The 230,686-nt window shown below is 52.3% G+C and carries 173 protein-coding genes and 1 pseudogene (2 of these 174 only partly in view); 101 read left to right on the forward strand and 73 right to left on the reverse strand.

Features of this window, described 5'->3' with window-relative positions; genetic code table 11:
• On the reverse strand, window positions 1-691 hold the 5' portion of the coding sequence (locus EHT25_RS17850; protein ID WP_124876493.1) for a hypothetical protein. The gene continues 599 nt to the left of window position 1, outside the view; 691 of the gene's 1,290 nt are visible here — the first part of the coding sequence; its start codon is at window positions 689-691; the stop codon falls past the left edge of the window.
• Window positions 692-1,144: 453 nt separating this feature from the next.
• Between EHT25_RS17850 and EHT25_RS17855 the strand changes: the two genes are divergently transcribed.
• Window positions 1,145-1,780 (forward strand): hypothetical protein, encoded by a 636-nt coding sequence (locus tag EHT25_RS17855; protein ID WP_124876494.1) that lies wholly within the window; start codon window positions 1,145-1,147, stop codon window positions 1,778-1,780.
• Here the strand turns inward: EHT25_RS17855 and EHT25_RS17860 are convergent.
• Both EHT25_RS17860 and EHT25_RS17865 read right to left on the reverse strand, forming a co-directional pair.
• Window positions 1,773-2,231: a hypothetical protein gene (locus EHT25_RS17860; RefSeq protein ID WP_124876495.1), complete on the reverse strand. Its 459-nt coding sequence runs from the start codon at window positions 2,229-2,231 to the stop codon at window positions 1,773-1,775. The two genes, EHT25_RS17855 and EHT25_RS17860, sit on opposite strands and share 8 nt — an antisense overlap.
• A 63-nt stretch (window positions 2,232-2,294) precedes the next feature.
• Window positions 2,295-2,756 (reverse strand): Lrp/AsnC family transcriptional regulator, encoded by a 462-nt coding sequence (locus tag EHT25_RS17865; RefSeq protein WP_124876496.1) that lies wholly within the window; start codon window positions 2,754-2,756, stop codon window positions 2,295-2,297.
• A 405-nt stretch (window positions 2,757-3,161) separates the two neighbouring features.
• Between EHT25_RS17865 and metE the strand changes: the two genes are divergently transcribed.
• Complete coding sequence (metE, locus tag EHT25_RS17870; protein WP_124876497.1) at window positions 3,162-5,492, forward strand: 5-methyltetrahydropteroyltriglutamate--homocysteine S-methyltransferase; 2,331 nt, start codon at window positions 3,162-3,164, stop codon at window positions 5,490-5,492.
• 11 nt (window positions 5,493-5,503) lie between these two features.
• Window positions 5,504-5,710: a cysteine-rich CWC family protein gene (locus tag EHT25_RS17875; RefSeq protein ID WP_124876498.1), complete on the forward strand. Its 207-nt coding sequence runs from the start codon at window positions 5,504-5,506 to the stop codon at window positions 5,708-5,710.
• Between the two features lie 117 nt (window positions 5,711-5,827).
• On the opposite strand, the gene EHT25_RS17880 is transcribed toward EHT25_RS17875, so the two are convergent.
• From EHT25_RS17880 to EHT25_RS17920, 9 genes are all read right to left on the reverse strand, one after another.
• Window positions 5,828-8,137: a S9 family peptidase gene (locus EHT25_RS17880; protein ID WP_124876499.1), complete on the reverse strand. Its 2,310-nt coding sequence runs from the start codon at window positions 8,135-8,137 to the stop codon at window positions 5,828-5,830.
• Between the two features lie 265 nt (window positions 8,138-8,402).
• Window positions 8,403-10,343, reverse strand: coding sequence for a pyrroloquinoline quinone-dependent dehydrogenase (locus tag EHT25_RS17885; RefSeq protein WP_124876500.1), 1,941 nt, complete (start codon window positions 10,341-10,343; stop codon window positions 8,403-8,405).
• A 170-nt stretch (window positions 10,344-10,513) separates the two neighbouring features.
• Complete coding sequence (locus tag EHT25_RS17890) at window positions 10,514-11,707, reverse strand: helix-turn-helix transcriptional regulator (RefSeq protein ID WP_124876501.1); 1,194 nt, start codon at window positions 11,705-11,707, stop codon at window positions 10,514-10,516.
• A 98-nt stretch (window positions 11,708-11,805) separates the two neighbouring features.
• The gene (sppA, locus tag EHT25_RS17895; RefSeq protein ID WP_124876502.1) at window positions 11,806-13,569 is read right to left on the reverse strand and encodes a signal peptide peptidase SppA; all 1,764 of its coding nucleotides are present in this window, start codon (window positions 13,567-13,569) and stop codon (window positions 11,806-11,808) included.
• A 284-nt stretch (window positions 13,570-13,853) separates the two neighbouring features.
• Window positions 13,854-14,474 carry an inorganic pyrophosphatase gene (locus EHT25_RS17900; protein WP_124876503.1) on the reverse strand — a complete coding sequence of 207 codons (621 nt, stop codon included), beginning with the start codon at window positions 14,472-14,474 and terminating at the stop codon, window positions 13,854-13,856.
• Between the two features lie 78 nt (window positions 14,475-14,552).
• A complete protein-coding gene (locus EHT25_RS17905; protein ID WP_124876504.1) occupies window positions 14,553-14,939 on the reverse strand; it encodes a four helix bundle protein in 387 nt (128 codons plus the stop codon).
• A 66-nt stretch (window positions 14,940-15,005) separates the two neighbouring features.
• Window positions 15,006-15,974, reverse strand: a complete 969-nt coding sequence (locus tag EHT25_RS17910) for a glycosyltransferase family 2 protein (RefSeq protein ID WP_124876505.1) — start codon at window positions 15,972-15,974, stop codon at window positions 15,006-15,008.
• Between the two features lie 103 nt (window positions 15,975-16,077).
• Window positions 16,078-16,776 (reverse strand): tRNA1(Val) (adenine(37)-N6)-methyltransferase, encoded by a 699-nt coding sequence (locus EHT25_RS17915; RefSeq protein WP_124876506.1) that lies wholly within the window; start codon window positions 16,774-16,776, stop codon window positions 16,078-16,080.
• A 73-nt stretch (window positions 16,777-16,849) separates the two neighbouring features.
• Window positions 16,850-17,482 (reverse strand): ribonuclease H1 domain-containing protein, encoded by a 633-nt coding sequence (locus EHT25_RS17920; protein ID WP_185731406.1) that lies wholly within the window; start codon window positions 17,480-17,482, stop codon window positions 16,850-16,852.
• A gap of 358 nt (window positions 17,483-17,840) precedes the next feature.
• Here EHT25_RS17920 and EHT25_RS17925 point away from each other — a divergent pair, with 358 nt between their 5' ends.
• A complete protein-coding gene (locus tag EHT25_RS17925) occupies window positions 17,841-18,020 on the forward strand; it encodes a hypothetical protein (RefSeq protein ID WP_124876508.1) in 180 nt (59 codons plus the stop codon).
• Between the two features lie 69 nt (window positions 18,021-18,089).
• Here the strand turns inward: EHT25_RS17925 and EHT25_RS17930 are convergent, their stop codons facing one another.
• The 3 genes from EHT25_RS17930 to EHT25_RS17940 form a co-directional block, all read right to left on the reverse strand.
• On the reverse strand, window positions 18,090-18,278 hold the full coding sequence (locus tag EHT25_RS17930) for a hypothetical protein (RefSeq protein WP_124876509.1): 189 nt from the start codon (window positions 18,276-18,278) through the stop codon (window positions 18,090-18,092).
• Window positions 18,279-18,516: 238 nt separating this feature from the next.
• Window positions 18,517-19,824: a UDP-N-acetylglucosamine 1-carboxyvinyltransferase gene (gene murA / locus EHT25_RS17935; RefSeq protein ID WP_124876510.1), complete on the reverse strand. Its 1,308-nt coding sequence runs from the start codon at window positions 19,822-19,824 to the stop codon at window positions 18,517-18,519.
• Between the two features lie 116 nt (window positions 19,825-19,940).
• Complete coding sequence (locus EHT25_RS17940; RefSeq protein WP_124876511.1) at window positions 19,941-20,741, reverse strand: DUF4290 domain-containing protein; 801 nt, start codon at window positions 20,739-20,741, stop codon at window positions 19,941-19,943.
• 118 nt (window positions 20,742-20,859) lie between these two features.
• On the opposite strand from EHT25_RS17940, the gene EHT25_RS17945 reads away from it, so the two are divergent.
• The gene (locus EHT25_RS17945) at window positions 20,860-22,242 is read left to right on the forward strand and encodes an MATE family efflux transporter (protein ID WP_124876512.1); all 1,383 of its coding nucleotides are present in this window, start codon (window positions 20,860-20,862) and stop codon (window positions 22,240-22,242) included.
• A 10-nt stretch (window positions 22,243-22,252) separates the two neighbouring features.
• Window positions 22,253-22,750 (forward strand): DUF1648 domain-containing protein, encoded by a 498-nt coding sequence (locus EHT25_RS17950; protein WP_124876513.1) that lies wholly within the window; start codon window positions 22,253-22,255, stop codon window positions 22,748-22,750.
• A gap of 7 nt (window positions 22,751-22,757) precedes the next feature.
• On the opposite strand, the gene EHT25_RS17955 is transcribed toward EHT25_RS17950, so the two are convergent.
• Window positions 22,758-22,940: a hypothetical protein gene (locus EHT25_RS17955; RefSeq protein ID WP_124876514.1), complete on the reverse strand. Its 183-nt coding sequence runs from the start codon at window positions 22,938-22,940 to the stop codon at window positions 22,758-22,760.
• 166 nt (window positions 22,941-23,106) lie between these two features.
• On the opposite strand from EHT25_RS17955, the gene EHT25_RS17960 reads away from it, so the two are divergent.
• The gene (locus EHT25_RS17960; protein ID WP_124876515.1) at window positions 23,107-26,106 is read left to right on the forward strand and encodes an FAD-binding and (Fe-S)-binding domain-containing protein; all 3,000 of its coding nucleotides are present in this window, start codon (window positions 23,107-23,109) and stop codon (window positions 26,104-26,106) included.
• Between the two features lie 59 nt (window positions 26,107-26,165).
• On the opposite strand, the gene EHT25_RS17965 is transcribed toward EHT25_RS17960, so the two are convergent.
• On the reverse strand, window positions 26,166-27,047 hold the full coding sequence (locus EHT25_RS17965) for a hypothetical protein (protein ID WP_124876516.1): 882 nt from the start codon (window positions 27,045-27,047) through the stop codon (window positions 26,166-26,168).
• Between the two features lie 78 nt (window positions 27,048-27,125).
• Between EHT25_RS17965 and EHT25_RS17970 the strand changes: the two genes are divergently transcribed.
• Together EHT25_RS17970 and EHT25_RS17975 are read left to right on the forward strand one after the other, a co-directional pair.
• Window positions 27,126-28,724, forward strand: coding sequence for an McrB family protein (locus EHT25_RS17970; protein WP_229311613.1), 1,599 nt, complete (start codon window positions 27,126-27,128; stop codon window positions 28,722-28,724).
• A gap of 96 nt (window positions 28,725-28,820) precedes the next feature.
• Window positions 28,821-29,852, forward strand: a complete 1,032-nt coding sequence (locus tag EHT25_RS17975) for a galactitol-1-phosphate 5-dehydrogenase (protein WP_124876517.1) — start codon at window positions 28,821-28,823, stop codon at window positions 29,850-29,852.
• Window positions 29,853-30,091: 239 nt separating this feature from the next.
• Here the strand turns inward: EHT25_RS17975 and EHT25_RS17980 are convergent, their stop codons facing one another.
• The 3 genes from EHT25_RS17980 to EHT25_RS17990 are packed head-to-tail and all read right to left on the reverse strand — an operon-like array spanning window position 30,092 to window position 31,381.
• Window positions 30,092-30,505, reverse strand: coding sequence for a hypothetical protein (locus tag EHT25_RS17980; protein ID WP_124876518.1), 414 nt, complete (start codon window positions 30,503-30,505; stop codon window positions 30,092-30,094).
• Window positions 30,506-30,540: 35 nt separating this feature from the next.
• Window positions 30,541-30,963, reverse strand: a complete 423-nt coding sequence (locus EHT25_RS17985) for a hypothetical protein (RefSeq protein WP_124876519.1) — start codon at window positions 30,961-30,963, stop codon at window positions 30,541-30,543.
• A gap of 4 nt (window positions 30,964-30,967) precedes the next feature.
• Window positions 30,968-31,381, reverse strand: a complete 414-nt coding sequence (locus EHT25_RS17990; protein WP_124876520.1) for a hypothetical protein — start codon at window positions 31,379-31,381, stop codon at window positions 30,968-30,970.
• A 141-nt stretch (window positions 31,382-31,522) separates the two neighbouring features.
• Between EHT25_RS17990 and EHT25_RS17995 the strand changes: the two genes are divergently transcribed.
• The 7 genes from EHT25_RS17995 (at window position 31,523) to EHT25_RS18025 (ending at window position 39,199) form a co-directional block, all read left to right on the forward strand.
• Complete coding sequence (locus tag EHT25_RS17995) at window positions 31,523-32,605, forward strand: Gfo/Idh/MocA family protein (protein WP_124876521.1); 1,083 nt, start codon at window positions 31,523-31,525, stop codon at window positions 32,603-32,605.
• A 55-nt stretch (window positions 32,606-32,660) separates the two neighbouring features.
• Entirely contained in the window at window positions 32,661-33,500 is an 840-nt protein-coding gene (locus tag EHT25_RS18000; protein ID WP_124876522.1) for an META domain-containing protein, read from the forward strand.
• Window positions 33,497-34,759, forward strand: coding sequence for an McrC family protein (locus EHT25_RS18005; protein WP_124876523.1), 1,263 nt, complete (start codon window positions 33,497-33,499; stop codon window positions 34,757-34,759). Before EHT25_RS18000 ends, EHT25_RS18005 begins: the two co-directional genes overlap by 4 nt.
• 115 nt (window positions 34,760-34,874) lie before the next feature.
• Window positions 34,875-36,194 (forward strand): gluconate:H+ symporter, encoded by a 1,320-nt coding sequence (locus tag EHT25_RS18010; RefSeq protein WP_124876524.1) that lies wholly within the window; start codon window positions 34,875-34,877, stop codon window positions 36,192-36,194.
• 228 nt (window positions 36,195-36,422) lie between these two features.
• Window positions 36,423-36,887 (forward strand): RidA family protein, encoded by a 465-nt coding sequence (locus EHT25_RS18015; RefSeq protein ID WP_124876525.1) that lies wholly within the window; start codon window positions 36,423-36,425, stop codon window positions 36,885-36,887.
• 139 nt (window positions 36,888-37,026) lie between these two features.
• Window positions 37,027-38,298 carry a hypothetical protein gene (locus EHT25_RS18020; RefSeq protein WP_124876526.1) on the forward strand — a complete coding sequence of 424 codons (1,272 nt, stop codon included), beginning with the start codon at window positions 37,027-37,029 and terminating at the stop codon, window positions 38,296-38,298.
• A 49-nt stretch (window positions 38,299-38,347) separates the two neighbouring features.
• Entirely contained in the window at window positions 38,348-39,199 is an 852-nt protein-coding gene (locus EHT25_RS18025) for an isocitrate lyase/PEP mutase family protein (protein ID WP_124876527.1), read from the forward strand.
• 86 nt (window positions 39,200-39,285) lie between these two features.
• Here the strand turns inward: EHT25_RS18025 and EHT25_RS18030 are convergent, their stop codons facing one another.
• Entirely contained in the window at window positions 39,286-39,678 is a 393-nt protein-coding gene (locus EHT25_RS18030; RefSeq protein WP_124876528.1) for a DUF805 domain-containing protein, read from the reverse strand.
• A gap of 238 nt (window positions 39,679-39,916) precedes the next feature.
• On the opposite strand from EHT25_RS18030, the gene EHT25_RS18035 reads away from it, so the two are divergent.
• From EHT25_RS18035 to EHT25_RS18050, 4 genes are all read left to right on the forward strand, one after another.
• Window positions 39,917-40,366 carry a DUF4488 domain-containing protein gene (locus tag EHT25_RS18035; protein WP_124876529.1) on the forward strand — a complete coding sequence of 150 codons (450 nt, stop codon included), beginning with the start codon at window positions 39,917-39,919 and terminating at the stop codon, window positions 40,364-40,366.
• Between the two features lie 132 nt (window positions 40,367-40,498).
• Window positions 40,499-41,608, forward strand: a complete 1,110-nt coding sequence (locus EHT25_RS18040) for a D-TA family PLP-dependent enzyme (protein ID WP_124876530.1) — start codon at window positions 40,499-40,501, stop codon at window positions 41,606-41,608.
• 41 nt (window positions 41,609-41,649) lie between these two features.
• On the forward strand, window positions 41,650-42,318 hold the full coding sequence (locus tag EHT25_RS18045) for an SGNH/GDSL hydrolase family protein (RefSeq protein ID WP_124876531.1): 669 nt from the start codon (window positions 41,650-41,652) through the stop codon (window positions 42,316-42,318).
• Window positions 42,319-42,320: 2 nt separating this feature from the next.
• On the forward strand, window positions 42,321-42,770 hold the full coding sequence (locus EHT25_RS18050) for a hypothetical protein (RefSeq protein ID WP_124876532.1): 450 nt from the start codon (window positions 42,321-42,323) through the stop codon (window positions 42,768-42,770).
• 206 nt (window positions 42,771-42,976) lie between these two features.
• Here the strand turns inward: EHT25_RS18050 and EHT25_RS18055 are convergent, their stop codons facing one another.
• Both EHT25_RS18055 and EHT25_RS18060 read right to left on the reverse strand, forming a co-directional pair.
• Complete coding sequence (locus tag EHT25_RS18055; RefSeq protein ID WP_124876533.1) at window positions 42,977-43,339, reverse strand: hypothetical protein; 363 nt, start codon at window positions 43,337-43,339, stop codon at window positions 42,977-42,979.
• 123 nt (window positions 43,340-43,462) lie between these two features.
• Complete coding sequence (locus EHT25_RS18060; RefSeq protein ID WP_124876534.1) at window positions 43,463-44,359, reverse strand: diacylglycerol/lipid kinase family protein; 897 nt, start codon at window positions 44,357-44,359, stop codon at window positions 43,463-43,465.
• Window positions 44,360-44,587: 228 nt separating this feature from the next.
• Between EHT25_RS18060 and EHT25_RS18065 the strand changes: the two genes are divergently transcribed.
• Entirely contained in the window at window positions 44,588-45,571 is a 984-nt protein-coding gene (locus EHT25_RS18065) for an App1 family protein phosphatidate phosphatase (RefSeq protein WP_229311615.1), read from the forward strand.
• A gap of 8 nt (window positions 45,572-45,579) precedes the next feature.
• Here the strand turns inward: EHT25_RS18065 and EHT25_RS18070 are convergent, their stop codons facing one another.
• From EHT25_RS18070 to EHT25_RS18080, 3 genes are read right to left on the reverse strand one after another with little or no spacing between them, the layout of a single operon-like run.
• Window positions 45,580-46,347, reverse strand: coding sequence for a methyltransferase domain-containing protein (locus EHT25_RS18070; RefSeq protein WP_124876536.1), 768 nt, complete (start codon window positions 46,345-46,347; stop codon window positions 45,580-45,582).
• Window positions 46,348-46,399: 52 nt separating this feature from the next.
• Window positions 46,400-49,018: a methylmalonyl-CoA mutase gene (scpA, locus tag EHT25_RS33185; RefSeq protein ID WP_124876537.1), complete on the reverse strand. Its 2,619-nt coding sequence runs from the start codon at window positions 49,016-49,018 to the stop codon at window positions 46,400-46,402.
• 20 nt (window positions 49,019-49,038) lie between these two features.
• The gene (locus tag EHT25_RS18080) at window positions 49,039-50,424 is read right to left on the reverse strand and encodes a methylmalonyl-CoA mutase family protein (RefSeq protein ID WP_124876538.1); all 1,386 of its coding nucleotides are present in this window, start codon (window positions 50,422-50,424) and stop codon (window positions 49,039-49,041) included.
• 421 nt (window positions 50,425-50,845) lie between these two features.
• Here EHT25_RS18080 and dnaA point away from each other — a divergent pair, with 421 nt between their 5' ends.
• From dnaA to EHT25_RS18095, 3 genes are all read left to right on the forward strand, one after another.
• Window positions 50,846-52,255: a chromosomal replication initiator protein DnaA gene (gene dnaA, locus EHT25_RS18085; protein ID WP_124877091.1), complete on the forward strand. Its 1,410-nt coding sequence runs from the start codon at window positions 50,846-50,848 to the stop codon at window positions 52,253-52,255.
• 108 nt (window positions 52,256-52,363) lie between these two features.
• On the forward strand, window positions 52,364-53,320 hold the full coding sequence (locus tag EHT25_RS18090) for a GNAT family N-acetyltransferase (RefSeq protein WP_124876539.1): 957 nt from the start codon (window positions 52,364-52,366) through the stop codon (window positions 53,318-53,320).
• Complete coding sequence (locus EHT25_RS18095; protein ID WP_124876540.1) at window positions 53,293-54,333, forward strand: hypothetical protein; 1,041 nt, start codon at window positions 53,293-53,295, stop codon at window positions 54,331-54,333. Before EHT25_RS18090 ends, EHT25_RS18095 begins: the two co-directional genes overlap by 28 nt.
• Window positions 54,334-54,366: 33 nt before the next feature.
• Here EHT25_RS18095 and EHT25_RS18100 read toward each other — a convergent pair whose 3' ends face one another.
• From EHT25_RS18100 to EHT25_RS18110, 3 genes are all read right to left on the reverse strand, one after another.
• Window positions 54,367-55,170, reverse strand: a complete 804-nt coding sequence (locus tag EHT25_RS18100) for a DUF3108 domain-containing protein (RefSeq protein ID WP_124876541.1) — start codon at window positions 55,168-55,170, stop codon at window positions 54,367-54,369.
• A 103-nt stretch (window positions 55,171-55,273) separates the two neighbouring features.
• A complete protein-coding gene (locus EHT25_RS18105) occupies window positions 55,274-56,317 on the reverse strand; it encodes an aminopeptidase (RefSeq protein WP_124876542.1) in 1,044 nt (347 codons plus the stop codon).
• Window positions 56,318-56,345: 28 nt separating this feature from the next.
• Window positions 56,346-57,335: a lipid A deacylase gene (locus EHT25_RS18110; protein ID WP_148095893.1), complete on the reverse strand. Its 990-nt coding sequence runs from the start codon at window positions 57,333-57,335 to the stop codon at window positions 56,346-56,348.
• A gap of 275 nt (window positions 57,336-57,610) precedes the next feature.
• On the opposite strand from EHT25_RS18110, the gene recA reads away from it, so the two are divergent.
• The gene (recA, locus tag EHT25_RS18115) at window positions 57,611-58,681 is read left to right on the forward strand and encodes a recombinase RecA (protein ID WP_124876544.1); all 1,071 of its coding nucleotides are present in this window, start codon (window positions 57,611-57,613) and stop codon (window positions 58,679-58,681) included.
• A 135-nt stretch (window positions 58,682-58,816) separates the two neighbouring features.
• Here recA and EHT25_RS18120 read toward each other — a convergent pair whose 3' ends face one another.
• Window positions 58,817-59,623 carry a PhzF family protein gene (locus EHT25_RS18120; RefSeq protein ID WP_124876545.1) on the reverse strand — a complete coding sequence of 269 codons (807 nt, stop codon included), beginning with the start codon at window positions 59,621-59,623 and terminating at the stop codon, window positions 58,817-58,819.
• A 119-nt stretch (window positions 59,624-59,742) separates the two neighbouring features.
• On the opposite strand from EHT25_RS18120, the gene EHT25_RS18125 reads away from it, so the two are divergent.
• Window positions 59,743-61,176 (forward strand): aminotransferase-like domain-containing protein, encoded by a 1,434-nt coding sequence (locus EHT25_RS18125; RefSeq protein ID WP_124876546.1) that lies wholly within the window; start codon window positions 59,743-59,745, stop codon window positions 61,174-61,176.
• Window positions 61,177-61,296: 120 nt separating this feature from the next.
• Here the strand turns inward: EHT25_RS18125 and EHT25_RS18130 are convergent, their stop codons facing one another.
• Together EHT25_RS18130 and EHT25_RS18135 are read right to left on the reverse strand one after the other, a co-directional pair.
• Window positions 61,297-62,583: a citrate synthase gene (locus EHT25_RS18130; protein ID WP_124876547.1), complete on the reverse strand. Its 1,287-nt coding sequence runs from the start codon at window positions 62,581-62,583 to the stop codon at window positions 61,297-61,299.
• Window positions 62,584-62,802: 219 nt separating this feature from the next.
• Entirely contained in the window at window positions 62,803-64,047 is a 1,245-nt protein-coding gene (locus EHT25_RS18135; RefSeq protein WP_185731433.1) for a metal-dependent hydrolase family protein, read from the reverse strand.
• A 145-nt stretch (window positions 64,048-64,192) separates the two neighbouring features.
• On the opposite strand from EHT25_RS18135, the gene EHT25_RS18140 reads away from it, so the two are divergent.
• Complete coding sequence (locus tag EHT25_RS18140; RefSeq protein ID WP_124876548.1) at window positions 64,193-65,260, forward strand: DUF3500 domain-containing protein; 1,068 nt, start codon at window positions 64,193-64,195, stop codon at window positions 65,258-65,260.
• Window positions 65,261-65,295: 35 nt separating this feature from the next.
• On the opposite strand, the gene EHT25_RS18145 is transcribed toward EHT25_RS18140, so the two are convergent.
• The 3 genes from EHT25_RS18145 to EHT25_RS18155 all read right to left on the reverse strand — a co-directional run bounded on the left by EHT25_RS18145 (window position 65,296) and on the right by EHT25_RS18155 (window position 68,085).
• Entirely contained in the window at window positions 65,296-65,721 is a 426-nt protein-coding gene (locus EHT25_RS18145) for a hypothetical protein (protein WP_229311617.1), read from the reverse strand.
• Window positions 65,722-65,820: 99 nt separating this feature from the next.
• On the reverse strand, window positions 65,821-66,969 hold the full coding sequence (locus tag EHT25_RS18150; RefSeq protein WP_185731407.1) for an acyltransferase family protein: 1,149 nt from the start codon (window positions 66,967-66,969) through the stop codon (window positions 65,821-65,823).
• Between the two features lie 222 nt (window positions 66,970-67,191).
• Window positions 67,192-68,085 (reverse strand): LysR substrate-binding domain-containing protein, encoded by an 894-nt coding sequence (locus EHT25_RS18155; protein ID WP_124876550.1) that lies wholly within the window; start codon window positions 68,083-68,085, stop codon window positions 67,192-67,194.
• Between the two features lie 159 nt (window positions 68,086-68,244).
• Here EHT25_RS18155 and EHT25_RS18160 point away from each other — a divergent pair, with 159 nt between their 5' ends.
• Window positions 68,245-69,885 carry a glycerol-3-phosphate dehydrogenase/oxidase gene (locus EHT25_RS18160; RefSeq protein WP_124876551.1) on the forward strand — a complete coding sequence of 547 codons (1,641 nt, stop codon included), beginning with the start codon at window positions 68,245-68,247 and terminating at the stop codon, window positions 69,883-69,885.
• Window positions 69,886-69,990: 105 nt separating this feature from the next.
• Here EHT25_RS18160 and EHT25_RS18165 read toward each other — a convergent pair whose 3' ends face one another.
• Complete coding sequence (locus tag EHT25_RS18165) at window positions 69,991-72,645, reverse strand: cation-translocating P-type ATPase (protein ID WP_124876552.1); 2,655 nt, start codon at window positions 72,643-72,645, stop codon at window positions 69,991-69,993.
• A 212-nt stretch (window positions 72,646-72,857) separates the two neighbouring features.
• On the opposite strand from EHT25_RS18165, the gene EHT25_RS18170 reads away from it, so the two are divergent.
• From EHT25_RS18170 to EHT25_RS18215, 11 genes and pseudogenes are all read left to right on the forward strand, one after another.
• Window positions 72,858-74,762 carry a glycoside hydrolase family 88 protein gene (locus EHT25_RS18170; RefSeq protein WP_229311620.1) on the forward strand — a complete coding sequence of 635 codons (1,905 nt, stop codon included), beginning with the start codon at window positions 72,858-72,860 and terminating at the stop codon, window positions 74,760-74,762.
• 209 nt (window positions 74,763-74,971) lie between these two features.
• Window positions 74,972-75,589 carry a TetR/AcrR family transcriptional regulator gene (locus EHT25_RS18175; protein ID WP_124876553.1) on the forward strand — a complete coding sequence of 206 codons (618 nt, stop codon included), beginning with the start codon at window positions 74,972-74,974 and terminating at the stop codon, window positions 75,587-75,589.
• A 68-nt stretch (window positions 75,590-75,657) separates the two neighbouring features.
• Window positions 75,658-76,923 (forward strand): TolC family protein, encoded by a 1,266-nt coding sequence (locus EHT25_RS18180; protein ID WP_124876554.1) that lies wholly within the window; start codon window positions 75,658-75,660, stop codon window positions 76,921-76,923.
• A 22-nt stretch (window positions 76,924-76,945) separates the two neighbouring features.
• Window positions 76,946-77,875: an HlyD family secretion protein gene (locus tag EHT25_RS18185; RefSeq protein ID WP_124876555.1), complete on the forward strand. Its 930-nt coding sequence runs from the start codon at window positions 76,946-76,948 to the stop codon at window positions 77,873-77,875.
• A 103-nt stretch (window positions 77,876-77,978) separates the two neighbouring features.
• Window positions 77,979-78,902, forward strand: coding sequence for an ABC transporter ATP-binding protein (locus EHT25_RS18190; protein WP_124876556.1), 924 nt, complete (start codon window positions 77,979-77,981; stop codon window positions 78,900-78,902).
• A 5-nt stretch (window positions 78,903-78,907) separates the two neighbouring features.
• Entirely contained in the window at window positions 78,908-79,642 is a 735-nt protein-coding gene (locus tag EHT25_RS18195) for an ABC transporter ATP-binding protein (RefSeq protein WP_124876557.1), read from the forward strand.
• A gap of 121 nt (window positions 79,643-79,763) precedes the next feature.
• The gene (locus EHT25_RS18200) at window positions 79,764-80,870 is read left to right on the forward strand and encodes an ABC transporter permease (protein WP_124876558.1); all 1,107 of its coding nucleotides are present in this window, start codon (window positions 79,764-79,766) and stop codon (window positions 80,868-80,870) included.
• Window positions 80,867-81,982 (forward strand): ABC transporter permease, encoded by a 1,116-nt coding sequence (locus tag EHT25_RS18205; protein WP_124876559.1) that lies wholly within the window; start codon window positions 80,867-80,869, stop codon window positions 81,980-81,982. Before EHT25_RS18200 ends, EHT25_RS18205 begins: the two co-directional genes overlap by 4 nt.
• Window positions 81,983-82,158: 176 nt before the next feature.
• The gene (locus EHT25_RS18210; protein ID WP_124876560.1) at window positions 82,159-83,490 is read left to right on the forward strand and encodes an MFS transporter; all 1,332 of its coding nucleotides are present in this window, start codon (window positions 82,159-82,161) and stop codon (window positions 83,488-83,490) included.
• A gap of 152 nt (window positions 83,491-83,642) precedes the next feature.
• Window positions 83,643-84,095, forward strand: a pseudogene (locus tag EHT25_RS33190) (polysaccharide deacetylase family protein); the annotation flags it as partial.
• A gap of 291 nt (window positions 84,096-84,386) precedes the next feature.
• The gene (locus EHT25_RS18215; RefSeq protein WP_229311705.1) at window positions 84,387-86,051 is read left to right on the forward strand and encodes a GH39 family glycosyl hydrolase; all 1,665 of its coding nucleotides are present in this window, start codon (window positions 84,387-84,389) and stop codon (window positions 86,049-86,051) included.
• A 2-nt stretch (window positions 86,052-86,053) separates the two neighbouring features.
• On the opposite strand, the gene EHT25_RS18220 is transcribed toward EHT25_RS18215, so the two are convergent.
• Together EHT25_RS18220 and EHT25_RS18225 are read right to left on the reverse strand one after the other, a co-directional pair.
• Window positions 86,054-88,078, reverse strand: a complete 2,025-nt coding sequence (locus EHT25_RS18220) for a M56 family metallopeptidase (protein ID WP_124876562.1) — start codon at window positions 88,076-88,078, stop codon at window positions 86,054-86,056.
• A gap of 6 nt (window positions 88,079-88,084) precedes the next feature.
• The gene (locus EHT25_RS18225; protein ID WP_124876563.1) at window positions 88,085-88,489 is read right to left on the reverse strand and encodes a BlaI/MecI/CopY family transcriptional regulator; all 405 of its coding nucleotides are present in this window, start codon (window positions 88,487-88,489) and stop codon (window positions 88,085-88,087) included.
• Window positions 88,490-88,711: 222 nt separating this feature from the next.
• On the opposite strand from EHT25_RS18225, the gene EHT25_RS18230 reads away from it, so the two are divergent.
• The 5 genes from EHT25_RS18230 to EHT25_RS18250 all read left to right on the forward strand — a co-directional run bounded on the left by EHT25_RS18230 (window position 88,712) and on the right by EHT25_RS18250 (window position 98,945).
• The gene (locus tag EHT25_RS18230) at window positions 88,712-90,196 is read left to right on the forward strand and encodes a serine hydrolase domain-containing protein (RefSeq protein ID WP_185731408.1); all 1,485 of its coding nucleotides are present in this window, start codon (window positions 88,712-88,714) and stop codon (window positions 90,194-90,196) included.
• Window positions 90,197-90,298: 102 nt separating this feature from the next.
• Window positions 90,299-93,124, forward strand: a complete 2,826-nt coding sequence (locus tag EHT25_RS18235; RefSeq protein WP_124876565.1) for a glycosyl hydrolase — start codon at window positions 90,299-90,301, stop codon at window positions 93,122-93,124.
• A gap of 167 nt (window positions 93,125-93,291) precedes the next feature.
• Window positions 93,292-93,606: an L-rhamnose mutarotase gene (rhaM, locus tag EHT25_RS18240; protein WP_124876566.1), complete on the forward strand. Its 315-nt coding sequence runs from the start codon at window positions 93,292-93,294 to the stop codon at window positions 93,604-93,606.
• Between the two features lie 232 nt (window positions 93,607-93,838).
• Window positions 93,839-97,225, forward strand: coding sequence for a SusC/RagA family TonB-linked outer membrane protein (locus EHT25_RS18245; RefSeq protein ID WP_229311623.1), 3,387 nt, complete (start codon window positions 93,839-93,841; stop codon window positions 97,223-97,225).
• A 37-nt stretch (window positions 97,226-97,262) separates the two neighbouring features.
• Window positions 97,263-98,945 (forward strand): SusD/RagB family nutrient-binding outer membrane lipoprotein, encoded by a 1,683-nt coding sequence (locus EHT25_RS18250; protein WP_124876567.1) that lies wholly within the window; start codon window positions 97,263-97,265, stop codon window positions 98,943-98,945.
• A gap of 123 nt (window positions 98,946-99,068) precedes the next feature.
• Here the strand turns inward: EHT25_RS18250 and EHT25_RS18255 are convergent, their stop codons facing one another.
• Both EHT25_RS18255 and EHT25_RS18260 read right to left on the reverse strand, forming a co-directional pair.
• On the reverse strand, window positions 99,069-99,851 hold the full coding sequence (locus EHT25_RS18255) for a LytR/AlgR family response regulator transcription factor (RefSeq protein WP_124876568.1): 783 nt from the start codon (window positions 99,849-99,851) through the stop codon (window positions 99,069-99,071).
• On the reverse strand, window positions 99,823-101,022 hold the full coding sequence (locus EHT25_RS18260; protein ID WP_124876569.1) for a sensor histidine kinase: 1,200 nt from the start codon (window positions 101,020-101,022) through the stop codon (window positions 99,823-99,825). Before EHT25_RS18260 ends, EHT25_RS18255 begins: the two co-directional genes overlap by 29 nt.
• A gap of 310 nt (window positions 101,023-101,332) precedes the next feature.
• Between EHT25_RS18260 and EHT25_RS18265 the strand changes: the two genes are divergently transcribed.
• From EHT25_RS18265 to EHT25_RS18365, 21 genes are all read left to right on the forward strand, one after another.
• On the forward strand, window positions 101,333-101,884 hold the full coding sequence (locus EHT25_RS18265; protein WP_124876570.1) for a cupin domain-containing protein: 552 nt from the start codon (window positions 101,333-101,335) through the stop codon (window positions 101,882-101,884).
• A gap of 75 nt (window positions 101,885-101,959) precedes the next feature.
• A complete protein-coding gene (locus tag EHT25_RS18270; RefSeq protein WP_124876571.1) occupies window positions 101,960-102,745 on the forward strand; it encodes a carboxypeptidase-like regulatory domain-containing protein in 786 nt (261 codons plus the stop codon).
• 217 nt (window positions 102,746-102,962) lie between these two features.
• A complete protein-coding gene (locus EHT25_RS18275) occupies window positions 102,963-103,517 on the forward strand; it encodes an RNA polymerase sigma factor (RefSeq protein WP_124876572.1) in 555 nt (184 codons plus the stop codon).
• 19 nt (window positions 103,518-103,536) lie between these two features.
• Entirely contained in the window at window positions 103,537-104,547 is a 1,011-nt protein-coding gene (locus EHT25_RS18280) for a FecR family protein (protein ID WP_124876573.1), read from the forward strand.
• Window positions 104,548-104,598: 51 nt separating this feature from the next.
• Window positions 104,599-107,886, forward strand: a complete 3,288-nt coding sequence (locus EHT25_RS18285; protein ID WP_124876574.1) for a TonB-dependent receptor — start codon at window positions 104,599-104,601, stop codon at window positions 107,884-107,886.
• A 28-nt stretch (window positions 107,887-107,914) separates the two neighbouring features.
• The gene (locus tag EHT25_RS18290) at window positions 107,915-109,528 is read left to right on the forward strand and encodes a RagB/SusD family nutrient uptake outer membrane protein (RefSeq protein ID WP_124876575.1); all 1,614 of its coding nucleotides are present in this window, start codon (window positions 107,915-107,917) and stop codon (window positions 109,526-109,528) included.
• A gap of 39 nt (window positions 109,529-109,567) precedes the next feature.
• A complete protein-coding gene (locus EHT25_RS18295) occupies window positions 109,568-110,638 on the forward strand; it encodes a glycoside hydrolase family protein (protein ID WP_124876576.1) in 1,071 nt (356 codons plus the stop codon).
• Window positions 110,639-110,669: 31 nt separating this feature from the next.
• Window positions 110,670-112,271 carry an MGH1-like glycoside hydrolase domain-containing protein gene (locus EHT25_RS18300; protein WP_124876577.1) on the forward strand — a complete coding sequence of 534 codons (1,602 nt, stop codon included), beginning with the start codon at window positions 110,670-110,672 and terminating at the stop codon, window positions 112,269-112,271.
• Between the two features lie 43 nt (window positions 112,272-112,314).
• Window positions 112,315-114,327: a beta-L-arabinofuranosidase domain-containing protein gene (locus tag EHT25_RS18305; protein ID WP_124876578.1), complete on the forward strand. Its 2,013-nt coding sequence runs from the start codon at window positions 112,315-112,317 to the stop codon at window positions 114,325-114,327.
• Between the two features lie 13 nt (window positions 114,328-114,340).
• Complete coding sequence (locus tag EHT25_RS18310) at window positions 114,341-116,359, forward strand: beta-L-arabinofuranosidase domain-containing protein (protein ID WP_124876579.1); 2,019 nt, start codon at window positions 114,341-114,343, stop codon at window positions 116,357-116,359.
• Between the two features lie 107 nt (window positions 116,360-116,466).
• A complete protein-coding gene (locus EHT25_RS18315; RefSeq protein WP_229311706.1) occupies window positions 116,467-118,119 on the forward strand; it encodes a hypothetical protein in 1,653 nt (550 codons plus the stop codon).
• Between the two features lie 28 nt (window positions 118,120-118,147).
• Complete coding sequence (locus tag EHT25_RS18320) at window positions 118,148-118,888, forward strand: helix-turn-helix transcriptional regulator (protein WP_310588760.1); 741 nt, start codon at window positions 118,148-118,150, stop codon at window positions 118,886-118,888.
• 61 nt (window positions 118,889-118,949) lie between these two features.
• On the forward strand, window positions 118,950-119,375 hold the full coding sequence (locus tag EHT25_RS18325; protein ID WP_124876581.1) for a VOC family protein: 426 nt from the start codon (window positions 118,950-118,952) through the stop codon (window positions 119,373-119,375).
• A gap of 21 nt (window positions 119,376-119,396) precedes the next feature.
• Window positions 119,397-119,777: a YdeI/OmpD-associated family protein gene (locus EHT25_RS18330; RefSeq protein ID WP_124876582.1), complete on the forward strand. Its 381-nt coding sequence runs from the start codon at window positions 119,397-119,399 to the stop codon at window positions 119,775-119,777.
• Between the two features lie 81 nt (window positions 119,778-119,858).
• Window positions 119,859-120,098 carry a DUF433 domain-containing protein gene (locus EHT25_RS18335; RefSeq protein WP_124876583.1) on the forward strand — a complete coding sequence of 80 codons (240 nt, stop codon included), beginning with the start codon at window positions 119,859-119,861 and terminating at the stop codon, window positions 120,096-120,098.
• Entirely contained in the window at window positions 120,082-120,405 is a 324-nt protein-coding gene (locus EHT25_RS18340; protein ID WP_124876584.1) for a DUF5615 family PIN-like protein, read from the forward strand. Before EHT25_RS18335 ends, EHT25_RS18340 begins: the two co-directional genes overlap by 17 nt.
• Window positions 120,406-120,444: 39 nt before the next feature.
• The gene (locus EHT25_RS18345) at window positions 120,445-121,455 is read left to right on the forward strand and encodes an OmpA family protein (RefSeq protein ID WP_124876585.1); all 1,011 of its coding nucleotides are present in this window, start codon (window positions 120,445-120,447) and stop codon (window positions 121,453-121,455) included.
• 129 nt (window positions 121,456-121,584) lie between these two features.
• The gene (locus tag EHT25_RS18350; protein WP_229311624.1) at window positions 121,585-122,190 is read left to right on the forward strand and encodes an RNA polymerase sigma factor; all 606 of its coding nucleotides are present in this window, start codon (window positions 121,585-121,587) and stop codon (window positions 122,188-122,190) included.
• A 4-nt stretch (window positions 122,191-122,194) separates the two neighbouring features.
• A complete protein-coding gene (locus EHT25_RS18355) occupies window positions 122,195-122,542 on the forward strand; it encodes a hypothetical protein (protein ID WP_124876586.1) in 348 nt (115 codons plus the stop codon).
• Entirely contained in the window at window positions 122,535-123,050 is a 516-nt protein-coding gene (locus tag EHT25_RS18360; protein WP_124876587.1) for a Spy/CpxP family protein refolding chaperone, read from the forward strand. Before EHT25_RS18355 ends, EHT25_RS18360 begins: the two co-directional genes overlap by 8 nt.
• A gap of 76 nt (window positions 123,051-123,126) precedes the next feature.
• Window positions 123,127-123,456 (forward strand): hypothetical protein, encoded by a 330-nt coding sequence (locus EHT25_RS18365; RefSeq protein ID WP_124876588.1) that lies wholly within the window; start codon window positions 123,127-123,129, stop codon window positions 123,454-123,456.
• A 65-nt stretch (window positions 123,457-123,521) separates the two neighbouring features.
• Here EHT25_RS18365 and EHT25_RS32720 read toward each other — a convergent pair whose 3' ends face one another.
• Window positions 123,522-123,674 (reverse strand): hypothetical protein, encoded by a 153-nt coding sequence (locus EHT25_RS32720; RefSeq protein ID WP_185731436.1) that lies wholly within the window; start codon window positions 123,672-123,674, stop codon window positions 123,522-123,524.
• Between the two features lie 23 nt (window positions 123,675-123,697).
• Here EHT25_RS32720 and EHT25_RS18370 point away from each other — a divergent pair, with 23 nt between their 5' ends.
• On the forward strand, window positions 123,698-126,673 hold the full coding sequence (locus EHT25_RS18370; protein ID WP_229311625.1) for an outer membrane beta-barrel protein: 2,976 nt from the start codon (window positions 123,698-123,700) through the stop codon (window positions 126,671-126,673).
• A gap of 58 nt (window positions 126,674-126,731) precedes the next feature.
• Here EHT25_RS18370 and EHT25_RS18375 read toward each other — a convergent pair whose 3' ends face one another.
• Complete coding sequence (locus tag EHT25_RS18375; RefSeq protein WP_124876590.1) at window positions 126,732-127,745, reverse strand: LacI family DNA-binding transcriptional regulator; 1,014 nt, start codon at window positions 127,743-127,745, stop codon at window positions 126,732-126,734.
• Between the two features lie 298 nt (window positions 127,746-128,043).
• On the opposite strand from EHT25_RS18375, the gene fbp reads away from it, so the two are divergent.
• Complete coding sequence (gene fbp / locus EHT25_RS18380) at window positions 128,044-129,042, forward strand: class 1 fructose-bisphosphatase (RefSeq protein WP_124877098.1); 999 nt, start codon at window positions 128,044-128,046, stop codon at window positions 129,040-129,042.
• Window positions 129,043-129,115: 73 nt separating this feature from the next.
• Here the strand turns inward: fbp and EHT25_RS18385 are convergent, their stop codons facing one another.
• Window positions 129,116-131,815 carry an ABC transporter permease gene (locus tag EHT25_RS18385; RefSeq protein ID WP_229311630.1) on the reverse strand — a complete coding sequence of 900 codons (2,700 nt, stop codon included), beginning with the start codon at window positions 131,813-131,815 and terminating at the stop codon, window positions 129,116-129,118.
• Window positions 131,816-132,468: 653 nt separating this feature from the next.
• Here EHT25_RS18385 and EHT25_RS18390 point away from each other — a divergent pair.
• The 11 genes from EHT25_RS18390 (at window position 132,469) to EHT25_RS18440 (ending at window position 149,572) form a co-directional block, all read left to right on the forward strand.
• Complete coding sequence (locus EHT25_RS18390; RefSeq protein ID WP_124876591.1) at window positions 132,469-134,109, forward strand: pectate lyase family protein; 1,641 nt, start codon at window positions 132,469-132,471, stop codon at window positions 134,107-134,109.
• Window positions 134,110-134,153: 44 nt separating this feature from the next.
• Window positions 134,154-137,306: a DUF6298 domain-containing protein gene (locus EHT25_RS18395; protein WP_185731409.1), complete on the forward strand. Its 3,153-nt coding sequence runs from the start codon at window positions 134,154-134,156 to the stop codon at window positions 137,304-137,306.
• Window positions 137,307-137,422: 116 nt separating this feature from the next.
• Window positions 137,423-139,255 carry a sialidase family protein gene (locus tag EHT25_RS18400; protein ID WP_124876592.1) on the forward strand — a complete coding sequence of 611 codons (1,833 nt, stop codon included), beginning with the start codon at window positions 137,423-137,425 and terminating at the stop codon, window positions 139,253-139,255.
• A 27-nt stretch (window positions 139,256-139,282) separates the two neighbouring features.
• Window positions 139,283-139,990: a DUF3826 domain-containing protein gene (locus tag EHT25_RS18405; RefSeq protein WP_124876593.1), complete on the forward strand. Its 708-nt coding sequence runs from the start codon at window positions 139,283-139,285 to the stop codon at window positions 139,988-139,990.
• 52 nt (window positions 139,991-140,042) lie between these two features.
• Window positions 140,043-141,173 carry a sialidase family protein gene (locus EHT25_RS18410; protein ID WP_124876594.1) on the forward strand — a complete coding sequence of 377 codons (1,131 nt, stop codon included), beginning with the start codon at window positions 140,043-140,045 and terminating at the stop codon, window positions 141,171-141,173.
• 13 nt (window positions 141,174-141,186) lie between these two features.
• On the forward strand, window positions 141,187-142,335 hold the full coding sequence (locus EHT25_RS18415; RefSeq protein ID WP_124876595.1) for an iron-containing alcohol dehydrogenase: 1,149 nt from the start codon (window positions 141,187-141,189) through the stop codon (window positions 142,333-142,335).
• 8 nt (window positions 142,336-142,343) lie between these two features.
• The gene (locus tag EHT25_RS18420; protein WP_221622301.1) at window positions 142,344-143,258 is read left to right on the forward strand and encodes a dihydrodipicolinate synthase family protein; all 915 of its coding nucleotides are present in this window, start codon (window positions 142,344-142,346) and stop codon (window positions 143,256-143,258) included.
• A 126-nt stretch (window positions 143,259-143,384) separates the two neighbouring features.
• Window positions 143,385-144,440 carry a 4-hydroxythreonine-4-phosphate dehydrogenase PdxA gene (pdxA, locus tag EHT25_RS18425; RefSeq protein WP_229311631.1) on the forward strand — a complete coding sequence of 352 codons (1,056 nt, stop codon included), beginning with the start codon at window positions 143,385-143,387 and terminating at the stop codon, window positions 144,438-144,440.
• Window position 144,441: 1 nt separating this feature from the next.
• Complete coding sequence (locus tag EHT25_RS18430; protein WP_185731410.1) at window positions 144,442-145,578, forward strand: four-carbon acid sugar kinase family protein; 1,137 nt, start codon at window positions 144,442-144,444, stop codon at window positions 145,576-145,578.
• A 16-nt stretch (window positions 145,579-145,594) separates the two neighbouring features.
• Window positions 145,595-147,232 (forward strand): sodium:solute symporter family protein, encoded by a 1,638-nt coding sequence (locus EHT25_RS18435; RefSeq protein ID WP_124876599.1) that lies wholly within the window; start codon window positions 145,595-145,597, stop codon window positions 147,230-147,232.
• 300 nt (window positions 147,233-147,532) lie between these two features.
• Window positions 147,533-149,572: an aceric acid hydrolase gene (locus tag EHT25_RS18440; RefSeq protein ID WP_124876600.1), complete on the forward strand. Its 2,040-nt coding sequence runs from the start codon at window positions 147,533-147,535 to the stop codon at window positions 149,570-149,572.
• Between the two features lies 1 nt (window position 149,573).
• On the opposite strand, the gene EHT25_RS18445 is transcribed toward EHT25_RS18440, so the two are convergent.
• On the reverse strand, window positions 149,574-151,874 hold the full coding sequence (locus EHT25_RS18445) for a DUF5703 domain-containing protein (RefSeq protein ID WP_229311632.1): 2,301 nt from the start codon (window positions 151,872-151,874) through the stop codon (window positions 149,574-149,576).
• A gap of 175 nt (window positions 151,875-152,049) precedes the next feature.
• On the opposite strand from EHT25_RS18445, the gene EHT25_RS18450 reads away from it, so the two are divergent.
• The gene (locus EHT25_RS18450) at window positions 152,050-153,570 is read left to right on the forward strand and encodes an MGH1-like glycoside hydrolase domain-containing protein (RefSeq protein WP_229311633.1); all 1,521 of its coding nucleotides are present in this window, start codon (window positions 152,050-152,052) and stop codon (window positions 153,568-153,570) included.
• An 85-nt stretch (window positions 153,571-153,655) separates the two neighbouring features.
• On the opposite strand, the gene EHT25_RS18455 is transcribed toward EHT25_RS18450, so the two are convergent.
• A complete protein-coding gene (locus EHT25_RS18455) occupies window positions 153,656-154,552 on the reverse strand; it encodes an AraC family transcriptional regulator (protein WP_124876602.1) in 897 nt (298 codons plus the stop codon).
• Window positions 154,553-155,034: 482 nt separating this feature from the next.
• Here EHT25_RS18455 and EHT25_RS18460 point away from each other — a divergent pair, with 482 nt between their 5' ends.
• The 4 genes from EHT25_RS18460 to EHT25_RS18475 all read left to right on the forward strand — a co-directional run bounded on the left by EHT25_RS18460 (window position 155,035) and on the right by EHT25_RS18475 (window position 162,525).
• The gene (locus tag EHT25_RS18460; protein WP_124876603.1) at window positions 155,035-155,712 is read left to right on the forward strand and encodes a DUF3826 domain-containing protein; all 678 of its coding nucleotides are present in this window, start codon (window positions 155,035-155,037) and stop codon (window positions 155,710-155,712) included.
• 47 nt (window positions 155,713-155,759) lie between these two features.
• Complete coding sequence (locus tag EHT25_RS18465) at window positions 155,760-158,972, forward strand: SusC/RagA family TonB-linked outer membrane protein (protein WP_124876604.1); 3,213 nt, start codon at window positions 155,760-155,762, stop codon at window positions 158,970-158,972.
• Between the two features lie 11 nt (window positions 158,973-158,983).
• Window positions 158,984-160,759, forward strand: coding sequence for a RagB/SusD family nutrient uptake outer membrane protein (locus EHT25_RS18470; RefSeq protein ID WP_124876605.1), 1,776 nt, complete (start codon window positions 158,984-158,986; stop codon window positions 160,757-160,759).
• A 185-nt stretch (window positions 160,760-160,944) separates the two neighbouring features.
• Window positions 160,945-162,525 carry a glycoside hydrolase family 28 protein gene (locus EHT25_RS18475; RefSeq protein WP_124876606.1) on the forward strand — a complete coding sequence of 527 codons (1,581 nt, stop codon included), beginning with the start codon at window positions 160,945-160,947 and terminating at the stop codon, window positions 162,523-162,525.
• Window positions 162,526-162,631: 106 nt separating this feature from the next.
• On the opposite strand, the gene EHT25_RS18480 is transcribed toward EHT25_RS18475, so the two are convergent.
• The 6 genes from EHT25_RS18480 to EHT25_RS18505 form a co-directional block, all read right to left on the reverse strand.
• Entirely contained in the window at window positions 162,632-165,469 is a 2,838-nt protein-coding gene (locus EHT25_RS18480; RefSeq protein ID WP_124876607.1) for a glycoside hydrolase family 95 protein, read from the reverse strand.
• Between the two features lie 145 nt (window positions 165,470-165,614).
• On the reverse strand, window positions 165,615-168,134 hold the full coding sequence (locus EHT25_RS18485) for an L-rhamnose mutarotase (RefSeq protein WP_124876608.1): 2,520 nt from the start codon (window positions 168,132-168,134) through the stop codon (window positions 165,615-165,617).
• Between the two features lie 4 nt (window positions 168,135-168,138).
• Complete coding sequence (locus EHT25_RS18490) at window positions 168,139-170,922, reverse strand: glycoside hydrolase family 2 TIM barrel-domain containing protein (RefSeq protein ID WP_124876609.1); 2,784 nt, start codon at window positions 170,920-170,922, stop codon at window positions 168,139-168,141.
• Window positions 170,923-170,939: 17 nt separating this feature from the next.
• Window positions 170,940-171,848 carry a glycoside hydrolase family 43 protein gene (locus tag EHT25_RS18495; RefSeq protein ID WP_124876610.1) on the reverse strand — a complete coding sequence of 303 codons (909 nt, stop codon included), beginning with the start codon at window positions 171,846-171,848 and terminating at the stop codon, window positions 170,940-170,942.
• A gap of 211 nt (window positions 171,849-172,059) precedes the next feature.
• Window positions 172,060-173,475 carry a RagB/SusD family nutrient uptake outer membrane protein gene (locus tag EHT25_RS18500; RefSeq protein WP_124876611.1) on the reverse strand — a complete coding sequence of 472 codons (1,416 nt, stop codon included), beginning with the start codon at window positions 173,473-173,475 and terminating at the stop codon, window positions 172,060-172,062.
• A gap of 22 nt (window positions 173,476-173,497) precedes the next feature.
• Entirely contained in the window at window positions 173,498-176,671 is a 3,174-nt protein-coding gene (locus tag EHT25_RS18505) for a SusC/RagA family TonB-linked outer membrane protein (protein WP_124876612.1), read from the reverse strand.
• A 170-nt stretch (window positions 176,672-176,841) separates the two neighbouring features.
• Between EHT25_RS18505 and EHT25_RS18510 the strand changes: the two genes are divergently transcribed.
• Together EHT25_RS18510 and EHT25_RS18515 are read left to right on the forward strand one after the other, a co-directional pair.
• On the forward strand, window positions 176,842-178,455 hold the full coding sequence (locus EHT25_RS18510) for a DUF5060 domain-containing protein (protein ID WP_229311634.1): 1,614 nt from the start codon (window positions 176,842-176,844) through the stop codon (window positions 178,453-178,455).
• 206 nt (window positions 178,456-178,661) lie between these two features.
• A complete protein-coding gene (locus EHT25_RS18515) occupies window positions 178,662-179,426 on the forward strand; it encodes a DeoR/GlpR family DNA-binding transcription regulator (RefSeq protein ID WP_124876613.1) in 765 nt (254 codons plus the stop codon).
• Between the two features lie 6 nt (window positions 179,427-179,432).
• On the opposite strand, the gene EHT25_RS18520 is transcribed toward EHT25_RS18515, so the two are convergent.
• From EHT25_RS18520 to EHT25_RS18530, 3 genes are all read right to left on the reverse strand, one after another.
• Window positions 179,433-182,183, reverse strand: coding sequence for an alpha-d-galacturonidase (locus tag EHT25_RS18520; protein ID WP_124876614.1), 2,751 nt, complete (start codon window positions 182,181-182,183; stop codon window positions 179,433-179,435).
• A 162-nt stretch (window positions 182,184-182,345) separates the two neighbouring features.
• Window positions 182,346-183,806 carry an MFS transporter gene (locus EHT25_RS18525; protein WP_229311635.1) on the reverse strand — a complete coding sequence of 487 codons (1,461 nt, stop codon included), beginning with the start codon at window positions 183,804-183,806 and terminating at the stop codon, window positions 182,346-182,348.
• Between the two features lie 70 nt (window positions 183,807-183,876).
• Entirely contained in the window at window positions 183,877-184,614 is a 738-nt protein-coding gene (locus EHT25_RS18530; RefSeq protein WP_124876615.1) for a class I SAM-dependent methyltransferase, read from the reverse strand.
• A gap of 81 nt (window positions 184,615-184,695) precedes the next feature.
• Between EHT25_RS18530 and EHT25_RS18535 the strand changes: the two genes are divergently transcribed.
• Window positions 184,696-185,112 carry a phage holin family protein gene (locus EHT25_RS18535; RefSeq protein WP_124876616.1) on the forward strand — a complete coding sequence of 139 codons (417 nt, stop codon included), beginning with the start codon at window positions 184,696-184,698 and terminating at the stop codon, window positions 185,110-185,112.
• Between the two features lie 75 nt (window positions 185,113-185,187).
• Here the strand turns inward: EHT25_RS18535 and EHT25_RS18540 are convergent, their stop codons facing one another.
• The 5 genes from EHT25_RS18540 to EHT25_RS18560 form a co-directional block, all read right to left on the reverse strand.
• Window positions 185,188-185,607, reverse strand: coding sequence for an organic hydroperoxide resistance protein (locus EHT25_RS18540; RefSeq protein ID WP_124876617.1), 420 nt, complete (start codon window positions 185,605-185,607; stop codon window positions 185,188-185,190).
• A 42-nt stretch (window positions 185,608-185,649) separates the two neighbouring features.
• Entirely contained in the window at window positions 185,650-186,498 is an 849-nt protein-coding gene (locus EHT25_RS18545) for a DUF4097 family beta strand repeat-containing protein (RefSeq protein ID WP_124876618.1), read from the reverse strand.
• Between the two features lie 103 nt (window positions 186,499-186,601).
• Window positions 186,602-187,474 (reverse strand): DUF4097 family beta strand repeat-containing protein, encoded by an 873-nt coding sequence (locus EHT25_RS18550; RefSeq protein ID WP_124876619.1) that lies wholly within the window; start codon window positions 187,472-187,474, stop codon window positions 186,602-186,604.
• Between the two features lie 109 nt (window positions 187,475-187,583).
• Window positions 187,584-188,399, reverse strand: coding sequence for a HEAT repeat domain-containing protein (locus EHT25_RS18555; RefSeq protein ID WP_124876620.1), 816 nt, complete (start codon window positions 188,397-188,399; stop codon window positions 187,584-187,586).
• A gap of 131 nt (window positions 188,400-188,530) precedes the next feature.
• Window positions 188,531-189,049, reverse strand: a complete 519-nt coding sequence (locus tag EHT25_RS18560) for an RNA polymerase sigma factor (RefSeq protein WP_124877103.1) — start codon at window positions 189,047-189,049, stop codon at window positions 188,531-188,533.
• 137 nt (window positions 189,050-189,186) lie between these two features.
• On the opposite strand from EHT25_RS18560, the gene moaA reads away from it, so the two are divergent.
• From moaA to EHT25_RS18580, 4 genes are all read left to right on the forward strand, one after another.
• Complete coding sequence (gene moaA, locus EHT25_RS18565; protein WP_124876621.1) at window positions 189,187-190,167, forward strand: GTP 3',8-cyclase MoaA; 981 nt, start codon at window positions 189,187-189,189, stop codon at window positions 190,165-190,167.
• 353 nt (window positions 190,168-190,520) lie between these two features.
• A complete protein-coding gene (locus tag EHT25_RS18570) occupies window positions 190,521-191,849 on the forward strand; it encodes a serine hydrolase domain-containing protein (RefSeq protein WP_185731411.1) in 1,329 nt (442 codons plus the stop codon).
• Window positions 191,850-192,023: 174 nt separating this feature from the next.
• Window positions 192,024-194,441 (forward strand): ABC transporter permease, encoded by a 2,418-nt coding sequence (locus tag EHT25_RS18575; protein ID WP_124876623.1) that lies wholly within the window; start codon window positions 192,024-192,026, stop codon window positions 194,439-194,441.
• Window positions 194,442-194,609: 168 nt separating this feature from the next.
• Entirely contained in the window at window positions 194,610-196,010 is a 1,401-nt protein-coding gene (locus EHT25_RS18580; RefSeq protein WP_124876624.1) for a serine hydrolase domain-containing protein, read from the forward strand.
• Window positions 196,011-196,259: 249 nt separating this feature from the next.
• On the opposite strand, the gene solA is transcribed toward EHT25_RS18580, so the two are convergent.
• The 8 genes from solA to dinB form a co-directional block, all read right to left on the reverse strand.
• Window positions 196,260-197,438 (reverse strand): N-methyl-L-tryptophan oxidase, encoded by a 1,179-nt coding sequence (solA, locus tag EHT25_RS18585; protein WP_185731412.1) that lies wholly within the window; start codon window positions 197,436-197,438, stop codon window positions 196,260-196,262.
• A gap of 105 nt (window positions 197,439-197,543) precedes the next feature.
• Window positions 197,544-198,113, reverse strand: a complete 570-nt coding sequence (locus EHT25_RS18590) for a type 1 glutamine amidotransferase domain-containing protein (protein ID WP_124876626.1) — start codon at window positions 198,111-198,113, stop codon at window positions 197,544-197,546.
• Between the two features lie 99 nt (window positions 198,114-198,212).
• Complete coding sequence (locus EHT25_RS18595; RefSeq protein WP_221622302.1) at window positions 198,213-200,885, reverse strand: ABC transporter permease; 2,673 nt, start codon at window positions 200,883-200,885, stop codon at window positions 198,213-198,215.
• A 179-nt stretch (window positions 200,886-201,064) separates the two neighbouring features.
• On the reverse strand, window positions 201,065-202,558 hold the full coding sequence (locus EHT25_RS18600) for a serine hydrolase (RefSeq protein ID WP_124876627.1): 1,494 nt from the start codon (window positions 202,556-202,558) through the stop codon (window positions 201,065-201,067).
• 105 nt (window positions 202,559-202,663) lie between these two features.
• Window positions 202,664-203,740, reverse strand: a complete 1,077-nt coding sequence (bla, locus tag EHT25_RS18605) for a class A beta-lactamase (protein ID WP_124876628.1) — start codon at window positions 203,738-203,740, stop codon at window positions 202,664-202,666.
• 177 nt (window positions 203,741-203,917) lie between these two features.
• The gene (locus EHT25_RS18610) at window positions 203,918-206,914 is read right to left on the reverse strand and encodes a DNA polymerase III subunit alpha (protein WP_124876629.1); all 2,997 of its coding nucleotides are present in this window, start codon (window positions 206,912-206,914) and stop codon (window positions 203,918-203,920) included.
• Window positions 206,915-206,929: 15 nt separating this feature from the next.
• Window positions 206,930-207,376, reverse strand: a complete 447-nt coding sequence (locus tag EHT25_RS18615; protein WP_124876630.1) for a YopX family protein — start codon at window positions 207,374-207,376, stop codon at window positions 206,930-206,932.
• A gap of 17 nt (window positions 207,377-207,393) precedes the next feature.
• The gene (gene dinB / locus EHT25_RS18620) at window positions 207,394-208,581 is read right to left on the reverse strand and encodes a DNA polymerase IV (protein ID WP_124876631.1); all 1,188 of its coding nucleotides are present in this window, start codon (window positions 208,579-208,581) and stop codon (window positions 207,394-207,396) included.
• A gap of 215 nt (window positions 208,582-208,796) precedes the next feature.
• On the opposite strand from dinB, the gene EHT25_RS18625 reads away from it, so the two are divergent.
• Both EHT25_RS18625 and EHT25_RS18630 read left to right on the forward strand, forming a co-directional pair.
• Complete coding sequence (locus EHT25_RS18625) at window positions 208,797-209,612, forward strand: XRE family transcriptional regulator (protein ID WP_124876632.1); 816 nt, start codon at window positions 208,797-208,799, stop codon at window positions 209,610-209,612.
• A 4-nt stretch (window positions 209,613-209,616) separates the two neighbouring features.
• A complete protein-coding gene (locus EHT25_RS18630) occupies window positions 209,617-209,835 on the forward strand; it encodes a hypothetical protein (RefSeq protein ID WP_124876633.1) in 219 nt (72 codons plus the stop codon).
• A 61-nt stretch (window positions 209,836-209,896) separates the two neighbouring features.
• Here EHT25_RS18630 and EHT25_RS18635 read toward each other — a convergent pair whose 3' ends face one another.
• Window positions 209,897-211,114: a cystathionine gamma-synthase family protein gene (locus EHT25_RS18635; RefSeq protein ID WP_124876634.1), complete on the reverse strand. Its 1,218-nt coding sequence runs from the start codon at window positions 211,112-211,114 to the stop codon at window positions 209,897-209,899.
• A gap of 120 nt (window positions 211,115-211,234) precedes the next feature.
• On the opposite strand from EHT25_RS18635, the gene EHT25_RS18640 reads away from it, so the two are divergent.
• From EHT25_RS18640 to fabF, 4 genes are all read left to right on the forward strand, one after another.
• Window positions 211,235-214,363: a SusC/RagA family TonB-linked outer membrane protein gene (locus EHT25_RS18640; RefSeq protein ID WP_124876635.1), complete on the forward strand. Its 3,129-nt coding sequence runs from the start codon at window positions 211,235-211,237 to the stop codon at window positions 214,361-214,363.
• A 23-nt stretch (window positions 214,364-214,386) separates the two neighbouring features.
• Window positions 214,387-215,802, forward strand: coding sequence for a SusD/RagB family nutrient-binding outer membrane lipoprotein (locus EHT25_RS18645; RefSeq protein WP_124876636.1), 1,416 nt, complete (start codon window positions 214,387-214,389; stop codon window positions 215,800-215,802).
• A 496-nt stretch (window positions 215,803-216,298) separates the two neighbouring features.
• On the forward strand, window positions 216,299-217,420 hold the full coding sequence (locus EHT25_RS18650) for a fatty acid desaturase family protein (protein WP_124876637.1): 1,122 nt from the start codon (window positions 216,299-216,301) through the stop codon (window positions 217,418-217,420).
• Window positions 217,421-217,579: 159 nt separating this feature from the next.
• Window positions 217,580-218,824, forward strand: a complete 1,245-nt coding sequence (fabF, locus tag EHT25_RS18655) for a beta-ketoacyl-ACP synthase II (RefSeq protein ID WP_124876638.1) — start codon at window positions 217,580-217,582, stop codon at window positions 218,822-218,824.
• A gap of 27 nt (window positions 218,825-218,851) precedes the next feature.
• On the opposite strand, the gene EHT25_RS18660 is transcribed toward fabF, so the two are convergent.
• The 3 genes from EHT25_RS18660 to EHT25_RS18670 all read right to left on the reverse strand — a co-directional run bounded on the left by EHT25_RS18660 (window position 218,852) and on the right by EHT25_RS18670 (window position 221,430).
• On the reverse strand, window positions 218,852-219,517 hold the full coding sequence (locus EHT25_RS18660; protein WP_124876639.1) for a GNAT family N-acetyltransferase: 666 nt from the start codon (window positions 219,515-219,517) through the stop codon (window positions 218,852-218,854).
• Window positions 219,518-219,571: 54 nt separating this feature from the next.
• Window positions 219,572-219,778, reverse strand: a complete 207-nt coding sequence (locus tag EHT25_RS18665) for a DUF4287 domain-containing protein (RefSeq protein ID WP_124876640.1) — start codon at window positions 219,776-219,778, stop codon at window positions 219,572-219,574.
• A 161-nt stretch (window positions 219,779-219,939) separates the two neighbouring features.
• A complete protein-coding gene (locus tag EHT25_RS18670) occupies window positions 219,940-221,430 on the reverse strand; it encodes a PKD domain-containing protein (protein ID WP_124876641.1) in 1,491 nt (496 codons plus the stop codon).
• A gap of 327 nt (window positions 221,431-221,757) precedes the next feature.
• On the opposite strand from EHT25_RS18670, the gene EHT25_RS18675 reads away from it, so the two are divergent.
• Both EHT25_RS18675 and EHT25_RS18680 read left to right on the forward strand, forming a co-directional pair.
• Window positions 221,758-222,774, forward strand: a complete 1,017-nt coding sequence (locus EHT25_RS18675; RefSeq protein WP_124876642.1) for a helix-turn-helix transcriptional regulator — start codon at window positions 221,758-221,760, stop codon at window positions 222,772-222,774.
• 48 nt (window positions 222,775-222,822) lie between these two features.
• Window positions 222,823-224,106, forward strand: coding sequence for an aminotransferase class V-fold PLP-dependent enzyme (locus EHT25_RS18680; RefSeq protein WP_229311707.1), 1,284 nt, complete (start codon window positions 222,823-222,825; stop codon window positions 224,104-224,106).
• Between the two features lie 10 nt (window positions 224,107-224,116).
• Here the strand turns inward: EHT25_RS18680 and EHT25_RS18685 are convergent, their stop codons facing one another.
• Together EHT25_RS18685 and EHT25_RS18690 are read right to left on the reverse strand one after the other, a co-directional pair.
• Window positions 224,117-225,202 carry a ComEC/Rec2 family competence protein gene (locus EHT25_RS18685; RefSeq protein WP_124876644.1) on the reverse strand — a complete coding sequence of 362 codons (1,086 nt, stop codon included), beginning with the start codon at window positions 225,200-225,202 and terminating at the stop codon, window positions 224,117-224,119.
• Window positions 225,203-225,332: 130 nt separating this feature from the next.
• Entirely contained in the window at window positions 225,333-227,591 is a 2,259-nt protein-coding gene (locus EHT25_RS18690; protein ID WP_124876645.1) for a S8 family serine peptidase, read from the reverse strand.
• Between the two features lie 425 nt (window positions 227,592-228,016).
• Here EHT25_RS18690 and EHT25_RS18695 point away from each other — a divergent pair, with 425 nt between their 5' ends.
• From EHT25_RS18695 to EHT25_RS18705, 3 genes are all read left to right on the forward strand, one after another.
• On the forward strand, window positions 228,017-229,066 hold the full coding sequence (locus tag EHT25_RS18695) for an alpha-hydroxy acid oxidase (RefSeq protein ID WP_124876646.1): 1,050 nt from the start codon (window positions 228,017-228,019) through the stop codon (window positions 229,064-229,066).
• Window positions 229,067-229,143: 77 nt separating this feature from the next.
• Entirely contained in the window at window positions 229,144-230,247 is a 1,104-nt protein-coding gene (locus tag EHT25_RS18700) for a lactonase family protein (protein ID WP_124876647.1), read from the forward strand.
• Window positions 230,248-230,264: 17 nt separating this feature from the next.
• Window positions 230,265-230,686: the beginning of an alpha/beta hydrolase family protein gene (locus EHT25_RS18705; RefSeq protein ID WP_124876648.1), read on the forward strand. The gene runs 514 nt beyond the window's last position; 422 of the gene's 936 nt are visible here — the first part of the coding sequence; it begins with the start codon at window positions 230,265-230,267; the stop codon falls past the right edge of the window.

Consider the following 230,686-nt stretch of genomic DNA (forward strand, 5'->3'; position numbering starts at 1 on the left):
TGCCGACGAGCGCTAGTCCGAGTACGTATTTGAATTTATTATCGACCAGAAAAAACAGCGGAATCAGCAGCACGATCACCATACTTTTAATGACAATCATCGAAAGGCCCCAGATGACCCCGATCCAGAGACTGCTTTGTTTGCGGCTGGCATACGCGAGCGTGATCAGGCCGACGCCCCAGAACCAGATGTCTTCTTCGCTCTCCAGAACGATGGCGATGAATGAAACCGGCAGCAGGAAATACAACACCGCCATCAGCAGGGCATCCGGTCGGGTCGAGCGGTAGTAGCGCCAGGTTGCCCAAACAATGGCAAACTCGAAGATGGCCATGAACGGAACCAGAATTTTGGCATTGTTCCACAGATAGAGCGGTAAACTGATCAGGTAGCCAAACAGTGGGGCGTGGTAGGAGAGAAAATCCCGGTAGACCATTTTGCCCTGGAAAGCCGAATACGCTTTTTTATAGAAAAACTCGGTATCGTTGCGAGGCCCAAAATTCAGAATCAGGTAAACCACGACGAAAGGGATGAGCCGCAGAAGGATAAAACTGCTCCAAAGTGTTAAACCGGGTCGTTGGTTGAGCGAGTGCCGAAAGGGAGCAGGAAACCGGATCAACAGCCAGCTTGCCAGCGCAAGCAGTACCGATACGGCTATTTTAACGATCGAAACCGTATCCTGAAGAAAATTCATGCCAATAATGGTGGTTATATTTTGGGGTAAAGTTCGCTAATGGCGCTCTAGCTGCCAAATAAAAAAAATGATAGTCGTCAATCCATCAACATTGTTGGCTAAATGAGCATATTTGGCGATATTTGTATTCGAACTACGATTCTGACTTGTGAACACCGCCTGCCCGACTTTGCCGCCGATGCCGATAATGCAACGTCAGCGTCCTGTCCGATTCCGGTTTTTGGCAAAGGCTTGTTCACTAATCTACTGATTACTAGCTGGTCCCTTCCGGTGAAAAGCAGCATTTGTTAGTTGGCCCGTAGTGGCCCGGTTTTTCGCTGTAGCCTTTTTGTGCGATTCAATTTTTGCGGTGATGATTCAAAGTCAGGCGCGTCATGAGCGGGCTAGAATAACACGGTCTTTTTTTTTGATTTTAAAAAATACAAATTTTCATAAGTGACAAAACCAACCTGTATGTTTTACCTGGCTCGTTTAACGAATAATAATAGGGGATACAAAGAACCATCCGGTCCAAATTACAAATCTGAAAATGCCACTTCCAGCCGAACGGCTTTTGAAGCGACTTACGGTTTTGGGTTTGAAGAATGGTTCCGCAACGAACGGCATTCGTACGAAGGGTATCAATATGCCTACATCGAAGGCCTGACGTCGGATCTGAATCCGGAGATTCCCATTTTATTGTATACCCTGCGGTTTGCCGAAAACGGGAAAGGTTCGGCAAAAAAACTGGTTGTGGGTGTTCTGAAAGAATGGCAGCCCATTGCGCAGTGGGATGGCGAATTGCCCGCTGAGGTGATCAGCGAATGGCACGAAGAGATGAAAGCAGAATTGGGTAACTTGCTGGAATCGGTGGCCCCGGAAAAACGGTCTGCGGCATTAAAACAGTTGCTGGCCCACAGCCAGTATCCGGAAAAACCAAAACCGCTGTTCAATGTCCGGTTTAAGATGGATCAGTTGGATTACCGGGTTGCTAAAGTGATCGATGCGAGCCCGTTCGGAAAAAACAATTCGTTCGCTTTCGAATTGAAAACGCTGGACAGCTACGACGCTAAAACCCAAAAAGTACTAACCGATTTAGGGCTTAATTAATTGACCGGCATTCCGTTTTTAGGAGCTTATAGTCAAATCCGCTTTCCGGCTGTTTAAGTACCCAACGCCCTTGCTTCTCCATGCGTTCGCCTTCGCGCCAGGTCACGGCGTCACCAGTCAGCAAGAAGTTGATTTCGTGCGTTTGCGTAACGCCTTCGCCCGAACGCTGCCAGTCGGCCCGGATTTGATTATTTGTTAATGTACCTTCGATCCGACCACGCGCCCGGTCTTTTTCATACGGCAAAATGGCCAGTTCGCCGGTAACTGTCGCCCCGTTGATGACGAGCCGGAGCGCCGTTGTGTCGCGCCCCACCACCTGCCGAAAGCAAACCGTATCCGTAGAAATTGCCGTCGAATCCGACGGCTTTTCCGCTGTTTCCGAACGGCGGGCGCGATCACCGCAGCCGCTTAGAACGAAAAGGAGTAACCCCAAAATGACAAAATACTGCATTTGGCCGTTGTTTAAACGATATAAACGGATAACCGGGTTGGAGCGGTATACGTTATCCGTTACCTACAAGTTAACGTTATAGGTGTTTTTGTTCTCGCACATCACAAATGTGCTGTGCGTGCTTCCAATGCTTGTTACCGAACCAAGTTTATTGAAGACAAAATCCTGGTAGTGTTTCATATCTTTTGCGTACACTTTCAAAAGAAAATCAAAATCCCCGGAAATATTATAGCATTCAACGACTTCGTCCAGCCGGAGAATATCGGTTACAAAGTCGTGCCCGATACTTTTATCGTGCTGTTTGAGCTTGATGTTACAAAAAACAATTAATCCGAAATTGAGCTTTTCAGCGTCGATCAGGGCGATGTATTTTTTAATGTAACCCCCCGCTTCCAGCCTTTTCACCCGCTCAAAAACCGGGGTGTGGGAAAGGTTTACCCGATCCGCTAATTCTTTAATGGTCACGTTCGAATTTTCTCCCAATAATTTGAGCAACTGCGTGTCGATCGAATCCAGCTTTTCCACAGAAATTATTTCCTTTTATCGGGTAAATGCAATAGGCTAAAAGAAGAATAGTCTTACTATTTTGTAAATATAGAATTTTATTCTAAAAAACTATTATAGCATAGATATTAAAACTAAGAAAGTAGCTTTGTGGGGAATTTTAGTTTTACTCTGAATTCAATTGCGATGAGCTGTCCCTTGCTTAATTACCCGGAAGCAATGCTACTGTAAATGCTGCTACAAACCGGGAGAATGGCCATAAACAGGTCATGACGCCCCACAATTTCGGGTGCCATCATAACTCGCTTTTTCTTCATGTTCGACCATTTTCAGGGCCGGGTGGGAGTATCATGAGCGTTGGTGTCGCTGCGGGAGGGGGTAGTAAGTTCGGCGAAGAATTCGGTATCATTATTAACCATTACCACTATGGTCATCACACACAACCTCGGCTATCCGCGAATCGGTAGCCACCGCGAATTGAAAAAGGCTAATGAAAGTTACTGGGCCGGAAAAATTACCCACGCTCAATGGCTCGAAACCGGTCAGCGCATTCGTCGCGGAAACTGGCTGACCCAGCAGCAAGCCGGAATTTCACTCATTCCGTGCAACGATTTCTCGTTTTATGACCAGACGCTGGATTGGTCACTGACGGTCAATGCCATTCCGGAGCGGTTTCGTCTCCTCGCCGAAAAACCGGATACGAACGAAACCGATCTGTATTTTGCGATGGCGCGCGGTTTCCAGAAAGACGGTCTGGACCTGATTGCGATGGAAATGACCAAGTGGTTCGACGCCAATTACCACTACATCGTTCCGGAATTCAGCCGGGATCAGGCATTCTCGCTGCGTTCCGAAAAAGTTTTTACGGAGTTCGACGAAGCCAAAACCGTATTGGGTACTGTTCCCAAACCGGTGCTGTTGGGGCCGGTTACGTATCTGTTGCTGGGAAAAGAGAAAGAAAGCGGTTTTCACCGGCTGGACTTGCTCGATCGCTTGTTGCCGGTTTATGAACAGGTTCTGAACCGCTTACAGACGCAGGGCGTCGAATGGATTCAGTTTGATGAACCGGGTCTGGTGCTGAATTCGGATGAACAGCAACGGGCTGCCTACGCGACGGCCTATCGTTTTTTGCGCGACCGGTTTCCGAAGCTTAAATTTCTACTGGCTTCGTACTTCGAATGTTTCGGCGAAAACCTCACGCTGGCGACGCAACTGCCGGTCGATGCGCTGCATATCGATCTGGTTCGCTGCCCGAGTCAACTGGATGACATTTTGAAAACCGCCTTTATCGACAGCAAAACCGCACTTTCGCTCGGTGTAGTCGATGGCCGGAACATCTGGATCAATAACCTGAACCGGTCGCTGGAACTGATTCAAAAGGCAACCGACGCGCTGGGCCGCGACCGCGTGCTGGTGGCTCCTTCGTGCTCCCTGCTGCACGCACCCGTTGACCTGGATTCGGAAACGGAAGTCAGCGGTTTAACGCCCGAAATCAAACAATGGCTCGCTTTTGCCAAACAGAAACTGGCCGAAGTGGTCAAACTGGCGACGATTGCCGCGCAGCCCGACAGCGAACAGGCAAAAAGCTGGCTGGCCGAAAACGAAGCGGTTTTGACCGCCCGCCGACAATCGACGCTGATCAACCGCCCGGATGTGCAGGCCCGCGTTAACCAGCTGACAGACAGCGATACGCACCGGCAGGCAGCTTTTGAAAACCGCCAGCCGCTTCAACATGAACGTTTGCAGTTGCCACTTTTCCCAACGACGACGATTGGCTCATTTCCGCAAACGGACGCGGTTCGGGTCAACCGGGCGAAGTTTAAAAAAGGTGAAAAAACGCTGGCGCAATACGAGGATTTTATTCGACAGGAAACCGAAAAAGCCATTCGCTGGCAGGAAGAAATCGGGTTGGATGTGTTGGTGCACGGTGAATTTGAGCGCAACGACATGGTCGAATATTTCGGCGAATTGCTCGACGGTTTTGCGTTCAGCCAGAACGGCTGGGTGCAGAGTTACGGTTCGCGCTGCGTCAAACCGCCCATCATTTACGGCGATGTTTACCGCCCCGAAGCCATGACGGTGCGCTGGACCGAATACGCGCAGTCGCTGACAAAAAAACCGGTAAAGGGGATGCTGACCGGCCCGGTGACGATTCTACAATGGTCATTTGTGCGCGATGATCAGCCGCGCCGGGATACGTGCACGCAAATTGCACTGGCCATCCGCGATGAAGTAGTGGACCTGGAACAAGCTGGCATTCAGGTGATTCAGATTGATGAGCCCGCCATTCGGGAAGGCCTGCCGCTGCGTCGCGAAAACTGGGAAACCTATCTGGAGTGGGCGGTAAAAGCGTTTCGGGTGTCAGCTTCGGGCGTACGCAACGAAACGCAGATTCACACCCACATGTGTTATTCGGAGTTCAACGACATCATCCAGCAAATTGCCGACATGGACGCCGACGTGATCACGATCGAGACCTCGCGCTCGCAGATGGAATTGCTCGATGCGTTTGTGCAATTCAATTATCCGAACGAAATTGGCCCCGGCGTTTACGATATTCACAGCCCGCGCGTGCCAACGAAAGCGGAAATGGTTGCGTTGTTGAACAAAGCCGCCGATGTGCTGCCGGTTCGGAATCTGTGGGTCAATCCCGACTGCGGTTTGAAGACCCGTCGCTGGCCCGAAACCGAACAGGCGCTCAAAAACATGGTACAAGCCGCGCAAACCGCTCGTAGTCTGGTGGTTGAAAATGCGTAACGAAATAACGGATGGAAACTCTGGCACGTAAACACGAAACCGTTGGTTGCCCGCGCTGCGGAGCGGTTTTCGAATGCAAAGTGGGAAACATTAATCTCTGTCAATGCATGGCGGTTCAGTTGACCGATGCACAGCGGGAGTATGTTCGCGGACAATTTACCAATTGTTTGTGTGCCAATTGTTTGCAGGAAGTTCGGGCAGAATACAACAAAAAGTAAAATAAGCTGATAAGTCAAGAGTTGTTTCGCGGAGCTTAGCGGAGGTAAAATGAGTTGCGCGAAGAAAAACTCTGCTAAACTCATCTTACCTCCGCTAAGCAACTGTTGACTTCCAACTTATTTCCCAGAACCCGCAACCTCTTTTTCCATTTCGTTCCAGTTTGGCGGATCGATGCCCAGCAGATTTTTAACGAAGAAATCCCGGCGTTTGCGCTCGCCGAAGTCACCACCGGCCGTATGGGCCTGGCCTGGCAGCGTCACCAGTTCGAAGTTTTTGTTGGCTTTGATCAGCGCGTTGGCCAGTTGGTAGGTCGAAGCCGGATCCACATTATCGTCTACTTCGCCCACGAGCAATAGCAGATTTCCTTGAAGTTTATGGGCATTCGTCACGTTGGAGCACTCGTCGTACTGCGGTCCAATCGGGTAACCCATCCACTGCTCATTCCACCACATTTTGTCCATGCGGTTGTCGTGGCAGCCGCAGGACGAAACGGCGGCTTTGTAAAATTCGGGATGGAACAGGAGCGCAGCGGTCGAACTTTGGCCGCCCGCCGAGGTGCCAAAAATTCCTACTTTGTTCAAATCCAGTTGGTTGTATTTTCGGGCCGCGGCTTGCAGCCACAGAATCCGGTCGGGAAAGCCGGCGTCTTTCAGATTTTTCCAGCACACATCCTGAAAGGCTTTGGAGCGGTTGGAGGTTCCCATGCCATCGATCTGCACCACGATAAAACCCAGTTCGGCCAGTTCATGCATCGACAGGTAATTGCTCATGAACGACTTCGGAACGAACGAGCCGTGCGGCCCGGCGTAAATATTCTCGATCACCGGGTATGTTTTGGCGGGGTCGAAATTGGTAGGACGGATGATGATGCCCCAGATGTCGGTTTTGCCGTCGCGTCCTTTGGCCGTAAACACTTCCGGCGCTTTCCAACCTCCTTTTTCCCAAACGCTGATGTCGGCTTTTTCGAGTTCCAGCACCACGCTGCCGTCGGCCGAGTTGCGCAAAACCGTTACCGGCGGCAGGTCCACGCGGGAATAGGAATCGACAAAATAGGTGAAATCCGGCGAAAAGGTAGCCGTATGATTGGCGTTTTCCGATGTCAGAGCCGTCAGGCCCGAACCGTCGAAATTGACTTTGTAATACTGCACAAAATAGGGGTCCTGATCCGGATTTCGGCCGCTGGCAGCGAACAGAATCGTGCGGTTTTTGTCGTCTACGTGCACCAGATTGCGCACCACCCACTCGCCTTTGGTGATCTGCTTTTTCACTTTTCCGGTCGCGCCATCGATCAGATACAGGTGATTCCAGCCGTCGCGTTCCGACGCCCAGACAATTTCCTGCCCGTCGTTGACGTCGTGCCGCGCGCGTTTGCCGCTGTAGTCGATAAACGTGTTGCTACGTTCTTCAATGAGCGGTTTTACGGCACCGGTGCTGGCATTCACGTCCAGCACCCGGTAGATCTGATGGCCGCGCTGGTTGTATTCGAAGGTGAACGCCCGGCTGTCTTTACGCCATTCCAGCCGCGACAAACTGAACTGCTGGTTAAACAGCGCATCGTCGACCGAAATCTGTTTTTTCGATTCCGGCAAAAACAATTGCGGCCGCTGGACGGGCAGCGCATCACCCGGTTTCAGGTATTCGCGACTTTCCAGTTTGGGCTGAAGCTGATCTTCGGGCGATGAGCGGACGAAGTAGATCAGGTGTTTTTTATTCGGGCGTATCTTATTCGTAACCAGTTTCTTACCGTCGGGCGACCACTGGATATACCCGGAATAATAGTCACCTTCCGAGCCATCAAAGCTAAGCTGGGTTTCCTGCTTCGTTTTTTCGGAACGGATGTAGACGTTGTAATTTTTGATGAAAGCGGTTTGCGAACTGTCGGGCGAGAAAACTGGTTTTTCGTCAAGTTCATCGCGGCTGTTTCCCCAATACCGGCGGTCGGTGGGTTCGGCCCGGAACGGCCCTTTTTTCCGAAACGCGAACGAACCTGTTGCGTATTGCCACACCGAACCTTCGGCGACAAATTCGAACTCTTCGTCGTCTTTGCCGAAGGTGATGGACGTAAATGGCAAATTGAACGGATCAATTTTCCGGCCGGTGGCTTCAGACAGTTTTGTTGCCAGTTGTTCCTGATTGAACGCGGGCTGGCGGGTCTTTTTCTTCGGATCGATCACGACGAATTCGAGTCCGCGGGTGGTTCGGACGACGTACCAGGCCTTTTGGCCAGTAGTCCAGTAAACGTTATTCGGGGCATTATAGACTTTATTCCGCAGGTTTTCCTTCAGGGCCGCCGACCGTTTGTAATCCTCGATTTTTCCCTGCGCCCAGGCGGCACCCGAAAAACCGCAAAGCAGGAAAAAAAGGACTGTCTGGAGGACAAGAAGCCGTTGTTTTCCGCGATGGATCGACGGAAGAAGTAGTTTCATGGAGAAAGGGTTTGTGATCAGGTGTCCGATCGACTCCCACGAAAATACTAAAAAAAGAACACCCGGCCATCCCAATTGGAATCGGAGCGACCGGGTGTATTTATAGAGAACCTCATGACGCGAACCGGTAACATCAGCGGTTCCCCTGGCGCTTCGTTATCATAGGTAGGTCGAGTCAAAGGCTTCTGTGACACATATACGAATCGAGTTGACAAATGGTTGCGTTGGTGCGAAAAAAAGATTTCAGAAAAAAACTAACGGTTTTCTAAGGCAACTGATACGCCACCACGTAATCGCCCAGCTTCGTTCCCACTTTCGCGTGTCCCCCGGCGGCAATAACGACGTATTGTTTGCCATTGAGTTGGTAGGTCATCGGTGTTGCCTGCCCTCCTGCGGGCAACGGCACCTCCCACTGCAAACTGCCGTCGCTGGTTTTAAAAGCCCGAAAATGGCCATCCAGCGAAGCCGCTACAAAGATCAGACCGCCCGCAGTGGCAATGGCTCCGCCAAAGTTGATCGAACCCCATTGTTTGGTTTCCGGGTATTTCCGGGGATCGTACATGAAACCCAGCGGCACTTCCCATTCCAGTGCACCTTTCTTGAGGTTGATGGCGGCCAGGGTTCCCCAGGGCGGAGCGGTTTGCATGGCAATGCCCTGCTCATCTTTCGCGAATAGATAACTGCGTTTCATGACGTAAGGCGTTCCCGACTGCATGCCGGTTTCGGCCCGCATCAATTCCTGATCGTTCTGGACCGATTCGGCCAGTTTAGCGCGGGGTATCAGTGTAATAACGGCCGCCAGCCGATTGACATTGGTGATCAGCAAACCGGATTCGGGATCGTAACACATGCCGCTCCAGTTGATGCCCCCCACGTTGCCCGGCGCAATGATTGAACCTTGCAGCGAGGGCGGAGTAAACGGCCCTTGATACTGTAAGGACGCCATCCGTTGCTGGGCAGCGGTTTTGGCTTCCGGAGTGGCGCCCCAGGCTTCCGGTTTTTGCAAGCCCAGGAGTGGGAGGGTAGCCGGAAAAGGCTGGGTAGGATGCGCTTCTTCGCCGGGAATTTTCGATGCCGGTACGGGCCGTTCCTGAACCGGGAGCAACGGGACGCCGGTTTCACGGTGGAGAATAAACACGTGCCCCATTTTGGTCCCTACCGCAACGGCCGGAACGGTTTTTCCGTTTTGGGCAAATGAAAACAACAAAGGTTGAGCGGCATTGTCGTAGTCCCAGATGTCGTGGTGAACCGTCTGAAAGCTCCAGACCACTTTTCCAGTAGAAGCCCGAATGGCAACGATGGAATTGGCATTGGTGTTTTTGCCCAACCGTTCCCCCCCGTAATAATCGGGACTGGGCGAGGTGGTCGGTACAAACACCAGATCGCGTTCGGCATCGGCCGAAATGATCGACCAGGCATTGGCTGCACCGGTTTGCGTGGCGCTGGGGCCTTTCCAGGTTTCGAAACCGGCATCCGTTGGTGTGCGGGGAATCGGGTCCCAACTCCAGCGCAATTTTCCGGTTACGGCATCGTAGGCCCGTACAATCCCCCGCTCGTAATTAAACCGCTGATTGTCACCCATCGACGAGCCAACGACGATCGTGTTTCCGATGACTGCGGGTGGCGAGGTCACGCTGATATTTCCGACGCCCTGCCGCAAATCGACGGTGCCGTCTTTCCCGAAAGAAGAAACGGGCCGGCCGGTTTTGGCATCCAGCGCAATCAATCGACCGTCGAGCGTGGGAATGAGAATCCGTTTGGCCGTGTTACCAGCCGTTTTGTCGCCAACTGCGGGCCAGACTGAAACGCCCCGCGAAGTGACCTCGGAAAGATCCTGCCGTAAATACACCTGGGGATCGTACGACCATTTTGGGGCGCCGGTCGCGGCATCAACCGCAAAAACCCGTGACGAAGGTGTGCTGAAAAACAGTGTTCCGTCGACCATAACCGGAGTGGCCTCAAAGGCGGCTTTTTCGTCGGCGTTTGTGCCTTTGTAGTGCTCCAGTTCGCCAGTTCGGAACGTCCAGGCAACAGTCAACTGCTTGACGTTAGCGGTGTTGATTTGTTTCAACGGCGAAAACCGCATCCCGCCCGGATCATTGCCGTAAGCGGGCCATTCGACAGAACCGCTGTTTGGAGTTTGGCCGTAAACGGAAAAGGCCGAAAAGAGGAAAACAACTGCGCTACACAGAAAGCGAAATTTCATTTCGGAATAAATTAAAGTGGAAAATCGGTTCAATCCAGACAAAACCGGTTTAATCGGAACAGCCAAAGTCAACGACAATGCAGTGAACTCCAGCCGGGCTGTGGATCAGTTTTGAAACCAAAAATCGGGTGTTTGGAAGGAAAAACGCCATTTTCCGATAATCAAGAACTTCAAGCCGACCGGGACGAAGTCGCCGTGGCCCGAAATTGAGCCGGGGTCTGGCTGGTCAGTCGCTTGAATGCCGTATGAAAAGCCGAGCTTGAATTGTACCCGACGCGTTCCGCAATTTCGTCGATTTTTAAGTTGACAGTGGTTGGATTCTGCAACAGTTGCTGTGCTTCGCGGATGCGGTACGTCGCCAGTAAATCAAAAAAGTTCTGCTCCAGCCGGTCGTTCAGCAGTTGGGAGAGGTGGTGGGGGGAGGTGTTGAGCCGCTGCGCCAGCTTGGGTAACGAAAGATCACTTTCGAGGTACGGTTTTTCGTCCTCCATCACCTGCGTCAGCTTTTGCAAAACCGCTTCCTCGACTTCTCCCGACAATGACGATTTTTCGTACTTTTTGCGGGGAGAAGGCAGATCGGTTTCGGGCTCCGCATCAGGCTCTTCTGCGAAAAAATCAGACCCCCGCATGACCAGAAAACTCGTTGTGTAAATGGTCAGCGTGATGTAACAGGCCAAGATATAATCGCCTAAGTCCTCGTAAAATTGCGTTTTGACGGCCGAGCCGAAAATCGGGAAGGTGAGGTTTAACAGCACCAGATTGCGGACCTGCTGCAGACCCGGTTTTGCTTTTCCCCAAAACGGATCGTTATGCTGCCGGAAGGCGTTCCGAAGGGCGATGAACGCCAAAACCGCATAAACCAGGCAGCTTACCATCGTCAGTTCACTGACAATCCCACGCAGGTGGGTAAAATCTTCTTCGATGTAATTTACGTTCGGAACAAAGTCCAATTCCGGGTGATAGGCGCTGATGTAGGAGTTGTATTTAAACGCAACCGACTGGTATATCCAGGTGAACGAGTTCATCAGCCAGATCAGCGCAGGCAGTAAATGCCATTGCCAGTACGCAGGAAGTCGTTTTTGTAATCGGGCAAAAACGAAAAAATAAAAAAGTGGCCCCAGCGTAAAGTTAACCGGTTCCGAAAAATCGACCAGCCAAAGCACCTGAAACATGTAGTTGGTGTAGCACAGGAATATTTCGGCAATAATGGCTGAAAGTCCCAGCATGAACCAGCCGATACATCGGTTGGTCAGGTTTTGTCCTCTCGATCCGGTCAGGAAAAAAATACCCAGAAACAGCCCCTGAGCAACTCCCAGCAGAATGATCAGCGCAAATAAATCCAGATAAACCGGGAGTATTTTCATAAGACGGGAACAATGCGTTGGCTAAGATACAAAAAGACCCGCAAGGTTTTGAAATCTTGCAGGTCTTCACGTTCTCAGGACTTCAATCCGTGGGTACGTTATTTGATGTCCAGTCCAAACGGCAGCCGCGCCTGCGTTCCCTGCATGTTTTTCAACATTTTGAGGTAGTTGACATACGGAGCCAAATCGCCCAGTTTGGCCTGTAATTGCTCGTCTTCGTTGCCCGTGAATGATTTGATCAGTTCTTCAACGGCGTTTTTCTTTTCGGGCGTGTAACGAACGCGGTAATCGCCTTCTTTCAGTTTGGCGGCTTTGGCGGCCAGTTCTACGGCTTTGTCCAAACCGCCCAGCTCATCGACCAGACCGTTGGCCTTGGCCTGAACGCCCGACCACACGCGGCCCGACGCCAGTGCTTTCAGGCTATCGATGGGCAATTTACGACCCTGAGCGGCTTTGCTTGTGAAGATTTCGTACCCCCGGTTGACGCTTTGTTGCAGCACATTTTTTTCGAAATCCGTCATTTCACGGGTAAACGACGGGAAATCGGAGTGCGTGTTGGTTACGACACGGTCGTAGGTGATACCTAATTTGTCTTTGAAGAAACCTTCGGTATTGAACAGCATCCCAAAAATGCCGATGGAGCCCGTAATGGTGTTGGGTTCGGCCACAATCTGACGGGCGCCCATGGCCAGGTAATAACCGCCCGAAGCGGCATAGTCCGACATGGAAGCAATGACCGGTTTTACCTTGTTGGCCAGCACCACTTCGCGCCACATTACGTCCGACGCCAGGGCGCTGCCGCCCGGCGAGTTGACCCGGATCACGATGGCCTTCACTTTTTCGTCCAGCCGGGCTTTCCGGATTTGTTCGGCTACGCGGTCGGAAGCGATGTTGTCGTCGTCTTTTCCGGAAACAATTTCGCCATCGGTTACAATGACGGCGATGCGGTTTTTGATATTTCCTTCCTCGATATACTTCTTGGCGTTTTCGTATTTACTGAGCGAGATAAAGTCGATTTTTTTCTTTTCATCGATTTTCAGCGATTTCCGCATGTCGGCTTCCACTTCGTCGTAATAAGCCACTTTGGTGACCAGTTTGGCCCGCAGCGCATCACCGGCGGTCTGGATCGACAGCTCGTCAGCCAGTTTTTTCAATTCCGGCACCTGCAAGCCGCGGCTTTGGGCCACACTGACCAGAAAATGATTGTTGATGGAATTCAGGAAGGAAGTCGTCTGCGCCTTGTTGGCTTCGCTCATATCTTCCCGGATGAAGGGTTCAACGGCGCTTTTGAACTCACCGACGCGGAAAATAACCGGCTTGATGCCCAGTTTGTCGAAGGTTCCCTTGAAAAACGTATATTCGGCATCCAGGCCATTCCACTCCAACGCTCCGGCAGGATTGAGGTAAATGTTATCGGCTACGGACGCAATGTAATACCCTTTTTCGGTCATCACTTCGCCGTAAGCGACCACAAATTTCTTCGATTTTTTGAAGTCGATCAGGGCGTTCCGGATTTCTTCGAGCGATGCCCAGCCGGTTTGCGGGTATTCCGTCTGCATGTAAACGCCTTTGATGTTCGGGTCCAGTTTGGCGTTGGCCAGAGCCGCTTTCAGGTCGATCAGGCCGATGACATCACCTGACGAATTGATGGGGCCAAAACCGCCGAATGGATTGTCGACGCCAATTTCCTTGATGGGACTGTTCAGGTTGAGTTTCAGAACCGAATTTTCCTTGACGGCCACCTCATCGCCCGATGCCGCCGAAAAAGCCGACCCGATTGCCAGCACCATCAGGAAGGCAACAACCGTAAAAAGCAATAAACCAACGATGGTTGCAAAAACGTATTTAAAAAACTGAAGCATGTTTTGGGTTAACGAATAACGAGTTAGTGAGAGAATCAGACTTTAGACAAGAGATGAAAGACAATAGAATTTCTGATCTCTTTTGTCCCATCTTTTTCGTCTGGCAATGAACTTCATTGTTTCAACAACAATATAACTAACAAAAATAAAAAGGAGACGGCTCCCCATCTCCTTAATTTATGTTGAATGTGACTATTTGCGGGAAGAAAGGAAAGAGAAGCGGAAGGGAGGAAAATGAATTGTCCATTTTTGCCTTCTTCCATTCTTCATTTTATCCATTTTGCTTATTTTGACTGATTCCGTACCAGCAGCCAGTAATCTTCGATGGACCGGCGAATAACTTCGTGGGCTTCATCCCGGCCGTACACATTGACGATCTCGCAGGTCATCGGTTCGCCGGGTAAGTTTTTGTACGTCAGGAAGTAGTGCTTGAGTCGTTGTACGACGCTGTCGGGCAGTTGGTGCATGTCTTCGTACCCCATGTACATGCCATCGCCTTTCAAAACCGCAATGATTTTATCGTCGGCTTCGCCTTTGTCGAGCAACCGGAAACCGCCGATGGGAATGGCTTGCAGAATGATGTTACCGTGCGTAATGGCGTGCTCGCTCAATACACAAATATCGATCGGGTCACCGTCGCCTTTTTCGATTTCGCGCCCCGATTTTTCGCGCGCCAGCGACGCCACCTGCTCGTCGCAATACGTCATCGGAATAAAACCGTACAAGGCCGGGACGATGTTGGAATATTTCTGCGGCCGGTCGATCTTCAGGTAACCGGTTTCCTTGTCAACTTCATACTTCACCGTATCGGTCGGTACAATTTCGATGAAAGCCGTTACTTGTTTAGGCGCGTTTTCGCCAATGGGAATCCCGTGCCAGGGATGTGCTTTAAACTGATTGTTCATACTTTTTTAAAATGAAAGTCTTATCTATGGTTGGTTGATATGGCGTTAAATGGTTAAAAATGGTTGGGTGGTTAGGGGCTATATTTTTAGATGGTCGCGGGTATATTTAATTTCCTGATGGATCAATTTCGGTAGCAGAGACAGGCGGAAATAAATGGAATTGTAGTGTTGGTCATCTATCAGGTTTCTGTTTTTGGCCTTATTAACCGAATCAATGGATTCCCGGAGCGAACCGGATAAGATGAAATAAAACCGTATTTTATCATTTCGTCCGTATCGCCCGTAACCCTCCGCAATATTGGCCGAAAGGCTGTCTAGGGCTCTGACGAACTGTTTTTCGATAGTGTCCTTTGCAAATGGACTCCATTCCATTACCACTTTCCAAACCAGATTGCTCCGATCAAAGGCAACTTTGTAAACTTCTAAATCCGTTACGTCAACGTATTTCGGCTGCTCCGAACCCATTTGTCTACTCAGCTATTTGACCGTTCAACCATTTAAACCATTTTTAACCATCCAGCCATTCAACCATCAAAACCCGGCCCGCTCAGCAATCAGATAATCACCGGTTTTATTCGTTGATTGTCGGACAAGCATTTCGCCCAAAAAGCCCGCCAAAAATAACTGAACGCCCAGAATAATGGCAACCAGGGCCAGGAAAAATAAGGGGTTATCAGTCACATTCCGGTATTTCAGGTGGTTGGCAATGTTATATATTTTTTCACCGATGAGGTAAACCGTGATGACGGTTCCGATAAAAAACGATAGCGTCCCGAAACTGCCGAACAGGTGCATCGGACGACGGCTGAATTTATGAACGAACGCAATGACCAGTAAATCCAGAAAACCGTTGATAAACCGGTTCAGGCCAAACTTGGTTGTGCCGTATTTGCGGGCCTGGTGCTGCACTACTTTTTCACCGATTTTGTGAAAACCGTTCCATTTGGCCACAATCGGTAAATTTCGGTGCATTTCGCCGTACAGATTCATGGATTTGACCACTTGTCGCCGGTACGCTTTGATGCCGGAATTGAAATCGTGCAGATAAACGCCCGAAACCCAGCGCGACACCGCATTGAAAAATTTGGTCGGAATCGTTTTGGTCAGCGGATCATACCGTTTTTGTTTCCAGCCCGAAACCAGGTCAAAGCCATCCACGGTAATCATCCGGTATAATTCCGGAATTTCATCGGGACTGTCCTGTAAATCAGCATCCAGTGTAATTACCACCTGTCCGTTGGCAGCCTGAAAACCGGTTTGCAATGCCGCCGTTTTGCCGTAATTCCGCGTAAACCGAATGCCCCGAACGTTCGGGTTTCGCTCCGAAAGCTGGCTGATGGCCTCCCAGGACCGATCGATGCTGCCATCGTCGATAAACAGAATTTCGTACGTAAACCGCTGTTCGGTCATCACCCGCACGATCCAGTCGTGCAGTTCGGGTAACGATTCGTCTTCGTTGTACAGGGGAATAACGACGGAAATTTGAAGCTTATCGGTCATACATGGCGTTCTAAACACGGCTGAAACAACACTGGGGGCGACGACCTTCCCCATCTGTTCAGGCGCGGTGTTCAGGATTAATTCTTCAAAGGTCGTAAGGATTTTAGAAATTCAGATAAAAAGGTTGCAATAACTCGCGGAATGATTCGGAATACGTTTTTCCGTTCGGTTCAAAAATAGCTAATTCATTGGTTTCGGAAGCTCCGGAATCGCCAAAAGCAAATCCGGCGATCACCCGAAAAACCGGTTTTTGGGCGTTATGCCGAAGATTCAGTTGGCGATAAGGCCTTAAACCGGTTTTTTCGGCGAATGTAATCAACCGTTCCATTTCGAAAGGTGGTAACAAAACCCAGAATTGCCCCTCCGGTTTTAAGAGCCGGTGGACACTGGCTACCAATGCTTCGAAAGGCAGTTCGCCGTTGTGCAGCGCCCGGTTCACCGCCGAATCGGGAGAACGCAGGTGATTGGTGTAGAAAGGCGGATTGCTCCAGATCCGATCAAACGGTTCGGCCGAAAACGCCTGAATGGGAGAATTTACTACCTGAACCCGTTTCGCAAATGGACTATCGTTCACATTATCAATCGCTTGCTGAAAAGCCGCATTGTCAATTTCCACGGCCTCAATTTGGGCGGTCGGATTTCGCTGGGCCGCCATCAGTGCAAGTAAACCCGTTCCCGTACCGATGTCCAGCAAACGACCGCCCAGCCCAACATCCGCGTACGACCCCAGAACGCACGAATCCGTGCAGACCTTCATGGTGGTCCGGTTCTGGTGAATGGTGAATTGTTTGAAGCGAAACAAATTTGCTGGAGTGATGGATGGTGGATAACTGACGATTGACGATTGACGATTGACAATGGTCAATCGTCAATCGTCATTTTCTCCCGAAGTCTGCCGGGTTTTCGCCCCAGTGTTCGGTTTCCCATTTCAGGATTTTATTCAGGAAATTATTGGTTTTCAGCCAGTTTTCGGCTCGGTCAATGAGTTCGAAGAGCGGGGCGTTGCGTGCGGTTTCTTCCAGTTTGGTATTGGCTTTCTTTTTCAGGACCCAACTGATGGCGGTTCGGGAGTCGGAGTAGATGGGCAGGTTGCTGTCGCGTTGTTTCAGCCATGCCAGCGCATGTACGATGGCCAGAAACTCGCCGATGTTGTTCGTGCCGTCGTGATGCGGCCCCTGGTGGAAGAGCAGTTGTTTGGTAGAAGCGTGAACACCCTGGTATTCCATGTCGCCCGTTGCGGTATTCCAGGCGGCATCGACGGCGATGCTGTCGGCAATTGGTTTTCCAACAAACAGCTTTTGTCCTTTGCTCTCTGTTCCCGTTCCTTTACCCTGCAAATGCACATGCGGTTTTTCACCCAGGGCTTTATCGGCCACCGTACGACTGTCAAACGATTTATAGAGTGCGCCGGGAAAATTCTGGATTTGCTCCTGACAGGCCTCCCAGGTGTCGTAAACTCCTTTTTGCCGCCCCTTCCAGACGACGTAATATTTGGGCGATTTCGCCATTATAAATTGGTTGATTACAACGCCAAAGATACAAATTGGCGGGAAGGTGTGTCAATCGTTTGTTGAAGATATAAACCGTAAAAGCTGGAAAATGGCGCATATTTTATCAAAATAAAGCGCAGATAACGTGGCCGTTGGGTAAGAAATTGAAAAAAAAAGGGGTTGTGACGCAACTAAAGTTGGGTTCGAGTCGTATGTACCCCAAATTTGTACCCACAACAACCCACATCGTCGACACCCCTCAATGGAAGTATTTTTTTATAGTGTAATTGGTTTAGCGGTTCTTTATGGCCTTATTCTGTTTGGAATCGTATGGAAGACACAGAAAAAATGTGAATGCACTCATTGCCGGACTGCCATGCACCTGGAACGGACCAACCGGCCGCTGTATGTCCGACGGTTTTACGATTATCTTCCCCTGAAGTTTTTCCGGTGCCGACGCTGCCAGCGTACATTCTATCTCCACAAAGACACCCCCGATTCGGAACCGGAGAGTATGAAGGAAACCGCGCCCAAACCGAAGGCTTCGTACACCTGATCGGCCGTAAAACACTGACGCCCGCTGAATCAGCAGGCGCCAGACGACAGATAAATGGCAGGATAAAAACTACAGAATCGGGTTTTCTTTCATCTGACCGCGAATTAACCGCAGTTTTCGATTCAGATCCCGCAACTCCATCTGGTATTTATGGTAAGTAGTGGGATCATTGTTTTTGAGTACGTCGTTGGTGCTGTACAGTAAAACAGCATTTCGGCGGGCACTGAGCCGCTGGTAGAGTTCGCTGGTAAGGTTCATCGGTTGTTGTTTGGTTAGGAATAGAAAAAAGCCCGGATTTGCCGCGCATCCTGACTATTGTAACTATAACGCTCGTTGCACGGCAAATTACTTACCGTTTATCAGTTCATCGTCGCGCTTATCATATACTACGAAACAAAGTGGGGGATGTACTATCCTGATAAGTAAGTTTTGGCCCTAAAAACAAAAAACCGCCCGCAGAGCGGACGGTTTCACAGACTTCTCTTTTTCCGTTGCTTTATAAGCGTTCGATTTTTGCGCCAATGGCATTCAGTCGGCCGTCGATGTTCTGATACCCCCGGTCGATCTGCTCAATGTTATCGATAATGCTGTCGCCTTTGGCCGAAAGAGCGGCAATCAACAGCGCCACCCCGGCACGTATATCGGGGGACGTCATGCGAATTCCTTTTAGTTGCTGCTGACGGTTGAGGCCGATCACCGTCGCCCGGTGCGGATCGCACAGAATCATCTGCGCACCCATTTCAATCAGTTTATCGACGAAAAACAGCCGGCTTTCGAACATCTTCTGGTGAACCAGCAGCGTGCCCTGCGCCTGAATGGCGGTTACGAGAATAATGCTGAGCAAATCGGGTGTAAAACCGGGCCAGGGAGCGTCGGAAACGGTCATCATGCCGCCATCCAGAAAACTCTCAATCTGGTAGTGTTCCTGAGCCGGAACGAAAATATCATCTCCGCGAAATTCCATCTTGATACCCAGCCGTTTGAAAACATCGGGAATGATACCCAACTGCGGAATCTGGCAGTTTTTGATCGTTATTTCCGACTGCGTCATGGCCGCCAACCCAATGAACGAACCAATTTCGATCATGTCAGGCAACATGGTGTGCTCGGTTCCGCCCAGTTTTTCAACACCCTCGATGGTGAGCAGGTTGGAGGAAATACCGCTGATTTTGGCTCCCATGCGGTTCAGCATCGAGCAAAGCTGCTGTAGATACGGTTCGCAGGCGGCATTATAAATCGTGGTAGTGCCTTCGGCTAAAACCGCTGCCATGACGACGTTGGCGGTTCCGGTTACCGATGCTTCATCCAGCAGCATGTAGGTGCCTTTCAGATGGCTGGCATCGACGTTGAACATGCCGCTCTCTTCGGAGTCATAATTGAATTTTGCCCCGAGTTTTTCAAATCCCAGAAAGTGCGTATCCAGCCGCCGACGGCCAATTTTATCACCTCCCGGCCGAGGAATCCGACCGGTTTTGTAACGCCCTAACATGGGCCCCAGCAACATCACCGAACCACGCAAAGCCGCTGCTTTTTCGCGGTACTGGGCCGTGTCCAGAATGGCAATATCGACCTGATCGGCCTGAAAACGATAGGATGATGCGGCTAGTTGTTGAACTTTTACGCCCAGATCCCCCAGCAGTTCAATAAGTTTATTGACGTCGCGGATGTCGGGAATATTATGAATCGTAACCGGCTGATCGGTCAGCAAAACCGCACACAAAATCTGGAGTGCTTCGTTTTTAGCACCTTGTGGATTGATTTCGCCTTTTAAATGTTGATCACCGGCAATTCGGAAAGATGCCATAATTTAAAATTATGAATGATGAACGATGAATGATGAATTCTGAACGAGCAGTCTGCACCCATGAAGGATGCAAAACTCATCATTCATAACTCATAATTCATAATTCTCAATATTGTTTAACGTCTTTTGCGGTTATTCGGATTGTTATTTCCCCGGAAACGGTCGTTGCGGTGGCCCGAATCGCGGTTGTCGCGGCCGCCGGAGTTGTTATCGCGGTTGCCACGCGGTCCCTGATTCGAGTAAAAATTGTTATTATTCTGGCGATTGCCGGAGGTTTCATTCCGGTTATAAGGCTGGGATGAGCCGTCATTGCGACCGTGTGAAGAACCCTCGTTCCGGCCGTATGAAGGGCCACTGGGGGTACGGCGGGGCGGTTGGTCGCCCGTCCGCTCGCGCGGGGTCGCTTCCACAAAACCGTTGGTGCGAATCGACATGATGTCGGCATGGAGTTTTCCGTTTGCCATCTCGTCGAGGTTCGTCAGGATCGTTTCGTCTTCAACGGCTTCTTTGTTCCAGGTCGAATAGAACGTTTTCATCAACCGGGCCATGTACGATACGAAGGCCAGGCGCTCTTCGGCATCTTCCAGCGAAATGGCTTTGGCAATCAGCAGGTTAATGTTCTGGCCGTAGTGTTTGTAGCGCAAACCGTGGGTATTATACGGAACCGGTTGCGGTTTTTTACCCAGTACATCGGCGGTTGGGGGCGGATAGGGGCTGTCTACGTCCAGTCTGAAATTTGACATGATGTAGAGGTCGTCCCAGAGTTTGTTGTAATAATCCTGATTATCCCGCATGTTGGGATGGATTTGCCGCATCAGTTCTACCAGGATATGCGCGTAGCGGGTGCGCTTCTCGCGGTCTTCAATAGTCTGTAGATGTTCGACTAATTTTTGGATGTTGCTGCCGTACTCTTTCAATCGATGGGGCGTCTAGATAGTGTTCTGACAAAAGTAAGAAAAAAAGCGTTGAACTGGCATCATTCCTTTCGGGATCAATTTACCGGAACAACCGGCAAAAAGTTGCTGTTGAGGGAACATGAAGCAGTGGTATCAAATTTTTAAACCGGAACTGACTAAAACCATCCGACTGGCGATCCCGATTGTGATTGCCCAGCTGGGAGTGGTCCTGATGGGGGTGACCGACAATCTGTTCGTCGGCCGGTTTTTGGGAGCGGTTCCACTGGCGGGTGCTGGCTTGTCGGTATCGCTGGCTTTCCTGGTTTCGAGCATCGGGGTGGGCGGTCTGGCGGTGGGGGCCGCGTTGATCTCGCAGGCCAACGGGCGGGGCAACGCAGCCGAAATCAATCAGTTGTTTCGGGCGGGTTTGCGGGCGGCATGGCTGTTTGGAGTCGTTTTTGGGCTGGTGGGAGCGGGCTACGCCTATTATTACAACCTCTTTGGCCAAACGCCGGAAGTGACGGTCATTGGCCGGAATTTTACGCTCATTCTCAGCTTATCGAACCTGCCGTTGTTTCTCTTTATTGCGGCCCGGCAGCTTTGCGACGGTCTGGCGTATCCGCGCGTTGCCATGTCCATCACCCTGTCGGCTCTGCTGTTGAATGCGGTTTTCAATTATGTACTTATCACCGGAGCGGGGCCGTTTCCGGCGCTCGGCGTGTATGGGTCGGCAGTGGCCACGCTGCTGTCGCGGATTTTTATGGCGGTTGCGGTCATTGCCTACATTCGGCGGGCCACGGTGTTTAAACGGTATTTTCAACCTTCGTTTCGCCAGTTGTCCATCGGCAGTTACACCCGAAAAATTCTGCGACTCGGCTTACCGGGCGGGTTGACCTTTTTCTTCGAAGTGGCCACATTTTCGCTGGCGGCCATGATGGCAGGCTGGCTGGGTGCCAACCAACTGGCGGCTCACCAGATTGCGATCAACATGGCCTCGACGACCTACATGATGGCAACAGGTATTTCGGCTGCCGGCGCCATTCGGGTCGGCAATGCGCTCGGTCGCCGGAACCAGATGGCGGTTCGGCGGGCGGGCGTTGCTGCATTGGTACTGGTAACCGGTTTTATGAGTTTATGTGCGCTGGTTTTCCTGACGGGCAACGATTGGCTGGTAAGTTTGTATCTTCGGGGCAACCCGGAAGTGGCAAGTCTGGCGGCAACGCTGGTCGTAATGGCCGGTTTTTTCCAGTTATCGGACGGGGTTCAGGTGGTCGGCATTGGGATGTTACGGGGATTGTCCGATGTCAATGTTCCAACCATTATATCGTTATTTGCCTACTGGATCATCGGTTTGCCAATGAGTTATATCTTTGGTTTTTGGCTGCATTTCGACGTGGCCGGTATCTGGATGGGTTTGCTGGCGGGTCTAACCATGGCCGCCCTTTTATTGCCCATGCGGTTTTTCAGGCTGGTACGTCAGATCAGGCCGATGGATACGGAAGAACGAATTTACACGCATTGACTGGTCTAAAATGAAATCACTGTTTTCGACGTCGGTTCCACCGGCAGAGCGGTTTTTGAACGCACTGACTCTATTGTTCTTGATCGGGCAGCTTGCCCTGATTATCGGGTATTATCCCCAATTGCCCGAAACGATTCCGGTTCATTTTGGCCTCGAAGGCAAACCGGATCGGTGGGGAGGCCGAGGTAATTTGTTGGTTGTACCGGCCATCTCCACTTTTTTGTACCTGCTATTTTGGGGAGTTCGCCAGATTCCGGCTGATTTTTACAACATGCCCGCGCCACTCACCCCCGAAAATCGGGAGCGACAGGTCCGGAACTCGCACGAAATGATGGCCATGACGACGGTTGTCATCATGATTTTTATGCTATGGACGCTCTGGGACTGGGCGCGCTCGGCGGCCAATGCCCAACTGGTGCGGAGCAAACTTGTTCCGATGATTTTTTTGGGCGTGTCGCTGGCGGGAACTTTCATTTACTACATCCGACGGGGCTACTCCCTGAAATAATGGGTGCCTACGTCGCGTCTTTCGTACCCCGGATCAGACTGATGCCGGAAAAGAAGAAAATACCGCCCATGATGAGATAAACCCAGGATGCCCGGGCGACACCACCGCTGGTGAGATCCATTCCCCCGTAAATCAGCCCCACCAGTCCGGCTAATGTCAATAAGATACCAAAAATGCTTTTGACGCTCATAATCTGTTGAAGTAATTGGTTTGTAGGCTATAAACTGTTTTGGACCCAAATTGTCTGTGATGAACGCCCGATCTTTTTTTGCGAGGGGGCAGCTGCCCGCTGATTTTGTTTTTTTTCGGTAAATTCGTACCTAATTTCGCCGGTTCCCAGACCGGATAAACCCTTTATGTTTAAAATTCCTGCCCCTACGTTCTCACCGCTCGTGCAGTCGTTCGATGGTGAAATCTACTTTGATCAATCCCCCGAACACGAAGCCATGCGGCTTCTTTACGCCACGGATGCCTCGGTTTACCAGGAAAAACCGCTCGCTGTTGCCATTCCGAAAACCGTTGAAGACATCAAACGATTGGTGCGGTTTGCCCGCCAACACCACACATCCCTGATTCCCCGGGCCGCCGGAACTTCGTTGGCCGGGCAGGTGGTCGGCGGTGGCATCGTGACCGATTGTTCCCGGTATTTTACGAACGTGCTGGAAATCAATCCGCAGGCGCATTGGGTGCGGGTTCAGCCGGGTGTCATTCGCGATGATTTGAATGCGGCTCTGAAACCACACGGGCTGATGTTCGGGCCGGAAACCTCGACAGCCAGCCGGGCGATGGTTGGTGGCATGATCGGGAACAATTCCTGCGGGTTACACTCGATTGTCTGGGGCAGCACGCGCCACCACTTACTGGAAGTCCGGGCGATTCTGAGCGATGGTGCCGAAGTGACGTTCAAAAGTTTGAGTGTTGAGGAGTTTAACCAGAAATGCCGGGGCGAAAATGTCGTCAGTCCGCTCGAGCAACGGCTCTATCAGCAAATTCAGGAAGCATTGGGTAATCCGGAAACGCAACAACAGGTTCGCGACGGTTTTCCCAAACCGACCATCACCCGTCGAAATACCGGTTACGCCCTCGATGCCTTGCTGCCGTTTTTTGAGCAAAACGCCGATGGGCGGTTTAATTTTTGCCAACTGATTGCGGGTTCGGAAGGCACGCTCTGCTTTATTACGGAAGCCAAACTGAATCTGCTGCCGTTGCCGCCGAAAAAAAGTGCGCTGGTTTGCGCCCACTTCATCACCATCCGGCAGTCGCTGGAAGCCAATCTGGTCGCGCTGGAACATGCCTGCTCGGCGTCTGAACTGGTCGATGATTACATTTTACAATTAACGAAAGGCAATATTGAGCAGGCCAAAAACCGCGATTTCGTCGAGGGTGACCCCAAAGCGGTTTTGATGATCGAGTTTTTCGACGACACCGTTGAAGCCGTTACCTTGAAAGCCAACCGGCTCATTGCGGCTTTGCGCGAAAAGGAATTAGGCTATGCCTACCCGGTTTTGTACGGCGAAGAAGCCGTGAAAGCCTGGAATTTGCGGAAGGCTGGCTTGAGCATTATGTACAACATTCCGGGCGACGACAAACCGGCCAACCTCATTGAAGACTGCGCCGTCGACGTCCGCGACCTGCCTGATTACATCGACGAACTGGATCATATGGCCGCCGAAAAACACGGCCTGACGCTCGAATATTCGGCCCACGCCGGAGCGGGTGAACTCCATGTGTTGCCATTAATCAACCTCAAATCGAACGAAGGGCGACTAAAATTCCGGGCGTTGCTGGCCGATACGGCCGCTCTGGTGAAAAAATACGGCGGTTCGCTGTCGGGCGAACACGGTGACGGACGGCTCCGGGGCGAATTCATTCCGTTCATGATTGGGGAGTCGAATTTTCAACTGGTGCAGGATGTCAAGCAAACCTGGGATCCGCAGCGCATCTTTAATCCGGGCAAGATTGTCGATACGCCCCCAATGAACGAATTTCTGCGGTATGAACCGGAGCAGAAACCCGTACAGATCGACACCATTTTCGATTTTTCGGCGGAAGAAGGAATCCTGAATCTAGCCGAAAAGTGCAGTGGATCAGGCGATTGTCGAAAAACCGCCGTTACCGGCGGAACAATGTGCCCGAGCTATATGGCCACCCGTCGGGAGCGCGACACCACGCGGGCGCGGGCCAATATTCTGCGCCAGTTTTTAACCCATTCCGACAAGCCGAACCAATTTGATCATGCCGAAATCAAGGAGGTGATGGACCTGTGTCTGTCGTGCAAAGGCTGCAAGTCCGAATGTCCGTCGAGCGTAGACATCAGCCGGATGAAGGCGGAGTTTTTGCAGCATTATTACGATGCCAACGGCGTTCCCCTTCGCTCCCGGCTGATCGGAAATTTTACCAAACTGATGTCGCTGGCGAGCCTGGCGCCCTGGGCTTACAACGGTATTTACGATACCCCCGCCCTTCGCCGGATTGCCAACCGGATGGCCGGTTTTCACCCGGAGCGAACCATGCCGGAACTGGCGGGAACGACATTGAGAAAATGGTTTGAAAGGAGGAGAGCAGGAGAGCAGGAGGGGAGGAAAGCGGTGGAGTCATCCTTACTCCCTTTTTCCTTTCCTCCGTTCTCCAAGGTTTACCTTTTTTGCGATGAATTCACCAATTACAACGACGTTGAAGTCGGAATAAAAACCGTTCAGCTGCTGGAACGACTGGGTTATGAGGTAGTCATTCCCGATCATCTGGAAAGTGGGCGGACGTATTTGTCGAAAGGATTGGTGCGCGATGCGCAGAAGATTGCGATCGAAAATGTAAACCGGCTCAAAGAATTGGTGACGGACGAAGCGCCACTGATTGGGATCGAGCCGTCCGCCATTCTGGGCTTCCGGGATGAGTACGTGGATCTGGTGCCGCAATCGCTCAAGGCGTCGGCGCAGCATTTGGCTAAAAATGCCTTACTGGTCGATGAATTCATTGCGCAGGAAATCGATCGGGGACGGATTTCAAAAACCGCTTTTACAACCGAAAAACGACTGATCAAGCTGCACGGCCACTGTCATCAGAAAGCCATTGCGTCAATGGTGCCGACGAAGAAAATGCTTTCGTTGCCCGAAAATTATGAAGTACAGTTAATCCCGTCGGGCTGTTGCGGGATGGCGGGTTCATTTGGCTACGAAAAAGAGCATTACGAGTTGTCGATGCAGGTGGGCGAACTGGTGTTGTTTCCGGCAGTCCGGCAGCAACCCGCTGACGTTCTGATTGCCGCTCCGGGAACCAGTTGCCGGCACCAGATCAAAGACGGAACGGGTCGGGTTGCCCAACATCCGGCTGTTATTTTGTATGAGGCATTGGTATGAAAAAGGAGTTGTTTTGCAGAGTTTTTTTCTCCGCTCAACTCCGCGAAACAACTCCTTTTTCACTCGATGCAGTTGTATTTTAACGTTTGCTGGTAATATTCATCCTTCGGAAAGGAATCACCGGGGATGGTGATGCGGGTGTGCTGGGTCGAACGGACCGGGTTGAAATTGCTGTCGAAATCGGTTGTAAATTGAGTCAGTTCGCGCCGGGAAGTCGTGCCATTCGTGGAAACTATTTCGTGGGTAACGGACTTAGAGTCATACCGTTGTAGGTACTGGGCCGCATTGGATTCAGAATGATTCGTCAAGGCTAGCAGCGTCAGAACGATGGCCTGATTGGTATCGTAATAGGGTGAATGATTTTGCGCATCTTGCTCAAAGGTAAATTCTTCCTCCGTACGTGAACCGTCTTTGTAGCCGTTCTGGACCGTTTGGGAAACGATGTCCTGGGTATTTCCCGCAATTTCCTGGTACGAAAACTGAAACGTTCGACTGGCGATGAACGAATTGGTAGGCAGCATAACCCGCGTTTCAACGACCCGGATGAGCCGGACCGACCGGTTTTCCGATGCGTAAAAAAGCGAAAATACCGTTTGCTCTTTATCGTTGATTAGAAAGGATGCTTTCTCGATCCGTTCGTATTTATCGTATTCGAGACTCAGGACGGTGGAATTGTCGGCAGTGTAGGCCGTTGCCACTTTCCCGCCAATATACCGAAAATAAAAGGCAGTGGATTGATCCGGCGTCTGATCCTGATAGTAGGTTAACTGGCCCCTTTCGTAGGCAAACGATTGTCGGCTAATTTCTTGTAAACCAGTGCTTTTTTGTTGAAACCGGGTCATTTCAGTGACCAGGCACACCTGATCGGAAGGAGTGGGGTCATTGAGTGTACAAGCTACCAGCAACACGGCCAACCCCCCGAAGCTAAACCATTTTTTCATATGCAAGACGCCCTAATCAACAACTGAATTGCCAAAATACGAACTATTTGCTAAAATGTAGTAGCTTCGGTAGGCAGGATGCCCAACAAGATCATGACCCTGACCCAACAACGACACCAATTAATTGAAAAATTACGGACCATCGATCAGCCGGAAGCAACCCGAAAGTTTTTTGGATTGCTCAAGGAACTGATCGAAACGGTGAATCTACCCAACGGTGATGCGCGGCTGGCGTTTGTCGTCGATCGGGACCGGAAGGGCATCTCGGCGCAGATCAACTTTTTTCTGGCATTGCGGTTATTCCGGCCGCGTCAGGGCGAGATCGAATACTGGCTAACGGTTAAGAAAGCTTGCCGTGACCGGATCGAATCCATCGCCGAGATCGATGTGATTCCGTTGTCGGAAAAATCAGATTACATCTCCGTTGTTATCGGACAATCGTCGGATCATTTGCTGAACCATCCGGTTTTGCGGAGTTGCTGGGAAGACTGCCTGATGGAACTGCTGGTAACCACCAAACGCGGTCCGCATATGGCCAGCCATAACCCGGTTATTTACCAGGCGGCTGATGATGAAGCCAGCCGCGGAGAAATCCTGACGGCTCTCTTGCGCCCAGATCAGACCGCCGATGAGTGGAGTGGGGTAGAGGAAGAACCGGAGGTTTATGAAAAAACCGTTCCTGCCCGGCCACCCATTCCGCAGAATTACATTCTGTACGGTCCTCCGGGCACAGGCAAGTCGTTCGAATCCAGCCAATTGAGCCAATACTATGCGGCCGAATGGATTACGTTTCATCCGTCGTTTGGTTACGAAGAATTCATCGAGGGCATCCGCCCCGAAACCCGGGGTGGGCAGATCAGCTACAAAGTGGGCAAGGGTATTTTCTATAAATCCTGCCTGGCCGCGCTTCAGCAAGCCGGTTATGCCACTATGGCCGACTGCCTGAACGATTCGCCGGAAAACCGCCAGCAGAAAATGGCGCAGGCCGACGCCCAGTTGCTGATCATCGACGAAATTAACCGGGCCAATATTTCCAGGGTTTTTGGGGAATTAATCACGTTGATCGAACCGGATAAACGACTGGGCGCGCCAAATGAGTTGTGGTTAACATTGCCGTATTCGCAGGAGCGGTTTGGAGTTCCGGCCAATCTCTTTATTGTGGCTACCATGAACACCGCCGATCGTTCCATTGCCTTGCTGGACATTGCGCTACGTCGCCGGTTTCATTTCCGGGAGATGTTGCCCGACCCGTCGCTGCTTGCTCCGGTCAACGGGGTCGATCTGGGGGAATTGCTCCGAATTATAAACGAACGAATTGAATACCTGTACGACCGCGATCACCTGATTGGCCATGCGTATCTGATGAACATCCAGTCGCACGAGGAGCTTTGCGATGCTTTCCGTGACCGGATTATTCCCCTGTTGCAGGAATATTTTTACAACGATTGGCGTAAAATCCAGTTCGTACTGGGCGACAACCCCGGCTGGGGAAAATCACCGGAGCAAAAGCTGATTCGGGTAAAAAAGCAATATCGACCTGCGCTCACCAAAGAATTATTCGGCGAAGAACCGGATGATCTGACGGAAGTGGTCACCTTCGAAATCAACCCGGATCTGCTCCGACGAAACTACGGCCAGGTGCCCAGCGAAGTATTTATCTCTATTTATCAAAAATAATGACGTATCCGTGGACGAAAGTTCATGTTTTTGTGTTACCCTTTTCTGTTCACCACAAAAACTGTGGAATTTAATTCTGCGGGCCCGTCAAAAATTATGAAAGCTCTCGTCCTAACTGAGTACAAACACTTTGAATTACAAGACCTTCCACGCCCCCAACCCGGCCCGACCGATGTGCTGGTGAAGGTTCAGGCCGTAGGTATTTGCGGCAGCGACGTCCACGGTATGGATGGCAGCAGTGGCCGACGGATTCCACCCATCGTCATGGGACACGAAGCTTCGGGCATTGTCGTCGAAACCGGTGCTAGTGTCAAAAATTGGCACATCGGTGATCGGGTTACGTTCGATTCAACCGTTTATTCCCTGGATGATTGGTACAGCCGGCGGGGGCAATACAACCTCAGCGATGGTCGTGAAGTGCTGGGCGTTTCGACCCCGGATTTCCGGCGTCAGGGCGCATTTGCCGAATTTGTCGTTGTGCCACAGCACATTCTTTACCAGATTCCCGACAATGTCAGCTACACCCAGGCCGCTTTGGTCGAACCGGTGGCCGTTGCCTTGCACGCCCTCAGTCTGACGCCCATTCAGGTGAACGATTCCGCGGTGGTGGTCGGTGCGGGCATGATCGGTTTGTTCGTCATTCAAGCCCTGAAACTGGCCGGATGCAGTTCGATTATCGCGGTTGATCTGGACGACGACCGCCTGGCGCTGGCGCTCAAACTGGGTGCTACGGTGGCGATCAACGCCGGTCGGCAGGACGTAACGGCCGAAGTCCAGGCCCTGACCCACGGACGCGGAGCCGATGTTTCCTTTGAAGTAGTTGGGATTGCTCCGGCGGTAAAAACCGCCATCGATTGCGTTCGGAAAGGAGCCACAGTAACGCTGGTAGGCAATCTGGCCAAAACCGTTGAAATGTCGTTGCAGGCCGTAGTGACCCGTCAGTTGCGGTTACAGGGTTCCTGTGCCATCAACGGTGAATACGAAGCCGCGCTGGAACTGATTTCTTCCGGTAAAATTAACGTCGAAGCCATTTTGAGCGCAGAAGTGCCACTCGACGAAGGTGCCAGCTGGTTTCAGCGGTTATACGAAAAAGAAAAAGGGCTGATCAAGGTGGTGTTGAAGCCGTAACAGTCTTCATCTTACGACATATACTTCGCTATTCACTATTCGTTATTCAGGGTTCGATATTTGGAGGTTTGGATAGGAACACGGATTAGGCGGATTGAACCGATCAAAACGGATTTTAATCTGCGCGAATCCGTTCAATCCGCCTAATCTGTGTTCCTGTCCAAAAGTTTAAACAGCTTTATTATTTAGCACAAAACACCGAATAACGAATAGTGAATCGCGAAGTTAAAAGCTGTATACTACGGAGTTGCCTCATAACGAATTGAAAAGGCTGAACCAGCACTGTTCCAGAAATCAAGTACGAGCTCGGTATCACTGAGCGACAGGATGTGGAGTTCCGAAACGGCGACACAACTTACATTGGCACATGGGCCAGTCGTACCGATTTTAACTACTTTCAAAATCTTCTTTTGCCGGTCTAATTGAACGGGAGAACAGCAAGTCATGGACCGGTTTTCGTATAAAACGGTTCCATCGGCCACAAATTCAACGACTTCCTGTGGGGTAAGTTCCCGCCAGTCCTTTCCGTTTTTGCCAATTTCCACGGATTTCCAACGTTTGTAGAACTGATCGGAGGGCGCAACATAGTGCCTCGATTCATCGCAGGCCAGCGCAATAAATGCCGTAAGGAGGAGGGAAAGGGCGGTTTTCATGACCGGTTTCAATGGTTAGGAAAAAAGGGTTTGTATCACTTCGCCGGTTTGTACTTCAAAAAACCATTGCTGACCGGACTGTTGTTCCCCAAAATTGATTCAATAACCAGCTCATGGGTGGTTAAGGATACAATTCTTAGTTCTGAGGGCGAGGCACAATCGACGTACTCGCAACCGGGACCTGAATAGGTTTGAGTCACCTTCAGCACGTCCGACTTCCGGTCTACCTGAACCGCAGCACAACAGGGCGGATTCGGCTTTTCGTAGCGAATGCTGCCGTCGATACGGAACTCAATAAAGGACTCATCCGTGACGGTTCTCCAGGCACTATTGTTGCCTTTATACTCGATCAGCTTCCAGTTTTGGTACAACGGGTCTAAAAGCAAGGTGTCCGGCTCCGATTTTTTGCAGGATAGTACAATGCACAAAGTAAGCAGTAGATAACCAAGGGTTTTCATAGCATTAATTCATTAAAATGTACTTCATACTGACATGTCCATTTAGATTGGTGTACTCATAAACACTGTCCAGAATCAGCTCGTTAGCCGTCAGCGAAACAATCTGGTAGGCCGACAATTTCACACAAAGTGCCTCTGGACAGGCATAAATTTGGGTAACTTTTAACGTATTCAGTTGACGATCGACTTGAACAGGGGAACAACAAGGTCTTCCATTTGTATGGTTTAAAATACGGCCATTGGGTCGAAACTCAATCACGGACTGGTAAGAAGCGGTTTCCCAATCTCCCGTGCGGCTTTTAGTCTCAATCAGCTTCCACTTTCGGTAAAGCGGGTCCGCAGTGACTGGATCCTGGTCAAGTTGTTTACAGGAAAGCACAGTGATCAAAATAAGGCAGAACAGAACCAGTTGTTTCATGACTTTCCTACATTTGTAGACTAGGAGCCGTTTTGCGGGGAAATCGTTGGAATGGCTTTTTAATAATCAATACTTGATTTTGTAAACCCTGAATTCACTGCATTTCTCTCCCGAATCGCAGCATTAATTTAAACGACTAACATGCCCAAAACCCTCAACATTGCCTTAATCGGACCCGGTAAAGTTGCCCACAATCACGCCCGGGCAGTTCTTGAAACCCCTGATACCAAACTCGTTGCCATTTACGGCCGCAATCACACCAAAGCCGACGAATTTGCCAACCAATACGGTATCAATGCGTACTCCGACATCTACGACATGGTCGATCGCGAGAATGTGGACATCTGCATCGTCTGCACTCCGCACCCGGCCCACCGCGTCGTAACCGTGGCGGCTTTGGAAGCCGGGGCCAATGTGCTGGTCGAAAAACCGCTGGCTTCCTCGCTCGAAGACTGCGACGCCATGATCGAAGCCGCCCGGAAAGCCAACCGGCAACTCGCCGTGGTGAGCCAGCGCCGGTTTTACGAACCGTGTATGCGGATGCGGCAGGCCATCGACGACGGAAAAATTGGAAAACCGGTGCTCGGCATGGCCCAGTTATTCGGCTGGCGCAGCGAAGAATACTACCGCAGCGACCCCTGGCGCGGTTCGTGGGAACACGAAGGCGGGGGCGTACTGGTCAACCAGGCACCGCACCAACTGGATTTGCTGCTATGGTACATGGGCGAAATGGAAGAGGTCTACGGCGTTTGGGCTAATTTGAATCATCCGGATATCGAGGTGGATGACACGGCGGTGGCCATCGTTCGGTTTAAAAATGGCGGGATCGGCAACGTCATCGTCAGTAACTCGCAAAAACCGGGGCTGTACGGTCGGGTTCACATCCACGGACAAAACGGTGCCTCGGTTGGCGTGCAGACCGACGGCGGTTCGATGTTCATTGCGGGCATGACGTCCATTCAGGATGCGCCCTACAACGACATCTGGTCGGTGCCGGAGGAAGCCGATCAGCAGCCGGTCTGGAAAGCCGAAGACGATGCGGTTTTCAACAGTGTCGACTCGTCCAGCCATTATTTTTCGCGCCAACTGGCGGATTTTTGCCAGGCGATCAACGAGGGCCGAAAACCGCTCGTCACGGGCGAAGAAGGCCGGAAAGTGGTTGCTCTGTTCGAGGCCATTTATGAATCAACGCGCACCAATCAGCCCGTTCGATTGAGTTCTTAGCCGGTTTTCAACAAAATCCGATGCGTATACGTTTTGCCTATAACTCATCGGATTTATGAAGAAACTTGCACACTTTTTTTGCGTCATTGGCATCTTTGTACTGGCGGATGGCTGCCGAAAAACACCCGTTACCAGCAGTCAACCGTCGGATGCGGGTGAAATCACCACGAATGATTTTGGCAGCAAACGCCGGCAGGGTATCGATTTTACGGCGCAGGGCGGAACGCCAACCTGGTCGCTGGACATCGATTTTACGAAAGCCATTCGGTTTCAGACCCAGAACGGCCCGGTTTTGATGGCCGCCGTACCTAAATCACAGCGCGATCCGCGCGGGAACGGTATTCTGTTCGACGCCCAACTGATGCCCGAACAAACCGGATCAGGAAACCGGTCGGTCAGTCGGACGGTTGCGGCCAACCGCCGTCTGAAAATCATCATCAGCCCGATCGTTTGCCGCGATAACAAAACCGGTCAGTCGTACGCCTACGCCGTTGCAATCGAAACCAACGGGCAGAAGTACAGCGGCTGTGGCACGTTCCTCAATGGCGTTTCCCGACTGAACAGCCAGTGGGTGCTGGAAACGTATCACGGACAGCGGTTGCACGCCGAGCAGTTTGTAAACCGGCAGATGCCGACACTGGCCATCAATCTGAAAGAGAAAAAGTTGCAGGGTTTTACCGGATGCAATACGATGCAGGGACAAGTGCAGGCCGACGGCGACAACGTCCGGTTCGAAACCATTTCGACCACGCGCCGGGCGTGTCCGTATAATTTTGAAAGCGGTTTTTTGACGGCACTTCAAAGTGTCACGCTCTACCGCATCAGTAACAACCGCCTAACGCTGCTGGCCGATGGCAAGTACGTGATGACCTTTCGGAAAACGGCTTCTCAATGACCCTTTCCATTACCGAGTTTGGCCTCATTCGACGCTCACGGGATTTTCCTGACGTGGCTAATTCACTGACGGAATTGCAGGTGTCGGATGCGGTTTTTGATGCATTGCGCAACTTCGTGACCGAGAGCGAGACCGATTCGGTCATGACGTTTTTTCTGCAAAAAGGCCGGGAGTGCATTCGGGTGAAGAATTACGTCGGTTTGCTCGAAACGAAAGACGGCACTCAACTTGAAATTCTGCCCAAAGCCATCGATGTCGAACACGCGCGGAAAACGCTGCTGCGCATGCTGCGGTATTTGCGCAACAGCCCTTTCCGATCGATCCAATCGGTTCATCTGGGAACGAGCCGTTTGCCGTTATGGGAAGTGTTTATATCGCTGTTTCTGGATGAAGTAATACCGTTGATTATGAGAGGGTTGCAAAAGTCTTACGTCTCCAGGACGGACAACCAGCGGTTTTGGAAAGGGAAGCTGGAACTCGCCGATCAGATCCGGCAAAACGCGTTTCATGCCGAGCGTGTGGTGACGACCTTCGATGAGCAAACCGCCAATCTACCGCCTAACCGCTTGCTGAAATCCGCCCTGGAATTTGTGCAGCTTCGCGCCCGAACGGTTTCCAATCAAATCCGCATCCGACAGTTGTTATTTGCGCTGGAAGACATTCCGACTTCTGAACGGATTGCGGATGATTTACGGTCTGTTGCCACTAATAACCGGCTTTTTGCGCATTACCAACCGGCTTTGCGGTGGGCCGAAGCCTTGTTGAGTGGTCGGGCATTTGGCCTGACGCCGGGACGGTACCTGACGCTCGCGCTGCTGTTTCCGATGGAACGGATTTTTGAAGACTACGTCGCGGCCGGTTTTAAACGGTATGTGTCCGACGGCGACGTGGTAATTCAGGAGTCGTCGCAACACCTGATCGACAACCACAGCGGTTTGCGAAAATTCCGATTGCGCCCGGATATTATTCTGCGGCAGAACGGCGTCACGACGGTGCTGGATACCAAATGGAAACGCATCGATGCCACCAATGCTGCCGGAAATTACGGCATCGATCAGGGCGATCTGTATCAGTTGTATGCGTACGGTAAAAAATACAACGCCACTGAACTGGTTCTGATTTACCCCGCCACCGACCAATTTCAAAAACCGCTCGACCTCTTCGGCTACGACGAAAACCTGCACCTCCGCGTCGTTCCGTTCAACGTCAATTTGCCGCTGGAAGATGCGGTTTTGGGGGTAATGAATAATGAACAATGAATAATGAACCGGGCCGGAGTGGGCTCGCTCAGGTAGTCTCACTCCTCCATTATTCATTGTTCATTATTCATTAATTACTATCTTACGCTCTCCTAAACAATCCCAATCCTCTTAAATGCCACTTTTACTCACTTTTCTGGGCATTCTGGCCCTGGTATTCCTGATCGCATTTGTCAAGATCGACACCTTTATCTCCTTTGTGCTGGTTGCACTGGGCATCGGGCTGGCGTCGGGGATGGATGTGGTTGCGGTCGGCAAGTCGATTCAAACCGGCATCGGCGGCACGCTGGGCGAACTGGTGCTGATTGTCGGATTCGGAGCCATGCTGGGCCGACTGGTGGCCGAAAGCGGAGCCGCCATGCAGATCACGAACGTCCTGATCAAGCTTTTTGGCATCAAAAACCTTCGCTGGGGGCTGGCGCTGGCCGGTTTTATCATCGGCATTCCGTTGTTTTACAACGCCGGTTTTATCATCGTTTTTCCGCTGATTGTTACGATTACAGCTTCGTCGGGATTGCCGATGATGACGGTGGCAGTTCCGATGCTGGCGGCTTTGTCGGTGGCCCACGGTTATTTGCCACCGCACCCGTCGCCCGCGGCCATTGCCGGACAATTGGGCGCCAACATTGGCCGGACCCTGATCTACGGTATCATCGTTGCCATTCCCGCCATCATTGTCGCGGGACCGATTTTCGGGCGAACCTTGTCGAAATACAAACCGCAAATCGATCGGGATCTTTTTAAAGTCAAAGTCATTCCGGAACATGAACTACCGGGTGCTGGCATCAGTTTCTTCGTCGCACTTTTACCAGTTTTGTTATTGACTCTGACCGGCCCCTTGAAGTCGGTTTTGACGCCGGGATCCGTTGCGCATCAGATCGTTACGTTGCTGGCCGAACCGTATATCGGCATGTTATTGTCGGTTCTGGTGGCGGTTTATACCCTGGGCATTCAGCGCGGCCAATCGACGAAAGTAGTCATGAAGGACCTGGAAGAAGCCATCAAAGCAGCCTCGCCGGTGTTGCTGGTCATTGCCGGAGCCGGGGCATTGAAGCAGATTTTTATCGATAGCGGCACAAGTAAATACATTGGTTTTTTGCTGCAGGGCGTCGAAATTTCCCCCTTGTTGCTAGGCTGGGGAATAGCTGCGGTCATCCGCGTTTGCGTTGGCTCGGCCACGGTGGCCGGTTTGACAACCGTTGGTATTATTTTGCCACTGCTTGAGAATCAGACCCATGTAAAACCCGAATTGATGGTGTTGGCCATTGGTTCCGGTAGCCTGATGATGTCGCACCTGAACGATGGCGGTTTCTGGTTATTCAAGGAATATTTTAATCTGAGCATCAAAGAAACCCTCCAAACCTGGACGGTGATGGAAACAATTGTGTCCATTGTCGGGTTGGCTGGCGTTTTAGCCTTAAATTTGGTGGTTTAATTCCGGTGAACGGTATACGGTTTTTGGTTTACGGTTGGCTGCCGCGTTCCAGTTGCACGCGTCAGCCACCGAAACATCGGCCCGGTGAAAACCGTATACTGAAAACCAAAAACTACTACGACAATGGAATACATGGCTCATCATTACCTGAACACCGGATTTGAACCGGACAAAAATTTAAATTTCGATTTGGAACCTGAGTCTGATCTTACTTCTGAAACTGCGCCTATGACGCCTGACGAAAAATTTGCCCAACTGGGCCTGACCCTGCCGCCCGCGCCGAAGCCGATGGGCGTTTACAAACCCTGTCTGATCGTTGACAAATTCGTTTACGTTTCCGGCCACGGACCGGTGAAGAACGACGGAAGCCGCATCATTGGCCGGATTGGGGCCGATATGAACATCGACGAGGGCAAACTGGCCGCCCAGCAGGTTGGTTTGACGATTCTGGCGACCCTGAAAGCTAAATTCGGCACCCTGAACAAAATCAAACGCGTCATCAAAACCCTGGGAATGGTGAACGCAACCGCCGATTTTGAACGCCATCCGTTCGTGATCAATGGCTGCAGCGAACTGTTTGTGTCGGTTTGGGGCGAAGACAACGGTGTGGGCGTTCGTTCCGCTGTGGGCATGGGCACGCTGCCGGAAAATATCCCGGTCGAAATTGAAGTCATGTTTGAACTGGCCGACTAAAATACCGCATCGACGGCCCGGACTATTCTTCGTCACCTAAAAAGCCGCTTCATGGGCGGCTTTTTCCGTTTCAGGCACTCCTTCATTTTCGGAAAGCAAATCCGGGTTCAATTTTGGCAGCGTAAACAACACACTGCCAATGAACAAGTTATTTGCCTTTATCCTGAGCCTGACGCTCATCGTGTCTGCGGTTTCCTGTAAACACGATACGGACCTCATGACACCCGAAGAATCGGGCGGTTCTCGGGTCGATCCTCCAACCACACCCCAGCCCGAAGGCGTCATCACGCCGGTGGGAACCCCCGAAGGCGAAGCCATAACTGCCCTGATTGGACCGGCGGGTGGTACCCTCGAATCCAAAGATCGGCGCGTTCGGGTGGTTATTCCCGCCGGAGCGCTCGCCAGTTCGCAGTCTATTTCGGTACAGCCCATTACGAACAACTGCCCGTCGGGCGCAGGGCAGGCGTTTCGGCTGACGCCCCACGGCATTACGTTTGCCAAACCCGCATCCATTACGTTCCAGTACGATGAGTCGGACGTGCTGGGGAGTGCTCCGGAAGCGCTCCGGATTGCCTTTCAGACGGACAAGGGAAGCTGGAAATCACCGGCCCGGCGCTCACTCGATACGACGGCCCGAACGCTGTCGGTGGAAACAACGCATTTTAGTGACTGGACCTTTTTTAAGAATATTGAGCTGGATCCGGGTCTGGGTGTCGTCAATCCCGGCGGTTCGATCAACCTGAAAGTTCGGCAACACATTGCTGACCCGGGCGCCTTAATGGAAGATTTGTTTGTTCCACTTGCCTCGGTCATCAGTGAGAAGTACATCAAACAATGGACGGTGTCTGGCCCGGGGGCACTGGCACACAACCAATCGACCGCAACGTACTACGCTCCCGAGCACATTCCAGCTAAAAATCCGGTTGCCATTACGGTTTCCCTCAATCAATCGATCACCATTGACGGCCAGGTTTTTAAAAACATTCGGCTGGTATCCAATATTATGGTGGCGCCGGAAGGCATTTCGGTGCAAATTGACGGCGCAGAATGGAAAACCTATACGGGTGGCATCAATGTTCGCGCGCAATCAACTATTCTGCTCGGTCGTAACGGCTCGGAACTGTGTGAGTTGGCCTTTCCCGGCACCAAAACCGGCCTATTTCGCTGGACGATGGGAGCTGATGTGGTTTTCAATCTCAATATGGGAACGATTATTTACCAGCACATCTACGAGAAGAACAAAAAACCGGTTCTCAGTGACGGTAATCTGCGGGTGATCGACATCAGTGAGGAATGGGTTTGGGGGACGTTTACCGTGTTACCGGCCGGTTGGATTATGCCGAAAGCCACGCGGGAACCAACAGGAACGGCGAATATTAATGGGATTTTCCGATTACGACGCGTGCCCTAAGTCGGATACCGATAGCCGGAATTTACAGCAATTGCCGTAAATTCCGGCTATGAGTCAATCAACAGAACATTCATTCCAGGCCCGGGCGGAAGCGTTTCGGGCTTTGCATCGGGAAGCCGGCCTTTTTGTTATTCCCAACCCCTGGGATGCGGGTTCGGCGCGGGTATTAGCCAGTTTTGGGTTCAAAGCCCTTGCTACCACCAGCGCGGGGCTGGCTTTTGCGCTTGGGAAACCGGACGGACACGCGTCGATTACCCGCGCTGAAACCCTGCAAAATGCCCAAAGCATCGTAGCCGCTACGCATTTGCCGGTTGCTGCCGATCTGGAAAACGGCTACGGAGACGAGCCGGAAACCTGCGCCGAAACGATTCTGCTGGCCGCCCGGGCCGGGCTTTCGGGCGGTTCCATCGAAGATGCGACGGGTAACCCGCACGACCCGATTTATCCCTTTGACCTTGCCGTTGAACGCGTGAAAGCCGCCGTTGCGGCCGCCCGCAGTTTACCTCATCCGTTTACAGTAACCGCCCGGGCCGAAAACCTGATTTACGGCCGACCGGATCTGGCCGATACGCTCCGGCGGCTGGAGGCTTTTGCCGATGCGGGTGCCGATGTATTATTTGCGCCCGGTTTAAAATCGCGGGAAGAGATCGAAGCCGTTGTGAAAACCGTTGCTCCCCGACCCGTGAATGTGCTGATGGGGTTCATCGGCGGCAGTTTTTCACTGGAAGAACTGGAACAGTTGGGGGTGAAGCGGGTAAGCGTGGGATCTTCGCTGGTGCGGGCCGCTTACGGCGGTTTATTTCGGGCGGCTGAAGAGATTTTTCAGCAAGGTACATTTTCCTACGCGAATGAGGCAAAACCGTATGCCGATCTGAATAAACTATTTAAAAGTACTGATTAGCCGGCTACGGTTTTTATGAAATCAAATAGCCCAGCCTGCTAAGGCTGGGCTATTCTAATTTATAACTGTCAATGTTAAGACAAAACTCAGGCGACTTGTTGCGCTTTTGCTTTCGGGTCAGCGCCGTATTCGTTTGCTCCGTGAACGCCTTCCGTACAGGCCAGAATCAGGTTGTAAATGGGAATCAGCGCATACCAGCCACTTTTGCCCACGTCGTGCATCCGGCGGATGGCAACGGCAATGGATGGAACCAGAATCGCCAGGTTGAACAGCATCACGACCCAGCCAATCAAAGCCAGATTGTCGAATAACAATACGTTGGTGAAATTTAATGCCTGGGAAACAATTACATTAACCAGTACGAAATACCAGTATTCGCTGCGACGGGAACGGCCGTTAAAATCACTGAATTTTTTCAACACTGAAACGTAATTGTCGATAATTGAAAAACCGGTGGAAGATGAGATGGAAGTGTTCATTGTTTTTGTGTTTAGTAGTGGTTTAGAGCCCTTGTGGCCGTTTGATGATTCAAAAGTATCCGGTTGACGAAGGCGCTGCAATCGCGGAACGGTAACTGGTAGGAAAAATCTGGTAACTGGTGGAGAGTACGCTTTAAATAGCTTTTTTCCAAAACCCGCACAAAAACGATTCGCATTAAACCGTAGCTTTACAACGATAAATAAGTATCCTGGAACCCTACCGAAAGATTCTAAAACGATGAAATTCAAAACTGTACCGGTACTGATTGCCGCTCTGGCGACCGCAAGCGGCTGTGAGCCCCAAAAACCGCTTCCGCTGGTGGGAACCTGGGAATTGATTTCGGCGACGTCTACCGAAAAAGACAGCACATTTTCGACATTCGATCCAAACCGGAAAATGATCAAGATCATCAATGCGACCCATTTTGCGTTCCTGAATCACGCGGTGCAACCGGGAAAAGATTCGACTGCGGCTGCCTTTTCGGCGGGCGGAGGCACGTACACGCTGGCGGACAGCACGTACACGGAGAATCTGGATTACTTTGTGGACAAGCAATGGGAGAATCACAAATTCCGGTTTACCGTGAGAATCAGTAACGATACGCTGACCCAAACCGGCATTGAGAAACTGGAAAAACTGGGGATTGATCGAATTATTGTCGAAAAATACAAACGGGTAATAAACTGAAAAACCGCTTTTGCCGCGTTTTCAATCCGGTTAGAAGGAGAGAAACCGTACCGGTTTTAAGGATTGTTCTCCAATTCAGTTAGAAATAAACTTTTTGACGGTTATATTGAACCGTCAATCATTCGCTTTTTCATGAACGAGTATCAGGTTCAAAATATCCAGTTGGTCGATTCTCCGGCCCTTTTGATTTACCCCGACCGCATTGCCCACAACATCCGAACCATGCTCGCTATGGTGGATGGCGACGCCGACAAACTGGTTCCGCACGTCAAAACCCATAAAATGGCGGAAGTGGCCCGGATGCAGGTCGAAGCGGGGATTACCAAATTCAAATGCGCCACAATTGCCGAAGCCGAAATGCTGGCCGACACCGGCGCGCGTCACGTGTTGATTTCCTACCAGCTAACGGGGCCGAAACTCCACCGGTTTTGCGAACTGGTCCAAGCTTACAACTGGGTCGAATGGGCGTCGCTGGTGGATAATCTGGCGTCGGCCGAAGAACTGGCGCAGGAGTTTGCCAAAACCACCCATAAACCGATCGTTTACATCGACATCAACCTGGGCATGAACCGCACGGGCCACGTGGTCGATGCGGAACTGGAGCAGTTATACCGCACACTGAAAGCCGACACCCGGTTGGATCTCCGCGGTTTTCACGCCTACGACGGGCATATCCGCGATCAGGATGTGGCTGAACGTCAGCTCAAAGCCGATGCAGCCGTCAAACCGCTGGAAGCACTTGCCGACAAACTGGAGCAGGAAGGCGAATCGCGGCCGCTGATCATTGTGGGCGGAACGCCGACATTTTCCAATCATGCTCACCGCCCGAACGTCTGGTGCAGCCCCGGAACCTGTCTGTTGTGGGATTGGGGATACGGTGATTTATTAACCGAGCAACACTTCGAATGGGCCGCCTTGCTGGTGACCCGCGTGGTGTCGAAACCGGCACCGGGCATTGTTACGACCGATCTGGGCCATAAAGCTGTGGCCGCCGAAAATCCATTGGCGAAGCGGGTTAAATTCCTGAATCTGACGGACTACGAACTGACCGGACAAAGCGAAGAACACCTGGTTTTGAAGGTTCAGAACTGGAACGACATCAACATCGGCGACGTGCTGTACGGCGTTCCGTATCACATTTGCCCAACCGTTGCGCTGCACGATGAAGCGCAGGTGATTCTCGGTGGGGAAGCTACCGGCCGCTGGGCCATCGACGCCCGCAAACGCCGGATTACGTATTAAGTGACTAACTAAACCAAATCCCTAAATTGAATTGATTGATTATGAGAACGTTTCCCATTCTCCTGCTTACGTTTATGTGGCTGGCCCTGACTCCATCGAAACCGACCCGCGTCGTTTTTTTTGGTGATTCCATTACACAGGCCGGCGTGAGCCCGGGCGGTTACATCACCCGCATCGGCGACATGCTGAAGAAACAAAATTTAGCGAATGAATATGAACTGATTGGCGCGGGCATCGGCGGTAACAAAATTTACGACCTGTTTCTGCGAATGGAAGACGACGTTTTGGCCAAGCAGCCGACCATCACGTTTGTGTACGTGGGCGTGAACGATGTCTGGCACAAGCGGACGTACGGAACCGGCACCGATCCGGATAAATTTGTGAAGTTTTACGATGCCGTAATTAAAAAACTTCAGGGTGCTGGGAGCAAGGTAATTCTGTGTACGCCCGCCGTGATTGGCGAAAAAACCGATTATTCCAACGATCAGGATGGCGATTTGCAGCAGTATTCCAAGCTGATTCGCGACCTGGCGGCCAAACACAAACTGCCCCTTTGCGATTTGCGGAAAGCTTTTCTGGAGTATAACCTGAAAAACAATCCCAACAATGCCGAAAAAGGCATTTTAACGACCGACCGCGTTCACCTGAACGATACCGGAAATCAGTTGGTGGCCGATGAAATGTACAAATTGATGGTGGCTGCGAAATAGCAATGCTCAGCAGAAACGTAAAATATGTTCTCTTCGGACTCGTCGCTTTGCTGGTCGGGTACATGGTCTACGATGCGGTTTCGGAACCCGGCATCAAGGACCTGAAGGGAACGTATAAAGAAGTGGCGATGTACCGGAACGAGAACAACACCGGCCCGATTGTGCGGATTTATGCCGTAACCGTAACGGATACGCTGTGGGACGAAATGGAGAAATACGGCGATTATATGCTGTATACCAAATACGGAACCACCAAGGTGTATTTCTTTCCCGAAGGCCAGCCCGCGCCGGCGCAGGTTTTTCCGAAACGCCCGAATTTTGATCACAAATACGAAAAATCCTGCCTGGCGATGTATGAGAAAGATGCCATGAGTCAGGTGACTTTCCGAAGGAAACCGTTTGCTCAGCCCACGGCGGACGATAAACACGAATTGATCGTAGGCGCGAAATAATACAGGGGCGCCACAATCCGGAGGGTTACAAATGACCCGGTTGACCGACAAACGGAGATCAACCGGGTTTGTTTTTTAGAACGGTGTGGATATGGTTTCAATTTTTTATTCAGAGCAAAGAGGTTAGACGTGAGACAAGAGACTTTAAAAATTGGCCAAATTGTGTTTTAGTCTCTATTCTCTTGTCTCAAATCTCATGTCTATTTTTACACTTCAAACGGAAGTTCGTATTCTTTGATGACCGGTTTGGACGAGCGGGTTTTTACCTCGACCCGGGCTTTGAGCGGAGAACCGATGATCAATGAATTTTTGATGTACTGATCTTCGTAATACGTCCAGGAATAATCGGTTAGTAAATATTCGCTAACGCCCGCTTTGTGAGCCTGATACGCCAGACGTTCCACAAACAACGGTTCGTAGTTGATGATGTTTCCCATGTACATCACCTGGATGCCGGGTCGCGATTCGTTGCCGAGTTCGGTGCAGCCGAGGACGGCGATTTTCAGGGACGAACCATCTTCGAGGTCCTTGACGGCCCATTCTTCGATCACGGTTTTTACATTAGCCATTGTTGCGTTGGTTTTGCGTTGAACGATGACTCAAATGTAAAGCGGTTTCGGAACCGCCACCATCCGGATTTGACAACGAGCGGTTTTGGGTGGATAACTGGCGTAAATGAGAGTCATTCCGGTTCAGATTTTGGCTTTTTCCGGCAAAATGACCCGCAAATGTCCCGGCCAGATTTCAGCCGTCAATTCCCGGATTCTTCCCCGGTATTCCCCGTCGATCTGAAAATACGCTTTCCGTTTGGTGACGATATGGACCGAGGTGGCCGGAAAAATTTCAATGTATTTCGGATCGAACGGACGGAAGTGAATAAACATTCGTAAGATGGAAAGCAGCGAAAGTTTGCGGATGACGACTACCTCAAATTTGCCATCGGCCACATCGCCATCGGGGTTGATAACCGCACCCGTTCCGTACATCCGGGCGTTGGCGAGCACAACCATAAAAGCCGCACGATGCACCACTTCGTCGCCGGTATTGATCTGTAGTTTCAGGAGCCGTCTTCGCATCAGAACCCGTAACACGCCCCGGGCGTAGCCGATTTTACCGCGCATTTTGCCTTCATCGAAATATTTCACCAACTGGGCGTTCATGCCGATGTCGCTCAGGTGCAGGCAATGTTCGGTGCCGTTGACGCAAATCAGGTCGATCGGTTTTTCAAGGCCGTTGACTAACACTTCCAGACTTCCCTCCAGGGTTGCCGGAATATTCAATTCTTTGGCCATGCCGTTTGCCGATCCCGCCGGAATAATCCCCAGCGGTATCTTGGCGTTTAAAGCGTGTTCAGCCACAAATTTGATAGTCCCATCTCCGCCCACAGCCACCAGACGGTCGGGCCGATAGGATTCAATGTGTTTGGGAAGTTCAGTGTCGTCATTTTTACCGTCCAGCAGGAACAGTTCGGCCGAATGAGGTTGTTTTTCGAAGAAAGCACGGATGCCCGATTCCCAGGTAGATTTGTCCTGTCCGCCGGAAATCGGGTTGATGGCGAACAAAAATTTTAACTTTTTAGCTTCCTGCATGTTCCTGAGTTAGTTCGATAAAATGGTTTACGGTTTTCGGGATACGATTTTCCGTTTTTGCTGGACCGGCGCTGCGATGGATGGCGGGCGCACGAAACCGGAGCGCGTCAGCCACCGTAAACCGTAAACTGAAAACCGAATACTTTTTCCAATAAACAAAGAATGAAGGCAAGTGGCGGATTAAAACATAAAATCTTACGATGGCTCCGGATTAGCGACGAGCCCGTTGTGAAAGTTTACCGGGGGTATGTTCATCAGCAGAAGATTGTCGTGTTTGGTCACGTATTGCGCCGGAGCCCGCTGCCCCGTCAGAAATACCGCCAGAATTTCTGGATCAATTCCTTTTCGCTGCTGCGACTTTTTATGATGCGACCGGTTTCGGGCGCCACGGTGAAAGCGAACGGCATTCGGGAAGATGTGCGGTTTATTACCGAAAAAGACGGTTTTTTTCGGCTGGAATGGACGTCCGACGAACCCATCGCACCAGGCTGGCATCCGGTGAAAGTCGATTTGATTACGGAAAACCTGGGTCCGGAAAATCCGGTGGCCACGGGCGAAGGCGAAGTCTATCGCTCGCATTCAACGCAATACGGTTTTGTGTCCGACATCGACGATACGTTCCTGATTTCGCACTCGGCCAATCTGCGCAAACGGATTCACGTGATGCTGAGCGAAAACGCCCACAGCCGCGACCCGTTCGAAGATGTGGTCAGGCATTACCAGTTGCTGGCACGCGCCGAAACGGATGCCAATGCTCCGAATCCGTTCTTTTACGTGTCGAGTAGCGAGTGGAATCTGTACGACTACATTCTGACGTTCTGCGAAAAGAACGACATGCCCGACGGCATCTATTTGCTGAGCCAGATCAAACGGTTTCGCGAAGTCTGGAAAACCGGTCAGAACAAACACGTCACCAAATTTGCGCGGATTGTCCGAATTCTGGAAGCGTTTCCCGAAATGAAATTTGTGTTGCTGGGCGATGATACGCAGGAAGATCCTAATATTTATACGTCTCTGGTTCAACACTTTCCGACCCAGATTCGCTGCGTTTACCTGCGTCGGGTGCACAAAGATAATGAAGTCCGTACGCAGGGCTTTGTCGATCAGATTATTGCCGCTGGCGTACCCTGTTGTTATTTCAAACACAGCGCCGAAGCCATTCGACATTCCGCCCGAATTGGATTGGTGGAAAAACCGGAGGTGAAAGAATAGCCCGCTTTTCAAAAAACAGCCTTCATCACAATCCGTTTAAACGGATAAAAAACCGGTGCTTTTGCAAACTGTTTTTGCAGGCGGTTTTTGAATTCGTTTATAAACCGGTGCTGGTTTTCGTCGTTTAATTTTTCGGTATACGGAATTAAAGTCGTTCCCGACGCCCACTCATAAAGTGCCGTTGAATCTGACACAACCAGTGGATAAATCTTTTCGAAAACCGTTATTTCCCGGCCGCCATTCTCAAATAACAAGCGCGCATATTGCTCAATTTCTAAAACCGGTGGAGTCCGTTGCCAGCCCTGTAATTGGGTTTTAAAAGGTTCTTCGTCAGCCAGATCGTTCAACATTTTATTCAGGGCGTTGTGATGTTGTGCCGGGAGCTGGATGGCTAATTGCCCAGTTGGTTTGAGAAGGGAAATGATTTTTGGCAACAGGGCTTCGTGGTCATCGACCCACTGAATGGCGGCATTGGAAAAAACCAGATCCCACTTTTTGTCGGAATTTCGAACCTGATCTTCAATGGATTTCTGCTCGAACCGGACCTGCTCATTGGCAAAGGGGAGTGAGTCATTCAGCATTTCCTGCGAAGAGTCAACGCCCAGCACATTGGAATAGGGGAGGGCATCGGCGAGTTTGCGGGTCAGTTCGCCGGTTCCGCAACCCAGGTCAATGACGTCCATACGCTCGCGGACTTCGATCAACGCCAGTACGTCATAAAAAGGGGCAAACCGCTCGGATTTGAACTTGTTGTAGGTGTCTGGGTTCCAGGCCATTGAACGTTTGTTTTGTAGCTAAGGGTTTGAATTTCAATAAAGTAACTATACGTTACTGCCCGCCCAACTCCGGCATGAGCTCTTTCAGTATTTTTTGCGCGGCTACCGAAATAACCGTGCCCGGTCCGAAAACACCTTTCACGCCCGCATCGTAGAGAAACTGGTAATCCTGCGCGGGTATTACTCCGCCCGCAATGACCAGAATGTCGGCCCGGTCGATTTTCTTCAATTCTTCGATCAATTGTGGAATCAGCGTTTTATGCCCCGCTGCCAGACTCGATACGCCAACAACGTGAACATCGTTTTCAGCGGCTTGACGGGCCACTTCTTCCGGTGTCTGGAAAAGAGGTCCCATATCGACATCAAAGCCCAGATCGGCGAAGCTGGTCGCGATGATTTTGGCACCCCGATCGTGGCCGTCCTGTCCCATTTTAGCGACCAGAATCCGGGGGCGACGACCTTCCCGTTCGGCAAACCGGTCGGTGAACTGGCGGGCGAGCCGGAAGTTTTCATCATCGGATACTTCGGCGGAATAAATCCCCGACACGGCGCGGATGGTGGCTTTGTGACGGCCAAATGCTTTCTCCATAGCGTACGAAATTTCTCCTAAGGTGGCGCGGTAACGGGCCGCTTCGATGGCAAGGGCGAGGAGGTTTGATTCCTTGAACCCCGCCCCCGACCCCTCCCCCGTAGGGAGGGGAAAAGTGGACTGATTAGGTAACTCGACTGCTTCTTTAATTTTGGATAAGACGATATTCATACTATTAATGACCTCGTCATTAGTGAAACGGATTACCCGTAACCCATTAGCATTCAGATACTCCGTTCTTAGCGCGTCATATGCCTGTTGTTTTGCATGTATTTCGCCGTCGACTTCAATAACTAACTGTTTGTCAAGCGACACAAAGTCAACAATAAAATCCTGGATAGCGTGTTGCCGGCAGAATTTTGTATTGAGCAATCGTTTACCTCGTAGTTGTTCCCATAACAGTTCTTCCGCTTTTGTAGGCTCTTTCCGGCTTGCACGAGCAAAGTTTTTAAGCACTTTCCACTTCTCTGCCTCGCTATTGAAAAATGGTCTCGTGCCAAATGTCTCTGGTCCTTCTCCCCTCCCTACGGGGGAGGGGCTGGGGGTGGGGTTCATAGCTGCGTCAGTTAGCGCCTGCAGTGCTGCTTCAACCTTCTCCGTATTCCGTTTCTGCTTTATTTCGTTAATCCGCCGGATTTGACCCTCGCGAACCGCTTGATTATCAACTTCCAGCAACTCGATTTCTTTCTCGGATTCGGGCCGGTATTTGTTCACCCCGACAATGACGTCCTTGCCGGAATCGATCCGGGCCTGTTTGCGGGCGGCTGCTTCCTCGATGCGCAGTTTGGGCAAACCGGTTTCGATGGCCTTGGTCATGCCGCCGAGCGCTTCCACTTCCTGAATCAGTGCCCCGGCTTTCTGGATCAATTGATCGGTCAGGTATTCAACGTAATACGAACCGCCCCACGGGTCAACAATGGCGGTAACATCGGTTTCGTATTGCAAATAAAGCTGCGTGTTGCGGGCAATTCGGGCCGAAAAATCGGTGGGCAGGGCAATCGCTTCGTCGAGCGAATTGGTGTGCAACGACTGCGTATGACCCAAAACGGCCGCCAGCGCTTCCACACACGTTCGGGCTACGTTGTTGAACGGATCCTGTTCGGTCAGGCTGTAGCCACTTGTCTGACAATGGGTTCGCAACGCCAGCGATTTCGGATTTTTCGGATCGAACGATCTGACTAGTGTCGCCCACAAAACCCGGGCCGCCCGCATTTTGGCAATTTCCATGAAATGGTTCATGCCGATTCCCCAGAAAAACGACAGGCGGGGCGCAAAGTCGTCGATGTTCATCCCGGCTTTCAGACCCGTCCGGATGTATTCCAGGCCGTCGGCCAGCGTATACGCCAGTTCGATGTGGGCGGGCGCTCCTGCTTCGTGCATGTGATAACCGCTGATGCTGATGGAGTTGAACTTCGGCATGTAGCGACTTGTGTAGGCAAAAATATCGCCGACCAGGCGCATCGACGGTTCGGGCGGATAGATGTACGTGTTTCGCACCATAAACTCCTTCAGAATGTCGTTCTGAATCGTTCCCGACAACTGTTCCGGCCGAACGCCCTGTTCCTCGGCGGCCACGATGTAAAACGCCAGAATCGGCAAAACCGCTCCGTTCATGGTCATCGACACCGACATCTGATCGAGCGGAATCTGATCGAACAGAATTTTCATGTCCTCAACGGTATCGATGGCAACCCCGGCTTTTCCGACATCCCCGAACACGCGAGGATGATCCGAATCGTAACCCCGGTGGGTTGCCAGATCGAACGCAACCGAAAGCCCTTTTTGCCCGGCGGCCAGATTCCGGCGGTAAAAAGCATTGGAATCTTCCGCCGTCGAAAAACCGGCATACTGGCGAATGGTCCACGGCTGTGTCACGTACATGCTGCTGTACGGTCCGCGCAAAAACGGCGGAATTCCGGCCACGGAGCCGAGGTGCTGCGCATTGACGAGGTCAGCGGGTTCGTACTGCGGTTTTATTTTAATGCCCTCGGAAGTGACGAAAGGACGTGCGGAGCTGGTAGCCGACGGCGGTTTTGAGTCGGCGGAGGGTTGAGGGGGTGTCGTCTTGAAAGTCGGGCGCATACCGGTTTGGCGGATATAAGTTATTCAAAACGTTCGGCTAACCGTCGTTCGGCTAAGCCCGGTTCGTTAGTAGGGGAACGTTCGGGGCTGGCAACGGCCGCTTCGTTGCTCCGAAACTTCGTTACGCCCACCAGAATTCGCCCATTTTCCACGGCATCAACTTTGGCCTGATACGCCTTGTCGATTTCTTCCTGAATAAAACCGCTTTCGACTGCTTTCAACAAACCGCCCAGGTTTTCCACTTTCAAAAACAAGTCCCAGGCCGATCCAACCAATTGTTTCGTCAACGTTTCGAGGTAATACGAACCCGCCGATGGGTCGAGCGTTTTGTCCAGGTGCGCTTCTTCCTTCAGCAAAATCGAAATGTTGCGGGCAATCCGGTTGGAAAACGCGTCGGGTTCTTCGAAAACCGCATCGTACGGATGAATGGTCAGCGAATCACACCCACCGATTACGGCAGCCATGGCTTCGGTTGTCGCCCGGAGCAGGTTGTTGTAGGGCGTGGCTGTGGAATCATAAAACGTTGACGTTTGAGCGTGGATAAATGAGGATTGAGGAATTGGTCCGCCGGCTTGGATGAACGATGCATCATAAAAGGCTAAAAGCCGCTGCCAGAGGATGCGGAGCGCGCGGAGCTTGGCGATTTCAGTGAAATAACTCGTTCCGACGGACACCGACAACGCGGTTTTCGGAGCGATTTGCTCAACGGTTAATCCGGAATCCGTCAACCGGTCATACAGGTCAACGACCGTATTCAGGGTAAAAGCAAGTTCCTGCGTGGCCGTTGCTCCGGAGTTGTGAAAAACCGTACTTCCGGCAGTAATGGTTCGGAACTGAGGAGAATTCAGGGTCAGCCGTGTGGCTTCAGTTACCTGCGCAATAGCTTCTTTCGGATCATTTCCGAACTGGAGACGACGGGCAATCGGCTCATCGAAAAATCCGCCTTTCAGTTGATACGGCAAAAACCGGTTCAGGGCGTTGGCCGCCTGCCCTGATTGTCCGTTGGTCCGGAGCCAAACCGGCGTCTCACTCAGTTTCAGGCCATTTAGCAGCCGGAGCCAATCCAGTTGAGCAACCTCAAAACCGCTCAGGTCGATCCGAAAACCGTCCGCACCTTTCGTGAGCCAATCCCGCAGGATCGTGTTGGTTTCCTGTTCAGTCGTGAATGGTACATCGGGAACCGTTAGCCAGCCCAGCGGTCGACCAGTTGTCAAGGTTGATCGGTTTTCGGTACGTGACTGATTAGCAAGGTCTTCGGCAGTGTAAAATGGTTCTGTCTCAAGGCCGTCCAGCGTTGTTCGATTCAGCGATTCAATGGATTTTCCTTTCAGGTCGGTTGTAACCTGCTGAATCCATTCCGCTTTGGTGACGGACGGAAACCATTTTTGTATAGTGAGATCGGGCATAACGAACATCTTAAAGGGGAATGGTTGGATGGTTAAAAATGGTTAGATGGCTTTCATTACAGCAGCGATCGTGAATCACTCAAACTACGTTATCTGGTTAACCGTCGAAACCATTTTGAATCATTCAACCCTCAAAACCATTCAACCATTTTTTCAAAGTTAGGTCTTTTCGGAGTAAAGCCACAGCAGAATCCGCGACTGTCCACCTCTGGGTTGTATTATTTTTATAATCTATTTTACTGTATTGATAGATAAAAAATCGGGCCGTATTTTTATCCGCTCAGAGTTGGGTAAGCCACCTTGTCTGCTCTGATTTTTTTTCTACTTTTGTCTCCCTTTTTTCACCCACCGGGCTAATTGTCGCTTGGCAATTTAGCTTTATGTTGGCAAAAATGTAACTGTGAACCTATCCGTACCCGGCATACAGCGCGAAGCAGTGACGGTCTGGAACCGCTGCTTGCAGGTGATCCAGGAGAACATTCCTGACCAGAGTTTTCGGACCTGGTTTGAGCCAATTGTTCCCCTGCGCCTGAACGGCAGCGAACTGACCATCCAGGTACCCAGCCAGTTCTTTTACGAATGGCTGGAGGAAAACTACGTACATTTGCTGCGGAAAGCGCTCGATTTTGCCATCGGTCACCACGGGCAATTACAGTATTCCATCATTGTGGATAAAGGCGACGAAGGGAGTAAGCCACTGACAGTCAACGTACCGACCACCAAATCGCCCCAGACGGCCAAGCCCGATAATGTGGACGCCGATATTCTGAAGAGTCCTTTCGAAATGAAGGACCTCGATTCGCTGCAACTGGATTCATACCTGAATCCAACGTATACTTTTGATAATTTTATCGAAGGCGACTGCAACCGCCTGGGTCGCTCGGCGGGTTTTGCGATTGCCCAAAATCCGGGAACGACGGCGTTCAATCCGCTGATGATTTACGGCGGGGTCGGTTTGGGTAAAACGCATCTCGTGCAGGCCGTTGGCAATTACATCAAGAATAATAATCAGGATAAATTCGTCCTTTACGTCTCTTCCGAAAAATTCACGACCCAGTTTATCAATTCCATCCGGACCGATTCGCTGCGGGATTTCATGGGTTTTTACATGCAGGTCGACGTGCTGATCATCGACGATGTGCAGTTCTGGGCAGGAAAAGAAAAAACGCAGGAGACTTTTTTCCATATTTTTAACCACCTGCACGGCGCGAAAAAGCAGATCATCATGACCTCCGACCGCGCCCCGCGCGATTTGCAGGGCATGCAGGACCGGCTTCAATCGCGGTTTAAGCAGGGACTGACGGCGGATTTGACCCAGCCGGATCTGGAAACGCGGACGGCGATCATCCAGAAAAAACTGCTGGCCGAAGGCATTTATATCGAAAACAACGTCATCGAATACCTGGCCCACAGCATCAATACGAACGTGCGGGAGCTGGAGGGCGTGATTGTATCGCTGATGGCGCAGGCATCGCTCAACCGCCGGGAAATCGACCTCGATCTGGCCCGCAACACGCTGCGGAATATCATCATCGACTCGGAAAAAGAAGTTACCATCGATACGGTTCAGGACGTTGTAGCGGCTCATTTCAGCGTTACAGTCGCCGATTTGAAGAGCAAAAGCCGCAAGAAGGAAGCGGTTTTTCCGCGTCAGATTGCCATGTTCCTGGCCAAAGACCAGACCGAGCTATCATTGAAATCAATCGGTTACCACTTCGGCGGCCGCGACCACAGCACGGTGATCCACGCCATCCAAACGATCAGCGACCTGACCAACACCAACCCGCAACTCCGCGAAACCATCGATAAGCTGAAAAGCTCATTGAAATAAGGTAATTTGGTTTACGGTTTTCAGTTAACGGTTAGAAATAACCGCGTCAGTTCCGGCGGGAAACCGCAACCGAATACCGTAACCCGAACACCGAAAACTGCAATCCCCTTGGTTCGCTACCTCTCCCGAAATCAAATCGATGATCAGGCATATGACCGGTGCATAGCGCTTTCTCCTCAACGGATGATTTATGCGTTTTCGTGGTATCTGGATGTGGTATCGCCGGGTTGGGAATTGCTGGTAGCAGATGATTATGCGTTTGTGATGCCATTACCCGTTCGGAAACGGTATGGCGTTAAGGCGGTTATTCAGCCGCTTTTTTGCCATCAATTGGGGCTGTTTGCTGCGGATAAAACACCCGATACGGCAGATTGGGACCGGTTTTTTCGGGCACTTTATCATCACATTCGCTACATCCCGTCGTACCAGATTCATCCGGCCAATACCTCTGAACGCTCCACCGATTCTACGCAGGTACTTCCGCTGACAAACCACGTTCTGAATTTACAACGCCCTTACAGTGAACTGTTTGCGGGTTATTCCAAAGATCGGAAAACGAATCTGAAACGCGGATTGCACTACGGTTGGGATTTTGCAGATACCGATGACGTAGAACCGCTCATTGATTTGTTTCGGAACCACAACACGGCGGGCATCGGTCGGGTTGCGCCGGGGGCTTACGAGCAGCTCCGGCAACTGGTGGCGGTTTTACAGCGTCGGCAGCAGGTTCGAATCCGGGTGGCGGTGCAAAATGGTCGGGTGGAAGCGGGTTGTTTGCTGGTGACGGATGTAAACCGGGTCATCCATCTCTTCTGTTCAGCCAGCCCGGAAGGCCGCAAAGGCAACGCGCGGACGCTTATTCTGGATCAATTTATCCGGGAATATGCCGGGAAACCGCTCTGGTTTGATTTTGAAAGTCCCGAAGTGGAAAATCTGGCGGCTTTTAACCGCAGTTTCGGGGCTGAATCCGAATCCTATTTCCGGTTGGTGAGTAACCAGTTGCCGGAATCGGTGCAGTTCTTGCACCGGATAAAGAAATGGCTGCACCAAACGCTTTTTCCGTGATGACTATTCGGTATCTGGATCGCGCCAACATAAACCCGGTTTTGTGGGATGACTGCGTGGGTGTATCGGCGCAGCGGCTGATTTACGCGTTTTCGTGGTACCTGGATGCATTGACAACGGGCGCCGGCGCACCGTACTGGGGGGGAGTGGTGGCCGAAGATCGGGGAAGATACGTGGCCGTGATGCCGGTCGTCTACCAAAAAAAATACGGTATTCGCTACGTTTACCAGCCGGATTATTGCCAGCAACTGGGCATTTTCAGCCGGGATACCTTCGATCTCCCATCTGCATCAGCTGTTTTTTTTCGCCAGTTAACGCACACTTTTAAGTGGATTGTTTCGTACCGGTTTAACGAAACAAACGAAACCGAGCTGCAATTTCCAGACAGTTTTTCGGTGATCAAGCGTCACAATCACGTGTTGCCGCTGGATAAACCGTATGTAGACCTCTTCCGAAACTACGCCATGGATCGGAAAATAAACCTCAACCGGGCGCGCAATACGGATTGGGTCGTGGAGGAAAAACCGGACATTCGGCCGCTGATTCACTTGCATCGGAAACACAATGAGGAGAAAGCCGTTGGGGGAATAAACCTCGATTTAACGATCTACGACCGGTTTGCCAATGCCGTCGATGCATTGCAAAACCGGGGATTGGCGCGCATCTGGCTGGCTCGAAAACCGGATTCGGAAACGGCCGAAGCAGGTGGTTTGTTCGTTCTGGATCGCGACCGAATCATTTACCTCTTCAATGGGGCATCTACATCCGGCCGGAAACAACAGGCTCGACTTTGGATGATCAATCGACTGATTGAGGAGTTTGCCGGACAGCCGATGGCGTTCGATTTTGAAAGCCCGGCGGTGGGTGCGGAGTCGGTGAAGGCGTATTATCAGAGTTTCGGAGCGGAGGAAAAACCGTATTCGGAAATTTCCTACGACCATTTGCCGGGGTTCATTACGTACGCCCGAACTTTAGTCCGTGGCCTTCAGAATAATAAGAAAGCCACGGACTAAACGGGGCCACCCGGCGGTCCGGGCATACGTTCGTTACTGTTTAAAAAACCGCAGGTCGTTGCGTAAACCGGAATGCTTTTTCAGGTCCATTTCCATCGAACCGACCCACAACTCCACTTCGATTTTCACCGGGATTTTGTTGGCATCGTCCGATACCCAGATCCGAATGGCATCTTCGCCCTTAAAGAGTTTGTTTTCGGGCAAAACTGGGTTGAGCTTGAGGACGTTGATATGGCCAAACTTGGTTTTGATGGTTTCCTTGCCGCGGTAGCGGACTTTCATATTGTAAATCTGGTCGTCGAAAAACGCCGGAACTTCGATAGTCTGGTTGGTATTGACCCGGCTGAAATCGATGGTCCGCAGGTAGTAGTAACCACTGATGACATCGTGTACGTTGTCGGGCACCTTAAAAATATCCTTTTCGGTTTTTTCTTCTGACTGAACGGTGTTATTGAAATGATTGAAGGTGACGTTTTCTTCCTTGCGGTGGTTGCCTTCTTCAATGTGCGCAAAAAATTTCTGCGGCAGAATGGCCGTGGTGTCAATGTAAGAACGCCAGGTGTTGCGAATGCGGGTAATGAGATCGAAAGCGCCCACCGTGCGACCGTAAATATTTACCCGGTAACAAGGCCGCTCATTGACTTTATACAGCGTTGGAGCGACATCGACAGTAGCCTCTGCTGCGTTAAAAATTCCGTAATGGACCTTATATTCCAGGTGTTCGCCCGCGCCAAAACTGGTGTTGGCAACCCGGCGATAGGCATTATCCGGTTTTAACGCCACCTGCGACAAAGCCGCGGTGGTGATGATGGACAAAATGAGGACTACTTTTTTCATGATCGCTTGACCCATGGCCCCGCAAATTTCAAGATTAGAGATAGGTTATTACCACTAGAAACGCATGAACCGCCATAAAAGGGTACTCAACCGTCACAGAAAATTACAGGGACGGATACGTTTTTTTCAAATACGTCAGATACTGACTAAAATTACGGTTAAACTTCTCTTCAAACTCGCGCCGAAAACTGTTTTGTTGCTGCCGGTACGTTTTGTAGGCTACGAAGTACGCGTTATTTGGTAAATTCTGTTTATTGAACCGACGCTTTTTAGTAACCGGTGGCCCCGTTACGGGCTTGGTTTCCAGCGTATCAACGGTTTCCACAATTTGGTCGATCAACTGCCACTTCTTTTCCTCTCTGACCCGTTCGGGTGTTTGAGGGTTGTAAGTGGCGTATAAACTATCCAGTTTCAGCGTCCCCCGCAACACGTGCTCGTCGTATTTTTCACCGTATTGTTTCGAATCCAGGTAATCGAGTGCCGCTGGTGAATCGGCACCGTATTTCTGGGTCAGGAATTTCAATGCACCATATTCACCGACAAAATCGGCGAGGTTTTCGTTGTATTCCAGGTTGTCTTTCACAAACAGCGTGCCGTGTGTCAGTTCATGAATAATCAATTCGGCCAGCTGCCCTTCGGAACGTTTCAGCATCGACGACAGAATCGGGTCGCGGAAAAATCCTAAGGTCGACCAGGCCGATACTTCATTTAAACGCGTATCGTAGCCCTGTTGTTTCAGGGCGTCGAGTTCCTGCATGGCGCGTTCGTGTTCAAAAAAGCCTTTGTAAGCAAACGTGCCAATGATCGGAAACGCCCATTCTTTTGCATTGAGCCGGTATTTTTCCGAAGCCACCACTACCCACAGAATCGGTTGACCATGCTGGTCATAAAACGTAGTATAATTTTTGGACGGATTAATACCCAGAGAATCAACGGCATAACGCTTGATTTCCTGAATAAGTTCAATTTTCTGCTTCAGCGAATCCGGAAACGACGCGTCGGCCAGTACTTCTTCAACCGGGCGGGTATTCCACAAAATCCTGAATTGCCCCCGGGCCTGCATCCACCCGTACCCGATCAACTCGTGGTACGCGATTCCGAGCACGATACATACGCCTAAAAGCGCCAGCAGGATTTTTTTTACCATAAACAAAAGTAGAGACTCTTCCGGTTTTTTACCGCCGAAAATTGATATAAACCCCTTCCGAATGCTCAAATTTTCCGTTGTTTAAATCATAATGCGGTTCAAACCGCGCCGTGACCGAAACTCCCTCGCTTACAGATATATCTTTTAACAATCGCACGATCACTAACTGGCGATTCTTCTCCTGATAGACACTGTTGAATCGTCGGGTATAACTTTGGTATAAATCCCCACCGTATTCGGCCCGGTAGTTCGTTCCGCGCCAGTAACTGATCAAAACCGTCAGGGGCTTGAACTGGACGGTCAGATTGGGATAAAAACCGCCCCCCGCGTAGTTCTTCTCCGCATTTTCGGAATAACCCACCACGTAAGTATCCAGCCGGGCCGACCGCAAAAAACCGCTCGTTCTGCGCTGCCACTTGGCACTCAGGCTCGCGGCAGCGTTCAGAGCAGTTCGTACCGGTAATGGGCTGACGATGTTCTGCCCTCCGGCGTGAAAAACCGTTAGCTGAACCGGAATCGAAAGTTGAAAACCAGGTTTGTGCAGCAACGACCGCTCCAGCGAAAATCCTCCCCAGAAGTGTTCCTGTCGGGTGTAACCGGGAAGCGTATTTTGCAGATAACTGATCCAGAAGTCGAAAAATGTCCGGGTGGTTTGGTGGTTGATTTGCAGACCGTTCTCAATGCGTTGCCGCAGCAACCGCTCGAAATTGTAAAGCGGCTCGATCAGCTTGTGACTAACGGAACCTTCCAGCGTCCCAAAGAGGTAATTCCAGTTTTTGTGCCGGAATTTCACCGTGAACGTCGGCGCAAGCTGGGTGATTCGTTCCTGGCCAAAGTCGCTCTTCAAATAGATACCTGCTTCCAGCACCACGTTCGGAGCAGGTTGATAGGCTAATCGGGGATTGAGCTGGTAACCGAAAAGCGTGTAACCGTCGGCGATCGGTCCAAAAAACTCGTTGTTTTTGGCAAATCCCAGGCTGTTGAAGCGAAAATTTAGTTTTCGGGTGCTGTCGACCACCAACCGCTGATCGAAGGACTGGTTGTCCGGTTGTGCGAAAGTTATATGCGTTCTAAAATAGAAATAACATATAAATAATATATATATCCAGCGAAAATGATTGTTATTTTCGCAACTCTGTTTAAATTGTGTGAGAATTTGACGGTTCGGTGTGCGTATAATACGCTTCATGTATTATTTATTTTTTACAACGGCCCTTGCAAATCTGACCGCAAAATCGTAATTTTATAAGGCTAATCATACTAAAAATCATTTTTTGAGGAAAAACACATCACATGGCACAAGCAACCGCTAGTACGGCTACGGACAACAAACTGAAAGCCCTGCAAACAACCATTGAAAAGTTGGACAAAGCCTATGGCAAGGGCACTGTCATGCGGCTGAGCGAAAGTAAAGTCGTTGATATTCCGGTTATTTCGACGGGTTCGCTGGGGTTGGACCTGGCGCTGGGTATCGGTGGTGTTCCGCGCGGACGGGTCGTTGAAATCTACGGGCCGGAATCGTCGGGGAAAACCACACTGACGATGCATTGCATTGCCGAGGCTCAGAAAACCGGTGGTCTGGCTGCATTTATCGACGCCGAGCATGCGTTCGACCGCTCCTATGCTGAAAAATTAGGAATCGACACTAAAAATTTATTGATATCTCAACCCGACAACGGGGAACAGGCGCTCGAAATTGCCGAGCACCTGATCAGCTCCGGTGCCATCGACATCATTGTTATTGACTCCGTGGCGGCTCTCGTTCCGAAAGCCGAACTGGAAGGCGATATGGGCGAAAGCAAAATGGGTCTGCAAGCGCGCTTGATGTCTCAGGCGCTGCGGAAACTGACCGGGGTGATTAATAAAACCGGTTGCTGCTGCATCTTTATCAACCAGTTACGCGAAAAAATCGGCGTGATGTTTGGTAATCCTGAAACGACAACGGGTGGTAACGCGCTGAAATTCTATTCATCGGTTCGTCTGGATATTCGCCGGGTTGGACAGATTAAAGACGGCGACGATATTATCGGAAACCGCACGAAAGTGAAAGTGGTGAAGAATAAACTGGCCGCTCCGTTCAAAGTGATCGAATTTGACATCATGTACGGTCAGGGAATCTCGAAAGTGGGCGAAGTGCTTGACTTGGCGGTTGAGCTGGAAATCGTGAAAAAATCCGGCTCCTGGTTCTCGTACGAAGGAAACCGTCTTTCACAAGGTCGTGATGCCGTTAAAAACCTGCTGTCCGACAATCCGGAATTGATGGCCGAACTGGAAGCGAAAATCCGGGCGATGGTCAACGAAAACGAAGACGCATTGGTTGATCCAGTCGGCGGGGCAGGAGACGGCGACGATGCGGTTGATTAAAAAAATCGTCGTGCGGTTTTGCCTAACCGTAGCAGAAAAATAAATTTTGTTTGACAGATGAAGAGGTGGTTGGCGGTTTGCTGACCACCTCTTTTTTTGTTTGGAATGTTTACTGTCGGACAAGATGCGTAACAGTTAGTTAACCGGTATTCGGAACGTACCTTCAATTAGCATGACGGTTTGCCCCGTCAGACGAACCCGGTCGCCCTCCAGCCGAACTTTCAGAATACCACCCCGTTCCGACGCCTGATAAGCCAGAAACTCAGTTTTCTCCAATTTGTCGGCCCAATACGTCGCCAGACAGCAATGGGCTGAACCCGTCACGGGGTCTTCGTCAATACCGGCCCGGGTCGTGAAAAACCGGGAGACGAAATCGAAAGGCGAACCCAGCGCGGATCGGCTGGTCACGATGGCGTGGTCGTAGGGCGATAACGCCCGGAAATCGGGTTTGAGATTTCGAACCTGCTCTTCCGTGGCAAGTTCGATCAGATACCGGTCTTCCATAAATAACGCCGGAACCGGCTCAATACCCAATGCCTGGCAGAGCCCGTCAGGTAACGTAACGGCAGTGCCGTACTGAGCCGGAAAATCCAGCTCAATCCAGTTTGCGGTTCCCGGATGGGCGATCAACTCCCCACTGAGCGTTTGAAACCGGATCGGTGAATCCCGCGATGCGCGACCGGTTTCCCACAAGACACTCGCACTCGCCAGTGTGGCATGACCACAGAGCGCCACCTCGACGGCGGGTGTAAACCAGCGGAGGTGATAGCCATTGGCGGATGGCCAGAGAAAAGCGGTTTCCGAAAGATTCACCTCGGCGGCAATGGCCTGTAACTGGTTGTCGGTCAACTGGTGGTCTTCAAACAAACAGATGCCAGCCGGGTTTCCGGCGAAAGGCTGATCGGTAAAAGCGTCGACCTGATAGAAAGGGATTTTTGTCATGATTCGGATCCTGGATGGTTCAATTAGTAAACAGGTTGTTATCGTTTTGTAAAAAACGGGAGCTGAACGCTCGAAAAACAGATTCAGTTTTTTAAATTTCGAGCATAACAGATTGCCTAATGACTAAAATTACTGCGACGGATTCTTCCGATTTTTTATACCAGCAGATGGCCGAACGGTTTGAGCACCTGATTATGACTGGTGTCCTGAAAACCGGTGACAAACTTCCGTCTGTCCGGGCCCTGAGCGAAGAGCAGGGAATTAGCCTGAGTACGGCCTTTCGGACGTATTGTGAGCTGGAAAAGAAGGGGATGATCGAAGCGCGCACCAAGTCAGGCTATTATGTGTGTTACCGCAAACGCCATTTGATTCCTGCACCCATTGAATCAAAACCGGTAACCGATCCGGCCCGAATCAGTGTGGATGACATGATTGCGCAGGTCTACCAGCATCGCAGTGATGAAGAAATGACGCAGCTGGCGCTGGCTACGCCCGCTCTCGAATTACTGCCGCAGAGTAAACTCAACAAAGCGCTGGCCGAAGCGCTGCGGAAGCATCCGGCCAGTTGCCTGAATTACGAGGAAGTGCAGGGAAACCGGTTGTTACGCACGCAGATTGCCCGCTATGCGGTTTCGGGTGGTATCACCGTTACAGAAAATGAAGTGGTAACCACCCACGGCTGTGTCGACGCGCTGATGATCTGCCTTCGGGCCGTGACCGTGCCAGGCGATACGGTGGCAATTGACAGCCCGACGTACTTCGGAATTTTCTCGGTTTTACAGGGTCTGGGCTTGAAGGCGTTGCAAATTCCGACGCACCCGGTTTCCGGCCTGGATCTGGATTACCTGGAAAACGCGCTGAAAACCGTCCGAATTGCAGCCTGTCTGTTTGTGCCGACGTTCAACAATCCAACCGGCAGTTGCTTGTCCGACGAGCATAAACGGCAGTTGGTAAATCTGCTCGCTCATCACGAGGTACCATTGATTGAGGACGATATTTATGGCGAACTCTATTTTGGCAAACAACGCCCCCGAACCTGCAAAAGTTTTGATCAGAACGGGCTGGTAATGCTCTGTACGTCGGTCTCGAAAACGCTGGCGCCCGGCTACCGCGTAGGCTGGTGTTTACCAGGGCGGTTTTTACCCAACGTCCTCAATCAGAAACGGATGACGGCGGTTTCGTCCACCACGGTGACACAGTTGGCGGTTGGTCTGTTTTTTGAAAACGGGCGATTTGATCTCCACATGCGGAATCTGCGGAAAGCGCTGCATACCCAATGCCTCCAATACAGCCGGGCGATTTCGGAGTACTTTCCGGCGGACAGCAAGATGACCAATCCGCAGGGCGGGTATGTGCTGTGGCTGGAAATGAATCAGTCGGTCAATGCCTATGAATTGTTTCAAACCGCCTTGCGGCACAAAATCAGCATCGCTCCCGGTCAGATTTTCAGTACGGACGGGCGGTTTTCCAATTACTTCCGATTGAGTTTCGGCCGACCGTTCGACGGGCAGATTGCCGATGGTTTGAGGAAACTGGGCAGTTTAATCCAATAAAAAAGCCCCAATCGGAACGATTGGGGCTTTTACGTACCCACGGACTTTAGTCCGTATTTTAAATTTTATACACAACCGAGTTGCCAGGAACGCACGGACTAAAGTCCGGCGGTACGTTCGTTAACGGTCGCCGATGGCTTTGAATTCCCGCAGCGTGGCACCGGTGTAAATCTGGCGCGGACGACCGATCGGTTCTTTTTGCTCGCGCATTTCTTTCCACTGGGCAATCCAGCCCGGCAGACGGCCAATCGCGAACATGACGGTAAACATATTGGTTGGAATGCCCAGCGCGCGGTAAATGATACCGGAATAGAAATCGACGTTCGGGTACAGTTTGCGCGAAACGAAATACTCATCATGCAGCGCGGCTTCTTCCAGTCCTTTGGCAATTTCCAGAACCGGGTCGTTCACGCCGAGTTTGCTCAGCACGTCGTCAGCGGCTTTTTTGATGATTTTAGCGCGCGGATCGAAGTTTTTGTAAACCCGGTGGCCGAAACCGAACAGGCGGAAACCGGTCGTCTTGGCATTTTTCGCCATATCGACGTACTTGGCGACATCACCGCCGTTGGCTTTGATTTCTTCCAGCATCTCGATCACCTCCTGGTTGGCGCCCCCGTGCAATGGGCCCCAGAGGGCGTTGATACCGGCCGAAATCGACGAATAAATATTGGCCCGCGACGACCCCACGAGCCGCACCGTTGAGGTTGAGCAGTTTTGTTCGTGGTCGGCGTGCAGAATCAGCAGTTTGTTCAACGCGCTCGTAACCACCGGATCGACCTGGTAATCCTCTACCGGCAGCGCAAACATCATTTGCAGGAAGTTGGAGCAATAGTCGAGCTGGTTTTTCGGGTAATTGACCGGATGACCCTGCGATTTTTTGTACGACCAGGTAGCAATTGTCGGCAGTTTGGCCAGCAACCGGATGATGTGCATCTGGGTTTGATCCGGTGCTTTTTCGTCGTACGAATCCGGGTAGAAAGCGCTCAGGGCACTCACCAGCGACGACAGCACGCCCATCGGGTGCGCGTTGTTGGGGAAGCCCTCAAAAATCTTCCGCATGTCTTCATTCACCATCGTATGCCGCCGGATGCTGTCTTCAAACTGAGCGTATTGCTGCTGAGTTGGCAGATCGCCGTAAATCAGCAGGTAAGCCACTTCCAGAAAACTGGCTTTGTCGGCCAGGTCTTCAATGGAATACCCCCGATACCGCAGAATGCCTTCCTCACCATCTAAAAAAGTAATCGCGCTCTGGGTCGCACCGGTATTTTTGTATCCTTTATCTAACGTAACATAACCCGTCTGATCGCGGAGATTGGAAATGTCAATGGCTTTTTCTTGTTCGCTACCAACAACAATTGGAAATTGGTAGGATTTACCATCGACAGATAGTTCGGCAGTGTTTGACATACGTATTTGGGGTAGAGTAAATCGGTTATGGTAACAGAATCATTCAGGTTGGCGTATCTTCCGTAAGATGCCCCCGCCCAACGCGTGGACGTCGCTGGACGAATAACTACCGGGCGAAATTAGCCAAAAACCCGTAACGACAAGTGAATACTTTGGTAAAAACGCAAGGATTACCCAAAATCTACTTATTTAACCTAAAATGGATGGGATTAGTTGCGGTTATGGTTTTGGATTTACCCCGCCTTTCAGCACCAGCCGAACCTTGCGGATGGCTCCGATCGTTTTCGTCGGATCACCCTCGACGGCCACCAGATCAGCCAGTAAACCGGGACGAATGCGCCCTCGGTCGGTGAGGTGAAACACAGCGGCATTGCCCGAAGTCGCCGAACGCAGCGCATCCAGCGGTTTCATTCCGTATTCCACCATCATTTCCAGTTCGCGTGCATTGTCGCCGTGGGCAAATACGCCAACATCGCCCCCGAAGCAGATTTTGACGCCCGCATCCAGCGCCTGTTTGAATGTTATTTTTTTGTTACGAATCCGTTCCGGGTCGGGTTCAGTGCCTTTTTTCCAGCCCCGGTACTGGATGGTCGCGTCGCCTGCCGCCAGCGTGGGGCAAAGCGCTGTACCGTGTTGTTTCATCAGGGCAAAGATTTCGGGCGTTCCGGCATCGCCGTGTTCGACGGTTTCGCAACCCGCCAGAATCGCCCGGCGCATGCCTTCGGCGGTTGTTGCGTGGGCCACTGTCGGCCGGCCGCTGCTGTGAGCTACTTCGACAACTAATTTCAATTCGTCAAGCGTAAACGTTGGCCGGGCTTCACTCATCAAACCCCAGCGGTAATCGGCGTACACTTTGATGACATCGGCGCCCTTCCCGATTTGTCGCCGGACGGCCTGAATCAGCCGGTCGTGGCCGTCGGCTTCTTCGGCACCCTGCGGCACGTCGATGTCGGGGCTGAATCCTTTGGGCGCATAACTGCCGGTCGCAATCAGGGCGCGGGTGGCCACAATCATGCGCGGGCCGGGAATAATTCCCTGATTGATGGCTTGTTTGAGCCCCACGTCGTCGTAATCTGCACCTTCGGTTCCGAGATCGCGGACGGTCGTAAAACCGGCCAGTAGCGTGTTCCGGGCGTGGACAGTGGCGCGGGCAATGCGGTAGGAGCGCGGTTCTTTCAGGACCTGATCGTCCCAGGTCGTCTCGTTGTACGGATGAAGCAGCAGGTGCGAATGGCCTTCAATCAAACCGGGCAAAAGCGTGGTTCCTTTCAGATCGATGACTTCCGCGCCCTCGCTCCGAAGGCTGGCGGCTGGCCCGACGGCTTCAATTTTGTCTCCTTTCACCAAAACCGCCCAGCCTTCGTGCAGCGTTTCGCCATCGAAAACGCGGTCCGGTTTATAGAGCTTGTCGCCGGCGGTCTGGAGATGGTAAGTATGGCCAGATTTTGGGTGAGTAGTCGGAATCGGGAAGGCCGATGCGCTGAGTATCAGGATAAAAAGTAAATATGGATTCAAACTGGAGGTAACGGTTTTGGTTTGAAAAACGAATTAGTAAGTCATTGGAAGATACACTAAATTTAGTGTCCAAACCCATCTCTGCTAACCTTCTATGAAAAAAAAACTTGCCCTCCTGCTGATTGCCGGTTTTCTGGTTTCGGCCGGATTTGCCCAGTCAACCCAAACGCTGGTGGAAACCACTACGCAGTTTCTTCAGACGCTCAACGCCGGGGAGTTGCAAAAAACACAGTATGCGTTTACCGATAGCCTTCGACGCAAGTGGACCAATCTGCCGGTCGGAATGGTTCCGCGCCCCGGTATCCAGTACGGAAGTTTGTCGGACAAAAGCCGAATGGCTTTCCATCGGGTGTTGTCGGCGATGTTGAGTTCGCAGGGCTATTTGAAAACGACCAGCATCATGCAATTGGACGATATTCTGAATACGCTTTATCAGCAAGCGTTCGACAAGGGCGAAATTGACCAGAAAACGCTGACAATGACGCAGAATCTGAAATGGGCGCACGGTAATTATTACATTTCGGTCTGGGGAAAACCGCAGGCCAGCGAACCCTGGGGCTTGAATTTCGGCGGTCATCACATGGCGTTGAGCCTGACAGCCGACGGCCCGCGCGTGTCGATGTCACCTTATTTTGTCGGGACGGATCCTTCGGAAGTGAAGTCGGCCAAATACGCCGGTTTTCGGGTGTTGAGCAAAGAAGAAGATTTCGGTTTTATGCTCATCAACGCCCTGACCGACAAACAGAAAGCCATAGCGGTTTTAAAGCAGGATGTCCCGAAAGACATCATTACCAGCCCCCAGGCCAACCAGCGGATCACGAGCTATTACGGGATTGCCGCCAAACAGTTCGACGAAAGCCAAAAGGAGCTATTAAAACTGCTGATTCAGGAATACACCCACAATTTTGAGCATCAGAAAGCGCATCAGCTATTCGACAAGATTTTAAAATCGGGCATCGACAAGATTTACTTCGCCTGGGTCGGCAGTCTCGAAAACAATAAACCGCATTACTACATCGTCAACGGCCCCGATTTTCTGATCGAATACGACAATGTCGGTTTTCAGAACGACGGCAACCACATCCACGCCATTCTGCGGGAAAAAGGAAGCGATTTTGGCGAAGATATCTTAAAGCAACATTATGCACAGAGCCACAAATAAGCGAATGTGACCCGATTGCCCGAAACCAGTAAGAGTTACCGGCGTTTCTTAGGTTTTTTCGTTGCTACTAAATCAAGTACGGTTTTGCCAAAAATAAGCGCCAGAATGATCGGCAGCAAAACCGCCCCGGTTTTAAATCCCGAACCCATGAACTGATTCGCACCGGTGGAGAATCGCATGTAGGTTTGAAAAACCGCATAACCGCAGATTGCCAATAAAGCGACGGCCAGCAAAATCGCCAGCGAGCCACTCAATGCCCGGCGGATGAGCAGACTGATCAGTAAAGCCACCAAAACCGTCACGGCTACGGTTGCCATGGCTTTGGGCAGGGTTTCGAGGTAATCGTGATCGTACCAGAAAATGGTAATTTGTCCAATCAGGTTCGGGTGGGCGAGGAGCCAGGCGTCCACAACGGTCAACACCAGCAAAAGGAGGTAATAAAAAAAGTCGTTACGCATCATGAAAAGGTTGAAAAGCCAATCTTCGGTAGTTTTTATGAATAAAAAAAGCCTCCTGAGAGGCTTCTGATGAATAATTCCGGTTGCCGTTTTAGGATAACGTTACCGTGTGACCATTTTGTGTGCGGTTTGTGGTTTACCGATCCGCATCAGCGAAATACCGGTGAACCGATTACGGAAACCGATCGGGCGGAATTGACGGATGCTGATCCAAGCGAGTATCGGTTTTTCGATCCGAAGATGTAATTGCCAGCTTCCCCAGCATAGGACGCCAATCAGAATAAAATTGGCCGTTACCACGTAATCCGAAAGGCTTAAACGCATCATAGCCTGGGTCAGAACCATGATGATGGGGACATGAATCAGGTACAGAATGTAAGATGCGTCACCCAGTTTCAGCAGCCAGTCCGGGTAGCGGCAGCGGTCGGATTGTTCCCAACTGACTAACCCCGCGAGAATTACCGAACCCGGTATACCAAACCCCAGAATCCGCTGCCAGATCAGAGCAGGGTCGATGAGTTCGCCAGTCAGAAAAAAACACCCGATCGCGGCTGCTACCACTGATCGGGAAATCTTGAACGTACACCGCCGGGTGAGAAAATAAACGCCGATGCCCAGGCAAAATTCAAGATTGAACGGACTGAAGAAAAAGTCATGAAACGGGAATTGGAATAGGGCGGTTTTTCCGAAACATTCCGCCAAACCAGTGAGGAGCGTGGCGCCAAGGATGAAAAGTGGAATAATCAGCAAAAACCGGGATGCAATGACCAGGCCGAACAAAACATAAAAGTAGATTTCGTAACTCAATGTCCAGGTGACCGGTAAGGTGCTTTCGTGGGTGGGTAAAAGAACTACAGCTTTCAGTACACCGACCGGGTTGACCGGAAAGGAAAGCCATTGGAGCGCAGGCGCCAAACGGCTTAGCCACAGGAGCAAAAGCGTGGCCAGCAAGACGGTTGGCCAATAGATGGCATAGATCCGCCCCAGGCGCTTTTTCAGGTAAGTCGGCAAAAGATGCGGGCAATTGATTTTGGTTAGATTGGTATGAGTGATGATAAAACCGCTGATGATAAAAAACACGTCGACACCACCAAAGCCGGATTTAAAACACCTCAGCACCGGGGAATGAATAGTGGTCGTCTCCATTTTCATCGCTAAATGGAAAAGGGTCACGAGCAGAGCCGCGACTGCTCGCAGCGCTCGGATGGATTCAATGGATTTAGGCCGACAGGTAGAAGTTTGTGTGATCATGGATAAAATATTTGCAGGTACATACATGTGGATAAAGTTCAAATGCAATGTTGATTCCGTTCATTGCCAGGGTGATAGCAATTAGCAGCGGTTTACCGGTCTCGAATGGGGCGAATCAGTAACTAGTTGGGCGAGGGTACTCTAAAATGGAAATTAAATGTTGTGCAAGCAATTATTGAGCCAATGTAAGTTGTCCTGACTTTAAGAAAAAACAGATGGGAACTACGATGTGTAATACCGCCGGGCAAACGTCATAAAACCGGCGGCCAAACCTTCCGGCAATCCTTGTAAATGAACAAAGCTGAACGTTCGGGGAAGGCGAAAATCCTTGATGGAAACCATTTTAAGCTGCCCGCTCCGTACTTCTTTTTCGATGGCCCGCGACGAAAGAATGGAAAGGCAATTGGCGTGTTCCAGAAACGATTTAATACTTTCGGAGCTGCCTAAGTGCATGATTACCATTAGATTGGATGGTTTAATTCCCCGTGCCTGAAGGGCGGTTTCCAGCACCTCAAGTGTTCCCGAACCGCGTTCGCGCAGCACCATCGGAATGGCACTCAGTTCGTCCAGCGTAATTTCTTTCAGGCGGCTGTAGCGGCTGTTGGAGTGAACCACGGCCACCAGTTCGTCTTCCAGAAAATCGTGGTATTTCAATCCGGCGTGGTGTTTTTTACCTTCCACAATGCCCAGATCGATTTCTTTGGAAGAAACCGCATTTTCGATCATTTCGGTGTTGCCGTTCATCAAACTGAGCTGGATCGTCGGATAGCGTTCGTAATAGGACGCCAGGAGGGGAGAAATCAGGTATTGAGCAATCGTGGTGCTGGCTCCCAGGCGCAAACTGCCTTTCTGATCGTTTTTGAAGGAGTTTAATTCAAACTGCGCTTCCTGGTATAGTGCAAAAATCTGCCCTGCGTACCGAAACAATACCTCGCCGGGGGGCGTCAAAACGATGGTATTACCTTTCCGGTCGAAGAGACGCAAGCCGAGCATATCTTCCAGCGCCTTAACGTGTTTGGTTACGGCGGGTTGTGTAATGAACAATTCCGCCGATGCTTTCGTAAAGCTGTGATGACGGGCAACGCTGTAGAATACCCTCAACCGAAAATCCTCCATTTGAACCAAAAATTAGCTATAGTTATAACCAAAGGTAATGGGAAGTTCGGGCCAAAAACAAGTTATTTCGAAGAGTTTCGCCGGGAATGCAGAGTTGAGCAAAGACTCTGCGTAACTTTGCTTTTCTTCGCGTACCTCCGCGAAATAACTTTGCCAACTATGCAGCGCACCGACCATCTCGAACAAGCCGAAAATCAGGAATTTGACATTTGCATCATCGGCGGAGGAGCGACTGGCGCGGGTTGTTTGCTCGACGCCCAAAGCCGTGGTCTGAAAGCCATTCTGATTGAAAAACACGATTTTGCTTCCGAAACCTCCAGTAAATCGACCAAACTGATTCACGGCGGGGTGCGGTATCTGGAACAGGCGGTTAAACAAGCCGATCTGAACCAGTACCACATGGTGAAAAAAGCCCTGCGCGAACGGCTGACACTCATCCACAATGCCCCGCATCTGGCGCATCCGCTGGCATTGCTGACGCCCTGCATGAGCTGGATGGAAGGTATTTATTACACCGCGGGACTGAAAATGTACGACACACTGTCCGGCGATCTGAGCATTGGAAAAAGCGAATGGCTGAATAAGGAAGAAGCCTTAAAGCGGAATCCATCGCTGACCCATAAAATTCACAGTGCGGTTTTGTATTACGACGGGCAATTGAATGATGCGCGGTACAACATGTCACTGGTGAAAACTGCCATGCAATACGGCGCCGTGGCGCTCAACCACGCCGAAGCCCGTGCGTTTGAGAAGGATTCGGTGGGGCGGCTGGCGGTTTTGCACATCCGCGACTCGTTGACGGGCCGGTTGCTCAGGATTCGGGCCAAGCGGTTTATCAATGCCACGGGACCGTTTTCCGACCGCATTCGCTTGCTGGCGAACCCGGCGATGGGCCGACGGATGCGGGTCAGCAAAGGCGTCCACATCATCGTGCCGGGCGAACTGATGCCGTCGGACACCGCCATTCTGGTGCCGAAAACCGACGACGGTCGGGTGGTTTTCATCATTCCGTACAACGGCAAACTGATGATTGGCACGACCGAAACCGAATCGGAACTGGGAGAAACCGAGCCGGTTGTTGAGCGGGCGGAGGTCGATTACCTGATCAGTTACGTCAACCGCTATTTCGAAAAACCGATCACCGCCGATCAGGTCATTGCCGGTTTTGCCGGTTTGCGTCCGCTGCTGCAGGCAGATCCGAACGCGGATACAAAACAACTCGTCCGCGACCACGAGGTGGAGGTGGACCCGACTTCCGGTTTGGTCAGCATTCTGGGCGGGAAATGGACGACGTACCGGTTGATGTCGAAAGACACGATCGATAAATTTTACGAGCTGGAAGAACGGCCCGAACAACCGTGCATCACCGATCACATTAAACTGGTGGGAGCCGAAGGATATGCCGATGATTTCTGGAAAGTGCTGGTCAATAAATTTGGCATCCCGGAAGACGTTGCCCGTCACCTGAACCGCCAGTATGGCACGGAAAGTCTGGAAATTGCGCAACTCATGCACGACCATCCCGACTGGAAAGCACGGCTTTCGGAGCAATTGCCCAACACCAAAGCCGAAGCGGTTTTTGTGGTGCGGGCCGAAATGGCGCAAACGCTCAAGGACGTTTTAGCCCGGCGGTTTGGCCTGGAACTGACCGACTGGCAATCCTCCGACCAGATTTCCGAAACCGTCGCCGATCTGATGGCCGCCGAACTCGGCTGGACCGACGACGAGCGCCGAAAAGCCGTATCCGACTACCACGCCGAAATTGACTGGTTCCGAAAATCCGCGGGATTGATAGTTTGATTTTTGATAGGAACGCGGCCGGGTCGCCGTCGCGATTGAACGGATGGAACAGATCAAAACGGATAGAATCTGTGTACATCCGTTTAATCTGTTCCATCTGTGTTCCTATTTCATTATCCCTTTCACGATCTGAACCAGCAAAACCGGGGCAACACCAGCCGCTGCAATGAGCTCCAGTTCGATGGTGGTCATGGGTTGAATGCTCAGCACCTGCACCAGAAACGGCACATAATACGTCAGCGCCATGATGAACAGGCACAGCAGTAACGCGTACCAGATAAACCGGTTTCGGGTAATTTCATTGACGAAAAACGAACGACCCGAACGCAGGTTGAAAACGTGCATCAACTGCGCAAACGACAACGCGTAGAAGACCAGATTATTCCCTTCTTTCTGGGTCAGACCCAATTCAGTAGTACCAATCCAATAGGCGCCAAGCACCGAAACCGTCATCGCCAGAGCGTAAAAAACCACCATCCGCCAGTCGCCGGCGTCCATGATCGGCGTTTTCGGATCGCGCGGAGGCTGGTGCATCAGGCTCGAATTTTCGCGACCTACGCCCAACGCCAGCGCCGGAAACACGTCGGTGACGATGTTGATGAACAGAATCTGCAACGGCAACAGCGGATTCCCGACGTTCAGAAAACCCGCAAACGTCACTACAAAAATTTCGCTTAGGTTACACGACAGCAGGAACAGCACGAATTTGCGGATGTTTTCGAAGATCACCCGGCCCTGCGCAATGGCCGCTACAATGGAGGTAAACGAATCGTCTTTCAACACCATGTCGGCGGTTTCGGCGGCAACCTGGGTTCCCCGCAAGCCCATCGCAATGCCAATATCCGACTTTTTCAGCGCGGGGGCGTCGTTAACGCCGTCGCCGGTCATGCCCACGATGTCGCCTTTTTGCTGATACAACTCGATCATATCCAGCTTCTGCGCCGGACTCACCCGCGCAAACACCCGGCATTTCAGCAACTCTTTTTTATCGGCGGCTTTGAGTTCGTCGAGCGGTTTGAGGTCTTTGCCGGTCAGCACCATTTCTTCGCCGGGTTCGATCAGTTTCACTTTGGACGCGATCGTCAACGCCGTCGCCGGGTGGTCGCCAGTCACCATAATCACCTTGATTCCGGCTTCTCGGCAGGCTTGCAGCGCGGGCGTGACGTCCGTGCGGGGTGGATCGAGAAAACCGATCAGGCCAACGTAGGTCAGATCGTCGTCCGCAAAATCGTCCCCCGGTTTTGAGTCCATTTCGCGGTAGGCAAATGCCAGCGTTCGCAGCCCTTCGACGGCCATTTTTTCAGAAACCTCGTAGTGGGTTTTCCGGTCTTGTTGGCTGAGCGATTGGCAACGATCCAGCACTTCCTCAGCCGCTCCTTTGACGGCCACCAAAAAACCGCCTTGGTTTTTGTGGAGCGTTCCCATAATCCGGGTGTCGGAACTAAACGCTTTTTCGGCTTTTCGGGGGAAATCTTTGTGAATCTGATCGGGATCGTGCCCGGCGGCAATCGCGAATTTCAACAGGGAAACCTCCACCGGATCGCCCACTTCTTTCGCTTTTCCGTTGACAATATCGTAATCCGCATTGTTGCAAAGCACGCCCACCTGAATCAGTTTCCGGTAGCTGTCTGATTCCGTGATAGCCTGATCACCGTCCACGATTTTTAGCTCTTTCGCTTCAGTATTTAATTGAATTTCAGCGCGTTGATCGGGCAACTGAATCGTGTTGACCTCGATGCGGTTTTGGGTCAGCGTTCCGGTTTTGTCCGTGAAAATCACGTTCGTGCCGCCCAGCGTTTCCACCGCCGACAACCGCTTGACAATCACTTTCTTCTCGGCCAGTCGCAGCATGCCGTAGGCCAGCGCAATCGTGGCCACCACCGACATCCCTTCCGGAATGGCCGCAATCGCCAGCGCCAGTGCGGTTTCGATCAATCGCAGCGGTTCTTCCTTTCGAATCAAACCAACGACCAGAAACAGCGCGGCCAATCCAACCGTGACCCAGATCAGCACCTTTGCCAGCGAATCCAGTTTTGCTTCCAGCGGAGTGGCCGAGCGTTTGGCGTCCTTCACCATCGTAGCAATTTTACCCAGCTCGGTTTGCTGCCCAATGCCCGTCACGATGGCGCGCCCGGTTCCGGCAGTTACGGGCGTACCTTTGAACAGCCGGTTGTGCTGATCGCCCAAAGGCGATTCGTCGGGCGGCAGTTCCGTATTTTTGTCAACCGGCAGCGATTCGCCGGTCAGGGCGGATTCATCGATTTGCAATTGACTGACCTCGAATAAATTACCGTCGGCGGCCACCAGATCACCGGCTTCGACCACCAGCACATCCCCAATCGTTACTTCCTCCGACGAAATCTCGCGAACCCGCCCGTCGCGCAGTACCCGGGCGGGCGTGGTGTCCATTTTTCGCAACGCATCCATTGATTGGCGGGCGTTCCATTCGAGGATAAAACCGGTCAGGGCGTTGATGAGCAACACGGCAATGATGGCAAACCCTTCGACGGTTTCGCCCAGAAAAAACGAAATCCCGGCGGCTGCCGCCAGAATGTAGACGATGACGCCCACAAACTGCCGCAGCAGAATGGTTAGCGCACTTTCGCGTTTGACTTCCTGAAGGGCGTTAGGGCCAAATTCGTCGTAGCGATTTTTGGCTTCGTCGGCGCTCAGACCGGTTTTCGGATCGACATGCAGAGCCTGGAATAAGTCGTCGACTGGGATTTGATGCGGTTTTTCGGGGGACGAAATCGTTGGCATAACGTGGAGAGGAAAGGAGGCTTAAGTAAGTACTGACTTTCTGGTGACATGGACAAGCCCAATTGCCGGAAAGAAGTAGAATTTTACGCAATCGCCTTATTTAAGTTATCTCGCGGAGTTAAGCGGAGGTAAAAGAGTTGAGCGGAGTACTAATTTTCTCTGCTTAACTCCTCATTTCTCCGCTCAACTCTGCGAAATAACCTTTTCAGTCCATGAAACCACTGCTATTTATTCTCATCTCTATTACTGCCTTCGCCCAGCAAAAACCGTATTCCCAGCGCATGGCCGATTCGTTCATGACGTGGCACAAAGACTCGATCCTGATCGGCGACCGCAAAACCACCCGCTGGGATTATGAACAGGGCCTGGTTTTGAAAGCCTTCGAAGGGGTTTGGTACCGTACCGGCGACCCCAAATACTTTACCTACACGCTGAACGACATCAACCAGTTTGTACGCGCCGATGGCAGCATCCGGACGTATGCGATGGACGAGTTCAACATCGACAACGTCACGACCGGGCGCGTTTTGCTGATGCTGGCGCAGCAATCACTGCCGGGAAAAGAGAAATTCCAGAAAGCCGCTTTTCTGTTGCGCGACCAGCTGGCGAAGCAACCCCGGACGAAAGAAGGCGGTTTCTGGCACAAAGGGCGGTATCCGAACCAGATGTGGCTCGACGGCTTGTTCATGGCCGAACCGTTTTATGCCGAATTCAGCCGGATTTTCAACCAACCGGAGAATTTCGATGACATTGCCAAGCAGTTTGCCCTGATCGAAAAACACCTGGTCGATCCGAAAACCGGTTTGCTTTACCACGGGTACGACGAGAGCCGCCAGCAGAAATGGGCCGATCCGAAAACCGGGCAGTCACCGAATTTCTGGGGCCGGTCGATTGGCTGGTACGCGATGGCGCTGGTCGACGTGCTCGATTATTTTCCGACCGATCACCCGCAACGGACCAATCTGGTGAAATACCTGCAACGGCTGGCGCCACCAATTGTCAACTACCAGGAACCGAAGTCCGGCTGCTGGTACCAGATGACGACGCAGGGCGCGCGCAAAGGCAATTACCTCGAAGCTTCGGCCTCCTGCATGTTCGTGTACGCGCTGGCGAAGGGCGTCCGGATGGGGTATCTGGATAAATCATTTCTGGCATCGGCGCAGAAAGGCTATCAGGGCATTCTGAAAAACTTCATCGAAACCGATGCCAATGGTACAATCAACCTCAACGGGACGGTCAGCGTGGGCGGTTTGGGAGGTACACCCTACCGCGATGGCAGCTACGCTTATTACCTGAGTGAACCCATTCGGAAGAATGATTTGAAGGGCGTCGGGCCGTTCATCATGGCGAGCCTGGAAATGGAAATCGCTCCCGAACTGGCGATGGGTGCCGGAAAAACCGTGGCCGTGGATTACCATTTCAACCACGAATTTCGGAAGGATTTACTCGGGCAAACCGAACAATTTCACTACACCTGGGAAGACCGCATGCATTCCGGTTTCTGGCATTGGGGCAAAACCTTCCGCGAACTGGGCGCTAAGACCGTCGCGGTTCGAACAGCACCAACTGCCGAATCGTTAAAAGGCGTCGATGTGTATATTATTGTTGATCCCGATTCGCCGAAGGAAACCGCCCGGCCGAATTACATACAAGCGGCTGATATCAAGGCCATTGACGAATGGGTGAAAGCCGGTGGCGTTCTGGTGATGATGGCAAATGATACCTCCAATTGTGAGACGAAACACTTCAATGAGCTGGCGCAGACGTTCGGCATTCGGTTTACCGACAAAAACCGCAACATGGTGCAGGGGAAAAACTATGAGCAGGGTAGGGTGACGATTCCGGCCAGTAACCCGGTTTTTAAGGAAACAAAGGCGGTTTACATCAAGGAACTGGCGGTTCTCGATCTGAAAGGCCCGGCCAAAGCCCTGGTTTCGGAAGGGGGCGACGCGATCATGGCGGTTGCGAAAGTGGGGAAAGGAACGGTTTTCGCCGTTGGCGATCCGTGGCTCTACAATGAATACACCGACGGGCGGATCATTCCGACGATTTTCGAAAACTACAAAGCCAGCAAGGAACTGGGAGCGTGGCTGCTGGGGCAAGCTCGCGCTAAGTAAAAGTTATATCACAGGGTTAATCAGAGAATATTAGAGGTTATCAGGGAAAACTCTGATTAACCCTGATCCCCTCTGATTAACTCTGTGATATAACTAAAATCTCCGCTTCACTCCCTATTTCCTCCGCTTAACTCCGCGAAACAGCCGGTTTAAATACTTTTATTAAAAACATTTTTAATAAATCGAATCACACTGCTACATTTGCAATCATGAAACCGAAACAGACCGAACAGAATACTGAGCAGAAGATCAAGGAAGCCGCCAAGAAAGTATTTCTGGAACGCGGTTTTGACGGTGCAAAACTCCGGCACATCGCCGAAGAGTCCCAGACGACGATGGCGATGGTGAATTATTATTTCCGGAGCAAAGAGCAGCTTTTTCAGAGTATTTTCCTGGAAACGATAGGGTCGTTTTTAGGCCGGATCATTTTTATTCTGAATGAAGAGGTTCCACTGGAGATAAAAGTCTGGAAAGTTGTCGATAACTATACTGATTTTCTGCACGCTAACCCCCATGTGCCGGTTTTTGTTTTGTCTGAGTTACAGAAAGATAGCAGCGAAGTCTTTGAAAAACTCAATGTGAAAGGCATGATTGAAACGGCTTATTTTACCAAACAGCTTCAGATCGAAGGGGAAAAAGGGACGATTCGGAAGGTAAAACCGTTGCAACTCATTGTCACAATGCTGGGCAGTTTGATCTTTCCGTTCATGGCCAAACCCATCGTTTCGTACATTGGTGACATGGACAATACCGCCTATCAGGCTTTCCTGGATGAGCGGAAAGTGATCGTCTTTGAAACGATTATGGCGTATCTGAAACCGGTCTGATTTTTTTTGATTCGATATTAAAAGAATTTTTAGAAAATAAATTTAGAATAAATTTTTAATGACCGCTTATGAAATCGTTTGCCACACTTTTACTGGGATTGTTCCTGACGACGATGGCACCGGCGCAATCCAAGATGACGCTGGAACAATGTTACTCCGCCGTCATCGCCAATGATCCGCTGACCAGGCAACGGGAAATTGTACAGCAAACCGGTGATCTGAACATCGCCAATCTGGACAAAAACCGTCGGCTACCGCAACTGGGCGTTAACGGGCAGGCGACCTGGCAATCGGAGGTGACGAAACTGCCCATCGAACTGCCGAATGTACCGATTCCCCAATTGAGCAAGGATCAGTATAAAATGACGGCGGATGTGAGCTACACGCTGTTTGACGGCAATCAAACCGCGCTTCAGAAACAGGTGCAGCGGGCCAGTACGGCGGTGGGTTTGCAACAGGTCGCGGTGGAGCAAAATCGGCTGAAAGACCAGGTTAACGCCTATTTTCTGAACATTCTGCTGACCGACGAAAACACCCGCCTGACCCGCATCCGGCTGGAAGAACTGCAAAACCGCATCCTGAAAGCCGAAGCCGGAGTCCGGTTTGGAACCGTGGCCACCGTGGGCGTGGATGTGCTGCGTGCCGAAGTCCTGAACGCCGAACAACAACTGGGGCAACTGGCGGCCACGCGCCGGGGACTGCGCGATCAGCTTGCTATTCTGACGGGCTTGACGATTACCGACAGCACGCGGCTGGAGATTGAGGAATTCAAAACCGACTTTCTGAATCTTACACTAAACCGCCCGGAGCAAAAACTTTTTGAATCGCAGCGGATGCTGCTGGATGAGCAAGTACGGCTGACCAACAACCGGTTGCAACCCCGGCTGAGTGCGTTCGCGCAGGGTGGCGCGGGCCGACCGGCGCTGAACTTTCTGGACAACAATTTTCGGGGATTTTTCCTCGGCGGCATCCGCCTGAGCTGGAACCTGTCGGCGGCTTACACCCTCCGCAACGACCGGGCGGTGCTGGCGCTGAACCGCGAACAGATCGGCGTTCAGCAGAAAGTGTTCGACCGGAATCTGGCGCTGCAACTCCGGCAGCAGCAAACCGAGATCGACCGGGTGAGTGCTTTACTGGACAAAGACCGGGAAATCAGCGCGTTACGCTCCAAAATCCGGCAAACCGCCAGCGTTCAACTCGACAACGGCACCCTGGCCGCCCGCGATTATACGTCCGAACTCAACGCCGAAAGTCAGGCACTTTTGAATCAGAAAACCCACGAATTACAATTGCTGTTGGCGAAAGTTCAGTACCGCACGCTGACCGGAAATTAACCACCATTTGATGTCTGTTTCTATGAAATCTATTCTGATTATCAGCGTATTACTGATCGGCATGATGGCTTGCAAAACCGAGCCGCAGTCGGACGCTTACGGCAATTTTGAAGCCGTTGAAACCATCGTCTCGGCCGAAGCAACCGGCGCTTTGCAACAACTGACCGTCGAGGAAGGCCAGATGCTGAAAGCCGGGCAAACTGTCGGGCAAATTGACCCGCTTCAACTCCAGCTTCGGAAGTCGCAACTGCTGGCGAGTCGGCGGGCGGTTGCCAGCCGTTCTCCGAATATTTCGGCGCAACTGTCGCCTTTTGAACAACAGATTGCGGTTCAGGAACAGAACCTCAAAACGCTGCAACGCGAGAAAACGCGCACCCAGAATCTGATAGCTGCCGGAGCCGCACCGACCAAGCAACTCGACGATATTGTGTCGCAGATCGACGTCATCGAACGCCAGATTGCGCTGATTCGGCAGCAGCGGGCGGCCCAGCAATCGGCCCTGACGACCCAGCGTACCGGCACACTGTCGGAAGAAGCCCCGCTGGAAGAACAGATCCGGCAGATTGACGACCAGATCAAAAAAGCGACCATCGTGAATCCGGCGGACGGAACCGTTACCGTCAAGTTTGCGGAACCCGGCGAAGTGGCCAGTTACGGAAAACCGCTCTACAAAATTGCCGATCTGAACAAAATCACGCTCCGGGCCTACATCAGTGGAGATCAACTGGTGCGCGTCAAAACCGGTCAGCAGGTGAAAGTGCTAGTCGATGCGCCGAACGGTCAGTTCAAGGAATACGCCGGAACGGTGATCTGGGTGTCGAGCAAAGCGGAGTTTACGCCCAAAGTAATCCAGACCAAAGACGAGCGCGTCAACCTGGTTTACGCCCTGAAAATCCAGGTGAAAAACGACGGCGGGTTGAAGATTGGCATGCCGGGAGAGATTCGACTGTAAGGTTACGTACCCACGGACTTTAGTCCGTGAGTCCCTGAAAATTTTAGAATAGACGCTTAATAGGTAGAATTCACGGACTAAAGTCCGTGGGTACGCGAAAAAAATGGATGCGATTATTATTGAAAATATTTCGAAAGCGTACAGCAAAATTCCGGCGGTTTCGGATGTCAGCCTTTCGGTCCGGCCGGGCGAGTTGTTCGGGCTGATCGGGCCGGATGGGGCGGGTAAAACGACGCTGTTCAAAATGCTGGTGACGCTTTTGCTGCCCGACAAAGGCCGGGCGACGGTGGCGGGACGCGATGTGGTGAAGGACTACAAGGCGCTTCGTCAGTTGGTGGGCTACATGCCGGGGCGGTTTTCGTTGTATCCCGACCTGAGTGTGGAAGAAAATCTGTCGTTTTTTGCGACGGTTTTTGGGACGACGATCAAAGAAAACTACCACCTGATTCAGGAGATTTACGTCCAGCTCGAACCGTTCAAAAACCGCCGGGCGGGGCAATTGTCGGGCGGGATGAAACAGAAGCTGGCGTTGTGTTGTGCGCTGATTCATAAGCCCGAAGTGCTGTTTCTGGACGAACCGACCACCGGCGTCGATGCGGTTTCGCGGAAGGAATTCTGGGATATGCTCCGCAAACTGAACGAACGCGGACTGACGACGCTGGTTTCAACGCCTTATATGGACGAAGCCAGCCGCTGCGACCGGATTGCGTTCATGCAGACTGGTAAAATCCTGGCGGTCGACCAGCCGGTGGCCATAACTAGCCGCTTTAAAAAGCGGCTCTACGCGGTGCGGGCGGCCGATACCTATCAACTGATTCATGATCTGCGGGAAGCGCCGTTTACCGAATCCTGTTACGCATTCGGCGAGTTTCTGCATTTGACCGTGAAGTCGAACGAGGGATCGGAACAACAGATTGGGCGGTTTTTGCAGGAAAAGAATCACCGGAATATCGAAATACACGCCATTCAACCCGGCATCGAAGACACGTTCATGGCTTTGATGACCCAGACGCAGCCGACGGCCTGACGATCATGGAAAAAGCAGTAAGTACCCATCAGTTAACGAAGCGATTTGGCGATTTTATTGCCACCAACGCCATTACGTTCGACGTGGCCCAGGGCGAAATTTTCGGGTTTCTCGGAGCCAACGGAGCCGGGAAAACGACGGCGATGCGGATGCTCTGCGGGTTGCTGAAACCGTCGTCGGGCGAAGCGACCGTGGCCGGTTTTGATGTCTATCGCCAGTCCGAAAAGATCAAGCAGAACATCGGCTACATGAGCCAGCGGTTTTCACTCTACGAAGATTTGACGGTGCGCGAAAACATCCGGTTTTATGGCGGCATCTACGGCTTGCACCGGGCCGACATTCCGGCCAAAACCCATCAGATTTTGCAGAAACTGGGCATTGAGTCCGTCGGCGATTCGCTCGTAGCTTCCTTACCACTCGGCTGGAAACAGAAACTCGCGTTTTCGGTGGCCTTGATTCACGAACCGAAAATTGTGTTTCTCGATGAACCGACTGGTGGCGTCGATCCGATCACGCGCCGGCAATTCTGGGATTTGATCTACGAAGCCGCCCACGGCGGAACCACGGTTTTTGTCACCACGCATTACATGGACGAAGCCGAATACTGTAACCGCGTGTCGATCATGGTCGACGGAAAAATGCAGGCACTCGACACCCCGGCGGGCCTGAAAACCACCTACGACGTGGATTCGATGGATGCGGTTTTCCAGATTCTGGCCCGGGGCACGTCGGCGAAATGAGTTTTCGGTATACGGTTTTCGGTTGGCTGACGCATTCTTTCTGGAGTGTTAGAAATCGTTGATGAATAGCCAGCGTCAGCCAACCGAAAACCGTATACCGAAACCCGTAAACAAAAAACGTATGAACCGCTTTATCGCTTTTGTAAGAAAAGAATTCTTCCACATCCTGCGCGACCGACGGACGCTGTTGATCCTGTTTGGACTGCCGCTGGCGCAGGTGCTGCTGTTTGGGTTTGCGTTGACGAACGAGATCAAAAATGCGAAAATCGCGATTCTCGACAACGATAAAAGTCCGCATTCGCAACAGATTACCAACAAGTTACTGGCTTCGGGGTATTTTCAGTTGCAGGAAAATCTGCGCTCGAATCAAGACATCGAGCGGGCCTTTCGGAAAGGGACGATCAAACTGGCGGTGGTTTTCCCGACCGGTTTTACGAACAATTACGAGCACGGCCGTAACTCGCAGATTCAGTTGCTGGCTGATGCTTCCGAGCAAAATACCGCCATCAGCCTGACCAATTACGCAACAGCCATCATCCGCGATTACACCGCCGAACGCAACCCGAATGCCCAACTGCCGTTGACGATCGACGTCCGCAGCCGCATGGTATTCAATCCCGAACTCAAGGGCGCGTTCGTGTTCGTGCCGGGCGTGATGGCGATGGTGTTGCTGCTGGTGTCAGCGCTGATGACCTCTGTAACGATTGCCCGCGAACGCGAAACCGGAACGCTGGAAGTGCTGATGGTCTCGCCCCTGAGTCAGGGCCAGATTCTGCTGGGGAAAGTGGTGCCGTACCTGCTGCTGTCGTTTCTGAACGGTTGCGTCATCATTGCGCTCGGGGTATTCGTATTGAATGTCCCGCTGAATGGGAGCCTGTTGCTGCTTTTGGCCGAAACACTGCTGTTCATTTTTCTGGCGTTGTCGATTGGTATTTTTATTTCATCGCTCGTTGAAACCCAATTGGTTGCCATGTTTGCGTCGCTGATGGCGATGCTGCTACCGACGATTTTCCTGTCCGGCTTCATCTTCCCGATCGAGAGTATGCCAAAACCGCTTCAGATTATTTCCAACATCATTCCGGCGAAATATTTCATCGGCATCGTGAAGGGAATCATGATCAAAGGTGCTGGTTTACAGTACCTCTGGCAGCCGACGCTGGTGCTGATCGGGATGTCGGTTTTATTTATGGGACTGAGTTTACGCAATTTAAAAACCCGACTGGCATGAACCGGATTCGATACATGGTTGAAAAAGAAATCCAGCAGCTTCGGAGAAATCCGGTGTTGCTGCGGATCATGATTGCGGCCCCGATCATGCAGTTGATTCTGCTGTCGTATGCGGCCAATTACGAAGTGAAAAACCTGAACATCGCTGTGGTTGATGGCGATCATACGACCTATTCGCAGCGGCTGGTCAGTAAGTTCCGGTACCTGGATAATTTCAAAATGACTGGTTATTTGCCCGGCGACAAGCAGGCCCGGCAAGCATTGCTCGCGGGCGATGCCGACCTGGTGCTGGTGATTCCACCCCATTTTGAACGCGATCTGGAAAAGGAGGGAAACACCTCCGTTCAGTTACTGCTCAACGCCATCGACGGTTCGAAAGCCGGGATTGCCAACGGCTACGCAACGGCCATTGTCCGCGATTTCAATTCCGATATTATTGCTGAAACCAAGGTCGTTACGCCGGGCGTGGTACCGCAGCTGGACATTGAAAACCAGTACTGGTACAACCCGAAGCTGGAATACAAAACGTTCATGGTGCCGGGTGTTCTGTTCGAGCTGCTGTTGCTGGTGGGCGGTCTGGTGTCGGCGCTGAACATTGTGCGGGAAAAAGAAATCGGAACGATGGAACAGTTGAACGTGACACCGATCCGCAAGCACGAATTCATCATTGGCAAGTCGATTCCGTTTGTGGTGATTGGGCTGGTGCTGTTTACGATTGGGTTGCTGCTGGGGCGGTTTTTGTTTCAGGTGCCGCTGGTGGGCAGCGTGGCGCTGATGTACGTTTTTGCGGTTCTGTTCCTGATTTTGTGCGTCGGCTTGGGCCTCTTGATTTCGACGCTGGCCGAGAACCAGCAGCAGGCGTTGTTCGTCTCGTTTTTCCTGCTCGTCTTATTCATTCTGCTGAGCGGTTTGTTTGCCTCGACCGAAAATATGCCGGTCTGGGCGCAATGGCTGAACGTCATTAACCCGCTGAAATACATCATCGAAGTGGGTCGGAACGTGATGCTGAAGGGTAGTACGTTTGCGGACGTGAGTCGGCAGTTTGGTGCGCTGGCGGGCATGGCAATCGGGCTCTTGCTGCTGGCGTCGTGGCGGTATCGGAAGACGGTTTAAGAGTTTGGTGAGTTGTTTCGCGGAGTTGAGCGGAGAAAAGGGAGTTAAGCGGAGGTTATTAAAAAACTCTGCTTAACTCCCTTTTCTCCGCTCAACTCCGCGAAACAACTCACCAAACAAAGGTAGATAACCACTACCACCTGCTTTCTATAGCTGGATTCTACTCTTTTTGAATTATGAATAAAGCTATTGGAAGGTACCGCTGGACGATTTGTGGTCTGGTTTTTTTTGCAACGACGATCAATTACCTCGACCGGGTTGTCATCAGTCTGCTGAAAGGCGATCTGGAAAAGGATTTTAACTGGACGGAAACCGACTATGCCAACCTGGTTTCAGTGTTTCAATTGGCTTATGCATTTGGTATGCTGGGGGTGGGGCGGCTGGTCGATAAATTTGGAACCAAAATCGGCTATACAATTTCACTGACAGCCTGGAGTATCGTCGGCGTCCTGACAGCTTTTGCCAAAACGACACTTGGTTTTGGTTTCGCCCGGGCGGGTTTGGGTTTGAGTGAATCCGGAAACTTTCCGGCGGCAGTTAAAACCATTGCCGAATGGTTTCCGAAAAAAGAACGGGCGCTGGCTACCGGTATTTTCAATTCCGGGACCAATGTGGGCGCCATTCTAGCCCCTCTTTCCGTCCCCTATATTGCCGAATTCTGGGGCTGGCAGTGGGCGTTCATTCTTACAGGTGCCGTCGGTTTTATCTGGTTAGCCTTGTGGATCACCATCTACGACACCCCTGCAAACCATAAAAAAGTTTCCAAAGAAGAGCTGGAATACATCAACAGCGATAAAGACGAACAGACAGAAGATCAAACTTCCACCGAAAAAGTCTCCTGGACCAAGCTCCTGACGTTTCGGCAAACCTGGGCATTTGTGATTGGTAAAATGCTCACGGATCCCATCTGGTGGTTTTACCTGTTTTGGTTACCGGCTTTTCTGAAGGCGGAATACGGGCTGACGGGCCGGGACGCATCGCTACCGGTGGCCGTCGTCTACACGATTGCCAGTTTCGGAAGTGTTTTTGGCGGCTGGTTGCCGTTGAATCTCATCAAAAAAGGCTTCCCGGTTTTCCGGGCGCGCAAAACCTCCATGCTGATCTACGCCATTTGTGCGGTTCCGGCGGTTTTTATTCAGTACCTGGGGAGCATGGGACTTTGGTTTGCGGTTTTAAGTATCGGTTTTGCAACCTCCGCCCACCAGGCCTGGAGCGCCAATATTTTCACAACGGTTTCGGATATGTTTCCCAAAAAAGCCGTGGCTTCCGTCATCGGGATTGGCGGTATGGCCGGTGGCCTGGGCGGGATGCTGATTTCGACACTGGCGGGGAAACTGTTCGACCATTACAAGGCGCTCGGGCACCTGGAAACGGGCTATTACATCATGTTCCTGATCTGCGGTTTCGGGTATCTGCTGGCCTGGGGCATTATGCACCTGCTGGTTCCGAGGTATAAGTTGATTGAACTTTCAAGCAAGAATACTTCTCAAGGTACTCCGGTCGCATAGGCGGTTTTTGGTTTTCAGTTTACGGTGGCTGACGCGTACCCACGGACTAAAGTCCGTGTTTTTGAAAGTCTTGACTTACTAAGAATCTCAAAACACGGACTTTAGTCCGTGGGTACGCGTCAATCTCATTTCTACCAATCTCAATTTTCCGGATGAAACAACGTATCGTTATCGGTTTTCTACTGATAACCAATTTGTTATCGGGTGCCATCGCCCAGATTGTGCGAAAGCCAATCCCCGACAAGCTGGTCGTGTTGACGTTTGACGATGCGCCCGTGACCCACGCGACGGTGGTAGCGCCCTTGTTGAAGAAATACGGTTTTGGCGGGACGTTTTACGTCTGCGAATTCCCGCCCGATTTTGCCGACAAGAAGAAATACATGAGTTGGGAGCAAATGCGGGAACTGGACCGGATGGGCTTCGAAGTGGCCAACCACACGCTGTCGCACAGCAACGTCGCGAAATTGTCGAAACCGCAGTTCACAGCCCAACTCGATTCGCTCGAAGCCCGCTGCAAAACCCACGGCATCCAAACGCCCCTGACGACCTTCGCATACCCCGGTTATGGCATCAGTCCCCTTGCGTACGATGTTTTGCGGGAAAAAAACTACCAGTTTGCGCGCGTGGGTGGGGCGCGACCCTACGATCCGAAGACCGATTATCCGTACCTGGTTCCGAGTTACAGCACCACCGAACCCAATAATTACGATAAGGAGCGGATTTTCAACGCGTTTCAGCAGGCCAGAAACGGCAAAATCGTGGTGCTGACCATCCACGGCGTTCCCGATTACGCCCACGACTGGGTGACGACGCCACCGGACATTTTTGAAGCCTACCTGAAGTACCTGCACGACAACAACTACCAAGTGATTGCGTTGCGCGATCTGGCGCAGTACATCGATTATCAGGAAGCCTTGAAAACCATTCCGCCCCCGCTGCCGCCGGTTTCCATCAAGGTCGATCTGAACAAGCCGAAAGGCCGCATGGACCCCATCTGGGCGTGGTTTGGCTACGATGAACCGAATTATACGTACATGAAAGACGGCAAAAAACTGCTGTCGGAACTGTCGGCGCTGAGTCCGGTGCCGGTGTACGTCCGGGCGCACAGCCTGCTGGTGACCGGCGACGGAAAAGCGGCCTTGAAATGGGGCTCAACCAACGCCTACACGGAAGATGCGAAGGGAAAACCGGTGTACGACTGGACCATCATCGACAAGATTTTCGATACCTACATCGAACGGAAAATGAAACCGCTGGCGCAGATCGGGTTTATGCCGGAAGCCTTGTCGTCGAAACCGCAACCCTATACCCACGACTGGCAGCCCGGACAACCCTATGACAAAATCTTCACCGGATGGCGCTACCCACCGAAAGACTACGGGAAATGGGCTGAATTGGTTTATCAATGGGTCAAACATTCGGTCAAACGCTACGGCAAAAAGGAGGTGGAAAGCTGGTATTGGGAGCTTTGGAACGAACCCAACGGTGGTTATTGGGGTGGCACCGTCGACGAATACAACAAGCTGTATGATTATTCGGTGGACGCCGTTCGCCGGGCCTTGCCAACCGCCCGGGTGGGTGGGCCGCACGTCACCGGACCGGCCGGAAAAAGCTCCGTGGCTTTTCTGAAAGCGTTTCTGGAGCATTGCCGGAGTGGCAAAAATTACGTCACCGGCAAAACCGGGTCTCCGCTCGATTTTGTGGCTTTCCACGCGAAGGGAGCGCCCCGGCTGGTCGATGGACACGTTCGGATGAACCTCGGCACGCAGCTCCGCGACATTTCGAGCGGTTTTCAGATCGTGGCTTCGTACCCCGAATTCAGCAAATTGCCGATCATCATCGGCGAGTCCGACCCGGAAGGGTGTGCCGCCTGCGGGATGAAAACCAATCCCGAAAACGCCTACCGCAACGGCACGCTGTATTCGAGTTACACGGCGGCTGCCTTTGCCCGCAAATACGAGCTGGCCGATCTCCATCAGGTGAACCTCAAGGGAGCGGTTTCGTGGTCGTTCGAGTTTGAGGATCAGCCCTGGTTTTACGGTTTCCGCGATCTGGCGACCAACGGCGTCGATAAACCGGTGCTGAACGTGTTCCGGATGTACGGCATGATGCGTGGCAACCGGGTTGAGGTGACGGGCAATATGGCGTACCAAACCACGGCGATTCGTGATTCGAGCGTTCGTCGGGCAGCTCCGGATGTGAACGCGTTGGCCGCCCGCGACACAACCTCCAACACCGCCACCGTGATGGTCTGGAATTACCACGACGACAACGTTGCGGCACCGGTTTCGCCGGTCGATTTGAGTATCAAGGGCTTAACGGCCAAGCAAGTGCTGGTGACGCAATACCGAATCGACGAGGAACACAGTAATTCCTACGCGGTTTGGCTGAAAATGGGCTCTCCCCAGAATCCGACGGCCGAACAAATTCGCGAACTCGAAAAGGCCGGTCAACTGGCGCAATTTGGCTATCCGGTCAAAACGGACGTTGCCAACGGCGAAGTCCGACTGAATGCGGTTTTGCCGCGTCAGGCGGTGGCCCTTTTCAAATTGACGTGGTGAGCTTATTTTGCCGGACGGTTCAGGTCTTCTTTATCCAGAATAATACCCACTCCTGTCATTTGTACTGGCCCGTAATACAGCCCGTAGCGTGGTTTGATGCCGTATTGAGCTTTTAATTTCTGATGAAGTTCGCCGGATTGCCGCACACCATTGACCACCAGTTCGTCTTCGCTCAGCCCAAACCAATCCACCGCAGCCGGTTCCGAAACGACCCGGGCCGTAACCAGATCGGCAATGACACCGCGAACCCGGTTTTGATCGTAGGAAATGTCGGGCATGGGCGGACGTTTTTTGGCAATCATTACCGGTTTATGAAACGTTGAATCGGGTTTGGCATTCCGCGCGTGTTTCTCTTTCCAGGCCGTCAGCGGTTCTGAGGGCTGACCTTTCAGGGTTTGGAGCTTCTCCGGCAAACCGTTCGGAATTTGTTTTTTCTGAGGTTTTTCGGCAGAAACCGGTTGCGGATCGGTAGCCATTTTGCGGTTTTTGGCCAACTGCTGTTCTTTCATCCGATCCAGTTGTTGCTGCCGTTCTTCAGCAGCTTTGGTGTTTTTATCGGCCATTGACTCCGCTTTTTCCCGTTGCTTCTGTTCAAGTACCTGATCGATTCGGCGAAGTAAATCCGCATGAGCCGCTAACTGATCAGTTGGAACGCCCTTGTCGTTGATTTCCAGTGCCGACAACTGATTGTCAGTGACTTTTAGATGGTAACGATTGCCCAGACCATCTCGTACAAACATTTCCCGGTTTGCCAGGTCGTAATTATTACTGCCGAAAAGAATACTGGTAAAATTCAAAACCGTATCCGCCGGGGCGGTAGGTTCGGTGCGGGTCGGAATTTTCGCCGTCGGCGGTGGAACAAGCCCTTTTTTTACCGCGACCGGACGTTCCACCGGCTGTTCCGCTTTTTTCGGCCGGATGGCTGAAACCGGACTGGGCTGTGCGGTTTTTGCTTTCTTCTTGATAACCTCCTGACGACTTTGTTGCTCGGTTTGGGGGAGAAACGCGAAGGCCGAAATGAGGAGAAAACCTGCCAGCAGCACAACAGTCTCCAGCGCACTTAATTTTTTGTTTTCCTGCGTGATCATGCGTTTGATTCGGTGAATGAGTTGATGACGACCCAGGCCCATTGCCATTGACGGTTGGGCCCGCGAACCCGCCTGTGTTTGAAAAGCCAGCAGGGCTTCGAGGTAGTGACTTTTGGCGGACGTATGCGCCAGCACAATATCGTCGCAGCAGATTTCCCGCTCTTCCCGAACCAGCGCCGATAGCCAGAGCAGCGCCGGATTAAAGAAAAAGAAGGTTTCGACCAGACTTTGCAGGAGGTTGACGAGGTAATCGCTCCGGCGGATGTGCGCCAGTTCGTGCCACAAAATCGTTTCAATCTGTTCGGGCGGAAGTTGAAACAGCAGGCCAACCGGCACCAGAATGACGGGTTTGAAATGCCCGATGGTTACCGGTACGCTGATCCGCCCGGATTGCAGCAGGGCGACGGGCCACCGGATGCCCAGCGTGTGGGCAAACGACAACACCTTGCTGTTCCACTCATCACCCGGCGCGGACACCTGTGTGTGCCGGATGCGGTGAACCTGAAAAAGCCCGCTGACCAGCCGAAGGCTTTTCACCCCAAAAAACAGTAGCCAGATCGCAAAAATCCAGTCGGAATGCTGGTTGATAAAAACCGTTATCGGATCAATCAAAGGAGCGGTTTTCATCACAAAATGTTCCGGTTCAACCGGAGCCGAAGGCAAACCGGCCGAAACCATCACCGCCGAAGAGTGGGCGATTGAAGCGGGTGCGATGCGGGTCCGTTCCCGGAAAAAGACAAAACCGGTCAGGAACACAAACAGCAGCAAGGTACCGGTCAGGAGTTGATACCGGAGCCGGGATGAAGCGGTTCGGGTACCGGAAATCAGCAGCCCGGCCAGCCCCGCAACGAGCAGCCCGATCCAGAGGGAATGAATGAGGGTCCAGCAGGTGGCCCGGACAAGCGGGCCGGAAGCGTGAGTGATGAATGGGATTTCCATCTTGTTTTACGGTTTTTCGTCCATTTTTTTGATCAGGTCCCGAAACGTCTCAATCTCGTTGGGCGACAGGTTTTTATTGCCCAACAACTGCATCATCAGGCTGCCCGCCGAGCCGTTGAAAAGCGTATCGACCACCCGGTTCAGCAGAAATCCTTTCGTTTTTGCTTCTTCGACGGCGGCCCGGTAGATGTGCTTCAGCTGGCTTTCGTCTTTTTTCAGGAAGCCTTTTTCGACCATGATCTGCATCAGCTTCAGGGTGGACATATAAATGACCTTCCGCCTGTGTTCATTGAGGTGGTCGTTCACAAACCGAGCCGTCGAAGGGCCAAACTCCCAGAGAATTTGCAGGATTTCCAGCTCCGATTTGGTCGGTTCGGGAGCGGTGTTTTTTTCATCCTTTTTCGCTTTCATGTTACGAAGCTAAGAAAAGTTTCTTAAATAACGTAAGAAATAATTCTTATCAACAAGAATTTTCTCTACTATTGCCGTATCGTTTCGAAATCAACGCTTTAAAAGTAAGAAATATTTCTTATTTGAGCCTTAAAAATTTTAGACTTACTGTAAACAATTGATCAACATGAACCCCAAATTCATTCACAAATCGCTTTTGATTCTGGTATTGCTTATAGCAAGTTGTGCCGGTTTTCGCAGGAAACCGCAACGCCGTCGTCTCGAATTGCCCGAATCGATTCACTGCTGTCGACGCTGGCCAGCCACGGCTTATTGAATGGGAGCGTGTTCGTTGCGGAGCAGGGCAAGGTACTTTATAGCAAGTCGTTTGGATATGCCGACAAGGCGCGTCGCGTTCCGCATACCGATACGACCCGGTTTAATCTGGCATCCTTGTCCAAACCGTTCACGGCCCTGGCGACGCTGCAACTCGTGCAGAAAGGTAAATTGAAGCTGGACGATCCGGTGGTGAAGTATTTTACGGATTTTCCGCATCCGACCATTACCGTCCGCCATCTGCTAAATCAGACATCCGGTTTGCCGGTTCTGGAGCGGTTGATGGATGCGTACGTGAATGCGCATCCGGACGAGGTTCTCAGCAACCAGCAGGTTTATGCGTCGCTGGTGATTTTGAAGAGTCCGCTGCTTTTTCAGCCGGGCGATACCTGGCGGTACAACAACCTGAATTACGTGTTGCTGGCGATGCTGGTGGAGAAAGTGAGCCGAATGTCATTCGCAACGTATGCGCAGCGCAACCTGTTTCGGCCCGCCGGGATGCCCAACACGTACATCCGGCTGGCGGGGATGCCTAACACGACGCGCTACATCCGGCCCAATCAGTACACGCTGCACTACCACAACGTCGATTTACTGGATCGTAAACAGGAGTATACCTATTATCAGCTGGGAAGTCTAATTGGCCCGAACAACGTAATCAGTACCATTCAGGATTTGTGGAAGTTCGATCAGGCGCTGATGGCGGGCAAGCTGGTCAGTCCGGCACTACTCGAAATGGCGAGTAAACCGCTAACGCTCAACAACGGGCAGGTATTTCGGATGGGCAGTAGCACGCGCTCGTACGGTTTGGGGTGGAGTGTTTACCACAGCAAAACCGAGCCTATTAACCATTTCATTTTTCACGACGGACACATCGTTGGGTTAACGACATTTCTGCACCACAATCTGACGAAAAATCAGACCATTATCTTCTGCGACAACACCGACAACAACCCGTTGCAGGTGATGGTGGCGGTTTCCAATATCCTCAATAATACGGCTCCACCGCCGATCCGGCTGACGGAATCGCTGGTGCGGCTTTACGGCGAAGCGCTGGTAGCCGGAGGTCCCGATTACGCCATCACCAGATTCAATGAGCTAAAAACCGACTCGACCCAATATCACGTCGATGAGCTGGAAATGAACCGGCTGGGCTACGATCTCCTGCGCGCTTCTTCTCCACAGTACAAAGCCTATGCACTGGAAGTGTTCAAAATCAATACGTTGCTTTTTCCGAAAAGTGGTAATACGTACGACAGCTACGCCCACGCGCTGGCGAAAAGCGGCCGGAAAGAAGAAGCGATCGCCATGTACCGGCACTCGATTCGGGTGTGGCCCGGGAACGAAGAAGGGAAGAAAGCCCTCCGGGAATTGTTGGAGCGAAAAGAGTAAAATTGGCGTCTTGTGATCTTACACGAAAAGAATTTAAGGAGCTACCGATCTCCCCGGATTTTCGCTGCTTAAACGCTACGAAAGCATTCTTTTCAAAAGTTCATGAGACGATATTTCTTAGTTGCCGCCGTATTCTTCAACTCCCTCGCCCTCGCCCAGCCGCGCTGGCCAGCCATTACACAACAGGCCAAACCCTGGACGCGCTGGTGGTGGATGGGGAGCGCGGTGAACCCAAAGGATCTGACGGGTCTGCTAACGCAGTACCAGAAAGCCGGTTTGGGCGGGGTCGAAATCACGCCCATTTACGGGGTCAAAGGCGAAGAGAAAAACTTCATTCCCTTCCTGTCACCCAAGTGGATGACGATGTTTGACCACACGCTGAAGGAAGCCAGTCGGCTCGGGATGGGCGTCGATCTGGCGCAGGCGTCGGGCTGGCCGTTCGGCGGGCCTTGGGTGACCCCGGAAGATGCCTGTAAATACGTCGCTTATAAAACCTACAGCCTGAAAAGTGGCGAAAAGCTAAACGAAGCGGTTACCTACATCCAGCAGCCGATTGTTCGGACAGTGGGGGAGAAGATCGACCTGAAACAACTGGTGGAGCCGATTACTAAAAATCCGAATCTGCAACTCCACGCGTTCGATCAGGTGCGGTTTGAAAAACCACTGCCGCTTCAGGCGCTGATGGCGTATTCCGACAAGGGCCAGACGCTGAATGTAACGGCCTACGTGGATGCCAAAGGAAATCTGAACTGGACGGCGCCGGACGGAAAATGGACCTTGTATGCGGTTTTTCAGGGCTGGCACGGCAAGATGGTCGAGCGGGCAGGACCGGGGGGCGAAGGCGACGTGATCGACCATTTTTCCAAAACCGCCACGCAGCATTACCTCCGGAAATTCGATCAGGCGTTTAAAGGACACGACTTGAAATCGCTCCGGGCGTTTTTCAACGATTCGTACGAAGTGGACGATGCGCAGGGCGAAAGCAACTGGACCCCGGCGCTGTTCGAAGAGTTTAAAAAACGACACGGCTACGATTTGCGCCATCAGCTGGCCGCGCTGTTTGGGAAAGATTCGGACGAAAAAAACAAACGCGTGTTGAGCGATTACCGGCAGACGATCTCGGAACTGCTGCTCGAAAACTACACCAAAACCTGGAGCGAGTGGGCCAAAGGAAAAGGTAAAATCATTCGCAACCAGGCCCACGGATCGCCCGCCAATATTCTGGATTTGTATGCCATTACCGACATTCCGGAAATCGAAGGCACGGAGATTTTGCGCATCAAGTTTGCGTCGTCGGCGGCCCATGTAACCGGCAAAAAACTGGCTTCGTCGGAGTCGGCGACCTGGGATAACGAACATTTCCTGTCGAAGCTGAGCGACATCAAAAAGGACATGGACCGGTTTCTGCTCGGCGGAGTGAACCACACGTTTTACCACGGGACGAACTATTCGCCGAAAGATGCTGCCTGGCCGGGCTGGTTGTTTTATGCGGCCGTACATTTCAATCCGAACAATTCGTTCTGGACGGATTTCGGGAAATTGAATCAGTATGTGGCTCGGTGTCAGTCGTTCCTGCAGTCCGGAAAACCGGATAACGACGTGCTCCTGTATCTGCCGATCTACGATGCCTACGTGCGGCCCGGTAAGGTATTGCTCCAGCATTTCGACGGCATCGAGCACGGTTTTAAAGGGTTGCCGGTGGAAAAACACGCCGAAACACTCTGGGAAAAAGGGTACGGTTTTGACTTTATATCGGACAAACAACTACTCAATGTTACCTCGGCCACCGGAAAGCTGCAAACCGGGGGAGTTGCTTACCAGACGGTTTTGGTGCCGAATGCGGAATACATGCCCGCCGGAACGCTGAACCAGATGATGCGACTGGCGCAGAACGGCGCAACGGTGGCTTTCGTCGGTAAATTGCCCGAAGGCGTACCCGGTATGGGCAACCTGGAAAACCGGCAGGCGGCTTTCAAAAACCTGATCGAGCAACTTAAGTTTACCAATGCCGGACAGGGCGTGAAGAAAGCAGTGGTCGGGAAAGGCGCTTTTCTGGTCGCCAAAGATGTGGAGGACCTGTTGACGGCTGCGGGCGTAAAACGCGAAAAACTGGTCGATTCAAATCTTCAGTTTGTGCGTCGGCGTCACGCAAAAGGGCAGTATTATTTCATCGCAAACTGGGGCGAAAAAACCGTCGACGGCTGGATTCCGTTGCAGACCACCGCCAAATCCGTGGCCTTGTACAATCCGATGACGGAGAAGCTAGGCATGGCAAATTTCCGGACAACCGCCGGGGGCAGTGAAGTCTATCTGCAACTGATGCCGGGCGAGTCTTGTATTCTGGAAACGTCGGAAACACCGGTCAGTGGTCCGGTTTATACGTACTGGAAACCGGCGGCAAAACCGCAGGAAATCAAAGGGACCTGGGCCGTTAATTTTGTGGACGGTGGCCCGCAATTGCCGACCAAAAAAGAAGTGGCCAAATTAGGTTCGTGGACGGAGCTGGAAGGCGAGGAGGTCAAGAATTTTTCGGGAACGGCGAGGTACACCCTTTCCTTTCCGAAACCGGAAGGCACCGGCACAAGTTGGCTGCTCGATCTGGGAAAAGTGGCTGAAAGTGCTCGTGTTCAATTAAATGGGAAGGATTTAGGGACACTGATTGGCCCGACATACCAGCTTGTTATTCCGAACGAACAATTGAAGGCCACCAATACATTAACGGTTTTTGTCTCGAACAGCATGGCCAACCGGATTGCGGAAATGGACCGGGAACATCTCATCTGGAAGAAATTTTACAACATCAACATGTCGGCGCGGCTGCGCGAAAACCGGGGTGCCGACGGAAATTTCACCGCCGAAAAATGGAAGCCGAGGGATTCCGGTTTGCTGGGCCCCGTGACGTTGACTCCGGTCGTTGCCGGAAAATAAAAACGGCTAAAACCGTTGAAAGACGGACATGATTTCGGGCGGTTTTCGGACGACTAAGATCCTGAGTTGGTGATTTTGCAATAGCCTACGGCGTTAGTCGTAAGGAAAAGACCCCCTATTCTTCAACAGTTCAGTCGTTCAAACGACTTTTTTACATCTTAATAACTATGCAGGAAATTGCTTTTACCATGAAATTAAAACCCGGTTTGGAGGCTGAATACCAGCGTCGGCACGACGAAATCTGGCCGGAGCTATCGCAGGCCCTGACCGAAGCCGGTATCCGGGATTATTCGATCTTCCTCGACCGGGCCAGCGGTACCCTGTTCGGGGTGCAAAAGCGGGTGGAGAATCACACCGCCGATCAATTGCCGACCCTGCCCGTGATGAAACGCTGGTGGGCCTACATGGCGGATCTGATGGATACCAATCCCGATCATTCACCGGTTGTGATAACGCTCGAGCGCGTCTTTCACATGGACTGACGGCTTTTATGGCGTGAATTTTCAACCGGAGAGGATCGGCCAGCAGGCCGGTCTTTTGTTTTATATTGCCGAACAGAAAATATCGAAACAATTCGGTGTAAAAAGAAAAAAATAAAAATGTTTTTAATGTTTTTTTTATCCCTCAAAAGTGTCCTATATTTCTTCCCCTGAGTGAACATTTGTACTTCTCTAATACATACTCCATCCATCCAACTATGTTAAGTAACATTCTATGAAGACACCTTTCCGATTTTATTACAAACTGGTGGGAATGACGGTTTTATGCGTCATTTTGTCCTTGCCCGTGTTCGCGCAAACAATCAAAGTCAGCGGAAAAGTACAAGCGGCTGCCGATAATTCGGCGCTGGTAGGCATCTCAATTCTGGTCAAAGGTACCAACAATGGAACGACTTCGAATGCAGCCGGGGAATACACCATCAACGCTCCTGCCAACGGCACCCTGATTTTCTCCTTTATCGGTTTTGCGAAACAGGAAGTTCCGGTCAATAACCGCAGCCTCATTGATGTGACCTTGCAGGAAGACAATCAGCAGCTGAATGAGGTCGTCGTGACGGCCCTGGGGGTAAAGCGGGAAAAAAAGCAGTTGGGCTACACGGTTTCGGAAATCTCCGGGACCAAAATGGCGGCTACCAACGAGCTTAGCCCCATCAGCGCGTTGCAGGGTCGGATTCCGGGCGTTCAGATTGACCAGGGCGCGGGCGGTCTGACGGGAAATACCAAAATCCTGATCCGGGGAAATTCGACGCTGTCGACCAATAACCAGCCTATTTTCGTGGTCGATGGCGTGATTCTGGACAACGACATCTACGACGAAAGCGGCCGCGATTTCGGTAATGCCCTCAAAAACCTGAATATGGAGGATTTTGAGAGTGTTTCCGTGCTGAAAGGCTCAGCGGCAGCCGCGCTCTACGGCACCCGGGCGATCAACGGCGTGATTCTGGTGACGACCAAAAAAGGAGTTCAGCGGAAGGGAATTGGTGTCAGCGTTTCGCAGACGTTTAACATGCAGAAAGCTTACCGGGGGCCGGATTTTCAGAATGAATACGGTGGTGGAACCGTCGGCGCATTTTTTACCGATACCCGGGACCCGAATTACAAACCCGACGAAAGCTGGACCACGAAGGTATTTCCGACTAATAGCCAGGGAAAACCATATATCGATCAGCAGATTAACCGGGAGCTGGAAAACTGGGGTCCGCGGTTTGCAGGCCAGCAAGTTCTTGATTATGATGGGAAACCGACCACCTATCAGGCGTATCCTAACAATTACCTTGATGCGTTTCAGACCGGTTTGGGTAATCTCACCAACGTGGCCATCGACGGTGGGGGAGAACGTTCGACCTTCCGGTTTTCGTACAACCGGGCCAAAAACCGGGGGATCAACTTCAAGAACGAACTGGAGAAAAATGCCTTCAACCTACGCGTGACGCAGAATCTGAACAAATTTCTGGTGGCTGATGTAACTGCCGATTATACGGTCACTGAAGGAAGCAACCCACCGAGTCTGGGTCTGAACCCTTTTACCTGGACTTATCCGCGTAACTATAACACCAAATACTGGATGCAACGGGAAAATTACCTTGGTTATACCGGTGGCGCCCCGAACGTATTCGATCCCAACGAACCCAATAAGGTGCCTCGTGCCGATTACTGGTTTGGCATATTCGAGAACGATTACCTGCAAACCGAGCAGATGGTGCGTGGTCGGCTGATGCTGACCGGGACGGTGACCGACTGGCTAAAACTCCAGGTCGAAGGAAATTTTAACAATCTGTACACGAAAAATGAAACCAAGGAATTAGGTACAGGTGCCAATTTTACGGGTGGCAAGTACGGTTTGGGTCACTCAGTCAAACAGGCCACATTTATGAAATGGATGGCTATTTTTAATAAATCAATCACCAAGGATCTGGATTTCAACGGTTACCTTGGCGGAGAAGCGCAGAACTACAACCTGTCGTACAACTATTCCGAAACGAAAGACGGGTTGACCTATCCGGGCAACTTCTTCCTGGCAAACTCCAAACAAGCGCAGGTTTCTACGGGCGGTATCAAAACCCGGCGGGCTTACCGGTCGCTGTACGCCAGCGCCGATTTTGCTTACAAGGATCAATTGTTTTTGCAGGCCACGATGCGGAACGACTGGACATCGGCCCTGACCTATAAGGACGGAACCGGTAACAACTCGTACAGCTATCCGTCGGTCAGCCTTTCGTGGGTATTCTCCCAGACCTTTCATTCGACGCTGCCGTCATGGATTACCTACGGAAAACTGCGCGGCAACCTGGCAGTTTTGGGGGGCGACATCGACCCCTTCATCCTGAATCCCGGTTTTGCGTTCAAGAATTATTCCAATGCGGGCGGTTTTGGCGATCAGCCGATGTCGACCTACAGTTCGAACTCGACCTTGCAGCAGAATGTCAAACCCTTGCGAAAAACCGCCAAGGAGATCGGGCTGGAGCTGAAAGTGCTGAACAACCGGCTCGGCATCGACGTGTCGGTTTACCGTGACAATTCCCGCAACCAGCCGATTCCGATTTCGGCCGCTATTGAAACTGGGGTGAGCAGCATCCTGATCAACGCCGGGAACATTCAGAATACCGGGATCGAAATTGCCCTCGACGCCACTCCGCTCAAAATCGGCGATTTTACCTGGAACACCATGGTCTCGTTTTCCCGCAACCGCAACAAAATTGTGGAATTGTACGGTGACCGTGAATATTACCCGCTGGCGGACGAGTCGGCCGGGGGAAACGACCTGATTCCGTACGCCAAAGTGGGCGGAACCTACGGGGTCGTTCGGACGAAAATTGCCGCCAGCCGGTTTCAGGGGGCCGACGCCAACGATCCGCGCAACGGAAAACCGATCCTGTCCTGGCGGGGTGATGCCCGGGCGGCTTTCCCGGCACGAAGCAATGAGTGGAAAGATGTGGGTGACATCAACGCCAAATTCCGCGGAGGCTGGGATAACACCTTTACCTATAAGCGGTTTTCGCTCAATGTGCTGCTGGACGCTAAAATTGGCGGAGATATGATCATTACCACCCTGCGCTACGGCACGCATACCGGGGTGTTTACCAACACCTTGCAGGGTCGTGATGCCGAGCACGGCGGGATTGTCTGGACCAGTAAATACGATAACAAGACCTACGACGACGGCATCATTCCGGATGGCGTTTTTGCCGCCGGACAAACCATCACGCAGGCCGACGGAACCGTGGCTAACGTGGGCGGAATGACGTTCAAGGATGCCTATGATAAGGGGTTGGTGGAACCGACGCACCTGCCGCAGTATAACTACCGCTACGGTTCGTTCTCGACCGCCGTGGGCGATTACTGGATTTCGGAAAATTCCTGGGTTTCGCTCCGGCAGGTTTCACTGAGTATTCAGGTGCCGTCGAACTGGGTGCAGAAAGTGAAGCTCAACAACCTGTCCGTCAATCTGGTAGGCCGTGATTTGCTGTACCTTTACAACACGCTGCCGCTCCACTTCAACCCGGCTTCCAATTACTCCAACAGCACCGCCGTACAGAAGGAAAACGGTTTTATTCCACCCATGACGCGGACGCTGGGCGTCACGCTGCGGGGGACTTTTTAACGAAAACCGGTTCTGAACGACTTAAACGATCTTTATTATGAAAAATAGATTGACCTGGAGTTTCGCGCTCATGCTGGTGACCGGCCTTTTCGTGACCACCTCCTGCAAGGAAGACTTCGCCAACATCAACACCGACCCGAGTGTGGTCACCGTTCCCGACCCCAAATACCTGTTCACGTATTCGTTGGACAACCTGGAGTCGTATAAAGGAAACGAATGGGTGTGGGAAAGCCTGGAACAAACCCTCCGGTTTTCGCAGCACCTGACCACCGACCCCTACGAGCTTTCGACCAACATCAATTCCCGGTATTCGGCCTATTACACGAATGTTCTCCCGAATCTGGTCGAAATCCGGAAGCAGATCGACGCCAAACCCGACAAGGATCGGTACCAGAAAATGCGGGCGGCAACGTACGTAGTGGCGGTTTATCAGGGCTTGCACGTCACCGACCTGAACGGCTCAATGCCGTATACCAAAGCCATTCAGGGGCGGTATGAAGAAAACTTTCGGCCGGAATACGATACGCAGAAAACGCTGTACGACACCTGGTTGACGGAGCTGACCGCATCCGTTGCCACGCTGACGGCCAGTCTGACGGAACAGGAAAGTTATGGAAACGCCGATATTTTTTACCACGGCGACTGGACGAAGTGGGCCAAACTGGCCAACACCCTGAAACTCCGGATTGCGCTGCGGTATGAAGGGCAGGACAAGACCAAAACACAGCAGATTTTCAAGGAGGTAATGGAAAATTCGGCGGGGCCGATCGTGGAGGATGCCGATCAGTTCGCTTACATCGACCCGGATTATGATCCGATTGGTAGCAACATCGACTACCGCAGCGCCCGCTTTGCCACCAATTCCATCATCACGTTTCTGAAAGGGACGAATGATCCACGGCTGAAGATTTATTTTACGCCCAACGATCTGACGGCCAGTGCGCTGGATACGATCAAAAAATATAATCTGACCCTGCCGTCGTTCATCAAAACCGGTGATCCGCTGATCCGCTACCAGGGTGGTCCCGCCGACTGGACGACCAATCAGGCGGTGGCGCAGTACTACAAAAACACGTTCAATGCCGGGACCAACAAGTACATCCTGATGTCGGCGATCAACCGGGTGTTTTTTGCGCCCCGTCGGAATGGAGCCACCGGTACGTTCCACGACTACCTGGTAACGAGCGCAGAAACCTGTTTTTACATCGCCGAGATGATCACGAAAGGCTACGGAACCGGCGTTAACACGAAAGGAACGGCGGAGTTCTGGTACAACAAGGGCATTACCTCCTCGCTAAAAACCATGAACGCCATTGCCGTTGCCGCTTTATCGACCCAGGGATTGACCAGCGCGGCTGATCAGGAAATTGCGGCTTACATCGCGCAACCGAAAGTAAAGCTCGACGGTACGAATAACCTGGAGCGGATTTATATTCAGCAGTATCTGAACTTCATGCGGCTTCCGACCGAGGCTTTTACGTTTGTCCGGCGGACCGGGTATCCGAAGAATAACTCGACGTATTACCCCCGCGATCCGTTCAACGAACTGATTCCGCGCCGGTTCTGGCTGGACGAACCGCCCCTGGGAACGAATAATGATAACTGGAAAAAAGCGCAGTCGGAGCAGGGTTTTACGCTCAACGACCACACGCCCCAGGCACTGAGTACCCAACGGCTCTGGTTCGACAAAAACAGCCCGGCATTCGGGCAGGGGAATTAAAAATTTCGTTTTGGGGATTCTACATTTCCCCAAAATGAACGTTTCAAGGAAATTATCAGCCCACGCGTCACGCGTAAAACCGTGGGCTGATACAATTCTTAGCATTATAATAACGGATCAAACTTACGTCACCCGCGTATAAAACGCCTTCAGATTATCCCGGTAACTCCGGCTCCATTTCAATTGTTGCCCCGTTGTCAATCGCACGATGTATTCACCGTTGAAATGCGTTTCAATTTCGGCTACGTAATCCAGATTGACGATGTGCGATCGGTGAATCCGAACGAAGTTGTCCGGGTTTAGCCGGGTTTCCAGATTCGTCAGGCTTTCGTAAATCAAGTGGTTTTTGCCCTCGGTATGCAGTGTAATGTAGTTGCCGTCGGCATCGAAATACTGAATGGCATTTGTGTCGACCAGACTCATTTTGCCGGTTTCTTTCACCAGAATCCGGCGCAGATACGCTCCGTCCGGCTGGTGAGCGGGTTCGTCGCGCAGCAATTGCCCCAATAATGCATCGACCTGCGGTTGGGTGCGCTGTTGGACCAGACGCTCCTGCGCCCGGTTCAATGCCTGATAAAAACGAACCTCGTTGAAGGGTTTCAACAGGTAGTCGATGGCATTTACTTCAAACGCACGGAGGGCGTACTGATCGTAGGCCGTCGTGAAAACGACCATCGGCTGGTGGTACGACCAGATTTCCTTCATGACCTCGAAACCGTCCAGCTCGGGCATTTGAATATCCAGAAAAATCAGATCGGGTTTGTGTTTCAAAATCTTCAGGACGGCTTCGGTGCCATTGGCGGCTTCGTCCACTGTCTCAAGGGTTGGCACGGGTTGCAGCAACGTCCGAATGGCTTGCCGGGCCAGAATTTCATCGTCAATGATGAGCGAGCGGTATTTGGTCATCGTATTGGGTTGTTAGCGAAAATAAGCAGGGAAGCGTCAGCGCAACGGTGGTGCCATTGCCGGGCGGTTGGGCGAAGGTCAGCCGAGCCTGATTACCGTAAGCCTGCTGGAGCCGGGAGCGCGTATTGCTGAGTCCCAGTCCGTTGCCGGCGGTTTTCCGCTTCCGGGGCTGATTGCCGACCCCATTGTCGAACACTTCCAGCAGCAGAAAATCATCGACCCGCCGGGCCGCAACGCGAATCCGGGCGCAGCCGGTCAGGTCGGCAATGCCGTGGGTAATGGCATTTTCGACCAGCGGTTGCAGAATCAGTTGGGGCACCAGACTTTCTTCGGCGCCGGGGTCGATGTCGTATTCGATCTGCAACCGATCCTGAAACCGGATTTGCTGAATGGTCAGGTATTGTTGCGTCAGTTTTAGTTCTTCCCGAAGGGTCAGAAAATTGTCGTCCTGATGGGCCAGTACGCCCCGCAACAAATCACTCAGCGCGGTGACCATGTCGATGGCTTTCCGGTTGTCGTGCTGCAGCATCAGACTCACAATGGCGTGGTGCGTGTTGAACAGAAAATGCGGATTGAGCTGCATTTTCAGAGCTTGTAGCTGAGCGTCGGTCAATTGTGCTTTTAGCTGCGAATTGGTTAATTCCGTAGCGAGATGCTGTTTTTCGAGTTGCTGATAGCGGTTATCGAATAAAAAAATGTTGTACAAAACCAGCACCAGCAGGTACAGGGAAGTCCCCCAGCTGTATTCGCCGACAAACCATTTTAGAATGTTGTTCCACGGTAATTCTTTGCCTAATTCCCAACGATAAAGCGGGCTGATAATCAGGTATTCGATGGACCGCACGGTGAACGTCAAAACCGTAAAGGCCAATAGATGAATGAGAAAGGTTTGGGCAAAACGCCACCGGGATTGCTGCCGGTTCAGGGGAAACAACTGCGCCATGTACAGCAGCAGGGGCGTACTGAGCGTCCACAAAATCCAGTGAAGCACCCACTGTGCCCAGCCCGCATACAGCATTTTATACGGATTGACCCAACTGTTGAGGCTGAATTCGATGAGGGTGATACCCGCCTGAAAACTCCAGAACAAAACGATGTATTTCCAGATCCGGCTGGATGAACAGGGCAAACCCGGCGCCTTTTCAATTAAGTGGGGGGGCAATTTTTTCATGTGCAAAACGTCCTTGGGAGCTTTCCTAAAATTAGGCGACTGCTTGCCGAATCCCCGAGGTGTTTTCTTTGAACCGACCCAAATTCAGGATGAAACGCGGTATTGCCCATTTGGCAGAAGCGGAGACCGGCGGTTTTTTAGAACGAAAAATAGCTTTTTGCGCCGTTGCATTTTTTAAATCGGATCACGGGTCGCTCAAATAATTCCGGTGTCGTTTCGCATAACGGTGGTTTCGGTTCGCAGAAGTCGGCGGTAGTTTTGTAACCGTAAACAACAATCAGGAGAACCTGAATTTAGGTAAGTATCCGTTATGGCATACGCAAACAAAACGCTATCGAATGCCAAAACCGGTCAGGTGATCCGGTTTATCCAGACCAAAAACGATACCGATGGTGAATTACTGGAGATGGAAGCTGCTTTTAGCCCTTATTCGGCGGAACCCGTGGCCCACTACCACCCGCAGCAGGTTGAAGATTTTCAGGTTCTTTCCGGTCGATTAGCGGTTCGCATGAACGGAAAAATACACTTGTTTCGGGCGGGCGACCGGTTTCATATTCCCAGCAATACCGTGCATTCCATGTGGAATCCAACGGATGGCAAAACCGTCGTCAACTGGCGGGTCAGCCCGGCGCTGGACACGGAATATTTCCTGGAAACAACAACCGGACTGGCCAACGACGGCAAAACAAACGCCAGCGGAGTGCCCTCGATTTTGCAGCTTTCGCTGCTGATCAACCGATTTTCCACCGTTTTCCGATTGACGAAACCCGGTCCGGCGGTTCAGAAATTAGTCGTCTTGCTGGTGGCTCCGCTGGCCTGCCTACTCGGCTACAAATCGACCTACGCCAAATACATCGATTAATACCTAAACAATCCGAAGTCAGGCTGGCAAGCCCGTCGGCCTGACGCATTTTTACCAGTAAACGACACAAAACGAATGAATACTTTAAGGCAGAAAACCGCTCAAAACCTTGTTCGGAGCGTATGGGTGGCCGGGATGTTGTTGAGCACCGGCTGTTCCAAATCGGAGGACGATCCTGCTGCGGGTGGAACCTCAACCGCTGGTTATCTGGCCGGTCGGGTAACTGATTCGCAGGGAAAACCGCTGCCGGGCGCGACGGTTCTGGCCGATAACACGCTCTTGTACAACAGTCATCTGGAAACCAGCAGCGATGCAAACGGGAATTACCGGATTAAGATGCCAAACGGTAGGTACCGGGCGATTGCGGAAATCCGGAAATCGTACAACGGCAAAGATTACAGGCTGTCTCTGAAACCGGACAACACGGCGGCTTTTGCCGGTTCCGACGGCGCGGTGCGCAATTTTCAGTGGGTGCTCACCGGCGAACACCCCGACCAGTCGGGCCTGCATTACGGGGGCGAGGTGACGCTCGATATGGATATTCTAAGTGAGTTGTACGACGTTGAAAATATTGAGTTCACGTTTGCGCCGGTGGGGCCGCTCATCGACGGTTCGGCGGGGAAAACGCTGAAACTCAAGTCCGGCGAACCGCATTCCGATTCGTACGGCCGCCTGGTGGATGTGCCGATTGGCCGTTACAAGATCACGGCGGTGCATCAACCGACGGGCCGGGTTGTGCAGGTCAAAAACAAGAATGGCACGTACGCAGCTGACGGTTCCGTAACCCTGGATTTCTACGGAGAAAACGCGCCCTGGGCCTGTTTCAACTGCATGATCCTGGAATATAAAGAACGACAATAGCTCGCCTTACACTTCATCAATTTTGCTGAATAAGTCCGCCGGACGCCGGTGACAGCTCATTCCGGGTTGTTGCAGGGGTCCGGTTTTTTTATTACAAACAATAGCGGAATATTCGTATTTAAATATGTATTATTGGATTTATATAAGAATTTTAAAAATTATTTAGGGATTTTTGGGTTTCAATTGACTATACAGAAAACCCGATTGACCATCTCTAATGAAGGCAGAAATCACCGATGACGAGTTAGTCTGTGCGCTCAGGGAAGGCGATGCCAGGGCTTTCGGGGAAATCTACAACCGGTATTGGTACAAGCTGTTTGGCGTGGCCTACCAGGAAACCGGGAGCCGGGAAGATGCCGAAGAACTCGTCCACGATTTATTCGAGAGCGTCTGGAACAAACGCCAGCAGGCCCAGATCCGCCACCTGAGTTCGTACCTGGTGGTTTCGATCAAACACCTTACCACCAATTACATCAAATCCAAAATTACGCGTCGGCGCTATCAGGAACACCTGATTCTGAATGAACTCCGGCAGACTGAATCGACCGACGAAACCGTCAATTTTTCGGATTTATCGAAAGCGATTGAGGAAGTGATGAAGAAACTGCCCGAAAAAACCTGCGAAGTGTTCACGCTGAGCCGGTTTGAAAATCAACCCGTTAAAGACATTGCCCGGCGACTGAACCTCTCGGAAAAAGCCGTGGAATACCACATTACCAAGTCCCTCAAAGTGTTGCAGGAGCAATTGAAGGCATACCATTCTGATAATTGATGCAGACCAATCAGGCCCGATGAATCAGTACGATTTCGATAAGTTGATAGAAAAATACCTGGCGGGGCAGTGCAGTCCGGAGGAAGAGGAATGGATTCGGGCGTGGTCGGATCAGCAACTGCATCAAACCGCACTGAGTTTTAGCGAGGAGGAGAAAAAAACGCTCCGCAAACGCATCTGGAATCGCATCGACAGCCACACGCTGGGCCGTCGGTCGTTCAGCGTGCGCTACGGCTGGTGGAGCCTGAGCGCGGCTGCATCGGTTTTGCTGGTGCTGACCGGTTGGTGGTTCTGGTCGCAACCGAATCCCCTTCATCGGTCGGTGTCCGACAAAGTTCAAACCCGCCCGGGCGCGGTCGATGTGAGCAATACCTCGGGCAAGGAGCAGAAAATCACGCTCAAAGACGGTAGCCTGGTGATTCTCAAACCCAACAGCAGCATCAGTTATCCCGAACAGTTTGGCGACAAAAACCGGCAGCTCAGTTTGCGGGGTGAAGCCTTCTTCGACGTCAAGCGCGATCCGGCGCGTCCGTTTATTGTCCAAACCGGTGATCTGGTAACGCAGGTGCTCGGAACCAGTTTTACGATCAAATCCTACGACGAAGCCAACGACATTGAAGTGGCGGTTTTGCGCGGCCGGGTGTCGGTTTATGAGACATCGGGCAAATTGCCCGGCAGCCGCAACGGCGTGATTCTGGTGCCCAACCACAAGATCACCTTCGACAAAGCCTCGCAAACGCTGACGCCGAGCCTGGTGGCCGCGCCCCGCCTTGTCCACCCGCCCGAAAACCGGACCAGTTTCATCTTTACGAACGTGGCCCTCGCGGATGTGTTTTCGACGCTCAACAAAGCCTACGGAATCGATTTTATCCTCGAAAACCAGACGATGAACCAGTGCATTTTCAACGGCGATCTGAACGATCTGCCCCTTTATACGCAGTTGGATCTGATTTGTAAGTCGGTGAACGCGACTTACGAACGACGGGGCACCACGCTCTTCATTCACGGCGAAGGCTGTGCCGATTTTTAACGATTATTCCTCCCCTTAACTACCATGACCAGACGTATCTACTTTCAAAAGATGCTATGTAAACTAACGCAGACGACGGCGGTGCAACTGCTGCTCTTCACGGTTTTGTATGGATTGTCGTTTGCCCGAACGACCCACGCGCAGGAATTGCTGAACAAGGAAATTTCGCTGAAGATGGAATCCGTTGAAGTTTGGAAAGTGCTGAAACGGATTGAAAGCCAGGCGAATGTGAAGTTTGTGTACAGCACGAAAAGTATCCTGGCCGAGCAGAAAACCTCGGTGAATGCCTCGAACAGCAAACTGTCGAAGGTACTGGACGAACTGCTGACGCCCCTCGATGTGTCGTACGAAGTGGTGGGTTCGCGGATTCTGCTGCGCAAAAAAGCGCCCGAAACGTCCAGTTTGATCCTGATCAACCAATCCGAAATCGTGGCCGCTACGGTCGAAAAGGTCGATCAGAACGTAAGCGGAACCGTCAAGGACGAAAAGGGCGACGGCCTGCCGGGCGTGACGGTTTTGATCAAGGGCAGCACGCGCGGCACGACGACCGACGCCAGCGGCCGCTACAGCCTGAGCGTTCCCGACGGATCGACTACGCTGATTTTTTCCTTTGTCGGATACGTGGCGCAGGAAGTTATGGTCGGCAATCAATCGACCATTTCACTGAGTCTGGTACCTGAAAACAAGGCGCTGGCCGAAGTGGTCGTGGTGGGTTACGGAACGCAGAAACGCGAGCAGATTACGAGCGCCATTGCCAGCGTGAAAGCCGAGGATTTTGTGAAAGGTCCGGTGCAGGATGCCGCGCAACTGATTCGCGGGAAAGTGGCCGGGCTGAGCGTCATTACGCCGGATGGCAATCCAACTTCGACGGCCCAGATTACGCTCCGGGGCAATGCCACCATCAACGCCAGTTCGTCGCCCCTGATTCTGATCGACGGGGTGCCGGGCGCGCTCAATACCGTTGCGCCCGAAGACATCGAGTCGATTGATGTGCTGAAAGACGGTTCGGCCGCGGCTATTTACGGCACGCGGGGCACCAACGGGGTCATTCTGATTACGACCCGGAAAGTGAAAGGCGAAACCCCCGCGACGGTGGAAATCAACTCGTATTTCACGACGCAGCGCCAGACCCGCCAACTGGATTTCATGAACGCCGATCAATACCGGCAACTGGTCGCCCAGAAAAAACCGGGGGCCATCGATTACGGTGCCAACACTGACTGGCTCGGGCAGGTAACGCAAAGTCCGCTGTCGCAGGTGCACAACATCAGTTTGCGGGGCGGTTCACGCTTAACCAATTACATCGTCAGCCTGGAATACCGGGACCTGAATGGGGTGATGAAGAAGTCGGACAATGTGACGTTTTTCCCGCGCATTGAAATCAATCACGCGATGTTCAACGGAATTCTGAAATTCAATGCCAACTTGAGCGGGTACCAGCAGAAGCACTTTGCCGTGGACGGTGGTACCTATTCAGGGCTGGTGTACCGCAATGCCCTGACCTTCAACCCGACGGAACCTTTGCAGGATGCATCGGGCAAATGGACCGAGCGGCCGGAAAAAACCGACTACATGAACCCCGTTGCGTTGCTCGAAGAGACCCGGGGCGAAAACCGCAACAACAACCTGCGGACGTATGGCAGTGTCTCGCTGGCCCCCATCAACGATCTGGAAATCAAAGCCTTGTTTGCGCGGGATATGTACAACAGCACCCGGGGCTACTACGAAACCCGCCGTCACTGGTCGACGGCCCGGAATGCCCGCAACGGGTTTGCCTCGCGCGGAACGACGCGGACGCAGGATGATCTGTTCGAGTTGACGGCTAATTACCAGAAAACCATCAAAGACCACAATTTTACGGTTTTAGGGGGCTACACCTGGCGGAAATATAACACGGAAGAATATTGGATGCAGAACTGGGATTTTCCGACCGACAATTTTTCCTACAACAACATGGGCGCGGGTTTGGCGCTGAAACGCGGACAGGCGCCGGAAAGCTCCACGCAGTCGGAAAACAAATTGATCGGCTACTTTTTTCGGTTGAATTACAGCCTGAATAACAAGTACCTGCTGATGGCCAGTATCCGGCACGAAGGCTCGTCGCGGTTTGGGGCCAACCACCGATACGGAAGTTTTCCGGCGGTTTCGCTCGGCTGGAATTTGCAGAAAGAAGGCTTCATGCAGAGCGTTCGGGCGGTTTCGGCGCTGAAGTTGCGGGCGGGTTTTGGCGTTACCGGAACGGAGCCGGGAAGCTCGTACATTTCGCTGAACAAGATCAATTTCAATACCTATACGCTCGTTAACGGGCAGTGGGTGCAGGCCATCAACCCCTCGAATAATCCGAACCCCGACCTGCGTTGGGAGCGCAAAGAAGAGATCAACCTCGGGCTGGACTACGGTTTCTGGAACGACCGGATTTCGGGTTCGATCGATTACTACAAACGCACCACCCGCGACCTGATCGCGAACTTCCCGGTGCCGACGCCCCCATATCTCTACAACACGATTACGGCCAACGCGGCTTCGATGGAAAACAAAGGCGTTGAAATTCAGCTGAATGTCGTGCCCGTCCGGACGCCGGATTTTGAGTGGGTTACCTCGGCCAACTTCTCGACCAATTCCAATAAAATCCTGTCGCTGTCGAACGATAAATTCGCGCTGGCCAGTGGGTATTTCGATACGGGCAACACCGGCGAACCCATTCAGCAAACCACGCACCGCGTGCAGGTGGGCCAGCCGCTCGGCAATTTCTGGGGTTTCAAAACCGTCGATATTGACGAAACCGGTCACTGGATTATCGAAGGAAAAGACGGCAAACCCAAGCCGATTGCGCAGCAACAGGCTGACGACAAGCAGATTATCGGCAACGGCTTGCCCAAACGCTACCTGAACTGGAACAACACGGTTTCCTACAAAAACTTCGACCTGAACGTGACGATGCGCGGGGCGTTTGGTTTCCAGATTCTGAACATGACCGAGATGTTCTGGAGCGCCCCGGTAATGCTGACGCGCGGCAATCTGCGGACGAATGCCTACGACCCAATTTACGGTAAACGCCCGCTGGCCGACGACCAGTCGCTGAATTACGTCAGTTATTACATCGAAAACGGCAATTACTGGAAGATCGACAACATCACGCTGGGGTATAACCTGAAGCTGAAAAGCAAGTACATCAAGCGGGGCCGGGTTTACCTCTCGACGGCCAATTTGCACACCTTTACCGGGTACAAGGGCATTGATCCGGAAGTGAGCATTGGTGGCCTGGCACCGGGCATCGACGACAAAAACCGCTATCCGGCCACGACCAGTTACACCGCCGGCGCCATGCTGACGTTCTGATTCCTATCCTGACCTAATATTCGTTGCCATGAAATCCCTAAAAAACTACCTAGCTACCCTGGTCCTGATCGGTTTGACGCTGTCCTCCTGCAACAACGACCTCACCGAGAACATTTTTAACGAGGTTACCGAAGAATCCTATACGTATACGGAAGCCTATAAGGCGATGGGCATTGCGTACGCCAACATGCGCAGTTTGATTTCACATACGCATTATTACATGGCGCAGGAATCGACGTCCGATGCCATTGTGATGCCTGCCAACGCGTCGGGTTGGGACGACGGCGGGATTTACAAACGGATGCACCTGCATACCTGGAACTCCGAAAATCCGCAGATGAACAGCATGTGGAACACGTTTTACACGGGCGTCATCAACGCCAACCGGGTGATCGACCAGCTGACGACCGGGCAAGTGCCACCCCCGACCGGCGTGACCAAAGAAGCATTGATTGCCGAAATGCGGGCGGTGCGGGCGTTTTTTTACTGGATGCTGATTGATAATTTTGGGGATGTGCCGCTGCTGACCGACCGTTCCGACGAACTGAAGGCGAAAACGCCCCGCAAGGAAATCTACCAGTTTGTTGTCAAGGAACTGACGGAAGCCATTCCGACGCTGAGCGAAGAACGCAGCACGCTGACCTACGGGCGGTTTAATAAATGGGCGGCTAAAACGCTGCTGGCCAACATCTACCTGAACGCCGAAGTCTACGCGGGTGAAGCCAAATGGCAGGAGTGCCTGACGCAGTGCAACGAGGTGATCGCGTCGGGAAAATACAGCCTGGAGACGTCCCTGAAAGCGCCGTTCAGGACCGAAAACCAGAATTCACCGGAAATCGTGTTCGCCATTCCGTTCGATGAAAACCTGGCGGGCGGTTTCAACGTCGAGATGTTTTCGTGGCACGGTTCGATGAAAGCCAAGGTCAACATGCTCGATACGCCCTGGGGCGCGGGTTCGGCCAAAGGCGTTCCGCAGTTCATCGATACCTACGACCCCGCCGACGAACGGCTGGCGGCTACCTGGATGATCGGCCCGCAGTTTGCTGCCGACGGCACAACGCCCCTGAAAGGTTCCTACGACCAGGCCGGAAAACCGGTCGTTCTGACCAAAGAACTGCCCGACGGGTTATACACCGGCGAAGCCGAAGGCTACCGGATGAACAAATTTGAAGTCAAAACCGGCGCATTGGCCAGCCTGAGCACCGACTTCCCGTTTTTCCGCTACGCGCAGGTGCTGCTGATGAAAGCCGAGTGCCTGGTCCGGACGGGCAAAAGTGACGAAGCAGCCGTGCTGGTGTCGCAGGTACGGGCGCGGGCGTTCACGGCCGCTCCGGCCAAAGCCACTGTAATCGGTGCCGATCTGGAGAAAAACAGCAGCTACAAATACGGATACGTCGAGAACTACAAAGTCGTCGATGCAGGAAATACCAATCCGGTGAAATACGGACGATTGCTCGACGAGCTGGGCTGGGAGTTTGCCTGGGAAGGGTTCCGGCGTCGGGACATGATCCGGTTCGGCGTTTATACGACCAAAAGCTGGCTGTCGCATAAACCCAGCGGGGAATACCGGGCGGTTTTTCCGCTGCCGCAGATTGCCATCAATTCGAATCCGAAACTGGTGCAGAACCCGGCGTATAAATAGTTGTAACTTGTGGGTCGAAAGCACTCCTACCTCATCAAAATGAAATTACTCATTACCAGCGGCTTCCTTTTTCTAATCACATGCACGGTTTGGGCCCAACCGGCAACAACGGTTCCGGCGGAAAAAATGCGGGCGGTTTTTGAGGAAATCAAAACGCCGTTCAAATACGGCATCGTGGTGCCGCAGCCCGACGCGGGCCGGATGGTTGACAGCCCGACGGTTTTTCGAAAAGGCGACACCTGGTACATGACCTACATCATTTTCGACGGCAAAGGCTACGAAACCTGGCTGGCGAAAAGCGCGGATTTGCTGCACTGGACGACGCAGGGAAAACTCATGTCGTTTACCGACAACACCTGGGATGCGACGCAGAAAGCGGGGTACGTCGCGCTGGTCGATACGGAATGGGGCGGTTCGTACGAAGTGGAAAAATTCCAGAACCGGTTCTGGCTGTCGTATCTCGGCGGTTCGGAAAAAGGCTACGAAGCGGGGCGGCTGGGCATCGGCATCGCGTCGACGAAGGACCTGAGCAAACCGTTCGAAGTAGAACGCTTGCCGCAACCCGTGCTGTCGGCGGTGGATGCGGATGTGCGCTGGTACGACAACAAAACGATTTACAAAAGCCTGGTGATCCGCGATAAAACGAAGAAAACCGGGTACCCGTTTGTGATGTATTACAACGCCAAGGGCGAAAAACCGGATGCGAAAGGCAACGGTTTTGAAAATATTGCGATGGCGGTTTCCAGCGACCTGACCCACTGGAAACGCTTCGGGCAGGAGCCCTTGATTACGCGGAAAACTGGCATTTGCGGGGATGCGCAGATCGCGAAAATGGGCGATTTATACGTCATGTTTTACTTCGGCGCGTTCTGGAAACCCGGCGCGTTTGAGCGGTTTGCCTGTTCGTACGACCTCGTGCACTGGACCGACTGGACGGGTGAGGATCTGATCGCATCTACCGAACCGTACGACAAAACCTACGCCCACAAGCCCTGGGTGATCAAGTGGAAGGGCGTCGTCTATCACTTCTACAACGCCGTCGGCGACAAAGGCCGGGTCATTGCCGTGGCGACTTCCAAAGATCTGGGAACGAGTCCAGTGGGTCGATAAATAGCTGACATTGAATAGATTTGATGCCAAGATGAAGCAATTTTTCTGTCGTTGTCTGCTTGTTTTACTGGGGTTGGGTTGGGCGGTTTTGGGCCGGGCGCAGGAGTTCGTCCTGAAAACGGATGCCTTCAAACCGTACATCACGGCGTTCAATGAGAACGACGAGGAGCTTTACAAACAACTGATTCCGAACGACAAAGCCTGGGATTTTCTGGCGCAGAACATTCCCTTGTTCGAATGTCCCGATAAACAACTGGAGCAAACGTATTATTTCCGCTGGTGGACGTTTCGGAAACACCTCAAACAGACTCCGGCGGGCTACATCATCACGGAGTTTCTGCCGGATGTAAACTGGGCCGGGAAGTACAACTCCATCAATTGCCCGGCCGGACATCATTTTTACGAAGGGCGCTGGCTTCGCGACGATAAATACCTGAAAGAGTATGCTCAATTCTGGTTCCGGAGCGGGGCCAGCCCGCGCTCGTACAGTTCGTGGGCGGCCGATGCGATCCATGCGTTTGCGCAGGTTCATCCCGACACGGTTTTTCTGACCAATCTGCTGCCGGATTTGATCACGGACTTTCGGGAATGGGAAAAAATGCGGCTGGATTCGACCGGCCTGTTCTGGCAAACCGACAACCGCGACGGTATGGAAATTTCCATTGCGGGGCTGATCGGACAAAAAAATCAGGGCTACCGGGCCACGATCAACAGCTACATGTTTGGCAACGCGCAGGCCCTGGCCACGATGGCACGCATGGCTGGCGACAAAACCGCTGAACGGGAATTCACCCAGCGGGCCACTACCATCCGGCGCCAGATTCTGACGCGTTTGTGGGACGACAAAGCGAAGTTTTTCAAGGTCATTCCGCGCGGAACCGGGTCGCTGATGCGGGCCGACGTGCGGGAGTTACACGGTTTTACGCCCTGGTATTTCTCGATTCCCGAAGAAAAACACGCGGTTGCCTGGGCGCAACTGACCGACGAAAAAGGCTTCCGGGCGCCCTACGGCCCGACCACCGCCGAACAGCGGCACCCCGGTTTTCAACTAGCGTATGAAGGCCACGAATGCCAGTGGAACGGCCCAAGCTGGCCGTTTGCAACCACCATCACGCTGACGTCGCTGGCCAATTTGCTGAATAATTACCAGCAAACTGTCATGACAAAACGTGATTTCTGGAATCTGCTGACGACGTACAGCCGGTCGCAGCAACGCATCTTGGAAGATGGCCGTCGGGTGCCCTGGATCGATGAAAACCTGAATCCATACACCGGCGACTGGATTTCGCGAACGCGCCTGTCGACGATGGAGAACGGGAGTTGGGCGACGAAAAAAGGCGGGCGGGAACGCGGCAAGGACTACAACCATTCGGCGTTCTGCGACCACCTCATTTCCGGGCTGGTCGGTATCCGGCCCGGTGACGGCAATCAGCTGACGATCAATCCGTTGTTGCCGGACAATACCTGGGATTACTTCTGCCTGGACCGGGTGCCATACCACGGCAAACTGCTGACGGTTTTGTATGATAAAACCGGAAAAAAGTACGGCAAAGGCCGCGGTTTTCGGGTGTATGTCGACGGAGTAGAAAAAGCGTCGAAAACCACTTTGGAACGTGTCACGGTAACGATTTGAAGAACTTCGCTACCGGTATTTGTACCTTATTAAACGCAACGAAATGAAATTTATCCTTCCCGTTTTCTTTTTAACTCTTGCCGTAAATGCCGTTGCTCAGGTGAAAAAACCGGTGAGTTATACCACAAGCCGGGCGCCTTTACGTCAGAATTCGTACCTGGAATTACCGCTCGGAGCCATCAAACCGCAGGGCTGGTTACGCGAAATGCTGGTGCGTCAGAAAACCGGATCGACCGGAAACCTGGATAAGTTATATCCGCTTGTCATGAACGAACGCAACGGCTGGCTGGGTGGCGACGGCGATCAGTGGGAGCGGGGGCCGTACTGGATCGATGGCCTTTTACCGCTCGCTTATATTCTCGATGATCAGGAATTGATTGCCAAAACCAAACCATGGGTTGAATGGGCTATTAAAAGCCAGCAATCGGACGGTTATTTCGGTCCATCCAAAGATTATGGTCCCGAACCGGGCGTTCAGCGCAATAATAGCCGGGACTGGTGGCCCAAGATGGTGATGCTGAAAATTCTGAAACAATATTATTCGGCAACGAACGATCAGCGGGTAATTCGTTTAATGACGAATTATTTCCGGTATCAATTGAAAGAATTGCCCCAAAAACCGCTCGATCACTGGACATTCTGGGCGCGGTATCGGGGCGGTGATAATCTGATGAATGTGTACTGGCTTTATAACATTACCGGTGACAAATTTTTACTGGAACTGGGCGACCTAATTCACAAACAAACCTTCGATTATACGAACGCATTTCTGAATACCGATCTGCTTTCGAAAGAAGGAAGTATTCACTGCGTTAATCTGGCGCAGGGCATCAAAGCGCCGATCGTTTATTACCAGCATCATCCGGAACAGAAGTACCTGGATGCGACGAAAAAAGGTTTTGCGGATCTGCGGAAATTCAACGGCATGGCGCACGGTCTATACGGCGGAGACGAAGCGTTACACGGCAATAATCCGACGCAGGGTTCGGAGCTTTGTTCGGCGGTGGAAATGATGTTCTCGCTGGAAAGTATGCTGGAAATCACCGGAAACGTCAATTTTGCCGATCAGATCGAGAAAATTGCGTTCAATGCCCTGCCCGCCCAGGTGTCGGATGATTTCATGGGCCGCCAGTATTTTCAGCAAGCCAATCAGGTCATGGCGACCCGGCATATGCGCAATTTCGACGTGAATCATAACGGAACAGATCTGTGTTTTGGCCTGCTATCCGGCTATCCGTGCTGCACCTCGAACATGCACCAGGGCTGGCCAAAATTTACCCAGAATTTGTGGTATGCAACCCCCGATAAAGGGGTTGCCGCGTTGATTTATGCTCCCAGTGAAGTTAAAATAACCGTTGCGAACGGAACCGAAGTTTCGTTGAAAGAAGAAACGAATTACCCGTTCGAAGAAACCGTAACGTTCACATTAACCACCGCTAAAACTGCATTATTTCCGTTCCATCTTCGGATACCGGAATGGTGTAAAAAAGCGTCGATAAAGATCAACGGAAAAGTCTGGCAGCAGGTGAATGGCAATCAGATTGTTCAGATTAAACGCGAGTGGAAAACCGGTGATGTGGTTGAATTGGAATTGCCGATGCACCTCTTTAAAAATACGTGGTATGAAAATTCAGTATCAATCGAACGCGGGCCGATTACGTACGCCTTGAAAATGGGGGAAGAAGTTAAAAAGGTTAAAAACGAGAAAGATCCCATCGAGTACGGTGATTCGTACGAAGAATTACGCCCGACAACCCCCTGGAATTATGGCTTGGTAGAAACTGCCGATAAAAAGCTGGACGAAGCGTATAAAATCGAAAAAACCGGTACGGTTTCTACGTTTCCATGGAACCTGGAAAATGCGCCGATCCGGATTAAAACGAAGGCAAGGCGTATTCCTTCGTGGCAGATTTACAACGAAATGACCGGCCCGATTCCGTATAGCCAGATGTATAAACTGGAAGCTGATCCGACCGAAGAGGAAATTATTCTGGTGCCGTATGGCTGCACCAATCTGCGGATTTCGCAGTTTCCGGTGGCTGGGAAAAGGAATTAATAATTTTACCTTGATGAAAAAAATATTTTCGATTGCCCTTTCGAGTGCGGTTTTATCCCTTTCGGCGTTTGCGCAAACGGCAAAACCGGTTTCGGAACAATACGGCGAATTGCCGCTTTCGGCCATCAAACCGACCGGCTGGCTTAAACACCAGTTGCAGATCATGCGCGACGGAACCACCGGCCATCTGGATGAAGTTCACCCGAAAGTTGGCGTCGATAACGGCTGGCTGGGCGGCAAGGGCGATGCCTGGGAAGAAACGCCATACTGGCTCGACGGCGCGGTTCCGCTGGCGTATTTGCTGGACGATAAACCGCTCCAGCAGAAGATTGCAAAATACGTCAACTGGGTGATCGACAACCAGCGACCGTCGGGTTATTTTGGCGCGATCACCAAAGACGAGCGCGAGAAAAACGTAAAAGTGGACGTAGCCAATTGCGCGTCGGGCGACGACTGGTGGCCCAAAATGGTGATGCTGAAAGTGATTCAGCAGTATTATTCGGCCACGAACGACAAACGGGTGATTCCGTTCATGACGAAGTATTTCAAATACCAGTTGCAGGCACTAAAAAGTTGCCCGATTGGCAAATGGACGGAATGGGCTACTTCGCGCGGAACCGACAACGTGATGATGGCGCAGTGGCTGTACGGCATTACGGGCGACAAATCGTTGCTCGAACTAGCGTCGCTGATCGAGTCGCAGAGTTTTCAGTGGAGCGACTGGCTGGGGAATCGCGACTGGGTCATTGGGGCGGCTGCGCAACAAAATAACGATTTCTGGATGCGCCGACACGCGGTCAATGTCGGGATGGCGCTGAAAGCTCCGGCGATCAACTACCAGCGAACGGGCGACGCCAATTACCTCAAGTCTCTTAAAACCGGTTTTACTGATTTGATGACGCTGCACGGTTTGCCGATGGGCATTTTTTCGGGCGACGAAGATCTGCACGGCAACGATCCGACGCAGGGCGTGGAACTTTGCGCCATTGTCGAGTCGATGTATTCGCTGGAAAAAATCATTGCGATTACCGGCGATACATATTACATGGACGCCCTGGAACGCATGACGTTCAACGCCTTACCGACGCAAACGACCGACGACTACAACGCCAAACAGTACTTTCAGATCGCAAATCAGGTGCACGTCAAGCGGGGCGTTTTCAATTTCTCGCTGCCGTTTGGGCGGGAAATGAACAACGTGTTCGGGATGCGCAGTGGCTATACGTGCTGCCTGGCCAACATGCACCAGGGCTGGACAAAATTTGCGGCACATTTGTGGTACACAACGCCGGACAAAGGACTGGCGGCTTTGGCCTACAGCCCGAATGAGGTGACGGCCAGAGTCGGCGCGAAAAACACCGAAGTGACGATTCGCGAAACCACGAATTACCCGTTTGAGGAAGGTGTTCAGATGGAGTTTTCGACAGCGTCGGCAGTGGCTTTCCCGCTGCATTTGCGCATTCCGTCGTGGTGTAAAAAAGCGACGGTTACGGTCAATGGCGAAGCCGTTCAGAATCCGGATGGCGGCCAGGTGATTGTGCTGAACCGCACCTGGAAAACCGGCGACAAAATCACCTTGCAACTGCCAATGGCCGTCACGACCTCCAACTGGGGCCGGAATTCGCGGGCGGTGGAACGCGGGCCGCTGGTGTACGCGCTGAAACTGGAGGAAAACTGGGAAAAAGAAAACCAGCAGGAAGAAGGTGACTATTTCAACGTATTTCCGAAAAGTGACTGGAATTATGGATTAGTCGACAAAATCGTGAAAGATCCGGCGGCCAATCTGGAGGTAAAAACCGTTAAACCGGTCACGGATTCGTTCGTCTGGAACCTGCAAAACGCGCCCATCGAAATCAAGGCGTCGGCCAAAAAGATTCCCGGCTGGAAAATCGTCAACGACGTAGCGCCCCAACCAGTCACGGATCGTGGAGGTCATTTTCTCGGAAAAGTAGATGAGAAAACCGAGACGATTACGCTGGTACCCTATGGCTGTACGAAGGTGCGGATCGTGGCGTTTCCGGTGGTGAAATAACCGGATCTTCGTGCTGCCGGTAGATCTGACCACTCCGCTACTTTTATAGGAAACCATTTCCAGTTTGCCAGCTGCAAACGTGGTGTCCCTTACCTATAAAATTTTTGATGATGTTGGATCGGATCAACAAAGGCTGTAAGAACCGTTGGGCCCGGTATGTTCTCCTGTTTCTGGTCACCTTTATTCATTCTTTAAGTAGCTTCGCTCAAAAACCGGTTCATCAACAATCCGAAAGTAGCTATGCCCAGGCGATGGCGAATGGCAAAGCAGCCAATGAAGCGTTTCGCCGAAGCCATCAATACCTGCTGGGTTGGCTCGCCAAAGCCGACTCGGTGTCGGGACTTATTCCGCGCAATCTGACCCAAAGTACCTGCATCTGGAATGCCTGGGATGCGGCTGCCGACAATTATCCGTTTCTGGTGATGACCGCATCCATGCTGGATCGGCCGATTTTTGAGGGTAAAATGCGGGAAATGCTCGCGACCGAAACCCGGCTTACCTCCCGGATCGGACGCTTGCCCGACACCTATTCGTTTTGCAAACGGGGATTCCAGAACGATCCGATCGACACCAGTCAGGTAATTTTTGGCAGCGCCGAATACATGAAAGACGGCCTGATTCCGCTGACCGAATGGCTCGGCCCCAGCCCCTGGTCGGAGCGGATGCTGGGAATTTTAGCGGACCTTGACAAACTGGTGGATGTACCCACGCAAATTAAAAGCAACGGCTTGGGGAAACACGCCGTGGTGGAAGTAGGCGGTGATTTGCTGCAGGTTCTGGCGCGCATGTACTGGCAGACCCGCAACCCCCAATGGCTGCAATGGGGCATTCAAATCGGCGATTACTACCTCTCGCCCGATCATCTTCCCACGCAGGCGCTCCCGCGCTTGCAACTGCGCGATCACGGCTGCGAAATTGTGTCCGGACTGGTCGAACTGTACGCCGTGGTTTCGGTGGTCGATCCGGCTAAAAAACGGCAATGGCAACCTTACATCCACGAAATGCTGGATACCATTCTGGCGAAAGGTCGCAATGAACAAGGTCTTTTTTACGACGAAATAAACCCGGTAACGGGGGAAATCACCCAAAAACGGCTGGCGGATAATTTTGGGTATACGCTCAATGCGTTTTACACGGTGTATGTGATTGACCGCGTGGCTGGTTACCGGGAAGCGACGTTAAAAGCCCTCGGTTCGCTTTCGGCGCATTACCGGAATCATGATTGGGAAAATGGCAGCGCGGATGGCTACGCCGATGCCATTGAGGGCGCGTTGAATCTCTATTTGCGGGAGCCGGTTCCGAGCGCAAAAGACTGGCTGGACAGCGAAATCAAGGTGCTGTGGAATTTTCAAAAACCGGATGGCATCATTGAAGGCTGGCACGGTGACGGCAATTTTGCGCGGACTTCCCTGATGTATGCCCTCTGGAAAACCGCCGGAATCCACGTTTCCAACTGGAATGCCGGAATCGTTTACGGCTCGGTTACCGACAAAAACACGGTTTACGTAACAATTACGTCACCAAAAGCGTGGCAAGGCAAACTGATCTTTGGCTCCAACTGGCATACGGAACACATGCACATGCCGGTCGATTACCCACGCATCAACCAGTTTCAGGAGTGGTTTCCCATCGAGAAGGACAAGAATTATACTGTGACCATTGGCAGTAAAACCCAGACGGTAAAAGGCTCGGCCCTGATTGCCGGTTTTCCGGTTCAGCTCAAACCCAATGAAGTTGTTCGGCTGAGTTGCTCCCGTTGATTGAGAATTTAGTTTCTGATCAGTTCGATTGATTTCCCGAAAGAACAAAGGCAACCAGGTCAATTCAATGATCGATAACGACACCAGCCGACTTTCCCGCCTGACGGCCATTCTGACGCAATTGCAGACGAAACGGTTGCTTACGTCGACGTTTCTGGCGGAGAAATTTGGCGTGAGCGTTCGGACCATTTACCGGGATATCCGGGCGCTGGAGCAGTCGGGCGTTCCGATCGTGACCGAAGAAGGAAAAGGCTACAGTTTGCTGGAAGGCTACCGGCTGCCACCCGTTTCGTTTACGGAAAGTGAAGCCAATGCGTTGATTACCGCCGAAAAGATTATCGTTAAAAACCGGGATGCATCGCTCGTTAAAGAATATACCACGGCGATTGAGAAAATAAAGGCGGTTTTGCGCCACACGACCCGGGCGAACACCGAACTCCTTTCCAACCGGATGCTGGTGACCCACAACTACACCGAAGATGCATCAAGTACGTATCTGGCAAGCCTGCAACTGGCTCTGACCAACTTCAATCTGACCAAAATCGCGTATCAAAAACCGGATTCGGGCGAAATCACGACGCGGGTCGTTGAGCCGTTTGCCTTGTTAAGCACGCAGGGAAACTGGTTGCTGGTGGCCTGGTGTCGGCTGCGAACGGGTTTCCGGCTTTTCCGACTGGACCGGATTACCCAACTGGCGGTTCTGTCCGAAAAATTTGAACCGCACAAAATGACCTTGCAGGAATATTTTGAACGGACCAGCCACCCCTGACATACCGCTGTCACCACGCCGGTTTACTTTTGTTTAACGAATCACTTTAAACAAAATCAACATGGCATCATCACACGTATTACGCGGACTTTCCACCATCAGTTTCTACGCATCCGACCTCGAAGCCGCCAAAGAATGGTACAGCGAATTGTTGGGTCTTGAACCGTACTTCAACGTGCCGGGCTATATCGAATTTCGCATTGGCGATTACCAGCACGAATTAGGTATCATCGACAGCGCCTACGCACCCGAAGGTGCCACGAAAGGACCCGCCGGGTCAATCTCCTACTGGCACGTCGACGATTTACAGGCAACGCTGGATCGTCTGATCGCTTTGGGAGCGGCTTTATACCAACCGATCACCGATCACAGTGGCGGAAAAGGAGCATTTATGACGGCATCGGTGATCGACCCGTTTGGGAATATTCTGGGCGTCATGACCAACAAACATTACCTCGAAATGCTGACTTCCCGCCAAATTAACTGATTACAAAAACCGGACGTTATCATGGAAACCAACCGAAATATCGAAGCCGTTTCGGCCGAAAACCGGCAGCAATGGCGGCAATGGCTGGAAAATAACAGCCAGTCGAAAACCGAAATTTGCCTTATCCTTTATTCGAAAAGCAGCGAAAAACCGAGTGTTTCTTATAGGGAAGCGGTGGAAGAAGCCTTGTGTTTTGGCTGGATCGATTCGCTGACGAACAAACGGGACGCCGAAAGCCGCTACCAGCGGTTTTCGCCCCGCAAGCCCAAAAGCAACTGGAGCCGCTCGAACATCGAACGCGTGGAACGCCTGATTCGGGACGGATTGATGACGGAATCCGGGCAGCGGATGATCGATCTGGCGAAGCAGATGGGGAAATGGGAGACAGCTGGGCTGGAATAATCCAACGAGTGAATAAGTGTGGAAAACCGTGGACAACTTAAAAACCGCATGCGGGTAGCCAATATTTACTATCTTTAAGTCATGGACATCAAGACATTAATAACCATTGATCCTGATATTCTGGGGGGACAACCTGTATTTACGGGAACACGCGTTCCAGTGGAGTCGCTGTTTGACCATTTGGAAGCAGGCGTTTCACTGGACGATTTTTTGGATGATTTTCCAACCGTGACGAAAGAACAGGCCATTGCTATTCTGGAACTGGCAAACCGATTGTTGACGTCTAAAAACGTAAATCAGTTTTATGCGGCTGTTGCTTGACGAAAATCTGCCCAAGCGGTTGAAGTTAGATTTTCCAGCGCATGAAGTGTTTACCGTTCGCGATAAAGGTTGGAATGGTATCAAAAATGGCGAGCTATTAAAATTGATGATTGCGGACGGCTTTGATGCTTTACTAACTTTTGATAAAAATCTGCAGCATCAGCAGAATTTTGAGAAATATACATTGACCGTTTTTGTTTTAAATGCTGAAATCAATACCTATGTGGTATTGACTGGGTTATCCGACAAGGTCAACCAATTTTTAAATACACCTATCCTACCAATTGGGCCTGTGGTCATCAATTAAGATTAAAACCGCTTCCTAAACCGTAACTTTCCTTAAAACATGCGCTCCCTTAGTTTGCTTTTTCTGGCATTCTTCTCGTTCACCAGTTTCGGCCAGACCATCGATAGATCGTACGACAAGTATGACTTTGTGGCCGGAGAAAAAACCTTGTTTGAAGATAATTTAACGTATAAAACGGGCGAAAAACCGCTGGGAAAGTGGGGCATGAGCGGGAAGGCTTCCATCATTGATTTCGAGGGGCAGAAATGTATTTCGATCGATGAATATTACACCAAATTAACGCCGATGTTATTCGGTGGGAAGAAAATACCGGATAGTTTAACCATCGAATACGACACCTGGCTGGATGCCGGTTATGATGGAAATCCGGGTATTGAAATTCTCCTGCTTCATGACGATAGCCAGGTGCTGATTACGCCCAATAAACACGCCCTGAGCGTTTATTATCCGAACGATGGGCATGACACCAAAGATAATCCGGCGGAGTATTTTGGAGAAGACAAGTTTTATAACCGATGGGTACACGTTTCGATTGCGCAGTTTAAAAAACACTTGGTAGTCTATCTTGATCAGTATAAGATGATCGATATTGCGGACTGCCGACTGCAACCGAATAGCGTTATGATAACGGGTAATAAGTCGGGCAAGATGAATATATTATTGAAGAATTTCCGAATAGGAACGGCGATCCCGAAAAAAATAGCGTTTGTCGGTGGGAAATTCATTACGCACGCCATCAAGTTTGACGTCAATAAGTACGAATTAAAACCGGAAAGCATCACGGTGATTCGGGAAATCGTTACGTATTTAAAAGCGAATCCGGCGGATAAACTGGAGATTGGTGGACATACAGATTCCGACGGAACGCCGGATTATAACCTGAAATTATCGCAGTCGCGGGCCGACGCCGTCCTGAATCAATTGGCCGCCATGGGCATTGATAAAAACCGCCTGGTGGCGAAAGGATACGGACAGACCAAACCGATTGACCCCAAACTAACGCCGGAAGCCAAGGCCGTCAACCGGCGGGTTGAGTTCACGAAACTGTGATCCATGAGTGCGCACAAGAAACCTTTTTAAAGAGGCACCATTTCCGACAGAATGGTGCTTTTTTTACGGCTAATGAAAAAAAACAAACGAGTCCCGCAGGATTTTCCAATCTTTCGTACCTAATCCCATGTGTTCACTTTTAACGATATCGACCGTTTGCAGGAGTCCGAACTAATCGCTGCGCTGAAAGCGGGCCGGGAGTCGGCTTTTCGGATGCTTGTCGAGACATATCAGGACAAGGTCTACCACATTGCGCTGGTGATTGTGCAGCAACCCCAGGAGGCTGAGGACATTGCGCAGGAAGTGTTCATCGAAGTGTACCAAACCGTCCGGCAATTTCGGGAAGAAGCCCGGCTGACCACCTGGCTGTACCGCATCACGACCTCGAAAGCGCTGGCGCATCACCGGAAACGGAAAGCGCAAAAGCGGTTTTCGATCCTGACCAGTTTGTTTGGCCTGAACAACGAAGTGTTGCACCATCCGCCCGATTTCCACCATCCGGGGGTTTCGCTGGAACAGAACGAGGAGATGAAGATGCTTTTCAAAGCAATTGATAAACTGGCCGATACGCAAAAAGTCGCCTTCATTTTACACTATATCGACGAACAAAGCCACCGCGAAATTGCGGAGGTGATGGAGGTCAGTGTTTCGGCGGTGGAATCGCTGCTGCACCGGGCCAAACAGAATCTCCGCAAACAATTGACACCCTATTATAAAGAAAGAAGTAATCCGTGACATCATGAACACGAACGAAGAAGATCAACTCTGGGAAGACCGGTTTCGGCAGTTGGGCAATCTGGAGCCCGCCCAACCGCGGCCTTTCTTTTATACGAGATTGGAAAACCGGCTGAAAGCCCGAGTGGAGCACCGAATGGGACAGCCGGAACTGGCGGCTTTGTTGCCGTGGTGGTTACAAAAACCGGCCTATGCCCTCGGCACGCTCGGCATTTTGATTGCGCTTAACGTATCGGTTGCGATCTGGAAAACCAGCCCGAGTACACCGGCGACGGAAGCCGAACCCGGCACCTACGAGGCATTTGTGCAGGATTATCAACTCGATCACCAAACCGTGTACGCCGATGAATGACCGCAATAAAGTTAGAATGCTGATCGGCATCATTGTCGCACTGGTGTTGCTGAATGCCGGTTTGCTGACCTGGATGTGGCTGGGTTCGCAGCGGCACGAGCGCGATGGACACGGCGACGGTCGGTCGTATTTGTCCAAAACCCTTGGTTTCTCGGACGAACAGCGGACCCAATACCGGGCAATGCGCCAGAACCATTTCAAGACGATCAAACCGCTGCTGGATTCGATGCGGCAGGAACGCAAACGGTTTTATGAACAGGTAAGCGATTCGACGCAAACCGATGCGGTTTTGATGGAGCAGGCCCGGCAAATTGAAGAGAAAAACGCCCGGCTGGACGTGCTGAATCTGCGGCATTTTCAAAAAGTGAGCGCGTTGTGTACGCCCGAACAACGGAAAAAATTGCAACAGGTGCTGGCCGAACGACCTGGTTTTGGCCCGTTTGGCCGCTCAGGGTGGCCGGGAAGACACCGGTCGGATTCCACGCGGAGGGACCGTTCAGAAAAATAATCCTCTTTTTTTGAAATCACCCGCAGGGTTTGCCGGAAATTGACATCTAAGCACTACAACTAAACAGGTTACCATCATGAAAAAAGTAATGTGTATTGCCCTGCTACTGGCCGGGATGACCGTTTTTGAAAGCAAAGCGCAGAATGGACAAGGCGGTGGGGGCGGAGGCCGGATGATGGAAGGCATGACGCAAGTCGAAGAAAGCGCCTTACCCGCTCCGGTGATGGCTTACGTGAAAGACAAATACCCCGGCATGACTGTCCGGCGGATCATGAAGGACAAAGAAGACAATTACAATCTGGTGGTGGTGGCGGATACCACCCGAAAAGTGGTGGTTTTTGACGCCAAAGGAACGTTTAAGGAAGAAAGAGCCATGCGGGGGCGTCGGCCGGGCGGAAATAAATAAAACAAAACCGCTTCACAGTCTGTATCCTGTATATTCCAACTGTCAGGATTGCGCTTCATCGAATTTTAGTCCAGTCGTTCGCCGGTTTTTGTCATCGCCGTGGTTTCCATTGGGATGACAAAACCGGTGAAACCGCCCGAATTTGTATTCACCCATTGAACGAATGAATGTAACTCTTCTACCCCCGTTTCGTTTTCGATTCGCCCGGTCAGGGCCATATCGGGCTCGTATCCATGCAGTTTTGGCCCTTCTGCTAACCTCGACGACTGCTCTTTTTGCGCAGACCAACCAATTAACCGGAAAATTTGCCGATGCCAAGAATAGCCTGCTGATCGGGGTACCGGTTATTTTGACGTCTCAGGCAGATACGACCCAGAAGCAATATGCCGTAACGGATACGAGTGGTGTATTTACATTCACGAACCTGAGTCCACAAGCGTATCGGCTGAAAGCCAGTTATTTAGGCTTTACAGATTACGACAAGATCATTACGGTTTCCGAAACCGTTCAGGATTTGGGAACCATCACGCTGGCGGAAGACTCCAAAATGCTCAAGGAAGTTGTGGTGAAAGGGCAGATACCGCCCGCGCAGCAGAAAGGCGACACGCTCCAGCTGAATGCCGAAGCTTTTAAAGTAACCCGCGACGCGACGACGGAAGATCTGATCAAGAAAATGCCGGGCATCACCGTTGAAAACGGCACCGTGAAAGCCCAGGGTGAAGATGTGCAGCAGGTACTGGTGGATGGAAAGATCTTTTTCGGCGACGATCCGAGTATTGCCCTAAAGAACCTGCCCGCCGAAGTCGTCGATAAGATCGAGATTTTTGACCGCATGAGCGACCAGGCTCAGTTTACCGGTTTTAATGACGGGCAGACCACCAAAACCATCAACATCGTCACGCGCGGAGACCGGCAGAACGGTACCTTTGGCCGGGTGTATGCCGGTTATGGCACCAACGACACCTATTCGGCGGGCGGAAACGTCAACCTGTTCAACGGCGCCCGGCGGTTTTCCATCGTCGGGTTGAGCAACAACATCAACCAGCAAAACTTCTCTTCGCAGGATCTGACCGGTGTCGCTAGTAGTGGTGGGGGGGGCGGAGGACCGGGTGGCGGAGGCCGTGGAGGTGGTGGCCGTGGGGGCGGAGGAGGTGGTCAGGGGGGCGGTGGCAGCAGTGCCGACAACTTTCTGGTCGGGCAGCAGAGCGGGATCAACAAAACCAACTCCATCGGTCTGAATTTTTCCGACGACTGGGGCAAGCACGTCACCGTTCGGGGCAGTTATTTCTTCAACAACAGCACCAACAACAACTCGCAGACGGTTTTTCGCCGGTATACGCTGACCGAAAATGCCAGTCAGAATTACCTCCAGAACAGCGATACCCGCAGCACGAACAGCAATCACCGTCTGGATTTCCGGCTTGAATACACGATCAACTCCAAAAATTCGCTGCTGGTGACGCCCCGTTTGCGGTGGCAAAATAACAATTCGTCGAGCAGTTCGCAGGGCATCACCTACCTGGCCGGCGACAGCACGTCCGAAAATCCGACCTTGGGCAACAACTTCAACCCGATTTTGCCACCCGACAGTTTGCTGCTCAACCGCAGTAACACGAACACGAGATCCCTGACCAAAGCATTCAACTTCAGCAACAATATTCTGTTCCGGCACCGGTTCGAAAAACGCGGGCGGTCGCTTTCCCTGAACTTCGGTACGCAGATCAGTACGCAGGATCGGGATGTGACGCAATTGTCTCTGAATGAATATTTTACCGGAAAAACCCCGGATCAGCGCATTCAGCAGGAAACGAACAACAACACACCGAGCTACCAATATTCGCTCAACGCAGCCTTCACGGAACCGCTTTCGAAACTAAGCCAGTTGCAGATCAATTACACGACGACCTACCGCTACAGCGACGCCCGGAAACGGACCAACCGCTACAATCCGGCGACGATGCGCTACGATCAACTGGATTCGTTGTTGTCGAACACGTTTCAGAACGATTACTTTACCAATCAGGCGGGTGTCGGTTACAATTACCGGTCGCCCAAAATGGGGTTGAATGTCAACCTGAATTACCAGCGCGCGGACCTGCTCAGCGACCAGACGTTTCCGCTGAACAACGACGTGCAGGCGCATTTCAACAACCTGTTGCCGTCGGCGATGCTCGACATCAAACTCGCCATCGACAGCCGCATCCGGGTTTTTTACCGCACCAATACGCAGGCACCGGGCGTGACGCAACTCCAGAATGTACTTGACAATTCGAATCCGCTGTTTCTGTCGGCCGGTAATCCGAACCTGAAACAGTCGTATAGTCACAACGTTTCGGCGCGTTACCAGCTCACCAAACCGGCAAAAGGCCGCAGTCTGTTCGTTTTTGTGAACATGAGTTCGACCAATAATTACATCGGAACGTCTACGCTGATCAGTAACGGAACGGCCACGCTGCCCGATGGCACGACGCTGGGACAGGGCGTGCAATTTGCCCGTCCGGTCAATCTGAGCGGTTTATGGAATCTCCGGACGTTTGTGACGTACAGCACCCCGCTCAAATTCATCAAGAGTAACATCAGCATCAATATTGGGAACACCTACGGATCATCGCCCAGTTTAATCAACAACCAGATCAACAACGCCAACAGCATGACCTGGTCGCAGGGCGTCAACCTAAGCAGTAACATCAGCCAGAAGCTGGACTTCTCGCTGTCGTACTCCGGAAACTTCAACGATGTGAAGTATTCGCTCCAGCCACAAAACAACAACAAGTATTATTTTCAGGTGCTGAGTGGCCGGGTCAACTGGATTTTTGGCCCCGGTCTAGTACTGCAATCGGACATTTCGAACCAGAAGTACACCGGTTTCAATGGCAGCATCAATCAGCATTACACCCTCTGGAATGCGGGTGTGGGCAAGAAATTCCTGAAAGATCAGCGGGGTGAACTGAAGGTAACGGTTTTCGATTTGCTGAAGCAAAACAACAGCCTGAGCGTTACGCAAGCGGATACGTACGTGGAAAACAGCCGTGCGCAGGTGTTGCAGCGGTATTTTATGCTGACGTTTACGTATAATCTCCGCCAGTTTAAAGCATCAGCTTCTCCGGCTCGCGGCACCGATCGGCCCGACGGCCAGAATTGGCGGAATGGCGGAGGAGGGGGACGGTTCCCCGGCGGTGGTGGCCGTCCGGGCGGGCCGGGTCCGGGGAATAATTGATTTATGTCCTGAAATAAAATTGTTAGCCCACGGTTAAAACTTCCAAACACTCGTTTAATTACAATCCGGCTTGTGTCGATGCCCGAATCACCAGCCGGGTTGCGATTTTTACGGGGTCGGATGATACGGTTTTCTGTTTTCCTTCGATCAAATCGATCAATCGCCCGGCGGCTACCTGACCAATTTCCAGCGCCGGTTGTTCGACGGTCGTCATCGGTGGGTCCAGCAAATCCGCCACGGTGATGTTGGTAAATCCAATCAGCGCAATTTGGCCGGGGATCGCAATGTTCCACTTTTTCAACGTGGCCAGACAGCCGATAGCCAGCCGATCACTGGCGGCAAAAAACGCATCCGGCGATTGAATAAGCAGATCATTGACAATGGGTTCTACTTCATTTGGGCCAAAACCGGCGTGCCGAACCAGGTTTTCATCGTACGGAATTCCGTATTTTTCCAGCGCAAACCGGTACCCCGCCAGCCGTTCCTGCGCAATGGAAATACTTGCCGGAATCGCCACGTGTGCGATTCGCCGGCGACCCATCTGAATCAGGTGTTCCGTCGCTGCAAAAGCCCCCGCAAAATTATCCGCCGTCACGCTCGGGACATCGAGGTCTTTCGAAGCCCGGTCAAACAGCACAATCGGTAGTTTTTTCTCCTGAAGCTGCCGCAAATACGACACATCGACGGTGTTGCTGGACAACGAAATCAGTAAACCGTCGGCTTTGCGGGCCACCACCTGCTGCACCGTTGCCAACTCCCGTTCGTACGACTCGTGGCTTTGGAAGATGCTGACGTGATAACCCCGGTTATAGGCCACAGCCTCGATGCCGTTGATAACCTGCGAGAAAAACAGATTGGCAATTTGCGGCACAATGACGCCGATCACCCGGCTGCGGTTTTCTTTTAAACTCACCGCAATCGGGTTAGGCCGGTAGTGCAATCGTTCGGCGTATTCGACGACCTGCCGCTTGGTTTCGGCGTTGATTTCGTAGCTGTCCCGCAGCGCCCGCGACACGGTCGAGGTCGAAAGGTTCAGGGCACGGGCGATGTCTTTAATGGTGATGGTGTCCAAGGTGGATATTGGTAAAATTCAAAAAATAACCCAGTCGTTTTTCCAGCTGAAACAACGTCCGGGAACGTTCCCGGTAACGATTGCGTGAATAAATAGTCAGTAAAGTTTTAAAATAAAAAACTTCCTGCCTAATCTTATCCTATTATCCAACTATTCCTCTCCGAATCCGGTTTTAGCCATTTCTGCGAAAAAGATAATTTTTTAACTGGATTGGTCCGTCCTGTTCCTACCGGTATTGCGATTCTGTAAACGAACAATGCACCCATATAAACTCTCAACGACGATGAATGTACAGCAGATGGAAATAACGGCATCGCATCCGTTGGCCTTACCGGTGGGCGTCACCCTGGACCGGTACATCATGCACCGGCAAACCGCCTTCCCGTATGCAACCGGCGAACTCTCGCAGTTGTTGCGCGACATTGCGCTGGCCGGAAAAATCATCCACCGGGAAGTAAACCGGGCGGGTTTGATCGACCTCACCGGCGGGATGGGCATCCAGAATGTGCAGGGCGAAAGTCAGCAGAAACTGGACATGATTGCCAACATCCGGTTCAGCCGGGCGCTGAAAAACGGGGGCGAAGCCTGTGCGATTATCTCGGAAGAAGAGGAAGAAATTATTTACACCGGTAACAACCATGCCAAATACGTTGTGGCCATGGACCCGCTCGACGGTTCGTCCAACATCGATGTAAATGTGTCGATTGGTACGATTTTCTCCATTTACCGACGCGTAACGCCGATCGGAACGCAGCCGACGATGGCCGATTTTTTGCAGGGGGGACGGCGGCAGGTGGCGGCCGGTTACATTCTCTACGGTTCTTCGACGATTCTGGTGTATACGACCGGCCACAATGCGAACGGTTTTACCTACGACGCATCGCTCGGCGAGTTTATCCTGTCGCATCCCGACATTCAAAGCCCGGCCGTTGGCCAGATTTATTCCTGCAACGACGGCAATCTGGACGACTACGAACCGGGTGTACAAGACTACTTATCCCAATGCCGCCGGAAAAAATACACGTCCCGCTACATCGGTTCGCTGGTCGGCGATTTTCACCGGAATTTGCTGAAAGGCGGTATTTATTTGTATCCGCCGACGAAAAAAAATCCGGATGGCAAGCTCCGGCTGCTCTACGAAGCCTATCCGCTGGCTTTTCTGGCCGAAATGACGGGTTGCCGGGCGTCTTCGGGGGACCAATCGGTGCTGGATATCAAACCGTTCAGCTTCCACCAGCGCACCCCACTCTACATCGGTTCGCCGACGATGGTCGGGAATCTGCTGAACATGCTATAGGGCATAGCCACTGGGTTTGGCACAGAAGGTGTTCCGCCAGGCGGTTTTACCTTCTGTTCCCAACCCAGCGCCTTTATTCGCTCCGTAAGCTTTTGACGGGATTTGTTAAGGCGGCTTTGATACTTTGGAAACTCACCGTCAGCAGGGCAATTCCAACCGCCAGAAGCCCGGCCAGGGCAAAAATCCACCAGTCAATCGTGACCTTATAGGCAAATTCCTCCAGCCATTGATTCATGCCCCACCAGGCAACCGGAGAAGCCAGCACCAGCGCGATCAGTACGAGTTTGAGAAAATCTCTGGAGAGCAAGGCCACCACACTGCCAACGGATGCGCCCAGTACTTTCCGAACGCCAATCTCTTTGGTCCGTTGTTCGGCAGTGTGCGTAGCCAGGCCGAATAACCCCAGACAGGCAATGAAGATCGTCAGGCTTGAGAAGAGCGTTAACACCTGCTCTATTTTTTGCTCACTGACGTAAACCTGCGCAAACCGGTCGTCCAGAAACGAATAGGAAAAAGGGGCACCGGGCGAATAGGATTCCCATTGCTGCTTCAATGAAGCCAGAAATTCCGGAAGTTTATCCGTGCGAGTTTTGACGAGAATGTTCCCTGAATTTCTACCCAAAAATAGGGCCAGTGGTCCGATCTTCTGCCGCAGGGATTCGAAATGAAAATCGCTGACCACACCCACGACCCGGTAAATCATCTGTACGCCATTATCATCCGTGTAGCCGATCAACTCTCTTCCGATTGGATTCTTCTGCCAGCCCAGCGCCTGGACCGCCGTTTCATTCAGAATAACCCCGGAGGCATCGGTAGGAAAACGTTTTGAAAAATTACGCCCCTGCACCATGTGCATTCCCAGTGTCGGAATGTACTCAGGATCAACGAAATAGAACCGGGTCATGACGCCTTGATCAGGATTTTCTTTGGCCCGTACGGTGGTATTATCCAGGTTTGTCCGGCCAACGGGTACCTGCCCGGAAATACTCCCCCTAACGACTTGCGGAGACCGAATGATCTGGTCGCGGAATACGGCTTCGTTGTTTCGGAGCATGTTGGTATCATGAATCACCAGTACCTGTTCGTGATTAAAACCCACTTTCTGAGCCTGCATGTAGCGCAGTTGCCGGTCGGCGGTAACGGTGGCAATGATCATCGAAATGGTAACAAAAAATTGAAACACCACCAAACCGCTTCGCAGGTTGAAGCTGCCGCGTCCGGCGGTCATCCGGCCTTTCAGGACTAAAACCGGCTTAAAGGAAGCCAGGTAAAAAGCCGGGTAACTACCGGCCAGCAAGCCCACCAATACGGTTCCCGCCACCAAACCAGCGGCAATGGATGGCTCGGTTAATAGATTGATTTTAAGAGTCTTGCCAGTCAATTGATTAAAGAAGGGCAGCGCCAGACTGACCACCAGCAATCCAACCAGCAGCGCCACCACCGCCAGCAGGACCGATTCGATCAGAAACTGCTGCTGCAATTGGCCTTTCACCGAACCCAGCACTTTACGTACCCCAACCTCACGGGACCGCCGGACGGCCGTGGCCGTCGACAGGTTCATAAAGTTCACACAGGCAATCAGCAGCATAAAGGCCGCAATAGCCGTCAGCACGTACACGTACGTAATAGTGCCCCCGGGGTTTGAATCAGTCCTGGAATACAAATGAATGTCGGTGAGCGGTTGCAGGAAAACCCCAAAATCGTCACCCCGCTCACGAAACTGTTTCGGGGTCAATTTCAGCCATTTCAGTAGTTCGCTCCCGATCTGTTTTTCAGCGAGTTGGGGGATTTTAGCCTCCAGCTTTTTATAATCGTAGTGTTCGGGCAGCAGCAGATAGGTTTGGTAGTTGATATTGTACAGCCATCCCGGCCAATCGATGATTTGGTCACGACCGACCAGCGTGGCCAGCATATCGAACTGAAAATGGGAGTTCGTCGGTACATTTCGGACCACCCCGGTAACCCGATAGGGCGTTTTGTCGCTGCCAAATGCCAGGGCTTTTCCAATCGGGTCCTGATTGCCGAAGTATTTCCGGGCGGTTTCTTCGGTCAATACCACCGTGTTGGGCTCCGCCAATGCCCGCCTGGGATTCCCTTTCAGGAACGGAATGGTGAATACGTCGAAAAAAGTGGAGTCGGCAAGCAGCAGATTATCCTGTCGGAACGAGGTTGTTCCGTAGCTGACAAACTCACTTCCCCCGCGGATGCGCGTTGCTTTTAGTACTTCCGGAAATTCCTGTTTCAAATCCCGGGCGGCATTCTGGCCCAGACTGTATCCGCCAACGTCCTTCCCGTTTAACTGCAAGTTGAGTCCAACCCGAAAAATCCGGTCCGCTTGCTCGTTGTAGCGGTCGTAGGAAAATTCATCCTGCACATAAAGCATGATCAGGATGCAGGTAGCCAGTCCGATGGCTAAACCGACGACATTAATGCTGGTGGAGACTTTTTGTCGTTTCAGGTTCCGAAACGCGATTTTTAGATAATTACGAATCATTGTCGGGTTTAAGCTGGAAGTTGTTCGTTGGTACTGTTCTTGTTTACTCAATTTTCGTCGGCGGACAAACGGCGGCAGTACCGACAGGACGTTCAGCAGGTAACGCAGCGTGGCCTGGGTTTGGCCTGAGCGGTTATACCAGTACGTATATAATTCATCCAGATCACCTTCTACCTCCTCCAGCGTATTGGCAGGATGCAGTCGGATGAGTAACCAGTGCGCCCAGCGGGGTGCGCGGCCCGACATTCCGGTCCGACGATTTGGTTTAGTCGATTTCATGGGTTACCAGATTGAATACCGACCATCCATAAAACCGCTCCTTTAAATTTTTCCAAATACGCATAAAACATAAGTACAGGCTATTAGTCTCTATTTTATCGTACAAATCTGTTGCCAACTAATTAAAAAGGCCCTCCCCACCCAGAAACGGCCTTTTTACGCAAAATAACCGGTTTGTTACTGTCCGCAAATGGACAGGTTTTGTCCCGCACCGGACAGTTGGGATACGTAAAATCAATAGCGGTGGCAAGCCTGGTTCACTGTCCTGGATTGCGGAAAGCAGATCTGGGGTAACCCATTTTCTGATTCGGAAATGGGGGGCAATCACGCTTTGGCTAACTCACTATTCCTTTTTTATACGCCCTGGCACCGCAAAAGCCCCACCTCCATTTACTTCGGAACCATTTGCCACAGTGTTGGAAAATTCCCGACCGGTTTTACAGTTTAACACGTTTGCTGAGGAGGAACATCCGCCACCCGCCGGACTTGGAGGAATGCTAATATTCTATAATTTGCCGAGAAAATGATATAGGTATTGCCGCATTTTTTAGCCTTATTTTGAGAATCAGTATAGCATGTAGCCAATGCGTTTTTCATAATCAGGCATTGCTTTGTTTTTGAGCGCATTAGCTACCTGACAGAAACCCTTTCACATGAAAAAGCGACTTATTCCGGTACTTGTTTTTGGCGTTTTACTTTTTGTGAAGCCAGCGGTTTTCGCCCAGTATCCGACCATTCCGCCGGAAGTTCAGAAGCAAAGCGATGACCTGATCAACGAATCTTACCGACAGTCGAACATCGCCTGGCAAAAAGCCCTGCCGATTATCGAAAAAGAGGCTAAAGAAGGAAAACCGTACATTCCGTGGGCCGCCCGCCCGGTCGATTTGCCGCAGGCCAGCATCCCGGCGTTCCCGGGTGCCGAAGGCGGTGGCGCTTACTCATTTGGCGGTCGGGGAGGTAAAGTAATTGTCGTTACCAGCCTCGACGATCAGGGACCCGGCACCTTGCGGGAAGCCTGCGAACAGGGCGGAGCGCGGACCATCGTCTTCAACGTGGCCGGCATCATCAAACTAAAGAGTCCGCTGATTATCAGGGCACCGTACATCACGATTGCCGGTCAGACGGCGCCGGGCGACGGCGTTTGCATCGCGGGCGAATCGGTCTGGATCAATACCCACGACGTCGTGATTCGGTACATGCGGTTTCGTCGGGGCGAAACCTTTGTCGGTCGGCGCGACGATTCGATTGGCGGAAATCCGATCGGTAACATCATGATCGACCACGTGTCGGCGAGCTGGGGACTCGACGAGAATATGTCGATGTACCGCCATATGTATAACGACAGCACTGGCAAAACCGAAGACAAATTGGGTACGGTAAACATTACAATTCAGAACTCGATTTTTTCCGAAGCGCTCGATACCTACAACCACGCATTTGGCAGTACGCTTGGGGGCGAAAACTGTACGTTCATGCGAAACCTCTGGGCCGACAACGCGGGCCGGAATCCGTCGATTGGCTGGAACGGCATTTTTAACTTTGCCAACAACGTGATTTTCAACTGGGTACACCGTTCGACCGACGGGGGCGATTACCGGGCGATGTATAACATGATCAATAATTACTACAAACCAGGGCCGCTCACACCGAAGAATTCGCCGATCGGTTACCGGATTCTGAAACCCGAATCGGGCCGGAGTAAACTGGGGTATCTGGTTTTCGGACGTGCGTATGTGAACGGCAATATTGTGGAGGGAAATGAGAAGGTGACGAAGGATAACTGGGACGGTGGGGTGCAGGTGGAGGATGGGCCGGATGCCGGGAAATACACCGCCAGCATCAAATGGAACGAGCCGTTGCCCATGCCCAAAATCACCATTTTGCCGACAAAACAAGCGTACGAGTATGTGTTGGAAAACGCCGGGGCCACGCTGCCGAAGCGTGACCCGGTTGATACCCGGATCGTTGAGCAGGTCAAAACCGGAAAAATTACCTACGATCCCAGCGTCAAGGCGCCGGAAACACAGTTCAAACACCGCCGGTTGCCGCTGGATTCCTACAAAAACGGCATTATTACCGATATCAACCAGGTGGGCGGTTATCCGACCTATACCGGAAAACCGTACCTGGATTCGGACAAAGATGGGATGCCGGACGAGTGGGAAACCAAAAACGGCCTGAATCCGAAAGATCCGTCGGATGCCAGTCAGGATAAAAACAAGGACGGCTATACGCACATCGAAGACTATCTGAATAGTGTCGTTCCCGTGCAGAAAGTACGTCCAAGAACGTAAAAAATATCCCCAATTTCGTCCAGTTGGGGTAACTTACTGAAACCGTGTTCAAGCCTAGCCTTTTTATCGCCCTGCTTACTTTTTCCGTCGCCTTGGTGCGGATGGGAGGGGTGCGTGCGCAGGGGAATAAACCGGAGAAACCCAAACCGATTGCACTAGGTTCGGATGGAAAATTGGTCTACACGGCGGACGAACGGGGAAACCGCATTCCTGATTTTTCGTATTGTGGATATAAGGCTGGTAGTCAGCCTATTCCGAGTGTAGGTATCAAGGTTGTTGTGCCGTTTCGAAAGGGTGATGCCACCCGGCGTATCCAGAGTGCGATTGAGTATGTAGCCAGATTGCCGGTTAATCAGGACGGTTTTCGGGGGGCGGTTTTGCTCGAAAAAGGAATTTACGAGGTTGCGGGGAGTTTGAAAATAACCGCGTCGGGTGTCGTTTTGCGTGGAAGTGGCATGGGGTCGGATGGAACGACGATTCTGGGAACGGGTTTCAGCCGTGAAAACCTGATCACGATTTCGGGAAAAAACGACCGCCGGACCGAACCCGCCGTACCAGTCGCCGATTCCTACGTGCCGGTCAACGCGCTGAAAATTCGGGTAGCCAAACCGGCGGGTTTCAACCTGGGGGACTTTATACAAATCCGTCGGCCTTCCACCAAAGAATGGATTCAGAAGCTGGGAACGGATCATTTCGGCGGGGGAATCACGTCGCTGGGCTGGAAACCGGGCCAGCGCGATCTCTACTGGTACCGCCAGATTACGGCTATCGACGGATCTGAATTGACGCTCGACGCCCCTTTGACCACGGCCCTGGATTCGGCTTATGGCGGAGGAACGGTTTCCCGTTATGCATGGCCCGGCCGGATTGCGCAGTCGGGCGTCGAAAACCTGCGGCTGGAATCAGTCTATAACAAAGCCAATCCGAAAGATGAAGACCACCGCTGGGTGGCAATTGGGCTTGAAAACGGGCAGGATGTCTGGGTGCGTCAGGTGGTTTTTCGCCATTTTGCCGGTTCATCGGTGCTCGTTCAGGAAACCGCTAAACGGGTTACGATTGAAGATTGCCTATCGCTGGAACCGGTTTCCGAAATCGGCGGAGAACGACGCAATACGTTCCTGATCCGGGGACAACAGGTTCTCTGTCAGCGGCTTTACGCCGAATACGGTTTTCATGATTTTGCGGCTGGTTTTTGCAGTGCCGGACCGAACGCGTTCGTGCAATGCGAATCGCACCTGCCGTTTGGCTTCAGTGGCGGCATCGATAGCTGGGCGTCGGGCGTGTTGTTCGATATCGTCAACAGCGATGGCAATGCCCTGCGGTTTTCCAATCTGGGGCAGGATGGCCAGGGCGCGGGCTGGAATGCCGCCAACAGCGTTTTCTGGCAATGCTCGGCTTCCCGCGTCGATTGTTACCAGCCGCCGACGGCGCAGAACTGGGCGTTTGGCACCTGGGCGCAGTTTGCCGGAGACGGTTTTTGGGATATGTCGAACGAGCATATTCAACCCCGCAGCCTGTATTACGCCCAACTGAAAGACCGGCTGGGCGACAGAATCGCGGACCGAACCATTCTGCTGCCGGTCGAATCCGAAGCGTCGAGCAGCCCGAAGGTGGAGGTAGCCGCAATGCTGACGAAACTCGCCGTTCATCCCGCTCCGACATTGTACGATTTTATCACGGCGGCTCCGCAACGGCAACCCATTCCAACGGCTTCCAATACAACGTCAATCGATGCGATTGGCGTTGCCAAAGAACCGGTTTTGGCAAAGACCGAACCGATGCTGATTCAGCATGGAAAACTGGTTTGGGACAATACGCTACTAACCGGTCGGCGGCAGGAAGTGCCCTGGTGGAACGGCAGCGCCCGGCCTTACGGACTGGCGAACGCCAAACCGCATATTACCCGCTTTGTTCCCGGACAGTCGGGTCGCGGATTGACCGACGATCTGGACGCAATGACTGATTCGCTGAAAACCGAGCATATCGTTGCCATCGACCACAACTACGGGTTGTGGTACGACCGTCGGCGCGACGACCACGAACGCATCCGGCGGATGGACGGTGAAGTCTGGCCCCCGTTTTATGAACAGCCTTTTGCCCGCAGCGGTAAAGAAACCGCCTGGGATGGACTGAGCAAGTACGACTTAACAACGTACAACCATTGGTACTGGAACCGATTGAAGCAGTTTGCCGACCTCGCCGACCAGAAATCGCTGGTGCTGATGCACGAAAACTACTTTCAGCACAACATTATCGAAGCCGGCGCGCACTACGCCGATTTTCCCTGGCGTCCCGCCAACAACCTGAACAACACCGGTTTTCCGGAACCAGTCCCGTATGCGGGCGATAAGCGGATTTTTATGGCCGACCCTTTTTACGACGTTTCGCATCCGGTTCGGCGAGCGTTGCACCGGGCCTATATCCGGAAATGCCTGGCTAATTTTGGGACGAATTCGAATGTGATTCAGCTCATTGGCGCGGAGTTTACGGGGCCGCTGCCTTTCGTTCAGTTCTGGATTGATACCATCAGCGAGTGGGAAAAGGAAACCGGGAAGAAAGTTGTAGTGGGCCTGAGCACGACCAAAGACGTGCAGGATGCGATTCTGGCGGATGCCAAACGGGCGTCGGTGGTCGATCTGGTGGACATTCGCTATTGGTATTACCAGACTAACGGCACGGTTTACGCGCCCGCTGGGGGGCAAAATCTGGCGCCCCGCCAGCACGCCCGCTTGCTGAATCCGAAGAAAAGCTCGTTCGGGCAGGTATACCGGGCGATATCGGAATACCGCCGGAAATTTCCGGAAAAAGCCGTTACCTACGCGGCTGACGGGGCCGATGCATGGGGTTGGGCGGTTTTGCTGGCGGGCGGTTCCATGCCCAGCATTCCACCCCTGAGCGACCCGCAGTTGCTGGCCGATGCCGCACGCATGAAACCGCTGGATTGGCCCCAAACGCCGGAAAATCACTGGGTGATGGGTGACGAAAAAACCGGCTACCTTCTCTATACGGAATCAATGAATGCTGTTTCGCTGGATTTGACTAAAGTGACGGGCTTATTTTCAGTTAGTTATGTCAATCCGAAAACCGGTCAGGTCGCCAAAGCGAAAGAAATGGTGAAAGGCGGCAGCGTGGTCAGCTTAAAAAAACCGACCGAAGGCGCGGCCGTAATCTGGGTTAAACGAAGCAAGGGATTATGAAGGCAAGGCACTTTATAAATGGGCTTAGAGGAGCCGCTGACAGGGTCTCTGACCGCGGTCAGCAGTGGCAGGTCGGAGTAAGAAAATCGGCCCCATTTTATTGCAGGCGAATTCTCATGTTTGTCGCCCTATTTTATATCGTGACCCACACCCAGGCCCAGGATACCGTTCGCTTTGTCGGACAAACGCTTTCCAATGTCGATTATCACCACGGGCAACTGAGTCCGGTCGTGGGCGTACACAATATCCAGGTTTTTCGAGCCAACCGCGAACACCCGGAACTGGCCGGAGGCACCAACTGGACGTATAACCACGCGCCGATGCTGGCCTACTGGAACAACACGTTTTACCTGCAATACCTCAGCAATCCGGTGGGTGAACACGAGCCGCCGGGGCAAACGCTACTGTTGACGTCCAAAGACGGCTACAATTGGTCGAAACCGGCGATCCTGTTTCCACCCTACAAATTACCGGACGGCTGGAAGAAAACCGGTCGGCCCGAGGTCGCGAAGGATTTGTACGCGGTCATGCACCAGCGGATGGGCTTTTTTGTCGCGAAAAACAAGCGGTTGTTGACCCTGGCTTTTTACGGAATCGTGATGGGCCCGAAAGACGATCCGAACGACGGCAACGGCGTTGGCCGCGTGGTGCGTGAAATCTATCCGGACGGGAAATGGGGTCCCATTTACTTTATCCGGCATAACGCTTCCTGGGATAAGTCAAAATCGACGTATCCGTTCTACACCAGCTCCAAAGACAAGGGGTTTGTAGCAGCTTGCGAAGAGTTGTTGGGCAACACGCTGATGATGCAGCAGTGGATCGAAGAAGCCGACCGCAACGACCCGCTGATTTCGCTCAAAAAAGACGTTAAAGCCTTCAGTTATTACCATTTGCCGGACAATCGGGTCGTGGGGTTATGGAAACACGCCCTGACCACCATCAGCCCCGACGGAGGAAAAACCTGGCTTTACAACCCGCTGCGGGCACCCGGTTTTGTAAACAGTAACGCCAAAATCTGGGGTCAGAAAACCGCCGACGGCAAGTACGCGACGGTGTATAACCCCTCGGAATTCCGCTGGCCACTGGCGATTTCCACCAGCAAAGACGGCTTAAATTATACCAATCTGCTGTTAATCAATGGTGAAATTACGTCCATGCGCTACGGTGGGGCGTATAAATCCTACGGGCCGCAGTACGTGCGCGGAATCGAAGAGGGCAACGGAACGCCCCCCGGCTCCGATCTGTGGGTGACGTACAGCATGAACAAGGAAGACATTTGGGTGTCTAAAATTCCGGTACCGGTTACCGAAACCGTGACGGCTCACCCGGACGAAACGTTCGCGCAATTGCCGGCGGGCGACGAACTGAAGGCCTGGAATCTCTACAGCCCGCTGTTGGCCACGGCGAAAATCGAGTCGGTTTCGGGAGCCAAAGCGCTGGTATTAAGGGATAAAGATCCGTTCGATTATGCCAAAGCCGAGCGCGTCATTCCCGAGTCGAAGAAGCTGGCCGTTGCGTTTTCGGTGGTGCCGCAGCCGGTGGGCAAAGGTGGTTTACAGATTGAATTTCAGGACGCCAAAGGCACGGCCGCCGTCCGACTGCTGTTCGATGCGGACGGCGTTTTCAAAGCTAAAGTGGGCTATCGCGATTCGGAAATTCAGAAATACGAGCCCGGAAAACCGTACGAAATCCGCGTTGAATTGGACCGTGACAAACGAATGTTTACGGTTTTCGTCAACGGGCAATCGAAAGGAAACCGGCTGTTTTTTGCGCCGGTGGCGTCGTTTCGGCGGGTAACGTTCCGCACCGGCGGAGTGCGTCGTTTCCCCGATGCTGATACGCCGACCGACCAGAGCTACGATTTACCCAAAGCCGGTGAACTAGACGCCGAGTCGGTATTTATTATTAAGTCCTTTAAAACGAGTGCGTTGCAAAACCGGGCGGAATAGCCGATTCGAAATCAACCCAGGCAGAACATGAAAAAGACCTTAAAATACGGTTTTCTGGCCGTCACATTGACGATGGCCATACCGGTTTTCAGCCAGACGCAACCGGCTCAATCCACTGCTTCGGCAACGGAATCGAAGGCAAAGGCCGATGCAGAACAGGAAAAGAAAGCCGCTGAGTGGGTTGCGTCGCTGGATCTGAATAACCCAGAAAAAGAAAATCGACTGACGGAGGTGGTCGCCACTCATTTAAAAGCCGTTCGCGACTGGCACAACGAGCATCCGGCCAGCACGGTTCCGGCGGGCATTAATCCGGTAACCGGTAAACCGCTGACGGAACTCGACCGGCAACTCATCGCCGATTCGGCCATGCCGCAAACCGTGCACCAGGCACTGATGAGCGGGTTGCAGCGGGATTTGGAGAAGAAACAGATCGACGCCATTCTGGATAAATACACGATTGGAAAAGTGGCATTTACGATGAATGGCTACCGCGCCATTGTGCCGAATATCACTGAAAAAGAGGAAGCTACGCTGCTCGGTTTTATGGAACAGGCCCGCGAACAGGCTGTCGATTACAAAAGCATGAAGGAAATCTCGGCCATTTTCGAGATCTACAAGACCAAATCCGAGCAATATCTCAACGCCAACGGGCGGAATTGGCGGGAAATGTACAACAATTACACAGCGGTGATCAAGGCCCAAAAAGCCGCTCAAAAGAAAGAAGGAAACCATTAATTTCTCTGTCCACCAGCCTTCCGCGTGATCGGCGCAGAAGATTTTTTTGAAGATGAAAAAGATACGATACATCATTCTGCTGATGAGTCTGACGCTGTTCAGCCCGGCATTTGCGCAGTTGTCGAAATGGCAATCGGGCTTGGTGATCGACGAATTTGTGGTCGAGAAACCGCCTTTCCCGGAAAGCCACGCGGCCACGATGGTCGAAACGCCGAGCGGTTTGGTGTCGGCCTGGTTCGGCGGAACCAAAGAGCGAAATCCGGATGTGTGCATTTGGGTGAGTCGGCAGGAGAATGGAAAGTGGTCGGCTCCGCAGAATGTCGCCAATGGCATTGTCAGCGAAACGCTCCGCTATGCCACCTGGAATCCGGTTTTGTACCAGATTCCGAAGGGCGACCTGCTGCTGTTCTACAAAATTGGCCCCAGCCCGTCTAAATGGCAGGGCTGGCTGAAGCGGTCGTCCGATGGCGGCCGCACCTGGTCGGCGGCTCAGTCGTTGCCCGAAGGCTACATTGGGCCGGTGAAGAACAAACCGGTTTTGCTCGCCAACGGCAACCTGTTCTGTCCGTCGAGCACCGAAGGCGACGGCTGGAAACTGCACTTTGAAGTCACGTCAGATTTTGGCAAAACCTGGCGGAAAGTCGGCCCGATCAGCGATGGTAAATCGTTGAATGCCATTCAGCCCAGCCTCTTGTTGTACGGAAACGGGAAACTCCAGATTCTGGCGCGCAGTAAAGACCGCGCTATCCTCGAATCGTGGTCGAACGATAACGGGGAAACCTGGTCGCCATTGGCCAAAACCGGTTTGCCCAACAACAATTCGGGAACCGATGCCGTCACGCTGAAAGACGGTCGGCAGGTGCTGGTGTATAACCACGTGTTGCCGCCGGGCGATCTGGTGAAAGGGCCGCGCACTCCGCTGAATCTGGCGGTTTCAAAAGATGGTAAAAACTGGTTGGCTGCGGTCATCCTGGAAGATTCGCCGATCAGTCAGTATTCGTACCCGTCGGTGATTCAGACGAGCGATAGCCTGATTCACGTGATTTATACCTGGCGTCGGCAGAAAATCAAACATGCGGTTATTGATCCCGCCAAACTAAAGCTAAAACCCATCGAAAACGGCGTCTGGCCCGCGCTGGAGGGGTACGAAGCGCCCGTTGCGAAGGAAAGTGCGAAAGAGTAGGAAAAGCGAGAGAATGACACAGGAGTTAACGATACATTTCCCCGGAAAGCTGGTCTTTGGCAGAGGTTCGCTGCGCAATTTGGCTGCGGAAGTGATGCAAGGATCACCCGAAAACGTGTTGCTGGTCACGATTGAGCCGCTTCTGAAATCTCTGAAAAATCTGATTGATGAGCTGGAAACCAGGCAAATCACCGTTCAGGTCGACACGAGCATTGTGCAGGAACCGTCTTTTGCGGATTTTGAAAATCTGATGAAAACCGTCAAGCCGTTCAATCCCGGTGTGGTGGTGGGAATTGGTGGCGGAAGCGTGCTGGATGTCGCCAAGCTGGTCGCTGCTCAACTGGAAAATAGCCAGACTTTGCCGGAAATGGTGGGCATCGGAAATCTGAGTGGGCGACGCAAAAAACTGATCTGCGTTCCGGCCACATCGGGAACGGGTAGCGAGGTTTCGCCCAACGCCATTCTGGTGGATGAGGCTGATAATCAGAAGAAAGGCATCATCAGCCCGTTTCTGGTGCCGGACGTCGTTTACGTCGATCCGCTGCTGACGCTCAGCGTGCCGTCGGCCATAACCGCAGCTACCGGAATTGATGCGCTCACGCATTGTCTGGAAGCCTATACGAACAAGTTTGCGCAGCCTTTCATCGACATCTACGCGTTTGAGGGCATGCGGTTGATTGCCGCCAACATCGTTCAGGCGGTGCGGAACGGCGCGGACGAAGAAGCCCGGACGCAGGTAGCCATGGGGAGTTTGCTGGGCGGTTTTTGCCTGGGGCCGGTGAATACCGCGGGCGTTCACGCGCTTTCGTATCCGCTGGGCAGCCAGTTTCACCTGGCCCACGGTCTTTCCAATGCGCTGTTGTTGCCGTATGTCATGGCGTTTAACGCTTCGGCGGCCGTAGGGCGGTATGCGCAGGTGGCGCTTGCGCTGGGTTGCGAACGCGGACGTGATGACGCCGAAACGGCCGCAAAAGGTATTCAGAAGATAAAAGAGTTGATTCGGGACTGCGGGATTCCGGCGCGGTTGCGCGAGGTCGGAATTCCGAAAGAAACCATTCCTCAGTTAGCGGATGATGCGCTGAAAATCACTCGATTACTAAAAAATAATCCGCGTGAAATGACCTTTGCGGATGCGATTGCCATTTATACAGCCGCTTATTAGCTATGAGTATGAACAAGAAATACCGGGGCGTTGTGGTTCCGCTGGTGACCCCCCTGACGGACACGTTTCGGCTGGATGAAGCGGCTGTGGAACGCATCGTGGCCAATCTGCAGGCCAACGAAGCGATGCCGTTTGTACTGGGAACAACGGGCGAAGCAACGTCCTTGCCGCTATCGGTCAAGAAGGCTTACGTAAAAAAAGCCGCACGACTGAAAACGGGCGATACGGTTTTGTACGCGGGTATTTCGTCCAACTGCCTGGAAGAATCGGTCGATTTTGCGAATTACTGTTTCGACCTGGGCGTCGATGCGGTGGCGGCTACGCTGCCCTGCTATTATACCTTATCGGAAAGCCAGATGAAGCGGTATTTCGAGCAGTTGGCTGACCGGTTAAACGGCCCTCTGATTATGTATAACATCCTGGCCACCACGCGAATGTCGATTCCGGTGGCGGTGATCGACGACCTGAGTTACCACCCGACCATTGTCGGCATCAAAGACTCCGAGCGCAACGCCGACCGCCTGACCGAATCCCTAAATCTGTGGGCCAACCGCCCCGATTTCAGCCATTTTATGGGCTGGGCGGCCCGGTCGGCCCATGCATTGCTGGCCGGGAGTGACGGGCTGGTGCCCAGTACGGGGAACCTGATTCCGGTTATTTACCGTGACATGCTGAAAGCCGTCGAGGAGGGCGATTCGGAAAAAGCATTTTACCACCAGAACCAGTCGGATGTGTTCGGCCATCTTTATCAGGGTGGTCGCACGCTGGGCGAGTCGTTGTGGGCGCTGAAAGTGCTGATGCAGGAATACGGTTTTTGCGGCACGACCGTCATGCCGCCTTTGCAGGCCCTTTCCGAATCCGAAGAAACCCAGTTAAAAACCGCCTTGGCGGAGGTATTGGTGAAGGAAGAAATACAGATGTGATAACGTACCCACGGACTAAAATCCGTGAGATTTTAGAATAGTTAAGAATCTAAATGTGCTCAAAAAACACGGACTAAACGGGGTCGCCCGGCGGTCCGTGGGCACGTTATCCGTAAACGTTTGATTATGAAGATGAATTATAAACCAATCGTCGGAATCACGATGGGAGATCCGGCGAGTATCGGTCCCGAGATTGCGGTGAAAGCCCTGCTGAATCCGGCGATTTACGAACTGTGCAACCCGATTCTGGTGGGCGATGCGGGGGTTTTTGCAGATATTTCTAAGCGGCTGAAACTGGATGCGGTTTTTAATGTCGTCACGTCGGTGCCGGATGCTCAATTTCAGTTGGGAACCATCGATGTATACGATCTGGCTAATGTGGATCTGGCAACGCTGAAATTCGGCGAAATCTCGGCGATGGCGGGGGAAGCTGCGTTTGCTTCGGTAAAAACCGTCATCGATCTGGCGCTGGCCGACGAAATTGACGCGACCGTGACCGGCCCGATCAACAAAAAATCGATCAACGAAGCCGGGCATCATTTTGCGGGACATACCGAAATTTACGCGCAGTTTACGAATACGAAGAAATACGGCATGTTGCTGGTCGAAGACCGGATGAAAGTCATTCACGTTTCGACACACGTTTCGCTTCGGCAAGCCTGCGATCTGGTCAAAAAAGACCGGATTTTGGAAGTGATCGAGTTATTACACAACGGTCTGATTTCGTTGGGCGAAACCAACCTGAAAATCGGTGTGGCGGGATTGAATCCCCACGCGGGCGACTCGGGTTTGTTCGGAACGGAAGATGACGAGGAAATTCGCCCGGCGGTGGAAGAAGCCCGGCGACGCGGTTTTGACGCGGACGGCCCGGTTCCGGCCGATACGCTGTTTTCCAAAGCCGCTACCGGTTATTACGGGGGCGTGGTCGCGATGTACCACGATCAGGGCCACATTCCGTTCAAGCTGACCGGTTTCAAATGGAACGCCGAGAAGAAGCAGATGGACAGCGTCAAAGGCGTGAACATCACGATGGGACTGCCGATCATCCGGACGTCGGTCGACCACGGAACGGCGTTTGAAATTGCCGGAAAAGGTGTCGCCAGCGCGGATGCCATGCTTCTGGCGATTGAATCGGCGGTGCAACTGGCAAAAAACCGGCGGAAAAACCTGCAACCAGCGTAAGATGATAGCGGTCATTGCCGACGATTTTACGGGCGCGGCGGAACTGGGCGGAATCGGATTGTCGTTCGGGCTTGAGGTTGAAATGGCCATGTCGGTTGATTCGCGATCAACGGCGGATTTGCTGGTCGTTGCCACCGATACGCGCTCGGTTTCGGAGGAGGTTGCTGTTCAGAAAGTAACCGAAATCAGCGAAGCTTTGGCCCAACTAAAACCACAACTGATCTACAAAAAGATCGATTCCGTGTTGCGGGGGCATGTTGTGGCGGAAACGCTGGCGCAGTTACAGGTTTTGGATATGCCAAAAGCCCTGCTGATTCCGGCCAATCCGGCGCTCGGACGAACGCTGGTCAACGGACAGTATTTCGTCAACGGCAAACCAATTCACCAGACGCATTTTGCCAACGATCCAGAGTTTCCGGTCACGGAATCGGACGTCCTAATGCGGTTTCAGGATAAATCCGATGCGGTTTTTGTTCGTACGCAATCGGAGCAATTACCAGACGACGGAATCGTTATTGGCGAAGTTGAAAAACCGGCGGATTTGGTTATGTGGGTAAATCGGGTGGACCAACGGACTTTAGTGGGGGGCGGGTCAGGGTTTTTTAGTGCGGTACTGGCGTCTCAGTTCATGCCAAAAACCGGTCTGGCAAAACCGGTACGCTGGGGCAAACGCTGGCTTTACGTATGCGGAAGTGCGTTTGGCGAACCTGTTGAGCTGGTGAAAAAAGCGGCAAGTACAGGCTATTCAGTGTATTACCTACCCGAACAGCTTGCTGATTTTGACGATCAAGACTGGGTTGACTGGGTGACCGACCTGGGAACGAGTCTGCAGCAATCGAAACCGGTGTTGCTGGCCATTGACCCGATTCGGGCCCAGCGTTCGGACGCATTGCAACTGCGAACGGCGATGGGTCAAGCCGTCAAGGCGGTTTTTGGAAAGATTTTGGTTCACGAACTGGTCATCGAAGGCGGCTCCACGGCCTCGGCGGTGTTGCAGGAAATCGGGATTACCAGACTGATTCCCACGGAGGAACTGGCAACCGGCGTTGTCCGGAGTATTGCCATCGGAAAAGTAGATTTGCATGTTACCGTAAAACCGGGAAGCTATCGCTGGCCAACGGGATTATGGCCATTTTGATTAATTCCTGAACCGAATGCAGAACCCTGGCCTGAGCGTAATCGATTACCTGATTATCGGTATCGTATTGGTAGTCAACCTCTATTTTGGATTACGATACGCCCGAAACCAGCGGACGACGGAAACGTATTTTGCCGCCAAAGGCCGGGTTCCGGCCTGGGCCATCGGTATGTCCTTGCTGGCAACCCTGATCAGCAGCGTGACGTTTCTGGGCTACCCGAGTGAAGGCTACTCGTCGAACTGGATTTTGCTGGTTCAGGGGCTGATGGTGCCGGTTGTGTTGCTGGGGACCATCTGGTTTATCGTGCCGCTCTACCGCAAGGTCATCGGCCTCAGTACCTACGAGTACTTCGAAAAACGCTTTGGTTCGCTGGCCCGGTATTACAGTTCCATTGCCTTCGTTCTCAGGCAGTTCTCCTCGATGGGAACGGTTTTTTTTCTATTGTCCGTTGCGCTGACCAACATGACCGGTGCCGACACGTTTTACATCATTCTGATCGTCGGACTGATCATCATTACCGTCAATTTGCTGGGCGGGATCGAAGCCGTCATCTGGCTGGATGTGTTTCAGGGATTTATGCTGTTTGCCAGCGGAATTCTGTGTCTGGCGGTTATTCTTTTCTCCGTGAACGGCGGTTTTTCGGAAGTGATCGAGGTGGCTGCCGCGAATAACCGGACCGGTTTTGGCCCGTACAATCTGGATTTTACGCAACTGACGTTCGTCGTGATGGTCATCAACGGCATGTTCTACGCCATCCAGAAATACGGCACCGACCAGACCGTCGTGCAACGCTACCTGACCGCCAAAACCGATAAAGCCGCCATCAAAGCTTCCATTCTGGGTATTTCGCTGACGGTGCCGGTCTGGGCGTTGTTCATGTTCATCGGCACTGCCCTCTTTGTCTATTACCGGCAACAACCGCTGCCTGCCGGTCTGCGGCCCGATGCGGTTTTTCCGTATTTCATCATGACCAAATTCCCGACGGGCGTCGTTGGGTTCATTCTGGCCGCCATGATTTCGGCGGCTATTTGCAGCCTGAGCGCCGACCTCAACTCGCTGGCGGCTGTCGGGCTGGAAGATTTCTATAAAAAGTGGCGCCCCGCCCGCACCGATCAGGAATACCTGGCGGTCAGTAAAACGATCGTCGTTTTTTCGGGTTTGATCGCCATTTTGATCGGAGCCATTTATTTACGGGCTGGGAATGAGGGTGTTCTGGGCATTGTATTCACGTTGTACGCCATTTTTTCGGGCGGTATTGTCGGCATTTTCCTATTGGGGATTTTTAGCGCGCGCGCCAATCGGCAGGGCGTTAACATCGCCATCGTAGTGTGCATTTTGTTTACGGCCTACGCATTTCTGACTTCCACGAAAATCGGTTACGGCGCCGACCAGAAACTGTTGCTCGATCTCGGCCCTTACAACTTTACGCATCACAAGCTGATGCTCGGCGTGTATAGCCACCTGGTCGTCATTGGTGTCGGTTACGTTGCCAGCCTGTTTTTTCCGAAACCAACGCTGGATAGAAATCTGCTGTATAGCGGCTGGCGGAATGGTACAGCGGGTCAGGTAACGGAAAGGGAGACTGGAGAAACGGATTCTTTTTCAAGCTTTGGAATGCAGGACCAGATGAAAGCAGGTAATTATAAAGTTTGATTTATTTCTCTGGTTTGCAATAGTTTATTGTATTACTCAATGTGGTGGACAATTTTAATTAGTTGCAATTGCCTGTTTTATAGTGTGTTAATGCAGTTAGCGATAGTTTGATTCTTGAAAAATCTAAAATAATAGCCCACGGTTTGAACCGTGGGAAAAAATGGAAATGTAACCGCGTCACCGGAACCGTTTTAACGGTTTCAAAGCCTCAAAACCGTTAAAACGGTTGTAAAAACCAATTTTTCGATCTGCTTTTCCCACGGTTAAAACCGTGGGCTGATGTTTAAAATCTAAATCTCAATGGCCCTGCATACATCTTTTTTGCGAAACACCTTCGGTCTTCTAACCGGAATAGTTATCACTATTACTACCAACGCCCAGTCCAAAGCGCTGGTCAACACCGCGCAGAGCAAGTTCGTCCGCTTGCAGGGTGTTAATATGAATGAGGTGAACTGGACGACCGGTTTCTGGGCCGATCGGTTTAAGGTCTGCCGCGATTCGATGGTGCCGCATTTGTGGAAAACCTATACCGATGCGAACCTGAGCCATTCGTTCGAGAACTTCAAAATTGCTGCCGGACTGGCTCCGGGGAATTTTAAAGGGCCTTCCTTTCACGACGGCGATTTCTACAAAACGCTGGAGTCCGTCGCCGGAATGTATGCCATCACGAAAGACCCGAAGCTGGATGGGTTGATGGATGACGCCATTGCAGTGATTGGCAAGGCGCAAACGCCCGAAGGCTACATTTATACGAAAGCGATTATCCAGCAAAAGAAGAACGGGGAGAAGAAAATGTTCGACGATAAGCTGAGTTTTGAAGCTTATAATTTCGGGCATTTGATGACGGCGGCCTGTGTGCATTACCGCGCCACGGGCAAAACCACCCTGCTCGACATCGCCAAAAAAGCGACCGGTTTTCTGATCGGTTTTTACAACAATGCCACGCCCGAACAGGCCCGGAACGCCATTTGTCCGTCGCATTACATGGGCATCATTGAAATGTACCGCACGACCCGTGAGCCCGCTTACCTCACTCTGGCCCAGAAACTCATCGACATTCGGGGCCTGACGGAAGGAACGGACGACAACTCCGACCGCGTGCCGTTCCGCAAAATGACCAAGGTGATCGGCCACGCCGTTCGGGCAAATTACCTCTTTGCCGGAGTTGCCGACGTCTTCGCCGAAACCGGTGACAGCACCTTGCTTTCAACGCTGGATTTGATGTGGGACGATGTGACTAATCACAAAATGTACGTGACCGGCGGCTGCGGGGCCTTGTACGATGGCGTATCGCCCGAAGGCACGTCGTATAAACCGGATACCGTGCAGAAAGTGCATCAATCGTATGGCAAAGCCTATCAGTTGCCCAATTATTCGGCGCACAACGAAACCTGCGCCAACATTGGGAACCTGCTCTGGAATTACCGGATGCTGCAAATTACCGGACAGGCGAAATACGCGGATGTGATGGAACTGGAGCTATACAACGGCATTCTGTCGGGCATTAGCCTGGATGGCAACCGGTTTTTCTACACCAATCCACTGAGCGCGTCCGACGATTATCCGTATCCCCTGCGCTGGATGGGTGGCCGTCAGCCGTACATCAGCAAGTCGAACTGCTGCCCTCCCAATACCGTGCGGACACTGGCTGAAGTGAGCAGTTACGCCTACAGTGTGTCGGACAAAGGGCTGTGGATGAATCTGTTCGGTGCAAATCAACTAACGACGACGCTGAAAGATGGCTCGGCGATTCGGTTGACGCAGGAAACGGCGTACCCCTGGGATGGCGCCGTCAGGTTAAGCTGGCAACAGGTTTCGGCGAAACCGTTTTCGGTGTTTGTCCGGATTCCGGGCTGGTGTCAGGGCGCTACGATTAAAGTGAACGGCGTTGCGGTTACGACGGTGATCCGGTCGGGGGAATACGCCGAGCTTAACCGGTTGTGGAAAGCGGGCGACAAAGTAGAAATCAATCTGCCGATGCCGGTCAAACTGATCGAAGCCAATCCGCTGGTCGAGGAAACCCGCAACCAGGTCGCGGTGAAACGCGGGCCGGTGGTTTACTGCCTGGAGTCGGTCGATAACCCGAACGCCAAGCTAACAAGCTTAGCGTTATCACCCAAAAATAACCTGAAACCCAAACTCGTCAGCATCGAAAACAGCGAGATAATGGCGCTGGAAGGCACCGCCCAACGCGTGGAAAACCGGTCATGGACGAATCAACTGTACCGCGAAGTGTCGGACAACGCGCCCGTTTCCATACCCGTTCGACTCATTCCGTATTATGCCTGGAGCAACCGGGGCCATTCGGAAATGGCGGTCTGGATTCCGTTAATTCGTTAATTCATTTTAGCATAATTACCACATCTTTCCGGCGCGATTCGGGCGTCACAACCAACGATTCAATCGTGCCGTTTTTCAAAACCGCTTCAACCGTCGTTTGGTACGGCGCGTGGAGCTTGACGTGAACATCCCAGCTTTGAGGCCAGGCCGGAAAGAGGTAGATTTTTCGGCCGTCGGCCTGCAACAACATTTCCTGCAAACCAATCAGACCCGAACCGCCCCAGTTGTGATCGGGCGTCCAGTCGAAACCAGGTCCCCAGAAGGCGGGAAAACGACGACCGGAGTTGCCCAGCTTCAGCAGCGTCAGTCGGGCGGCTTCGTCGGTTAAACCCAGTCGGGCGGCAAAAATATTATCCTGCTTCCAGCCAACGTGACTTCGGAATTTCAGTGCATCCCGGTCGAATCGGTACGTATTGATTGCCGTATCCAGACCCGGTTTTCCAATTCCAAAAATGCCCCACGGAAAAACCGGGTACAGTTGGGGTGTCTCGACGTTGTTGATCCGTTCCCAGAGTTTGGCGGGTGCAATTGTCGGATGGTCGTCGAAGGACCGAAAGCTAATACCCGGAATCCGGTTGAGCATTTGATGCCAGAACGCCCGTTTTTCGCGGGTCAAATAGGTGTCGGGCAGTTCCAGCAATCGCGTCAGAACCGTGCGCAGGGCCGCCACTGTGGATGAGGAGTTGTAGGTCATTTTGTAGGTTTCGGCGGCCGATCCCGGATACAGAATCAGTTTATTTTCGCCATCGAACGCCTTGCTGCCCCGTTTTTTCGCCAGATACTGGTAATGCTCATTGAAAAACGTCAGACAGCTTTCGATGAACGGAATGTCGCCCGAAATGTCCTTTCCGGCGTAGCGCTCGGTTTCGAGCATCATCAGGCAAAATTCCAGAACCGTATCCCATTCGTATTCGAGCCAGGCGTTGTATTCCATGCCTTTGTCATAGCCCGCCGGACGTTTCCAGCCGTATTCGGCGGAGTTGGGCAGCCCGAAATTCTCAATCTGTTCCGTAAAACTTGCGCCCTTGTGTTGCCAGTAAACGGCAGTACGTATCTCCGCAGTTTTCAGGCTGTTCCGGTAAAAACCGAACTGTGGTTGCATCAATTCCCAGTCGCCGGTTTTCAGCATCGGCCAGTAGACCAGTCGTTGATTCTGGGCCGTATGGATGCCTCCGCCCCAGTTGCGAAAGTCGGGCGAAAACCGCATCGTCGAGTCGATCAGGGACGGGTCGTAGGTAAACAAACCGCCGTTGAACTTGGTCGGAAACTTCCCCAACGCGTTGCAGCCCAGCATGTACCGGAACAATTGGTAATTCTTGGCCACCTGCCATTCCGGCGAATTCGGAGCGTTTTCGATGTAAACGAAACTTCGTGCCCAGTAATCATTCCACCAGTTTTGGGTCGGTTTCTGAGCGGTTTTCGCCGACGTGACCGCTTCTTTTTTTACGGTTTCCAGCCCTTCTTTCCAATCCTCGACGCTTGCCGCCTGATCCGTGTGGAGACACAGAACCAGTTCATGTTTTCGTGAAGCGGTTTGGCTGACCAGCTTCCAGCCCTGAAATTCCGTATCCAGGTACTTGCCCTGATAGGTTCCGGCCGGTTTTAGACCGGAACCCGACAAACTTCCGCCGAACGTCAGATTGGACAACGGATTAAACAGTTGATTTTTAACGCTATCCAACCCCTGCTGCTGAACGGTTACGTCAAAGGCCGAGCGTTCAGCGCCGTTTCGGTGGTAGAAAAGCACTTCATTTTCATTGAATTGAACCGCATCTTTCAGCGTTTTGACCTCACCCGGTGGCGCCCATTTGTATGAATTGGCGTTGTTTTCCCGGCCTTTAGTGACGCGATCAACGTGCCGCCAGCTTTCAAACGAAGCTTCGGTTTTTACGGGTTTATTGCTGGAAACAGCGACGTGAATCACCGGGCGAAACACATCGACCCAAACCGTGATGTGCGCCGAAAGACCGGACTGGTTGCCGGTGATTTCAATATGGCCTTTGTTCAGCACCAGTTCCTGTTTGAACGTGCCGCCCGCTTCGAACGGATTGGGCGAAAGTTTCAGCCGAACGCGGCCCAGTTTCAAAACCGTATTGTTGTGATCGAAGGGGCCGCTCCGGGCGACGTAAAACAGCAGTTCACCGTTTTCCACCCAGACGTTTAATCCGATGTCGCCCCCGCCACAGGGCATTGATTCCGATGAATTTTTGCTTGGGCTGGTCCAGGTTTCATTGTATTGATTGATAGAAACCGGTTGCGCCAAACCGGTGGTCAGTGTGTTAAAAACCAAGGCGTTGACCAAGAGAATTATGGTTTTTAACCGGTTTTTGAAAGGACGAATGAGGAGCGGGCTCAAGGCTAATATGGTATAATTATGGGAGAAAATAGTAGAGTTCTGGGGCAAATTTACAGACTATATTTGTGAAGCTACGGGGATTGAATGGCTGATGAAAATAGACAGAAAAAAATACATACTGGTGTGGTTGATCGGACTGTTGCAGTCGGCGGTTTGTGGGGCTCAACCGGCGGTTTTGTCGACCGCACAACTGAAAAGCTCCGTCACCTATTTCAATTCGATCGACGAGGAAGCCGTTAAAAATTACGTTCCCAATGACCAGTCATTCAACTGGCTTTCCGAAAATATTCCGTTGTTCGATTGCCCCGATTCCACACTTCAAACCGTGTATTATTACCGCTGGTGGGCGTTTCGGAAGCACCTGAAAGAGACGCCCGAAGGTTTCCTTTTTACGGAATTCATCACGAAAGTCAACCACGCCGGCAAATACAATGCCGTCAGCAGTGCGCTGAGCCATCACATTTACGAAGGGCGCTGGCTGCACGATCCACAGTACATCGACGACTACATTGCGTTCTGGTTGTACGTCGATCCGAAACACACCGCTCCCCGGTTTCACGCTTTCAGCAGTTGGGTGGATGATGCGGTTTACAACCGGTTTTTGGTCAATCTCGACAAACCCTTTATTCAAAAAAATCTGGCGGCTCTGGATGCGGATTACCGCAAGTGGCAGCAGGAGAAGCAGGTAGCGAGCGGCTTATTCTGGCAATTCGACGTGCGGGATGCCATGGAAGAATCGATCAGTGGTTCGCGAAAAGAGAAAAACCGGCGTCCAACCATCAACAGTTACATGTACGGAAATGCCAAAGCGCTGGCGGAAATGGCGGCCCTCGTCAAAAATGATACGTTGAAAAACCGCTATCAGAAGCTGGCAACGGAACTGAAAAAACGGACGCTGGATAGCCTGTGGAACGAGGACGACCATTTCTTTGAAGTGAAATCTGAAAAAGGCGGTTTTGCGAACGCCCGCGAAGCCATCGGTTTCATTCCCTGGTACTTCAACCTGCCCGACGACAAACCGGCATACGCCCGGCAGTGGGACCAGTTGACTGATACGACCGGTTTTTCGGCTCCCTGGGGCATCACAACGGCTGAACGGCGTCACCCGCTTTTCCGGACGCACGGTTCTGGCCACGGCTGCGAATGGGACGGTCCGGTCTGGCCGTTTGCAACGACCCAGACGCTGAAAGGCTTGTCGAATCTGCTCACCAATTACCGGCATCATGCGAGTATGACCAAAGCGGTTTTTTACGACGAATTGCTGAAATATGCGCACTCGCACACCATGAACGGAACGATTTACCTGGGCGAATACCAGGATGAGAAAACCGGCGAATGGCTGAAAGGCGACAATCCGCGCAGTAAATTCTACAACCACTCCGGTTTTGCTGATCTGATTATCAATGATTTAATTGGCCTGAAACCCCGCGCCGACGACGTGCTGGACATTCAACCGCTGGTTCCCGACCAGTGGGAGTGGTTTTGCCTGGACAATGTGAAATACCACGGAAAGATCCTGACGATTCTGTACGACAAAACCGGCAAACACTACGGGAAAGGCAAAGGCTTTCGGGTGTTTGCAAATGGCAAGGAAGTGATTCGGGCCGGGAAAGTGGAGCCGGTTTCAGTCAAGCGGTTTTGAGGAGTTGGATCGGAACACGGATTAAACAGATCAAAACGGAATAAATCCGTGAGAACCCGTCCCATCCGTTAAATCCGTGTTCCGATCAAGCTTTAACCAGCAACGATTTCGACTTATTCAGATACTGGCGTTTGTATTCCAGCGGGGTTACGCCGGTAACTTTTTTAAAGTGGCGGTAAAAGTTCGAAACGTTGTTAAAACCGCAATCGAAACAGATAACCTCGGTCAGGGTTTTACCTTCGATCAGCGCCCGACACGCGTGACTGATGCGAATTTCGATCAGAAAATCGTAGTACGTTTTGTTGGTCATCAGCTTAAAATACCGGCAGAACGAGGTGACACTCAGGTTGCTGATGGCTGAAATTTCTTCCAGCGAAATCTCTTTTTTGTAGTTGGTCAGGGTATAGTTACAAACCGTATTCAGGCGCTGGGTGTCCGTCTCGTCCGACTGGTAAAAAACCGCCCGGCCGTTCACAATTAGTTCGTATTCATCCGTTTCAGCCAGCGTTTGCAGGATCGAAAGCAGGATAATAATTTTGTCGAGATTGGTCGCATCGAGTGCCCGGTGCATTAGTTCTGCCAATTTTTTATTGGCCTTTCCGGTGATGACCATGCCACTTTTGGCTTTCTCGTAAAGCTTGGGAATTAAATACGCTTCCGGTAATTTTAATAAATCATCTCCCAGGCAATCGGGCAGAAACTGGATGACGATAACTTCAATGCCTAAATCAGGGTCGTTGTTAAAATATTCTTTTCCGCTGCGCCAGGTATGCGGCAAATTCTCGCCCACTAATACGATTTCGCCCGGTGAAAAGTTGGCAATTTTATCCCCGATAAACCGGACCCCTTCTCCCTTGATAATATAATGTAATTCAAGTTCGGGATGGTAATGCCAGATGTTTTTAAAATGCGGTAACGTAACGTGCCGGATGGTAAATGAGCTTTCCAGTTTATCCGTTACTTTTCGAAATAATGGCTTCATGGTATTGAGTGATATGAATCAATAGATCTGGTAACGCGGCAACTTTCATCGGGTCAATTCACTGACTGACCGCCCCAGCGGTTTTTAACGCCATTTTCGGGGCAACTAGTAACCGTTTCCGTTTTATCCTGACTTTCAGAAGCGAACCTCAAGTCATCGCCTGACTCCCGACCGGTTTTTCCGGCTTCCTGGATGCTAACGCGTTCGTTTCGGCAATCTATATACAAAAATAAAAGAAATAACTCCAATAATTCCTATTTAGCCCATGATAACTTCCTATAATAAATTGGCAAAAAAATGCAGCTATGCCCTAGAAATGTACCATATTTTTGTAGAGTATTATAGAAAAATAGAGTTTATTCCCGCTAAAGTCTTCTTTTAACGCGTCTATTTATAGACTGCGTAGCACCCTTTCGGGAAAAACGGGAATTCGCAAATACCGGGCTATTTCTAACCTTTTTATCGATTCACACCTGACCCCTATGACACCAAAAATTATTGCATTGAGTAGTTTGATCTGTCTGCTGGGCGTGGTTTCCGCCCGGGGGCAGCAAACGGCAAAAGCAAGCGAAGATTCCGCGTATAGGCATGTCGTTGCCGAGCGGGCTGCTAAAATTGTTGCTCCGCTGGAACTTACCAACCCGTCCGTTAAGGCGCGTGTTCAGGAGCGGATTGCCCGTCAGTATCGCGACCTGAATACGCTTCACGAATCCCGGAAAGACGCGATTAAAAACCGAAAAAAAAACGCGTCAACCGAAGATTTAGAAGATGAAAAAAAACGGATTGAGTCCGAAACAACTGAGCAATTAAAAAGGCTTCATGCTGCATTCCTTGCTGATTTATCCGCTGATTTAAATGACCAGCAGGTAGATCAGGTAAAAAATGGAATGACGTATGGTGTTCTGCCCATTACCTATAAGGGATATCAGGCGATGTTACCGGATTTAACTGATGAACAAAAAAAGCAGGTGTTGGCGTATTTAACCGAAGCGCGGGAACGGGCTATGGATGAGGGGTCTTCGAAGGAAAAACACGCGATGTTTGGGAAATACAAGGGCCGGATCAACAACTACCTGTCGGCGTCCGGAATTGATATGAAAAAGGCGAGCAAAGCGTGGGAAGAGCGGATTGCCCGCGACGCCCAAAAATCCAACGAATAGTCCCGATCAACCTATACCAAACTCTATCTTCCAATCCTTTCGACACCATGAAATCGGTTTTACGACCCAAAACAATGCGCATCGGCACGGGTCAGCTCTTCGCTGCGCTGCTGCTCGGATGGCTGCCCGGCGCGTTTTGCTACGCCGGATCCAGCGGAAATGCTGCGGTGGTTTCACCTAAATCCGCTGCTCCGCTGGAAAATATCACAGGAACCGTGAAGGACGCCAAAGGCGAACCCCTGCCGGGCGTTAACGTCCTGATCAAAGGAACGAAGACCGGTACGGTTTCGGACATCAAAGGAATGTTTCGGCTGAATCTGCCCAAAGGTGATGAAACGCTGATTTTCAGTTACATCGGTTTTAAAACGCAGGAGGTTCCGGTGAAAGGCCGGACGACGTTTGAGGTGCAACTGGAGGAAGATGCCGCTTCGCTGAGCGAAGTCGTGGTCGTTGGTTACGGGGTTCAGAAGAAGGTGAGCCTGACGGGCGCGGTGGCCACAATCGATATGAAAAACGTGCAGGATTTGCCGGTCAATAGCCTGTCCGCTGCGCTGGTCGGTCAGATGCCGGGCGTGGGCGTTTCGGGCGGAACCAGCCGGCCGGGTGAAAGTGCGCAGATTACGGTTCGAAACCCGATTATTTTATCAAAAGACGGCGGGACGCTGCGGCCGTTGTACGTGATCGACAATGTGGTTCGGTCGGAGGATGATTTCAACGCGCTGGACGTTTCGGAAGTCGAAGCCATTTCGGTGCTGAAAGATGCAGCTGCCGCTATTTACGGGGCGCGTTCCAACCAGGGCGTGGTGGTCGTGTCAACGAAGCGTGGGAAATCCGGCGCTCCCAAGTTCAGCTACAGCGGTTCGACCGGTATTTCGGACGCCAAGCTGCCGACGATGATGAACGGGTTTGAGCAGGCGACGTACCTGAATGATTTGAATTTTGCCGCCGGAAAAACCGCTACCGATCCGCTGATTTACACGCCTGACGAACTGGCTCACTTCAAAAGCAACAACACCGACTGGCTGCGGCAGGCCTGGCAACCCTCTACTGTTCAGCGACATGCGTTGAATGTCAGTGGTGGAAATGAGAAAGCGACTTATTTTGCGGGGGCTTCGTACAATGCGCAGAATGCGAATTTCGACAACATCAACTCGGGGAAGTGGACGTTCCGGGCGAGCGCGGATATGCAGGTGAATAAGAACCTGAAAGCCGCCCTTTCACTCAGCGGGGATCTGTCGGACAAGCGGATGTATTACCTGAAACAGGGTGGCGAAAATCCGGAAAACGACATGAAGAGCCTGCTCTATACACCCCAGTTTGCCGCGCCGTATGTGAACGGATTACCGGTATTGTTGTCGAACGGCGGGGCCAACGATTTCGGGGCTTTTCACTTTTTCGAAGTCCAGAAATCCAACAACTACACCCAGACCCGCAGCAGTGGCCTGAATGTAACGGCCAACCTGGATTATTCCGTTCCGTTTGTAAAAGGGCTGAAAACCAGGTTGTTGTACAGCCGGACGTTCGATAATACGTTTGGAAAACAGTATGGCACGAAATACAACGTGTATAGTTTTTCGATGCTGGGCGACCACAAACACATTTACGGGGGCGATGTCTTGAAGATCGTGACTCTGAACAACGGCGACCGCGTGCGGGCGAATCCCGGTTACATCGATACGTATCAGTTGAATGGCTATTTGAATTACGACCGGCAGTTTGGCAAGCACCAGATTTCGGCCATTGCCTTCTTCGAACAGTCGGAAACCCACGCCGATAATATTGCTGCAATGGCCGAGGGCGTGATTATTGGCGGCCTTGACAACATGCGCTACGCCACCGGCACGCAAACCACCACCGAAACCGAAACGGAAGTGGGTTTTCTGTCCTACGCGGGTCGGCTCAACTACAACTACGCCAACAAATATTTCTTCGAAACCGCCATCCGGTACGACGCTTCCACCAAGTTTGCACCCGAATACCGCTGGGGCCTTTTCCCTTCGTTCTCAGCGGGTTGGGTGATTTCCGAAGAACCCTTTTTCCGGTCGGGCGTTCGCTGGGTCGATTTCCTGAAACTGCGCGGATCGATCGGTTTTCTGGGTGGAGACGCTACCAAACCGTATAACTGGCTGACGAGCTACGGTATTCAGACGGGGAAAGGTGCGGTTTTTGGCGGGAATGCCGACCGCCCGCTGACCGTGGTGCCCGGCAACGCGATGGCCAACCGGGGCGCGCGTTGGGACGACAACACCAAGTATAACATTGGAATCGATGCGCAATTCCTGAAAAACCGCCTTTCGTTCACACTGGATGCGTTTTATGACCATCGCTACAACATGCTGACCTCGTTGACCTCGTCGGTTCCGCTGCTCGTTGGGGCCACGTTGCCGTCCGAAAACTACGCGACGGTCGACGGTTTTGGAACCGAAATTTCGCTGGGCTGGAGTGATAAAATCACCAGCGACTGGTCGTACAAAGTCAACGGTTTCTTCACCTGGAGCGACAACAAGCAGATCAAGGTGGACGTCGATAAGGGCAAAATCGGCACCTTCGAAGATCCGCTCGGAAAATCGTCGGATCTGGGTTTCAAAGGGTACAGGTACCTAGGCATGTTCCGGACGCAGCAGGACGTGGACAGCTACCTGGAAAAACACCCGGGCTATACGCTTTTCGGGGCGGCACCCAAACCAGGGATGCTGTATTACGAAGACGTCCGCGGCCCCAAAGATGCCTCAGGTCAATATACGGCACCAGATGGCAAAATCACCGACGCCGACATGCAGTTCCTGACCCGAAAAGCCAGTAACCACTACGGTTTTGGCTTCAATTTCAGCACGAGTTACAAAGGGTTCTCCATCGGGGCGGTCATCAGCGGTTCGTTTGGCGGGCAGGACGCTGTCGAATCAACAGCCCGGTCACAGGCGACGGCAACTTCCAATCGCCCGCAGTTCTGGGCGGATCACTGGACGCCCGAAAATCCAAATGCAATCTATCCAAGCCCTTATTACAAAGATACTTACAACATCGATTCGGATTTCTGGTTTCGCAGTTCCACCCAGGTTTCGATTCGTAACTTCAATGTTTCCTACGGTTTGCCCGCCGGTTTCAGCAGCAAACTGGGGCTGAATAATGTGCGGGTGTACCTGGTCGCGACCAACCCGCTCAATCTGTACAATCCGTACGATTACAAGACCTATTCGGGCAACTACGATGCGTATCCGGTTTTGCGTTCCTTCTCATTGGGTTTAAATCTGGGCCTGTAACCTTCTACACCATGAAACTTTCATATAAAATCCTGGCCATTTTCTGTGCGTCGCTGGCGTTGACCAGTTGCAAGGATGTGCTCGATAAAACCGATCTGACGTCAACCAGCGGAGTACTGATTTATAACGATTCGACGCTCACCCAAATGAACCTCGACTACGTGTACGATCAGAATTTGCCGACGGGTATTCCGACGCTGGGGCCGGGCAGTCCGAGCGTCACCAGCCTGACGGATGAATCGTTCGGAGAAAGCAAATTGCTGGAAGGGACACTTCTGGTTAACGAAGTTGGGGATTTCGGAACATCGCTGGACGTCAAAAATAACTACGGAAAAATCCGGGTGATCAACATGTTTCTGAGTGATACGAAAGCCGGAAACTTGCCGCCGTACACCAAAAACAAGCTTCGGGCGCAGGCTCAGTTTTTCCGGGCCTGGCGGTATTTCGATCTGGTGCGCTTGTATGGCGGGGTGCCGCTGGTGATGACGCCACTGGCAGCGGTTGGCGTTGAAGCGCGCGACCAGGCTTTTCTGCCGCGGAACTCGACCACCGAAACCTTTGCCGCCATCGTGAAAGACCTGGATTCGACCATTGCCTCCGTACCGGGCCGCTGGAGCTCGTCGGCTGATTGGGGGCGGATTACCAAAGGCGCGGCCGCAGCCCTGAAAGGCCGGGTTTTGCTGACGGCTGCCAGCCCGCAGTTCAACCCGAACGATGAGGTGTCGCGGTGGCAGACTTCGTATGACGCTAATAAACAGGCGTTTGATGTGCTGACAGCCAGTGGATACGGCCTGCATTCGTCCTTCGATCAGCTCTGGTTTCAGGAGGTCAATAACCCCGAAGCGGTTTTTGTGACGGGCTACAATACCGCAACGGGCGATCAGACCCGGAAGAATAATGGCTACGACAATGCGACGCGGCCGTCGTATACCGGAACGGGCGGAGGATCTAATCAGCCGTCGTGGGAAATGGTGAAGGCGTTTCCGATGCTGGACGGCAAAAAACCGGGCGAGTCGACCAAATATGCCTATACCGACCAGTTGTTTTTCAAAAACCGGGACCCGCGTTTTGATAAAACCATTGCCTATAACGGCGTGACCTGGCCCCTGAACGGGAGCAATTCCTACAAACTCTGGACCTATTTTGTGGGCGGAAAAACCGTGGAGCCGAAAGCAACAAACACTGGTTTTTACACCCGAAAAGCCGTTAATCCGACGCCGGCCATTGGTGATGTGCAGTTTTCGGGCACCGACTGGATCGAAATCCGGTTCGCAGAAGTGTTACTGAATCTGGCCGAAAGTGCCGTTGGAATTAACAAGCTGGATGAGGCTTACACGCAACTGAAAGCCATTCGCAAACGGGCGGGCCTTGAAGCCGGAACCGACGGTTTATACGGCCTGAAAGCCAACATGACGCGCGCCGAACTGTTCAGTGCCATTCTCTACGAACGCCAGATCGAATTTGCGTTTGAAGGCAAGCGGTTCTATGATCTGCGTCGCTGGAAACTGATCGAAAAAACGCTGAACGGCACCAGGCGGACGGCAGTGACGATTAATCTCAAAACAACCGGTGTTCCGGCGGATTTTGCCAACACCCGCGACAACGTCAGTCTGGAGCAGGCCTATACCAACTATTTTACGCTGGAATTCAAACCGTTGGATACGAAGTACAGCATCAACTGGAAACCCGAATATTACTTCTTCGCGATTCCGCAAACTGCCATCGACAACAATCCCAAGCTGATCCAGAACTCGACCTGGGGCGGGGCGTTTGATCCGTTGAAGTAAGACACAGAAAGAAATTTGTGTTGTAACAGCCTACGGTTTTAACCGTGGAACATAGTGAAATACGTTCTTCACGGCAACCGTTTTAACGGTTTTAAAATCTCAAAACCGTTAAAACGGTTCGTATTTTCCGAATCCTCTCACGATCCCCCGGTTTTAACCGGGGGCTATTATTTTTACTTCTGAAAATGATTTCATCACATTCTGGAACAAAATGCGGTTTTCTACTGACGTTCGTCCTGACGGTTTTCACGGCGATCAGCGCGTTGGCGCAGCAAGGCATTTACCACAACGTGTTGCAGTACGGCGCAAAAAACGACAGCAGCCAACTCTCAACGATGGCCATCAATAAGGCCATTGAAACCGCCGTGAAGGGTGGGGGAGGAACCATTTATTTTCCGCCGGGAAAGTATAAAACCGGTCCCATTCAGCTGAAAAGTAACATCACAATTTTGATCGACGCCGGAGCCGAACTGCATTTCAGCGACAATTTCGACGACTATCTGCCAATGGTGGCGTCTCGTTGGGAAGGGACGGATGTGACCAATTTTTCACCGCTTTTTTACGCGTACAAGGCTGACAACATTGCCATTCGGGGGCGCGGCATCATCGACGGCCACGGGAAAAAGTGGTGGCATTATTCGGAGGTGATCGTGAAGAATTCGCCGGGTTCGAAATGGCAGGACGAGTTTCACCGCCTGAACAAAGACATTCTGCGCCCCGATTTGCCGGGTTGGGTGGAGCGCGGTTTTCTGCGTCCGCCCTTCATTCAGCCGATGCATTGCAAAAACGTGCTGATCGAGGGCATTACCATTCGAAACTCGCCCTTCTGGACGGTGAACCCCGAATTCTGTGAAAATGTAACCGTCACCGGCGTTACGATCAACAACCCCAAATCGCCCAATACGGACGGTATCAATCCCGAATCGTGCCGGTACGTTCACATTTCCAACTGCCACATCAGTGTTGGCGACGACTGCATTACCATCAAATCGGGCAAGGATCGGGCGGGCCGAAAGATGAATGTTCCGGCGGAGAATTACACGATTACGAATTGCACCATGCTGGCCGGACACGGGGGCGTGGTGATCGGCAGTGAAATGTCGGGCGGAGTGCGGAAAATCAGCATTTCCAACTGCATTTTTGACGGCACGGACCGGGGCATCCGCATCAAAACCGCACGCGGTCGTGGGGGCTTGGTGGAAGAAATCCGGGTCGATAATGTGATCATGAAGAACATCAAGGAGCAGGCCATCGTCCTTGATATGCACTACGCCAAGACGCAACCCGAACCGGTTTCGGAGCGAACGCCCGCGTTTCGGAACATCCATTTTAGCAACATGACCGCCGAAGCGAAACAGGCCGGGTACCTGAGCGGTCTGGAAGAAATGCCAATCGACAACATCACGTTTACGGACCTCAACATCACCTCAGAAACCGGCTTTTCGATTAAAGAAGCCCGAAATCTGGAGTTTCACAATGTTTCCGTCGGCACGCAGAGCGGTCCGGCGATAGTCGCCGAAAAAGTCAAAACGATGGAAATCGACGGCGTAAAAACCGCTACTACGCACCCGAATACGCCGGTCGTGGAACTGACCAATGTAGAAGACGCCTTTATTTACGACTGCTTTCCAAAACCGGGCACCGACGTTTTTCTGAAACTCAACGGCGAGCAAACCCAGCACATCACCGTCAGCGGCAACAACTTCCGGCACGTCAAAACGCCGGTTTTGAAGGAAGGAAAATTGGAGAGTTTGAAAGTTGAGTGAAGTGTAAAAGAATGAAAAATGTAAAATGATGAATGCTAAATGTAAAAGTGACCGGGCTTCGCTGAAACACTTTTACATTCGACATTTATCATTCTACATTTTTCATTTACAATATCTTCAACTCCCCATCCAACCGATACGTTTTCCCCTTTTCGGTCGATAACTGAACTTCTTTAGTCCCGTAACGCAGCGTGCACGGCTGCCCGGCCTTGGAAGTAACTTCAACGTTACTCAGTTTTCCGTTCTGCCAGCGGATGTTCAGCACAAATCCGCCTGACGCACAGATTCCGTTGATCGACCCGGTGGGCAAATCGGTCGGCAGGGCCGGAAGCAGATCGAGCGTCTTTCCCTGACTTTGCAGCAGCATTTCCCCAATACCACTCGCGCCCCCAAAATTGCCATCGATCTGGAACGGCGGGTGGGCGTCGAACAGGTTGGGGTAGGAGCCGCCCCCGGTGACGCCTTCGGGCGAAATGGCCGGACGAAACAGTAGCTTAACCATGTTGTAAGCATGATTTCCGTCGCGGAAACGGGCCCAGAAGTTAATTTTCCAAGCCAGGCTCCAGCCGGTTCCTTCGTCGCCCCGCACCAGCAGCGACTGCCGGGCGGCTTTCATCAGGTCGGGCGTTTCGTCCCAGTTGATATCGGTGCCGGGGTGAACGCCCCAGAGGTGCGACACGTGCCGGTGGTGGTCGTTCGGGTCGTCGATGTCCGGCAGCCACTCCTGCAACTGGCCGCGTTTCCCAATCTGGTTGGGCGCGATTTGGCCGTACATCGTTCGCAGGGTGTCACGAAACGCAACATCGATGCCGAGAATTTCGCTGGCGGCTACGCAGTTTTTAAACAGATCGCGGATGATCTGGTGGTCCATGGTCGGTCCCGCAACCAGGCCGAGGTGCTCGGGCGAGTTGGATGGGGTGCTGATCAACCAGCCGGTTTTTGGGTCTTTTACCAGGAAATCCACAAAAAACCGGGCGGCTTCTTTCATGACCGGATACCCCCGGTTTTGCAGAAAAGCCCGATCCTGCGTGTAGCGGAAATGCTCCCAGAGGTGCCGCGACACCCAGGCGCCCCCGCTCACCCAAATGCCGTGGTTCGACGCGTTGATCGGGGCCGTTCCGCGCCAGAGGTCGGTATTGTGGTGCAGCACCCATCCCTGGGCATTGTAGTGTGCTCTGGCGGTTTTCCGACCGCTTTCGACCAGTTCGTCGATGGCGGCAAACATGGGTTCGTGGCAGGCCGACAGGTTCAGCAGTTCGGCAGGCCAGTAGTTCATCTGGAAATTGATGTTCGTCGTGTATTTGCTGCCCCAGGGTGGGGTGAGCAGGTCGTTCCAGATGCCTTGTAGGTTGGCGGGACGTGTGCCGGGTCGGGAACTCGAAATCAGCAGATACCGCCCGTATTGCACGTAAAGGGCCACCAGCGCGGGGTCGGGTGATTTCTCAAAACGGTTGAGTCGCTCGTCGGTCGGGAGTTGCTCGCTGGCGGTGTGGCCCAAATCCAGCGATAAAGTGTTGAAATAGGATTGGTATTCGGCGATGTGGGCGGTTTTCAGGGCATCAAATCGTTTCGTGCGGGCGGTTTGCAGCGGTTTCTGACTCATTGCGGCCGGGTCCCCGGAAACATCTTTGTAATTCTTGAAATTGGTGCCTGCCGTCAGATACAAGGTGGCTTCGTCGGCTCCCGAAACGATGAGTTTATTCCCCGAAACCGTAATCTGACCTTTCTGCGTCTGGATATGCAGCAGACTTTCACCTCTCAACGCGCCGTTCCGTACCTGAACCGACAACGCAATCGTCTGGTGATCAACTTTCCGAACGGAGCTTTCTTTGTGCGGACTAGCCAGCGATGCTTCAAAACTGATTTTCCCCGGCTGGCTGGCGGTCAGGTGAATGGCCACGACCTGATCGGGGGCGCTGGCGAGGTATTCACGGGTGAAATTTACGCCGTTGGCCGAGTAAGTAACGCGGGAAAGGGCCGTTTTAAGGTCCAGCTCGCGCCGGTAATGGACTGGTTTTGTGGTATTTCTGAACCGGAGCCACAGATCGCCAAAGGGTTGGTAATCGGCCTGATAGCGCGGCATGGCCGGGGGGGCGTCGTCCTGAATCCAGAAGCGGAACGGTTTTTTCAGGGAAACCCCATCGGCTGGTTGCTGGCCTTCGGGATAAACCACGAACGTTGGCTGGGCGGTTTTGACGCCGATAAAACCGCCTTTGTCAAACCAGTTGATGACCTGAATCGCCAGTTGATTGGTACCTACCCGCAGCTTGCCCGCCGGAATTTTATACCGCCGGTTTTTCGCAATGCCCTCGTCGGAACCAATCAGTTCGCCGTTCAAATAGGTAAAATCCTGATCACGAATCCGGCCCAGATCGAGTACGACATCCTTGCCCGCCCAGGCTTGCGGAAGTTCAAAGGACGTACGAAACCAGACCGCGCCGTCCAGCCCTTCCAGCCCAGCCCGTTCCCAGCCCTCGGCCGTCGGAACCGGCAGGGTTTTCCAGGAACGATCATCGAACGATGCCAACGCCGGATTGGCTTTTAAGTTGTCTAACTTGCGGATGCGGGCAAACCAGGCGGTTTTCTTTGCCTCATAATCTCCCTCGTTGCTTTGCCGCCCCATGAACTTCTCCTGCGCCAGTTTTTCGGCTTCGGCCTGTTTGCCCTCGGCGAGTAGCTGACGAATCTGCGGCAAATACGGAGCGGCTCCTTCACGCTGGTAGTCACGCGGTTCGCCGGTCCAGAGGGTTTCTTCGTTAAACTGAACGTGGTCCGTTTCCACACCGCCGAACACCATGCCGCCCAGTCGCCCGTTGCCGATGGGCAGCGCTTCCACCCACTGACTGGCCGGTTGTTTGTACCAGAGCGTCAGCGGTTGCGGAACTGGCGTTTGCGCTGTTGCTGTAAAACAGGAAAGCAGAACGAACAGGGCGTTTTTTTTCATCACGAACAGACACTAGTGAATGGCAATGTAAAGTTACACCTTTCTGATAATCAGCGAAATCCAGGCAATCCGGATGCGCCGGGTGGGGCCGAAGGTTTCGAAAAAAAACACGCAAGCCGTTTATTAGTAAGGAGTAACCATAAACTTATTTTTGCAAAACAACCGGCCGGAAATTGACCCACACTTCGCCCGGTTTGGTGCCGGGAATGCCTTCCTGGTAGCGCTTCATGCGGGCATTCCAGGCGTCGACGCGCGGGTTGTTTTCGGTGGTTTTGGGATTGAGTTTATCCAGCCTTTCGCCTTTCGGAATGCTGATCACGAGCATCAGTTGCCGACCGTTTTTGAAGAGCAGTAGTTGCTGAAACTGAGCGTTGCAGAAACCGTTGGACACCTCCGGCCATTTCTCAAACTGAGTAGCATGATCGGCCAGATACTCCTTCTGAAGCGTTTCATCAGCCACCAGATTAGCCGTCAGAATCGTGTGATCCCATTCACCGTTTGTCGGTCCGGAATCACAGCGACTGCGGTTGAACTCGTAAAATAAATCATAATAAGTCTTCACCGTTGCCGTCGGAAATGCCGAACGCAGCCGACTGGTCAGTACCGAAACATCCTGCACCTTGTCAAAAATGACGTACCGGTTTTGCCACTGATACAGAGCCTCCGGACGAAGGTTGGTTCGAGTCATAATCTCATTTATCCGCTGTAGGTCAATAGGTTGACTTGGGTTGGTGACCAATTCGACAATCACCGGATTTTCCTTATTGATCGACCAATTCGGATCGGGCTGAACCTTGTCTTTGAACAAAAAGCGATACGGTTTTTGAATTCCTGCGTTGGCCTTCACGCTGTCGGCCACCTGCGGCCCGTTGTGTTCCCAGACGTTGTTGGGGCCGTTGGCGTTTTGCAGGAATTTTTCCGACGGCGTCCAGTTGTCTTTGATCGTGAAATACGACGAACCTTCGTCGGTGTAGAGGTAAAACCAGTGCGTCGGCAGGTGCGCATAGGGTGCCTTGTAAACGCTGTCGATGTAATTCTCAGCGATCAACGAACCCGGTTGCGCCGACAGCGTATAAATCGCTGCCGCATCGTAGAGATGTTTGGCAAAATGGTGGATTTTATTCGCGACCACCCGGTTAGTGCGCATGGCGTTGATCGTGCGCGTCCAGCCCCAGCCCAGGCTAATGCCGCTGTACGACACCTCGCAGATTTCATTGTGTTCAATCGTACTACCCCGAAGGTAGCCCGCGCCAATGCCCACGCAACCCCAGTCTTCGTTCGTAACGTTGGTAATTAAATTGTTGGTAATGAGTAGATTCGTACAGATTTCCTGCTCGTCGGTGGGGTTGTAGGGCCGGTGAATTTCGGTGGCTTCGTCGGCAAAAACGCCCGCCAGAATGCCCGTGCCGCCGATGTCTCTGAACAGATTTCCCCGGATGACATTGTCGCTAACGCCCTTGTGGTAATCCAGCCCGGTAGCGGCCAGGTGCTCAAACCGGCAGTTCTCAAAACCGGTCTGGTTGGCAAAGGAAACCTCCACTGCCGCGGCCGGGCGACCCACCCAGGCCTGATTCTCCAGCGTTTTTTTGTCGGGTGTACCCGGCAGTTTCAGTTTGTAGGCATCCAGCATGTACAACCCGGTCTGGTGCGGCACGTGCCCCTGCTGCGACGGCCGGAGCCAGCCGGTATGCTGAAACGTAATGCCTTTGAAAAGGACGTTTGAAACCGGATGATCGGCGGTTCCGGCGACGCGCACCAGCGTTTCGAGCGAAGGGACAATCACCGTTGCCGTGGATAGATTTTCGTTGGGGCGCGGAATGTAGTAGATTTTTCCGGCCCTGGTATCCAGAAACCACTCGCCGGGCTGATTCAGGAATTGAATAGCATTGGTCAGGTAAAACGCCGAATTGCCGGTTTCTTTCGAAAGCCAGGGCGCGGGCCAGGGGTGCTCGGATTGAATACGGCTTTCGGGCTGGTGAAACCAAAGTTTAGCGCTATCGCCCTGAAATTCAATCTGTTTAATGCGCAGGTTGGCAATGGCCCACCACTGGTGAATCAGCATTTCCAAACCGACAGCTTTCGACAAATCACCGAATTTGGGAGCGGGAATCCAGCAGGTTTGCTCGGTTTTGTTCCACGACAGAATCCGGTTCATCAGCGGATAGGATGTGTCTTTGGCCCGCGTCGCTTTTTCGCCGTTCACCCACAACTGACGGAATTCCAGCATCCGACCGCCCACGTTGGGTACATCGGCCACCCAAGCTTTTCCGCTGGCTTCTTTGGGCAAACCCGGAACGGATGTTTTCAGTTTCTGCCAACCGGTTACCGGAACGCCACCGCTCAAAACCGGGTGAGCATTCGGCGCGGCTTCAATCACCGTCGGACTCGATGGTGTCCCCGAATCTTCCGGGAGGATGAAAACCGGTTCATTTAAAGCGTAAACGCCATTTTTTAGGTAAATGTGTGCGCCGTTTGCCACAACCGGGTCCGATAACCGGCGGAATTCCCGAATCTTCCGAAGCGCCATCTGTAAACTCATAACCGGTTTTTCGCTCGTTCCGGCATTCCGATCCGACCCGTTCGGTGACACCCAGATTTCGGCTTGCTGCCCGAAACTAAGTCGGGCGAGGAGGGAAAAAAGGAGGAAAAGTAGAGGGCGTTTCATGCGGTTATTTCCCGGAAAAATCAAAAAACAGGGTTAGCTCTTTGGCGCGGGCGGGTTCTTTTTCGTAATCGTAATAAATGTGCTTCATCCCCATCGGACCGGTCGTTTCGTTGCGCTGCGTTTTACTGCCAATGCTGCTGATGCCCTGCATAAACGAGAGGTCGCCCGACGGAAAAATTGGTTCGTAATTGTGCCACTGATCGGTTTTCCAGGCGGGCGTAAACAGACGGAAGAAAACGTCTTCGTCGTCGGTTGCCACCGTAAACGGCTGGCCTGTGGTTTCAAACCGACACCAGTACAGGTTGGCATGATAGCCCTTGAATTCGGGGTAAACAACCGGCGTTTCACCGGTTTCGGTCTTGTTATAGGCCTTGTTCCAGACGCCCAGTGCCCCGCCTTTCATCCGGTTTTTCCAGACCCGATACGGCCCTTTGCCCATCCATTTGACGGCTTTCATCGCGCTTTCGGGAAATGAAAAATTGACGCCGACGAGCGTGGTGAAATACCCATCGGGAAAATACCGCACCTTCATTTTGATCCAGCCCGACGGATAAATTGTCCATTGAAGGGTATTATAGCTGGTTTTTCGCTCAAACGTCGATTCAATGACGGCATTTTTTCCCTCGACGCGGTGCGTAAAGTTTTTGAAGTTGTTGACACCTTCCTGCAAAACCGGCCCGTTGGTAAACGGAATGGTTCCGTTTCGGTTGGCAACCTGTTTCAAAATTCCGGTTCGCTTGCTGAACAACACCTGAACCCCGTTGGCCGAGACTGTATACAAGGAATCGGATTCGGTGAAACTGACTGGCGCAGGGCCATCGGTTTTGACGAGTGATGCAGCTGATTTGTCAGGCAACGAAATGGGGAAGCTCCAGGTAAACAGTTCACGGCGATGCGGATCGGTGGCGGTGATGTACAGAAAATCGTAGTTGCGCCAGTCGGCGGGGAGCTGGGCTTTCAAGGCACCTTTTTGGAGCGGTTGTAGGGCCGGTACAGAAATTGAAAACCGCTTTTCCGGGGATTTAACCGCGTCGTTGGGGCCACTCATTTTCACCAGTTTGCCGATAAACATACATTGGCTCGTATTGGTAAAGTGATACCGGTTTTCAATTGGAAACGTACCGTCGAAGGTTGACGTCAGCTCCCGGTGTTCCAGTTTAATGGGCGACCAGACTTCCTTGATCGTGAAAAAGCTCCCTTCTTTTTCGCGGTACGGACCTACAATGCCGTCGGCGCCCCGGTTTCCGTCGGTATCGATGATGCCGTCCTTGTCGGTGCGAACCACGCCCTGATCGGCAAAGTCCCAGAGAAAACCGCCAGCCGCCAGCGGGTCGTGCCACATCGCTTCCCAGTAATCTTCCAACCCGGCCCCGTGGCCGCCGTCGTACATCCCGTGCAGAAATTCGGTCGGCAGCGTAATCGAATGGCCGTGGTTGTAGTTGCCGATGCCGTAATTATATTCCCGGTAATGCTGCGTGTCAAAACCGCCAAAATCCTCCCAGGCGTGAATCACGGGCCGCTTCTGAATATCTTCTTTCGTAAACAGCGGATCAAGTTCGTAGTTGTGACCACCTTCGTTGCCGTTGATCCAGAAAATAACCGAAGGATGATTGACGTCGTGCGTGATCAGTTCCTTCAGAAGTTTGGTGCCGGTTGGCGTGTCGTAATGACCGTGCCAGCCCGCCAGTTCGTCGAACACGAAAAGGCCGAGCGAATCGCAGACGTCCAGAAAATGCTCGTCGGGCGGGTAGTGCGACATCCGGACGGCGTTCATGTTCATGTCCTTCATCAGATTCACATCCAGCACGCTGAGTTTTTTGCTCAGCGCCCGGCCCGACGACGGCCAGAACGAATGCCGATTGACACCTTTCAGCTTGATTTTCGTGCCGTTGACGTAAATCCCGTCGCGCGGTTTCACCTCAACGGTTCGGAAGCCGAAAAACTTCGTCACCGTATGCACTGGTTTTCCGGCCTGCAGAAGCCGGAATTCAACTTTGTACCGATTCGGCGTTTCGGAGGTCCACAGCCGCGGATTCGGAATGATTTTCGCCAGCGAGACCCTGTTGTTTTCCGGCCCGGTTTTCGCACTGAACGGCGGACCCGCTTTTTGCCCGTTCAGCGTAAAAATCTGTGCAGAAACTTCGAGCGGTTTTTCATTTGTAACCAGCTGGACCTGAGCTTTAAATGTGCCATCGGCGCGGGCGTCGATGGCTACGTGTTCAAGGTGTTCGGCGGGCAGAATTTCCAGGTAAACCGGTCGGAAAATGCCGCCGAATAGCCAGAAATCACCCTTGCGCTCGGCTTCGTTGACGGATGCGTTGGCTGAATGCTTCGAAACGGTAACTTCCAGCAGATTACCGGCGCCATACTGAAGCAAATTCGAGACGTCATAGCGGAAGGCGTAGTACGATCCTTCGTGCCTTGGTCCCGCCGGTTTTCCGTTGATTTTAACCTCGGTGTCGGTCATCACACCCTCGAAAACCAGGTTGATCCGCTTGCCTTTCCACGACGCTGGCGCCTGAAAATCGTGTTTATACAAACCCTGCTCCTTGCCGCGCGCGCTGTCTTTGGCAAAACCGTAATTGTATTTGCCGAATCCCTGCAATTCCCAGTTCGACGGCACCGGAATGGTGGTCCATTTTCCCGAATTCCGACCGGCGGTGCAGAAAAACTGCCAGTTGACGGTCTGGTCGTTTCCGGTGCCCGACAGATACCGTTTTTCGGTAGACTGGGCGGTGACCAGCTGCGCCATCAGAAGAAGAAAAACCGTTGCAAATCGGTACGTCATGGAAGAGAATCGGGCGGTTACTTACTGTTTACTAATTTGGTTAAAATCCGCTTTTTTACCTTGAAAATCGTTCCGTGTTTGTGGCCTTCCGGCACCGAAATCCGGTCGGAAATAGCCGTGAATGTTTTGAAATCGCGGGTCTTCACGGCGTCGTAGGTTTTGTTCTGGTACGAATCGAAGTAAATCAGCCAGTCTTTGCCGACTTTTACGACCGAGGGGCCTTCTGTGAATTTTTGGGTAAATGGGGAAGATACGCCGGTAAATGGTCCGGTGGCGTTTGGGCCGAACGCGACTTTCAGATTGCGCTCCGGGCGGGTGTTATCTTTCAGAACGAGCACGTAATCAGCGGCTTTTCGTTTAACGATCACCGCATCGATGACGCTGAATTTGGGGTCGAGAAACAATTGGGTGGGCGCGAAGGTCCGGAAGTCTTTCGTGGTCGTGAAATACATTCGGTGATTGTTTTTCTCTTCTTCCACCCCGCGCTCAAAACGGTTCGGAATGGTGGACGCCCAGATGATGACAAACCGGTCGGCTTCCTGGTCGTAAAATAGTTCGGGCGCCCAGACGTTCACCGTCGTCGGTTCGTGTTCCATCACCGGAATAAACCGCTCTTCCGACCAGTGAATCAGGTCTTTAGAGCTTGCATAACCGAACCCTTTGTCCTCTTTCCAGCTACTTGTCCAGACCAGGTGGAACGTGCCGTCTTTGCCCTGCGCAATCGACGGGTCGCGCATCACTTTCTGGTTCCCAATTTCCGGTTTCAGAAATGTACGGTTCAGATCCGTCCAATGATATCCATCTTTGCTATACAAAAACCGCAACCCTTCGTTGGCCGGTTCGTGAAAGGACGTAAAGAGAAACACCTCTTTTGAACACGAACTCAACAGGAGAAAAAGACCAAAAAGGTAACTTAAACGCTTCATGGGTTCAGGGTCAATCCGCCCGGCCGATCAGGCCGGTTTTCGCAGCTACAAAGGATTATTTTTATTGGTTATAGGGTTTGTAGCATTTTAGCGGGGATGTGTAGTATTTTGTCAGCAACGTACCCACGGACTTTAGTCCGTGAGATCCTCTCAATTATTCTATCTTCAAGAATAGTTAGGGACTCACGGACTAAAGTCCGTGGGTACGTGATCAATACCCCGGATTCTGCGTAATGGCCGCATTTTGGGTGCGGACGATCTGCGGGATGGGCCAGAGCAGTTTTTGGGCGGTGATGGCTTTTCCCTTGGCGGTCAGAACCGGAACGGCGCGGTTGGTGCGTTTCAGGTCGAACCAGCGCTGGAATTCGATGGCCAGCTCCACCCGGCGTTCGTGTTCGATAGCCAGATCAAGCGTGGCGTATTTGGCGGTTGGGTAAGCCGCATCGCCAAATTTGGGCAGCTTCGCGCGGGTTCTGACCAGATTCAGGTACGTCGGATCGCCGGTTGCTTCGGAGAGCAGTAGCAGCGCATCGGCGTAGCGTAAGATTACGAAGTTATTGTTCGACAAGGGGTTACCACCGACCTGCGTCGCTTTCGTATCCGTCCACTTGATGGGGTATTTCTGCGCGATGAACGTTCCGGCGTTGTTGTACCCCAGCGCAATCGATGCATCCCGGCGGGTGTCACCGGTTTCGTATTCGTTGTACAGATCGTCGGTCACCTGGTTCATGCCACCACCGTAAAAACCGAGGAAGTTGTTGTTCGGGTAGAATGTCTGGTAATACCGGCTGAACGGCGCTGACGCATTGCCGCCCAGAAACTGAATCTCGAAAATGGACTCCTTCGTGTTTTTGACGCTTGGTCCCCACAAGTCGGTGTAATTGGGCAGCAGCGCATACTGGTTGCTGTTGTACACTTCCTTTAAAACCGTGGCCGCAGCCGCTTTGTCGCCGAGCGTCAGATAGACTTTTCCCAGCAGGGTTTGAGCCGCCCCTTTGGACGCCCGACCCGGTATCGTAATGGCTGTCGCCAGCGGCAGTTTGTCAGCCGCGAATTGCAGATCTTTCTTGATCTGATCGTAAACCGCACTCTGCGGAGAACGCAGCACGGCGTAGCTTTCCTCACCGGAAAGGGGCGTCGTCACGATCGGCAAATCACCCCACAACTGAACCATGTTGTAGTAATAAAGCCCGCGTAAGTACATCATTTGGGCTTTCACCCCGTCCTTGTAAGCGGCATCCAGATTCGCGCCTTCAATCTTGTTCAGGACAATATTCGCGTTGAAAACCGCCTTGTAGCAATCCTGCCAGAACTGGTACACCATTGTGTTGGCCGTAGCCAGGCTGTAATCCTTGAACTGCCATTTGTCGGCCTGAATCCCCGAAATATTGAACATAATGGCGTTGTCGCTCATTTGCTCGTTGGCATAGGAAACCGGTCCTTCGGGGTGATAAAACGTGTACAGCGAAGCGTAGGCCCCGTTGACCGCCAGTTCGAAATCGTCGCGGGTTTTGAAGTTGTCGGCCGTGGCATTTGACAGCGGAGTCAGGTCCAGAAACGAGTCTTTGCAGCCGGTAGTCAGTAGCCCGAAGCAAAGAATGGTTAGGAAATAGTTGATGGTTTTCATGAGAAATAAGTCTTTTTTCAGCTTAGAGATCAACTTTCAACCCGATGGTCACGACGCGCGGGATGGGGTAGGAGCCGTAATCGACGCCAATGAAAGCACCGTTCGGCGCGTTGCCCGAGGCATTCAAACCGTTGCTGCCGCTGGAATAATTGCTGGCGCCGTAGGTCGTGTTTTCCGGGTCGTAGTTGGTGTATTTGCTCCAGAGATAGACGTTATCGGCATTGACGTAGACCCGGGCAACGCGGAACGGGGTTCGGCGGGTCAGCGACGTTGGCAGCGTGTACGAAATCCGGATGTTTTTCAGGCGGGTAAACGATGCATCTTCCACCCAGAGGCTGTGAAACTGATCCTGCAAACCGGTCAGGCCAAGAGTCGCACGGAAGTGTTTGCCATCGCCGGGATCGGCTTCGGAACGCCAGCGGTTATCGACGCTCGCGAACATGTTCCGGCCGTTGTTCCAGAAGCCGAGGTAGCGGAAATTCTGGTTGACAATCTCCCCGCCATAGGTTCCCTGCAACAGAAACGAGAAATCGAAGCCTTTGTACGAAACCGTGTTGGTCAGACCCGCCGTGAAATCAGGCTGGTAATTGCCCAGCGAAGTTCGGTCGTCGGGCGTGATTTTGCCGTCGCCGTTCACATCCCGGATGATCGGATCGCCCGGCTTGGTGGTGCTGTAGTGCGGAGCCGCATCGACAGCCGCCTGGTTTTTAAACACCCCGTCGACCACGTAACCATAGAAATTGGAGATCGGCTGGCCGACTTCGGTTTTGACTGCGACCACAAAATCCGTGTAAATAATCGGTGCGTTGGTGGGGCCGAGTTGCAAAACCGTGTTGCGGTTTCGGCTGAAATTCAGGTCGGTCGTCCAGATTACTTTGCCCGTCGTGTTTTTCGAATTCAGATTCAGTTCAACCCCCCGGTTGCGCATCCGGCCGATGTTGGTGAGCTGCGACGAGAAACCGGAAATGTCGGGCACCGGCACGTTCAGCAGCATATCGCGGGTTACCGAGTTGTAATATTCCGCCGACAGCCCGATCCGGTCGTTCAACACGCGCAGGTCCAGCCCAATGTTCAGCTGCCCGGTGCGTTCCCATTTCAGGTTGGTGTTCGAAATGTTGGAAATCGTCAGCCCCGAAGCCAGAGCCGCACCGGAAACGTAGTTGGTGGCCGACAACAAACTGATGGCGCCGTAGTTCGGAATCTGGTTATTCCCCGCAATTCCGTAGCTGGCGCGTACTTTCAGGTTGTTGACGAACTTGACGTTCTGCATGAACGATTCATCCGAAATCAGCCAGCCCGCCGAAACCGATGGAAAATAACCCCAGCGCGATTCTTTCCCGAACCGCGAACTACCATCCCGGCGAATGGCCGCCGTCAGGAAATACTTGTTTTGGAAATTATACTGTGCCCGGCCGAGGTACGAGATCATCGACCATTCCGTGGCCGTGCTGGAGCCGCTCGTGACCACCCCGGCATTGAGCGTTTCGACCAGGTCGTTCGGGAAACTGCCCGAGGTAACGGTCGCAAATTCGTCGCGTTGTTTCTGCACCGAATAACCGGCCAGCACATTCAGGTTGTGGTCGCCGAAACGTTTGTCGTACGTCAGCGTGTTTTCCGACAGCCAGTTCAGCATGTACGACGACTGCACGTTTCCTTCCGCGGGGAGCAAACCGGAATAGCCATAGCCCTGGTTCTTAACGCGATATGAATTTAGCCGCGTGTTGAACAGGTTGCCGTTGATGCTCGTCCGGAACTTCAGATCGTTGGTGATGTAGTACTCCGCGAACGCTGTTGCGAGCGTATTGAACGACTTGTTCTGCTTGTGGTAAAACCGGGTCAGGGAGTACGGATGCCAGAGATTCAGGTCGTTGTAGGCGATGTATTTGCTCCAGACCGAGTTCGGGTCGCGGTAACCGAGGTTGCCGTTTTCGTTGTAAACCGGAAAAATCGGATCGCTCTGGATCGCCAGACTCACCACGTCGCTCTTGCCCTGCGTGCCTTCCGTCCGGTCAAAAACCGTGGTCGCACTCAGGTTCAACCCTACCGAAAACTTGTCCGAGACGTTGTGTTTGATGTTCGTGCGCAGGGACAGTCGCTTGTAATAATTTTCGTCTAAAACCGCCTGCTGACCAAGGTACGAGCCTGAAAACAGGAACTGCGTTTTCTCGGTGCCGCCCGAAACCGAAAGCTGGGCGTTGTGCGAGGGCGCTACCCGGAACATCACGTCCTGCCAGTCGGTGCCTTTGCCAAACTGCTGCGGATTGGTGGTAAATTCTTCGGGAATGCGGTAGGTCGAGGAGCGAACGCTGTTGGGGTCGGAGGCTTTGTTGACCGCCGGATTCAGATCGACCCAGGCGTTGTTGTGGGCGTCGATGTAATAGCCGATCCACTGCTGGGCGTCCATCATCGGCACCTTGCGGATCACCGTTTGCACGCCGTATTCGTAGCCCGCGCTGATGTTGGTTTTGCCCACTTTCCCCAGTTTGGTTGTCACCAGCACGACGCCGTTAGCACCGCGCGATCCGTAAATGGCCGCCGATGACGCATCTTTCAGCACATCGACCGACTCGATATCCTGCGGATTGATCAGGTTCAGGTTGAAGTTTTCGAGCGGCACGCCATCCACCACGAACAGCGGAGTGGTACCCGCCGTGATGGAACTGACGCCCCGGATGCGGATAATCGGCGAAACGCCCGGTGCGCCCTGCGACTGCGTGATGTTGACCCCGGCAATTTTGCCGGCCAGCGACTGAGTAACATTGCTGAACGACCGGTCTTTGAACTCATTGAAGCCCACCGACGCCACCGCGCCGGTGATGGCCCGCTTGCTTTGCGTACCGTAGCCCACCACGACCACTTCGTTGAGGGTTTTGTTGGAAGGCAGCATCGAAACGTCGATCACCGTCCGGTTGCTGACCGGAATTTCCTGGGTTTCGTAGCTGATGGAGCTGAAAACCAGCGTCGCGTTTTCGTCGGCCGAAAGGGAGTAAGCGCCGTCCTGATTCGAGATCGTACCGGTTTTGGCCGATTTGATCAGGATGGATACGCCCGGCAGCGGTTTTCCGTTTTCGTCGGTGACTTTGCCCGTAATAGCGACGGTTTTGCTCTGTCCGATGACCTGAACAAAAGAAAAGCAAAGAAAAACAAAGGCCAGGCAGCACTGCCAGGCTCGTTGGGCGGTTGGAGTAGGACTCATCGTGTAAAACAGTTATAAGTGTTCATAGAAATGGTCAATTAGTTCAGTATAAATTACCAGTTAAGGGAGGTTGAGTAATCATTATTTCGGAATGGTATTTTCTTATTTTTTCATAAAAGTATTTCGTTTTATTTGTTTTACTTTGTTTTCGAAAAATATTTTCTTGAAATATGTCTATACAGGCTCAAATCCGGCTTTTCTTTTTTTGCTTCATGTGTTTTCCGCAACTCCTTGCCGCCCAGCGACCCACGGCTTCAGAGCAGGCCGTTGAGCAATGGGGCCTTTATGAAATCACGCTGGCGGGGCCAACTGCCGGAAATCCATTTGCGGATGTCTGGCTGACGGCTGAGTTTTCTTCGGGGGCTAAAAAGATCAAGGTGAGCGGTTTTTATGATGGCGAGGGCGTCTACAAAATCCGGTTTATGCCGGATGCGACGGGCCAGTGGTCGTACCTGACGAGTAGCAACGCCAAACCGCTGAACGGGAAAAAAGGCAGTTTCACCTGTCGCGCGCCATCGGCCACCAATCACGGGCCGGTGAAGGTTCGGGAAATGTATCATTTTCAGTACGCCGACGGAAAACCGTATTACCCGTTTGGAACGACGGCCTACGCCTGGACCCACCAGCCGGAACCCTTGCAGGAGCAGACGCTGAACACGCTGAAGAATTCGTCCTTCAATAAAATCAGAATGTGTGTGTTCCCGAAAACGTACAGTTATGTGGAGGAAGAACCGGCCCTGTTTGCGTACGAAGCAAAAAACCGCACCAAGCTGGCGAATGGAAAGCTCAAATACGAGTGGGATTTTACGCGCTTCAATCCTGCCTTTTTCCGGCATCTGGAAAAGCGCATTACCGATCTGGCGAAACTGAACATCGAAGCCGACCTGATCATTTTTCACCCATACGACAAAGGCCGCTGGGGGTTCGACAGTATGGGTATGAAAAACGATCTGTTTTACATCAAGTATCTGGTTGCCAGGTTATCAGCGTACCAAAATGTCTGGTGGTCGATGGCGAATGAATTCGATTTTATCAAGAATAAACCCCGCGAAGCCTGGGACGTCTACAGCAAAGCCGTGGTGGAAGCCGACCCCTATCATCACCTGTGTTCGATTCACAACGGCACCGAGTATTTCGACAACTGGAAACCGTATTTCACCCACGTCAGCATCCAGAACGGGTCGACGGTCGAAGATTTCGGGCGGGCGGTTTTGCTGCGCGATGCTTACCGAAAACCGGTGGTCTACGACGAGGTTTGTTACGAAGGCAATCTGCCGCAGCGCTGGGGCAGGCTGAGTCCGGAGGAGATGACCGAAGCATTCTGGCAGGGCGTCATTGCCGGAACGTATGTGACGCACGGCGAAACGTACCGCACGCCGGGCGACACGATTTTCTGGGCCGAGGGCGGACGGTTTCACGGCCAGAGTCCGGCGCGAATCGGTTTTTTACGAAAGCTGGTTGAAGAAGAACCCGGCCCGCTGCAACTGGCGGACCCCTGGAAAGACCACCAAACGGCGCAGGCCGACAGCGCCCACTACCTGATTTATTTCGGAAAGCAGATGCCGCCGGAGTGGGTATTCAGTCTGCCGAAAAAAGGGGCACCACCCACCGGAGCGGTTTTTAAAGCCGAACTCATCGACACCTGGAACATGACGATTACACCGATTTCGGAGACATTCCGGCTCGGCGACGTGAAAGATTATCGGGTGTATGACGACGGTTTTAAGAAAATCCGTTTGCCCGCCAAACCGTATCTGGCCATTCGACTGACACAGGTTAACTAGGTAAGTTATTTCGTTTTGTATTTATTGTTTGTGGTTATTGTTGGTTAAGAACGAATGAGAAGTAAAGAAAACGAATTAGAAAATTCTGGTCCGAAGGCGATAAAATCGGGTTTAGTTAACAAACCGGGTCGGGTTCAATCATTTGATAGAGGAAAAGGTTCTTTTTGTTACTTTTGACACTTTCAGGAAGTTTAGAATAAAACCGTATGCTACCGAATCAACGTCGGGATAAAATACTTGAATTGCTGAAGGAAGACGGCTCCGCCAAGATCGTCAACCTCGCCCGGATCTTTAAAGTGACGGAGGTGACGATTCGTCAGGACATCGAGAAGCTGGAAAAAGACGGGCTGGTGATCAAGGACCACGGCGGGGCGTACCTGAAAAACGTGGAAGATCAGGTGCGGACGGTTTCGCTGGGGAACCAGGAAAACATCGATAAAAAGGAGCGGATTGCCACCAAGTGCCTGGAATTCATCGAAAGTGGCGACACCATTATTCTGGATTCGGGTTCAACCACGACCGAAATTGCCAAGAAACTGCGCGGCTACCGCAACCTCACCGTCATCACCAATGCCCTGAACATCGCCCTGATTCTGGGCGCCGAAACCGGTATCGAGGTGATCATGACCGGCGGGGAGTTTAAACCGCCCACCCTGTCGCTGACGGGGCAGAAAGCCGCCGATTTTTTCAAGGGCATCAATGTCCAGAAACTCTTTCTGGCGACGGCGGGCATTTCGCTTAAATCGGGCCTAACGTATCCGAGTATCAGTGACTTAGTGGTGAAAAAAGCCATGATCGATGCCGCCGATGTGACCTATCTGGTGGCCGATTCGACCAAAGTCGGCAAGAGCGCTTTTGCCAGTCTGGGCGCGTTGTCGCTGATCGACTACATCATTACCGACGCCACGATCCAGGAAAAATACAAGCAGATTTTTCATGATAACGAGATTGAGCTGATCATTGCGCCCTAACCGGGTTTACTCAAACAGCCAGTCGATGTTTTTCTTGTTACCCGTCAGGCCCGCGTCAAAAACCGGTATTTCCTGATTGCCGTCCACAAAACCGAGCAGCAGGCAGGCTCCTTTTCCCAGGTTGAGCGTATGCGTTCCGGCTTTGAACGAATAGGCATGCACGTTGACCGGTGGAAACCCCTTCAGCAGCAGGGCATTCGAGATTTTGATTTCCGACTGACCGTAGTCGTTGGCGCTGGCGTCGGTTTCGAGTTCAGGTGCCGGAAGGTAGTTCGGATTCTTTTCGGTAAAAAAGCCCACCAGCAGCTTAACGGGCACACTGGCCGTAAACGTCAGGCTGGTACGTTCCTGCTGCTGTTTCGCCTTCGCCAGTTGCAGGCCGTTCAGATTTTTTAGTTCGGGCGCCACCTCGCCGATCGCTACGGTTGTATCGGAAAAAACACGCTGCCCTTTTGCCACGGAATAGGTTTCCGCGGTCGGGCTCTGAATCTGAACGGGTGCGGGGCGGAACAAAACCGGTTGTTTGACAATACCTGGGGGCGACGATTTCAGCGAGTCGATGACGGATTTAAACCGCTCCAGTTCTTTCTGGTAAACCGGCAGCATTTCTTCCCAGGTTTTGTAAGTCCCATCGATGCCGCGCATTGGAATTTTGCGCTGTTTGGTCTGCATGCTATTGGCATACAGGTACGTATCTTTCGTCAGATTCACCAGATCGGTGTAATGAGTTACACTGCTTTCCAGCAGCGGAACGGCTTTTTCGAGGTCGCGCACGTCGGTTGAATACGTGTATTTCAAAACCGCTAAAGCCGCCCGGGCTTTTTGCGCGTAGAAATTCGCCATCGCATTCTGGGCGTAAACGTCATTTTTCAACCGGTCAAATTCATCCTTATTTCTGGTTACCGCACCAGCCGCTTTGTCGATGGCGGCCACCGCTTTTCGTCCGTGTTCGATGACCTCGTCGGCAACCTGAACCGGCGTTTCGCCAAGGTGTTTTTCGTGCTTCGACTCTTTCTCGGCATACTCGATAATCATTTCACCCTCAGGAGCTTCCGATTCGTACATCAGCGTAAACAAGCCATACCGAAACGGGTTAATGAGTTGAGTCATCAGCATACCCAGCGTGAGCGTCTGGCGGTTGCCGTCGGTGATGCCGTAGCGTCGCAGGAGCTTGGGCGAAATCTCACCGGTTTGTTCGTAAGCTTCCAGCACCGCTTTGCCTTTTTCGACCGATAAACCGTATTGATCGGCCAGTTGATGGCCCCAATACGCCACCTCTGCGGGCCGTTCCCGTTCGGACTTCCAGGCGTAGCGCGCCCAGGTTTTGTACCAGATCCAGTCACGGTCGAGCTGAAGCAAGCGGGGCGAGGTTTTGTCGGCGGTATACGGCCAGTCCCAATACGATGCCTGCGGGTATAGATGAAGGCCATTCGCGCCGTAAACGGTGTGCATGGCCTGAACGGATTTCTGGATGAAGTCGGGCGAACCGTAGCGGAAAGGCTCCAGATTGGCCAGAATATGCACATTTTCGACGTGCACGGTACCGATATTGCTCAACGTTCGGTGCAAATCCGCCCATTTGCCACGCGGAGTGTAGGTCGTCAGGGCTTCGCCGTTGTATTTTGCCATCGTGTACAGATTTTTGTACAGCGGCAGGGCTGCTTTCATCACGCGGGGCGCGTCGGAATCGTGGGCACGCAGCACAATGGGCGGTTCGTTGGTTTGGCCGAGGGCCTTCAACCCGTCTTTGACACCCGGAATAATCGTTTTGGTAAACCAGTCGACATCGTCCTGACCAACGCCTTCCATCGCTTCGCCAAGCGTGATGAGCAGGCCGACATTCGGGTATTTCTGGACGAATGCGGCAATGGATTTCTGGGTGTAATCGGCGATGAGCGGGGTAATGGGGCGGTTTCGGTCCTGGGTTTTGATGTGATGTTTTTCGGCAAAAGGCTTCGAAACGATGATGTTGTAGAACATCTGAATCACCCAGATGCCGCGTTTATCGGCTTCGCTGGTCAGAAACCGAAACATTTCCTCGTTTTTTTGAAAGGTGGCGTCGTCGACTTCCACGGCGTAGGGATACGCTGTAAGCCGAACGAGCGATGCAAACGGGTGACCATTCCACAAATACAGCGAATTATACCGGTTTTCGGCCATGGCATCCAGGTACTTGATCCAGAGTGCTTTGTCGTATAACCACGGAAAGGTTTCGGGGGTATACGGATATTCATACACCTCGCGGCCGGGCAGATAAACCGGTTTCTGAATGCCCACGGCCGTTCCCCGCAACACCATTTCGGGCCGATCGTTCAGCGCGATGGTTTCGGGAAGTTTCCCGGTTTTGTTGATTTGGTCGGCTAATTCCAGACAACCGTATAACACGCCGGACGGATCGAATCCGGCAATGAGCAGCGGTTTTTGACTGTCTTTTCGAAGGGTGAAACTTTCCTTGCCCGCTGCTTTGTCCGCTGTCTGGCCATAACGCGAAGCCAGCGGTTTAACAATTGCATCCGCCCACCGGCCCACCACAATCTGTTGATTTCCACTGGCTGAAACACCTTTTGAAACCGTGATTTGATAACCGGCTTTCGTCAACGCCCGTTTTACTTTTTCAACTCCGTAGGCAATCCGCGCGTGCGCCGAAACCGGCGTGATGATGGTTACTTTTTTCCCTGTACTCTGCGCAAATGCCGCAATCAGGCTGAGAAATACGAAAAGAAACGAAAGTGAAATTGGTTTGACGGAGCGGTTCATAGAGCAAAGCTTAGGAACTTCCCAAAAGAAACCGGTTCAATTCGAAAACCGAATCCGGGAGGTGGAGGAAGTGGACAAATTTACCCGGTTTTGATACCGGTAATCTCCAGCATTTTCTCAAAAAAATATACAATGTTAGCGTGAGCGGCTAAGCCCTGAATTCTACGAAATCGTATTTTCCGCCTGAATCGGCCTTGAAACCGGCGAAGTCAGCTTGCCCCGCAGGAACGAAATCAGGGCGCCGGTCAACACCAAACCGCTCATGATCAGGTACGCATTATGCATGCCCAGAAGCTGGGCTTCCGTTGATTCCGGACTGGCATCATGCGCCAGTGCCCACCGATTTCGGGTGCTATACCAGACGGCTGCCGCCATGGCAATACCGACGACAAAGCCCAGGTTTCGCATAAAGGCAATCATGCTGCTGGCAATGCCGCGTTGGGTGATCGGTGCCGCGTTGAGCGCACTGCTGCTGTTGGGCGATTGAAAAAGGCCAAAACCCAGACTCACCAGCGAACTCCGCCAGACGACATCCTGCCAGCCCCAATCCGTATCCAGAAATGAAAAAGCGAAATAGCCGCAGGCCGTGATTAACAGACCGGTGCTCGATAACCACCGCGTACTGACCCGGCTCGAAAGGTAACCACCCAGGGGCGCAATCAGGCTGAGGGTCACGGGGCCAGCGAGTAAGATCATCCCGGCGCGTTCGGGAGGAAGCCCCAGCAACTGTTGCAGAAAAAATGGAATGATGAACAGATTGCCCCCGGAAGCCACGAATCCGCAAAATGCCGCCAGAATTGCCGACGTATACGGCCAGATGCGAAACAGGCTCAGTTGCAACATCGGTTCCCGAACGCGCCTTTCCCACAGCAGAAACAAAAGCAGCAAAACCGCTCCGGTGGTCAGCAAAGCAACCACCAGCGGATTATCCCAGCCGTACGCCGGTTCGGGGCCAAAATCAAGCCCGGTCAGCAAGGTGGTAACACCAATCAGAAACAGGCCTGCTCCAGCCATATCGAAGCGTTGATTGGTAACCTTGGGGCTTTCGGGCAGGATGGTCCACGCCCGCCAGATCGCCAGTAATCCGATGGGAACATTGACAAAAAAGATGCTTGACCACCCGAATTTTCCCAGCAAAAAACCGCCGATCACCGGCCCGGCACTGGACCCGGCGGCCACGATCGAACCCATCAGCCCCATGGCCTGACCGCGTTCCTGCGGGGCAAAGGTGTCGCCAATGATGGCCGGACCGACGGCGTAAATCATGGAAGCCCCCAGCCCCTGAAGAACCCGAAACCCCACCAGCGACCAGAGGTTCCAGGCCAGTCCGCACAGCAGAGAGCCTAGCACAAACACGCAAAAACCGGTGATGTAAAGCGTTCGGCGACCCACCCGGTCGGAGATTTTGCCCATAATGAGCAGGGTGCTGGTGGTGGTCAGCAGGTAACATAATACGATCCACTCGACGCTGTCACCCGCGCCCAGTTCCCGCCGGATGGTGGGCAGGGCGATGTTGACGATGCTGCTGTCGAGCGTCGACATGAACGTGCCGAACATGAGCGTGCCCAGAATGATCCATTTATTGGGAGACGAAGACGAAACCGTTGAAGGGGTTGATGACACAGGCAAACGAAGTTACTACCGGGAAATAACCAGGGGATTGGGGTAGTTGTTTTGCATCCGTGTCCCGATCTTATTTCTGAAATATCATCACGTGCTGCTGCGGTAGTTTATCATACACGGTTTTGAGCTGTAAACCCACGGCTTTCATTTCCCTTTTCGCCTGGGCAATGCTCATTTTGTGGTGCGGTTTGATGGGAACGTTCGGGTCTTCGGCGCGGTATTCGACCAACACGACCCGGCCACCGGTTTTTAGGGCGCGGACGATGTTTGTCATCATTTCGCGGGGGTGCGAAAATTCGTGGTACGCATCGATCATCAGCGCCATATCGATGCTGTTGGCGGCTAGTTTCGGATCGGTGATCGTTCCTAAAACCGGCTCGACGTTCGTAATTTTAGAGCGGTTTTTGGTTTTATTCAGATCAGCAATCATCTCATTTTCAATGTCGACGGCCAGAATTCGGCCTTTCGGAACTTTGGGTGCCATCAAAAAAGTGAAATACCCGGTTCCGGCACCCACGTCGGCAATGACGTCCGTTGGTTTCAGGTTCAGGGCTTCCAGTAACAGGTCGGTGCGTTCTTCCTGCTCGCGCTCCGGGCGGTCGAGCCAGGCGGCTCCCAAATGACCCATGACCTGCGAAATTTCCCGGCCCATATACGTTTTGCCGATCCCGTCATACGCAGCTTTCCGGTACTGATAAACCCCTTTTGGGGCGTTGATAACCGGGTCAGGCTGCTGACCGAAAGCCCGTTCGGAGAACGAATAAACGGACACTAGCACGAGGCTGAGAAAAACATGCGGTTTTTTCATGGCGGGCTGAAATAATCTACGGTTTGAACAAGCGGCAAAAGAAAGTGTTTACAAATTGTTTTCCACCATTCTCCCGCACGTATGAACCTTATTTTGCACTTGTTACTCGATGCTGCCGTTATTTTTGGACTGGCCTATCTCATGCCGCAGGTCGATGTTAAAAGTTTCGGTACCGCTCTCGTGATTGCCATTATCCTGGCGATGCTCAATTTCCTCGTTGGCTGGATCATCCGATTTCCGCTTAACCTGGTAACGCTCTTTTTCTTAACCGGAATTGTCCGCATCGTGGTGACGGCCATTCTGCTGAAACTCATCGATAAAATGATGGGCAGTTTCACCATCGTCGGGTTTTGGCCCGCGCTGGTCATCGCAGTTTCTGTGGCCGTTGCCGGAGCGATTGTCGACGGCGCACTGGCTCCTTCCGAGGCTGTCATTGAAGAACGCCGTGTGGAAGCCGCGCTGCTGACGCCGGCGCCGGTTTCTGTTTTCCGGATATGAAAATCCGGTGATTGCAGCAAGCAAAAAGCCGCCGGAACTGAATCCTGGCGGCTTTTTACTTGCTATGAGGTGGGTTCAATCCACAATTTTCAAATCTACCGGAATGTTTCCACGGGTTGCGTTGGAGTAAGGGCAAACCTGATGCGCTTTCTCGGCCAGTTCCCGGGCTATGGCCCGCTCGACGCCCGGAATCTGAATTTCCAGCACCACGGCCAGACCGAATCCGCCCGCATCGTTCTTTCCAATACTCACATCCGCCGTTACACTCGTCTGACCGGCTTCTACTTTTTGCGTGCGAATGATCAAACTCAGGGCACTATCGAAACAGGCTGCGTAACCAGCGGCAAACAACGTTTCAGGATTGAGGTAGGTCCCGCCGGGACCACCCATTTCTTTCGGTACGCGTACTTCGACATCCAGGGCACCATCCTGTGATTTAACGTGGCCATTGCGGCCTCCGGTTGCGGTGGCTTTCGCCGTATACAATTTGTTCATTTCAAAACAACCGGCAGCAAACGCAAATGGTTGCAAAATCCGTTACTTCGCTTTGCGGATGTAGATATTGCCGTTCATGTTTTTCATCATCACCTCGCGGCCTCCGCCGTTGACTTTACCCTGCACCCAGTCGTCGATGCTGACCTTGTACATACCCTCCTGGCTGCTGCGGGTTGCTTTCGGCTGGGTTTTGTCGACATCCACGTCGAAGTCGCTGTAGATTTCACCCCGGTCGGATTTTAACTTGACGTTAAACTTGGCCGTTGCCGGAAAAGTAACATCAACGTTGCCATTGAGGGTCGAAAAAGCCATCGGCGCATCCGAATTGACACTTTTGAAATTGGCTTTCAACAACCCGTTGACGGTATTGGCCACCGCCGAACCGGCAATGTTGGTGAGTTGAATCGGACCGTTCACGTTATTGACCTCAAATTCGCCGGTTACATTTTCAATCGAAATCTCGCCGTGATTCACCGTGCTGACTTTCAACGAAAATTGCTGCGGTACTTTGATCGTCAGGTTGACCGTTCGTCGAATCGAGTTGGAACTCACATGGATGTTGTTGTTTTTTTCCTCGGCGCTGATGTCGAAATCGCCCCGGGTCGAGATCCGTTTCATGCCGTTGGCCAACTCGTCGGGTTTAGGCTCTTTTCGTTTATTGGAATTGGTATTGAGTTCCGCAACGGCATCGATGACGACTTCTTTCCCGGCGTAACCGACTACGTGAATGGACCCGTTGATCAGGCCGACGTGCAGTTTGCCCGGTTTGTTCGGATCGCTCAACGGCACGGTCAGTTGTTCCTTCACCTGATCGGTCTGGGCGATCAGTCGCGGGGCTCCGGCGAGTGAAACGAACATCAGAAGGGCGGTGGCTATGTGATTTTTTTTCATGTTTTCAGATTGTTTTTTACTATTTGATTCAAGATGATTGGCTTTTGACCATCGACGATTGACCATGGACCATTGCAGTTACGGATTGACGATGGTCAACTACCTACGATTGTTTTTTGATGTAGACGTTGCCATTGAACGTTTCGAACCGCAGCGTTTGGCCGCCTTTTCCGATGCGAATGGATGCGTCTTTCGTGAGTTTGTAAACCGTTCCGCTGTTGGTTTTTTCCTCGGTTTTGGTCACTTTGACCGGCAGCAGTTCGGCATCCGGGAAATCGGTGTAGAACTCGCCCTGAAAGCTTTTGAAGCTCAGATCGGCGGATAAATTGGCCGGGTAACTGATTTTAATGTCGCCGTTCAGCGTGTAATACTTCGATTTTTCGGGCGGGGTAGCCAGGTAATTGGCTTCTACATTTCCGTTGATTGTGTGTGCGGTGGTCGCTCCCTTGATGTTGGTCAATTTGATGGCTCCGTTGACATTATTCGCATGTAAAGAACCGGTTACGTCTTTTACGGTTACATCGCCATTATTCACCGTCGAAACGTGCAGGTTCATTGAGTAAGGCACTTTGACGGTAAATTCGAGATCGTATTTGTAGTCGATCCGGCGGTGGTTGGTGCCGTTGTTCCGCCAGTTGTTTTGATTCGGGCGCGAATCGTACGGCTGGGCGATGTAGGCCATGATCGTATCGGCGTCCTGATCAAACTGTAGCAGAAACTCCTTCTTGCCCTGTTCCAGCAACTCGGCGGTTTTAGCACTGATCCGGCGGTCGATTTCCAGGGTCACCTTCGTGCCCGAATAGCCCTCGACTTTGATAAAACCGCTGATGTTGTAGATGGCAAGCGTACTGCTGCCTGCGTCTTTCGACAGGGTGAATTCCTTGCTGATGTGATCCTTAAACTCCTGGCTCTGAGCCGATGAGGGGATGCCATAAGCCACCAGTCCCACCAAAAAGAGGGTGATAATTGATTTCATGATTGTTGTTTGTGTTAGAGTAAAGAAGTTGGGGAAAGGACCATTGACGATCGACCATTGACCATTGTTTTGACCATCGTCAATGGTCGATCGTCAATGGTCATTCACTCTACGTCAAATCCTTGATCGACTGTTCGATTTTGACCTTGACAAAGTCGTTGAGATTTTCCTGCCGGAGCAATTCCCGAAGCGGTTTGATCGATCGTTTTTCCTGCAATTTCACCATCACATCGGCCAGGGCCGATTGGACCATGGGCGAATCCTGTTTGACGATGGAATGCACCAGTCCTTCCCGGACTTTCGGATCGGCGGCCAGTTCGGCCAGTGCTTCCAATGTTACCAGCCGGACGTTCACGTTCGAGTCGTTATTGAGCGTACTCAGCAAGGCTTCAACGACCTGTTCATCCGCGTGTTCGATGTCTTTCGTGTATTCGACCGCCCGCAGCCGTTCGGTCGCCGACTGGTTTTCGAGCAACGACAGCAAAACCGTCTGCCGCATTTCTTTCACCTGCGTATCCAGTGCGCTGATTTGTTCTTCGTAAACCGGCGTTTTCTTGGCACTCAGCCAGTAGCCGCCCGCCAGACCGATCAGCACCAGCGCCAGGCTGTAGGCCACCCGAACGGCGAGTTCCGGCGTCAAAAACCGCTTGATCCGGCGCAGGATGCTTTTCCAGGAGCGACGGCGTTTTTTGGCTTCCTCGACCTGGACCGATTCCAGCATGGCGTAAAACCGGGAGCGGACTTTCTCGCCGGGTTCGGGCACCGGCACATGGCCCATCATTCCCCAGAGTTGCCGGGTGGCGACCAGTTCCGCCTGACAGTCAGCACACTGCGCCAGATGCGCTTCGACGGCGGCTCGTTCGGTTTCCGGAATCTGATTACTCAGCAAATCGATCAATTGTTCTTTTGCGCTTTCACAGTTCATGGTTGTATGATTATGTACCCACGGAATGATGTACCCACGGACCGGTGGTCCGTGTTTTTAAAGTTTAGGCTAACTAAAATCTCAAAACACGGACCACCGGTCCGTGGGTACATCATTCCGTGGGTACGTGTTTATGCTTTTAAAAACACCCGTTTCAATTCATTCATCGCCCGATGGACACGCACTTTTACGGCTCCTTCAGTGGTGTCCAGAATCCGGGCAATTTCTTCGTATTTTAGTTCCTGGAACCGGCTCAATATCAACACTTCCCGGTTTTCCGGGCTCAGTTTTCGCAGCGCATCGTGCAAGGAAGCCAACTCCTGTTCCTTTTGCATCTGCTCGTCGGCAGTGGTTCCGCCCCCGATGCGCTCGGCAAAATCCGCCACATCGTAATGATGAACCGAATGCTTGTTTTTCCGAACGTGATCGGCCAGAACGTTGCGAGCCAGGTGATACATCCACGTCCGAAACTCACCGTCGCCGGTGAACGTGTGCCGGTATTTCAGCATTCGGTAAAACACGTTCTGCACCAGATCCTCACTCGCATCGGTCTGTCCCGTCATGTGGTACAGAAAACCGAACAGCGCACGGTGGTATCGCTCGAAGAGCAGGCCCATCTTTTCCAGATTGCCGTCCTTCACCTGAATCATGAGTGAGTTGTCTGTCAGCGATTTCAACCGGGTACGTTTGCGTGTTTGGCTTAATTGTCTGTGGAAACTGAGCGAGTTGGGGAAGGTTACACAAAGAGATGAAATTTTTTCGTCTTGTTTTTTGTAACTTGCTTACAATGATTTTCGACAACCATAATCGCCCCATTACCTATCTCCGTCTGGCTGTCACCGACCGCTGCAATCTCCGGTGTTTTTACTGCATGCCCGAAGAGGGAATCAAGTACCTGCCCAAGAATCAGTTGCTGACGTATGAGGAGATGGAACGGCTGGTGCGCGTGCTGGCCCGGCTGGGGGTGTCGAAAATCCGGATTACGGGCGGAGAGCCCTTCGTGCGCAACGGTTTGATTGATTTTCTCTGGCGACTGAAAGCCACCGAAGGCGTTGAGGAACTGCACATTACGACCAACGGCGTGCTGACCGAACCGCTTGTGCCCGAACTGGTCCGGATGGGCATTGGTTCCGTCAACCTCAGCATTGATACGCTCGACCGCGAGCGGTTTCGGCAAATCACCCGGCGCGACGAACTTCCGGCGGTTTTGGGAACGCTCGATGCGTTATTGGCGAATGACATCCCGGTCAAACTGAACGCGGTGGTAATGGAAGGTAAGAACAGTGAAGACCTTCCGTTGCTGGCCGAACTAACCCGCGCTCATCCCGTTGAGGTGCGGTTTATCGAAGAAATGCCATTCAACGGCGAAGGCAGCCACTACCCGGTTTTGAACTGGACGCACCGCCGGATTTTGCAGGAGTTACAACTGCTGTATCCGGGATTAAAGCGGCAAACCGATTCACCGTTTTCAACCGCAGCCACGTATCGAATTCCCGGTTATCGGGGAACCATTGGCATCATTGCCGCTTTTACGCGCACTTTCTGCGGCACCTGCAACCGCATCCGTCTAACGGCTCAGGGAACGCTCAAAACCTGTTTGTACGACAACGGCGTGCTCGATGTCCGCGCATTACTGAGATCTGGCGCAACCGACGCCGAGTTAACGGCGGCATTTCTGAAAGCCTTTGGTCACCGCCCCAAAAACGGCTTCGAAGCCGAACACGAGCGCGGGCCGGTAACCGAATCCATGTCGACGATTGGGGGGTAATGAATCAATCCAACAATTGTCAATAAAACCACTCCTGAGAATCGTGGATGGTTTTCTTATTCTCCATTCATGCCCAATAAATTCGTTGGGCGTCGAACAGTCGCGTAGCGACGCAAGGTTTGTAGCCCGACAATCCTGCCGTTTGTACCCAGTCGCGTAGCGATCGGACCATTCAACCTTTTTGGCCGCTTGCAGAAAGTCTGGAAAGCCAAAAACCAGTACTTACCACTCATCGGATTATTTTACCTTCGATGTATTATGTAATACATAGTACCTGTTATTGCCAATACTTTTGGAGTATTGATAATGACATAAGTTGTACGAATCACCGGAAAAACCGGTTTGACGATCGCATGAAACGCTGGACACTTTTACTATTTCTGGGGCTGTTTTCGGACTTGGCCGGTTTTGGTCAGACACCTGACGCAAAGAAACTGGATAGTCTGTTCGATGCGCTGGCCAGCCGTGATCTGGCGATGGGTAGTCTAACGATTTCGGTTGATGGGAAAGTCCAGTATCGGCGTGCGGTGGGCGCTGCGTTTCAGGACGAGGGAAAAACCGTACCGGCCACGGTTCAGACCAGATACCGGATCGGTTCCGTGTCGAAACTGTTTACAGCGGTGATGATTTTTCAGTTGATCGACGAGGGTAAACTAAGTCTCGATCAAAAACTGGCTGCGTTTTTCCCGGAACTACCCAATGCGCCGAAAATCACGATCGGGCAGTTGCTCAGCCACCGGAGCGGTTTGCACAATTACACCGCCGATGATACCGGTTTTCCGGATTGGATGGATCAGCCGCAAACCCACGAGCAATTGCTCCGTGTCATTGCGTCGAAAGCCCCTGATTTTGAGCCCGAAACCCGGGCCGAGTACTGCAACACCAATTACCTGCTGTTGAGTTACATTCTCGAAAAAGTCGGTAAAATGCCGTATGCCAGCGCGTTAAAACAACGGATTACGTCGAAGATTGGCTTGAAAGATACGTATTACGGTCAGAAAATTTCACCCGAACAACACGAAAGTCGTTCCTATAAATTCGCCGAAGGCAACTGGAAAAGTCAGAAGGAAACGGACCTGAGTATTCACAGCGGGGCGGGTTCTATCGTCTCGACACCGACCGATCTGGTGAAATTCATTGAGGCTTTGTTCGCGCTTAAACTGGTAAAACCAGCGAGTCTGGATCGGATGAAAACAATGGTGGATGGCTACGGCATGGGCCTGTTTCCGTACGATTTTGGGGCAAAAACCGGGTACGGCCACAACGGTCGGATTGAAGAGTTTTATTCCGCCGTTCGGTATTTTCCCGAATCAAAACGGGCGATTGCTTATTGCACGAATGGCATCGTTTACCCGCGAACGGACATTCTGGATGCAGTTTTGAAAATCAGCTTTCAGCAACCGTATTCCGTGCCGTTTTCTAAAACCGTTGCGCTGAAAAGCAATGCGCTGGATCAATACATGGGGCAGTATGCGTCGGCGCACTTGCCCATTGTGGTGACCTGCACAAAAACCGGATCGCAACTCGTGCTGGAAACGAAGGGCAAATCGTTTGAGGTGGTTCCGATCAACCCGAACTATTTCATGCACGCGCCGACGGGGACGTTTTTTGAATTTCATCCTGACAAGGGCGAGTTGTTGATCAAAGAGACGGACAATGTGTATTATTTAAGCCGAAAATGATTCCCAACCAACTGTCCGAAACGGGACGGAAAGAATGTCCGTATCGGGACAATAGATACTTTTTTAATTCAGAAAAACCGCATAATTCACCAGAAAAGGCCTTTTTGTTGAACTGGCACCCGTTTTGATCACCTTAGTTTATTCATCGTTCAGCGCTATTTTTCCACTTTTGTTATGATCCGTAATTACTTCAAAATCGCCTGGCGGAATCTGATCCGCAACCGGGTTTTCTCGGCCATCAACATCGTTGGGCTGGCCATTGGACTGGCGACCTGCCTGCTGATCAGTCTGTTCGTACTCAATGAACTGAGTTACGACCGGTTTCACGCCAAGGCAAACCGCATCGTCCGCGTGGTGTTCCGGGGCACGGTGCAGGGCGGCATCATGAACGAAGCGCACGTGATGCCAGCCGTTGCCCGAACGCTCAAGGCCGATTACCCCGAAGTGGAAGAAGCCACGCGGTTACGCGTCGGCGGAACGCCCAGGTATCTGGTTGGGGAAAAGCTGTTCAACGAAGAACGGATGGCGTTTGTCGATTCCAATTTCTTCCGGGTTTTCAGCTTTCCGCTGTTGCAGGGTGATCCGAAAACCGCTCTAACGCAACCCAATACGGTGGTGCTGACCAAACCGACGGCGCAGAAACTGTTCGGTCGGGAGGATATAGTGGGGAAAATGATTCAGGTGAAAGGGGTCGATAAACCCATGACAGTCACCGGCGTGATGGAAGAAATTCCGACCAACGCCCACTTCCATTTCGATGTATTTACCTCGATGGCGAGCTTGCCGGAAGGCCAGTCGACCTCCTGGATGACGTCGGAATTCTTCACCTATCTGGTGCTTCCCAAAAATTACAATTATAAACAACTGGAAGCCAAACTGCCGCAGGTGGTCGAAAAATACATGGGGCCGGAAATCGAGAAAGCGTTCAAAATGAACTACAAACTATTCCGGCAGAAGGGCAACGACCTGGGGCTATTCCTGCAACCGCTGACGGACATTCACCTGCATTCGGATTCAGCGTACCAGATAGAGCCAACCGGCAACATCCAATATGTGTACCTGTTCGGGGCGGTAGCGGTTTTTGTGCTGCTGATTGCCAGCATCAATTTCATGAATCTGTCGACCGCCGGAGCGTCTAAACGGGCCAAGGAAGTAGGCATCCGGAAGGTAATGGGCTCAATCCGGCTGGAACTGGCGGGACAATTTCTGATCGAATCCATTCTGCTGACCGCGATTTCGCTGGTGGTGGCGTTGGCGCTGGTGTATCTGACGTTACCGGTTTTCAATAGCTTATCGGGCAAAGCCTTGACGTTCAGCTTTGTCGATGCGCCCTGGCTGTTGCCGGGTCTGTTGCTGTTCGGGTTATTCGTAGGTGTGCTAGCGGGCAGTTACCCGGCGTTTTTCCTGGCTTCGTTCAAACCGGTGGCGGTGTTGAAAGGGCGGTTTAGTGCCGGGAAAACCGGTATTGGCTTGCGCAGTGGTCTGGTGGTTTTTCAGTTCTTCATCGCGATTCTGCTGATGGTTGGAACGACCGTTGTTTATCAGCAACTTGACTACATTCAGAAAAAAAATCTGGGCTTTGACAAGGACCAGGTGCTGGTGTTCGACACCTGGGCGCTGGGTCCGAAAGAGGACGTATTCCGCGATCTGCTGTTGCAGGATCCGCGCGTAGTAAACGTCAGCCAGTCGGGCTATATACCGGCCGGTCCGAGCAACAACAACAATTTTATCGTCTATGGCGATAACAATTCGACCCAGTTGATCAAGACGTTACGCTACGATATCGATTATACTTACATTTCGACGCTGGGCATGAAAATAGTCGCCGGGCGGAATTTTTCCAAAGAATTTGGCACCGATTCAACGGGCATTATTCTCAACGAGACTGCCGCCAGACTTTTCGGGTGGAATGGAAAAGCATTGGGCCATACCGTGACGCGTCAGGATCGGGAGGGGATAAGTTCGACGTACCGGGTGGTTGGTGTCGTGAAGGATTTTCACTTTCGGTCGTTGCACGAGAAAATTACGCCTTTGGTGATGGTGCTGGCCAAAACCAACGGAACGATGATCGTAAAGGTGAAAACCCGCGAGGTTGCCGGGCTACTGGTCTCCGTTAAAAAGCAGTGGGATGCCTTCAAACTGGATCAGCCGTTCTCGTATTCATTTCTGGATGAGCGGTTTATGCAGACCTACGAAGCCGAACAGAAGATCGGTAAAATTCTCGGTATCTTTTCCGGGCTGACCATTTTCGTCGCCTGTCTGGGTTTGCTGGGCCTGGCCATTTTTACGGCCGAGCAGCGCACGAAAGAGATCGGCGTTCGGAAAGTGCTGGGCGCGTCGATTGGCAGCATCGTCGGCCTGCTCTCCCGCGAGTTCGTCAAGCTGGTGCTGATTGCGCTGGTGCTGGCGTCGCCCGTGGCCTGGTACGCGATGAATAAATGGCTTCAGGCGTTTGAATACAAAATTGCCGTCGAGTGGTGGATGTTTGTGCTGGCCGGTTTTCTGGCAATTGCCGTTGCCCTGCTAACCATCGGTTTCCAGTCGATTAAGGCCGCGCTGATGAATCCAGTGAAAAGCCTGCGGGCGGAGTAGGGCACTGGCGCGTAAAGAGGTGAGACAGGAGATCGGTAAAAAGAAGTCTCTTGTCTCATTTTTTTGCCTAATTACTTTGTATTGCAAAGTTCTTTTTTACTTTTGTGCTCAAGCTTTTTCTGCCAATTATTCAAGCATCTTTCACCCTATTTAGTATGATCAATTGCTATGGAAAAAAACCGGTTTTTTCACTACAAAGCGGTGGAGTTACGCTTTTTATGGCTCTTTAACGTGGCTAACGGGCCACTCACTGCCATACTAATGCTGGTGTGGCTGAACCAGACATATGCTCAGCCACTGGACAAAGCCAAACTGGATCAGTTTTTTGACCGACTGGCCGAAAAGAACAAAGCAATGGGAAGTCTGGTCATTGCCAAAGAAAGCGACGTGCTGTACAGCCGCTCCATCGGTTATGGCCAGATCAATGGCACCGAGAAAAAACCGCTGACCGCAGCCAGCCGATTCCGAATTGGTTCGATTACCAAAATGTTCACGGCTGCGATGATCCTGCAACTTGTCGAAGACGGAAAACTGAAGTTGACCGACCCGCTCGACCAATTTTTTCCGCAGGTTCCGAACGCGCAGAAAATTACGATTGCGCAACTCCTCTGGCATCGCAGCGGTATCCCGAACGTCAGGCGCGATCCGAAGGCTCAGGAAAAAGTAAACACGATTCCGGTAACGAAAGACGAAATGCTCGCCCTGATTGTCAAGGCCACACCTGAATTCGAACCTGATACAAAGCACTCCTACAGCAACTCCGGCTATCAGATTCTGGGTCTTATTCTTGAAAAAGTAACGGGCAAACCCTATGCGGAAGTCCTGAAGGAACGAATTACTTCAAAAATCGGGCTTGCGAATACGTATCTGGCAACCGGCCCTATCGACCCGGGCAAGAACGAAGCGCTTACCTACATGAACTTTGGCGACGGGTGGAAACCGGTGCCCGAAACCCATCCCAGCATTCTCTACAGCGCGGGTGCGATTGTTTCGACGCCGGGCGATCTGGCCAGATTCATCCAGGCGCTGTTCGATGGAAAGATCGTGTCGAAAGAAAGTCTTGACCGGATGAAAACGATCCGGGACGGCGAAGGGTCGGGAATGGAATCCTTTACGTTCGCTGGCAAGACCTTTTACGGACACACGGGCGGGGCTGACAACTACGGTGCCTGGCTGGCTTATTTGCCGGAAGAAAAGCTGGCGGTCGCGTATACCACGAACGCAAAGGTTTACCCGGTAGGCAATATCGTACGGGGCGTGGTCGACATTTACTACCATAAACCGTTCGAAATTCCTGCTTTGGAATCAATGGCCGTCAGCCCGGACATTTTGGACAAATACGTTGGCGTTTATTCGAGCCCCGACGCGCCCGTGAAATTGACGATTACCCGGGACGGTTCGACGCTTTTCTTTAAACCGCCGGGTGAGCAATCGGCGGCCCCACTCGAAGCAACGGCCGAAAACAGATTCCAGATCGAGGGGGCAGTTGTCATTGAGTTCGACGTGGCCAAGAACCAGATGACGGTCAAACGGCGTGGTGGGGAACGGGTTTTTACAAAAGAAAAATAACTCATGTGCCAGAAGAACCAGCCATAACAGACCGCCAGTCTGGACCGTCGTCGTGCTTCTGGCGTTTATCCCTGTCGTGTTGACGCTTCTTGCCATCTGGCATTGGAAACCGGGCGCTTTTGGGCTGGCTGTCGTCCTGCTGCCTGGTGGGATAAGGCTGACGTACGAACCGGTGAAACCCGTGGACTCCACATTCCAATTGAAAGCGGGGTTTCCAGTAACAAAGAATCCGTTGCTGGAAACCCCGCTTTAAAAACGATTTAACCGTAAAAAGTGGATGGGCAGATCGGTCCTGCCTTTCATCGCCAGGTCAGCAAGGATCTCACCGACGACAGGAACAAATTTGAACCCATGCCCGCTAAATCCACAGGCGACGGTTACCCGGTTGTCGTATCCCGGTAATTGATCGATGATAAAGTTCCTGTCTACACTATTCGTATAAAGGCAACTTTTGAACGCCCTAAAGGTGTGGCCTGCAGCCGGTATGTAGTTTTTGACAAAGTGTCGGAGAGCTTCTGCGTCTTTTTCCTGAATGCTGCGGTCTGCAAAATCAGGATTCGTTTTTTCGCCGGGAAAATGATGCGCTAGTTTTAAACCGGTAGGTCCTGGATATTCCGAAGACGGTAGAACCGGAAAACCATAAAAGGTGCCCAGCTCCGGGTCTTCAACCAGCCAGCAGGGAAAATCACCCAATGCAAAAGCGGTTTGGTCTTCCACATCGAGCCAGGCTACTACCTGGCGGGTGACTGTAAGGGAGGTGGGCAGCGCTGGAATCAATTGTGACGTCCAGGCGCCGGCCGTAATGATTAATTTATCGCTGGTGTAAGTGGTTGAGTCCGTTTTGACCTCTACTCTTCCCGCTTCGACCTTCCAGGTATCGATTGCGGAGTTTGTTAAAATGGTTGCTCCCTTTTTTATGGCGTCTTGCGAATACGCAATGATCGTGTTTTCGGGTGAAACGAAGCCCGCGTCGGCTTCCAGAATTACTTCGAAGTCGGATGGGAACCGGAATAAAGGATACTGGCTGCCTGCTTCAGAAGGGGGTATTTTCTTTAAGGGAATCTGGTACATTGCGGCCGACTGTTTAAGGCCACTCATTGTTTCATGGTCCGGTTTTCCGGCATACAAAATCCCCGTAGGCTGGTAAAACGTGGATGTCATTTCGGCTTCTAAAAGTCGCCAGTTCTGATAGGCACGTGCAAGTAAAGGCACATAATCCGGGTGTTCGAAGTAGGATTTCCGAACGAGTCGGCTCTGGCCGGTATGCGACCCCTGCTCGTGTGGAGTCGTGAATTTTTCCAAGCCCAAAACCTTATATCCTCGTTTTGCCAGAAACCAGCAAGCCGCCGATCCCATCGATCCAACCCCCACCACGATAACATCGTAATGCGGAGCTGTTTTACTTGTAGCTGTTTTCCGATGTTCCACGCCAATGAGCTGACTTGTCATGCCCGAAATAAACGAATCGCGTGCGGATAAAAAAGCCCAGTCCGATTGCTCGGACTGGGCTTTACGGTTTTTAAGCCGGATGAGTTACGCGTGCTGGCCCGCGTGGGCACCTTCACGAATTTCCTCGATCATTTTTTTATTAAACGCCGGAATATCATCCGGTTTTCGGCTGGTGACCAGCCCCTGGTCGGTGACTACTTCCTGATCGACCCAGTTGGCTCCGGCATTACGCAAATCGGTCTGAATCGACGGATAGGAAGTCAATGTGCGACCTTTTACGACATCGGCCTCGATCAACAGAATCGGCGCGTGGCAAATGGCCGCGACCGGTTTATGATCTTCAAAAAAATGCCGGACAAACGAGACGGCTTTTTTCTCCAGCCGCAGGTTATCGGGATTCATGACGCCCCCGGGCAACAGCAGCGCATCGTAGCTATACGCATCGGCATCGTCCAGCAGTACATCCACGGCGAACGAATCGCCCCAGTCTTTTCCGTTCCAACCCTTGACGACACCGCTTTTGGGCGCAATTAAATGCGTTTCGGCACCGGCTTCCTGCAACGCCTTCCGCGGCTCCGTCATTTCGACCTGCTCAAAGCCATCGGTCAGCAGAATCGCCACTTTCTTTCCCTTCAATCTTTGCTGATTTTCCATGTCTACGTTGAGATTTGGTTACGATAGAATAACGACGCAAACCGGAGAAGGTTATCGGAATCGAGCCAGCGGGAAACCCAGGCCGGACGGAAAACCGTCTTATTCGCTCTTCAAACTCTTCACGGGGTTCAGCAAAGCCGCCTTGATGGCCTGGTAACTTACCGTCAGTAAGGTAATTAGCAACGCCAGAATCAGCACCACCACAAATACGTCGACACCAATCGTAATTTTGTAGGTATAGCTTTCCAGCCATTGATTCATGACGTACCAGGCGAGGGGTGAGGCAATCAGGCAGGAAATGATAACGAGTTGAAAAAAGTCCTTTGACAGTAAGCCCCAGACATTCGATACGCTGGCACCCAGTACTTTACGGATCCCAATTTCCTTGACCCGCTGTTCCGCCATGAAAGACGCCAACCCGAATAAGCCCAGACACGAAATAAAAATGGCCAGCACGCAAACAATGGCCGACAGATTCCCGATCAATTCTTCGGAACGGAATTTTTTGGCGTACTCCGCATCGGCAAATTGGTAATCAAATGGATACGTCGGGTTGTATTTATCAAAAATGGGCCGGATTTTGTCGATCGCGACTGAAGGTGACAGGGCCGGATTGATTCGTACGTCAATAAAATTGACCCAATCCGGACCAAACAGAATCGTCATCGGTGCGACGTCACGGTAGGCAGACCATTCAATGACGATATCCGGAATGACCCCAACGACGGTCCACTCCCGATTCGCCCACCGCAGCGTCTCACCGACGGGATGTTTCAGCCCCATGCGTTTAACCGCTGCTTCGTTGAGCAGTACCCCGTGGGTATCAGTCGTAAAATCCCGCGAAAAATCGCGCCCTTCTTTCATCCTGATGCCCATCGTTTTGGCGTAGTCGTAACCGGTAGCCAGGGTCGTGAAAATGACGGATTCATCTTCGGGCGTTGCTCCCTTCCATTTCCAGCCACTGTTGCTGCTCCACCATTGCGTGGGCGGGGCGTTGGTTTTACAAATCGAGGAGACCGCCCCCGTTGCCAGTAATTCGGCCCGAAGCGCTTCATAATGATCGAGTAAATCTTTCGAAGAATTGACGGAAATGAGTCCTTGTCTGGTAAAACCAAGCGGACGGTTTTTGCCGTGCTGAATCTGCTGGTAAATGATGATCGTACCAATCATCAGCGTAACCGAAAACGTGAATTGAACCACCACCAGGATTTTTCGAGGCAACGAAGCGCTTTTTCCGACATGAATGCTTCCTTTCAGAATCCTGACGGGATTGAACGACGACAAATACAGCGCCGGATAGCTGCCCGCCAATAAACCGGTAAGTACGGTGAAAACCAGGGTGATACCCCAAAAAACCGGGTTGCCGAACTCGATCACCATCGCTTTCTCGGTCAGTTGATTGAAGTAAGGCAGGGAGATCAGGACAATGCCCAGGGCCAGCACCAGCGCCATACCGGTAATCAGAATTGACTCACTTAAAAACTGCCCGATCAACTGTTCGCGACCCGAGCCAACGGCTTTGCGAACGCCCACTTCCTTCGCCCGTTTTTCGGATCGGGCCGTGCTGAGGTTCATGAAATTGATACAGGCAATGACCAGAATAAACAGGCCAAAAACGCCAAATAATCGCACATACTTAATAAAACCGCCCGTGTTTTTCCCTTCGGTAAACTCCGAATAAAGCCGCCATTTGGCCATCGGATGCAGGAATAATTCGGGCTTGACAAGCTTCCTGATATTGGCATCATTGGCCTGATGGGTTAACACCACATCCTTTATTTTGGCGTTGGTTTGCCCGGGATCGACGCCGTCTTTGAGCTGGACGAAGAGACCAAAATCATTATTTCGCCAATCCGATTTTGCGTTTTTCACCCACTCATACAGTCGCTCCTGCAGTTGCCAGGGAAGCAGATAATCAAACTGGAGCGTGGCATTCTTCGGTTGTTTGGCAACAACCGCCGTTACTTTGATATCGGCCTTATTCTCCAGCCGGATGATCTTGCCGATGGGGTCCTGGTTACCGAAAATAGCCTGAGCGGTTTCATCCGTTAAGACAACCGAGTAAGGGTCCTTGAACGGGTTTTTATCGCCATTCAGGATGGTTAGCGAGAACATATCAACGGCCTCTTCGCCAATGAAAATGCCCCGTTTGAGGAACTTCTGATTGCCAACGATCAACGAACGGTTTCCATCCGACCGCTGATACATCGCGACGGCCTTGAAGTCGGGAAAATGGCTCCTGAGTTCCTCGCCCGTCGGAAACGGTATCGCATCCTGAGTGCCCCGGCGACCGTCGAAGGTTTGGTTCAGTTTGACCTCATAAAGCGTTGCGTAGTTTTTGTGGTGCCGGTTGGCCGATACTTCATCCTGGATCCAGATGCCAATGAGCATGGCTACGGCCATGCCGACGGCTAGCCCGGCAATGGTAATGGCGGAATAGCCCTTGTGCCTGGCCAGGTTGCGAAAAGCGAGTTTTACATAATTGCGTAGCATGATCGGGTGAAAAAAGGAAAGGTTCGAAACGTCATTGAATCTGGAATGATGGTGGTTTAAACGGGGAGCGGTTTCGCGTCGCCAGAGCCGGGGATGGAGTAACAACAGTACATCCAGCAGGTACAATAAGCGCGCTCTTTGATAGCCGGATCGCCGGACTCGTTTATGAAACAATTCGTTGAGGTCGCCCTGAATTTCTTCCCGAAGATGAGGAGCGGTAATCCCCATCAACAGGCGTTGCGCCCATTGTGGCGGTTTTGGGGTAGGTGGGTGGCTCATACGCGCATGGGTCGTTTTCGGGAAAGAAATAAATCTTTCTCATTTGCATAGCAAATGGCAGACCACTTTTCTAAAATGGCCAATCGGCATTAAAAACGCGTACTTTTCCAAATTGCCCGGGGAAGATTGTCCGTTTGTGGACAATGGACTGTCCAGCCGTGGACAGCAATGCAAGGCAGTTATTGTTTTTTAAAATCCAGTCCGTCGAAAACCAATGTGTCAACTTTGCCCGAATTATTCAGCGTGAACCGCGCCAGCATCTTTCCGTACCAGAATTTGCTGTAGGGGCCATAAAACGTATCGTAATGCCAGTGCGTCAACGTAGCGTTCAGCGCGTTGTCGTTGATGTTGAAAATCAATTGATTATTGACTACTGAAACCTCTGCTTTGCCATATAACGGACTGGTGTATTTTCCGGCATATTTGTTCAGCGGAAGCGAGGGCGAGGTGTTTGGGACGCGGTTTTCCTGAAAGGATTTAGCGGCTTTTTTACCGGTTTCCCTGATGCCGGCATATAAGGTCTTAATCTCCGCGTTCCAGTCCCGATTTCCACCTAAAGCAAAGAAATCCAGGGTTTTGTAGAGCAACACGTGCCGCACCTCGGCATGATCGTAGTTCCCAAAAACATAGACGCCCAGTTTTTCATCGGGGAGTTGTCCTGTAATGGCCGTCAGGCCGGATAAACTGCCGGTGTGAAAGTTGACTTTGTGACCCCGGTAATCGTGCTGGTACCAGCCCAGTCCGTAGGTCCGCCAGTTGGGTTTCAGGAGTTGCATTGTTGCGTATTCGTCTTCCGGGAAAAAGGTTTGCGGCTTGAAAATCTCGGCCCAGGTGGCCGGTTTCAGCAAACGACCTCCACCGTATTTACTGCTGTCGAGCATGCAAATCACCCACTTACTCATGTCATCGACGCAGGACCAGACCGCCCCCGCCGAACCAATCTCGCTGTCGGCACCGTAGTCGATCACCCGGATCGTGTCGTTGACGTTGTAATGCGGTTTGGTCATGTTCGTGCTCTTGCTGAGGCCGCGTTTGGGCGCGGTTTGGGTCATGCCCAGCGGGTCGAAAATCCGTTCCTGCATCACCGTCGACCACGGTTTTCCGTACAGCCGCTCGATGATGCGTCCGGCCGCCGAATACATGATGTTCTGGTAAACAAAACCGGACCGCAGCGAATACGCTGGTTTGACGTACACCATCCGCCGGAACATCTCGTTGGCCGGAATGGTCATGATACCCGTAAAATAGTCGGTGCCCGGAACACCCGTGTTGTGCGTCAGCAGGTCACGAACGCGTACCTCGCGGGTCAGGTACGGATCGGAGAATTGCAGCTCGGGCAGGTATTTATAAACCGGGTCGTTCCAGGAAATTTTCCCTTCATCCACCAGCATGCCCATCAGCGCCACCGTCATGGCCTTGGTCGTGGAGGCACAGGCAAACTGCGTCTGCGTATCCACCGGATCGTTCTTGCCGAACTCTTTTACGCCGTATCCTTTCTTAAAAAGCACCTGATTGTCTTTCACCACCGTGATCGCCAGGCCCGGCACTTCCCATTCTTTCCGAACCTGCTCCACGTAGGCGTCAAACTCCTGCAACTGCTTTGCGGTCGGTTTTTTCTGGGCAAACCCGGTTAGAAGGTATAGAGTGAAAATAAGTGTAAGTAATTGCTTCATGGAGATAGGGTTTACGGTTTTCCGTTTTCGGTATACGGTGGGCTGGCGCATTCTACAGGGATGTGCGTCAGCCCACCGTATACCGAAAACAGAAAACCGTAAACTTTAACGAGTGATTGAAACCGGTGGCTGGAACAGGAAATAATCGTAAATCGTGCGGCTGAGGTGGGCGATGGTTTGTTCGCGTTCGGCCAGCGGCTGGGCCGAGGACGTGATGAAAACCGCAATAACAATGTGGCCCGCGTCGCCCGGCATAGTGATGATACCGACATCATCGGTGGCGCTAGAATTCAACGAACCGGTTTTATGGGCTACTACGGTTTCGGGTGGCAGAAAGCCTTTGATTCGAGCCAAACCGCCCCGGCAGCGTTCCATCACCGCCAGCAGCACATCCCGGCTTTCCGGTTTGAGGGCTTTGGCCTGGTAAATCTGGGTCAGCAGGTTCACCATCGCTGCGGGCGTCGAGGTGTCGCGGGGGTCCTGCTCGAGTTTCAGGGCGGCTGCCCGGCGGATTTCCGGCGTGGCCGCTGCGCCGAGTTTGTCGTAAAAGCCAACGGTCCACTGATCCTCCGCCGGTAACGTAACTCCTTCCAGGTCCGCAATCAACTGGATAATGGTCCGGTCGACAGACATGCCTTCCACTCCCAATGCCTTCAACCGGGCGCGAACCGGTTCGGCCCCACCGACCAGCCGGAGCAGAATGTCAGTAGCGGAGTTGTCGCTGATGACCATCATCAATTCCAGCAGGTTTTCCACCGAAAGCGAAACGCCCGGTTTGGCAAACAGCGTTTCCAGCGTCCCGCTCCCCGGATGCAGATCTGACGGTTTCAGATCGACCATCGTTCGCAGGGAAAGTTCACCTTTTTCGATTTTAGTAAATAATTCAACGGCAATGGCGACTTTCACCGTGCTGGCCATCGGAAACCGCTCCTGGAGATTCAGGCTGATCTGTTTGCCGGACTCAAGGTGCACGGCACAAACCCCAACTTTCCCCTTGGCAAGTTTGGCAATGCGCTCCAGTTCCTGATTCAGCCGCTGTTCGGCCACATTCGGAACAACGGGAGCCGGAGCGGTAACAGGGGCGGTTTTACTTTTTTTCGATTGACTAAAACCAGGCGTGGTGATCAAACCGATCAGCCCGAAGAGAAAGAACGTTGTGATGAAAGGTAGCGGTTTTCGCATGAATTGACAGTGAATTGAAGCCCGAAAAACAGGAAAGGCTTGCTATTTTACGTTTTGTAGCCTTTCCGTTACTAAGATGCTATAAATTCTGCATAAAAACCGCCATTAGACTGCAAAAACCGCCCCGGCCATCATTAAAATTTTCAGGGTTCATTGGGAAATCGGACTAACTCGTTTTCATTCCAATAGCTGCTGGTTATGGCGCAGCTTTTTAAATTCGATCCGCTGCGTGATCCCTTCCAGTCGCGGATCGGGTTTAAAAGGCAACTTCTCCATTTTTCGCACTTCGATGCTGGGAAAACCGAATTCAACGACGACTTTTCCTTCGAGCAAATACATACCGGCACCCCGGTAGGGGTATTTTTCGAGCGATTGCGGAAAATGCGTGGTATCAAAATAGTGATTTTCTACATCTAGAAAGTAGCCGAAAACCATGGGTCTGCCATTCTTCGCGGTGATTCGTTTAGAGGTGATCAGGTATCCCGTCAACGTTACGATGTGTCCCTCGTGCTGGGGGAGTTGACGCGCCGTGATGCCCTGAATCTCATCCGCCAGGAGGCCAAACGGGGTCAGCAGGGGAAAACCCAGCAGTTCAATTTCGTCGTACCTGTCTTCAATCGCTTCCTGCCATAACGGGGGAAGTGCCAATTGGGACTGTTCCAGTTCAAAAAGGTCCGTTACGCCCTCGTGGTGGACGTAATTGTTGACCAGAGCGTGGGCGTGCCACAGGAGTTCTTTCTTGGTGTGGTTCTCGAGGGAGCGAAAGACGCCCGTGCGGATCAGGATAATCAATTGTTCCAGACCTGCCGGAACGCGCCGGGTGAAATCTTCCATACTGGTAAACCGCTGTTGGTTTCGCTGTAGGATCAATTCCTGAACAACATGCTTTTCCAGTGACTTGATGTGAATAAAACCCAGCCAGATGACCTGGCCTTCAATGCGGGTCAGGTAGTCGCTGTGCTGAATATCAGGGGCTTCGATCCGGGCTCCCCACCGCCGGGCTTCGTTGACGTAAAACTCCGTTCCGTAAAAACCACCAAAGTTGTTGATAACCGCTACCATAAACTCCAGCGGATAATAGGTCTTTAGAAACAGACTCTGGTAGCTCTCCACCGCGAAACTGGCCGAATGCGCTTTGCTGAAGCTGTAGCCCCCAAAACTCTGAATCTGCCGCCAGACCTCCCGTGCTACTGCGTCGGGGTAGCCCATTGCTTTACAGTTTTCGAAAAACCGCCCCTCAATGCGCGCAAACTGCGGTTTGCCCCGGTACTTCCCGGACATGGCCCGGCGCAAAATATCCGCTTCCGCCAGTGTCAGGCCCGCAAAATGGTGCGCGACCTTGATGACATCTTCCTGGTAAATCATGACGCCATACGTTTCCTCCATCAACTCCTGCATCTTCGGATGCACAGCAATATAATTCGCCGGGTTGTGGTGCCGGCGAATGTACTCCGACATCATGCCGCTGGACGCAACGCCCGGCCGGATGACCGACGAAGCCGCTACCAGGGTCAGGTAATCCGCACACTGGAGTTTCCAGATCAATTGCCGCATAGCGGGCGACTCGATGTAAAAACACCCCATCGTTTCATGGCTCTGAAGTTGCCGACGGACCTTCTCGTCTTTGACAAAGTCCTGAATGCGGTGAATATCGATCTGAATCTGGCGGTTTTTTCGCACCAGATCGACGGCTTCCTTGATGTGTCCCAACCCGCGCTGGCTGAGAATATCCCACTTGGCAAAACCAATGTCTTCGGCAACGTGCATATCGAACTGGCAGATTGGAAACCCTTTCGGTGGAAGCTCCAGCGCCGTGTACTGGTACAGCGGTGTTTCCGAGATCAGAATTCCGCCCGCGTGAATGCCGAGGTAATTGGGAAAATGCTCCAGTTCTTTGGCATATCTGAAAATATACTTGTTGTATTCGTTGGGCGGGGCCGCCTGCGGATTGGCAACCAGTTCATCAAGTTCGGATTTCGGCAATCCGAACACCTTTCCGAGTTCCCGATAGGCGGCCCGATCCTGAAATGTGACATAGTTGGCCACCATACAGACATGATGACGCCCATACATTTTGAAGATGTAATCGATAATATCGTCGCGTTCGTCCCACGAAAAGTCGATGTCGAAATCGGGCGGTGAGGTGCGTTCGGGATTGATAAACCGCTCAAAGTACAAATCCAGGGCAATCGGGTCCACGTCGGTAATTCGCATACAGTAGGCCACGATCGAATTGGCCCCCGACCCACGCCCGACGTGGTGGTACCCCCGGGAATGGGCATACCGGATAATGTCCCAGGTAATCAGAAAGTAGGACGAAAAATTCAGTTCCTCAATGGTTTTCAACTCATTATCGACCCGCCGACGGGCTTCCGCATGATCACTTCCGTAGCGATCGCGCATGCCTTCTTCCGCCAGTTTCCGGAGCAGATTCAGATCGTCGTGCTTGCTGAGGGTGTAGAATTTCCGGTTTTTGGGCATCGAAAAATCGAAATCGAAGGTACAATTCGCCAGTAGATTTTGGGTATTGTTAATTACTTCCGGCCAATCGCGAAAAACGGCTTCCAGTTCCGTTGGCGACCGGAAGAACTCATTCGGTAAAACGGTTTCGTACTCGGTCAGCCTGGAAAGCAGGCAATTGTGATCAATCGCCCGCAGTAACTTATGCAGGTTAAATCCAATCTTGTCCACATAGGTCATGGGTTGTAGAAGAACCACCTGATGCGGTTTTATTTTGTGACCGTGGCGCCACAACTGGCTCGTATTGGTTACTGCCTGAACGCCCACATACTCCTGCGATCCCAGGTCGGTAAAGTGATCCAGATTTTCGATGGGATAAATCACAGAAACCTGCTGGAAGTCGGGCGCACGCAGCGGGAAATCCTTTTTCGACAGAAGATACTGCGTTAAAAACCGGTTGATTTCCGCAAAACCGTCGAGGTTCCGGGCAATGCAGACGTAGGCCAGTTGCTGACGGTTGCGAAACTCGACACCTACAACCGGTTGAATTTCTGCGGCCCGGCAACACTTCACGAACTGAAAAACACCCGAAACCGTGTTGATATCCGTCAGCGCCAGCGTCTGAATGCCCAGCGTAACCGCCTGATTGACCAGATTTTCGGGCGAAAGCGTGCCGTAGCGGAGGGAAAAGTAGCTGTGAACGTTGAGGTACATGGTGCCTGTTGCCGGTTAAGCCGCCCAAAGCAGCGACGAAGGTGGCAGATCCAGTGCCAGGTGCGGATGTTCAAAGAAATTGCCCACCTGTTTAACCGCCTGAGCCAGTTCCCGATCCAGCCGTAAGTAGGGCGGCAACCCCATGCTGTTCAGCAAAAACAGGCTGTAACCGCTCTGTTCCGGGTGATTCTGGATGATCCAGTGATGCCCATCACATTCAACAATGTCGTAATCGAACAGCAGGGTTCCTTCCCGGTCGTGTTGCCCCACCGACAACATCAGGCGCCAGGGTTCGGTCGTCTCATACAGGCGGATATCGGCCGGATTGGCCAGATTGACCAGCGCCAGGACATCTTCGAGCAGAATGGTTTGAAAGTGGTTTGTGCGCGTCATCTGCGACGAGAGGTAGTACATGTGCCGGTTTTGCGTATCCCAGACCCGGCAGTTTAGAGCGAATGACATGGTTGTATTGGTTTTGATCAGATTCCTAATTGGTAATGGCTGGCCCGCCCGATTTTGTGTTCCCCGTACCGGTCGCGGATTCGGTCGGTTTTCTGATAGAGGGTCGGCAGCTTGGAAGAAACTACGTCGCCTGCCGCATCGAACAGGGCCAGTTGCTCGGTTCCCCGCACCAGCTTTCCCAGACTGACGCCCACCAGCCGGATCATCAACCGCCGGTTGTAGAGTGCATCGAAGACTTTCAGCGCGGCCAGGGTCAATTGATGATCCGACGAAGTCGCCGGAAGCGTTACCTGGCGGGTGTACGTCTGGAAATCGGAATAGCGCACCTTGACCGTCACTTTGCCGGCACAAAAACCGCTCTTCCGCAGGTCATACGCCAGCGTTTCGACCATCCGTGACAAGGTTCCCTGCAACAGCTGCACATCGATCGTATCGGTCTGGAAGGTCATTTCCTTCGACATCGACTTCTGTTGGTGCGACGGCAGAACCGGGGAAGGGTCGATGCCATTGGCGCGATCCCAGAGAAACAGACCGGTTTTTCCGAATGTTTTCTCCAACAATCGCCGGGGAATCTGGGCCAGGGTTCCCAGTTTGGTCACGCCCATGCAGCGCAGCGTGTGTGCCATTTTCTCGCCCACGCCCGGTAATTTGCCCACATTGAGTTGCCACAGAAAGGGCTGAACCTCCGGAGCGCGGACATACAAAGCACCATTGGGTTTGTTTTCATTGGCCGCCATCTTGGAAACTGTCTTGGTGTTGGACAATCCCCAACTGACCGACAGGCCCGTTTCGCGAACAATCGCTTCCTTCGTCTCCTTCGCCCACTGCAAACAACCCACGAACTTCTCCATGCCGGTCATATCGATGTAGAATTCATCGATACTCGCTTTTTCCAAAACCGGGGCGCGCTCGGTAAGAATATCCGTGACCATGTTCGAATAGTGCCCGTACGATTCATAATCTCCCTTGATGACGGTGGCTTCGGGGCACAACCTTCGGGCCAGTCGCATGGGCATGGCCGCGCGAACCCCAAACCGCCGGGCTTCATAACTGGCCGCTGCCACCACCCCCCGGTCACTGCTGCCCCCGACGAGCAGGGGCCGACCCCGCAACTGGGGCTGGCGCAGCACTTCGACGGAGGTAAAGAACGAATCCAGATCGGTGTGCAGGATTTGGCGATCGAAAGCACTCTGGGTCTGATCCATACAATTGTAAGCATTGCAAGCATTAGTAAGCTTGTTATACAAGCGCAAGAATGCTGATAAAACTGACATTGCCAAAAAAAGGTTACTATTTTTTTGTTTTTGAGTAACATGTAATGCTTTTACAATGCTTGCCTAATTTACATTTGTAAATTTCTGACACTAAAATGCTGGTAATACTTACATTTTGATTATCTTTGATTGTAATTAGCTGAGTTATGTATCTATCTGATAATCTGAAAGTTCTCCGAAAATACTTCCATTTGAAGCAGGACGAAGTGGCTTCAGAAGTGGGCATCAGCCGGCAAATGGTGGGCTTTTACGAAAGCGGAACCTATGTTCCTCCCATTGAGACGTTGAATCTGTTAGCTACGTTTCTGCGGGTTTCGTTGGATACACTGGTGAACCAACCCCTGGCAAAGCTTTCCCCAAAGCAGTTCGAGCAACTCATGGCTGCCCCGAACCCGGTCTACCGGGGCAGCGCGCTGCAGGTGCGGGAGGTGCTCCATTCGGTGAAGGATGATCAGGAATTGATTGAGGTGGTACCTATTCCCGCATCGATGGGGTACGCGCAGGGCGGGTACGCGGATCAGGAGTTCATGGCCGACCTGGAAAAATTTCACTTGCCACTGCCCGGCATTAGCCCGGACCGGCTTTACCGGCTTTTCTCCACCGAGGGCGATTCGATGTACCCGGCCGTCACGGAAGGGTCGCACATTCTGGGCGAATACGTGGAGGACTGGTATTCGATCAAAAGTGGGACGAACTGCATTTTCGTGCTGCAAACGGAAGGCATTGTCTTCAAAAAAGCCGTGAACGAACTGACCACGAAGCAGCGGTTTGAACTGCATTCACTGAATACGTTTTACAAGCCTTATTACGTGCCGATTGAGGATATTAAAGAGATCTGGAAGTTCAAAAAGTTACTGACCGATGTGCTGCCGGAGCCCGAAAGCTCGATGACGAAATTGCTGTCCGAAATACGTGAATTGAAAGGCGGACAAACCGAAATTCTGAGCCGTCTTCCCAGGTAAGCGAATGATTATTATTTCCGGCGCGCACCTGGCCGCCATGCTTCCCGGCTGTAAATACACAATTGTGGCTAATTCCTTAATGAGTGGCAACGAAGCACTGCTGTTTTGTCAAAAACTGAACGTGTCCTGGCCGGTCGCCGAGCTGCTTTCAGACGCGGATATTCGGGATCAGGTGTTCAGCTCCTTACGAATCGCCATTCCGGAAAACGCGCCGAGTGTGTAAAAGCAACTGCACAAGATAAAAAAGAGAGCTTTGCCTGCTCCCTTTTTCATCTTGGTATACATCAGGATAAACCGATTTTCTCGTCCTGAAAAACCGGTTCCAGAGCGGCCAGCGCCTGGCTCAGATCCCCGATTAAATCCTCCACGTTTTCAATACCAACCGAATAGCGGATCAGGCTTTCGGGAATCCCAAGCTGGGCGCGCTGTTCCGTTGTCAGTTCGACGTGGCTGGTGGTGCGCGGTGGTCCGGCCAGGGTGCTCACCGACCCCAGGCTGGCGGCCAGATGCACAAACCGGAGGCTGGTTAGAAACGTTTTGACGTCTTCGTAGTCGCCGTTCAGCGCAAAGCTCATGACGCCACCAAAACCGCTCATCTGCGCGGCAGCAATTTCGTGGCCGGGATGTGTTTCGAGCCCGGGGTAAAACACGTCGCTGATTTTGGGGTGCGCTTTCAAAAACCGGGCAATTTTCAGCGCCGACGCATTTTGCCGCTCGATCCGGAGTTCCAGCGTTTTCATGCCGCGCGCAATCAGATAGGCCGGGTCGGCCTGCAAACTGGCCCCGTTGATTTCCCGAAACCGGAACACTTTTTCGACCAGTTCCTTTTTTCCGCACAACAAACCACCCATCGCGTCGGAATGGCCGCCGAGAAACTTGGTCGCACTGTGCAGTACCAGATCGGCACCGAGTTTCAGCGGATTCTGGTTGATCGGCGTCGCGAACGTATTATCGACCACGACCACGGCACCCACCTGATGAGCGGCCGCCGATAAGCGTTTAATATCGACCACTTTCAGCGTTGGATTCGTCGGTGTTTCCAGGTATACCAGGTCGCAGCCTTTTGCCATTTCGGCTTCCATCGCTTCGTGATTCCCGGTTTCGCAGAGCCTTACGTCGATCTGGTATGAAGGAAGGAAATCCAGAAAAAGCCGACTGGTTCCGCCGTACGTATCCTTGATCGAAACCACCCGTTTTCCGGGACCGAGCAGCGCAAACAACGTGTTACTGATTGCGCCCATGCCGGTCGCAAACGAAGTGGCGGCCTCGGCGCTTTCGAGGATACGAATTTTTTCCTCGAGTACATGCACCGTCGGATTGGTATTCCGGCTGTAAATATGACCGTCGGCTTTTCCGGTCGCGACCTCATACCAGTCGTCGAGATCGTGGTACGCAAACGCCACACTTTTTACGACCGGCGAGGTGACTGCGCCATTGGCGAAGGATTCGGTTTCACCCGCCCAAACGGATGCCGTTCCTTTATTTTGTTCAGATAAATCCATTATTAATGACGTAAGTGACCGAAGAATCTACGTTTAATAGCAAAAATTGCAAAATTTTGGATAAATGTTCACCTTGCCATGCGAATACTTAATATGATCATTTAAAACGTATGAGAAACTATGAAACAAAAGCTACGGATTTTTTTGGGCGTGATCGGGCTGTTTTGCTCATCGCTGGCGGTGGCGCAGCAGATCGAAGTCAGTGGACGGGTGACGAGCGACGGCGACGGAGGTGCCCTGCCAGGCGTTAACGTTTCGGTGAAAGGTACCACCACCGGGACCTTGACGGACGCCGATGGCCGGTACAACCTGCGGGTAACACCGGGGAATACCGTGATGGTTTTCAGTTACATCGGTTTTGAAACCCAGGAAATTACAGTCGAAAATCGCCGGAGCATCAACATTTCGTTGAAAACGGACACCAAGATGCTGAACGAAGTGGTGGTGACGGCCCTGGGAATCAGTCGCGAAAAGAAAGCGTTGGGGTATGCGTCGCAGAGTGTCAATTCGGACGAACTGGTGCAAAACCGGCAGACGAACATGGTCAATGCCTTGCAGGGCAAAGTGGCCGGGGTGACCATTTCCAGTACCGGTGGAGCGCCCGGTCAGGGTGCCAGGATTCTGATTCGCGGCATTAACTCCATCGATGCCACCCGCGACAACCAGCCGCTGTTCGTGGTCGACGGCGTTTTGTTCGACAACAGCACCTCGACGGGCACCACCAATTCGGGGGCCGAATTCCGGGGCATGTCGAACCGGGCAGCCGACATCAATCCCGATGATATCGAGACGGTTAACATTTTGAAAGGCGGGGCCGCCACGGCTTTATACGGGTTGCGGGGCGCCAACGGCGTTGTGGTGATTACAACCAAATCGGGAAAAACCGGTGCCTTGCGGGGAAATTTCAGCAGCACGTTCGGGATAGACAATGTCAATAAGTTTCCGGAAGTGCAGGATAAGTATACCATTGGTTATTCGGGTGTTTACAATCCGCAGGACTTTTTCCCTTCCTGGGGACCAACCGTCGCGGAAGCGATCAAGATCGACCCGACGCACCCACAGAAATTGTACAATCACTTTAAAGACGCCTACAATACCGGGAAACAGTACCAGAACAATCTGTCGTTTTCGGGTGGCAACGAAAAGATCAATTTTCTGTCGTCGATTGGTCATTTGAAGCAGGAGGGCGTTATTCCGTTCACGGATTTCGAAAAACTGTCGGTGCGGTTAAATACCAACGTCAAGTTCAGCGACCGGTTTACGACCAACGCCAATTTGAACTTTATCAATTCGGGCGGAGATCGTTACAATGCCGATCGCTACAACGAAAGCCTGAGTTACTGGTCGCCCCGCTACGACGTTCGGGATTACCTGAACGCGGACGGTTCGTACAAAGCGTATAGCCCCGATAACGGCAACCCGATTTACGGGGCGATGACCAACAAACTGCGCGATAACGTCAACCGGATGGTGGGCGGTCTGAATTTCGTTTACACGCCCCTGAAGTGGCTGTCGTTCAATTACCGCGTGGGGCTGGATACGTACTCGGAAGATCGGAAGCGGACAGCGCCCGGCCCAACGGGTAGGGCGGGGGAGCTAACCTTCGAAGACAATGAACTGGGGTTTGTGTACCAGTATCACACCAATTTCCGGGCCATTACCTCGACCTTTGCGGCCAGTGCGACCACCAAATTTGGCGAAAGCCTGAACGCAACGCTGCGGCTGGGGTACGACCTGTACGACCGCCGGATCCGGAGTTTTGGTGCGGAAGGCAACGAACTGACGGTGTATAACTACTTCGATTTGCGGAATGCCAAGACGATCACGCCCTCGCAGTCGGCGGAGGATTACCGGCTGATGGGCATTTTCGGCGAATTAACCTTCGATTACAAGGATTTCCTGTTCCTGACGCTGACGGGCCGGAACGACGTAACGTCCTCGCTGCTGGCACCGAACAACTCGTTCTTTTATCCGTCGGCCAGCCTGGGCTACGTCTTTTCGAATCAACTGAAACTACCGGCGTTCATTACAATGGGGAAATTGCGGGCGTCGTACGCCAAAATCGGGAAAGATGCGGCTCCGTATTCGACGGTTTCCGGCTACGCTTCCTACCTGAATTTACCATCCGGATCGACCGGTTTTACCCGCGGAGCGTTACTTGGTGACCCGAATCTGCGACCGGAGTTCACGGATACCTACGAAGGTGGTCTGGAAATGAGTTTCCTGAACAACCGGCTGGGCGTGGACTTGACCTATTACCATTCGATCAGCAAAGACCAGATTATTCAGGTCGATGTGACGTCTTCGACGGGGTACGTAAAGGCCGCTATTAACTCCGGTTCGATGCGGAACAAAGGGATTGAACTGATTCTGCGCGGAACGCCCGTTCGGAAAGGAAAACTGAGCTGGGATGTTAACCTAAACTTTTCGGCCAACCGCAACAAAATTCTCAGCCTGCGGAACGGGTTGACGGAAATCAATTACGCTTCGCAGTTCGGTTATTCGAGTTCGACGGTGACGATGAAACTGATTCCGGGGTATGCCTACGGCAATCTTTACGGCCGGACGTACAAACGCTATTACGCCAATGCCGTTGACGAAAATCCGACGGTTCTGGATAAAGACCGCCCGGTTGTAATTGGGGCCAACGGTTTTCCGGTCATCAGTACGGCGCAGAAACTGATCGCCAATTCGCAGCCCAAATGGATCGGTGGGATTACGAATACGGTGCGCTACGGCAATTTTTCGCTGGCGGTTTTGTTTGACGCCCGCGTGGGACAATATCGCTACAACCAATTGGACAACTTTTTTGCCGCCTTCGGGATCGCCAAATACACGGAAGATCGCAACGATACCAAAGTGTTCGACGGCGTGCTGGCCGACGGAACCCGGAACACCAAACCGGTTTGGCTGGGGCAGGGCAAAGGGCCGGACGGCGTCGATTATACCAACGGTTTTTACCGGAATGTCTACCGGGGCGTGTCTGAAAACTTCATCGAAGATGCTTCCTGGGTCCGGCTACGGTCCGCCAGCCTATCGTATAACTTACCGTCATCCATTCTTAAAAACACGTTTCTTAAAAGTGTACGGTTAAGTGCAACGGGTAATAACCTCGCTTTGTGGACCGGTTATTCGGGTTACGATCCCGAAACCAGTTCGACGAATAGCGGCAGCAATGTCGATGGCTTCACCGGATTTACGTATCCGGCGCTGCGCAGCCTGTTGTTCACCCTGAATGTCGGTTTTTAAAAACACTTTATTTCCTGACAACCATGAAATTCAATCATAAATCGATATTTCCGCTGCTGACCCTGCTGCTGATTGGCCTGGGTGGGTGCAAGGATTACTTTGACCTGAAAGACAATCCGAACCTGATTGCGAATCCGCCACTGGCGTCGTTGCTTTCGACCACGACTCAAAAAACCGCCCTGAACTCGCAGCGGGTCGCCAATACGACGTCTTATTTTGTGCAATACCTCGCCAATCCGGGAACCGCCGGATCGACGGATACCTATCAGGTAACGGATTATACCGCAACCTGGGATGCGGTTTATTTCGGAATGGCCGACCTGTATGACCTGAAAAAGATGGCGCAGGAGCAGGGCGCTTCCGAATACGTTGGGGTGGCCGATGTCATGCTGGCGTATCACCTGACGCTGATTGCCGACGTGTTTGGCTCGGCTCCGTTCTCCGATGCCTTTACCGGCACCACGCTGACGCCGAAGTACGATACCGGCGAAACGCTGTATACTACCGCTTTAACCTTATTGAATGAAGCCATTACCGAACTGGCCAAAACCGATTCGAAAGTGAAGCTGGCCGGTTCCAACGATTTGATTCACAAAGGAAACACGGCCGCATGGACGAAAACCGCTTATGCGCTGAAAGCCCGGATGCTGAATAAAGTGTCGAAGCAGGCGACCTACAAACCGGCCGATGTGCTGGATGCGGTTTCGAAATCGTATACTTCCAATGCCGACGATGCGCAGATGTCGTCGTTTCTGCTGCGGAATCCGTGGGCGCAGGTGGCCCGCGACAACGCGGCTCTGCTGCTCGATGGCTGGCTTTCCAGTCAGTTGGTCAATCATTTGAACGGGGTGACCTACGGCGTTTTTGACCCGCGCATTGAAAAAATTACGGATAAAACCGTCAACAACGATTACAAAGGCACCCGGAACGGGCAGGGCAATGTGGGCGGAAACAACACCACCAAAGACGAAAATTACATTTCGCTGAACTCCCCGTTGACGGGTGACGCGTCGCCTTTGCTGATTGCGACGTTCTCAGAAATGAAATTTGTCGAAGCTGAAGCCGCTTTCCGGGCGGGTGACAAGGCGCGCGCATACACGGCTTACCTGGCTGGAATTACTGCAAATATGGACAAATACGGTGTAGCGGCAGCTGCAAGAGATGCCTACCTGGCCAATCCGGCTGTCGGGGTCGGTTCGGCGGCCCTGACGATCGACCTGATTTTCAAGGAGAAATATGTCGCAACGTACCTGAATCCGGAAGCCTGGAACGACGCCCGCCGTTATGATTACAAATACAAGGGGTTCACGCTTCCGCTGAATGCCGCCCTGCCGACCTTCATCCGCCGGGCTGCCTACCCGAACGGCGAAACTGCGAAAAACGGCGTCAACGTTCCGGCCGAAGTACCCCTGTCGACACCGCTTTCGTGGGATAAATAGGTAGGTTCGGTTTACGGTTTTCAGTTCACGGTGGCTGACGCGTTCCTGTTGTAGCTTGCGTCAGCCACCGTGAACTGAAAACCGTAACCGAAAATGGTAAACCGCGCAATAAACTTTCGCATCTCCAATAAAACCGCCCCTTCATCGTTATTAATCTGGATGTTGGTTGGAAATCCATAATTTGTTTGTAGATTACACATCTGTATCGACTTTCTCTAGTCTTTCAGTTCCACCCCTCTTTTATCTATCAGGAAATTCGTTGGGAAACGTCCCGGCGTTTACTAATTTAGCTCTTACTTTTAAGGATTATTTGGTCTCTTTTTTGCACATAATCCATTCGGGAATTAACCAAAGCGGTTTTTGTAACCCGAAAAGATATTGACTGGCAAAAAATAGCCCTGATGAACCATGGTTCATTACCTATTCACTTAGAAGGGCCGATTAACTTTCACAAAACAGATTCTAAAAAATCGGCCGAATTTTTAACTATTCGTTTATGGTAAACCCATTGAAATTCAACACCACGAATCGGTCTCAGTTTTTCTCCACCGTCCGCCAGCGTGTCAATGTCCACTTCAAGGAAAAAGGCCTTTCGCCCCACGCCAACGGCGCGATGTGGGCCAAAGCCACATTCTTCATGACGGGTTACCTGACGCTTTACGGCCTGATTTTGTCAAATCAGTTTGGTACCTGGACGATGCTGGCAATGGCGTTGGTGTTGGGGGCTTTTGCGGCTTTTATCGGTTTCAATGTTTCGCACGATGCCATCCACGGCGCATTTTCGTCGCGTAGTTGGGTAAACCGCCTGGTGGCTTCCAGTTTTTACCTGATCGGAGCCAATCCGTATGTCTGGAAAATCACGCACAATGTGGTGCATCACACCTATACCAACATTCCCGGCCACGACGAAGACATTGAAATTGCGCCCGGTTTGATCCGCGTCGATGTCGATGAACCCCTGCGTCCGTGGCAGCGGTTTCAGCAGTGGTACGCCTTTCCGCTCTACTCACTGGCGTCGCTTTCGTGGGTTTTTCGCAAGGATTTCCTCAAGTTTTTCAAGAAAACCATTGGGCAGTGCGACAACACAAACCATCCCCGGAAAGAATACATCACCTTGTTTGCTACTAAAATTGGCTATTATGTTTTCTTCATCGTCGTGCCATTACTGGTGCTCGATCTGCCCTGGTGGCAGTTTGCGATCGGTTTTGTCTTGATGCACATGGTAGAAGGGCTGGTGTTGGGACTGGTTTTTCAACTAGCGCACGTTGTTGAGGGAACCACCTTTCCGGTGCCGGTCGAAGGGGTTGGAATGCAGGAAGCCTGGGCGGTTCACCAGATGCAGACCACGGCCAACTTTGCGCCCAACTCCGCGCTGGCGGCTTTTCTGTGCGGAGGATTGAACCGCCAGATCGAGCACCACCTCTTTCCGAAAATCTGCCACATTCACTATCCGGTTATTACGGCCATTGTCCGACAAACCGCGCATGAATTTGACCTGCCGTACATCGAAAACCCGAGTTTTTCGTCCGCCTTGTCTTCGCATTACCGGCTCCTGAAAAAATTGGGGAGAGAACCCGTGCCGGTTTGTGTCTCCGAACCGGCGGGCGTTCCGGTTTAGCCGGGTCATTTTTGTGAAAAAATTGATCACTACCCGAATGTAAATCTCACGGACTTTAGTCCGTGGGTACGGAACCTAAATTCATTCCGACGTTTTATCCCACAAAGGAAGTCGCTTTCTTTGCGGACACATTTTCGGAATACTCACTTTTAGGTTCACATGTTACACCGGGTTGTTATTACAGGATTAGGTGCATTTACTCCCATTGGTACGGATATTTCGACGTTCTGGCGTCAGGTAGTAGAGGGCCAGTCGGCCTTTGCCCCCATAAACCGTTTCGATGCCTCCCAGTTTCGGACGCAGTTCGCGGCAGAAATTACGAATTTTGACCCTTCGCAGTACCTAAACCGCGCCGACATCAAACGGACCGACCGGTTTACCCAATACGCCCTCATTGCGGCCGATCAGGCCATCAAAGACTCCGGTTTTGAGCTGGAAAAAATGGACCCCTTCGATGTCGGGGTGATTTGGGGATCGGGACAAGGTGGGACGGAAACCCTTGAAGATCAGACGAAAGAGTTTGTGCTGGGCGACGGCCATCCCCGGTTTAGTCCGTTTATGATTCCGAAAGTACTCATCAACCTGGCTTCCGGTTTGATCTCGATCCGCAGCGGTTTTAGGGGCATCAACTACACGGCGGTTTCGGCCTGCGCGAGTTCCAATTCTGCCCTGATGGACGCTTTCAATTACATCCGGCTCGGGAAAGCCAAAATCATCGTCAGTGGCGGTTCCGACGCGCCCATTACGCCCTCGTCGTTCGGCGGGTATTGTTCCATGAAAGCCATGTCGACCCAGAATGCCAATCCTGCAACGGCTTCGCGGCCGTTCGATGTCGATCGCGACGGTTTTGTGATGGGCGAAGGCGCGGGCGCGATTGTGCTCGAAGAATACGAACACGCCGTTCAGCGCGGGGCCACGATCTACGGCGAAATGATCGGCGCGGCCATGACCGCCGACGCGTACCACATAACGGCTACGCATCCGGATGGGGTGGGAGCCACCAAAGCCATGCAACTGGCGCTGAAGGAAGCCAAACTCAATATCGAAGACCTCGATTACCTGAACGCCCACGCGACGTCGACGCCGGTGGGCGATTTGTCGGAAATGAACGCCGTAGCCCGCTTGACCGGAAATAAAAAAACAAAACTGCAGATCAGCGCGACCAAGTCGATCACCGGCCACCTGATGGGAGCCGCCGGGGCCATTGAAGCCATCGTTTGCCTGCTGGCCCTGCGCGACAACGTCATTCCGCCGACTATTAACACCGAAGTGCGCGACCCGGCGATTCCCGAAACCCTGAACCTCGTGCTGAACGAAGCCGTCCGCACGAACGTCAAAACCGCCATGAGCAACACCTTCGGGTTCGGTGGACACAACGGAATTGTGGTTTTTCAAAAGATATAAGCGCAAAAACCGATCGGACTCCGGCGTCTACGATTCATCCAGAATGTCGGCGGCCAGGGCATTGACGGTTTCCCAGGAAAAGGGGAGCCACTGCCCCGTTGTGTCGTCGTACACTTCGGTGGCCGCTTCGCAGGGGAACAGCTTGTAGTCGAATTTGGGGTAGTTACTGACCAGATAACCCGGGTAATAGTAGAGTTTGTGCCCCTGCCGGGCGTGGTTGATTTTTTGCATCATCAGGTATTTGCCCAGGCTGTATTTGCGGTATTCGGGGTCGTAAAAATTCATAATACCGGCAATGGTTTCGGAGCCGTTGTCGAAAATACCGACCGCAATCAGCCGGTTCTGGTCTCGGACTTCCACGGAATAGGTGTCGAAACGGTTGTACGTGGCCCCGTTCAGCAGCCAGGCTTCTATCGAATCGGGCGCTTCGAAGTCCACGGCGTTTCGGTAAACCGCAAAAAGTGCCCTGATTTCGTCCGTGAGAACAAACGGTTTTGTGATCGTGGTGAATTTTTCGTTTCGCCGGAGCAGAGCGCGTTGTTTGGCCTGGTAGTCGACGTGTTTGAGGTCAATTCGCAGCCAGTGAACGGGAAAAATGGTATTGTCATGCACCAGGTATCGGCAGGTAAAAACGTCCTGATGCATCCGGAAATAACCCAGACTCAGGTAAAAATCCAGCTCACTTTCTCTCATCGGTGGGTGTATCGTTAAACAGCAATAGGTTTTAACGGGTTGATAGCGACTGTTTTATATCAATCCGTCGTCTTTGAAAACCTTGTAGATCGCCATCGCGTGACCGTGCCCCAATTCAAAATCGGTTTTGAGCCAGCTCACAATTTCACCGGCTTTCACCCCCGGTTTAAGCAGCCCTTTTTCGCTGGCGATTTGTTTAAAATCGTCCGGTTTTTTGCCTGTTTTCTTCTCGATGTTATCGATGTAGGCCTGAAATGACATGGTTTTCGAGGTAATTGGGTTCCAACAGCCGGAGTAAAAATAAGAAAGTTGGGATGATTTTTGCAAAAAAACAAATAGGGGCAAAAACGCACTTCTCCACGAAATAGCCAACGACAACCCCGGCTGGCGAGGTTGTCGTTGGCTGGAAGAATACGACAGTCTTACTCTTCCACTTCGACGGCGGTTTGGGCGTTGCTGTCGAAGGTGTTGCTGGTGGCTGCATCGGCATTGATGGTGGAACCGTAGCCAACCCAAATCCCGTGTCCTCCGCTGCCGCTGATGCGGGTATTTCGAATGGTGATGGTGGCATGATTACCGTACAGGGCTACATTCGCCCGTTTGCCCGAGATGATCACTTTGCTGCCGGCGTTAGTGATTTCCGCGTGTTCGATGCTATTCTGGGCGCTGACCGAATGACTCAGAATGCCCTGCCAATAGGCCGATGCGTTGGCGGCTCCGGTGAAAATAACCTTCTGATTCGCGGTGCCTTTGGCGAGTAGATAGCCTTCTTCGTTGACGATAATCGAGGCATCGCGGGCTATTTCAAGGGTAACGCCCGGATTTAGTTTCCAACCGGAACGAACCGCCACGGAATTCAGTAGCCGGTAAGGTGTCTTATCGGCAAAACCGCCCCAGACGATTTCGCTGTTTTTGGTCGTATTATTTCCGATGTAATCCCCGTTGATCTCGACGACGTTCCGTCCATTATTGCCCGTAAAAATGGAAGCCGCGTCCAGTTTTGCCACGTTTTCGGTCGAAAGCAGAATGCCTGCTTCGGTATTGTTGCTGAACGCGTTCGTCGAAAACTCCCGCAACAGAGCGGTTTCCTGGACGAACAAACCGTAGCCATCGTTTTGGGCGAACAGCGTGTTTTTCAGCGCCATCTGGCTTTCCTTGAATAGAGCCATGCCCACTTTTTTGTTATCCAGCATCGGACGACTTCCCGCATGGAACAGGTCGGCCTGTTCCATCACGTTGACGTTGCTCTCGGAATACACCATAATGCCCGCCCAGTATCCTTTGGTTTGCCCGACACCGATGAAGCGGATTTTTTTCTCGGCAGTTCCTTTGGCGATCAGGATGCCACCTTCGTCGTTGATGTCAAACCGGACATCCCGTTCAAACGCAATCACCACGCCCGGTTGAATGGTCAGTTCGTGCTTGACGGCAATGCTTTTTGGCACGATGTAGTCGGGGAGATTCGGGTTAAGAATGCGGTCTTCCAGTACGGTTTTCACCGTAATATCACGGTCGATGGTCAGCGGCTGGGCCGTCGACGCCAGCACCAGCACGTTGTCGAAACTCGTGGCCGCGCCGTTGGAAACCGTCAGTCGGAGTTCGTATTCCCCTACTTCATCGGGCGTAAACGTAGGTCGGGCGGTTTCGGACAGGGCTAGCGTAACGACGCTTTTCGCGGGCTTTCGCAGAATGGCCCACTGGTACGTGAGCGGTTTTCCCGGGCCGTCTTTCGAAGCCGTACCGTCGAGCGTGACGGGCTGCCCTACCTGAACGGGTTGATCCGGCCCGGCGTTGGCCTGTAAGGGTTCGGTCGGCCCGGGCTCCGTTGTTTTACAACCGGCTACCAGCAGCGTGGCCGCCAGAAAATAGATCATCAGTTTCCCGGGAAACGAAAACCGCATTAACCGATGCATAAAAGAGAGACTGAACAAATTCGATGCTTGTTTAAAAGGATTCATTCGCGTGGTTGTTTACAGATTGTTTTGCAAAGGTCGGTCTGGATGGACAGCGGTTGCCTACGCAAACCGGATTAGCACCTACCCGAAACGGATTTTGACGAATGGCGGTTTTTCAGTTCAGGCAGGCGGTTTACCAATTGACGCCCCTGTTCTTCCAATTGAGCCGGTTTCTCATTCTTCCAACCTGAACGAGCGCCTATTTTTGTTTTACAAGGCCGGATTTCTTCGGCAAAAGATTGGTTTCCGAAGGCCAATCGCTTTTCCAAAAACAAGACTCAGGTTATGGCGACGATGGTGTTAAATGCGACGGATTTGTTTGATTTTGAAGTAATTGAAAGTTTGAACAAACCGAGTCCTTTCCCGCTGGCGGGGGCATCCATAAAGAGCGCCGATGCCTTGTACCACCCCAAAGCCGGATCGATTCAGCTGAAACACGCCGGTTTTCCGCACCTGCAACTGATCGATATGCGGTGGGATATTGCCAGCGACATCGAACTGCACGATACCGTGCCTTCCAACAGCATTTCCATCAATTTCATGCTCGAAGGAACGATCGATTCCCGGTTTCGGGGCTTGAGCCACGACCTGAATATGCGCGCCGGAACGCACAACCTGATTCATACGCCCGAGTCGGGGCACACCAACCAGATGAAGGGCGGGCAGTCGATGGCGTCGTTGCTGATTGGGCTGGATCGGGATTTTTTCGCGGCTGCCATCGGGTCGGATGATGCGTGGAGTGAACAGATTCTGACGGAGTTACACCACGACCGTCCGTTTTCCGGGGTGCGGGGCGTGCAGACCATCACGCCCCAGATGCGGCACCTGATCGACGATATTCGCAGCAACAAAGCCACGGGGCCGATGCGCAATCTGCTGATTCAGTCGCGGGTGCTGGAACTGGTGGCGCTGGAAATCGACCAGTTCCGAAAACCGGTGGCCGGGTCCGAAACCGTTCCTCCGCACGAAGCCGAAAAACTGCACCAGTTGAAAGCCTATCTGGAAGCTACTTTTCTGGAAGAACACACGCTGGCGCAGCTCAGCCGGTATTGCCTGCTGAATGAATTCAAGGTGAAAAAAGGTTTTAAGGAACTCTTCGATACCACGGTTTTCAATTACCTCCGGAAACTGCGGATGGAATATGCCGGTAAGCTGCTTCGCCACTGTTCGTATACCGTGGACGAGGTGGCTGCTATGCTGGGCTACGAGCATTCCCAGCATTTTTCGATTGCCTACAAAAAATACACGGGCCTGACGCCCACGCATTACCAGCAGGGCAAGAAAAGTGTCGTGATGGCGTAGGAATTTAGGGCGTATCTCCAGTAAATTAGGGCCTTTACCAGAGATACGATCATGAACCGCAGGGAGATTCTAAAAGGATTGACGGTTTTACCCCTGGCCGGAGCCGCCCCGCAGGCGGTTTTGGCGACTGCCGCCAATGCCCCAGCCAAACACCGGGATATTTTTCAGGAACTGGGCATCCGGACATTTATCAATGCCGCCGGAACGCTGACCTACATGTCGGGCTGCATTATGCGCGAGGAGGTTGTCGAGATCATCGACCGGACGTCCGGGCATTTCGCCATGATCGACGAGGTACAGGACAAAGTGGGCGAACGCATTGCGCAACGGGTTCATTCCGAAGCGGCTATGGTAACCTCCGGCGCTTTTTCGGCCATGACGCTGGGGCTGGCGGGCGTGCTGACCGGTTTGGACGTCCGGAAGGTGGAGCAACTGCCGCACCTGGAAGGTACCGGGATGAAGTCGGAAGTGATCTGCCAGAAAACCCACAACGAACGCTACAACCACGCGTTTCTGAACACCGGCTGCCGGATTGTAGAGGTGGAAACGGTCGACGATGTCGAAAAAGCGATCAGCGAAAAAACCGCCCTGCTCCACTTCCTGAACATTGTTTCCAATCAGGGCCAGATCAAGCACGAAGAATGGGTGGCGCTGGGTAAAAAACACAACATCCCGACTTCCATCGATATTGCCGCCGACGTGCCGCCGGTTTCCAACCTCTGGAAATTCAACGAGATGGGCTTCGATCTGGTGTTTATTTCCGGCGGAAAAGCCATTCGCGGCCCGCAGAGCGCCGGTATTCTGATGGGTAAAAAAGACCTGATTGCGGCCGCCCGACTGAATTCACCGCCAAGAGGTTTTACTGTGGCACGGGGGCATAAAGTCAATAAGGAAGAAATCCTCGGCATGTACGTCGCGCTGGAAAAATACCTGGCGAACGACCACGACAAGGAATGGAAAGAGTGGGAAAACCGCATTGCCTACATGCAGAACGCGGTGAGTGGCTTGAAGGGGATTACCACTAAAATTACGATTCCCGAACTGGGCAATGTGACCCCGGTTTTGACCATCAGCTGGGACGATGCGGTGGTAAAACTGACGGGCCGGGAATTGCGCGACCGGTTACGAAATGGACTTCCGTCGATCGAAGCCGGTTTTGCCGGCTTGCCGCTGTACCACTATCAGGCGGGTTCGGATTCAGTCGATCCGGCGGTGGCCGAAACGCTCAAAGGCGAAAATCTGGTGCGGATAACGGCCTGGATGTTGCAGCCGGGCGAAGAAAAAATCGTCGCCCGGCGAGTCAGGGAAGAGCTTTTAACAGCCTCAGTATAAAGTATATCGCTCAAACCACCATCGAATGGTCGTCTTTGGGCATAAACCGGACGGTGTAGGTGTTTTGATTCATCGGAAAATCCTGGATGAACTGCTGGACGGTTGGGATATCGTTCGAGATCACCAATTCGATGGGCCGTTGCTGCACGGTTGCCGCCGTAACGATCCATTTTAGGACGTCATAATCCGGATTGCCGTATTTTCCATTGGCCGAAATGACGTATTGTTTGGCCCGTACTTTCCGGAAAAAATCCAGGGTTACATTGCGGTCGCTGCCGTGGTGCGGCACTTTCAGCACATCGACGTCGATGGAACCGTCGGGTTGCAGCAATTTGGCTTGTTTCAATCCCTGCAACAGATGGTCCCCGCGCGCGTCGCCCGTCAGCAGAATCCGGACGCCGTTCGATTCGGCCAGCAGGCAGATGCTGCTCAGATTCGGAATGCTCTCGTCGGCCATCGCAAAGCTCTCAAGATCGGAGGACGCAAGGGCGTCATCCTGTTTATCGAGCCATTTTTGCCATTCTTTTTGCAACTCTTTCAGATTTTGGGTCGTGGGGCCCACCACCGTGAAGGTAATTCCGCCGATCTTAACTTTTTGCGGTTTGGCCGCGGCTTTGATCAGGCCGTCGGGAATACCGGGATTGATCGGAATGTGCAGTTGCTGGGCCCGTGTCCGCAATTTGTTGCCCTGGTTGATCGACTGAATGGTCACCTCTTCGGTGTTTGCCATCTGAACGCCCTGCATACCCGCCTGATGAAAAACCTCGCTAACGCGGGTAGCAATGGCATTATTCTGACCAATGGCTTTGTCGAAGCTGTTCAGCCAGAGTTGGGCGACCTGAATCTGCGGACGTACCAGCAGTTCCGAAAACAGATCCAGCAGCCCGACAATGTGGTCGCCGTCGACGTGACTCAACACCACCAGATCGAGTTGGCCACCCTTTTGGCGGATGGCGTCCAGTTCCGCGCTGAGGTGATGGTCGTACGTTCCTTCCGGCCCGCCGTCGACCAGAATATACCGAATGGTGCCGTCGGTATCCGGCGTCTCCAGAATCAGACAATCGCCGAATTCGGCCTGTATCATGCGAAAAACCATCTTGCTAACTAGTTAATGGAAGAGAAGAAAGAGATTGGACAAGAGAAAAAAGAAAAGGAGTTTGCGATTATTTGTTTGGAAGTCGGCGATTAGTCTTTTCTCTTTCATCTCTTGTCTGACTGTCTAGTAGTTAAATTCGACCAAAATTCTGAATGGCAGGCGCCGTTACGACCAGGGCGAAATCCTGAAAATTGCCCTTGAAAAAATTATACGCACTTACCTGAACGATGTATTGACCGGGCTGGGCATTGTCCAGCCGAATGATCTCAACGTTATTTTTCCGGTCCGGGGTTTTCAGCAACTGATTGGCCACGGCGTCCTGATTTCCGGCAAATTTGGTGGGTGGTCCGGCGGCCGGGCGGTATTCCATCACCAGGTTCAGGTCGTTCTGGAGTGCGCGGCCGGGCGCATCGGTGTAGACCAGACAGAGACGAAGCCAGCTGAGAGCTGGGAGTTTGAAGGCAAACTGAAACCGCTGACCGGTTCGGACAAACTGCATCTGAGCGTCTTTTTTCCAGGAATCGATAAAGGCCAGATCAAAGGTTTGGGCCGCGTTGGGAATCGTCATGCTCATGTCCAGGCCGCCAAAACCCTGGTGAAAATTCGGCAGACCGGCGTGTTCGGCAATGGCGCTTCGCCCCGTCAGCATGTTGGTGCCGTTTACGAGCGTGGCCCGCAGCAGGGCGGCACTGGGTTCGGCATGCTGCCGGTCTTCGACGTAATACTGCCGAACCAGCGCGGCACAACCCGACACCAGCGGAGTTGCCATGCTGGTGCCGCCGTTGTAGGCGTATTCCGGACGCGTATCCGGACCCCAGAAGTTGCGAAGCGGTGCCAGTTTCGATCTGGTGGAAAGAATATCGGTTCCGGGCGCTACCAGATCGGGTTTGATCCGCTCGTCGTCGCAGGGGCCGCGGCTGCTGAATTCGGCCATGCTGGTGACATCCCCCGAAACCGTCTCGACCGCGCTGGGCTGAAGCGGAAACGAACCGCCCCAGACGCTCCCGTAGGTTAGGGCCGCATAGCCGCCCGTGGTGCGGTTAGTGCGACTGGCGCCCACCGTCAGGGCGTTTTTGGCCGTGGCTGGCGACCCCACCGAAAGCCAGTCGGCAAAACCGGGTTGCACCCGCTGGTTCGATTTGGCCGCGTTGCCGTCGTTCCCGGCCGCAATCACGATCAACATATCCCGGCGCTGGTCGACATATTCGTCTACTTCGTTGGAATTGAACGTGTAACGAGCTTCCGTGTTGGCCCCCCAACTGTTGTTGTGAATCCGCGCACCATTCACATAAGCTTCTTCAAACAGATCGAAGAGATTGAGCGGTAAACCGCCCAACTCGCCCCGCGCATCCAGCAGCGACTGAAAGAATAAGGAGGCTTCAGGAGCGGTGCCCTTTACATTTCCGCCCGAAGCCGAACCGTCGCCCGCAACCGAGCCCGCGACGTGCGTGCCGTGTCCATTCGGGTCCGAATGGTCGCCGGCTCGCCCGAGGGCCACCGCTCCGATCAGGCGGTTGGTGAGATCGGGATGCGAGTCATCGATACCGGTATCGGCCACGCCCACGATCTGTCCTTTCCCGGTTTGGGTAATATTGGTCGTTGTCAAACCCGGCGGAACGGCTGGGTTATCGATCCGCAGTAATTGCCGGGCAATGTCGTTGAACAAACCGGGTGGGATAAACTCCTCCAGTTCAGCCACTTCCGGCATCATCGTGAGGTCGTCAAGGAGTGGGTCGCCTTCCAGTGCCTGAATCCGGATTTTTCGGCCTTCCGCCCGTGCCACCAGCGCATTCCGGCCCCGAAGTGCCTCGGTCACGGTCGAGAGATCTTCCGCCAGGTGCAGCCGAATGTCGTAGGTTTTGATACTGCTCAGTTGCGGAACGACACCGCCAATTCCGCGGGTAGCGGTTTTTCGGTTGACGGCGGGTGTCGTGAAAAGCGTTACATCACTGACAAATGATTCGTTGCGTAAGTCCTGTACCTGGGCGATCGAGAGTTGGGCTGTGAAGGAATTGGGAGGAATAAACTCCAGCGGTTTTACGTTCAACGCGCCCAGCCGCGCCCGCTGGGATTCCAGCAACGGGCTGGTTAGAAACACTTTATAAAAGTCGATCTCCCGTGGAATACTAAAATCATCGTTGAACTCAATGCCCCGGCTGGCGGTAGTCCCCATCGAAAAACGACCGGATCGACTGGCCGTCCGTTCGGGGGATTCGGGTGCCGGTAGTTCCTCGACCAGCAGACCCTGTTCAAGCAACGGACCGATGTGCGTTTCATCAATCGTTCCGACGATATAACTTTCCGTTTCCTCCGGTTCGGAGAGTACTTTCCGGGCAAGATCCCGCTCGTACGCATGCATGAAATGAGCAATAACCCGCATGGTTGCCATGACGATCGATCGAAAAAAATAAGTGGTGAACAGACCCGATTGTTGCTGATGAACAGGCGCGCGCCCGCCGAAAATACCGGACAGGAACGAGTGCTAAGGTATCGATCTATTGGCCAGAAGCAACCAGCTGGAAGTAGGTTTTTAGGGAACGGTAAACCGATTGCGGTCGGGCTTTTTTAGAAAGGTAATTCGCTCATAATGAGTTTGGAATGGATGCGATGCCATTCGCGTATTCGCAATTGAAAATTAAAATCGATACTTTGGAAAAAAACAGTCATTTGAAGTTGCAATGCGGTTTTTACGTTTAAATGCCGGATGAGTTACACCGGGTAAAACCGCTGTTCGAATGAGAAAGGACGTCATTTACTAAATCCGGTTGGCGCACAATCCCCGGACAAAATAAGTCTGTTACAGACGGAATTGAAATGAATACATGGAACGAAACGCCCACCGATTTAACCGAATTTCTGAACCTCGCCGATTTCGAAGAAAAAGCGGTTGAGCGAATGTCAAAAATGGCGTACGAATACGTGGCCAGCGGGGCGGCTGATGAGCTGACCATCCAATGGAACCGGCAGGCTTTCGACGCGATCAAACTCAATCCGACGGTGCTCAACGGCGTCGGTCAACCCGATACCCGTATTTCGCTTTTGGGTCACGAATTGCCGCATCCGATTCTGATTGCTCCCACGGCGTATCATCAAATCATGCACCCCGAGGGCGAACTGGCCACGGCCCGCGGTGCCGGAGCTGCTTCAGCGGTATACGTGGTAAGTTCGTTTACAACCACACCATTGGCCGAAATTGCGCAGACAGCAACGCAGCCGCTCTGGTTCCAGTTGTACGTCCGCGACGACCGGGAATACACCCGAAATCTGATTCAGGAAGCCGAAGCGCGGGGCTGTCGCGCCATCTGCATTACCGTCGATACGGCGGTGCCGGGCGTGCGAAACCGGCAGGAGAAAGGCGGGTTTAACCTACCGGATCACGTCATTACGCACCACATGCCGGGGCCGCTGAACGAGAAAAAACCGCTGACCTGGAAGGATATCGAGTGGATTAACTCGTTTGCCAAAACGCCGGTTTTGCTGAAAGGTATCCTGAATGCGGAAGATGCCGAAAAGGCCGTTCAGGCCGGAGCGTCCGGAATCATTGTCTCCAACCACGGCGGCCGAAATCTGGACACGGTTCCGGCCACGATCGACGCGCTGCCACGCGTTGCCGACCGGGTGAACGGGCGCATACCGGTTTTGATGGATGGCGGCATCCGGCGCGGAACGGATGTCCTGAAAGCCATTGCGCTGGGTGCGCGGGCGGTTTTGGTGGGCAAACCGGTTTGCTTCGGACTGGCGTGTGGCGGGGCCGCCGGTGTAACGAAAGTCATTGAACTCCTGAAAACCGAACTGGAAATTGCCATGATTTTAACGGGAAGAGCGACGATTCCGCAGATCGATCGGTCGGTTATCTGGAAATGAGGTCGATTGTACCGTAAAATCCCGGAGAAAATAGGGCTGGCGACGGTATAGACGGCTCCCCAATCCCTTTGGAATGTATGAAGAAAACCATCCTGATCGGTCTTTTAGGTCTGAGCAGTCTCCTGACGTTTGGGCAAACCGGCGACTATTACCTGTATGTGGGGACGTATACCCGCAAAACCAGCGAAGGCATTTACGTGTATCGGTTCAATTCCAAAACCGGTGATTTTGCGCCCGTGGGCATTGCCAAAGGTTCAAATCCTTCCTTTCTGTCGATTTCGGCCAATCAGCGGTTTTTGTATACGGTCGGGGGAGGGGGTGATACGGCCCGGGCGTTCGCAATCGACAAAGCCTCGCACCAGTTGACGCTGCTGAATGCCCAACCAACCGGCGGCAAAGGGGGCACACACCTGGAAGTGGACAAAACCGGTAAGTGGCTGATTATCGGCAACTACTCGAGCGGAAACCTGAGCATTCTGCCCGTTGAGGCCGATGGATCGCTGGGGAAATTGAAGGAAGTAATTCAACACGAAGGAAAAAGCGTTGACCCGGAGCGGCAGACAAAACCGTATGTGCATTCCATCAACATTGCGCCCAATAACCGCGATGTTTTCGTGCCTGACCTGGGCACCGACAAGATCATGACCTACACGCTGGATGCAAAAACCGGGCAACTGACGCCGGGAAATCCGCCGTTTACCACCGAAACCCCCGGCTCCGGCCCCCGGCATTTTACGTACCATCCGAACGGGAAATTTGCCTACGTCATCCACGAAATGGGCGGAACGATTACGGGTTTTACGTACAAAAACGGCGCGCTGACCCCTTTCCAGACGATTAAAACATTGCCGGACGATTATACCGGTCGTAAATGGTGCGCTGATATTCACATTTCGCCCGATGGTAAATTCCTGTACGGCTCCAACCGCGCGCACGAAAGTCTGGCGATTTATAGCATCAATTCCAAAACCGGTCAGCTTACGCTGGTAGGCTATCAGAATGTATTGGGCAAAACGCCCCGGAATTTCGCCATCGATCCGACCGGGAATTTTGTGCTGGTGGCCAATCAGGATAGCGACAACATCACCATTTTCAAACGGGACGCAGCAACCGGCAAACTGACGCCAACGGGCAAAGAGATGGCGGTTTCGATGCCGGTTTGTCTGAAATTTATTCCGTGAAAACCGCTCGTCATCTCATGCAAAAACCGCTTTTCTGGCTCCTGTTAATTCTGGTAAAAACCGGTTTTGCTCAGCGTCCGGACTTTCTGAAAAAAGACAGCATCCAATCGTCGCTGGACGGCAATACGCAGGTTTTTTATTACGACAGATCCCGTATCGCAACGCCCCAGCCGCTGGTGGTCGAATTGCACTCCTGGAGTAATTCGGCTGACTCCCAGAAAGATATGCTGGCGGTGCAGGCGAACGCCAAAAGCTGGAATTACATCTTTCCGAATTTTCGGGGCGTCAACAATCACCCGAAAGCGTGTTGCAGCGATTTTGTGATTTCGGACATCGACGAAGCCATCGACTGGGCGTTGAAAAACCTGACGGTCGATCCGAAACGCATTTACGTCGTCGGCACGAGCGGGGGCGGTTATGCGACCCTGGCGATGTACAT

Source organism: Larkinella rosea (assembly GCF_003858635.1).
GTDB lineage: Bacteria > Bacteroidota > Bacteroidia > Cytophagales > Spirosomataceae > Larkinella > Larkinella rosea.

Excerpts from the sequence above, each read along its gene's own strand:
- EHT25_RS17855 (WP_124876494.1), top strand. The coding sequence starts at position 1,145 with ATGTTTTACCTGGCTCGTTTAACGAATAATAATAGGGGATACAAAGAA.
- EHT25_RS17860 (WP_124876495.1), bottom strand. The coding sequence starts at position 2,231 with ATGCAGTATTTTGTCATTTTGGGGTTACTCCTTTTCGTTCTAAGCGGC.
- metE (WP_124876497.1), top strand. The coding sequence starts at position 3,162 with ATGGTCATCACACACAACCTCGGCTATCCGCGAATCGGTAGCCACCGC.
- EHT25_RS17875 (WP_124876498.1), top strand. The coding sequence starts at position 5,504 with ATGGAAACTCTGGCACGTAAACACGAAACCGTTGGTTGCCCGCGCTGC.
- EHT25_RS17880 (WP_124876499.1), bottom strand. The coding sequence starts at position 8,137 with ATGAAACTACTTCTTCCGTCGATCCATCGCGGAAAACAACGGCTTCTT.
- EHT25_RS17885 (WP_124876500.1), bottom strand. The coding sequence starts at position 10,343 with ATGAAATTTCGCTTTCTGTGTAGCGCAGTTGTTTTCCTCTTTTCGGCC.
- EHT25_RS17890 (WP_124876501.1), bottom strand. The coding sequence starts at position 11,707 with ATGAAAATACTCCCGGTTTATCTGGATTTATTTGCGCTGATCATTCTG.
- sppA (WP_124876502.1), bottom strand. The coding sequence starts at position 13,569 with ATGCTTCAGTTTTTTAAATACGTTTTTGCAACCATCGTTGGTTTATTG.
- EHT25_RS17900 (WP_124876503.1), bottom strand. The coding sequence starts at position 14,474 with ATGAACAATCAGTTTAAAGCACATCCCTGGCACGGGATTCCCATTGGC.
- EHT25_RS17905 (WP_124876504.1), bottom strand. The coding sequence starts at position 14,939 with ATGGGTTCGGAGCAGCCGAAATACGTTGACGTAACGGATTTAGAAGTT.
- EHT25_RS17910 (WP_124876505.1), bottom strand. The coding sequence starts at position 15,974 with ATGACCGATAAGCTTCAAATTTCCGTCGTTATTCCCCTGTACAACGAA.
- EHT25_RS17920 (WP_185731406.1), bottom strand. The coding sequence starts at position 17,482 with ATGGCGAAATCGCCCAAATATTACGTCGTCTGGAAGGGGCGGCAAAAA.
- EHT25_RS17925 (WP_124876508.1), top strand. The coding sequence starts at position 17,841 with ATGCACCTGGAACGGACCAACCGGCCGCTGTATGTCCGACGGTTTTAC.
- EHT25_RS17930 (WP_124876509.1), bottom strand. The coding sequence starts at position 18,278 with ATGAACCTTACCAGCGAACTCTACCAGCGGCTCAGTGCCCGCCGAAAT.
- murA (WP_124876510.1), bottom strand. The coding sequence starts at position 19,824 with ATGGCATCTTTCCGAATTGCCGGTGATCAACATTTAAAAGGCGAAATC.
- EHT25_RS17945 (WP_124876512.1), top strand. The coding sequence starts at position 20,860 with ATGAAGCAGTGGTATCAAATTTTTAAACCGGAACTGACTAAAACCATC.
- EHT25_RS17950 (WP_124876513.1), top strand. The coding sequence starts at position 22,253 with ATGAAATCACTGTTTTCGACGTCGGTTCCACCGGCAGAGCGGTTTTTG.
- EHT25_RS17955 (WP_124876514.1), bottom strand. The coding sequence starts at position 22,940 with ATGAGCGTCAAAAGCATTTTTGGTATCTTATTGACATTAGCCGGACTG.
- EHT25_RS17960 (WP_124876515.1), top strand. The coding sequence starts at position 23,107 with ATGTTTAAAATTCCTGCCCCTACGTTCTCACCGCTCGTGCAGTCGTTC.
- EHT25_RS17965 (WP_124876516.1), bottom strand. The coding sequence starts at position 27,047 with ATGAAAAAATGGTTTAGCTTCGGGGGGTTGGCCGTGTTGCTGGTAGCT.
- EHT25_RS17970 (WP_229311613.1), top strand. The coding sequence starts at position 27,126 with ATGCCCAACAAGATCATGACCCTGACCCAACAACGACACCAATTAATT.
- EHT25_RS17975 (WP_124876517.1), top strand. The coding sequence starts at position 28,821 with ATGAAAGCTCTCGTCCTAACTGAGTACAAACACTTTGAATTACAAGAC.
- EHT25_RS17980 (WP_124876518.1), bottom strand. The coding sequence starts at position 30,505 with ATGAAAACCGCCCTTTCCCTCCTCCTTACGGCATTTATTGCGCTGGCC.
- EHT25_RS17985 (WP_124876519.1), bottom strand. The coding sequence starts at position 30,963 with ATGAAAACCCTTGGTTATCTACTGCTTACTTTGTGCATTGTACTATCC.
- EHT25_RS17990 (WP_124876520.1), bottom strand. The coding sequence starts at position 31,381 with ATGAAACAACTGGTTCTGTTCTGCCTTATTTTGATCACTGTGCTTTCC.
- EHT25_RS17995 (WP_124876521.1), top strand. The coding sequence starts at position 31,523 with ATGCCCAAAACCCTCAACATTGCCTTAATCGGACCCGGTAAAGTTGCC.
- EHT25_RS18000 (WP_124876522.1), top strand. The coding sequence starts at position 32,661 with ATGAAGAAACTTGCACACTTTTTTTGCGTCATTGGCATCTTTGTACTG.
- EHT25_RS18005 (WP_124876523.1), top strand. The coding sequence starts at position 33,497 with ATGACCCTTTCCATTACCGAGTTTGGCCTCATTCGACGCTCACGGGAT.
- EHT25_RS18010 (WP_124876524.1), top strand. The coding sequence starts at position 34,875 with ATGCCACTTTTACTCACTTTTCTGGGCATTCTGGCCCTGGTATTCCTG.
- EHT25_RS18015 (WP_124876525.1), top strand. The coding sequence starts at position 36,423 with ATGACGCCTGACGAAAAATTTGCCCAACTGGGCCTGACCCTGCCGCCC.
- EHT25_RS18020 (WP_124876526.1), top strand. The coding sequence starts at position 37,027 with ATGAACAAGTTATTTGCCTTTATCCTGAGCCTGACGCTCATCGTGTCT.
- EHT25_RS18025 (WP_124876527.1), top strand. The coding sequence starts at position 38,348 with ATGAGTCAATCAACAGAACATTCATTCCAGGCCCGGGCGGAAGCGTTT.
- EHT25_RS18030 (WP_124876528.1), bottom strand. The coding sequence starts at position 39,678 with ATGAACACTTCCATCTCATCTTCCACCGGTTTTTCAATTATCGACAAT.
- EHT25_RS18035 (WP_124876529.1), top strand. The coding sequence starts at position 39,917 with ATGAAATTCAAAACTGTACCGGTACTGATTGCCGCTCTGGCGACCGCA.
- EHT25_RS18040 (WP_124876530.1), top strand. The coding sequence starts at position 40,499 with ATGAACGAGTATCAGGTTCAAAATATCCAGTTGGTCGATTCTCCGGCC.
- EHT25_RS18045 (WP_124876531.1), top strand. The coding sequence starts at position 41,650 with ATGAGAACGTTTCCCATTCTCCTGCTTACGTTTATGTGGCTGGCCCTG.
- EHT25_RS18050 (WP_124876532.1), top strand. The coding sequence starts at position 42,321 with ATGCTCAGCAGAAACGTAAAATATGTTCTCTTCGGACTCGTCGCTTTG.
- EHT25_RS18055 (WP_124876533.1), bottom strand. The coding sequence starts at position 43,339 with ATGGCTAATGTAAAAACCGTGATCGAAGAATGGGCCGTCAAGGACCTC.
- EHT25_RS18060 (WP_124876534.1), bottom strand. The coding sequence starts at position 44,359 with ATGCAGGAAGCTAAAAAGTTAAAATTTTTGTTCGCCATCAACCCGATT.
- EHT25_RS18070 (WP_124876536.1), bottom strand. The coding sequence starts at position 46,347 with ATGGCCTGGAACCCAGACACCTACAACAAGTTCAAATCCGAGCGGTTT.
- scpA (WP_124876537.1), bottom strand. The coding sequence starts at position 49,018 with ATGCGCCCGACTTTCAAGACGACACCCCCTCAACCCTCCGCCGACTCA.
- EHT25_RS18080 (WP_124876538.1), bottom strand. The coding sequence starts at position 50,424 with ATGCCCGATCTCACTATACAAAAATGGTTTCCGTCCGTCACCAAAGCG.
- EHT25_RS18095 (WP_124876540.1), top strand. The coding sequence starts at position 53,293 with ATGGCTGCACCAAACGCTTTTTCCGTGATGACTATTCGGTATCTGGAT.
- EHT25_RS18100 (WP_124876541.1), bottom strand. The coding sequence starts at position 55,170 with ATGAAAAAAGTAGTCCTCATTTTGTCCATCATCACCACCGCGGCTTTG.
- EHT25_RS18105 (WP_124876542.1), bottom strand. The coding sequence starts at position 56,317 with ATGGTAAAAAAAATCCTGCTGGCGCTTTTAGGCGTATGTATCGTGCTC.
- recA (WP_124876544.1), top strand. The coding sequence starts at position 57,611 with ATGGCACAAGCAACCGCTAGTACGGCTACGGACAACAAACTGAAAGCC.
- EHT25_RS18120 (WP_124876545.1), bottom strand. The coding sequence starts at position 59,623 with ATGACAAAAATCCCTTTCTATCAGGTCGACGCTTTTACCGATCAGCCT.
- EHT25_RS18125 (WP_124876546.1), top strand. The coding sequence starts at position 59,743 with ATGACTAAAATTACTGCGACGGATTCTTCCGATTTTTTATACCAGCAG.
- EHT25_RS18130 (WP_124876547.1), bottom strand. The coding sequence starts at position 62,583 with ATGTCAAACACTGCCGAACTATCTGTCGATGGTAAATCCTACCAATTT.
- EHT25_RS18140 (WP_124876548.1), top strand. The coding sequence starts at position 64,193 with ATGAAAAAAAAACTTGCCCTCCTGCTGATTGCCGGTTTTCTGGTTTCG.
- EHT25_RS18145 (WP_229311617.1), bottom strand. The coding sequence starts at position 65,721 with ATGATGCGTAACGACTTTTTTTATTACCTCCTTTTGCTGGTGTTGACC.
- EHT25_RS18150 (WP_185731407.1), bottom strand. The coding sequence starts at position 66,969 with ATGATCACACAAACTTCTACCTGTCGGCCTAAATCCATTGAATCCATC.
- EHT25_RS18155 (WP_124876550.1), bottom strand. The coding sequence starts at position 68,085 with ATGGAGGATTTTCGGTTGAGGGTATTCTACAGCGTTGCCCGTCATCAC.
- EHT25_RS18160 (WP_124876551.1), top strand. The coding sequence starts at position 68,245 with ATGCAGCGCACCGACCATCTCGAACAAGCCGAAAATCAGGAATTTGAC.
- EHT25_RS18165 (WP_124876552.1), bottom strand. The coding sequence starts at position 72,645 with ATGCCAACGATTTCGTCCCCCGAAAAACCGCATCAAATCCCAGTCGAC.
- EHT25_RS18170 (WP_229311620.1), top strand. The coding sequence starts at position 72,858 with ATGAAACCACTGCTATTTATTCTCATCTCTATTACTGCCTTCGCCCAG.
- EHT25_RS18175 (WP_124876553.1), top strand. The coding sequence starts at position 74,972 with ATGAAACCGAAACAGACCGAACAGAATACTGAGCAGAAGATCAAGGAA.
- EHT25_RS18180 (WP_124876554.1), top strand. The coding sequence starts at position 75,658 with ATGAAATCGTTTGCCACACTTTTACTGGGATTGTTCCTGACGACGATG.
- EHT25_RS18185 (WP_124876555.1), top strand. The coding sequence starts at position 76,946 with ATGAAATCTATTCTGATTATCAGCGTATTACTGATCGGCATGATGGCT.
- EHT25_RS18190 (WP_124876556.1), top strand. The coding sequence starts at position 77,979 with ATGGATGCGATTATTATTGAAAATATTTCGAAAGCGTACAGCAAAATT.
- EHT25_RS18195 (WP_124876557.1), top strand. The coding sequence starts at position 78,908 with ATGGAAAAAGCAGTAAGTACCCATCAGTTAACGAAGCGATTTGGCGAT.
- EHT25_RS18200 (WP_124876558.1), top strand. The coding sequence starts at position 79,764 with ATGAACCGCTTTATCGCTTTTGTAAGAAAAGAATTCTTCCACATCCTG.
- EHT25_RS18205 (WP_124876559.1), top strand. The coding sequence starts at position 80,867 with ATGAACCGGATTCGATACATGGTTGAAAAAGAAATCCAGCAGCTTCGG.
- EHT25_RS18210 (WP_124876560.1), top strand. The coding sequence starts at position 82,159 with ATGAATAAAGCTATTGGAAGGTACCGCTGGACGATTTGTGGTCTGGTT.
- EHT25_RS18220 (WP_124876562.1), bottom strand. The coding sequence starts at position 88,078 with ATGGAAATCCCATTCATCACTCACGCTTCCGGCCCGCTTGTCCGGGCC.
- EHT25_RS18225 (WP_124876563.1), bottom strand. The coding sequence starts at position 88,489 with ATGAAAGCGAAAAAGGATGAAAAAAACACCGCTCCCGAACCGACCAAA.
- EHT25_RS18235 (WP_124876565.1), top strand. The coding sequence starts at position 90,299 with ATGAGACGATATTTCTTAGTTGCCGCCGTATTCTTCAACTCCCTCGCC.
- rhaM (WP_124876566.1), top strand. The coding sequence starts at position 93,292 with ATGCAGGAAATTGCTTTTACCATGAAATTAAAACCCGGTTTGGAGGCT.
- EHT25_RS18245 (WP_229311623.1), top strand. The coding sequence starts at position 93,839 with ATGAAGACACCTTTCCGATTTTATTACAAACTGGTGGGAATGACGGTT.
- EHT25_RS18250 (WP_124876567.1), top strand. The coding sequence starts at position 97,263 with ATGAAAAATAGATTGACCTGGAGTTTCGCGCTCATGCTGGTGACCGGC.
- EHT25_RS18255 (WP_124876568.1), bottom strand. The coding sequence starts at position 99,851 with ATGACCAAATACCGCTCGCTCATCATTGACGATGAAATTCTGGCCCGG.
- EHT25_RS18260 (WP_124876569.1), bottom strand. The coding sequence starts at position 101,022 with ATGAAAAAATTGCCCCCCCACTTAATTGAAAAGGCGCCGGGTTTGCCC.
- EHT25_RS18265 (WP_124876570.1), top strand. The coding sequence starts at position 101,333 with ATGGCATACGCAAACAAAACGCTATCGAATGCCAAAACCGGTCAGGTG.
- EHT25_RS18270 (WP_124876571.1), top strand. The coding sequence starts at position 101,960 with ATGAATACTTTAAGGCAGAAAACCGCTCAAAACCTTGTTCGGAGCGTA.
- EHT25_RS18275 (WP_124876572.1), top strand. The coding sequence starts at position 102,963 with ATGAAGGCAGAAATCACCGATGACGAGTTAGTCTGTGCGCTCAGGGAA.
- EHT25_RS18280 (WP_124876573.1), top strand. The coding sequence starts at position 103,537 with ATGAATCAGTACGATTTCGATAAGTTGATAGAAAAATACCTGGCGGGG.
- EHT25_RS18285 (WP_124876574.1), top strand. The coding sequence starts at position 104,599 with ATGCTATGTAAACTAACGCAGACGACGGCGGTGCAACTGCTGCTCTTC.
- EHT25_RS18290 (WP_124876575.1), top strand. The coding sequence starts at position 107,915 with ATGAAATCCCTAAAAAACTACCTAGCTACCCTGGTCCTGATCGGTTTG.
- EHT25_RS18295 (WP_124876576.1), top strand. The coding sequence starts at position 109,568 with ATGAAATTACTCATTACCAGCGGCTTCCTTTTTCTAATCACATGCACG.
- EHT25_RS18300 (WP_124876577.1), top strand. The coding sequence starts at position 110,670 with ATGAAGCAATTTTTCTGTCGTTGTCTGCTTGTTTTACTGGGGTTGGGT.
- EHT25_RS18305 (WP_124876578.1), top strand. The coding sequence starts at position 112,315 with ATGAAATTTATCCTTCCCGTTTTCTTTTTAACTCTTGCCGTAAATGCC.
- EHT25_RS18310 (WP_124876579.1), top strand. The coding sequence starts at position 114,341 with ATGAAAAAAATATTTTCGATTGCCCTTTCGAGTGCGGTTTTATCCCTT.
- EHT25_RS18315 (WP_229311706.1), top strand. The coding sequence starts at position 116,467 with ATGATGTTGGATCGGATCAACAAAGGCTGTAAGAACCGTTGGGCCCGG.
- EHT25_RS18325 (WP_124876581.1), top strand. The coding sequence starts at position 118,950 with ATGGCATCATCACACGTATTACGCGGACTTTCCACCATCAGTTTCTAC.
- EHT25_RS18330 (WP_124876582.1), top strand. The coding sequence starts at position 119,397 with ATGGAAACCAACCGAAATATCGAAGCCGTTTCGGCCGAAAACCGGCAG.
- EHT25_RS18335 (WP_124876583.1), top strand. The coding sequence starts at position 119,859 with ATGGACATCAAGACATTAATAACCATTGATCCTGATATTCTGGGGGGA.
- EHT25_RS18340 (WP_124876584.1), top strand. The coding sequence starts at position 120,082 with ATGCGGCTGTTGCTTGACGAAAATCTGCCCAAGCGGTTGAAGTTAGAT.
- EHT25_RS18345 (WP_124876585.1), top strand. The coding sequence starts at position 120,445 with ATGCGCTCCCTTAGTTTGCTTTTTCTGGCATTCTTCTCGTTCACCAGT.
- EHT25_RS18355 (WP_124876586.1), top strand. The coding sequence starts at position 122,195 with ATGAACACGAACGAAGAAGATCAACTCTGGGAAGACCGGTTTCGGCAG.
- EHT25_RS18360 (WP_124876587.1), top strand. The coding sequence starts at position 122,535 with ATGAATGACCGCAATAAAGTTAGAATGCTGATCGGCATCATTGTCGCA.
- EHT25_RS18365 (WP_124876588.1), top strand. The coding sequence starts at position 123,127 with ATGAAAAAAGTAATGTGTATTGCCCTGCTACTGGCCGGGATGACCGTT.
- EHT25_RS32720 (WP_185731436.1), bottom strand. The coding sequence starts at position 123,674 with ATGGCCCTGACCGGGCGAATCGAAAACGAAACGGGGGTAGAAGAGTTA.
- fbp (WP_124877098.1), top strand. The coding sequence starts at position 128,044 with ATGGAAATAACGGCATCGCATCCGTTGGCCTTACCGGTGGGCGTCACC.
- EHT25_RS18385 (WP_229311630.1), bottom strand. The coding sequence starts at position 131,815 with ATGAAATCGACTAAACCAAATCGTCGGACCGGAATGTCGGGCCGCGCA.
- EHT25_RS18390 (WP_124876591.1), top strand. The coding sequence starts at position 132,469 with ATGAAAAAGCGACTTATTCCGGTACTTGTTTTTGGCGTTTTACTTTTT.
- EHT25_RS18400 (WP_124876592.1), top strand. The coding sequence starts at position 137,423 with ATGTTTGTCGCCCTATTTTATATCGTGACCCACACCCAGGCCCAGGAT.
- EHT25_RS18405 (WP_124876593.1), top strand. The coding sequence starts at position 139,283 with ATGAAAAAGACCTTAAAATACGGTTTTCTGGCCGTCACATTGACGATG.
- EHT25_RS18410 (WP_124876594.1), top strand. The coding sequence starts at position 140,043 with ATGAAAAAGATACGATACATCATTCTGCTGATGAGTCTGACGCTGTTC.
- EHT25_RS18415 (WP_124876595.1), top strand. The coding sequence starts at position 141,187 with ATGACACAGGAGTTAACGATACATTTCCCCGGAAAGCTGGTCTTTGGC.
- EHT25_RS18420 (WP_221622301.1), top strand. The coding sequence starts at position 142,344 with ATGAACAAGAAATACCGGGGCGTTGTGGTTCCGCTGGTGACCCCCCTG.
- pdxA (WP_229311631.1), top strand. The coding sequence starts at position 143,385 with ATGAAGATGAATTATAAACCAATCGTCGGAATCACGATGGGAGATCCG.
- EHT25_RS18430 (WP_185731410.1), top strand. The coding sequence starts at position 144,442 with ATGATAGCGGTCATTGCCGACGATTTTACGGGCGCGGCGGAACTGGGC.
- EHT25_RS18435 (WP_124876599.1), top strand. The coding sequence starts at position 145,595 with ATGCAGAACCCTGGCCTGAGCGTAATCGATTACCTGATTATCGGTATC.
- EHT25_RS18440 (WP_124876600.1), top strand. The coding sequence starts at position 147,533 with ATGGCCCTGCATACATCTTTTTTGCGAAACACCTTCGGTCTTCTAACC.
- EHT25_RS18455 (WP_124876602.1), bottom strand. The coding sequence starts at position 154,552 with ATGAAGCCATTATTTCGAAAAGTAACGGATAAACTGGAAAGCTCATTT.
- EHT25_RS18460 (WP_124876603.1), top strand. The coding sequence starts at position 155,035 with ATGACACCAAAAATTATTGCATTGAGTAGTTTGATCTGTCTGCTGGGC.
- EHT25_RS18465 (WP_124876604.1), top strand. The coding sequence starts at position 155,760 with ATGAAATCGGTTTTACGACCCAAAACAATGCGCATCGGCACGGGTCAG.
- EHT25_RS18470 (WP_124876605.1), top strand. The coding sequence starts at position 158,984 with ATGAAACTTTCATATAAAATCCTGGCCATTTTCTGTGCGTCGCTGGCG.
- EHT25_RS18475 (WP_124876606.1), top strand. The coding sequence starts at position 160,945 with ATGATTTCATCACATTCTGGAACAAAATGCGGTTTTCTACTGACGTTC.
- EHT25_RS18480 (WP_124876607.1), bottom strand. The coding sequence starts at position 165,469 with ATGAAAAAAAACGCCCTGTTCGTTCTGCTTTCCTGTTTTACAGCAACA.
- EHT25_RS18485 (WP_124876608.1), bottom strand. The coding sequence starts at position 168,134 with ATGAAACGCCCTCTACTTTTCCTCCTTTTTTCCCTCCTCGCCCGACTT.
- EHT25_RS18490 (WP_124876609.1), bottom strand. The coding sequence starts at position 170,922 with ATGACGTACCGATTTGCAACGGTTTTTCTTCTTCTGATGGCGCAGCTG.
- EHT25_RS18495 (WP_124876610.1), bottom strand. The coding sequence starts at position 171,848 with ATGAAGCGTTTAAGTTACCTTTTTGGTCTTTTTCTCCTGTTGAGTTCG.
- EHT25_RS18500 (WP_124876611.1), bottom strand. The coding sequence starts at position 173,475 with ATGAAAACCATCAACTATTTCCTAACCATTCTTTGCTTCGGGCTACTG.
- EHT25_RS18505 (WP_124876612.1), bottom strand. The coding sequence starts at position 176,671 with ATGAGTCCTACTCCAACCGCCCAACGAGCCTGGCAGTGCTGCCTGGCC.
- EHT25_RS18510 (WP_229311634.1), top strand. The coding sequence starts at position 176,842 with ATGTCTATACAGGCTCAAATCCGGCTTTTCTTTTTTTGCTTCATGTGT.
- EHT25_RS18515 (WP_124876613.1), top strand. The coding sequence starts at position 178,662 with ATGCTACCGAATCAACGTCGGGATAAAATACTTGAATTGCTGAAGGAA.
- EHT25_RS18520 (WP_124876614.1), bottom strand. The coding sequence starts at position 182,183 with ATGAACCGCTCCGTCAAACCAATTTCACTTTCGTTTCTTTTCGTATTT.
- EHT25_RS18530 (WP_124876615.1), bottom strand. The coding sequence starts at position 184,614 with ATGAAAAAACCGCATGTTTTTCTCAGCCTCGTGCTAGTGTCCGTTTAT.
- EHT25_RS18535 (WP_124876616.1), top strand. The coding sequence starts at position 184,696 with ATGAACCTTATTTTGCACTTGTTACTCGATGCTGCCGTTATTTTTGGA.
- EHT25_RS18540 (WP_124876617.1), bottom strand. The coding sequence starts at position 185,607 with ATGAACAAATTGTATACGGCGAAAGCCACCGCAACCGGAGGCCGCAAT.
- EHT25_RS18545 (WP_124876618.1), bottom strand. The coding sequence starts at position 186,498 with ATGAAAAAAAATCACATAGCCACCGCCCTTCTGATGTTCGTTTCACTC.
- EHT25_RS18550 (WP_124876619.1), bottom strand. The coding sequence starts at position 187,474 with ATGAAATCAATTATCACCCTCTTTTTGGTGGGACTGGTGGCTTATGGC.
- EHT25_RS18555 (WP_124876620.1), bottom strand. The coding sequence starts at position 188,399 with ATGAACTGTGAAAGCGCAAAAGAACAATTGATCGATTTGCTGAGTAAT.
- EHT25_RS18560 (WP_124877103.1), bottom strand. The coding sequence starts at position 189,049 with ATGATTCAGGTGAAGGACGGCAATCTGGAAAAGATGGGCCTGCTCTTC.
- moaA (WP_124876621.1), top strand. The coding sequence starts at position 189,187 with ATGATTTTCGACAACCATAATCGCCCCATTACCTATCTCCGTCTGGCT.
- EHT25_RS18570 (WP_185731411.1), top strand. The coding sequence starts at position 190,521 with ATGAAACGCTGGACACTTTTACTATTTCTGGGGCTGTTTTCGGACTTG.
- EHT25_RS18575 (WP_124876623.1), top strand. The coding sequence starts at position 192,024 with ATGATCCGTAATTACTTCAAAATCGCCTGGCGGAATCTGATCCGCAAC.
- EHT25_RS18580 (WP_124876624.1), top strand. The coding sequence starts at position 194,610 with ATGGAAAAAAACCGGTTTTTTCACTACAAAGCGGTGGAGTTACGCTTT.
- EHT25_RS18590 (WP_124876626.1), bottom strand. The coding sequence starts at position 198,113 with ATGGAAAATCAGCAAAGATTGAAGGGAAAGAAAGTGGCGATTCTGCTG.
- EHT25_RS18595 (WP_221622302.1), bottom strand. The coding sequence starts at position 200,885 with ATGAGCCACCCACCTACCCCAAAACCGCCACAATGGGCGCAACGCCTG.
- EHT25_RS18600 (WP_124876627.1), bottom strand. The coding sequence starts at position 202,558 with ATGAAGCAATTACTTACACTTATTTTCACTCTATACCTTCTAACCGGG.
- bla (WP_124876628.1), bottom strand. The coding sequence starts at position 203,740 with ATGCGAAAACCGCTACCTTTCATCACAACGTTCTTTCTCTTCGGGCTG.
- EHT25_RS18610 (WP_124876629.1), bottom strand. The coding sequence starts at position 206,914 with ATGTACCTCAACGTTCACAGCTACTTTTCCCTCCGCTACGGCACGCTT.
- EHT25_RS18615 (WP_124876630.1), bottom strand. The coding sequence starts at position 207,376 with ATGTCATTCGCTCTAAACTGCCGGGTCTGGGATACGCAAAACCGGCAC.
- dinB (WP_124876631.1), bottom strand. The coding sequence starts at position 208,581 with ATGGATCAGACCCAGAGTGCTTTCGATCGCCAAATCCTGCACACCGAT.
- EHT25_RS18625 (WP_124876632.1), top strand. The coding sequence starts at position 208,797 with ATGTATCTATCTGATAATCTGAAAGTTCTCCGAAAATACTTCCATTTG.
- EHT25_RS18630 (WP_124876633.1), top strand. The coding sequence starts at position 209,617 with ATGATTATTATTTCCGGCGCGCACCTGGCCGCCATGCTTCCCGGCTGT.
- EHT25_RS18635 (WP_124876634.1), bottom strand. The coding sequence starts at position 211,114 with ATGGATTTATCTGAACAAAATAAAGGAACGGCATCCGTTTGGGCGGGT.
- EHT25_RS18640 (WP_124876635.1), top strand. The coding sequence starts at position 211,235 with ATGAAACAAAAGCTACGGATTTTTTTGGGCGTGATCGGGCTGTTTTGC.
- EHT25_RS18645 (WP_124876636.1), top strand. The coding sequence starts at position 214,387 with ATGAAATTCAATCATAAATCGATATTTCCGCTGCTGACCCTGCTGCTG.
- EHT25_RS18650 (WP_124876637.1), top strand. The coding sequence starts at position 216,299 with ATGGTAAACCCATTGAAATTCAACACCACGAATCGGTCTCAGTTTTTC.
- fabF (WP_124876638.1), top strand. The coding sequence starts at position 217,580 with ATGTTACACCGGGTTGTTATTACAGGATTAGGTGCATTTACTCCCATT.
- EHT25_RS18660 (WP_124876639.1), bottom strand. The coding sequence starts at position 219,517 with ATGAGAGAAAGTGAGCTGGATTTTTACCTGAGTCTGGGTTATTTCCGG.
- EHT25_RS18665 (WP_124876640.1), bottom strand. The coding sequence starts at position 219,778 with ATGTCATTTCAGGCCTACATCGATAACATCGAGAAGAAAACAGGCAAA.
- EHT25_RS18670 (WP_124876641.1), bottom strand. The coding sequence starts at position 221,430 with ATGCATCGGTTAATGCGGTTTTCGTTTCCCGGGAAACTGATGATCTAT.
- EHT25_RS18675 (WP_124876642.1), top strand. The coding sequence starts at position 221,758 with ATGGCGACGATGGTGTTAAATGCGACGGATTTGTTTGATTTTGAAGTA.
- EHT25_RS18685 (WP_124876644.1), bottom strand. The coding sequence starts at position 225,202 with ATGGTTTTTCGCATGATACAGGCCGAATTCGGCGATTGTCTGATTCTG.
- EHT25_RS18690 (WP_124876645.1), bottom strand. The coding sequence starts at position 227,591 with ATGGCAACCATGCGGGTTATTGCTCATTTCATGCATGCGTACGAGCGG.
- EHT25_RS18695 (WP_124876646.1), top strand. The coding sequence starts at position 228,017 with ATGAATACATGGAACGAAACGCCCACCGATTTAACCGAATTTCTGAAC.
- EHT25_RS18700 (WP_124876647.1), top strand. The coding sequence starts at position 229,144 with ATGAAGAAAACCATCCTGATCGGTCTTTTAGGTCTGAGCAGTCTCCTG.